Here is a 206,497-nt window from a genome sequence, read left to right on the forward strand (position 1 = left end):
TCCCCCGGCACCGCCGCCTATGGCGCGGCCAAGGCCGGTCTGCTGAACCTGACCACCTCGCTGGCGGTGGAATGGGCGCCGAAGGTGCGGGTCAATGCGGTGATCGCCGGGCTGATTCTCACCGAGCAGGCGGCCATGCATTATGGTGACGACGCGGGCATTGCCCGGGTGGCGGCGACCATTCCAATGCAACGCCTGGCGACCCCGGAGGACATTGGCGATACCTGCCTGTACCTGGCGTCGTCTTTGGCCCGTTATGTCAGCGGCGCGGACATCGCGGTGCACGGTGCCGGCGAGCGACCGGCGTTTCTCGACGCGGCACAATCCCATTCATAAGAGGACTTTCGACATGCCCGTAGCCAGCCACAGCGTTGTACTGAACCTCACCCAACAAGCCGCCTGGGCCAAACTGTGCGACCTGAGCCTCGCTCCGTATTACGTACCGGGCCTGACCGGTTGCCAGTTTCATCCAGGCGCAACGGAGGGTGTCGGCACCAGTCGCCGGGTGTTGCGCAAGGGCGTTCAGTATCTGGATGAAAGCGTGGTGCAGTGGCGCGACGGCACGGGGTTCGTGCTGCGGTTGCACAAGGGCGGCAATGACTCGCCCTTTCCGTTTCGCGAGGCGAGTTTCAGTTATGCCCTGCAAGCTGAAGGCAACGCGACCCGCATCACCCTGCAAATGCGTTACAGCCTGCGCGGTGGCAGGTTGGCAGAGTGGTTGCTGGCCAAGGCCTTCGACAAGGTCGTGAGGCAGATTGCGGAGAATCTCAAGGCGTACTACGAAACCGGCCGGACACAGAATGCGGATATGGCTGTCAGCACATCCAACATCAATGTTGCCTGACTTATCGCCATCGCGAGCAGGCTCGCTCCCACAGGGGGAATGGGGTTGTACGCTAATGCCAGGTTCACCACAAAAACTGTGGGAGCGAGCCTGCTCGCGATGAGGTCGGCACATCCAACATTGATGTCGCCTGACACGCCGCCTTCGCGGGCAAGCCCGCTCCCACAGGGGATTGGGGGGTTGCAAGTACCAGGTTCACCACAAAAACTGTGGGAGCGAGCTTGCTCGCGAAGGGGCCGGAACATCCAACATCAATGTCGCCTGGCACGCCGCCATCGCGAGCAGGCTCGCTCCCACAGGGGCCACCTCAGGAACGCGCCACTTCCGAGTGAGCAATAAAACGGGTGGCGACGATCTTCCATTGGCCGGCGATACGCTGGTAACGGTCCTGATAGAACCCACCCAACTGCCGCGTCGCCCCGCTCTCGCCATCCAGGTTGAAATACCACAGGGCCCAACGGCCCTGGGCCTGATCCTCGCCCAGCACCTCGATTTCCGGGTTGGCGCCATGATGCAGGTCGATCACCCGCGCATGGCAGGCCAGTTCGCGGTACAGCGCGACAAAACTGTCGCGCTCACGAAAGACCCCCAACGGACCGTAATCGATCAGCACTTCACCGTCGGCAAAGCAGTCGGCAATTACCTCGACCTGCTTGAGGTCGCAGGCATTGAGGTAGCGATGCTTGAGCTGGCGGATGTCCTCCAGCGCTTCCAGGCGGGCGATCCGTTGTTCCAGGTTCATGCTTCACCTCGCGCAGTTACGTTAACTTCACTCCAGTAGGCTTTCATCGAGCGGATCTTGCCGTCGGCATCGAACTCCATCACGTCGATCACATGCAGCGAACACGGTTGCCCGCCCCACTCCATGTCGACCCGGAACGGCATCGCCCCGCAACCGTTGAGCGTCGCGCGCACCGGGCCGGTCCGGGTTGCCGAGACGTTCATCGCCCCCAGCCCCTCACGATAAAAACGCGCGATGGCGTCGATGCCCTGCAACGGCGCGTGGCCGACCGGGTCTTCAACGGTGGCGTCTTTGGCGTAGAGCGCGAGGATGCCTTCGATGTCGCCGGCATCCACCAGCTCCACATAACGCGCCATGGTCGCCTGGATCTGCTCTGCGCTGATCATTCAGACCACCTCGAACAGGGCGGCGGCACCCATGCCGCCACCGATGCACATGCTCACCACCACATACCGCAAACCGCGACGCTGGCCTTCGATCAGCGCATGTCCAACCATCCGCGCCCCGGACATGCCGAACGGATGACCGATGGAAATCGCCCCGCCGTTGACGTTCAGGCGCTCGTCGGGAATGCCCAGGGTGTCGCGGCAGTACAGCACCTGACAGGCGAACGCTTCGTTCAACTCCCAGAGGCCGATGTGGTCCATGGTCAGGCCGTGGCGCTTGAGCAGCTTGGGAATGGCGTAGACCGGGCCGATGCCCATCTCGTCGGAATTGCAGCCGGCGACGGCCATGCCGCGATAGATCCCCAGCGGTTCCAGGCCACGCTTCTCGGCCATTTTCGCGCTCATCAACACCGAGGCCGACGCACCGTCGGACAACTGCGAAGCATTGCCAGCGGTGATGAAACGCCCCTTGTCGCTCCACTGACCGCCCGGCCATACCGGCTCCAGCGCTTTCAGGCTCTGGAGGGTGGTGTCGATGCGGTTGCACTCGTCGCGCAGCAAGGTGACGGATTCATAACCGGATTCGCCGGTAGCCTTGTCGAACAGTGCCTTGCGGCTGGCCAGCGGCGCGAGTTCGCGGTCGAAGCGCCCGGCGCTCTGGGCCTGTGCGGTACGCAGCTGACTCTGGTAGCTGTACTCGTCCTGCTCGTCGCGGGAGATGCCATAACGTGCGGAGACGATCTCGGCGGTTTCGATCATCGGGATGTAGGCGCGCGGGTCCAGCTCGATCACCGAAGCCGACTGGTTGCGATAGAGGTTCTTGTGCTTGTTCTGCACCAGGGAAATCGACTCCAGGCCACCGGCCACGGCGATGTCGATTTCGTCGCACATGATGCCTTTGGCGGCCATGGCGATGCTCATCAGGCCCGACGAGCACTGGCGCTCGACGGCCATCCCGGCAACCGATGCCGGCAAACCGCCGGCGATCGCGCACAGGCGCCCCAGGTTGTAGGACTGCGTACCCTGCTGCGCGGCGGCGCCAATGATCACGTCGTCCACTTCACCCGGCTCGATGCCGGCGCGACGCACGGCTTCGCGCACCACGTGGCCGCCCAGTTGCGGCGCCTCGGTGTCATTGAACGCACCGCGAAAGGCCTTGCCGATCGGAGTACGGGCGGTCGAAACGATGACGGCTTCTTTCATGCTGGATTCCTCGAAAATGCTGTTGAAGGTCAGGCCGGGTAATAGCGACTGATGGTGTCGACCACGACGCCTGGACGTTCCTGGCCGTCGATGTCGACGCTGACGCGGATGGTCGCCTGCACGCCGCCCTTCACTTCCTCGACCGCGATCAATTGCGCACTGCCGCGTACCCGCGAACCGACGCGCACCACCGAAGGGAAGCGCACCCGCTCGCAACCGTAGTTGACGCCCATGGCCAGGCCACGGACTTCGACGATCTGCGGCAGGAACAGGTTGACCAGTGACAGGCTCAGGTAGCCATGGGCGATGCAGGCGCCAAACGGGCCATCGGCGGCCTTGAGCGGATCGACGTGAATCCACTGGTGATCGCCGGTGGCGTCGGCGAACCGGTCGATGCGGTCCTGCTCCAGTAGCAGCCAGTCGCTGACGCCGAGCGATTGGCCAACGGCCTCGAACAGGGCCATCGGCGTCTCGAAAATACGTGGCATGGTCACGCCCTCTGGCTGGATACCGACAACACTTCGCCGGTCATGTAGGAGCTGTAGTCGCTGGCCAGGAACATCATCACGTTGGCCACTTCCCAGACTTCGGCGGCGCGGCCGAAGGCTTCGTTGGCGGCGAGTTGATCGAGCACCGCCTGGGGCGCGGATTTGCGCAGGAAATCGTGCAGGGCGATGCTCGGACTGACCGCGTTGATGCGGATGCCGTAGTCGGCGGCCTCGACCGCTGCACAGCGAGTCAGCGCCATGACGCCGGCCTTGGCCGCGGCGTAATGCGACTGTTCTTTCTGTGCGCGCCAGCCCAGCACCGAGGCGTTATTGACGATGACCCCGGCACGCCGCTCCATCATTTTCGGCAACATGGCGCGGGTCATGCGCATGGTGCCGGTGAGCGTCACATCCAGCACCCGGTTCCACTCTTCGTCGCCCATCTCCACCAGCAGGCGCGAGCCGCCGAGGCCGGCATTGTTGATCAGCACGTCGACGCCTTGCAGATCACGTTCGGCGCAGGCAATCAGCTGCTGCACCTGGGCTTCGTCGGCGACGTTGCAGACCTGGCCGAAGACCTGTTGCAGCCCGGTGGTTTCGCGAATTTTCAGCACCGCTTCGGCCAGCCGGCCTTCATGGATATCGCTGATCATCAGCGCCCGGCAACCTTCCTCGGCAGCACGCACGGCGGCGGAAAAACCGATCCCGGCACCCGCCGCCGCAGTGATCAGTACCGACTTGCCGCGCAGCAGGCCGCGACCTTCAACATATTGAGGTACAGACATGAACTCTCTCCTTTCAGGCGCGCGGACGCGGCTCTTTGGGCATGCCCAAGGCACGCTCGGCGATGATGTTGCGCTGGATTTCGTTGCTGCCGCCGTACAGGGTGTCGGCGCGGCTGAACAGGTACAGCGACTGCAAACGGGTCAGTTGGTAGGGCGCCGCTTCGAGCAACTCCGCTTCGGCGCCGAGCACATCCATCGCCAACTTGCCGAGGCTGGCGTGCCAGGTCGACCAGAACAGCTTGTAGATGGTCGCCTCCTTGCGCAGCGACCCGTCCTGGCTACCCGAAAGCATGCGCAGCGAGTTGTAGCGCATGATCCGCAACCCGCTCCAGGCTTCGGCCAGGCGCTGGCGCAGGATCGGATCGCGGTCGGCACCGTTGGCTTTAGCGATGGCGATGATTTCGTTGAGTTCGTTCTGAAACTGCATCTGCTGGCCGAGGGTCGACACACCCCGCTCGAAACCCAGCAGCGCCATGGCGATCTTCCAACCGTCGCCCGGCGCGCCGATGATATTGGCGGCGTCGGTGCGGGCATCGTCGAAGAACACTTCGTTGAACTCCGAGGTGCCGGTCAGTTGCTCGATAGGCCGCACGGTGATGTCTGCCTGGGCCATCGGCACCAGCAGGAACGACAGGCCGCGATGGCCGACGCTGCCAGGTTCGGTGCGGGCGATGACAAAGCACCAGTCCGATTCGTGGGCCAGGGAGGTCCAGACTTTCTGGCCATTGATCACCCATTGGCCGCTCGCCTCATCCAGCGTGGCGCGGGTCTTGACGTTGGCCAGGTCGGAACCGGCGCCCGGCTCCGAATAGCCCTGGCACCAGAACGACGTGCCGCTGACGATTCCCGGCAAAAAGCGCTGTTGCTGTTCGACCGTACCGAACGCGGCAATGGTCGGCCCGGCCAGCCCTTCGCCGATATGGCCCATGCGACCGGGACCGCCGGCGCGGGCATATTCTTCGTGGAAAATCACTTGCCGGGTGATCGACAAGCCACGCCCGCCATGCTCCGGCGCCCAGCCGACGCAGGTCCAGCCGCCTTCGGCGAGTTTGCGTTCCCAGGCTTTGCGCTCTTCGGGAAACATGTGCTCGTCGCCCGGACCGCCGCGAAAACGCAGGGCCTCGAACTCACCGCAAAGGTTGGCACTCATCCAGTCGGCCACTTCCTGGCGGAAGCATTCGTCCTGCTCGCTGAAACTGATTTTCATGGCTGCTCTCCAAGAATCACCGAAGCAATGCGCTCGCGATGCCAGGCCGGTAGCCCGAGGAAGCTCTCGCTGGCGCGGGCGCGCTTGAAGTAGAGGTGCGGGTCGTATTCCCAGGTGAAACCGACGCCGCCGTGCAACTGGATCGATTCGGACGCGCAGTGAAAATAGGTCTCGGAGCACTGCGCCTTGGCCAGCGCCGCCGCCAGCGGCAATTGGGCCGCGACCTGCGGATCACCCTGGGGGTCGAGTACCTCTTGGGCCACGCACGCGGCGTAGTAACTGGCCGAACGCGCGCACTCGACTTGCAGCATCATGTCCGCGGCGCGGTGTTTGAGGGCCTGGAAACTGGCAATCGGGCGCCCGAACTGCTGGCGCTCCTGCATGTAGGCCACGCTGAGATCGAGCACCTGCTGCGCGCCGCCGGTCTGCTCGGCAGCCAGGCCGATGCAGGCCAGTTGCAGGACGCGCTCAAGGTGCGGCCAGCCGCGACCGAACTCACCCAGCAGCGCGTCAGCTTCAAGGTACAGGCCCTTGAGCTGGATCCGCGCCTGGCGCCGGGTCTGGTCCATGGTCGGCAACATCTGCCGCGTGATGCCTGCGCTTGCGGCGTTCACGGCAAACAGGCTGATGCCCTTTTCGCCAGTGGTTCCGGGTTGTCGTGCGGCAATGATCAACAGATCAGCGCCATGGCCGTCGAGTACATGCTTGAGGGTGCCGTTGAGGATGAACCCGTCGCCTTCGGCCACCACGGTTGCCTGGACATCGTCGGCTGACCAGCCGTTGGCACTGCTGAACGCCAGGGTCGCGGTCACGCTGCCTTCGGCAATCGACGGCAACCAGCGCTGTTTCTGTTCATCATCGGCGGCCAGCAACAGCGCGGGCGTGGCCATGCCGGCGGTGGCGAAAAACGGCGAGCACAGCAAACGCCGGCCCATCTGTTCCAGCAGGATCGTCAGCTCGACAAAGCCGAGGCCAAGGCCACCGTAGGTTTCGGGGATATGAATGGCGGGCCAGTACATTTCCTGGCACAACCGCTGCCACAGGGCTTCGTCAAAACCCCGTTCACTGACCATTGCCGCGCGCACGGCGGCAGAATCCGAGACATCGGCGAGGAAGCCCTCGGCCGATGCGCGGATCATTTCCTGTTCGTCGCTGAATGCAAACTCCATCGCGGCGCCTTCTGCTCGTTTGGCGGGGCGCGCGTGGCGCAACACCCCTTTGAGCATGAAGTCTGGCGCCAGCGGGACGCGGCAGAATCGTTAGCCTTGCCTAGTCCGAACGGGCGATGTCAAAGTGCGCTCACGCAAGTGAAAAACATGAATCAGCTAAGGATGCAGAACCATGAGCACTGAGCAAGAGACGACTTTCGACGAACCGCGGCTCAACAGTACGGAAATTCGCATTCTGGGTTCGTTGATCGAGAAACAGGCCACCAGCCCGGAAACCTATCCCCTGACCCTCAATGCCCTGGTGATCGCCTGCAATCAGAAAACCAGCCGCGAGCCGGTGATGAACCTGACGCCGGGCCAGGTCGGCCAGAGCCTGCGCGCGCTCGAAGGGCGCGGCTTCGCCAGGCTGGTGATGGGCAGCCGTGCCGATCGTTGGGAACACAAGGTCGACAAGGCCCTGGAACTGGTGCCGGCGCAGGTGATCCTGACCGGGCTGATGTTTCTGCGCGGCCCGCAGACCGTCAATGAGCTGCTGACCCGCAGCGGCCGCATGCATGAATTCGAAGACGCCGAACAGGTCGTGCATCAACTCGAACGCCTGATTGCCCGGGGCCTGGCCGTGCTGATACCGCGTCAGGCCGGCCAGCGCGAAGACCGCTATACCCACGCCTTGGGCGACCCGGCGGATATCGAGGCGATCATGGCGGCACGGCAGAACCCGGTCGAACGTGGCAACAACGGGGTTTCGGTAGAACGGATCGAAGAACTGGAAGCGCGGATTGCGGCGCTGGAAGAGCGGTTGGCCCGGCTCGAATAGCCTGGATGTTTGCCTGGCACAAAACCTGTGGGCTGACTGACATGTGTGATTGATACAGAACCTGTGAGAGCGGGCTTGCTCGCGAAAGCGGATTGTTAGTCACATCAATGCTGGATGTGCCGACGCTTTCGCGGGCAAGCCCGCTCCCACAGTGAATCTGTGGACTGACTGACATGTGTGATTGACACAAAACCTCTGGGAGCGGGCTTGCTCGCGAATGCAGTTTGTCAGTCACATCAATGCTGGATGTGCCGACGTTTTCGCGAGCAGGCTCGCTCCCACAGTGGATCTGTGGACGAACTGACATGTGTGATTGATACAGAACCTGTGGGAGCGAGCTTGCTCGCGAAAGCGGATTATCAGTCACATCAATGCTGGATGTGCCGACGTTTTCGCGAGCAGGCTCGCTCCCACAGTGGATCTATGGGCTGGCTGACATGTGTGATTGACACTGAAGGGCTTTGAGTTACTCCCCGTCCCAGTAATCCACCCCATCGGCCTGCCGGGCCACCGCAACAAATCCCGATGCATTGCCCTCGGCATCGACCTTGAAGTCATCCATCACGGCATACTTGCCGGAATCCGGGTATTCGCAGATCTCCGGCGATTGCTGGGTGCTGACGGCCAGATACCGCAACTCGCCGTTGCTGGTATTGATGATCTGATGGGCCTTTTCAGGCCCCCCCGGTGGACAGGCAATCACATCACCGGTGCGGATTGGAAAACGCTCGTCTCCCAGGCGCACCTGCCCTTCCCCGGCCACGACGTAGAACATTTCCTCATTGACCCGATGGCTGTGAAACGGACTGCCGCGCATGCCCGGCTCCAGCACATACAGGCGATATCCCAGCTTTTGCGCCCCCAGTTGCTGACCGACTCGGGCCTGGCGCTGTTGATAGCGACCGGCGGTTTCACCGCTCGGCGCAAACGCTTCGGGCAGCGGTTCAAGCTCGACAGTGTTCAAATTGAGAATGGGGGGATGCATGGACACCTCCTAGCTGCGGGCAAACGCCACGGCCTTCTGGAATTGCTCATCCGTCGGCCGTACACCGGTATAGAGCACAAATTGCTCCAGCGCCTGGATCGCGATCACTTCCAGCCCGGTGATGACCCGCTTGCCTTCGGCACGGGCACGCACGATCAGCGGCGTTTCTGAGGGAATCGCCACCACATCGAAGACGGTTTCCGCTTTTTCGATCACATCACCCTCAAAGGCCAGTTGCTCGGCCTCCGGCCCTCCCGTCATGCCGATCGGGGTGACATTGACCAGCATTTGTGGGCGACGACTGCCCAGCTCTGCCTGCCACTCATAACCCAACGACTGCGCCAGCGCCTGCCCGGCGCGCTCGTTGCGGGCCACGATCAGGCCGTTCTCATAACCGCCATCGCGCAAGGCGCTCGCCACGGCCTTGGCCATGCCGCCGCTGCCGCGCAGGGCAAAGGTCGAGTCCTTGGGCACCTGGTGTTTTTCCAGCAACTGGGCCACGGCAATGTAATCGGTGTTGTAGGCCTTGAGATGACCGTCGGTGTTGACGATGGTGTTAATCGATTGAATGGCGGCGGCAGAGGTGTCGAGTTCATCCACCAGGGCAATGCAGGCTTCCTTGAACGGCATCGACACGCCACAGCCACGAATGCGCAGGGCGCGAATGCCGGCGACGGCGCCCGGCAGGTCCTGGCTGGCAAAGGCCTTGTAGTAGAAGTTCAGGCCCAGTTGTTCATACAGATGATTATGAAAACGCAGGCCAAAGTTCCCGGGGCGCCCTGAAAGGGACATGCACAGCTGGGTGTCTTTGTTGGGGTTCATCTGCATGGCAAAGCTCCTTCAAATGCACTTTTCGGATGGACGGGATTAGCCGTCCATCGGGATCTGATCGATCATGAAAGCCTGGACGCACAGGCTTAAACAGGTCGGTAAGAAAGTCGGTACAGACCTTACACAAAATTTACCTGGCGGCCGTGCTGTTTTTCGAAAAAAAGCTGTCTTAGAAGTATCCCCGCGACAATCCCTGGGTCTATTGCAGACACAGGCGCCGGGCTGAAGAACCGAGGAACTATCATGATCCGTAAAATCCCCACAGTAGCCTTGCTGATCGGCGCCCTCGCTATCACGGGACAGGCGCAAGCCCATGGTGGTGGTAATTACTGGCAGGGTCCGGCGGTGTTTGGCGCGATCGTCGGTACTGCCATCGTAGGTTCGGCTCTGATCAACGCCAACCGCCCGGTCTATGTCGCGCCGCAACCGGTCTACGCCCCGCCGCCTCCGGTTTACTACGCGCCACCGCCCCCGGTTTACTATCAGCCGGCCCCGGTGTACGTGCAGCAACCGATCTACTACCGCCCGGCCCCGGTTTACTATGGGCCACCCCGTGGTTACTACGGCCCGCCACGCGGCTACTACGGCCCGCGACACGGCCGCTGGTAACGACTTCATCAAGCCCCGCTGAAACAGCGGGGCTTTTTTTGATTCTATAAACGGCGAGTTGAACGATAGCCAAGGGCCGAGTATCCGGATTGTCTTTGTAATACGCCTGCGCGTGCTCGAATCGGCCAATTGGGTCAGATTTTTGCCGAGGCCGGCGCTGGAGCATAGTGGGGGGTTGTGCCAAAAAAAGGGATCGAAAGGGCCATTAGTGATCGCCAGAAAGGGAACCTGCGCGCCAGGGACGGCAGGCTCCCCATTTGCAGGATGGTTATGACGAGCAGGGCTGCAAGCGCCGCCACGGTTTGGCACTACCGGTGACGGTCGACATGGCGTCGGTACTGAACGGCACCTGGGCACCACTTTCTACCGTGTCGTCACTGATGATCCGCCCTACCGGTGGTTGCGGTGGTGGGTTGTCTCCGGGTGCCTTGACTACCACGGCGATGGCATGACTGTTGGCGTTGCCGGCGTTATCGGTGACGGTGACGCGGACAGTGATCACCTGATCGGTGGTGACAACCGGCGCGGTCCAGGTCTGCTCCGCGCTGTTGGGCGTGGCGCCAATGAGCGAGCCCTTGACCCAGGCGTAGCTCAACGGATTGCCCACCGGTGAGGAAAACACGGCGCGATAACTGACCGGCTGCCCGGAGGCCACTTCCAGGGGGCCTTCGACCTGGCCTTGGGGCGGGTTGGTGCCCTTGGGTTCGTAAACCACCACCCTTGGGGTATTGTACCGCGTGATCCGGCCTGTCCCGTCGCTCACCCTGGCTTCGATAACCAGACCAGCATTGTTACTGGAGCGGGTCGCTTTGATCTGTGCAGTAGGCTGTTTGGGATCGGATGACAGTAATTCAAAATAGTCGTCATTAACCCACCATGTGTAACTGATCTCTCGACCATCAGCATTGTCTAGCACCACTCTCGGTACGAACACATCGCCGACATTGACCATCGACGGCATGATCAGGCGTCCTATCAGCGGTGGCAACTCCAGGGCATTAATCTTGAGCGCCCTGTTAGGGATAGAAGCAAAGCTGACGCCATCCCTGACAAGTACTCGCACCTGACCGACATTGTATTTAGTGGGGTCCGTTATACGCGGTGCTTTGATGAGGATATCCCTTTGATCGCTCGGCCCGACGATCTCGAACTGGCCAGTGGCTGGGGAGGTCACCGTCCAGACATAGGTCAACGGACGATTCTGCGGGTTGTTGACATACGCCTGCAGGGTGACTGACTCCTCGCTATTGACTTCGGCGGGACCGTCAATTCGACCACCGGTCATCTGCGTATCCTTTTTCACCAGCACCGTGCCACGCAGCGTCAGGGAGCCACCTTCACTGTCGGTGACCGTGACTTCCACCACCACCGGAGTATCCGCCGCGACAGCGGGTGCGGTCAGGGTGACGGTGGGGGTGTTGCCCACCGTTCCGGTGAAGCCGATGGGCCGTTGCCAGACGTAGGTCAACGGCAGGCCACCGGGAGAATGCACATTGGCGGTGAAGGTCACGGTGTTTTTTTCCAGCACTTCTGCCGGCAGGCTCAACTCACCCTCAGGATCACTGTGACCCTGGCGGGCAACGGTCACCGTATGCTGCTCTTGTGCTTGCACCAAACCGTCGCTGACCGCCAGGTTGAACACGAAGGGCGTGGCGCTGGTGACGGTGGGCGCGGTAAAGCGCAATTGTGCACCATCGGTTTGCGCCGATATGCCCGGTGGCGCCTGCCAGATGTATTGCAGGTCGCTGGCCCCTGGGTTGATCGAACTCGACTGGCTGGCGTCCAGCAGTACAGGCTCCAAGGCCTCGGCAGTGGTCGGACCGCTGACAATGATCTGCGGTGGCATCGGCGGCGCCGTCCCCGGTACACCCTGACCGTCCAGCACGCGGCCGATCGCCGTCAAGGTCTGGGCCTTGGCATGGGCCAGCAGCAGGCTGCTGTCCTGAGGAATATTGCCGAAAGTGGCATAGCGTATGGAATTGCTTTGCGTGCGGGTCTTGACGATCAGGTTCTGATTACCGTCGTCCGCCAGGAAATCACCGTAGTTCGCGCTCGTCATGTTGAGCGTAAAGTTACTCAGCAGCGACTGCCCACTGACCATTTGGTAATCACTGACATTGTCCTTGAGACTGATCCATGGTGTGCTGGCGTCGGTGCAAGGCGTCAGGGTCACCCGCTGGTTATTGCCATTGTTGATCAGGCACAGGCCAGGATCGTCCATGCTGTGCAACCGGCCGCTGCCATCGAGCAGCCAACGGCCGGCGCGCTCTTCATTGCAGGCTTCCTGCAGGACCAGCCGGCCGGCGTTGGCTGGGTCGCGAACAACACAGTTTTTCGATTCAAACGCGATGGGCCGCATGCGCCCCGCCGCCTCTGCGGGCGGCCAGGTGAATTGTTGCTGCACCAGCAGGTTGCGCAATTGCTCCTGCAAGCCGCTGGTCACCGGCGTGGCGCCATTGGTCAAGGCCCAGGCATCCACTGTCGCCAGGCGTTGCTCCAGGGTGCGTGGCGCGTTGCAGGCTTTCACCAAGGCCCAATTCATCGGTGCGCTCAGCCCCGACCAGACCGCCGGCGGCCGCCGGGTAAAATTCCCCGAAGGCTGGGTGAGCAAACGGTACAGACTGCCTTGATAGCTGACTTGTTCACCGGCAATCGAGTAAGTCTGCTCCGGGTCCCAGGCCGCAACGTTGTCGCACGCCGCACCAATGTCACGGGGGTAAACGCGTACACCCACTTCGGTGGCATCCACGTGCCCGGTGGCATTGGCCACCGTCAGGCGGAACCGGTAATCGGTGGGCACCGACACCTCGGAGAAGTTTGCCGTGGCTTTCATCGACTGGCTGTTGTCGATCGTCACCGCCGGTACGCCCGCCGTCTGCGTCCACTCATAGCGCATGGCATCGCTGCCAGGGTTGCGCGAAGCGGCGCCGTTGAGGATTGCGCTCTCGGCGGAAAACGGCAGCTCTTTCTGGCCCAGTTCCACGAAGCCGCTGGCGATGGGTGGGGCACTGTTGTCCGGGGGAGGAAACAGACCGACGAGCGTGGGGTACCAGTTATTGATCGAGCGAGCGTTATCATGCCGATCGGCCACCCCCATTGGAACTCCTTCATAGGTTCGCTCGGGATTGGAAAACAGGTTGATTTTCCGCCCGCCGGAATCGCAGTAGGCCATGATGGTTTGCCAATTGGGGGTAACACTGTTCTGGCAAAACGCGCTGGAGTACGCAAAAGGGGTTGTCATTCCGCTGTGATGCGCCCCAATCACGTGGCCCAATTCATGGGCATAGGTACCGCTTTCCCCAGCACAGGCATAGCCAACACTGCTAGTGACACTGTCGGCGCCAATGGCCCCGGCAAGTCCGCAACCCCGGCTGGTGAGTTTTTTTGCTACCACCCCCATCACCACATGGGCCTTAAACTGTTGTTGCGCGCTCGCACTGTTGCGCCTGACCTCAGACAATTGATTGTTCATGCATTGAAGTTGATCACAACCAGGAAACGACGACTCATCATAAGGAAGGTGTTCAACACCGGCATTTTCATAAACAACCGTTACGCCACTGGCCCGGGCAATTTCCTTGAAATGTTCGAAACGCTGAATACCCAGCGCCACGGGGTCGGCATAAGCGTTTTTCACATCGTTGCTGTAGACGGTCAGAATTCGAATGGGTTGTTGAGAGCTACGCTGCGCAGTTTGGCCTGACTGGGTCGAGGTCTGCTTCGTGACCTCGGTGGGTGAATCGTCCTGATCTTTGCCATTGTCCGATGGCTTGATCCGAGTAATCGCAACCTGCCCCTTATCCACCGGCTCAATCTGATACTGCCGCCCCCCCACACTCACCGTCCCGGTAATCCGTTCGCCGTTGCGCACCAGCACCGCGAGGTTCTGCGGATCGACCGCCACCTCCCGCGACAGGTCCACCGTCGGCTGCCCCCGGCGCTGGCGCAGGTCGTCGGACTGGACTTCACCGACCCACACGCCCATTCCCGACTCGATGGTGTAGTGCAGCTTCCTCGCCCGCACGGTCACCCCCGTTTCCAGCGGGATATCCAGCCATTGCTGTTCATCCAGCACAAACTGTCCGTGCCCCCGGGCCAGGGTAATTACTTCACTTTGGCTGTCGTCGATGAGGCGCTTGAGGTAGGGATTGGCGTTGCGACTCACGGCCGCATTGGCGCTCATTTGCTCCAGTGTCAGCAATGAACTCACATTGGCTGGTTCCGACTGGGCAAAACCCGGCGGCGTAACACCAAGGGCAAGTAGAGTGATCAACCACAACTGGCGAATTGTCGCGAGGGTCGGGGGGCGCATCGTGTCTCTCCCTGAGTCATCAGGCTCGGTTGCAAGCAGCAGATTCACTCGCACTGATACGGCTTGGCGACACTGCGAAAAATGCCCGGACACCTGGCTCGGGCGACGTTTTTTTTTCACTCTAGAGCGCTTTGCAGAGGCAACCAACTAGCAGATCTGACAGTTCTGCCATCTCGCCAAGGGGAGTTTGAAGGGGGGATAAAGCGAATACGGGCGCGGGAGATGTTGCGCCGCCCGGAGATAGCCACGCACAAAGCACCGCGGCTAAAGACTTCGATGGCCGCGCTGGTTTCACCGGCGATGACGCGGATCTCTTGCAGGCTCAGCTCGCGAGCCAGCATCAGTTGCGAGAAACCGGCCTGGTCGAGGAACTTGACCCGGGCCAGTGCCTGCTTGTCGGTGCAGGTCTGGATAAATCTCGCCAAGGTCGTTATCGGGACAGTGCGCGCGACAAAAGTTGGCAAGATGGACTCGACCGATTTTCTGCCGTGCGGCATTGAACGGTCATATTTTTGTCATGACAGTTGCCCAAGCTCGGTGCTGTCCGTCGAAAACAAGTCGATAACAACAAGGACGACCACATGCCAACGCAAAACCCGCACCGCATCGTCGGTCTGTGCACCTCCAGCAAGGTGTACAACGCACTGACCGAACTCAAGCACCTGGAAGGTCATCGCAGCGCCAAGTTTCTCTCGCTGCTGACGCAAAACCTGGTGCGCAAGGGCCTGCTCAACGAGCAGGAAGTGGTGAACATGCTCGATCAGGTGGTCAGCTGACCGACCAACGGTCGTTTGCCCCCGCTGGCATCAATGACCACTATTGAAAGCGTTGATTACTCATCGAGGCACCCGGACCTTAAAGTAGCTCCACAGATTGATGGAGGTACTTGTCATGTCCCAGGTTCAGATCATGTCCGTTATCGGCAGCGCCGTCCCCGCACAGCTCAGAGAGCTGGGCATGCTCGCCTGCTGGTATCTGGTGCAGGACGGTGTGCAGATCAGCGGCCCGCTCACTTCGCTGCCCGCCGCCCGTGAACTGTCGCAACGCATCGGCTCCGGCCAGTCCGGCAGGCTCAGCGCCTAAGGCAGCTGCACCCGCGGTTTGGTTTCAATGAAAATGTCCCAGCTGGACATGAACAGGGCCGCGATCAACGGGCCGATGACAAAGCCGTTCAGCCCGAAAATCGCCAGGCCGCCGAGGGTCGAGATCAGGATCATGTAATCCGGCATCCGGGTGTCCTTGCCCACCAGAATCGGTCGAAGCACGTTATCCACCAGGCCGATCACGAAGATCCCGAACAATCCCAGTACCACGCCCTGCCAGATCGCCCCGGTGAGCAGGAAAAACGCCGCCACCGGTACCCAGACAATCCCCGCCCCCACCGCCGGCAACAGCGACAGAAACGCCATCAACACCGCCCAGAGCAATACGCTGGGAATGTCCAGGAACCAGAAAATCAAGCCACCCAGCGCGCCTTGTGTGATCGCCACCAGCAGGTTGCCCTTGACCGTAGCCCGTACCACGCGATTGAACTTGAGCTGCAAACGACGTTTCTGCTGTTCCTCCAACGGCACCGCCGTACGCACCTTGCGCGCCAGTTCCGCGCCGTCGCGCAGGAAGAAGAACAGCAGGTACAGCATGATGAAGAAACTGACGATGAACTCGAACGTACCCTGGCCAAAAATGAAGGCCTTGGCGGCCAGTTCCTGCCCGCCGGTCATCGCACTCTTGACGATTTTCTCTCGCAGCCCGTTCAACTCGCCCATGCCGAAGCGATCCAGCAGGTGCTGGAAATACGGCGGCAGGATGTGCTTGAACTGCGTCACGTACCCGGCGATGTCCAGTTCGCCGCTCTCGATGTTCTTGTAGAGCGCAACCCCCTCCTGGACCAGGAGGCTGCTGAGGACTATCACTGGCAGGATCGCGATCAACAGGCAGATGCTCAGCGTGAGCAGTGACGTGAGGTTGCGCTCCCAGCCGAACTTCAGCTGCAGCCGTCGTTGCAGCGGAGCAAAGAGGATGGCGAGGATTACCGCCCAGAACACGGCGCCGTAGAACGGCAGCAGGATCCAGATGAAGGCGACGCTCACCAGGGCCAGAAGGATGGTCAGCGATCTGTCTTTCAGGGTTTCTTCGTTCATATTCGATCCATGCCTGCCGGGACGAAAAACTTGCGCCCTGATGTTTAGTCCGCTACGGCTCGCGCGAGTGCCATCTCTTTGTTGATCAGACATAGATCCAGGTCAATAAACGCTTGGCACGGGGCGTTTACCCTGCGCGGCTTTTGCGACGAATCCACCATGAACCTCACCGCGCCAGAACTGCTCGCCCCCGCCGGCACCCTGAAAAACATGCGTTATGCCTTCGCCTATGGCGCCGATGCCGTGTACGCCGGCCAGCCGCGCTACAGCCTGCGGGTGCGCAACAACGAATTCGACCACGCCAACCTCGCCCTCGGCATTCGCGAGGCCCAGGCGCAGGGCAAGCGCTTCTACGTGGTGGTGAACATCGCACCGCACAACGCCAAGCTCAAGACCTTCCTCAAGGACCTTGAACCGGTGATCGCCATGGCCCCCGATGCGCTGATCATGTCCGACCCCGGCCTGATCATGCTGGTGCGCCGGCACTACCCGCAGATGCCGGTCCACCTTTCGGTGCAGGCCAATACCGTGAACTGGGCAAGTGTCGAGTTCTGGCAGCAGCAAGGCTTGAGCCGGATCATCCTGTCGCGGGAGCTGTCGCTGGAAGAGATCGCCGAGATCCGCGGGCAAGTGCCGGCCATGGAACTGGAAGTGTTCGTGCATGGCGCGTTGTGCATGGCCTATTCCGGGCGCTGCCTGCTGTCGGGGTACATGAACAGGCGCGACGCCAATCAGGGCAGTTGCACCAATGCCTGTCGCTGGAAATATTCGGCGCAGCCGGCCACGGAAACCCAGCTGGGCGAAATCGTGCAGACATTCGACCCCGAACCGACCCTGGGCATCGGCGCGCCCACCGATCAGGTGTTCCTGTTGCAGGAAGCCAATCGTCCCGGCGAACAGATGCCTGCCTTCGAAGACGAACACGGCACGTACATCATGAACGCCAAGGATCTGCGCGCCGTGCAGCACGTCGAACGCCTGACGCAGATGGGCGTGCACTCGCTGAAAATCGAAGGCCGGACCAAATCGCACTTTTATTGCGCGCGCACCACCCAGGTTTATCGCCGGGCCATCGACGACGCAGTGGCGGGCCGGGCCTTCGACCGCGGCCTGATGACCGACCTGGAATCCCTCGCCCAGCGCGGCTACACCGAAGGCTTTCTGCGCCGGCATGTGCATGACGAATACCAGAACTACCAGAACGGCAGCTCGGTGTCGGAACGGCAACAGTTTGTCGGTGAGCTGACCGGACAGCGCCGGGATCGCCTGGCCGAGGTCAAGGTGAAAAACCGCTTCGGCGTGGGCGACCACATGGAGCTGATGACGCCCAAGGGCAACTTCCACTTCGATCTGCATCAGTTGCAGAACGCCAAGGGTGGAGCGATCGACGTTGCACCGGGGGATGGGCATAGGGTGTATTTGCCGATACCGGATGCGGTGGATCTGCAGTTTGGGTTGTTGATGCGGGACGTAGGTGTGAACTGACCTTCAAATACACACACAACCCTGTGGGAGCGAGCTTGCTCGCGATAGCGGTGTATCAGTCAATATTGTTAGCGACTGACACTCCGTCATCGCGAGCAAGCTCGCTCCCACAGGCTCTCCCACAGGTACTGCGTTACGCAAATTCCTCGCGGAGCATCGCCACGAACGCCTCACGCGCCGGGTGCACCCCGGCGTTTTCGTGCCAGTAGAACAGGCTCTCGATGGCCGTCAGTTCGGGAAACTCAAACGCCACGCACCCGGCGCCCTTGGCGTATTGATCGAAAACCCCTTTAGTCACCAGCGCCACACCGGCCCCGGCGCTGACGCAACCGACAATCGCGCCATAGCTGGCCAGGCTGACAATCGGCAGCGCCAACCCATTTCGCAATAGCCAATGCTCCATCGCCGCCCGGTAAGGACAGCCCTGAGGCCAAAGGAACATCGTCTTGTCATGCAGGTCCGTCACGCTGCGCAACGGCCCCAGGGATGTCGAGGCGATCAGCAGCAACTCTTCGCGGTACATCGGCGTGCGCTTGAGGTGCGAACGTTCGACATCCACCGCCACAATGGCGCCGTCGAGCTTGTGATTGAGCGTGTCGTCGAGCAACTGGCTCCAGGTGCCGGTGGTCAGCTCCAGCGCCACCTGCGGGAAACGCTTGTGGAATTTCGCCAGCAGGCGCGGCAAACGCCCGGTGGCCGACGATTCGATGGCGCCGATGCGCAACGGCCCTGAGGGTTCGGCCGAAGGGTCGACCGCCCGCTTGGCCTCGACGGTCAGGGCGAGAATTTTCGAGGCGTAGGCCAGGAAGGTCTGCCCCGACGGGCTGATGCGCAGCCCTCGGCCTTCGCGCAGGAACAGCGCGACACCCAGCTCAGCCTCGAGGGCCTTGATCCGTGCCGTGATGTTGGACGGCACGCAATGCAGCAATTGCGCTGCGCGGGCAATGCTGCCGACCTCGGCCACGGTCTTGAACATGCGAATCTGTGCCAGCTCCATACATCACCAATAGTGAACGATTAGCGCAGTATAAGTCAGTTGTGGCGAACGATAGGCTTTCTGATACTCCGTGCATCAGCCCACAGGTGCACGACCATGACGCCGCTCACACCCTCCCCCGTTTCACCCTGGAAAATCATTCTGGCCATGGCATTTGTCGTGGCGTGCTGGGGATACTCCCCGACCGGCATTCATATCGGCTTGCAGGCCTACGACCCCGTACACCTGGCACTGCTGCGCTTCCTGCTGGCCTCCGTGTTCATGGCCGTGGTCGCGGTCATCAAAGGCATCCGCCTGCCCAGCCTGCGAGACTTGCCGCTGATGTTCGGCCTGGGTTTCTTTGCCGTGAGCCTGCATCACGTGGCGATCAACTTCGGGCAGCAGGGAGTCAGCGCTGGCGCTTCGAGCGTCCTGGCCCAGACCACGCCACTGTTCAGCACATTGATCGCACGCTTCGTATTCAAGGATCAGGTGAGCCTGTGGCGCTGGGGTTGTGTGCTGCTCGGGTTGTTTGGCGTGGTAATAGTGGTGGCGGGCGATCATGGCCTGGGCAGCATTGACGCCCATGGCTTGCTGATCCTGCTGGCGGCGGTGTCCTGGAGCCTCTACTTTGCCCTGCAAAAACATCACACCGGGCGTTACGACGGGCTGACGCTGGTGTGCTACACGGTGTGGTCCGGTACGGTGCTGTTGCTGATTTTTCTGCCCGGCCTTGTGGATCAAGTCGCCCTGGCGCCGATGCGCGTGCAGTGGGCGGTGATTGCCTTGGGGATATTCCCCAGTGCCCTGGCGTACCTGGCCTGGGCCTATGTGCTGGCGCATGTCGATTTGAGCCGGGCGACCATGACGCTGTATCTGACGCCGCCGACGGCGATGGTGATGGCGTCTTATGCGCTAGGCGAACGGCCGACGTTGATGATCGTGGTGGGTGGGCTGGTGGTGTTGGCGAGCGTGCTGGCGTTGAATCTGGAGCGGCGGGCTGTGGTTGTTCAGGTTGCTCGGGTCTGATCCATGTTTTGCGCCGCCTGGCCTGACGCCTTCGCGGGCAAGCCCGCTCCCACAGGGTTTTATGGTTGCCGCGGTTCCTGAGCACGACCCAGAACCTGTGGGAGCGTGGCTTGCCCGCGATGAACGATAACGCGGTGTCACTGACGATCAGCTGGCCGAAAACCGGTCACGACTGTTGGTCAGGTGCAACCACATCGCCGCCCGCGCCGCGTCCGGGTCCTGGCGCTTGATGGCATTGAGGATCGCCTCGTGCTCAAGATTGGCCAGCTCGCCGAGCTTGCTCAAGTCCACGGCCCCCCGCTCGGCCGCATTGACCCGGGTGCGCGGGATCATGGCGCTGCCCAGGTGCTGCATGATTTCGGTGAAGCAAACGTTGCCGGTGGCTTCGGCGATCAGCAGATGAAAACGCCGGTCCGCGTCGACACAGCTGTCGTTGTTGGCCAGCAGGCTTTGATAATCGTCCAGCGCTTCACGCATCTGCGCCAGTTGCAGATCGGTGCGGCGAGTTGCCGCCAGCGCCGCCGCCTGGGTTTCCAGGCCCATGCGCAACTCCAGAATGCTGCGCACCCCCAACGCCGTGTCGACATTCAGCCGCAGCCCCTGCTCCGGTGCGCGCTCGATCACGAACGTGCCAATGCCATGCCGGGTTTCCACCAGCCCCGAGGCCTGCAACTTCGAGATCGCCTCGCGCACCACCGTGCGACTGACCCCGTGTTCCTGAACGATGGTGTTTTCCGACGGCAGCTTGTCGCCGGGCAGTATCTGGCCCAGCAGGATGCGCTGGGTCAGTTTCTCCACCAGGTCATGGGCCAGGTTGTGGCTGCGCTTGCGGGCGGGTGCTTCGAGGTCTTCTTGCATGAAGGTGTCCGGAAATCAGGGCTATCGAATCGTAGCACCGCGCCGGGCGGGAATCCTGAAAAATCTCGCTCAACTTGTATGACAACACTCAACAACCAGCCCATATCGATTTGTTTTAAAGGCCACCCGCCACCATCACCAGAATAAAAAATCTCTAATTCAGCGCCATTTCATTGGACAAAGGCGGTTGCAAGATCAAAAAACCTAGTTGTATGATGTCTATCAACAACGCAGCACTCAGCTTCACCCCGCATAAAAATAACGAGTGGGAGAAAACGCAGTGAATACATCCGTCTCCGGGATGCACGACGACGCCAATTCAGCGCTGAAGTCCGCCATCGCCAAAGTCAAACGTCACGTCTTGCCGCTGTTCGTCATCATGTTCATCGTCAATTACATTGATCGAGTGAACATCGGTTTCGTCCGCGCCCACATGGAACACGACCTGGGCATTGGCGCGGCCGCCTACGGTCTGGGTGCCGGCCTGTTCTTCATCGGCTATGCACTGTTCGAAGTGCCCTCCAATATCCTTCTGCAAAAAGTCGGCGCCCGCATCTGGCTGACTCGCATCATGCTGACCTGGGGCCTGGTCGCCGCGGGCATGGCGTTCATCCAGAACGAAACCCACTTCTACATCCTGCGATTTCTGCTGGGCGTGGCCGAGGCCGGGTTCTTTCCCGGGGTGATCTACTACTTCACCCGCTGGTTGCCTGGCGTGGAGCGTGGCAAGGCGATTGCGATTTTCCTCAGTGGCTCGGCGATCGCCTCGCTGATCTCCGGCCCACTGTCCGGTCTGCTGCTGCAAATCAGTGGACTCGGGATGCATGGCTGGCAATGGATGTACTTCATCGAAGGCATGTTCTCGGTGGGTCTGTGTGTTTTTGTCTGGTTCTGGCTCGACTCCAAACCCCACGATGCCAAATGGCTGAGCCGCGACGAGCAGGACGCGCTGGTCAAGGCCATCGACGACGAACAACTGGCCCGCGAAGCCGCCACACCGATCAAGCCGTCACTGGGCAAGCTGCTCAAGGACCGCCAGATCATCCTGTTCTGCCTGATCTATTTCTTTATCCAGCTGACCATCTACGCCGCGACTTTCTGGCTGCCGAGCATCATCAAGAAGATGGGCGACCTCAGCGACTTCCAGGTCGGAATGTTCAACTCGATTCCGTGGCTGCTGTCGATTGTCGGCATGTATGCCTTCGCCTCGTTGTCGGCCAAGTGGAAGCATCAGCAAGCCTGGGTCGCCGCGGCCCTGTTGATCGCCGCTGCCGGGATGTTCATGTCCACCACCGGCGGGCCGGTCTTCGCCTTCGTCGCGATCTGCTTTGCGGCGCTGGGTTTCAAATCGGCCTCGTCGCTGTTCTGGCCGATTCCCCAGGCTTATCTGGACGCACGCATCGCCGCCGGTGTCATCGCGCTGATCAACTCGGTGGGCAACCTCGGCGGTTTCGTCGCGCCGACCACCTTCGGCCTGCTGGAGGAACGCACCGGCTCCATCCAGGGCGGACTCTACGGCTTGGCCGCGACCTCGATCATCGCCGCGATCATCGTCTTTGCCGCACGCAACAAACCCAAGGTCGCCCCCGTCACCGCACCGGGCAAACCAGCGCCCCACCACGCCTGAATCATTGGTTTAAAAGGATAACGACATGACCGCACACGACACCGCCAAAGCCCCGATCATCACCAGCCTGCAGGTTGTTCCGGTGGCCGGCCACGACGGCATGCTGCTCAACCTCAGCGGCGCCCACGGCCCGTTTTTCACCCGCAACATCGTGATCCTCAAGGACAACGCCGGCCACACCGGCGTCGGCGAAGTGCCGGGTGGCGAGCGCATTCGCCAGACCCTGGAAGACGCACGCAGCCTGGTGGTCGGCAGCCCGATCGGCACCTACCAGAAGATTCTCAACCAGGTACGCCAGACCTTCGCCGACCGCGATGCCGGCGGTCGCGGATTGCAGACCTTCGACTTGCGCATCACCATTCACGCCGTCACCGGCCTGGAAGCTGCGTTGCTCGATCTGCTCGGCCAGCACCTGGACGTGCCGGTGGCCGCCCTGCTCGGCGAAGGCCAGCAGCGCGATGAAGTGAAGATGCTTGGCTATCTGTTTTATGTCGGTGATCGCAACGAAACAGACCTCGCCTACCGCAGCGAGCCCGACGCCGACAACGACTGGTTCGGCGTACGTCACGAAAAAGCCATGACCGCCGAGGCGGTGGTCCGCCTGGCCGAGGCGGCTCACGCGCGTTATGGCTTCAAGGACTTCAAGCTCAAGGGCGGCGTGCTCAGCGGCGACGCCGAAATCGAAGCGGTCACGGCCCTCGCCGAACGCTTCCCCGATGCGCGCATCACCCTCGATCCGAATGGGGCCTGGTCACTGAAAGAAGCCATCCGCCTGTGCCGCGATCAGCACCACGTACTGGCCTACGCCGAAGACCCGTGCGGGGCGGAAAACGGTTACTCAGGACGCGAAGTCATGGCTGAATTCCGCCGGGCCACGGGGTTGAAAACCGCAACCAACATGATCGCCACCGACTGGCGGGAGATGGGCCACGCGATCCAGTTGCAGTCGGTCGACATTCCCCTGGCCGATCCGCACTTCTGGACCATGCAGGGTTCGGTGCGCGTGGCGCAGATGTGCCACGAATGGGGCCTCACCTGGGGTTCGCACTCCAACAACCACTTCGACATTTCCCTGGCGATGTTCACCCACGTCGCGGCAGCCGCGCCGGGCGAGATCACCGCCATCGACACCCACTGGATCTGGCAGGATGGCCAGCGCCTGACCAAGGCCCCGCTGCAAATCGTCGACGGTTGCGTGCAGGTGCCGCAGAAACCGGGGCTGGGGGTGGAACTGGACATGGATCAGGTCGCCAAAGCTCATGAACTGTACAAAGGCATGGGCCTGGGGGCGCGGGATGACAGCGTGGCCATGCAGTTTTTGATTCCGGGCTGGACGTTCGATAACAAGCGGCCGTGCCTGGTACGTTGAAACGCCAAGTGGGTTGAATCGCCAAGTGAGTTGATTCAAGGGTTGCGCGTGGCCGCCTGTTGGCGGCCGGGTTAAAAAGCGCTCGGAGCCTGGCGCTTAACCCCCTAAAATGGCGCGCAACTGAATCAACGACGGATGAAACCCACATGGACAGGCTGAAAACCATCGCCGCCGGCATGGCGATATTTGCCGCAGGCCAGTGCGTGGCACAGGATCAAATCGAGACGCTGGTGAACGCCGCCGTACAACCGGTGATGCAGGCCGAAGGTATCCACGGCATGGCCGTAGCGGTCACCGTCAACGGCCAAGCGCACTACTTCAACTATGGCGTCGCCTCGCAAGAAACCGGCAGCCCCGTCACAAAGGACACCCTGTTCGAAATCGGCTCCGTCAGCAAAACCTTCACCGCCACCCTCGCCGCCTACGCCCAGGCTACGGGCAAACTGTCACTGTCGGACAAGGCCAGCCAGGTCTTGCCGGCCTTGCGCGGCAGCGCTTTCGACAACATCAGCGTGCTGCAACTGGGCACCTACAGCGCCGGCGGCCTGCCGCTGCAATTTCCTGCTGAATATGATTCGGCCGACAAAATGCTCGGCTACTACAAACAATGGAAGCCGCTCTACGCCCCCGGCAGCCACCGACTGTATTCGAACCCCAGCCTTGGCCTGTTCGGCTACCTCGCCGCCCACAGCATGGGTCAGCCGTTTGATGACCTGATGGAGAAAACCCTGCTGCCGAAACTGGGCCTCAAGCACACCTATGTGCATGTGCCGCAGGACCAGATGGCGCTGTACGCCCAGGGGTACAACAAGGACGGCAAGCCGGTGCGGGTCACTCCGGGTGCACTGGATTCCGAGGCGTACGGGGTGAAAACCAGCGCCGCTGACTTGCTGGCCTACATCGGCGCAAACATGAAGCCGGCGCCTCTGGACAAGCCGTTGCAGCAAGCCATCGCCTTGACTCATAGCGCCTACTACAGCGTTGGCGACATGACTCAGGGCCTGGGCTGGGAGATGTATCGCTACCCGATCACTCTGGATCGCTTGCTCGACGGCAACTCCACGCCGATGGCCATGCAGGCCCATGAAGTCCAGTGGCTGAACCCGCCACAAGCGCAACCGCAGAACGTGCTGATCAACAAGACAGGCTCAACCGGTGGCTTTGGCGCTTACGTGGTGTACGTGCCATCTAAGGACATCGGCATTGTGATGCTGGCCAACAAAAACTTCCCGAATGCGCAGCGGGTCAGGATTGCGCATCAGATTTTGAGCGCCCTTGCCCGATAAGTCTGGTTTGCGCTCCCAGAGAAAAAAACTGGAGGTTAATACTGATCAGTTAACACACGAAACCTGTGGTAGCGAGCTTGCTCGCGATGGCGTCGCAACAGTCAATACAAATGTTAAATGTCAGGTCCCCATCGCGAGCAAGCTCGCTCCCACAGGTTAATTGCTTACCACCAGGATTCAGGGCCGGCTCAATCATCCGGCATTTCCGGTGGCTTGGCGGGCTTGGCCGGTTTGCTGTTTTTCCCAGGCTTGGCACCTTTGGCCGCCGGCTCGGCTTCAGCGACGGGAGCGGCCACTGTCGCGGTAAATTCTTTCTCGGTCGCCGGCAATTGATCGACCGCGCTGAAAATCTCTTCCAGCTTGATGGCGTCCGATTGTTCCAGTTTCTTTTCGCCGTCCTTGCCGACCAGAATCACCTTGGTCTTGGCGCCGGCACCCAGCTTGAGTGAGCGGATCAGCGCCGCGGTGTCCTGTGGCCCGAGGTCTTTGCCGTCGCGCTGGCCCATCAGGTTGAGCACGGTGTAGAGCACCATGTTGCGGTCGGTGAAACCCTTGCGATTGGCCGGCTCATCCAGCGACTTTTTCAGGCTGACCCAGGTCGGATCCACGGTGCTTGGAGCGATGACAATCAGTGGCCGGGCCCTGCCCTTGTCCATGTCCAGTGGTGAGTCGCCATCGGCGGCGAACGAGGTGCCGGCAATCGCCAGCAAGATAGCCATGGTCAGTGACCTGATGAGCATGCGCATCTCCTTTTTGATATCCACGCTCTAATGATTGCGCATCGCGGCGATCGTTCCGGGTGACGTGCCGCAAATTTTTCGCCTTGTCCCAAGCTTAGGTCAGGGCGGTCATTGCGCAACAGGCTGGGCTAATCTGAACACTCATGACAACCCGCCTGATCCGTCGTGAGGACCTGGGCATGAGCACTCAATTGAACCACACCATCGTCTGGTGCCGGGACAAGCAGGTTTCGGCGAATTTCCTCACCGGCCTCCTTGGCCTGCCCGCCCCGGAGCCCTTCGGGCCTATGCTGATCGTCAAATTGGATAACGGCGTGTCGCTGGATTTCTACGACAACGACCCGCCGATAGCGTCTCAGCACTACGCATTCCTGATGGGCGACGAGGACTTCGATGCGGCCTTCACCCGCCTGCTGGCCAACGGTCAGCCATGGTGGGCCGACCCGGGCAAGCAGCGTCTGAGGGAGATCAATGATTACGCGGGAGGACGGCGGGTGTATTTCGATGACCCGGACGGGCATCTGCTGGAAATATTCACCCGCGAGTGAAGCTGGCGTGGCAGCCTGGATCAGAACGCCAGCTTGTAGCCGATCAGCAACAGCATGGTCGCCAGGCAAGGACGCAACAGTTCGTCGGAGATACGCCCGGTCAGGTGGCTGCCCAGGTAAATCCCCGGCAACGAACCCACCAGCAAGTAACCCAAGACCTGCCAGTCCATGTTGCCCATGCTCGCATGGCCGAGGCCGGCGACCAGGGTCAGCGGCACGGCGTGGGCGATTTCAGTGCCGACCAGGCGGCGGGTCGGCAGCATCGGATAGAGAATGAACAGGGCCACGGTGCCCAGTGCACCGGCGCCAATGGACGTCAGCGCGACCATGGTGCCGAGGACCAGGCCTGTGATGACCGTCAGGACATTGAGGCGCTTCCCGCTGGGGTTGTAGTGGCCGCCAGCACGTTTGTGGGCGAAATCCAGCAGACGTTTCTTGAACAGAATCGCCAGCGCCGTGGCGAACAACACAAAGCCGAGGGCCTGCTTGATGATCGCGTTCATCGCATCGGGGCTGGAGTGCAGGCTGCTCAGGAACCACAACGTCAGTGCCACCGCCGGCACGCTGCCAAGGGTCAGCCAACCGGTAATCGCCCAGTCGATGTTGTTGTTCTTTCGGTGAACCAGTACACCGCTGGACTTGGTGATCGCCGCGTAGAGCAGATCGGTACCGACCGCCGTTGCCGGGTTGATACCGAACCACAGCAGGATCGGGGTCATGAGCGACCCACCACCGACGCCAGTCATGCCGACAATAAAGCCAACCACCAACCCGGCCACGACCAACCCGATGTTCACTAAATCCATTGATACGTCCACAAAGATCGCAGGGAAATCTGGCCCGCAGCATAGCGATATTTCTTATAACCAGTTATATCGATGCGATCTATCTTTATTCCGTAACCACCACCCCCCCCTGTGGGAGCGAGCTTGCTCGCGATAGCGGTGTATCAGTTGGCATCAATGGCGACTGACACTCAGTCATCGCGAGCAAGCTCGCTCCCACAGGGTTCCGTGTCGTGCTCACTGCACCGGTAGGAAATTCAGGAACAGCAGGCTCTGGGCATAGTTCAGGCCGATGCGCCGGTAGCGTTCGTCGAGCATCTGGGTCAGCAGGTCCAGGCGGGCGACGATCTTGCCGAACTCGACGGCAAAGCTCAGGTTGCTGCCCTCCTCCGAGATTTCGTTGGAAAACAGCAGGGGTTGGCCTTGCTTGTCTTGTCGCTGGCTGAGGATCCAGGTGGCAATCTCGATGTTGCGTGCGGCATTGCTGACGAATACCGGGTTGATCGTATCGGTCATGTAGAACTCGGTGCGATTGCCATGGGCGGTCACCAGCATGCTGCCGATGGCATAGATGAACGCTCCGACCCGATCGCCGAGAAATTCCGGGCTCATGGCAAAACGCAGGGCCGCCAGGTCCTTTTTGCCGCCCAGGGTCGGTAATGGCTGCTGCTGTTCTATGGCCATGCGCACTTGCTTGCCGGCCGTACGGGCATCGAGGAAACCGGACTTTTTCAGCTCATCGGGGTTGCGCAGGTAGAGCTTACCCATGAGCAGGTAAAGGCTGTCGAGGTTGTCGCGCATGGTCAGGGTGGCCATGCGGTCGACACTGGTCTGCAGGAACTCCTGAGGTTTGCCTTCGCGCATCTGGGTGATGATGTCGCCGCCCTGCTGCTGGCTGCAACCGGTGACGAAGAACATCGACAGACCTGCCAGCAGCAGGCAATGACGGCGGATTCTTGAGCTGTTCGCGGGTGAAACTCGAGCCATGGGTTCTTGAACTTGGGCATGGGCCGACGGTGGGGATCGCCGCAGGCTGCCATGGATAGAGCCGGACATTTCGAAAAAGTGCAGTATCGGGCGGCACCAATCGATCACCGGCAGGGGAATGTTCATAGAAAAAACGGATCAGAACATCATGAGAATGGTACACAGCGCCTACATCACCGAATACACACAGGAGGTTTGCATGCGCACGCTTCAATTGGCTGGCGCCCAGGTGCCCGTCATTGGCCAGGGCACCTGGCAGATGGGCGAGGACCGCTCACAACACAGGGAAGAAGTCGCGGCACTGCGCCTGGGCATCGAACTGGGCATGCCCCTGATCGACACCGCTGAAATGTACGCCGAAGGCGGCGCCGAGGAAGTGGTCCGCGATGCCATCGCCGGACAGCGCGACAGCGTCTTTGTGGTCAGCAAGGTGTACCCGCACAACGCCAGCCGCCAGGGCATTGCCCAGGCGTGCGAGCGCAGCCTGCGCAGGCTCGGCACCGATTACATCGATCTGTATCTGCTGCACAGGCGCGGCCAGTATCCGCTGCAGGAAACCGTCGACGCCTTCGAGCGCCTGCGCGAAGCCGGCAAGATCGGTCGTTGGGGCGTGTCCAATTTCGACCTCGACGACCTGCTGGAACTGGACGCCCCGGCCTGCGCCACCAATCAGGTGCTCTACAATCTGGAGCAGCGCGGCATAGAATTTGATTTGTTACCCTGGAGCCAACAGCAGCGGCTGCCGGTCATGGCTTACTGCCCGATCGGCCAGGGTGGAGAAATGCTCGCCAATGCCACGCTCAAGCAGGTGGCCGCCCGGCACGGCGTCACACCGGCACAGGTGGCGCTGGCTTGGATAATGCGCCAGGACGGCATGATCGCCATCCCCAAAGCGGTCCGGCCCGAGCATGTGCGGCTCAATGCCCAAGCCGCCACGCTGCAACTTGAATCCGGGGATCTGGAGGCGCTGGACCACGCGTTTCATGCGCCACAACGCAAACAGCGGCTGGCCATGGTCTGAGCCAACGCAGTCAGAGAGCTTCGCCATGAGAAGCACCGACCACCTGGACCCGTTCAATCTGCAACGCTTTCTCCAGGCTCAGGACCCGGTATTCGACCGGGTTCAAGACGAGCTGAACAACGGACACAAGCGCAGTCACTGGATGTGGTTCATTTTTCCGCAGTTTGCCGGGCTCGGCGGCAGCGAGATGTCGCGCCGCTTTGCCATTCGTTCGCGGGAGGAGGCCCTGGCCTACCTTGAGCATCCGTTGCTGGGCCCCCGCCTGCGCACCTGCACCCAGGAAGTGTTGAACATCCGGGAGCGCTCGGTGGCCGGGATTTTCGGTCATCCCGACGACCTTAAATTTCATTCCTCGATGACCCTGTTCGCCCAGGTCGATGCCGCCGACAGCCTTTTCCAGCAAGCCTTGAACCAATACTTCCACGGCATCCTGGATGACTGGACCTTGTCGCTGATGGACTCAAAACAGGCCCAGCTGCCCCCCAATCAGGGTTGAGAAGTCGTCGTCGACAAACGGCAGTATCGCGTCCGCCACCGGTTGCAGTTGCCGGGTGATGTAGTGGTCGTAATCGATGGGCGCACCGCGCACTTCCAGCGGTTCGGGGCCGGCAACGGTAATCACGTAGCTGATCCAGCCGCCGTTCTGGTATTGCCGCGGGCGACCCTGGCTGTCGTTGTACTCATCGGCCAGGCGCGCCGCGCGTACGTGGGGCGGGACGTTACGCTGATAGTCATCGAGGGTGCGGCGCAGGCGTTTGCGATAAACCAGCCGGTCATCGAACTCGCCGGCCAGGGTCTTGCGCACGTAGTCACGCACGTAATCCTGATAGGGCTTGCGCAGGAAGATCCGCGAATACAGCTCTTGCTGGAATTGCCGGGCCAGCGGCGACCAGTCGGTGCGCACGGTCTCCAGGCCTTTGTAGACCATTTCGTCGCTGCCATCGGCGCGGGTCACCAGTCCGGCGTAGCGCTTTTTGCTGCCTTCTTCGGCACCGCGAATGGTCGGCATCAGGAAGCGCTTGTAGTGGGTTTCGAACTGCAATTCGAGAACGCTTTGCAAGCCGTATTCCTGCTGCACATGCTCGCGCCACCACTGATTGACGTGCGCCACCAGCGCCTGGCCGATCTGCGCCGCCTCCTGCTGGCCGTGGGCGCGACGCAACCAGACGAACGTCGAGTCGGTGTCGCCGTAAATCACTGCATGCCCCTGGGCCTCGATCAACTGGCGGGTGCGCAGCATGATCTCGTGCCCGCGCAAAGTGATGGACGATGCCAGGCGCGTGTCGAAGAAGCGACAACCGCTGGAGCCGAGCACCCCATAGAACGCGTTCATGATGATTTTCAGCGCCTGGGACAGCGGTGCGTTGTGTTCGCGCTTGGCGGTTTCCCGGCCTTCGGCGACCCGGGCGACGATGGAGGGCAGGCAATGCCGGGTGCGAGAAAAGCGTGCGCCGCGAAAACCCGGCACCGACTCGCTATCGTCCGGGTGCCTGAGCCCTTCTATCAGCCCCACGGGGTCAATCAGGAAGGTGCGGATGATCGACGGATAGAGGCTCTTGTAGTCGAGCACCAGCACCGATTCGTACAGTCCCGGTTGCGAATCCATGACGAAACCGCCCGGGCTGGCTTGAGGTGGCTTGCCACCGAGGTTCGGCGCGACGAAACCCTGACGGTGCATCAGCGGCATGTACAGGTGGGTGAACGCCGCCACCGAACCGCCCATGCGATCGGCCGGCAGTCCCGTGACGCTGGCCCGCTCCAGCAGGAAGGTGAGCAACTCGGTCTTGGCGAAGATCCGTGTGACCAGCTCGCAATCCTTGAGGTTGTATTTGGCCAGCGCCGGTTTGTCCTCGGCGAACATGCGATTGATTTCGTCCATGCGCTGGTATGGGTTGTCGATGGACTTGCCTTCGCCGAGCAAGGTTTGCGCAACGTTTTCCAGGCTGAACGAGGGGAAACTCCAGGTCGCCGAACGCAGGGCCTCGATACCGTCGATGATCAGGCGGCCAGCGGCTGAAGCGAAGTAATGGTTACCGTTGCCATGTTCGCGCCACTGCATTTCCTCGCCGCCACGCCCCAGTTTCAACGGCACCGCCAGGCGCCGGGCGTGTTCGTGAAGCACGCGCAAGTCGAACTGCACGACGTTCCAGCCGATGATCGCGTCGGGGTCGAACCGGGCAAACCAGTCGTTGAGTTTTTTCAGCAGCAGGGTCCGCGAATCGCAGTACTCGAGCTGGAAATCCACCAGGCTATCGTCACCATTGGGCGCGCCGAGCATGTACACCTGACGCTCGCCGCAGCCTTCCAGGGCAATGGAATACAGCTCGCCCTGGGCCGTGGTCTCGATGTCCAGGGACACCAGTTTGAGGCTCGGCCGGTAACCGGGATCGGGCTTCATCTGTGCGTCGAGCAGCAGACCCTCGGCATTCGGCATGCCACTGAAGCGCACCGGCGCGGTGATGAAGCGTTCCATCATGTAGCGTTCCGGCGGGCGCACGTCGGCTTCGAACACTTCGACACCGGCCCGGCGCAACGCGGTTTCCAGGCGCATCAACTGGCCATGTTGCCGGCAGTAGAGTCCGAGGACCGGACGATGGTCGAAATCCTGTAGGGCCAGGGGCTTGAGCTCGACGTTCTTCTCGTCATGCAAAACGCTTTCGGCCTGCAGACGCTGCGCAGCAGGGATGAAGGCCACCGAGGGCTGGCAAGGCAGGCGGATGCGCCGGGGACCGCTGTCGGTCGCCAGCCAGAACTCGACTTCCGTACCGGCCGGGGTGTCGCGCCAATGCCGGGTCAGGACGAAGCCCTGCTGTAGATCCACCACTGCAAACCTCGAAACTGATTCAGAGGGTGATTCTACCCGGCATCGGCAGGGATAGCGCACTTCGCGCCGATATCAGCGGTCAACATCAATCCTGTGGGAGCGGGCTTGCCCGCGAAGGGGCCATAGCATTCAACATCTTTGTTGGCTGACAGTCCGCCATCGCGGGCAAGCCCGCTCCCACAGGATTGATGTTGACCGGAAACAAGGGGTTTACCGAAGAAAAACCGCCAAATGACGTTTTTTGCGTGTTATCTGCCGCTTTCGCCCTTGCCCTGAGCGCTTGCGTCTACGATTCTTCAAGGACAACGACAACACCCGAGTAACCACCATGAAAACCGTCGCCCAACTGCTCAAGCTCAAAGATCAGAAGAATCAGGAAGTGCACCAGATAAAACCCGATCACATGGTGCTCGAAGCGCTGATGAAGATGGCCGAGAAAAACGTCGGCGCCTTGCTGGTGGTGGAGAATGATGAAGTGCTGGGCATCATCAGCGAACGGGACTATGCGCGCAAACTGGTGCTGCACGGCCGCTCCTCGGTGGGCACGCCGGTGCGCGACATCATGGTGTCACCGGTGATTACCGTCGACACCCATCAAACCGTGGATACCTGCCTGGGCATCATGTCCGATAAACGCCTGCGTCACTTGCCAGTGGTCGAAGGCGGCAAATTGATCGGCCTGCTGTCGATCGGTGACCTGGTCAAGGAAGCGATTGCCGAACAGGCGGAGTTGATTCGCCAGCTGGAGCAGTACATTCGCGGGGAATAAATCCGGACACAACATTCACCCCAAAACCTGTGGGAGCGAGCTTGCTCGCGATAGCGGCCAGACATTCAACATAGATGTCGACCGACATGGCCCCATCGCGAGCAAGCTCGCTCCCACAGGGTAAGTGGTGTTTTCAGGCCGGCCAATGCCGGCCAATGCCGGGCGAACACCGGTGCCAGTGCCGGGTGGCGGTCGATGCGTTCCAGCCAGGCGAAAAACCCGGGCCGCGTCGTGCGCAAATGTTCCCGACTGCCCGCCCATCGCGAGATCACCGCCGTCAGCACATCCAGGGCCCCCGGCTTCTCGCTGCCCAGATACAGCTCGCCCGAAAACTGGTCGGCAAACACCTCCCAACTCCAGTGCAGGCGCCGGCGGGTTCCCTCCATGAGGTTCTGCCTGGACGACTCATCCGCCCCGGCCAGCCAGCGTTCGGGGTAATCGATGATGCCGATGGCCGCATAGCAATTGCTGACGATGTACGCCATGGCGCGAATGGCCTGGTCCCGCTCGGCCGGGTCCTGGGGCAACAACCTCGACGCGGGAAAGCTCAGCCCGAGGTGAATCAGGATCGCCACGCTCTCGGTCAGGACAGCGCCATCGGGGAGTTGCAGGGTTGGAATCTGTTTGAGCGGATTGAGTTTCTCCAGCGCGTGGGCCGCCTCCGCGGACGCCTCGACATCGATGAAGCGATAAGGAACATCACAGAGTTCAAGGGCGGCTTCGATGGCCGCGGCCCCGGAGTTCTGATGGCCGTAGAGCTGGTACATAATTGTCTCCTTGCACACCGCGATCTCTGCAGTGCCTCATCATCCGTCCCGGCAGAGGAACGCGCCAGCTTCCAGTGTAGAAGCCGCCACCTGCCACGCAGCGACCATCCGACGATCGCACCATCAAGCTCACAAGAGGTATGGCGCAGGTCCTATCACTGCCATCGATGTTCACCATCACCTCAATGAAGTTCTCTTAAAAAATCCACGGCGTAACATCTGCTCCATACCAACCCATAAGCACCCCGGAGCACACCATCATGAAACGCCAAACCCTCCTCAGCATCGCTTTCTCGGTTTTCGCAGTTAACGCTTTCGCCGCAACTTCTGCTCAACCTGTGGTCGCTGAAGGCGGCTCGGATCGTCTGATTGAAAGCCGTGTGGCTGAAGGTGGTTCCGATCGTCTGATCGAAAACCGCGTCGCCGAAGGTGGTTCGGATCGTCTGATCGAAAACCGCGTCGCCGAAGGTGGTTCCGATCGCCTGATCGAAAACCGCGTCGCCGAAGGTGGTTCCGATCGCCTGATCGAAAGCCGCGTCGCCGAAGGTGGTTCGGATCGCCTGATCGAAAACCGCGTTGCCGAAGGCGGTTCGGATCGCCTGATCGAAAACCGCGTTGCCGAAGGCGGTTCGGATCGCCTGATCGAAAGCCGCGTCGCCGAAGGTGGTTCGGATCGCCTGATCGAAAACCGCGTTGCCGAAGGTGGTTCGGATCGCCTGATCGAAAACCGCGTTGCCGAAGGTGGTTCGGATCGCCTGATCGAAAACCGCGTCGCTGAAGGTGGTTCGGATCGTCTGATCGAAAGCCGCGCTGTCTGAATGCAGGTCTTTACCGCAGGACTCGACGAAAACCCGGCCTCACCCGCCGGGTTTTTTTATGCTTGGAGCTTTCACTGTTTTGGAGGTCGCTTCATTTCCAGCATGGGCATGGCCCCTGGTAGGAGCTGGCTTGCCAGCGATGATCGTTAACGATTACGCGTGCGAACTGGATGAACGCGGCGCGCTTGAGTCCATCGCCAGCAGGCTGGCTCCTACAGTTTCCGCGTGGGCACGTTCCCTTGTGGGAGCTGGCCTGCCAGCGATGGTCGTTAACGATAACGCGTGTGAACCGGATAAACACGGCGCACTGGAGTCCATCGCCAGCAAGCTGGCTCCTACAGTTTTAACGTGGGCACGTTCCCTTGTGGGAGCTGGCTTGCCAGCGATGGTCGTTAACGATAACGCGTGTAACCTGGATAAACGCGGCGCACTTAAGTCCATCGCCAGCAGGCTGGCTCCTACAGTAGTTGCCCGAGATTGCGTGAAGAACCGATTACTTCCCTGCCCGCGCCATGCAGCGCTGGTAACGTTCATCGACCCGTTTGGCGAACCACGCGGTGGTCAGTTTGCGCGTGATTTTCGGGCTTTGCAGCACGATCCCCGGCAACACTTCACGGGGTAACGGCCGACCTTCGGCCCGTTCGGCCAGTTCGAAAACCCGTCGATAGAGTTTGCTGTCTTCGAACGCCAGGGTATTGCCCTCTTCCAGTTGCCCGCGGATCGTCGGATTGCGCATGTCCAGTTGCTTGCCGAGGGTACGCACGGCCAGTTCCGTGGTGCCGGGCATGATCGAACCGTAACGCACCAGGTCGCCATCCAGCGCCAACGGGATACCGGAAGCCCGGCTCACCGCATTCTGAAACGCGGCATTACGGCTGGCGTACCAACCCGCGTTGAAGTCTGCAAAGCGGTACAGCGGTTGTGGGTAGCTTGCCGGATACCCCAGCAGGTGCGCGATGCCGAAATACATGCCACCGCGCCGGGTGAACACTTCATGACGGATCGAGCCCTGCACCGGATACGGGTAGCCCTTGGCCTGCTGCTCGGCAAAATCGATGCTGACCTGCATCGGTCCGCCGGTATGCACCGGGTTGAAGCCACCGAACAGGGTTTTGCCCATCGGTACCATGCCGATGAAGTCGTCGAAAATGCCACTCAGCTCCTTTTCACTGCGCGCAGTATTCAGGCGGGCGCTGTAGCTTTTGCCGTTGGGCGAGTCGAGCTTCAACGCACCGCTCACCAGCAGGCCGGGAATGTGTGCCTTGGCGGCGCGACGGTTGATCTCGTCGCGGGCGATCTTGCCCAGGCCCGGTACGCTCGGATCAACCTGAAAGGTCGATTCCTGTTCGGTCACGGCCAAAACCGCGCACAGGTTTTGCGTGGTCGGCGAGATGTCTTGCGCGGTAAACGCCACCTGAATGTCTGTGGCCCAACCCTGGGGGTCGGCGGCTTTGGCCGGCAGCAATCGCACAATCTCAGCCTTCACCTGGGCCGGACTACGCGCCGCCGATTCCTGGGTCCGCTGGCTGCCGCAACCGGCCAGTATCAACAAAGCGGCGATGCTGAAGATCAATCGATTGGCTTGCATGTCGTTCCATCTAGTCCTTGGGTCCGGCTTAACCATACGAGCAATGTCAGGGCAGCGGCTATGACCGTTGTCCACCGCGTGCCTTTATTTGCCACTGAAACGGCCCTGAAGCCTCGTTATCCGAAATCTGCATGTGCAGAAAATGCCTGTGTACCTTGCAGAAAATGCATTGCACAGCGTTACTGAGAACAACTACCATTCGCGCCTGGAGTCGTATTTGCGCATGGAGTTCCCGCGCCGCCCCTTTTTCCAATCGGCCGCGCGCCGCCCAGGAACCCATCATGACCACTCCAGCACGACTCCGCGTGCCTTTTCGCCCGACGCTACTGGCCCTGTTTTGCTCCTTGTCCCTGACGGCTCATGCCGCAACGCCTGAAACAACCGAGGCCCAGGGAAAACCGCTGGTGCTGGGCGACGTCAATGTCAACGCCCAGGCTCCGGCACCGTCCGACCTGCCCCCGGTTTACGCCGGAGGTCAGGTCGCCCGCGGCGGTCAACTGGGTATCCTGGGCAACCAGGACATCATGGACGTTCCGTTCACCATGACGTCCTACACCGAAGAGTTGATCCGCGACCAGCAGGCCGAAACCGTCGGCGATGTGCTGCTCAACGATGCCTCGGTGCGTCAGGCTTCCGGTTTTTCCAACCAGGCCCAGACCTTCATGATTCGCGGCCTGCCGCTGAACGGCGATGATATTTCCTTCAACGGCCTGTATGGCATCCTGCCGCGGCAGATCATTTCCACCGATGCCCTGGAGCGCGTGGAAGTGTTCAAGGGGCCGAACGCCTTCATCAATGGGGTCACCCCGACCGGTTCCGGCATCGGTGGCGGCGTCAACCTGCAACCCAAGCGCGCCAGTGACGTGCCACTGCGACGGTTCACCACGGACATCAGCGACGACGGGCGCATCGGCGAACACCTGGACATCGGTCAGCGCTTTGGCGAGGACAACCGCTTCGGTGCCCGCCTGAACCTGTCCCAACGTGAAGGCGACACTGCCATCGACGACGAGAACCAGCGCTCCAAACTGTTCGCCCTGGGCCTCGACTACCGCGGCGATGCGCTACGCCTGTCCGGCGATTTCGTCTATTCGAAGGAACGCATCAACGGCGGCCGCAGCTCGGTCAACCTTGGCGACGCCACGCACATCCCGGATGCGCCCTCCGCCGATACCAACTACGCGCAGAAGTGGGGTTTCAGCGAGATCGAGGACACCTTCGGCATGCTGCGCGCCGAATACGACCTGAACGACAGCTGGACCGCCTACGCCGCCGGCGGCGCCAAGCATACCCGCGAAGTCGGCAACTACGACTCCACCACCCTGGTGGGCAACGATGGCAGCTCGGTGACCAGCGGCTCGTTCATTCCCCACAATGAAGACAACACCAGTGCCATGACCGGCCTCAATGGCCGTTTCGCCACGGGTCCGGTGACCCATCAACTGAACTTCGGCCTGGCGGGGATCTGGACCCAACAGCGCAACGCCTTCGATTTCGATCTGACCCAATACCCGAACAACATCTACCACCCGATAGATGTTCCGGCGCCAGCGGGCGGCTTCTCCGGCGGAGACCTGAGTGATCCGGGCATCACCGGCAAAACCTTCATGCGCAGCGCCGCCGTGTCCGACACCCTGGGCTTTATCGATGACCGTTTGCTGGTCACCCTGGGCGTACGCCGTCAACAGCTGGTCGTTCAAGGCTACGACTACAACACGCAAAACCGCACGTCCAACTACGACAAGTCGATCACCACGCCGGTGTACGGCATCGTGTTCAAGCCGTGGGACCACGTGTCGTTCTACGCCAACCGTATCGAGGGCCTGGCCCAGGGGCCGACGGCTCCGACGACCTCCGGCTCCAGGGTCGTGGTCAACGGCAATGAAGTGTTTGCGCCGTCGCGTTCCAAACAGGTTGAAGCCGGGGTCAAAGTCGACATGGGTACCTATGGTGCGACCCTCGGTGTGTACCGCATCGAACAACCGGCTGACGGCTACACCCAAGTCATCGACGACACCACCGCCGTGTTCGTTCATGACGGTGAACAGATCAACAAGGGCGTGGAACTCAATGTCTTCGGCGAACCCATCGACGGCCTGCGCCTGCTCAGCGGCGTGACCGTGATGGACACCGAACTGAAGAACACCCAGGACGGCCTCAACGATGGCAATCGGGCCATCGGCGTGCCGAGCTTCCAGTTCAATGCCAGTGTCGATTGGGATGTGCCGGGCCTGCCGGGCGCAGCCCTGAACGGACGCATGTTGCGCACCGGCGGCCAATACGCCGACGCGGCGAACAACCTCAGCCTGCCGGCCTGGAACCGCTTCGATGCCGGCGCCCGCTACGCGTTCAGGGTCCAGGAAAAAGACGTGACCGTACGCCTGGGCGTGGAAAACGTCGCCAACAAGAGCTACTGGGAATCGGCCCAGGGGGGTTACCTGACCCAGGGCGAACCGCGCACGGCGAAGTTGTCGGGCACCATCGACTTCTGATTGAGGGCTGCCCAACCCTGTACCTGTAGGAGCGAGCCTGCTCGCGATGGACGTTAACGATAACGCGGACTTTCTGGATTAACGCGGCGCTCTTTCGTTCATCGCGAGCGAGCTCGCTCCTACAGGGGGGTCGAGTGCCCGTGCCTGTGCATGTAGGAGCGAGCCTGCTCGCGATGGACGTTAACGATAATGCGTACTTTCAGGATTAACGCGGCGCTCTTTCGTTCATCGCGAGCGAGCTCGCTCCTACAGGGGGGTCGAGTGCCCGTGCCTGTGCATGTAGGAGCGAGCCTGCTCGCGATGGACGTTGACGATAACGCGTACTTTCTGGATTAACGCGGCGCTCTTTCGTTCATCGCGAGCGGGCTCGCTCCTACAGGGGCCGAGTCGTCCATACTTGTTCTACCCAGCGAGGAGGACGAGCTCATGCACAGAAGCGATGTGTTGATCATCGGCGCCGGCCCGACCGGGCTGGTCCTGGCGTTGTGGCTGAGCAAACTGGGCGTGCGCGTGCGGATTGTCGACAAGGCCTCGGCCCCTGGCACCACGTCCCGGGCGCTGGCTGTCCAGGCGCGGACGCTGGAACTGTATCGACAACTCGGGCTTGCCGACGCGGTTGTGCAATACGGCCATCGGGTGGCAGCCGCCAATTTCTGGGTCAAGGGCGAACCCGTGGCGCACCTGCCACTGACCCAGGTCGGCGAGGGACTGACACCCTACGCGTTCCTGGAAATTTTCCCGCAGGACGAGCACGAACGGCTGCTGATCGAGCGCCTGCAAGCCTTCGGCATCTCGGTGGAACGCAACACCGAACTGGCAAGCTTCGAGCAAACCGCCGACGGCATCACGGCCACGCTGCATCTGCCCGACGGCCAGCAGGAAATCTGTCAGGCCTGTTTCCTGGCCGGATGCGACGGCGCCCGGTCGATTGTGCGCAAGACCCTGGATACCGGTTTTCCCGGCGGTACTTACCAGCAGATTTTCTACGTCGCCGACGTACAGGGCAGCGGCCCGACATTCAACGGTGAACTGCACGTGGACCTCGACGAGGCGGACTTCCTTGCCGTGTTCCCGCTGGCGGGCAGTGGCCGCGCGCGCTTGATCGGTACCGTACGCGACGAGCGCGCCGACCACGCCGAGACCTTGTGCTTCGAAGACGTCAGCAGCCGGGCCATCGAGCACATGAAGGTGCAGATCGAGCAACTGAACTGGTTCTCGACCTACCGCGTCCATCACCGGGTGGCAGATCATTTTCGCAATGGCCGGGCGTTTCTGCTCGGCGATGCAGCCCACGTGCACAGCCCGGCGGGTGGCCAGGGCATGAACACCGGGATCGGCGACGCCATCAACCTGGCCTGGAAACTGGCGGCCGTGCTGAGCGGCGCTGCCGAGGCCAGGCTGCTCGACACCTATGAAACCGAGCGCATCGCCTTCGCGCGCAAACTGGTGGCGACCACTGACCGGGTCTTCACCTTCGTCACCGCCGACGGGCCGATGGCCGATTTGCTGCGTACGCGCCTGGCGCCGTTCCTGATCCCGAAAATCACCTCGTTCGAAACCTCCCGCCAATTCCTGTTTCGCACGGTGTCGCAGATCACCCTGAATTATCGGGGCATGCCGTTGAGCACAGGCGTTGCCGGGCATGTGCACGGCGGTGACCGCCTGCCCTGGGCCCATGACGGTGAGGGGGACAACTTTGAATCTCTGAAATGCATGACCTGGCAGGTGCATGTCTACGGCGACACCAGCGACGAGATGATCGCCTGGTGCAACGAGCACCATCTGCCGCTGCATGTGTTCGACTGGCGACCGGCGTTCGAAGCAGCGGGCCTGGGGCGCAACGGCTTTTATCTGTTGCGGCCCGATACCTATGTAGCGATTGCCGAGACGTGCGCGGACCCGAAAGTGATCGAACGGTATTTCCGCGACCACGGGATCCGCTCGTTTTTTGGCACGCCCTGAGAACACCACATCCCCCTGTGGGAGCGGGCTTGCCCGCGATGGCGACGGCACATCCAGCATCTATATGTCTGACATACCGCTATCGCGGGCAAGCCCGCTCCCACAGGGTTATGCGTTGTTTTTCAGATCCCCGCCAACGCCAGATCCATCGCAAAATACGTAAAGATCAGGTCTGCCCCGGCACGCTTGATCGCCCCCAGGCTCTCGCGCACCACACGGTCTTCATCGATGGCCCCGGCCTGGGCGGCAAACTTGATCATCGCGTATTCACCGCTCACCTGATACGCCGACAGCGGCAGGCGCGAGGCTTCGCGAATGTCGCGGATGATGTCCAGGTAGGCACCGGCCGGCTTGACCATCAGCGCATCGGCGCCTTCCTGTTCGTCGAGCAGCGACTCGCGCACCGCTTCGCGGCGGTTCATCGGGTTCATCTGGTAGCTTTTGCGGTCGCCCTTGAGCGCACTGCCGCCCGCCTCGCGGAACGGACCATAGAGCGCCGAAGCGAACTTGGTCGAATAGGCCATGATCGCCGTCTGGGTAAACCCGGCGTCATCGAGGGCCCGGCGGATCGCCTGGACCTGGCCGTCCATGGCCGCCGACGGGGCGATCACGTCGGCACCGGCTCGGGCCGCCGCGACGGCTTGCCTGCCGAGGTTGATCAGGGTCTGGTCGTTGTCGACTTCATGGTTGTGCAGCACGCCGCAATGGCCGTGGTCGGTGTACTCGCAAAAACAGGTGTCGGACATCACGATCATTTCCGGCACCGCGTCCTTGGCGATGCGCGACATGCGCGAAACCAGGCCGTCATCGCGCCAGGTGTCGCTGCCGCTGCTGTCCAGATGATGGGACACACCGAAGGTCATCACCGACTTGATCCCGGCACGGGCGTATCGCTCGATCTCGCCGGCCAGCTTCGACTCGGGAATGCGCATCACCCCGGGCATGCTTTTGATCCGCACGAAGTCGTCGATCTCTTCTTCGACGAAAATCGGTAGCACCAGGTCGTTCAGGCTGAACTCGGTCTCCTGGAACAGGCTGCGCAGGCTCGCATTGCGGCGCAGACGGCGTGGGCGTGCTTCGGGGAACTGGCTGGACATGGGGATTCCTGAATTTCAGAGGACAAGATGTAGGAGCGAGCCCGCTCGCGATGGTCGTTAACGATAACGCGCATTGTCTGAATAACCGCGTTGCCCTTACGTTTTTCGCGAGCAAGCTCGCTCCCACAGGTTATGCGGTGTATCAGCTGGCGACCGGGCTTGGAATCTGCAACCCGCGCACCACCGCCGGCCGTGCCAGGAAGCGCTCCAGCACCCGTGTGACGTTAGGGAAGTTCTGAATGCCCACCAGATCACCGGCTTCATAGAAACCGATCAGGTTGCGCACCCACGGGAAGGTGGCGATGTCGGCGATGGTGTAGCGCTCGCCCATGATCCAGTCGCGCCCTTGGAGCCTGCCGTCGAGCACCTTGAGCAGGCGTTTGCTCTCTTCGACATAGCGATCACGGGGACGCTTGTCTTCGTAGTCCTTGCCGGCGAATTTGTTGAAGAATCCGAGCTGGCCGAACATCGGGCCAATACCGCCCATCTGGAACATCAGCCATTGAATCGTTTCGTAGCGCGCGGCCGATTCCTGGGCCAGCAGTTGCCCGCTCTTGTCGGCCAGGTAGATCAGAATCGCTCCCGACTCGAACAGCGCCAGCGGCTTGTCGTCCGGACCGTGGGGGTCGAGGATCGCCGGGATTTTGTTGTTGGGGTTCAACGACAGGAATTCCGGGGACATCTGGTCATTGGTGTCGAAGCCTACCCGGTGAGGTTCATACGGCAGGCCGATCTCTTCGAGCATGATCGAGACCTTGACGCCGTTGGGGGTCGGCAAGGAGTACAGCTGAATCCACTCCGGGTATTGGGCAGGCCATTTGCGGGTGATGGGGAAGGCGGACAAATCGGTCATGGGCAGGATCCACGAAGACATTGAGAGTGGCGATCATAATGGAGATATCGGCTCAGCGACCCCTTGGAACCATCAATCTCGCTGATAGAGGAGATCAAAAGAGATCACGACGGTTTGAACACCATCAGGTGTAGGCTGTCCATAAATCCGCAACATCCTGTCGATAACCTTCACTGCAATCCGCTAAAGGTTACCGGTACATTGCTGCGCTCTTGGCCGGAATCGAACCAAATGGGATCAGGGGACTCTGAGCACCACCCCTTTGAAAACGGACCGGCTTCAACGACATGGAAAACACCCGACGCTGGAAAGTCGCGGTGTAAAGGTTTGTCAGCCTTAACCGAATTGCGCTGAAGAACCTTTTATTCATGAATCTGTTCAGTTTTACCAACCGTTTTAAACATCGCGCCTACCTGTTGTTACCCGCATTGCTGGTAGTCAGCGCGGTGTTCCTGTTGCTGGAATCCGGCCTGAGTCGCGCCCAACCGATGGATGGCACCCAGACGCTGGTCTTCCTGCGCCACGGGGAAAAACCCGACGGCGGCCTCGGCCAGCTCAATTGCCAGGGGCTGAACCGCGCCATCGACCTGTCCACGTTGCTGCCGGAAAAGTTCGGCAAGGCCGACTACGTGTTTGCGGCGAATCCGACCCGTAACGTCGAGGAAGGCGAGTTCGACAATTCCTACAGCTACATCCGTCCCCTGATGACCATCAGCCCCAGCGCCATCAAGCTGGGCCTGCCGGTGAACATCAATTTCTCCGCCAATGACACCAGCGACCTGGCCAATGAACTGCTTCACGACAAGTATCACAACTCGGTCATCTACACCGCCTGGTCGCACGGCTACCTGCCGGAGCTGATCAACAAGGTGGCCGGCGACGCCACCGGCAAGAAAACGACCATCACCGATGACTGGGAATCTAGCGACTACGACTCGCTGTATGTGCTCACCCTGACCTGGCACAACGGCAAGGCCAAGTTGCAGAGCCATGTGTACAAGCAAGGCCTGGATAACGGCGCCGAAACCTGCCCGACCTGAGGCATGCGTTGTCTGAGCTGGCCCCTTCGCGAGCAGGCTCGCTCCCACATTGGATTTGCAGTGTGATCACAAAGGCATGAGCACCACTGAACCCTGTGGGAGCGAGCTTGCTCGCGATGGGGCCAGTAAAACCGACATCACTTTCGTTGATTCACCCGCTCGCGCAAATACTCGAGAACCGCCCCCCGCTCCCCGGCAAACTCGATCCGCGCACCTTTCTTCTCCCGCTGGAACGCGTACATCGGATCGTAATACTCGCTCAGCAACCCTTCGATCCAGCCCCGGTGCAGATCCACCGCGCCACTGCGGGCCTGCTCTGCCAGCGCCTCTTCCATCAAAACCAGCATGCGTCGATGACGTTCGCCGCCCAGGCGTTTCTGCACATTGTTCAGGCTCGCCAGCAACCGTTCGGAAAACAGGGCGAAGCCGTCTTCGCCATGCACGTCGATGAATTCGGCGCACAGATCCACCACGTAATCGCGCAGGATCCGCTCGACCCGACCTTCCAGGCTGTCTTCCAGCCAGACCATCGGGAACTGCTGCATGCCCTGGTACAGCGGCAACGGCAACGCGCAACTGCCCACCGCACGACTTTCGTCTTCCAATACGAACTGCTCGATACCCCGGGCGCGTTTTTTCAGCACATCCACGGCCAGGCGGTTTTCGAAGTCGATGTTCGAAGGCTGGCCGGTGGCGCGCTTGCCGAAACTGGAGCCGCGGTGGTTGGCATGACCTTCAAGATCCACACTGTTGCCCAGTTGCGTGAGCACCTCGGTTTTGCCGGTACCGGTCATCCCGCCCAACAGGACGAAATCGCACTGGGCAACCGCTTGATCGAGGGTGTCCAGCAGGAAGGTACGCATGGCCTTGTAGCCGCCGCCCACCCGTGGGTAGTCGATACCGGCCTCGTCCCTGAGCCATTGCTGGACAATCTGCGAGCGCAGGCCGCCGCGAAAGCAATACAGCAGGCCATCCGGATGCGCCCGGGCAAAGTCGGCCCAGGCCTGGATGCGTTCAGCCTTGACCGCACCCGATACCAGTTGATGCCCGAGCACGATGGCCGCCTGCTGGCCGTGCTGCTTGTAGCACGTGCCGACCCGCTGGCGTTCATGGTCATTCATCAACGGCAGGTTGATCACACCGGGAAACGAACCCTTGTTGAATTCAACCGGCGCGCGCGCATCCATCATGGGCCGGTCGTTGAGGAAGATGTCGCGGTAATCGGTGCAGTCGACGAACATCAAAACACCTCGACCGCGTTGCCCTGTCGCTCGACCAGTTCACCGATCGGCTCCAGGCTCAGGCCCAGTTCGGCGGCCACGGCAAGAAACTGCTCGTTGCCTTGCGGCGTTACGGCAATCAGCAGGCCGCCGCTGGTCTGCGGGTCGCAGAGCACACGTTTGTGCAGCTCCTGAAGGCGTCCGAGCTTGCTGGCGTAGCTGTCGAAATTGCGCAGCGTACCGCCCGGTACGCAACCCTGTTCGAGGTAATACTCGACCCCCGGCAGACGCGGTACACGGTCATATTCGATGCGCGCCGTGAGCTGGCTGCCGTCGGCCATTTCCACCAGATGCCCGAGCAGGCCGAAACCGGTGACGTCGGTCATCGCGGTCACGCCATCGAGCTTGCCGAAACGGCTGCCGGGCTTGTTCAGGGTGCACATCCAGTCCCGGGCCAGGCCGATATCGGCATGGCGCAACTTGCCCTTTTTCTCGGCCGTCGTAAGGATGCCGATGCCCAGGGGCTTGGTGAGATAGAGCAGGCAACCGGCGGTGGCGGTGTCGTTGCGCTTCATGTGGCGTTTTTCCACCAGGCCGGTGACGGCCAGGCCAAAGATCGGCTCGGGTGCGTCGATGGAGTGTCCGCCTGCCAGCGGGATGCCCGCTGCATCGCACACCGAACGGCCACCGCGAATCACTTCCCGGGCGATTTCCGGCGCCAGCACGTTCACCGGCCAGCCCAGGATCGCAATCGCCATCAAGGGATCGCCGCCCATGGCATAGATGTCGCTGATGGCATTGGTGGCGGCAATTCGGCCGAAATCGAAGGGATCGTCGACGATCGGCATGAAAAAGTCGGTGGTCGAGACCACACCGCGTTCTTCATCGATGGCATACACCGCCGCGTCGTCACGCGAGGCGTTGCCGACCCAGAGTTTCGGGTCGAGATTCTGTGCCCCGCTGCCGGCCAGGATCACTTCCAGCACCTGGGGGGAAATTTTGCAACCGCATCCGGCGCCATGACTGTATTGGGTCAGGCGAATCGGCTCGCTCATAGGGTCACCTCTTGGAGTCTAGGTAACTAATCCTACAGCAAACGCGCCTTTTTCTTTGTAGGAGATACGCTGGTGGATACTGGCCACTGTGGGTTATGGCAACAGGATCAGCCGGCATCCGACAATCCGAGTGAATTTTCCTGATGGCACGCGATCCTTTTATGTACAACAGGGAGGAACCGGGGCTTTATGAACAGTGCAAAATTATTCGTCATCGAGTACACACTCCATGGCACTGCGAAATCATTCATTATCCGGCTGGAAAAAATGGATAACGCAGAAGCCTGGCATTGGGCGAGCTGTGACGCGGGGGTGGGGCGAATTCCCCGGTTTGGACGCGAGAAGGTGCAAAAGACCAGCAAGCCGATGGCTGAAAAATTCGGCGTGGAAAACGTCAAGTGGCGGCCGGCGAACTGATCACTGGCAACCGTCACGTTCGGGGGAAGCGATATGAGTGTGACATCCGTCTACAGCCCTGCGCAGCTGGACTATGGCCTGGACACGCAGGCCGGCCGCATCACCAAAAGCGCCAAGTGTCGGATCGGACTGGAAGCGGTCGAAAATGATCCGTTTTGCTTTGCCGTACGCGTCCCGGCGCCACTGCCGGAAGACCTGGAGCAAGCCAGGACCCTGGCGCTGTGGGTCGAAGGGCGGCGCTTGCAGGGCACCGTTCGCCACAGCGAACGCTTGGAGGACGACAGCCTCAGGCTGGAAGTGGAGCCGGACTAGGCTCCACTTTTTACAGCTTGTCGTGAATGCCGTCAGCCATGGGAGCACTTGCAGCCTTTATGAGCGCACTCCTCGCCGTGCTCATGGTGTTTGGCGCAGGCTTCACAGCAGTAGTGCTTGCCGTGACGGGCAATCGGATGTTCACCGAGTTTGCAGGAACATTTCGGACAATCGCAGATACTTTCACGGTCAATCATGGGTCTGACTCCTCTTGTGTGGTCGCCAGTGCTCAGATGCACACCGTAAGTGTAGGAGCTGCCGCAGGCTGCGATCTTCTGTGGCGAGGGGGCTTGCCCCCGCTTGAGTGCGTAGCGCTCACCGTTTTCAGGGGCTGCTGCGCAGCCCGGCGCGAGCAAGCTCGCTCACCACAAAAGCTTTAATCAGATACGGAACTGCCCGACCAGGCTGCCCAGGTGCTGACCGAGCTCGGCCAGGCTGCGCGAAGTCTGCGCGCCGAGCTGGGTTTCGTCGGCGACGTTGTCCACCGCCACGGCAATCTGATGCACGCTGCGGTTGATCTCTTCGGCCACGGCGGTCTGTTCTTCAGCGGCGCTGGCGATCTGCGCGTTCATCGAATTGATGGTCGCGATCAACTGGGCCATGGTGTCCAGCGAAGCCCCCGCCTCGTTGGCCTGGGCCGAGGTACCGTCGCCCGCCTCGCTGGAGCGACGCATCGCCTCCACCGCTGACTGGGTGCCGGCCTGCAGGCGATCGATCATGCCCTGGATTTCCTGGGTACTGATTTGCGTGCGGCTGGCCAGCGCCCGCACTTCATCGGCCACCACCGCAAAACCGCGCCCGGCCTCGCCGGCGCGGGCGGCTTCGATGGCCGCGTTGAGCGCCAGCAGGTTGGTCTGATCGGCAATCGAGCGGATCACCCCCAGCACGCTGACAATCGACGACACGTCTTTTTGCAGGCTGTCCAGGGACACGCCGCTGCTGCGGATGTCGTCCACCAGCGCATGGATCTTCTCGATGCTGCCGGCCACCACCCGCTTGGCCGCCTGGCCTTCTTCATCCGTCTGTTGGGCTGCCACCGCGGCGTTCTGCGCGCTCTTGGCCACTTCCTGGGCTGCCGCCGACATTTCGTTGATCGCCGTGGCCACCTGATCGGTCTCATGGCGCTGACGTTCCATGGCCTGGTCCGAGCGATTGGCCTGGTCGGACACCTGATTCACCAGTCCGGTCAGTTGCGAGGTCATTTCGCTGATCTGACGCACCAGGCCATGGATCTTGTCGACGAAACGGTTGAACGAGCCAGCCAGTTCGCCGAGTTCGTCCTGGCTGGTGATGGTCAGGCGGCGGGTCAGATCACCCTCGCCCGCCGCGATGTCGTCGAGGTTGGCTTTCATCAAGTGCAGCGGACGCAGAATGGTGTTGGCCAGCAACATCCCGGCAGCGGCGATCACCAGCAACACCACGACCGCCACCCCGACGATGCTCAGCACCATGCCTTGCATGCGCTCCTGGACCTTGTCCTGGACCACCGCCACTTGTGCTTCGATGCCGTCGAGGTTGACCGAGGTGCCCACCGCCATGTCCCACTTGGGCAGGTATTCGGTGTAGCCGAGCTTGGGCACCAGCACCTGGGTGTTGCCGGGCAATGGCGAGCTGTATTGCAGATAGTGCGTACCGTCTTTGGCGACTTTCACCAGGTCGCGGTTGACGTAGACACCGTTCGGGTCGCGATTGTCCTTGAAGCTCTGGCCTACGCCTTCGGGGCTGTTGGCCTTGAACAGGCGCACAGTGTTGGAGTCGTAGCCGAAGAAGTAGCCGTCCTTGCCATAGGTGATGCTCGACAGCAGCTTGATCACCTGGGCCCGCGCCGCCTCGTCGCCGGGGGCGGCAGCGTCATACAGCGGTTTGATCGTGGTCATGGCCACGGCCACGTAGCTTTGCAGGGTCGCCTTGGCATCGCTGAGCAGGCGTTCGCGGGTCTGTTCGACTTCCTTACGGGCCTGTTCCTGAAGAATGAACAGCGTGGTCAGGCTGATGACCAGCGCAAACAGCAGCACCGGGAGGACGGCAAGGGACAGGACTTTGGCCTTGAGGCTCATGCGCATGACGTTCACTCTTTTGTTTTTGTTGGCGTGGTTAAAAGCTTTAACGGCATGCCAGGTCAAAAGTTGAACGCGGTCATCAGCTCCGCAGAAAATCCCTGTGGGAGCGAGCTTGCTCGCGATAGCGGTCTGTCAGGCAACTTGATGCTGGATGTGCCGCCGTCATCGCGAGCAAGCTCGCTCCCACAGGGTAAGTGGTGTTTTACAGGACCATCGCCGCCACCCAGCCAAACGCCAGCAGCGGCAGGTTGTAGTGCAGGAAGGTCGGGACCACGGTGTCCCAGATGTGATGGTGCTGGCCGTCGATGTTCAGGCCGGAGGTCGGGCCGAGGGTCGAGTCCGAGGCCGGCGAACCGGCGTCGCCCAGGGCACCGGCCGTGCCGACGATGCACACGATCGCCAACGGGCTGAAGCCCAGTTGCACGCACAGCGGCACGAAGATCGCCGCCAGAATCGGCACGGTGGAGAACGACGAGCCGATGCCCATGGTCACCAGCAACCCCACCAGCAACATCAGCAAGGCGCCAATGCCTTTGCTGTGATCGATGTACGACGCCGACGACTCGACCAGCGTCTGCACTTGACCGGTGGCCTTCATCACTTCGGCAAAACCCGAGGCGGCGATCATGATGAAACCGATCATCGCCATCATTTTCATGCCTTCGGTGAACAGGTCATCGGTGTCGCGCCATTTGACGATGCCCGACACCGAGAAAATCAGGAAGCCGACCAGTGCACCGATAATCATCGAATCGAGCAGCAACTGAATGATGAAGGCCGCGGCGATGGCCACGCCGGCCACCATCAGGCTCAGCGGGTTGTATTGCACCGCCACTTGCTCGACTTGCTCGATCCTTGCCAGGTCATAGACCCGCTTCTTGCGGTAGCTGACAAACGCGATCAACAGGCCTGCCACCATGCCCAGCGCCGGAATGCCCATGGCGTGGGTCACGTTGACGCCGCTGATGTCCACACCGCTGCGGGCGACGTTGGCCAGCAGGATCTCATTGAGGAAGATATTGCCGAAGCCCACCGGCAGGAACATGTAGGGCGTGATCAGGCCGAAGGTCATGACACAGGCGATCAGTCGACGGTCCAGTTGCAGCTTGGTCAGCACATAAAGAAGCGGCGGCACCAGCAACGGGATGAACGCGATATGGATCGGCAGGATGTTCTGCGAGGCGATGGCCACGACCCAGAGCAGGCCTATCAGCAGCCATTTGACCTGGCCACCGCCGCTGGCGTGCTGGCGATCGACCATCGCCAGCGCCTTGTCGGCCAGCGCATGGGCCATGCCGGATTTGGCGATGGCCACGGCGAAAGCACCGAGCAAGGCGTAGGACAACGCCACCGTCGCCCCGCCACCCAGGCCGCTGTTGAAAGCCTTGAGCGTCGCCTCGATGCCCAGGCCACCGGTCAGGCCACCTACCAGCGCACCGACGATCAGGGCGATCACCACATGCACGCGGGACAGGCTGAGCACCAGCATGATGCCGACCGCGGCAATGACTGCATTCATTTCGTAACCTCGTGACAAACGGAAAGAGTCCGGCCGGCAGTCTGCGTGAGCCGCCAGCGGATACAGGAATGGGTTTTATTAGAGGGCGCGCACTTTGCCGCAGAGTCGGCGCGGTGTCAAAGTTCGTGGGGATTCTGAATGTGCAGTGAATTGCGATCCCCTGTGGCGAGGGGGCTCGCCCCCGTTCGACTGCGTAGCAGTCGCGATCCAGACAACTCGGTATGACCGGACAATATAGGGGCCGCTTCGCGACCCAACGGGGGCAAGCCCCCTCGCCAAAAAAAGCAGTTACAAACCTTATTCGAAGCGCGGCATAAAGAAAGCCGGATCGCGGCCGCTACAGTGCAAAGTCTCAGATATTTATCGAATAAGGACGCCTCCATGTCGCTCAGACAACTTTCCATTCAATGGAAAATCACCCTGCTGGCCGGGCTCTGCCTGGCGGGCATCGTGACCCTGCTGGTGGGTCTTTCGCTATACCGCATGGAGCACAGCTCCGAGCTGGTGAAAGCCTCGAGCATGGAGATGCTGACCGAATCAGCCCAGGCCCGGATCGAGTCCCAGGGCGAGAACCAGGCACTGGGGATTCGCCAGCAGTTCATGGACGCCTATCAGTACGGCCACGGTTTCTCCCGGCAGGTGCTGTTTTTGCGCGAGCAGGCCGAAAAGCGCTTCCTCGATGCCTTCGACCTGCGCGAAGACCTGACCCGCCAGGTCAAGTCGGCCCTGCAGGCCAATCCGGACCTGCTTGGCCTGTCCCTGGTGTTCGAACCCAACGGGCTGGACGGCAAGGACGAACTGTTCACCGGCCAGGCGGAACTGGGCAGCAACGACAAGGGCCGTTTCGCCCTCTACTGGTCGCAACCGACTCCGGGCAAGCTGACGTCCATGGCGCTGCCGGAAAAGGACATGGCCGACACCAGCACCGGCCCCAGCGGCGAAGCGGCCAACGCCTGGTTCACCTGCCCGCGCACCACGCTCAAGCCGTGCGTGATCGAACCCTACTTCTATGAGATCGACGGCCAGAACGTGCTGATGACCAGCATCGTTTTCCCGCTGATGGTCAACGGCAAGGTGATTGCCTCGCTGTCGGTGGACATCAACCTCAACAGCCTGCAAGCGGTCAGCCTGGGGGCCAGCAAGAAACTCTACGACGGCCAGACCAGTGTCAGCATCATCAGCCCGGCGGGCCTGCTCGCCGGCTACAGCCCGGACGCCAGCAAACTCAGCCAGCGCCTGGATGCCGTGGACAAGGCCAGCGGTACCGAACTGCTGCGCATGCTGGCCGCCAGCAGCAAAACCGCCAGCCTGCACAGCCATCAGCAATTGAAAGTGCTGGCCCCCTTCCAGCCGATTCCCGGCGGCAAGTCCTGGGGCGTACTGCTCGACGTGCCGGAGAACGTCCTGGTCGGCCCCGCCGAAGCCCTGAAAAAGCAACTGGACGACAGCAACACCGCCGGCACACTGGTCGAGCTCGGCCTGGGCGTGCTCGCTGCGCTGCTGGGCCTGGTACTGGTGTGGCTGATGGCCCGCAGCGTGACCAAACCGATTCTCGGCGTGGCGCACATGCTCGAGGACATCGCCAGTGGCGAAGGTGACCTGACCCGCCGCCTGGCCTACGACAAGAAAGATGAACTGGGCCAGTTGGCCGGCTGGTTCAACCGCTTCCTCGACAAGCTGCAGCCGATCATTGCCGAAGTGAAACGCTCGGTGCAGGACGCCCGCAGCACCGCCGACCAGTCGTCCGCCATCGCCACCCAGACCAGCGCCGGCATGGAGCAGCAATATCGGCAGGTGGATCAGGTTGCCACCGCCTCCCACGAGATGAGCGCCACCGCCCAGGACGTCGCCCGCAGCGCCGCGCAAGCGGCACACGCCGCCCGCGATGCCGATCAGGCGACCCGTCAGGGCCTGACCGTGATCGACCGCACCACTGCCAGCATCGACCACCTCGCCGCCGACATGAGCGCGGCCATGGTTCAGGTCGAAGGCCTGGCCGCCAACAGCGAGAAGATCGGCACGGTACTGGAAGTGATCCGCGCAATTGCCGAACAGACCAACCTGCTGGCCCTCAACGCGGCGATCGAAGCGGCCCGTGCCGGTGAAGCCGGGCGCGGTTTTGCCGTGGTCGCCGATGAGGTGCGCAACCTGGCGCGGCGTACCCAGGAGTCCGTGGAGGAAACCCGTCTGGTGATCGAACAACTGCAAAGCGGCACACAGGAAGTGGTGGGTTCGATGAATAACAGCCATCGCCAGGCCCAGGGCAGTGTCGAGCAGGTTGGCCAGGCCGTGACCGCGCTGCGCCAGATCGGCGACGCGGTGACCGTGATCAACGACATGAACATGCAGATCGCCAGCGCCGCCGAAGAGCAAAGCGCGGTGGCCGAGGAGATCAACAACAACGTGGCGACCATTCGCGACGTGACCGAGTCGCTGTCGGGCCAGGCCAATGAGTCGGCACGGGTCAGCCAGTCGCTCAACAGCCTGGCGAACCAGCAGCAGAGTCTGATGGACCAGTTCCGCGTTTAAGCCCTGCTGGTCGAACAAAATACCTGTGGGAGCGAGCTTGCTCGCGATGGCGGTGGGTCAGACAACATTTTTGTTGATTGACACTCCGCCATCGCGAGCAAGCTCGCTCCCACATTTTTTCTGCGCGCTGCTGAATGAAATGATGGCAAGTGGATATCTGCCGCAAGCCGATTATTCTTCATGGAACCTTGCAGCTTTTTCTGGCGTCAACTTGAATGCAAGCCACGTAATCCGATGACTTCAGCCCCAGGGCCTGGGTACGGCAAGTGTTGGTGGGAACTCCGGCCTACAACAAGAGCAAGACGGAGAAGACTCATGGCAGCAATCGACAATGCAACCACGGGCAGCGCGCCCAACCACGGGCTCACCAAGGAGGAACGCAAGGTCATCTTCGCCTCGTCCCTGGGCACCGTGTTCGAATGGTATGACTTCTACCTGTACGGCTCCCTCGCGGCGATTATCGCCAAGCACTTCTTCGCCGGCGTCAACGAAACGACGTCCTTCATCTTCGCCCTGCTCGCCTTCGCCGCCGGCTTCGCCGTCCGGCCGTTCGGCGCCATTGTGTTCGGCCGCCTGGGCGACATGATCGGACGCAAGCACACCTTCCTCATCACCATCGTGATCATGGGTGTCTCGACGGCCGTGGTGGGCTTGCTGCCCGGCTACGCGACCATAGGCGTGGCCGCGCCGATCATCCTGATCAGCCTGCGTTTGCTGCAGGGCCTGGCGCTGGGCGGTGAGTACGGCGGCGCAGCCACCTACGTGGCCGAACATGCCCCCAAGGGCAGGCGCGGCTATTTCACCTCGTGGATTCAGACGACAGCCACCCTTGGCCTGTTTCTTTCACTGCTGGTGATCCTGGCCTGCCGTACCGCGCTGGGCACGGAAGCCTTCGAAGCCTGGGGCTGGCGGATTCCGTTCCTGCTTTCGATCCTGTTGTTGATTATCTCGGTGTACATCCGCCTGCAACTGAGCGAATCACCGGTGTTCATGAAAATGAAGGCTGAAGGCAAGTCCTCCAAGGCACCGTTGACCGAATCCTTCGCCCGCTGGGACAACCTCAAGATCGTGATCATGGCCCTGCTCGGTGGCACCGCTGGCCAGGCCGTGGTCTGGTACACCGGGCAATTCTATGCGCTGTTCTTCCTGTTGCAGACGCTGAAGATCGACCCACAGACCGCCAACTTGCTGATTGCCGGCTCGCTGCTGATCGGCACACCGTTCTTCGTCATATTCGGCAGCCTGTCCGATCGTATCGGCCGCAAGGGCATCATCATGGCCGGCTGCATCATCGCCGCACTGACGTACTTCCCGATCTTCCAGGCGTTGACCCAATACGGTAACCCCGACGTGTTCGTTGCACAGGAGAAGAACCCGGTCACGGTCATCGCCAATCCTGACCAGTGCTCGTTCCAGTTCGACCCGGTGGGTAAGGCCAAATTCACCAGCTCCTGCGACCTGGCCAAGACCGTGCTGGCCAAAAAGGCCATCCCCTACACCAACGTCAACGCCGAGCCGGGCGCCGTTGCGCAGGTGCGCATCGGCGAGAAAGTGATCGAGAGCTTCGAGGGCACCGGCATGCCGGCCGCCGACTTCAAGGCCAGGAACGATGCCTTTACTGCCAGTCTCGCCACCGCCCTCAAGGACGCCGGCTACCCCGAGAAGGCCGACCCGGCCAAGACCAACTACCCGATGGTGCTATTGCTCCTGACGATCCTGGTGATCTACGTGACCATGGTCTACGGGCCGATCGCCGCCTGGCTGGTGGAACTGTTCCCGGCGCGCATCCGCTACACCTCGATGTCGCTGCCCTATCACATCGGCAATGGCTGGTTCGGTGGCTTCCTGCCGACGGTGGCGTTCGCCATGGTGGCGGCCACGGGGGATATCTATTACGGGCTGTGGTATCCGATCGTCATCGCGGTGATGACGGCCGTGCTGGGCATTTTCTTCATGCCGGAAACCAAGGATCGGGAGATTCATCACACCTGAGACTTGCCAGCCAATCAGTGAACCCCTGTGGGAGCGGGCTTGCCCGCGATAGCGGCGGTACAGTCAATGATGATTTTGAATGTGCCGGCCTCATCGCGGGCAAGCCCGCTCCCACAGGTTTCCCGGCGTGGCCTCAGGTGTGTTTGGGTAATTCGATGACAACCTTCAGCCCGCCCCACTCGCTTTCCAGCAACGACAGTTTCCCACCCCAGCTATCAACGATGTCGCGCACGATACCAAGTCCCAGACCATGCCCATGGGTCTGTTCATCCAGCCGCGTTCCCCGGCTGAACACTTGATCGCGACGCTCTTGGGGAATGCCCGGGCCGTCATCTTCCACACTGAGCTCAAACCCGGTCGCCAATTCCGCCACACTCACGCGAACTTCGGCATCCGCCCATTTGCAGGCGTTATCCAGCAGGTTGCCCAACAGTTCCAGCAGGTCTTCACGATCCCAGGGCAATTGCAGGCCGGCCGGAGCACGGTAGCTCAGCGCCAGGTGTTCGCCATGGATCATGTTCAGGGTTGCCAGCAACCCGGGGAGTTCGGCATCGCAATCAAACAGCGCACCCGGCAAAGCATCACCGGATAACCGCGCACGATTGAGTTCCCGATTGAGCCGTTGCTCGACCTGTTGCAGTTGTTCCTTGAGGGTCTTGCGCAGCTGCGGGTGCGCCTCAAGCTGCTCGCTCGAGGCCAGGCTCAACAGCACCGCCAGCGGTGTTTTCAACGCATGGCCGAGGTTGCCCAGGGCATTGCGTGAGCGCTTGAGGCTGTCCTCGGTGTGGGCCAGCAAGTGGTTGATCTGCGCCACCAGTGGCTCCAGCTCCAGCGGTACCTGATCATCGAGTTGCGAGCGCTGGCCCTGTTGCAACTGCGCGATCTGCTCGCGGGCCTGTTCCAGTGGACGCAAGGCGCGGCGCACGGTTATCCGTTGCAGCAACAGAATCAGCAGCAGCCCGGTCAAACCCAGGCCCAACCCGAGCTGTTGCACGCGCCGGAAGCTTTCGCGTATCGGCGTGTAATCCTCGGCGACGCTGATGGAGATCGGCAACCCCAGGCGTCGATAGTCCGTACGCAGCACCAGCAGCTGTTGCCCTTCGGGCCCCAGTTGCAGATCGTCGTGCAAGCCGGGGTGATCGAGCGCCGGCAGTTCCTGATCCCATAACGAACGGGAGCGCCAATGGCCATCGGTGAAATCGATGCGGAAATAATGCCCGGAAAACGGCCGCTGATAGGCCGGCGACAGACGTCGCTCATCCAGTTGCAAGCCTTGCGGTCCGCGCACCAGCGCCGCCAGCAGGCTCTCACTGTCATTGCGCAACCCGGCTTCGAGGTAGCGCTGCAACCCCATTTCGAACAGCCACAGGCTGGTTTGCGCCAGCACCAGGCCAACGACCACCATCACACTGATCAGGCCCAGGCTCAAGCGACGCTGGATCGATCTCACCGGGCTTGCCCGCCGAACAGGTAGCCCTGGCCACGCCGGGTTTCGATCACGCTTTTGCCGAGCTTGCGCCGCAAATGGTTGACATGGACCTCCAGCACATTGGAATCGCGCTCGGTTTCACCGTCGTAGAGGTGTTCGGCCAGGTGACTTTTGGAGAGGATCTGCTCGGGGTGCAGCATGAAATAACGCAACAGGCGAAACTCCGCGGCGGTCAGCTGAATGTCCGCACCGTCACGGACAACGCACTGGCGACCTTCGTCCAGGTGCAGCCCGGCGGCCTGGAGCGTCGGCTGGTTGACCTGGCCATGGGAGCGGCGCAGCAACGCCTGGATGCGCAAAAACAGCTCTTCGGGATGAAAGGGTTTGGTCAGGTAATCGTCGGCGCCGGCCTTGAGGCCTTCGATGCGTTCGGCCCAGGAATCCCGGGCCGTGAGGATCAGCACCGGCGTGGCCAGCCCCGCCGCGCGCCATTGCGCCAGCACCTCAAGCCCCGGCACGCCCGGCAAGCCGAGGTCGAGGATGATCAGGTCGTAAGGTTCAGTGCTGCCCTGATGCACCGCGTCGCGACCGTCGGCCAGCCAGTCCACCGCATAACCCTGGCGGTTGAGACCGGCCAGCAGTTCGTCGGCCAGGGGCACATGGTCTTCCACCAGAAGCAAACGCATGGATCAGTCTTCCTTGTCTTTGAGTAAACGGCCGGTGGTGGCATCGATGTCCAGTTCGCGGACCACGCCTTCAGGGGTCAGCAGCTCGACTTCATAAATGTAGACGTCGTGTTTTTCTTCGAGCTCGGCCTCCAGCAGTTTCGCGCCGGGGTAGCGACCCATTGCCTGCTGCAGCAGTTGCTCCAGCGGCAGGATCACGCCCTGTTGACGCAGGTGCAGGGCTTCGTCCTGGTCCAGGTCGCGCGCCATCACTGCCGAGCAAAATGCCAGAAGCACCAGCGCCATCCGACTGCCGGTGCATCGATTGGATAAAAACACCTTCATTACCAATCCTGATGATCCTTGAGAACCTGCCCGCTGACAGCGTCTAATTCCAGATCCCAGTCGATACCCTGGGGATCGCGCAGCTCTACCTTGTACAAGTACCTGCCGTAATGCTGCTCCAGCTCGGATTCATTGACGGTGGAGCCTGGATGCCTGGCCACTGCATTGGCATTGAGTGTCTCGAACGAGACAATGGTACCAGCGTCGCGCAATCTCAGCGCTTCATCCGGGCCAAGTTCCCGGGCATGGGCGATGCTCGCGATCATGCCGATGATGCACGCGGTGAACAGGGCTGTCGGGGTTTTCATGGGTGTCTCCGTATTGCTTCAGGTGCTGCCTGTGGACGACACCTTAACCGGATGAACTTAATTGAAACTGAATGGCCATCATTGGCCACACCACATCCCCTGTAGGAGCGAGCCTGCGAGCGATGGACCTTGGAACGCCGCGGGGTGTCAGGTTACCAGCGTAATCGTTGACGACCATCGCGAGCAGGCTCGCTCCTACAGGGGATGTCGTGTTTATATTTCCCCGCTTGCCAACATTCGAGACCGGTATGACCGCCATCCACATCAAGTTTCCTTCCCTGACCCTCAAGGCCGGTCCGCGAGCTTTTGCGCGCATCCGTGAGAGCGGCCTGAACGCCGCCGAGGTCGGCACCCTGCCCGGTGCAGCCGGCGGTCCGAAGGCGCTGGGGATTCAGGGGCTGGACCTGGCGCTGTTCGGCGAGTGGCTGCCGGCGGCACCACGGGAGCGCTCGCTGATTGGTGCATCGGTGGGTTCCTGGCGCTTCGCCAGCGCCTGCCTGCCGGACGCCGCCGAGGGCATCCGGCGTCTCGGGCAGCTTTACACCGAGCAAAACTTTGCCAAGGGCGTGACCATGGCGCAAATCAGCCAGAGCTCGCGGCGCATGCTCAATGACCTGCTCGACGGTCGTGATGCCTCGATCCTCGGCAACAGCGCCTACCGCCTGAACATCATGGTGGTCAAAAGCCACGGCCTGCTCGCCGACGACCATCGCGGTCGCCTGGGGCTGGGCCTGTCCTCGGTCATCGCCGACAACCTGCGCGGCCGGGCGCGGCTGGCCCGGCACTTCGAACGCCTGATCATCCACGACCCGCGCCTGGCGCCGCCGGTCGACGCCTTGAACGACTTCCCGTCGCGCTTCGTCGCGCTCAATGCCGGCAATTTGCGCCAGGCCCTGCTGGCTTCGGGCTCGATCCCGATGGTGATGGAAGGCGTGCGCGACCTGCCGGGCGCCGGCACCGGCACCTTCCGCGACGGCGGTCTGCTGGACTATCACCTGGACCTGCCCTACAGCGGCAATGACATCGTGCTCTACCCGCATTTCACCGACCGGGTGATTCCCGGCTGGTTCGACAAGACCCTGCCATGGCGCCGCGCCTGCCCGGCACGCTTGCAAAACGTACTGCTGCTGGCACCGTCGAAGGAATACCTGGCGCGCCTGCCCTACGGCAAACTGCCGGACCGTAACGACTTCAAGCGCTTCATGGGCGACGCCCCGAGCCGGCAGAAATACTGGCGCACCACCATGGAAGAAAGCCGCCGCCTGGGCGATGAATTCCTCGAACTGGCCGCCAACGGTCGCCTCGGCGAGCGCTTGCTGACCCTTTAGTCAGGACAAACTGGTAAACTCGCCGCCTGCCCGAATCGCTGCGGCGAACGCCACCTGAACAGAGCTGAAAACACTGTGGAAATTTTCAAGGAATTTACTTTCGAATCCGCCCACCGCCTGCCCCACGTACCGGACGGCCACAAGTGCGGGCGCCTGCACGGTCACTCGTTCAAAGTGGCGATCCATTTGAGCGGCGATCTTGATCCGCACACCGGCTGGATCCGCGACTTCTCCGAGATCAAGGCGATCTTCAAGCCGCTGTACGAGCGTCTGGACCATAACTACCTGAACGACATTCCTGGCCTGGAAAACCCGACCAGCGAAGTGTTGGCCAAGTTTATCTGGAATGAGATGAAGCCGTTGTTGCCGGAGCTCAGTGCGATTCGTATCCACGAAACCTGCACCAGCGGCTGCATCTATCGCGGCGAATAAAGACACCGCCCCCTTGTAGGAGCGAGCCTGCTCGCGATGGACGCCAGAGCACCGCGGGCTGCCAGATACCACGCGTAATCGTTGACGTTCTTCGCGAGCAAGCTCGCTCCTACAGGGGAACAGCGTTTTGTCAGAGAAATAAAGAACAGCCTTCATCGGCTGTTTTTTTATGCCTATGCTTTTTGCCTCTTCCCCCGCCAAGAGGACAAGCCCATGACTGACTGGCCACTGCCCCAGACCTATAGCTTCAAAGGGCACTCCGTGCGCTACGCCGTGCGTGGCGATGGCCCGCCGCTGGTGTTCGTGCATGGGACGCCCTTCTCCTCCTGTGTCTGGCACCGGATTGCCCCGCACTTCATCACCACGCACCGGGTGCACTATTTCGATCTGCTGGGCTACGGGCAATCCGAGAAAGTCGATGGCGACGTGTCCCTGGGTGTGCAGAACGAATTGCTGACGCAGTTGCTGGAGCATTGGGGCCTGGATCGCCCCGACATGGTGGCCCACGACTTCGGCGGCGCCACCGCCCTGCGCGCGCATCTGCTCAACGGCAAGGATTACCGCAGCCTGACGCTGATCGATCCGGTGGCGCTGACGCCCTGGGGTTCGTCATTCGTGCAGCATGTGCGCCAGCATGAAGCGGCGTTCAGCGGACTGCCCGATTACATCCAGCGGGCCATCGTGCCGACCTACATTCGCGGGGCCATCCAGCGCGAAATCCCCGACGCCGAACTCGCCCCCTACGTTCTGCCGTGGCTGGGGGAGCGGGGGCAAGCGGCGTTCTACCGGCAGATCGCGCAGATGGACGAGCGCTATACCCGTGAGGCCGAAGGTCTGTACCCGACGATTCGCTGCCCGGTGCAGATTCTCTGGGGTGAAGACGATCAGTGGATTCCCGTCGAACGCGGGCGGGCCTTGCAGCAGATGATTCCCGGCGCGCAGTTCCATCCGATACCCAACGCCGGTCATCTGGTTCAGGAAGATGCGCCTGAAGCCATAGTCGCGGCGTTGCTGCGATTCCTGCCCCTGTAACAATTCTCCTGAACAAACCCAATCCCCTGTGGGAGCGAGCCTGCTCGCGAAGACAATGTCACCTCCGACATCGAATGGGCTGACACACCGCCTTCGCGAGCAGGCTCGCTCCCACATTGGTTCTACAGTGATCAATGTCACTGGCGGGGACCGCCGTTGGCGAGCTAACGTAAAGGTATTGCCAATACGACTCGCTAAAAGGACTCGCCCGATGCACATCATCAACGCCCGTCTGCGCAACCAGGAAGGCCTGCATGAGTTGAACCTGGAAAACGGCCTGATCAGCAGCATCGCCCGCCAGATCGAGGCCCCGACCCTGGGCCCTGGCGACCTGGATGCCGGCGGCAATCTGGTAGTGCCGCCTTTTGTCGAGCCGCACATCCACCTCGACGCCACCCTGACCGCCGGCGAGCCGCGCTGGAACATGAGCGGCACGCTGTTCGAAGGCATCGAGTGCTGGGGCGAACGCAAGGCGACCATCACCCACGAAGACACCAAGACCCGCGCCAAAAAAACCATCCAGGCCCTCGCCGCCCATGGCATCCAGCATGTGCGCACCCACGTCGACGTCACCGACCCGCAACTGACCGCGCTCAAGGCAATGCTCGAAGTGCGTGAGGAAAGCCGGCACCTGGTCGACCTGCAAATCGTCGCGTTCCCTCAGGAAGGCATCGAGTCGTACCGCAATGGTCGCGAGTTGATGGAAGAGGCGATCCGCATGGGCGCGGACGTGGTCGGTGGCATTCCGCATTTCGAGTACACCCGCGACCAGGGTGTCAGTTCGGTGAAGTTCCTCATGGACCTGGCCGAACGCAGCGGTTGCCTGGTCGACGTGCATTGCGACGAAACCGACGACCCGCATTCACGCTTTCTCGAAGTGCTCGCCGAAGAGGCCCGCAGCCGCGACATGGGTTCGCGGGTCACGGCCAGCCACACCACGGCCATGGGCTCCTACGACAACGCCTACTGCGCCAAGCTGTTTCGCTTGCTCGGGCATTCGGGGATCAGCTTCGTCTCCTGTCCCACCGAAAGCATCCACCTGCAAGGTCGCTTCGACAGCTTCCCGAAACGCCGGGGCGTGACCCGGGTCAACGAGTTGCTGGAAGCGGGCATGAACGTGTGCTTTGGCCAGGACTCCATCGTCGATCCGTGGTACCCGCTGGGCAACGGCAACATTCTGCGGGTGCTCGAGGCCGGGCTGCACATCTGCCACATGCTCGGTTATCGCAACCTGCAAAGCGCGCTGGACCTGGTGACGGACAACAGCGCCAAGGCCATGAACCTCGGCGAGCGCTATGGCCTGGAGCGCGGGCGTCCAGCGAACCTGCTGATTCTGTCGGCGGAGAGTGATTACGAGGTGATCCGCAGCCAGGGGTTGCCGCTGTACTCGGTGCGCGAGGGCAAGGTGTTGATGAAGCGGACGATGCCGGTGGTGGAGTTCGCTGGTCTGAGCTGAGATTTGCATTGACCCGAACTGACCACTTCGCGAGCAGGCTCGCTCCCACACTGGATTGATGTTGTTCACAAAACCCTGTGGGAGCGGGCTTGCCCGCGAAGGCTATTTTGAAGTCAATCAATCATTCGAGCCGTACCAAACAGACTGACCCGACTCAACTCCCCCTGCTCCTCTTCCAGCAAGATCGGCGCCGTGCCACCCGGCATCGTCACCTTCACTTCCCCGGCGCTGACCCAACCCACGCGCCAGGCCGCACAGGCCACCGCACTGGCGCTGGTCCCCGAAGACGCTGTCGGCCCCTCGCCACGCTCGAATACCCGCGCGGCGATGTGTCCTTCGGACAAGCGCATCGCCCATTGCAGATTGATCCCCGCCGTACAGGGTTTGCCTGCACCGACCGGCATGGCGTAGGCAATTCGCATCAACCCGTCACCCAACGCCGGTTCTCGCATCTGCTCGTTGCTCGGCAAATCGTCGGCGTTTTCGACCAGCGTCACGCAATGCGGATTGCCGACCCGCGCGAACTGGCTGCGCGACCATGCGCCATTGAGGGCCGACAGCGGTTTGACATGGCTGAGTTCGCGGCCATCCAACAGCGCCGTTTCAACGCCCTCGGCACTGACCGCCGACGGCCCGAAACCAGGCTGGCCCAGGTCAAGCCAGAAACCCTGCACGTCCTCGACTTCAGCGGCTTTCACCGAAGTCTGCCCCGGTGAAGGCGTGTCGGACTTGTCGTGGTGAACCCTGAGCAGACAGGCTTCGTCGCGGGGTAAAAGCCCTTGGTCGCTCAAGGCCTGGGAAAAAATCGTCAGGCCGTTGCCACTGCGTTCGGCCAGGGTCCCGTCGGTGTTGACGATCAGCAGGTCAAAGGGTGGCGAGGACTGGAACGGTCCGACCAGCAATCCGTCGCTGCGATGATCCTTGCTGCCGGCCGGTTGGGTGCCGGGTGCCCAGTTGCAGCAGGCTTCGATGGCCGCCACAGCCCAAGCCTGACGAGTTTGTGCCGCGTGGCTGGCCTGATCGGGCAAGTCGATGCCCTGGTGGCGCAATTCTTCGGGCGCTACCACGATGTAAATATTGCCCCGTGCATCGTACCTCTGCGCCATGGCGCCCTCCGTGTGTCATTGGAATGGCTCAACATATCGCGAAAAACAGCGGCGCTGTGCAACGATGTCGCCCTGTTTGACCGTAAAACTTTCCGGGCACTGATCGAACCCTCCTCGATCGATCACTGTCCGTTGAGGACGTAACATTTTTGCCAGGGATTGATATGACCAGCCTCAACAGCCAAACCACCTTCGTTCCCGGCCGCCTGGAACAGATGTCCACGCGCATCGCCTTTTTCATTGCCGGGTTCGGTATCGCCGCGTGGGCGCCGCTGGTGCCCTATGCCAAGGCCCGGGCCGGGCTGGATGAAGGCACCCTGGGCCTGTTGCTGCTGTGTCTGGGGGTGGGTTCGATCCTGGCGATGCCGATGGCCGGGATCCTGGCCACGCGTTTCGGCTGCCGGCGGGTGACGACCGGTGGGACCTTGCTGATCTGTGCCGCCCTGCCGCTGCTGGCCACGGTGTCATCGATTCCGGCCTTGATCGCGGCGCTGTTCATGTTCGGCGCGGGCCTCGGCACAGTGGATTCGACGGTCAACCTGCAAGCGGTGATCGTCGAGCGCGCCAGCGGCAAAAACATGATGTCGGGTTTCCATGGCCTGTTCAGCCTCGGCGGGATTGTCGGCGCAGCGGGCGTCAGCGGCTTGCTGGGCCTGGGGATTTCACCGCTGGGGGCCACGCTGGTGGTGATCGTGATGCTGCTGATCGCATTGGCCAGGGCCGTGCCGCACCTGTTGCCCTACGGCAGTGAGAGCTCAGGGCCGGCGTTCGCGGTGCCCCATGGCATCGTCCTGTTTATCGGTGGCATGTGCTTTATCGTGTTCCTCGCCGAAGGCGCGGCGCTGGACTGGAGCGCGGTATTCCTGGCACAGGAACGTGGCATCGACACGGCGTATGCGGGCCTCGGCTATGCGGCGTTTGCCTTGACCATGACGGCCGGGCGTTTGACCGGTGACAAAATCGTACGGCGGTTGGGCGCGACACGGGTGATTGTGTTCGGCGGGCTGACGGCTGCCGCGGGCTTGTTTCTGGCGACGTTCGCCTCGAGCTGGGAGGCGGCGCTGGTGGGTTACGCGCTGCTGGGCGCCGGTTGCTCGAACATCGTGCCGGTGTTGTACACCGCCGTGGGCAAGCAGACGGTCATGCCCGAAAGCATCGCCGTGCCGGCCATCACCACCCTGGGTTATGCGGGAATACTCGCAGGGCCTGCGCTGATCGGCTTTGTCGCCCATGGCGCCAGCTTGAGTTTTGCCTTCGGGTTGATGGCGGTGCTGCTGGTGGCGGTGGCCATTGGCGGGAGGGTGTTGAAAGTCTAAATTGTGGCGAGGGGGCTTGCCCCCGTTCGGCTGCGCAGCAGTCGCAAATCGGCTAATGCGTTCTATCTGTAGAACTGAAGTTACCGGATTCGGGACCGCTTCGCGGCCCAACGGGGGCAAGCCCCCTCGCCACAGATGGGCTAGAACCCGACACTGGCCTGCACAAAGAACGTCCGCGGCGCGCCGACGTACATGCCCGAGTTGTTGTCGCTGGAGCGGGTGAAGTACTGCTTGTCGAAGATGTTTTTCACCCCGGCACCCAGCTTCAGGTTCGACACCTGCGGGCCAAAGTCATAGCCGCTACGCACGTTCCAGGTCACATAACCCGGAATGTCGCCGAACTGGCCGTCGGCGGAGCCTTCGGTGATGTAGTTGCCGTTGAAACTGCCATCGGCGTTCACCCCGGTGCCCGGCGAGCGCTGTTTCGACTGGGCGAACGCATCGAGGTTCCAGGTCCAGCGGTTGATGTCGTAACGCAGGCCGGCGGTGGCCACCTGACGGGAGTAGAACGGTAGATCACGGCCCTTGAAGCCCGGGATTTCACCTTCATAAGTGGCACGGGTGTAGGTGAAACCGGCGTTGGCGCTCAGGCCGTCGAGGCGTGGATCCAGCGCCGCCATATCGTAGTGCACCGAGGTTTCGATGCCCTGGTGCTTGGTCGCGCCGAGGTTGGTCCAGCCCACATCGTTGCTGATGTATTGCAGTTCGTCGTCGAAGTCGATGTAGAACAGCGTCACCTCACCGCCCCACACGTCATCGTTGTAGCGCGTACCGATTTCGTAGGTCTTGGCCTTTTCCGGCTGCAGGCCGTTGGCAGGCTCATCACCGATACCGCCCTGCCCCAGCTGGAAATACTGCAGCGCGCCGAATGAGGTTTCGTAGTTGGCGAACAGCTTCCAGGCCTCGGACATGTGGTACATCACGCTCAGGGCCGGCAGCGGCTCGTTGCTTTCGATGCTGCGTTTTTTCTCCGGCACCGGTTTACCGGCATTATCGAGTACCGGCCGGTCATGCCAATCGGTGCTGATGTGCTCGAAGCGAATACCCGGGGTGACGGTCCAGTTGCCCACGTCGATCTTGTTGTCGACGTAGACCGAATTGGCCTCGGTTCCACCGGTGCGGTCCTGATAGACATGGCCGTCCGCCCCCGGACGCACGACGGGCTCGTTGTTGACCAGCGCCACTCGGCTGGCCTCTTCGTGCATGGCTTCCTTCAGGTAGCGATAACCGACGCTGACTTCCTGGGTGGTCGGGCCCACATCAAACACATGGGAGACCCGTGGTTCGATACCGAAGGTGTAGTAGCTGCGCGGATAGGAATTGAGTGTCTTCAGGTCACGTGAGGCGATGGTGCTGCCACGAAAACTGTCGGTGTAGTAGGTCAGCACTTCGGCCTGGGTGCGATCGTCGATCTGCCGCGCCCACTTGAACGACACATCCTTGCGACGGCCGCTGAAGCTGTCGTAGTCGCGCACCGACTGGAACGGGTCGGCGTCGTACTGCGCCTGGGTCAGGCCGCCGGGCATGTCGGCCTTGGCGTCGTAGTAGTGGAAGTTGAGACTGAAATCGTCGACATCGGTCGGCGCCCAATGGGTCTTGAGGATCACGTCGTCGATGTCGTTACCGTTGTTGCTTTCACGGTAACCGTTGCCGTTCACGCCGGAGTACAACAGCGCCACGCCCATGCCGTTGTCGGCGGTGCCGCCCATGAACGCCGTGTCGATGTGTTTCCAGCCACCGTGCTGCGACGTTTCCAGGGTGGTGCCGATTTCCGCGGAGGCCTGTTCCGGGATCGCGCGGGTCACGAAGTTGATCACACCGCCGACGTTTTGCGGCCCGTAGCGCACGGAGCCGGCACCGCGTACCACGTCGATGCTGTCGAGGTTGCCGGAGGAAATCGGTGCCATGGACAGTTGTGGCTGCCCGTAGGGCGCGAACGCCGCCGGGATGCCGTCGATCAGCACGGTGGAGCGAGGCGACAGGCGCGAAGTCAGGCCGCGCACGCCGACGTTGAGGGAAATGTCGCTGCCACCGGTGCCGTTGGCGTCCTGCACTTGCACGCCGGGAACCCGTTTCAACACGTCGCCGACGTTCATCGCGCCCTGCTCGATCATGGCTTCGCGGCGCACCACCGTTCGTGCGCCAGGGTGGTTCTGCACCAAGACGGCATCGGCGTCATCGAGCCAGTCGCCCACCACCTTGATGTCGGTCACGCCAAGCTCCAGCGGGCCGTTGGCCGCCGAAGTCGGCGCCGGCATCAGGGTCACCGAACCTTCATCGATCTGGTATTGCAGGCCGCTGCCTTGCAGCAACTGGCGCAGTGCGTCTTCCGGGGACATATTGCCGTCCACCGCCGGAGCCTGTTTGCCGGCGACCAGCTCAGGGCTGAAGAACACCTGAAGCGAGGTTTGCTGGCCCAATTGGCTCAAGGCTTGTCCCAAGGGTTGCGCCGGGATGCGGATGCCGTCGGCGGCAAGGGCCTGGGGCAGCGCAACGTTGACCGCCAGGGCGAGCGCCAGCGGCAACCAGGGGAATTTGTTGTTTTTAGCGGTGGAGTTTTTCACGTCGAACGTAATCCTGTGGATCGCAAGAGTGTGCGCTTGTTAATGCAAACCAGTTGCAGTTGAACAGGAAGACGATGAACTCGAAAAAAACCTGAATTTTATTTTGAAATTATTTCCTGGCTGCCATCGCCAAGGGTGCGCACGGCCACCGGCAGAATGCTCGGCAAGGCCTTGAGCAGTGCGTCGGTGTTGTCGGACTTGAACACGCTGGTCAGGCGCAGATCGCCGACCGCTGCGCTGGCGACCTTGAGCGGTTTCTCCCGATAACGTGAGACCTGCTCGGCGACGTCGGCCAGGCGGGCGTTGTTGAACACCAGTTTGCCGCTGCGCCAGGCAGTCATTTCCGCCGGGTTGACGGCGTAGGCGGCCGCGACCTTGCCCTGGGCATCGACGTGGGTGCCCAGGCCCGCTGTCAGATTGATGAAATCGTTATCGGCAGCCTCGCGCCCCTGGACCTTGACCGTGCCCTGCTCCACCACCACCCGGGTTTCGCTGGCGCCACGGCGTACGTCGAACCGGGTGCCGGTGACCGTGACCTTGCCGCTGCCCGACTCGACCACAAAGGGTCGGCGGGTGTCGTGCGCGACCCTGAACATCGCTTCGCCTTCGCTCAGCTCAACGTGGCGTTGAGCCTTTTCAAAACGCACCTGAATCCGGCTGCGGCTGTCCAGATCCACCGCCGAACCATCCGGCAACGCCACATGGCGCCGCTCATTCAGGGCCGTTGAAAACTCGGCCGTGTAAGGCGCCGGATGGTTCAGGCTGCTGAACAGACCCAGGCCAAGCGCCACCGCGAGCACGCTGGCGGCTACCGCGTAACGCAGCACCGGACGAGTTTTTTTCAGGGCAGGCGGAGTTTCACACAAGGCACGCAAACGCGCCGCCGGAAGCAAATCGGCGGCGCGCCACACCCCCTGGAGCACTTCGAATTCGTTTCGGTGTTGGGGGTGTTCGTCCAGCCAGGCCTGAAACCGGCGACGCACTTCGACATCGACGACAGGCTCCTGCAAACGTACAAACCATAGCGCCGCGTCATCGCGAACCGTTGTTTTCCCGCACGCACAATCACGAGTATCCATCATGGAAGTTCCTGTTTGGCTGGGGAGGAGATGGCGCGACAGATCATGACTGCAACCCGTCCAGGCGATCACGCAGGTGCCGAAGCGTGCGGATCATATACTTTTCCACCATGTTCTTGGACAGTCCCAGGCGTTCGGCGATTTCGGCCTGGGTCAGGCCCTCGATTTTCTGCCAGACAAACACCTTGCGGCAGTTGACCGGCAGCTCGGTGAGCGCCCGTTCGATGGAATCAGCCAGCTGGATCGCGTGCATGAAATGCTCCGGGTCGCCGCTCGGCGACTCACTGAGATCGATCGCCTCTGACTCCATGGCGCCCCGCCGGTCCTCACGCCGATACCCATCCACGGCAATGTTGCGCGCGGTCTGGTGCAAATACGCCCGGGGCTGTTCAACCCGCGCCGAATCGGACTCAAGCACCCGCACAAAGGTATCGTGGGCCAGGTCCTCGGCCTGCTGACGATTCCTCAGGCGACGGGTCCAGGTACCAACCAACTCTTCGTAATGCTCGAAAAAGCCGTGTCTGCGGGGCAGCTTGAGGGTCATTGCGCTGTGCTGTGGAAACGGGGCGTGAATAGTAATGCTTCTTATTAAACCAAAGCAATCGCTTGCCGCCTCAAACGCGCTCCCTGTAGCCCGAAACGCAAAAGGCCGCTGATTGCTCAGCGGCCTTGTTCAATCCGACGGGTTAGTCCGCCTGGCAGATGCCCTCGAAGCCGTCATTCACAGGTCGGTAATTTCCTTGTGGCGAGGCACCAGCATCTTCATCACACTCCACGCCACCAGATAGGCCAGCGCGCAGACGGCGAACATGATCATGTAGCCGGTACGGATTTCACCCACCGATTTGTAGTAGTCGAACACCCAGCCACCGATCTTGGTCAGCAAGACGCCGCCCAACCCACCCGCCATACCGCCAATGCCGACCACGGATGCGACGGTCTTTTGCGGAAACATGTCGGACACCGTGGTGAAGATGTTGGCCGACCAGGCCTGATGCGCCGACGCGCCCACACCAATGAGCAACACCGGTACCCAGACGCTGATGTGACCCAATGGCTGTGCCAACAGCACGACCAACGGGAAAACGGCAATCACCAGCATGGCTTTCATGCGGCCGTCATACGGCTTGTCGCCACGTGCCATGAAATAGCTGGGGAACCAGCCGCCGCCAATACTGCCCACCATGGTCATGCTGTACAGCACGGCCAGTGGCACCACGATTGCTGCGCCTTTGAGGCCGTACTGCTCCGACAGGTAGGTCGGAAGCCAGAACAGAAAGAACCACCACACACCGTCGGTCATGAACTTGCCGAAGGCGAACGCCCAGGTCTGGCGGTATTTCAGCAATTGGAACCAGGAAACCTTTTTGCCGACGCCCGTCTGCACAGCGGCACTGACAGGGGAATCACTGCGAATGTGCGCCAGTTCCTGCGCCGACAGGCGCTTCTGCTGCTCCGGTTTGTCGTACAGCACCAGCCATACGCCCATCCAGATAAAGCCCAGCATGCCGATCACGATGAACGCTGCCTGCCAGCCCCACAGGGCAGCAATCAGCGGCACCGAAATGGGTGCCAGGATCGCGCCGACGTTGGCCCCGGAGTTGAAGATCCCGGTGGCGAAGGAGCGTTCTTTCTTCGGGAAATACTCAGCGGTGACCTTGATTGCGGCCGGAAAGTTGGCCGATTCACCGACCGCCAGCACGGCGCGCGACAGCATGAAGCCGGCGATCGAGACAGGGATGACCGCAATACCAAGCGCGGCACAGATGGCGGCGATACCCTCGCCCATGGGTTCTGCAAAGGCGTGCATGACGGCGCCGGTCGACCAGACACAAATCGCCAACACAAAAGCAGCCTTGGTGCCGATCTTGTCGACCACACGGCCCGCGAACAGCATGGAAATCGCGTAAGTGAACTGGAAGACCGCGGCAATGTTGGCGTAATCGGTGTTGCTCCAGCCAAATTGCCTCGACAGCTCCGGCGCCAGCAGGCTGAGCACCTGGCGGTCGAGGTAATTGACGGTGGTTGCAAAAAACAACAATGCACAAATGGTCCATCGGTATTTACCGACAGACTGGCTGACGCGTTGCGCAGTAATGGGCTCGTTGAGGTTCATGGCATCACTTTATTGTAGATTTTTGGTGATGATCTCTCGGTGCAAAACGAGATCGATTGGGCCGCCGGGCTTCACTTCAATGCATCGGTCCACGACGAAACGGGCCATTTTCCGCCGAGGGATTGGGCCAACTGATTTCGGACAACTCATCAGACAACTCACTGGGAAACAGCGACTGATTGCTCAGCCTGCGTTTCTCCCGCGAGTCAGTGACGGGTTGTCACGGGTAACGGGCGCAAGGGTGTGTGGACATAGAAGCCGGTGGCTGAACACGAGAACTTCGGGGGCGAGAGGGAGGCGATTGGATTCATGTTGGGGTCGACACTCTTTTTATTTTTAGTTTGGACGTGCATGTCATATGTCGTCGTATGACTTAAGCGATTTATAGCCAGTCCCATGGGCCACTGTCAACAAGAAAACTCCTTAGACCTGAACGGCCTGACCGCCCTGAAAATGCGACATATAATCGAATAAACCCGTGAAACAGGCTCCTGGACACAGGTACCGCGACGCGTGGCTTGCTCCCTTGTCAGTTTTGAAAGAGGGTCATCGATCCTTCATTGTTGTACGACGACCTATAGCAAAACAGTCAGAATCCGCCCGACTACGCTCAATCAGGCACAGATCCAAAGGTTTTTGGCAGGAATCCCAATGCAGCTATTCACTGGCTGTAGCAAAGTGCGGGCATGGCTGTTATCGGCTTTTCCGAAGGAACCCAGAATGTTCACCTCCCTTGCATTGCGAAACAGAAAACCGCTGGCCCGTCTCGCCCTGGCTATCACGCTGGGCCTGCCTTACTGGGCGGGCAATGCCCAGGCCCACGGCGGTCATGCCGACATGGTGCCGCTGCAAGAGGGTCTGGAGGCCTTTGGTGCCACGGTGAAATGGGACGACTACGCCAACCTGTTCACCATTGCCAAGGACGGGGTCTATCTCAAGGTCAAGCCCGACAGCAAAGTGGCCATGCTCAACGGCAAGCGCATCGAGCTGACGGTGCCGGTGGTGTTCAAGGACCATAAGGCGTTCATGTCCACCGACTTCATCAACCAGGTGTTCCAGTCCGGGCTGGACAAGACCTTCGTCGTCGAGCCCCGCCCCAACCCGCTCAATCCCCTGAGCGCCGCCGAAATCACCACGGCCGTGGACATCGTCAAGAAATCGGACAACTACAAGCCCGGTTTCCGCTTCACCGAAGTCTCGGTCAAGGCGCCGCCCAAGGATCAGGTGTGGAACTTCGCCCTCACCGGGCAGAACACCGCCCAGCCGCGCGAGGCCTCAATCGTGGTGCTCGACGGCAAACACGTGATCGAAGCGCTGGTGGATCTCGACACTAAGACACTCAAGTCCTGGAAGCCCATCGAAGGCGCCCACGGCATGGTCTTGCTGGACGACTTCGCAACGGTGCAATCGGCCGTCGAGACCAGCCCGGAATACGCCCAGGCCCTGGCCAAGCGCGGCATCAACGACGTGAAGAAGGTCGTGGCCACGCCCCTGACCGTCGGTTACTTCGACGGCAAGGACGGCCTGGCGCAGGACAAGCGCCTGCTGAAAATCGTCAGCTACCTCAACACCGGTGACGGCAACTACTGGGCGCACCCGATCGAGGGCCTGGTGGCGATTGTCGACCTGGAACAGAAGAAGCTGATCAAGATCGAAGACGACGCGCTGATTCCGGTGCCGATGAAACCGACGCCGTATGACGGGCGCGGACGCCAGGGTGTCGCAGTCAAGCCGCTGGAAATCATCGAGCCCGAGGGCAAGAACTACACCATCAGCGGCAACAGCATTCACTGGCAAAACTGGGACTTCCACGTTCGCCTCGATTCGCGGGTCGGGCCGATCCTGTCCACCGTCACCTACGACGACAAGGGCAAGAAACGCAAGATCATGTACGAAGGCTCGCTGGGCGGCATGATCGTGCCTTACGGCGACCCGGACATCGGCTGGTACTTCAAGGCCTACCTCGACTCCGGCGACTACGGCATGGGCACCCTGACCTCGCCGATCGCCCGTGGCAAGGACGCCCCGCAAAACGCCGTGCTGCTGGACGCCACCATCGCCGACTACACCGGCGCACCGACCGCTATCCCGCGCGCCATGGCGGTGTTCGAGCGCTACGCCGGGCCCGAGTACAAACACCAGGAAATGGGCCAGCCCAACCTCAGCACCGAGCGTCGTGAACTGGTGGTGCGCTGGATCAGCACAGTGGGCAACTACGACTACATCTTCGACTGGGTCTTCCAGCAGAACGGCACCATCGGCATCGACGCCGGCGCCACCGGCATCGAAGCGGTCAAGGGCGTGAAATCCAAAACCATGCACGAAGACACCGCCAGGGAAGACACGCGCTACGGCACCCTGCTCGATCACAACATCGTCGGCACCACGCACCAGCACATCTACAACTTCCGTCTCGACATGGACGTGGACGGCGAGCAGAACTCACTGGTGGAAGTGAACCCGGTGGTGCTGCCCAACGACCGTGGCGGCCCGCGCACCAGCACCATGCAGACCGAAACCAAAGTGGTCGGCACCGAGCAGCAAGCGGCGCAGAAATTCGACCCGTCGACCGTGCGCCTGCTGACCAACTTCAGCAAGGAGAACAAGGTCGGCAACCCGGTTTCCTATCAACTGATTCCGTACGCCGGCGGCACCCACCCGGTGGCCAAGGGCGCCAACTTCGGCAAGGACGAATGGCTCTACCACCGCCTGAGTTTCATGGACAAGCAACTGTGGGTGACCCAATACAATCCCGAGGAAAAGTACCCGGAAGGCAAGTACCCGAACCGCTCGGACAAGGACTCGGGCCTGGGGCAGTTCACCCAGGACAACCACTCCATCGAGAACACCGACGATGTGGTCTGGCTGACCACCGGCACCACCCACATCGCCCGCGCCGAGGAATGGCCGATCATGCCGACCGAGTGGGTGCATGTGCTGCTCAAGCCGTGGAACTTCTTCGATGAAACGCCGACCTTGAACCTCAGCGCACCAAAGTAAACAGGTCGTATGCAATACCTGTAGGAGCGAGCCTGCTCGCGAAGATCTCAAAGACACCGCGTTTCTCCAGAATTCGCGCGTTATCGTTGACGACCATCGCGAGCAAGCTCGCTCCTACAGGGTTGACCGGTGTTCAACCGATCAGGCATACCGCTTGCGATACTCCCCCGGCGCAATGCCGAAACGCGATTTGAACGCGGTGGAGAAGTAGCTCGAATCGGAAAACCCCCACGAATACCCCAGCACCGACAACTTCTGCTCCGTGCCCGATTGGCGCAGGGATTCGGCGCACAGGTCCAGGCGACGGTTCTTGATGTAGCGCGCCACCACCAATCCCTTCTTGGCAAACATCCGGTACAGGCCACGGGTGGACATGCCGACTTCCCGCGCCAGCCATTCCGGGCACAGGTCTTCGGAGCGAATGTTTTCGTCGATACAGGTGAGCGTCTTGCGGAAGATCCGCTCATGGGCATCGGTGCAATCGTCAACCTGGCTGATCGCCGGGCGCAGCAGGCTGACGATCGCCTCCAGGGTCGCTTCGCTTTCCTGGCGGGTCAGGTGCTGCTGGCGGGTGGCGTCGAGGATCAGCCGGTGCGAGAGCATGGCGATGGGCGAGGTCGCGGCAATCCGGTGGCCGCACTTGACCGGGTTGAAGCGCAGGGTTTGCTCGACCAGTTGATACGGCAGGATCAGCGACAACTGCCGGGAGTTTTCGCCGTAGGTGAAATCGCTGGGGCGGGAGGCATCGATCAGCGTGATGTCGCCGGGGGACAACAAGACCTTGTCGTCGCCCTGGGCCATGCCCGCCGTGCCGTCGAGCTGGAACACCGCGAAGTACTTGCCGCCCTCGCCCGCCGCGACTTCCTGGGGCGTACGGTACAACCGCGCCTGGCACACGTCGACGAAACTGAGTTTGAGCGCATCGCTCTGGTATTCGCGGATGCGCCCGGCAAACTCGCTGCCCAGGGGTTGTGCGTTGAAGGCGCCACAGATCTGGTTGATCTGATGGATCCACTGGTCGAACCCATCCTGGCGCTGTGCTGTTGTAGAAATCATGTCAGGCCTCACGCAGGCTTATTTTTATTGTCTACGTCAATCCACACGACACCGGATGCTTCGAGTCTCCTGAACCGCACCACTCCCTGAACAATGACGTGCTATTTCAGTCCGCCAAAACGCCGATAGAAGCTTTCACCGACATCCGGCAACGGGCCGTCGGCCGTTTCCAGTGCAGCGTTCAGCCATTCTTCGGCCTTGGCGTAGATCAAACGGTAAATGTTGCGGCACAACTGGCGGGCGGCGCGGCCTTCCCAGTCGCCGGGCAGCAACTCGTCCGGCAGTTGCGGGTCGCGCAGCAGCAGCTTGCGGTACTCGTGAATCAACAGCACCCGCGCCAGGAAGCAGTCGGCCGGTTGCAGGTTTTCCTGCTCGCGCAGGGCTTGCCACAGCGGCCGGAACAACTGGATGAACTCGCTGTAGTGCGCGGCCAGCTCCTCGATGTTCCAGCTCTCGCGTACCTGCAGGCGCAGGGCCTTGGAGGCCAGGACGTCCTGGGCGGTGGTTTCGAAGACGATGGTGTCCTCCTGGGCGCCGAGGTCGAGCAGGGTCGCGTTGACGTCGGACCGGTCGCTGCGCGGACAGGCCAGCACCACCGGCGAAATCGCGCCGAAGCCTTGCCATTCCAGTTCCTCGCGCACCTGTTTGCGTTTGTCCTGGGTCAGTTGCGAGAGCATCACCAGGCACCAGGAACCATCCCAGGCCGGCATCGTGGTGCTGTAGACCCGTTTGAAGGCCTTGTCGAAACGGCGACGGCCGGTGCCGGTCAGGCTGTAGTAACTGCGGCGACCGACTTTCTCGGCGGTCAGCCAGCCTTCCTTGGTCAGGCGAAAAATCGAAGTGCGGATCAGCCGTTCGTTGATGCCGATGGGTTCGAGCAACTGAATCAGGCTGCCCAGCCACACGGTGCCGCCATGGGGTTCGATGGCATCCCCGTACAACGTGATGATCAAGGAACTGGCGCGGATCGGCGTCTGCTCCTGGAAGCGGGTAATCAGGTGGTTCAAGGGAGTCAGGGACGACATGGGCGTTCCGTGCAAAAAAAGAAAAGGAATATACCGAAAGCTAAGGGGTTAATCCCAATCCCTTGTAGGAGCGAGCCTGCTCGCGATGGTGTGTCAGTCGACACCAAGGTAGCTGACCCACCATCGCGAGCAGGCTCGCTCCTACAGTAGGGGACGGTGTTCACAAAGTGCTGCCTTTTGGCCGCAACCCACTGTCACTGATACGCGGGCGATCCGGTTCCGGTTCGCTCAGCGGTTCGCACACCTGCATCTGCTCGAGGCAACGCTGGGCCAGTTGCTGATACTCCCGGGTGCCGGCCTGTTTCCACGCCACTTCCTGATCGCTGAGGCTGCGCTTGATGCTGGCCGGTGCGCCCATGACCAGCGACTGTTCCGGGCATTCGAAACCGGCCTTGACGAACGCCGCCGCCGACACGAATGAACGCGGGCCGATCCGGGCGTTGTCCATCACCACCGCATTCATGCCCACCAGCGCATCGGCGCCGATCCGGCACCCGTGCAGCACCGCGCCGTGGCCGATGTGGCCGTTGCGCTCCACCACCGTGTCGCTGTCGGGGAAACCGTGCATCACACAGGTGTCCTGCAGGTTGGCGCCCTCCTCCAGCACGATCCGCCCGAAGTCCCCGCGCAGACTGGCCAACGGCCCCACATAACAATGCGGGCCGATGATCACATCGCCGATCAATACGGCAGACGGGTGCACATAAGCGCTCGGGTCAACCACAGGAGTCAGGCCATCAAGGCTGTAGCAGGTCATGGCAGGTTCCTTCGCAAAGCGATGCAAATAATGGCCTATTTTGTATCACATCACTTTTACCAGCACAAAGACTAAAAACCGTATCACTTGAAACTCACCTTTCCGACGAAAACCAACGCGCCCCAAAAAACGCTACAAAGCCCAATTAAATCAGGGGAAAACCCATTATCAGCGCCCCTTCAACAGAAAGACATAAAATCGAAAACCACACATTTAGGACACATTAAATCAATTTTATTATTGCATTTGCGTATCACGTTGTAGCTATACTTGGGCAAAACCGGCCCCCGAGGCCGATCCAATAACGAGCCGGCACCACGCCGAGCGTGCACCCTGAGGGCATCCGCCATGCCTCTGACCCTTGCCGTCGAATTGATCGAGCCTGGCGTCCGCCTGATTACCCTGCAGCGCCCGCAAGCCCTGAACGCCTTGACCACCGAGTTGCTGGGCGAACTGGCCGCTGAACTGAACGCCGCGCAAGCCGACCCCGACACCCGCGTCGTGGTCCTCACCGGCAGCCGCAAAGCCTTCGCCGCCGGCGCCGACATCAAGGAAATGGCCGAACGCAACCTGGTCGGCATCCTCGACGATCCGCGCCAGGCCTCGTGGCAAACCATCACCCGCTTCAGCAAACCGCTGATCGCCGCGGTCAACGGCTTCGCCCTCGGCGGTGGCTGCGAACTGGCGATGCACGCCGACATCATCATTGCCGGGGAAGACGCGCGCTTCGGCCAGCCGGAAATCAACCTCGGGATCATGCCCGGCGCTGGCGGCACCCAGCGTCTGCTGCGCGCCGTCGGCAAATCCATGGCCATGCAGATGGTCCTCACCGGCGAGCCGATCGACGCCCGCCAGGCCCAACGCGCCGGCCTGGTCAGCGAAGTCACCCAACCGGAGTTCACCGTCGATCGCGCCCTGCACATCGCCCGCAGCATTGCGACCAAAGCGCCACTGGCCGTACGCCTGGCCAAGGAAGCGCTGCTCAAGGCCATGGACACCGACCTGGCCAGCGGCCTGCGCTTCGAGCGCCACGCCTTCACCGTGCTGGCCGGCACCAGTGACCGCGACGAAGGCATTGCGGCCTTCCAGGAAAAACGCGCGCCGACCTTCACCGGCCAGTAATCCAACGAATTCGAACGACTGCCAAGAGAACGCCCAGACCATGAACTTCGAACACATCCTGTTTTCCATCGACGCCGGCGTCGCCCTGCTCAGCCTCAACCGGCCAGACCAGCTCAACAGCTTCAACACCCAGATGCACGGCGAAGTGAAAGAAGCACTCAAGCAAGTGCGGCAGAACCCGGACGTGCGCGTTCTACTGCTGACCGGTGAAGGTCGCGGCTTCTGCGCCGGGCAGGACCTGAGCGACCGCAATGTCGCGCCGGGCAGCGCCGTGCCGGATCTTGGTGAGTCCATCGAGAAGTTCTACAACCCGCTGATCCGCCAGTTGCGCGACCTGCCGCTGCCGGTGATCTGCGCGGTCAACGGCGTCGCCGCCGGTGCCGGCGCCAACATTCCGCTGGCCTGCGACCTGGTGCTGGCGGCGCGTTCGGCCAGTTTCATCCAGGCGTTCTGCAAGATCGGCCTGATTCCCGATTCCGGTGGCACCTGGACCTTGCCACGGCTGGTCGGCATGGCCCGAGCCAAGGCCCTGGCCTTGCTTGGCAATCGCCTGAGCGCCGAACAGGCCGAACAATGGGGCTTGATCTACCAGTGCGTGGACGACGCCGACCTGCGCGACGAAGCACTGAAACTGGCCCGCCACCTCGCCACTCAACCCACCTACGGCCTGGCGCTGATCAAACGCAGCCTCAACGCCAGCCTGAGCAACAGCTTCGACGAACAGCTTGAACTGGAGCGCGATCTGCAACGCCTGGCCGGGCGTAGCGAGGATTATCGCGAAGGCGTCGGCGCCTTCATGGAAAAACGCACCCCAAGCTTCAAGGGGCGCTGAGTCATGACCGCATTGAACACCTCTGCACGCATCGCCGTGATCGGCGCCGGGGCCATGGGCGCCGGCATCGCCCAGGTCGCGGCGCAAGCTGGCCATCCGGTGTTGCTGCTGGACAACCGTCCCGGCGCGGCGGCGCAGGCCATCGAAGGCATCGATCGACAACTGGGCAAACGGGTCGAGAACGGCAAGCTGTCCGCCGAATCGCGCAGCGCAACCATTACCCGCCTGCAAGCGGTGGAGGCCATCGAAGCTCTGGCCGATTGCGAGCTGATCATCGAGGCCATCGTCGAGAACCTCGAGGTCAAGCGGGCACTGTTCCGTCAGCTCGAAGGCATCTGCGGCGAGCACTGCATCCTCGCCAGCAACACCTCGTCGCTGTCGATCACCAGCATCGCCGCGCAGCTTGAACATCCAGAACGCTTGCTCGGCCTGCACTTCTTCAATCCGGCGCCGGTCATGGCGTTGATGGAAATCGTTTCCGGCCTGGCCAGCAATCCCGTCCTGGCTGAGTGCCTGTACGACACCGCCAAGGCCTGGGGCAAAAAACCGGTGCACACCCGTTCGACGCCGGGTTTCATCGTCAACCGCGTGGCCCGGCCGTTCTATGCCGAAAGCCTGCGGATGCTGCAGGAAGGCGCGGCCGACTGCCCGACCCTGGATGCGCTGATGCGCGAAGCCGGCGGCTTTGCCATGGGCGCGTTCGAGCTGACCGACTTGATCGGCCACGACGTCAACTACGCCGTGACTTGTTCGGTGTTCGACGCCTATTACCAGGACACGCGTTTCCTGCCTTCGCTGATCCAGAAAGAACTGGTGGACGGCGGCCGCCTGGGACGCAAGAGCGGCCAGGGTTTTTACAGCTACGCCCAAGGTTCGGAACGTCCGCAAGCGGCTGAAATCAGCAGCGATGCGAAAGTCGAGGTCTGTGCCGTGGAAGGCGACCTCGGTATTGCTCAAGGCTTGCTCGCACGCTTGCATGAACAAGGCGTCGAGATCGTCCAGCGTGATGGTCAGGGCTTGCTGCGGGTCGGTGACGCCGTGCTGGCCTTGAGCGATGGGCGCATGGCCTGTCAGCGGGCTCGCGAAGACGGCCTGCGTAACCTGATCCTGCTGGATCTGGCGTTCGATTACGCCAATGCCAAACGCATCGCTATCAGCCATGCGGCAGGCATTGATCCACTCGCGCTCGAACAAGGCGTGGCCCTGCTGCAACGGGCCGGCCTCAAGGTCAGCCTGCTCAGCGACAGCCCGGCCCTCGCCGTCCTGCGCACCGTGGCGATGCTCGCCAACGAAGCCGCCGATGCCCTGCTGCAGGGCGTGGCGTCGGCCGCCGACATCGATCTGGCGATGCGCGCCGGGGTCAACTATCCACAGGGGCCGCTGGCCTGGGCCGATGCCATTGGCCTGTCGCACATTCTTCAAACGCTGGAAAACCTGCAAGCCAGTTATGGCGAAGAACGCTACCGACCGTCGCTGCTGCTGCGCCGTCGCGTCGCCGAAGGGAGAAACTTCCATGACTAACCACGAAGCCATGACCCTGGCCAGTGAATGCGCGCAGTCGCTGTTCCAGCGCGACGCCGCCAGCCAGGCCATGGGCATGCGCCTGCTCTCGGCCGGCCCCGGTTGCGCCCGGGTCGGCATGACCGTGCGCGCCGACATGGTCCAGGGCCACGGCACCTGCCACGGCGGCTACCTGTTCGCCCTCGCCGATTCGGCGTTCGCCTTTGCCTGCAACAGCTACAACGAAGCCACCGTGGCCATCGGTTGCAGCATCGACTACATCGCCCCGGCCCGTCTGGGTGACACGCTGAACGCCGACTGCATCGAGCAGAGCCGCTCCGGGCGCACCGGCAACTACGACGTACGCATCGAAAACCAGCAGGGCCAGTTGATCGCCCTGTTCCATGGCAAATCCTACAAAGTGCGCGGCCCGGTGCTGACGCAGGAGACCCCGAATGAATGACGCCCTGATCATCGATGCCGTCCGCACCCCGATAGGCCGCTACGCCGGAGTCCTGAGCAGCGTGCGCGCCGACGACCTCGGTGCGGTGCCGCTGCGCGAACTGCTGCGCCGCCACCCGCAAGTCGACTGGAGCACAGTCGACGACGTGATCTACGGCTGCGCCAACCAGGCCGGCGAAGACAACCGCAACGTCGCGCGCATGTCGGCCCTGCTGGCCGGATTGCCGGTCAGCGTACCCGGCACCACGCTCAATAGGCTGTGTGGCTCCGGGCTGGATGCCATCGGCACCGCCGCCCGGGCGATTCGCAGCGGCGAAACCGGGTTGATGCTGGTCGGCGGCGTCGAATCGATGTCCCGCGCGCCGCTGGTAATGGGCAAGGCCGAGCAGGCATTTTCCCGTTCGGCGGAAATCTTCGACACCACCATCGGCTGGCGCTTCGTCAATCCGCTGATGAAAAAGGCCTACGGCATCGACTCCATGCCGGAAACCGCGGAGAACGTCGCCGAACAGTTCAACATCTCCCGGGCCGACCAGGACGCCTTCGCCCTGCGCAGCCAGCAGCGTGCAGCGGCCGCCCAGGCCAATGGGCGCCTGGCGAAGGAAATCGTCGCCGTGGAAATCCCGCAGCGCAAAGGCCCGGCCAAAGTGGTCGAGCACGACGAACATCCACGCGGCGACACCACGCTCGAACAGCTGGCCAAACTCGGCACGCCGTTCCGCGAAGGCGGCAGCATCACCGCCGGCAACGCCTCCGGGGTCAACGACGGCGCCTGCGCGCTGCTGCTGGCCAGCCCGCAAGTCGCCAAGCGCCACGGCCTGACCGCCCGTGGCCGGGTCGTGGCCATGGCCACTGCCGGCGTAGAACCACGGATCATGGGCATCGGCCCGGTGCCGGCCACGCGCAAGGTGCTGGAAGTGGCCAACCTGAGCCTGGCCGACATGGACGTGATCGAGCTCAACGAAGCGTTTGCCGCACAGGGTCTGGCGGTGCTGCGCGAGCTTGGCCTGAGCGACACCGATCCGCGGGTCAACCCCAACGGCGGCGCCATCGCCCTCGGTCACCCGTTGGGCATGAGCGGCGCACGACTGGTGACCACCGCCCTGCATGAACTTGAGGAACGTAACGGCCGCTACGCCCTGTGCACCATGTGCATCGGCGTCGGCCAGGGGATCGCGCTGATCATCGAGCGTCTATCCCACTAAAGAATCGCGATTCCCGAGGAGCCGAGAGGTATCCTTGGGGCATGCACTCAAAGCCCTTGTGCAAAAGGGCTGGAACACAAAAACAATTCGAGTGAACACATGAACATGCCAATTGCCCAAGCCGTGCTGAACCCTGTGCTGGACCCGCTGGAAACCGCCAGCATCGACGAACTGCGCCAGCATCAGCTGGAGCGCCTGCGCTGGAGCCTGAACCACGCCTACAACAACGTGCCGCTGTACCGTCAGCGTTTCGATGCGCTGGGCGTGCACCCGGACGACATCAAGTCCCTCGACGACCTGGCGAAATTCCCTTTCACCACCAAGTCCGACCTGCGCGACAACTACCCCTACGGCATGTTTGCCGTGCCGATGAACGACATCGTGCGCCTGCACGCGTCCAGCGGCACCACCGGCAAACCGACCGTGGTCGGCTACACCCAGAACGACATCGACACCTGGGCCAACGTGGTGGCCCGCTCGATCCGCGCCGCCGGTGGCCGCCGTGGCGACAAGGTGCACATCTCCTATGGCTACGGCCTGTTCACCGGCGGCCTCGGCGCGCACTACGGCGCCGAACGCCTGGGCTGCACGGTGATCCCAATGTCCGGCGGCCAGACCGAAAAGCAAGTGCAACTGATCAAGGATTTCCAGCCGGACATCATCATGGTCACGCCGTCGTACATGCTCAACATCGCCGACGAAATCGAGCGCCAGGGCATCGACCCGCACAAACTGGCCCTGCGCCTGGGCATCTTCGGCGCCGAACCCTGGACCGCCGAACTGCGCAGCGCCATCGAAGCGCGCCTGGGCATCACCGCCCTGGACATCTACGGCCTGTCGGAAATCATGGGGCCGGGCGTCGCCATGGAATGCGCCGAAACCAAGGACGGCCCAACCATCTGGGAAGACCACTTCTACCCGGAAATCATCGATCCGGTCACCGGCGAAGTACTGCCGGACGGCCAGATGGGCGAATTGGTGTTCACCTCCCTGAGCAAAGAAGCCCTGCCGATGATCCGCTACCGCACCCGCGACCTGACGCGCCTGCTGCCGGGTACGGCGCGACCGATGCGACGTATCGACAAGATCACCGGACGCAGCGACGACATGCTGATCATCCGTGGGGTCAACGTGTTTCCGACGCAGATCGAGGAACAGGTACTCAAAGTCAAACAACTCGCCGAGTGCTATGAGATCCATCTGTATCGCAATGGAAACCTGGACAGCGTTGATGTGCATGTCGAGTTGAAGGCTGAGCACCAGCACCTGAGCGAAGAACAGCAGAAGGCTGTTTGTGGGGAATTGAGCAAACACATCAAGACGTATATCGGGATCAGTTCGCGGGTTGTCTTGCAGCCGTTTCATTCGATCAAGCGATCGGAGGGCAAGGCTTGCCACGTGTTGGATAAACGTCCTAAAGCATGACTGCTGCACCCTTTATGGCCCCGCTTATTGCGGGGCTTTTTTTTGCCGGGGCTTTGCTGACTCTGGAGCCGAGCACAATCCCTGTGGGAGCGAGCTTGCTCGCGATGGCGGCCTGACTGCCGGGCTGTCTTTTGTTGATTGCGTACATATCCGTTTCTTCGGTAACGGCCTCCTATGGTTCCGCTCTTACAGCGGGTCACTTTGAAAAGCCTGTAGGAGCGAGCTTGCTCGCGATGGAGGTCAACGATGATGCGGGGAGCCTGGCACCCCGCGGTGCCCTCAGGTTTTTCGCGAGCAAGCTCGCTCCTACAGAGCCCGCCGCCATCGGCCATCCATGGCCGGCGGCGGCTAACCCGGCATCCATGCCGGGTTGCCCACTGCGCAGAACCTGCGCTCGGCCTCACGAGGGGGCGTACACCGCAACAGCGTCCGAGGCGGCCTACCGGCCGGCCTGGTTGCTGGGTGCGTTCGTCTGTGATGTTCCTGGTCGACTGGCAGGTCGCTATCGCGAGCAAGCTCGCTCCCACAGGTACTCAGTACATCAGCAAGATTTCGGTCAGCTGGCAGACCGCCATCGCGAGCAGGCTCGCTCCCACAGTTGATCCGGGTATGCCTGCGAGAGATTGGTCGGCTGGCAGGCCGCCTTCGCGGGCAAGCCCGCTCCCACAATTTGAACGGTGGGCATCAGCAAGATCTTGGTCGGCTGTCAGGCCGCCATCGCGAGCAGGCTCGCTCCCACAGAAGAGCAAAAGCAGAGCAGCCCACACCGCGCCGCTTCTCACCACTCAACAGGTCGAGCGTTAGCTCGCCTGCAGCTTGTGATCTTGATCCACCCGCCCCCTCGGCAGGCTGAGCGGAGGTGTTCATCCGGGGATGGGCGCGCAGCGCCGTTCGACGCAGTCGAACTCATTGCATGTAGGTCGAAGCGAAGCCGACCGGAGGGCAATGCCCCCGGATGAATGCCGGAGCGAAGGAACGCCGAGCCTAAGCGAGGGGCCGTACGTTCGGGGCGAGCGTTTTTTTGGTTACTTTTTTTAGGCGCTTGTAAAAAAAGTGACTCGCCGTAAGGGCGAAACCGCCAGCCGCCATTACCGCAGGAATGGATATGTACGCGGTCAACAAAAGACAGGTCGGCTGTCAGGCCGCCTTCGCGAGCAGGCTCGCTCCCACAGGTGGCCCGCCCCAAAAAGCGACCATCCACCCAAAGCGATACAAAAAACAAATACGACACGTCATTTTGTGTTTGATATTAAATTCTGTATCGCTTATAAAGTCCCCATGCCCCAGAACAGATTCAAGGCGGGAACTCAAAAATGTACGCACAGCTCGTAGAAACAGGCGTAAAGCGCATCAAGAACCTCTCGGAAATGTCCGACCAGGAACGCGCCTTCCAGGAAAAAATCGATTCAGAAATCAAGATCGAAGCCAAGAACTGGATGCCAGATGCCTACCGCCAGACCCTGATCCGGCAGATTTCCCAGCACGCCCACTCCGAAATCGTCGGCATGCTGCCCGAAGGCAACTGGGTCACTCGCGCGCCGTCGCTCAAACGCAAACTGCAACTGATGGCCAAGATCCAGGACGAAGCCGGCCACGGCCTGTACCTGTACAGCGCCATGGAAACCCTCGGCGCCGACCGCGATGAGGAAATCGCCAGGCTGCACAGCGGCAAGGCCAAGTACTCGAGCATCTTCAATTACCCGACGCTGAACTGGGCCGACATGGGCGCGGTGGGCTGGCTGGTGGATGGCGCGGCGATCGTCAACCAGGTGGTGCTGCAACGCACCTCCTACGGCCCGTACTCCCGGGCGATGATCCGCATCTGCAAGGAAGAGAGCTTCCACCAGCGCCAGGGCTACGAAATCCTCCTGACCATGATGCGCCACGGTAACCAGGCGCAAAAAGACATGGTCCAGGACGCGATCAACCGCCTGTGGTGGCCGTCGCTGATGATGTTTGGCCCAAGCGACGAACACTCGCCGAACAGCGCCCAGTCCATGGCCTGGAAAATCAAGCGCCAGAGCAACGACGAACTGCGCCAGCGCTTCATCGACCAGACCATCCCGCAGCTGGAACTGCTGGGCTGCACCTGCCCTGACCCGGACCTGAAGTGGAACGCCGAGCGCGGCCACTACGACTTCGGCGAAATCCAGTGGAACGAATTCTACGAAGTGCTCAAGGGCAACGGCCCGTGCAACCAGGAACGCGTCGCCGCCCGCCGCAAGGCGATCGAAGACGGAGCCTGGGTTCGCGAAGCCGCCGTCGCCCACGCCCGCAAAAAACAAAACAAGAACGCCGCCTAAGACAACCGTACCCCCTGTAGGAGCGAGCTCGCTCGCGATGGTCGTCAACGTTAACGCTGGCTGCCTGACACCCCGCGGTGCTCGCGGGTACATCGCGAGCAAGCTCGCTCCTGCAGAGCCTCTATGTGGAGTAACTGAAATGTCCGAGTGGACCCTCTTCGAAGTCTTCGTGCGCAGCAAGCACGGCCTGAACCACAAGCACGTCGGCAGCGTGCATGCCGCCGATACCACCATGGCCATCGAAAACGCGCGCGAGCTCTACACCCGTCGCAGCGAAGGCGTGAGCCTGTGGGTGGTGCCTTCGGCATTGATCACCGCTTCGTCGCCGGATGAAAAAGACCCGCTGTTCGACCCGTCGGACGACAAGGTTTACCGCCACGCCAGCTTCTACGAGCTGCCGGCCGAAGTCGGGCACATGTGAGGTCGACCATGGACAACAAGACTGATCTGATCGAATACCTGCTGCGCCTCGGCGACAGCGCCCTGATCCAGGGTCAACGCCTGTGCCAGTGGTGCGGCAAGGCACCGGCACTGGAAGAAGAGCTGGCACTAATGAACGTCGGCCTCGACCTGGTAGGCCAGGCGCGCAACTGGCTGGAATACGCCGCCGAACTGCTGGACGACGGCCGTGACGCCGATCACCTGGCGTTCCGTCGTGACGAGCGCGCTTACCGCAATCTGCTGCTGGTGGAACAACCCAACGGCGACTTCGCGGTGACCATGCTCAAGCAGTTCCTCTACGACGCCTGGCACTTGCCGGTATTGCAGGGCCTGAGCCAGTCCAGCGACGAACGCATCGCCGGGATCGCCGCCAAGTCAGTAAAGGAAGTGACCTACCACCTGCGCCGCTCCGGCGAGTGGGTCGAGCGTCTGGGCGACGGCACCGAGGAAAGCCACAAGCGCATGCTCGCGGCCATCCCTGAAGTCTGGCGCTTCACCGTGGAACTGATCGCCGCCGACGACAGCGAACAGCGCCTGTACGAAGCCGGCATCACCCCGGCCATCGCCAGCGTGGCCGCCCAGTGGCAAGCCAAGGTCGAGCAGATCTTTACCAGCGCCACCCTGCCCGTGCCCGCCGCGCCGAGCTATTTCTACCTGAATGCGCGCAAGGGCCTGCACAGCGAACACCTGGGCATCCTGCTGGCCGAAATGCAGTGCCTGCCACGAGCGTACCCCGATGCAACCTGGTGAGCTGATCGCCAGCGACCTCGGCGCCCGGCCGGCGGGTCCGACCGACCTGGCTGCCGCCTGGGCGATCCTTTCAGAGGTCATGGACCCGGAAGTGCCGGTGGTCAGCGTGGTTGACCTGGGCATCGTCCGCGACCTGGACTGGCAGGCCGGCCACCTTCACGTGGTGGTCACGCCGACCTACTCCGGCTGCCCGGCCACCGAAGTGATCGAGAGCGATATCCGTGAAGCCCTGGAACTCGCCGGGTTCAAGGCGCCGCAGCTTGAGCGCAAGTTGACCCCGGCCTGGACCACCGACTGGATCAGCGCCAGCGGCCGTGAACGCCTGCGCGCCTACGGCATCGCACCGCCCGAGGGCAGCACCAGCAAGCGCAGCCTGCTCGGTGAAAGCCCGCAGGTTGTGTGCCCGCAATGCGGCAGCGCCCACACCGAAGTGCTCAGCGAGTTCGGCTCCACCGCCTGCAAGGCGCTGTACCGCTGCGTCGATTGCCGGGAACCGTTCGACTATTTCAAGTGCATCTGAGCGGCGAATCGGCCGTCCCAGCTGGAGAACAACAATGAGCAAATTTCACAGCCTGACCATCAAGGACGTGCGCGCCGAGACCCGTGACGCGGTGTCCATCGCCTTCGAGATTCCGCAGCACCTGCAAGACAGCTTTCATTTCACCCAGGGCCAGCACCTGGTGATGCGCACCCGACTGGACGGCGAAGAAGTACGCCGCTCCTATTCGATCTGCACCGGGGTCAACGACGGTGAATTGCGTATCGCGGTCAAGCGTGTGGCCGGTGGACGCTTTTCGGCGTTTGCCAACGAACAGCTCAAGGCCGGGCATACCCTGGAAGTGATGCCACCGGCCGGGCATTTCTGCGTCGAACTCGACCCGGCTCGCCACGGCAACTACCTGGCCGTGGCCGCGGGCAGCGGGATCACGCCGATCCTGTCGATCATCAAGACCACCCTGGAAACCGAACCCCACAGCCGCGTCACCCTGCTGTACGGCAACCGCTCCAGCTCCGGCGCGCTGTTTCGCGAGCAGCTGGAAGACCTGAAGAACCGCTACCTGCAACGCCTGAACCTGATCTTCGTGTTCAGCCGCGAGCAGCAGGACGTCGACCTGTACAACGGCCGGATCAACGCCGAGAAGTGCGAGCAGCTGTTCACCCGCTGGCTCGACGTCAAGGCGCTCGATGCGGCGTTCATCTGCGGCCCGCAGGAAATGACCGAGACCGTGCGCGACAGCCTCAAGGCCAAGGGCATGCCAGCCGAACGCATCCATTTCGAACTGTTCGCCGCCGCCGGCAGTGAGCAAAAACGTGCAGCCCGTGAAGCCGCCCGTCAAGTGGACGCGGCGGTCAGCCAGATCACCGTGATCAGCGACGGCCGCGCCTTGGCCTTCGACCTGCCACGCAACAGCCAGAGCATTCTCGACGCCGGTAACGAGCAAGGTGCGGAACTGCCCTACTCGTGCAAGGCCGGCGTGTGCTCGACCTGCAAGTGCAAGGTCATCGAAGGCGAAGTGGAAATGGACAGCAACCACGCCCTGGAAGACTACGAAGTGGCCGCCGGCTACGTGCTGTCGTGCCAGGCGTTCCCGATCAGCGACAAGGTGGTGCTGGATTTCGATCAGCTCTGATCGGCCCGCACCGCCCCCCTGTAGGAGCGAGCTTGCTCGCGATGGTCGTGAACGATGACGCGGGTTGCCTGATACCCCGCGGCGATCTCAGGTTCATCGCGAGCAGGCTCGCTCCTACAGAGTTCGCGCCGTACTTGCTTCCCCCCCCACAACAAAAACAACAAAGGAGAGTCACCATGAGCCCGCAAGAAATAGAACTCATCCGCCAGCACCCGGATTTCATCCAGCTGGTTCGTCGCAAACAGAAGCTGTACTGGTCACTGAGCCTGGCCATGCTGGTGATCTACTACGGCTTCGTGCTGCTGGTGGCTTTCTCCCCCTCTACCCTCGGCCAATCCCTGAGCGGCGGCGTGACCACCGTGGGCATGCTGGTGGGTGTCGTGATCGTCGGGCTGGCCTTCGCGCTGACCGGCTTCTATGTCTATCGCGCCAACAACGTGATCGATCCTTTGAATGAAAAACTCAAGCAGGAGTGCGCCCGATGAACCGCCTTCTCGCCTTGTTCCTGCTGCCGCTGGCGGTGGTCACTGATATCGCGGTGGCCGCCGACGGCGTCTCCCGGCCGCTGAACTGGAACGCCATCGGCATGTTCCTGGTGTTCGTCCTGTTCACCCTCGGCGTGACGCGCTGGGCGGCACTTCGCACCCGCTCCGCCGCCGATTTCTACACCGCCGGTGGCGGCATGACCGGTTTCCAGAACGGCCTGGCGATTGCCGGCGACATGATCTCGGCCGCCTCGTTCCTCGGCATTTCCGCGATGATGTTCCTCAATGGCTACGACGGCCTGCTCTACGCATTGGGCGTGCTGGCCGGCTGGCCGATCATCCTGTTCCTGATCGCCGAACGCCTGCGTAACCTGGGCAAGTACACCTTTGCCGACGTGGTGTCCTATCGCCTGGAGCAAACCCCGGTACGCCTGACCTCGGCCTTCGGCACCCTGACCGTGGCGCTGATGTACCTGGTGGCGCAGATGGTCGGCGCCGGCAAGCTGATCGAGTTGCTGTTCGGTATCGACTACCTCTATGCGGTGATGCTGGTCGGCGTGCTGATGGTGTTCTACGTCACCTTCGGCGGCATGCTCGCCACCACCTGGGTGCAGATCATCAAGGCGGTGATGCTGTTGTTCGGCACCAGCTTCATGGCGTTCATGGTGCTCAAGCACTTCTGCTTCAGCACCGAGGCGATGTTTGCCGGCGCCACCGCCGTGCATGCCAAGGGCAACGCGATCATGGCCCCCGGCGGTTTGCTGTCCAACCCGGTCGATGCGATTTCCTTAGGGCTTGGCATGATGTTCGGCACCGCCGGCCTGCCGCATATCCTGATGCGTTTCTTCACCGTCAGCGATGCCAAGGAAGCGCGTAAAAGCGTGTTCTACGCCACCGGTTTCATCGGCTACTTCTACTTGCTGCTGATCATCGTCGGCTTCGGCGCCATCGTCATGGTCGGCACCGATCCGGCATTCCGTGACGCCAGCGGTGCGATCATCGGCGGCGGCAACATGATCGCCGTGCACCTGGCCCAGGCGGTAGGCGGCAACCTGTTCCTCGGTTTCATCTCGGCGGTCGCCTTCGCCACCATTCTGGCGGTGGTTGCCGGGCTGGCACTGTCCGGCGCCTCGGCGGTGTCCCATGACCTGTATGCCTGCGTGATGCGCAAGGGCCAGGCCACTGAACAGCAGGAAATGCGCGTGTCGCGAATCGCCACCCTGTGCATCGGTGTGCTGGCGATCATCCTCGGCCTGCTGTTCGAGTCGCAGAACATTGCCTTCCTCTCGGGCCTGGTGCTGGCCATCGCCGCGTCGGTGAATTTCCCGGTGCTGTTCCTCTCGATGTACTGGAAAGGCCTGACCACCCGCGGCGCCGTCCTCGGCAGCCTGTCCGGCCTGGTCTCGGCGATTGTCCTGCTGGTGCTGAGCCCGGCGGTGTGGGTCAACGTGATGCATCACGACAAGGCGCTGTTCCCGTATTCCAACCCGGCGCTGTTTTCCATGAGCCTGGCGTTCTTCAGTGCATGGCTGTTTTCCGTCACCGACACCTCGCCCCGTGCAGTCCTTGAGCGCGGTCGTTATCTGGCGCAGTTCATCCGTTCGATGACCGGCATTGGTGCCACTGGCGCCAGCAAACACTGAATATTGGCAGGGAATAAAAATAATGAAACCCGCACGTCACGCACCTTGTGAATCACTGTTTTCGCTGGCCGCCGCATTAAGCCTGCCCATGTTCGCCCCCAGCGCCATGGCCGACTTCATCGGCGACAGCAAGGCCCGCATCGATATGCGCAACCACTACATCAACCGCGATTTCCGTCAGCACAACGCGCCGCAATCCAAGGCCGAGGAATGGGCCCAGGGTTTCACGGCGCGTATCGAATCCGGATTCACCGACGGCACCTTCGGTTTCGGTCTCGACGCATTGGGGGAGCTGGGGCTCAAGCTCGACTCCAGCCCGGATCGCCGTGGCACCGGGCTGCTGCCGTTCGGCCCGCAGAGCCATGAGCCCGACGACGAGTACAGCGAGCTGGGCCTGACCGGCAAATTGAAAGTATCCAAAAGCGTGTTGAAGCTCGGCACCCTGCAACCCTTGTTGCCCGTGGCGACTTACAACGACACGCGCCTGCTGAGTTCGACCTTTGAAGGTGGCTTGCTGACCAGCCAGGAAATCGACGGCCTGACGGTGAATGCCGGACGCCTGACCAAGGCCAACCTGCGGGACTCCTCCAGCAACGATGACATCGGCTTCGGCGCCGCCACCAGCGACCACTTCGACTTCGGCGGCGGCAGCTACGCGTTCAGTCCACAACTGAACCTGAGCTACTACTACGGCAAGCTCGACCAGATCTATCGCCAGCAATTCGCCGGATTGCTGCATACGCAAGCGCTGGGCAGCGGCTTCAACCTGCGCAGCGATGTGCGCTACTTCGACAGCCGGGGCGACGGCGCCGAACGCGCCGGGCGTATCGACAACCGCGACTTCAACAGCATGTTCACGGTGTCCCACGGTGCCCACAAGGTCAGTGCCGCCTACCAGCAATTGTCCGGCGATAGCGCCTTTCCGTTCCTCAACGGCGGTGACCCCTATGTGGTCAACCTGGTGACTTTCAACACCTTTACCCGCGCCGAGGAGGATTCCTGGCAGCTGCGTTACGACTATGACTTCGCGGCGCAAGGCATTCCCGGCCTGACCTTCATGACCCGCTACACCGACGGCCGCCACGTCAAGGCGGGCAGCGTCGACAACGGTCGCGAATGGGAGCGCGACACCGATATCAGCTACGTCATCCAGAGCGGTGTGTTGAAGAACGTCAGCCTGCGCTGGCGCAACGTGACCTTCCGTTCCGGCAATGGCTTGACGACCGACCTCGATGAGAACCGCTTGATCGTCGGTTACACCCTGGCGCTTTGGTAATTCCGAAAGGGCGCGGTCGCGGCCGCGCCACAACCCTTCATCACCTGGAGCAATCGTGATGTCCTCTTCACCTGCAACTCTGCAAAGCTTCATCGCCGGCCGCTGGATCGGCCAACACGGCGCACAAATCCTGCGCAGCGCCATCGACGGCCATGAAATCTTCCGTACCCATGAAGAACGCCCGGACTTCGCCGAAGCCATCGAGCACGGCCGTCGCCAGGGCGTCAGCGGCTTGATGGCGCTGGACTTCCAGCAGCGCGCCCAGCGTCTCAAGGCCCTGGCCCTGTACCTGAGCGAGCGCAAGGAACAGCTCTACGCGATCTCCCACCACAGCGGCGCGACCCGTGCCGACAGCTGGATCGACATCGAGGGCGGCAACAGCACGCTGTTCACCTACGCCAGCCTCGGTTCGCGGGAACTGCCGTCGGGCAACGTCGTCCACGAAGGCCCGGCGCTGCAACTGAGCAAAATGGGCACCTTCGCCGGTACCCACATCCTCGTGCCGCGTGGTGGCGTGGCCGTGCACATCAATGCGTTCAACTTCCCGATCTGGGGCATGCTGGAGAAGTTCGCACCGAGCTTCCTCGCCGGCATGCCGTGCATCGTCAAACCGGCCAGCGCCACCAGCTACCTGACCGAAGCCGTGGTGCGCCTGATGGATGAGTCCGGCCTGCTCCCGGCGGGCAGCCTGCAACTGATCATCGGCGGCACCGGCGACCTGCTCGACCGCCTGCAGGGCCAGGACGTGGTGACCTTCACCGGTTCCGCCGACACGGCGGCCAAGCTGCGGGTCAATCCGAACCTGATCCGCAACTCGGTGCCGTTCACCGCCGAAGCCGACTCGCTGAACTGCGCGATCCTCGCCCCGGACGTGACCCCGGACGACGAAGAGTTCGAGCTGTTCATCAAGGAAGTCGCCCGGGAAATGACCACCAAGGCCGGGCAGAAATGCACCGCCATCCGCCGCGCCATCGTGCCGGCCAAACACATCGACGCAGTCGCTACCCGTCTGCGTGATCGCCTGGCCAAAGTGGTGGTCGGCGACCCGTCGGTGGAAGGCGTGCGCATGGGCGCACTGGCTTCCCACGATCAGCAGAAAGACGTGGCCGAGCGCCTGGAAGCCCTGTTGCAGAGCAGCGACATGCTGTTCGGCGCCCGCGACGGTTTCGAGCCGCGCGGTGAACATGTCGACAAAGGCGCGTTCTTCGCCCCGACCCTGTTGCAGGCCCGTGACCCGCATGCCGAGGGCGGTGCCCATGACATCGAAGCATTCGGCCCGGTCAGCACCCTGATGGCCTACGACGATCTCGACGAAGCCCTGGCCCTGGCCGCGCGCGGCAAAGGCAGCCTGGTGGCCAGCCTGGTGACCAAGGATCCGCAGATCGCTGCCAAGGCGATTCCGGTGGCAGCAGCCTGGCACGGGCGCCTGCTGGTGCTGGATCGCCACTGCGCCGGCGAATCCACCGGTCACGGCTCGCCGCTGCCACAACTCAAGCACGGCGGCCCGGGCCGCGCCGGCGGCGGTGAAGAACTCGGCGGCCTGCGCGCGGTGAAACACTACCTGCAACGCGCGGCGGTGCAAGGTTCGCCAACCATGTTGGCGGCGGTCACCGGCGAATACGTGCGCGGCGCCAAGGTCATCGAAACCGACGTGCATCCGTTCCGTCGCCATTTCCAGGACCTGCAGATCGGCGAGTCGCTGCTGACCCACCGCCGCACCGTCACCGAAGCGGACCTGGTGAACTTCGGCTGCCTGTCGGGCGACCACTTCTACATGCACTTCGACGACATCGCGGCCAAGGAATCGCAATTCGGCAAGCGCATCGCCCACGGTTACTTCGTGCTGTCGGCGGCGGCCGGGTTGTTCGTATCCCCCGGCGTCGGCCCGGTGCTGGCCAACTACGGCCTGGACACCCTGCGCTTCATCAACCCGGTGGGCATCGGCGACACCATCCAGGCGCGCCTGACCTGCAAACGCAAGATCGACCAGGGCAAGAAGAGCCCGCAGGGGATTCCGCAGGGAGTTGTGGCGTGGGATGTGGAGGTCACCAACCAGTTGGGTGAGCTGGTGGCCAGTTATGACATTTTGACCTTGGTCGTAAAACGCGAAGACTGACGTGACAACCTGTAGGAGCGAGCTCGCTCGCGATGGACGTGAATGATGGCACGCGCTTTCCGGATGAACGCGTTGTTCTCAGGTTCTTCGCGAGCAAGCTCGCTCCTACAGGGGTATCGGTAGGTCAAAAAACTTGGTCAGTGCCTGCGCAACCACTCGATAAACAGCGCAAACAACTCCGACTGCGAACCCACCTCCAGCTTCAGGTACAGGTTCTTGCGGTGCATGCGCACGGTTTCCGGCGAGATGTTCATCTGGCTGGCCGTGGACTTCACCGAATGCCCACGCAGCACCATATGCGCCACTTCCCGCTCTCGCTCGGTGAGCAATTCACAACCGAAGTTCTCGAACGCCGCCTGCACCCGATGCTTGAGATCGTCGCGCAGGCCTTGCTCGTCATCTCGCTCGATCCCGGCACTGCGCAGCAGTCCACGCTGGCTGAACTCGCTGATGAATTCCCGCACCAGCGGTTCGACGGCTCGAAGCAGGTTCAACTGTTCGTCGCTCAGGCATTCACCGCCGAAACCCTGATAGAGGCTGACGGAAATCTTCGTGTCATTGCCGGTATCGACGATGTAGTAGCTGTCTTCCGAACAGCCCGCCTTCAGGTAATAGGATTTGTAGTAGTCACTGTCAAAGAAGTTGTCCGGGGCGATTTCCTCCAGGTGATAGAAGCCTTGCGCCAACCCCTGCTCCACCGCCAGGCAAAACGGGTCGAGCAAATAGCCCCCGGAAAAATAGCGCTCAAGAATCGAGACCTGATACTCCTGGGCAATCCCGCGCTGATGCAGCAGCTGTGGTGCGCGGTCCTTGCGCTCCAGGCTGATCATCATCGACTCCACGGACACCAGCTGCGCCAACGCTGACGCCAGGTACTGCAGGGCGTCAGGCTCATCGACATGGGCGAATGCCTCGCGCATTCCCCCATGCCATTTGTGCAACGCCCCGAAGGGCATCGCGATCAGCGTATCGTCGTCTGGTTTGCTCATGCCCCGCAGTCTAGCGGGTGCGCTGGCCCTTGGTAACAGCCTGTGTGGCGAATTCATTGGCCGCCATACTGACCGCTGGCCTGAAGCTCAGCGGCCACTTCGACAATGCAATCGCGCAAGGTCTCGACGATTTCATCGACCTGGGCAAACGTCAGGATCAGCGGTGGCGACATCACGTTGAGGTGCATGATCGGCCGCACCAGCAAGCCCCGGGCCTGTGCCCGCACGTGGATCTTCTCGCCGATGTTGATCTCGTCGGGGAACAGCGCCTTGGTGTGTTTATCGGCGACGAACTCCACGCAGGCCATGAGTTTCTGGCAGCGCACATCCCCCACCAGCGGCAAGTCGCGCAGGGTTGCCAGGCGTTCTTCCAGATAAGCGCCTACCGTGTCGACATGGGCCAGCAGGTTTTCCCGCTCGATGATTTCGATGTTCTTCAGTGCCGCCGTGCAGCACACCGGGTGGCCGCTGTAGGTGAAGCCGTGGGTGAAGCAGCGGCCCTTGCCCGGCTCGGCGATGACCTTCCAGATGCGCTCGGAAAAGATGCACGCGCCCAGCGGCAGGTAGGCCGAGGTCAGGCCCTTGGCGGTGGTGATGATGTCGGGCTGCACGTCAAACACATCGTAGGAAGCGAAGAACTTGCCGAGGCGCCCGAACGAGGTCACCACTTCGTCGGCGACGAACAGGATGTCGTAACGCTGGCAGACGTCCCACATGCGCTTGAGGTAGCCCCGGGGCGGAATGATCACCCCCCCCGAGCCCATGATCGGTTCGGCAAAGAAAGCGGCGACCTTGTCCGCGCCAATCGACAGGATCTTGTCTTCGAATTCCTTGACCAGGAACTCGAGGAACTGCGCCTCGTCCATGCCGTCCGGCGCGCGGTACGGGTTGGGGTTGGAGACGTGGTGGATCAGCGGGTTGGCGTAATCGAACTCCGGCACCCGGTCGGCGGCCTTGTTGCCGATCGACATGGTCAGGGTGGTGGAGCCGTGATAGGCATTGAACCGGGCGATGACGTGTTTCTTTTCCGGCTTGCCGCGGCAGTTCTGGTAGTACTGGATCAGCCGGTACGCGGTGTCCACGGCGGTGGAGCCGCCGGTGGTCAGGAACACGTGGTCGAGGTCGCCGGGGGCCAGGCTGGCGAGTTTTTCGCACAGTTTGATGGCGACGTTGTTCGACATGTCGGAAAACGGATTCGAATAGGCCAGCTGGCGCACCTGGTCGGCGATGGCCTCGGCCATTTCCTCGCGGCCCAGGCCGATGTTGGTGCACCACATGCCGCCCACCGCATCGAGAAAGCGGTTGCCCTGGGTGTCGTAGATGTAGGCGCCATCGCCGGCAACGATGTTCAACGAGCCTTGTTCGGCGTGTTCGTCGAACATGTGGTAGCCGTGCATGTGATGGGCCTTGTCGGCCTTGACCAGCCGGGACTCGTCCGCTGGGGAAAAAACGCTGCGTGTTGGCGTCGCCATAAATGAACCTCTAAGCGAAATGACTAACGTTCGAACCAATCAGATGCCGCTTTTCACGGTGCTCCAAACCCGGGTAATCGCCCGCATGTCCTTGGCGTCCTGGGTCTTCTGCGGAAACAGGCGCTTGCGGGTCTGCGCATCGGGGTAGATCGCCGGGTTGTCGCGGACATCGGCATTCAACAGGGGCGTGGCCGCCGCGTTACTGTTGGCGTAATTGATGTAGTCACTCACATCCGCCATCACCTGCGGCTGCATCAGGTATTCCAGGAATTTGTGCGCATTGGCGACATGCGTCGCATCGGCCGGGATGTACAGGTTGTCGAACCAGATCAGCGAGCCTTCCTTGGGGATGAAGTAGGCAAGGTCGATCTTTTTCCTGGCTTCTGCGGCGCGGGCCATGGCCGTGGCGTAATCGCCGGACCAGGTCATGGCCATGCAAACGTCGCCGTTGGGCAGGCTCGTCAGGTAATTGACCGAGTCGAATTTGCGGATGTACGGCCGCACGGACAACAGCAAGTCCTGGGCGGCCTTCAGATCTGCCGGGGCGGCACTGTTCGGGTCACGTCCCAGGTACGTCAAGGCCAAGGGTATGACTTCGGTCGGGGCATCGAGCAGGGTCACACCACAGTCGGCGAAGCGCGAGACGATCTTCGGATCGAAGATCATCGCCAGCGAACCGATCGGCGCGTCTGGCATGCGTTCCTTGATCTTGTCGACGTTGTAGGTCACGCCATTGCTGCCCCAGGTGTAGGGCGCAGAGTACTGGGTGCCGGGGTCATAGCCTTGCAGATCCTCGAGGATTTGCGGGTCGAGGTTGGTCCAGCCCGGCAGCTGTTTTTTGTCCAGCGGCTGGAACACCTTGGCCTTGATCAAGGGTGGCGCGAGCGAGGCGTTCAACACGATCAGGTCATAACCGGAATGGCCGGTGAGCAACTTGGCCTGCACCGTTTCATAAGAGTCGAAGGTGTCGTAGACCACCTTGATACCGGTGGCCTTTTCGAAGTCGGCGATGGTTTTTTCACCGATGTAATCCGCCCAGTTGTACAGCCGCAGCGTATTGCTGTCGTCCGCATAGGCATTCAATGTCAACGGTACAACAAACAGACTGGAAATCACCTTAAGCAGTGTCTTGCCCATAGCAAATGCACCTTATAGCGAGTTCGGCTCTGGATGAGCGGATGCCTCCACTATTGGTCGATTGGCCGGGCGGAACCATACCCCGAATGGGTGTGTGTCGTTTTTGGCACACCGGCATGGCAAAAAGCGGCAGCGCAGTTGACCCGTTTTGCCATAGATCGGGATTTGTCCGACGCTTAAAGTGGCAGCCTGAACCGACCCTGCGGAGCCTGCGATGACAGATTTGATCAAACACGAGCAACGCGACGGCGTGTTGACGCTGACCATCGACCGCCCGGACAAGCTCAACGCGCTGAACAACGCCATGTACACGCAACTGGCCGAGCTGTTGCTGGCCGCCGACGAAGACCCGCAGACCGGCGTGATCATCCTCACCGGCGGCCCGGCCTGCTTCACCAGTGGCAATGACCTGGTGGATTTCCTCCAGCATCCGCCCACTCATCTGGACGCCCCGGCGTTTCGCCTGATGAAAGTCGTCACGCACCTGCAAAAGCCGCTGATCGCGGCAGTCTGCGGGGCGGCCATCGGCATTGGCACCACCTTGCTGCTGCATTGCGATCAGGTGCTGGTCACCCGCAACGCCAAGCTGCGCATGCCGTTCGTCAACATCGGCCTGTGCCCCGAGTTCGGTGCCAGCCTGTTGCTGCCCCGTCGACTCGGCCATGCCCGCGCCGCGAGCCTGCTCCTGCTGGGCAACGGCCTGGACGGCAACGAAGCGGTGAACTGGGGCATCGCCAACGAAGCCTTCGATGACGGCGAGCAATGCCTGGCAGCGGCCAGAAAAATCGCCCAGCGCTTTTTGGCCCTGCCCCGGGAGGCCTTGCGCCAGTCCCGTCAGTTGATGAAACAGGCGACGTTGCCGGAACTGCAAGCCACCCTGCGCGAAGAAAACACGCTGTTCATCCAGCGCCTGAATACCGACGAGGCAAAAAACGCCTTGAACGCCCTGCTCAATCGCAGTACAGACAAGAATCCACCGAAAGGAAACCAGCCATGAACACTCCGGAAATCTACGTCGTCAGCGCCGCCCGTACCGCCATCGGTACGTTCGGCGGTTCGCTCAAGGACGTGCCCCTGGCCGACCTCGCGACCACGGCCGTGAAAGCCGCCCTGGAACGAGCCGCCGTGGACCCGGCGCTCGTTGGCCATCTGGTGATGGGCAACGTGATCCCGACCGAAACCCGCGACGCCTACATCTCCCGCGTCGCCGCGATGAACGCCGGCATCCCGAAGGAAACCCCGGCCTACAACGTCAACCGCCTGTGCGGTTCGGGCCTGCAAGCGATCATCAACGCCGCCCAGACCCTGATGCTCGGCGATGCCGACATCGTCGTCGGTGCCGGTGCCGAATCCATGAGCCGCGGCCCGTACCTGATGCCGTCCGCCCGTTGGGGTTCGCGCATGGGCAACGCCCAGGTCATCGACTACATGCTCGGCATCCTGCATGACCCCTTCCATGGCATCCACATGGGCATCACCGCCGAAAACGTCGCCGCACGCAACGGCATCACCCGCGAAATGCAGGACGCCCTGGCCCTGGAAGACCAGAAACGCGCGGCCCACGCGATTGCCAACGGCTACTTCAGCGAGCAGATCGCGACCGTGGAAATCCAGGATCGCAAAGGCGTCAAACTGTTCAACGTCGACGAACACCCGCGCGCCACGTCCCTGGAACAGCTGGCTGCGATGAAGCCTGCGTTCAAGAAGGACGGTTCGGTCACCGCCGGCAACGCCTCGGGCCTCAACGACGGTGCCGCCGCGCTGGTCATGGCCAGCGGCAACGCGGTCCAGGCCAACAACCTGAAGCCACTGGCCCGCCTGGTCAGCTACGCCCACGCCGGCGTCGAACCGGAATTCATGGGCCTGGGCCCGATCCCGGCCACCCGCCTGGCGCTCAAGCGCGCCGGCCTGACCGTCGCCGACCTGGACGTGATCGAAGCCAACATCGCCTTTGCCGCCCAGGCCTGCGCCGTCAGCCAGGAACTGGACCTCGACCCGGCCAAGGTCAACCCGAACGGCTCGGGCATCGCCCTGGGCCACCCGGTGGGCGCGACCGGCGCGATCATCGCCACCAAGGCCATCCACGAACTGCACCGCACCGGCGGCCGTTACGCGCTGGTGACCATGTGCATCGGCGGCGGCCAGGGGATTGCGGCGATTTTCGAACGCGCCTAAGCAATAGCCGCAAAAAAGGCCGGTGATCGCGCAGATCACCGGCCTTTTTCATTTCGGTAAACCAGTAGCGATCTCCTGTGGGAGCGAGCTTGCTCGCGATGGCGGCGTGTCAGGCACCATCATTGTTGACTGGACTACCGCTATCGCGAGCAAGCTCGCTCCCACAGTGGTTCTCTAGCGCATGCAGAATCTCCTTCTCTCTGAACAAAGCACCTGACGACCGGCAGCAAAAACCATTTGCCACAAAATATTACATACATCATATTACAGATATCATAATTAACGCCGCCTGACAGGTATCCCTCCATGACCAGCATGCCCACCGTAGAACCCGACCTGGACGCCCCGGTGAAACCGGCAAAACGTCCCCTGCTCAAGCGTCTGCTTCTGCCAACAATGGGCATCGCAGCGTTGGTGTTGGCCGGTGTGTATGGCGCGCATTGGTGGACGGCCGGGCGTTTCATCGAAGAAACCGACGATGCCTACATCGGCGGTGACGTAACGGTGATCGGGCCAAAGGTGGCGGGTTATATCGACGAAGTGCTGGTGACTGATAACCAGAAGGTCAAGGCCGGCGATGTGCTGATCCGTCTCGATTCGCGCGACTACCGCGCCAACCTGGCCAAGGCCGAAGGCGCAGTGGCCGCCCAGGAAGCCTTGCTGGCCAACCTCGACGCCACCGAACAACTGCAACAGGCGGTCATCGGCCAGGCCCGTGCCGGCATCGACGCCGCCGGTGCCGAAGCCACCCGTTCGCGAGATGACGATGCCCGCTACAGAAAACTGGTGTCCACCAACGCCGTCTCGGTGGAAAGCGCCCAGCGCGCCAATGCCACGTTCAAGCAGGCCCAGGCCCAAAGCAACCGCGCCCAGGCGGAATTGCTGGCCGCGCAGCGCCAGTTGAATGTGATCGACACCCAGAAACAACAGGCCCGGGCCGCCTTGATCCAGGCCAAGGCCGAGCGCGACCTGGCGCAATTGAATGTCGGCTACACCGAACTGAAGGCACCGGTTGACGGCGTGATCGGCAACCGTCGGGCACGGGTCGGCGCCTATGCCCAGGCCGGCTCGCAATTGCTCTCGGTGGTGCCGGCCAGCGGCCTGTGGGTCGACGCCAACTTCAAGGAAGACCAACTGGCGCACATGGTGCCGGGGCAACGGGTGGTGATCCGTGCCGACGTGCTGTCGGGGCAGGAATTCCACGGTCACCTGGACAGCCTCGCCCCCGCCAGCGGCTCGCAATTCAGTGTGTTGCCGCCGGAAAACGCCACCGGCAACTTCACCAAGATCGTGCAGCGGGTGCCGGTGCGGATTCACCTCGACCCGGCCGACAGTGTGCTCGGCCACCTGCGTCCGGGTTTGTCGGTCACCGCTGAAGTGGACACGCGCAAGGAGCCTGAAGCGCCCGCCGTGGCCAGCGCGCCATGAGCCGCGCCCTCGCCGCCCCGGCGCAACCGTTCAATGCCGCGGACATGGCGACGGCGACCAAGGTCTTCGCCTTTGCCAGCATGTGCATCGGCATGTTCATTGCGCTGCTGGATATCCAGATTGTCTCGGCCTCGTTGCGTGACATCGGCGGCGGGCTCTCCGCCGGCACCGACGAAACCGCGTGGGTGCAAACCAGTTATCTGATCGCCGAGATCATCGTGATCCCGCTGTCGGGCTGGTTGTCCCGGGTGTTTTCCACGCGCTGGCTGTTCTGCGCATCGGCGGTCGGCTTTACCCTGACCAGCCTGCTGTGCGGCGTGGCCTGGAACATCCAGAGCATGATCGCCTTCCGCGCCCTCCAAGGCTTTCTCGGCGGTTCGATGATCCCGCTGGTATTCACCACGGCCTTCGTGTTCTTCACCGGCAAACAACGGGTGATCGCCGCCGCGACCATTGGCGCGGTGGCGTCCCTGGCACCGACACTGGGGCCTGTCATCGGTGGCTGGATCACCGACATCTCGTCCTGGCACTGGCTGTTCTACATCAACCTGGTGCCGGGGATTTTCGTCGCGGTCGCCGTGCCAATGCTGGTCAAGATCGACCAACCCGAACTGTCGCTGCTCAAAGGCGCGGATTACTTGAGCATGGTGTTTCTGGCGCTGTTCCTCGGCTGCCTGGAATACACCCTCGAAGAAGGCCCGCGCTGGAACTGGTTCAGCGATCGCACGATCCTGACCACTGCGTGGATCAGCGGCCTGGCCGGGTTGGCATTCATCGGCCGGACCCTGCATGTGGCCAATCCGATTGTCGATCTGCGCGCCCTGAAAGATCGCAATTTTGCCCTTGGCTGCTTCTTCTCGTTCGTCACCGGCATCGGCCTGTTCGCCACCATTTACCTGACGCCACTGTTCCTCGGCCGGGTGCGTGGCTACGGTGCGTTGGACATTGGTCTGGCGGTTTTCTCCACCGGGGTGTTCCAGATCATGGCGATTCCGCTGTACGCCTTTCTGGCCAACCGCGTCGACCTGCGCTGGATCATGATGACCGGCCTCGGGCTGTTCGCGTTATCGATGTGGGATTTCAGCCCGATCACCCATGACTGGGGGGCCAGGGAATTGATGTTGCCGCAAGCCTTGCGCGGGATTGCCCAGCAACTGGCGGTGCCGCCCGCGGTGACGCTGACCCTCGGTGGCCTGGCACCGGCGCGGCTCAAACATGCATCGGGGCTGTTCAACCTGATGCGTAACCTGGGCGGGGCAATCGGTATCGCCGCCTGTGCGACCATTCTCAACGACCGTACCAACCTGCATTTCACCCGGCTGGCGGAAAACCTCAACAGCACCAACGAGGCCCTCAACCAATGGCTGTCCCAGGTCGGCAACAACTTCGCCGCCCTCGGCCAGAGCGGTGACGCTGGGGTCACCGCCAGCCTCCATCAGCTATGGTTACTGACCTACCGCGAAGCCCAGACACAAACCTATGGCGACGCGTTTCTGATGATCGGGCTGTGCTTCGTCATCGCCACGGCGATGGTGCCCCTGATGCGCAAGGTGCAACCACCCGCGGCGCCGAGTGCCGATGCCCATTGAGGCATCGGCGGTTTGCTGAACATCAGGCCTGAGGCGTTTTACGGAAGCCGACCGCCAGGCGGTTCCAGCTGTTGATGGTGCTGATGGCGACGGTCAGGTCGACCATTTCCTTGGGCGTGAACTGTGCGCTGACCACTTCGTAGTCTTCGTCCGGGGCGTGGGTCAGGCTGAGCTGGGTCATGGATTCGGTCCACAGCAGCGCAGCGCGTTCACGCTCGGTGAAAAATGGCGCCTCGCGCCAGGCCGTCACGGCGAACAGACGCCGCGGGGTTTCGCCACCCTTGATCGCGTCGGCGGTGTGCATGTCAATGCAGAAGGCACAGCCGTTGATTTGTGAAGCGCGCAGCTTGACCAGTTCAATCAGGCTTTTTTCCAGCGGCAGCTTCGACACTGCGGTTTCCAGGGCGATCATCGCCTTGAGGGCGTCGGGGCTGGCAGTGTAGAAATCGATACGGGGTTGCATGACGTGCTCCAGGGCAGGTAGGTGTGTCGCTACGTTAGTCCCTCGGCTGGTCTACACAAATAGCCAATATTCCAGAAGTCGAGGAGGCCATTGGCGCGGGTGTGATGGGTTTCACTCTTCACTTTTGGTGAATTCACTGCCGTCATCGCGAGCAAGCTCGCTCCCACAGGGAAATGCACTCAAATGTGGGAGCGAGCTTGCTCGCGATCCGCGCAGCGGCCATTCACCACCGAGCTCAAACCCGATTGCGCAACCACCGCAGAAAGCCCTTTTTCTCCACCGCCACCGGCAGCTCCTGAGTCAGGGTTTTCGCTTTTTGCAGCCGGTAATCGAGCAAGGCTTTCATTGCATCGTTGATGTCGTGACGGGCATCCAGGCACGGCTTGAGGTAGGACTTTTCGATGCGGTACAGGCCGCAGAATGTCTTGGCGGTAAACTGCGCAGGCAGCGCGCTGTCGGTGAGAATACCCGCCTCGCCGATCACCTCCCCCGGCCCCATGCGTCCGGATTCGTAGGGCGTTCCGTGGCGCATCAAGGTCACCGAGATCACGCCGGATTCGATAATGAACAAGTGATCGCTGACCTCCTCCGCTTCCAGGATCACCTCCCCGGCGCGGAAGGTTTGCAGGGTCATGTTCTGGCTGAACGTGTCTTTCTCTTCCTGACGCAGGGTGGAGAAAATCGGCGAGCTGTCCAGCAACGCCCGTTTGCGTGTCGAGTTGATCGGCGGGCTGGGCTCCACGCTCGACAACAAATTGACCCCGCAGGCCTGCAAGTGCCGGTAGGCCAGGTCGTACAGCTGGTTGCGCACTGAGCGTTTCTCGTCCATCGATGCGACAAAACCGTTGATTTCGTAGACCGCGCCGGTGTTGCTGGCACTTTTGAGACCGACGCTGGGCGACGGTTTTTCCAGCAGCGCACGGCACCCTTGCATGGCCCGCTCCAAGGCTTCGATCACCGTGTTCGGCCTCGCGTGGGGGCTCACTTCCAGGGATACGGAGATACCGAACATGTCGTTCGGCCTGCTGAAATTGATGATCTTGGCCTTGGCCGCCAACGAGTTGGGAATCACCGCCATGCAGCCCTGGGAGGTCTGCAGGCGTGTGGCGCGCCAGTCGATGTCGGTCACCTTGCCCTCCATGCCGTCGATGGAGATGTAGTCATCGAGTTGATAGGGCTTGGTGGTGTTGAGGACGATCCCGGAGAACACGTCGCTGAGGGTACTTTGCAACGCCAGGCCGACGATGATCGCCAACGCACCGGAGGTGGCCAGAACACCCTTGACCGGCAGTTCCAGCACATAGGCCAGGGCCGCAATCACCGCGATCAGGAAAATCACCGCGCCGAGCAAATCCTGGAGCAAGCGCCCGGTATGCCCCACCCGTTGCATCATCACCGCGCCGATCAGCACGGTCAGGGTCCGCGCGCCGAACAACCACCAGCCGATCTGCAAGCCGGTGGCGGCCAGGTGCAGCGGCACGTTATCGGCCCAGGGCGGCGGCTCCATCGGGTTCAGGCCTTCGTTGAACAACAGGAGGCTGAACAACGAAAAAATCACCACCCGCACCAGCAGCCGCCAGGCACTGCCAGCGGCGCTGAGCAAGTGCCACAACCCGAGATCGATCAGGATCAGCGTCATGGCGCAGATCAAAGGGTGTTCAGTGAGCAGTGACAGCATCAAGCAACTCCATCCAGGGCCAATGACGCGAAGATCGCATGGATTGGCACCAGTGTAGGAGCAATTGATTTGGCGGGATTCTGCAATCGCCACAAAAACAAATGTGGGAGCGGGCTTGCTCGCGAATTCAGTGTGTCAGGCAACGTTTATGTTGTTTGACACACCGCTTTCGCGAGCAAGCCCGCTCCCACAGGGGGGATGCGTGTGCCGAAGTTATTTGCTGTTGGTCAGTGTGCTGTAGCTGGTCATCAGGTTGCGGTAGTCCGGAATATGGTTGGAGAACAGCGTGCCCAACCCTTCGATATCGTTACGCCAGTCGCGGTGCAGTTCACAGGCCAGGCCGAACCAGGTCATCAATTGCGCGCCCTGGGCGGTCATGCGGCTCCATGCCGATTCGCGGGTCAGTTCGTTGAAGGTGCCGGACGCGTCGGTGACCACGAACACATCAAAGCCTTCGGCCAGCGCCGACAGTGCCGGAAACGCCACGCAGACTTCGGTCACTACGCCGGCGATGATCAGCTGTTTCTTGCCGGTGGCCTTGATCGCCTTGACGAAGTCTTCGTTGTCCCAGGCGTTGATCTGGCCCGGGCGAGCGATGTACGGCGCGTCGGGGAACTGCGCCTTGAGCTCCGGCACCAGCGGGCCGTTGGGGCCGGTTTCGAAACTGGTGGTGAGGATGGTCGGCAGCTTGAAGTACTTGGCCAGGTCGGCCAGGGCCAGCACATTGTTCTTGAAGCGATCAGGATCGATGTCGCGTACCAGCGACAGCAGGCCGGTCTGATGATCCACCAGCAGAACGGCGGCGTTGTCCTTGTCCAGACGCTTGTAGGAAGTGGTCATTGCAGTAATCCTCGCAGGTTATCGATGCCGATTGGAGATCGGCGTGGGGTAGCCGGTTAGCGCTGGGAATCCAGCGCCTCGTGTTCGTTCGCCACTTGCTGGGCCTTGAGGTAGCTCTCGATCAGCAATTGATAATGCGGCATGGCCTGGGCGTAGACAGCGGCCCACTGCTCGGCATCCGGACGGTTCCACGAGCCTTGCAGTTCGGAGAGCGTCGCCATGATGTCGATTGGCACCACCCCGGCCTGGGCCAGGCGGGCAACGGTCAGATCAGTGGCCAGTTTCGAGTGGTTGCCGGAGGCGTCGACCACCGCAAACACCTTGTAGCCTTCATGCACGGCGGCGATGGACGGGAACGCCAGGCACACGCTGGTCAAGGTGCCGGCGATCACCAGGGTTTTCTTGCCGGTGGCTTTGACCGCCGCATGAAACTCCGGGTTGTCCCAGGCATTGATTTCGCCTTTGCGCGCCACGTACTGCGCATGGGGTGCGGCCTCGTGGATTTCCGGGATCAACGGCCCGTTCGGCCCCTGGGGAACGGAAGCCGTGGTGATCACCGGCATCTTCAGCAAGGTTGCGGCCTTGGCCAGGGCAATGGCGTTAGCGCGCAGTTGGGGCACGTCCATGTCCTTGACGATCTGGAACAGTCCGCTCTGGTGATCGATCAACAGCATCGCGCTGTCATTGGGATCGATGGTCGGTTTCTGGCCGTTGAAGTTGGCCGCGTAGACAGTACTCATGTGCGTTTCCTCTTTCTTTTGGGCAACAGCCATCCCTGGCCTGAAAACCGGCCTACTCATCCTGTGTAGAGTCGGGTGTTGAAGCGCTGCGAATTAAGCGTGCATCCGGCCGAAGCGTCCGGACTGGAAGTCGGCGAAGGCCTGGTGGATTTCTTGCTCGGTGTTCATCACGAACGGCCCGTGACCGACGATCGGCTCGTCGATCGGCTCACCGCTGAGCAACAACACCACCGCGTCTTCGCTGGCTTGGAGGGTCATCTGATCGCCCTTGCGATCGAACAGGGCCAGTTGCCCCTGGCGCACCGGTTCCAGGCCATTGACCTGAACCGTGCCACGCAAGACCACCAGTGCGGTGTTGCGCCCTTCATACAGGTCCAGGGTCAGCGACTTGCCGGCATTCAAACGAATGTCCCACAGGTCGACCGGGGTAAAGGTGCGTGCCGGGCCCTTGTGGCCGTCGAACTCACCGGCGATCAGGCGCAGGCTGCCGGCGCTGTCCTTCAAGGCGATGCTCGGGATGTCAGCATCGAGAATCGTCTGGTAGCCGGGGTCGGCCATTTTGTCCCTGGCCGGCAGGTTGACCCACAGTTGCACCATCTCCAGGGTGCCGCCGCTTTTGGCGAAACCGTCGGAGTGAAACTCTTCATGCAGGATCCCCGAGGCAGCGGTCATCCATTGCACATCGCCAGGGCCGATCTTGCCGCCGCTGCCGGTGGAATCCCGGTGCTCCAGTTCGCCCTTGTAAACGATAGTCACGGTTTCAAAACCACGATGAGGATGCTGACCAACGCCACGTCGTTCGGTGGTCGGGGTGAATTCAGCGGGGCCGGCGTGATCAAGCAACAGGAACGGGCTGATGTGTTTGCCCAGGTTGTCGTAGGAAAACAGCGTGCGAACCGGAAAACCGTCGCCAACCCAATGGGTCCGTGGACTGGTGTAGATACCGATGATGTTTTTCATGGTGTCTCCTGATGAGGGGGGTGAAGCCATGGACAAAGCTTAAAACCGTGACCTTTGCTGCGCTAGACTGCAAAAATCAGCTTTAGCGTTCTATTTGGAGAACGATGGTGGAAGACCTCAACACCCTCTACTACTTCACCCAGGTGGTGGAGCATCACGGTTTCGCCGCAGCCGGTCGGGCACTGGACATGCCCAAGTCGAAGCTCAGCCGACGCATTGCCGAGCTTGAAGAACGCCTCGGCGTGCGCCTGCTGCACCGCACCAGCCGGCATTGCTCATTGACGGAAATCGGCCAGGCGTATTACCAGCGCTGCCTGGCCATGCGGGTGGAGGCGGAAAGCGCCGCCGAACTGATCGAGCGCAACCGCTCCGAGCCTCAGGGCATGGTGCGTATCAGTTGCCCGACGGCGCTGCTCAACACCTGGGTCGGGCCGATGCTGACCCGTTACATGCTCAAGTACCCGTTGGTGGAAGTGTTCATCGAGAGCACCAACCGCCGGGTCGACCTGATTCACGAAGGCTTCGACATTGCCCTGCGGGTACGCTTTCCACCGCTGGAAAACACCGACATGGTGATGAAGGTGCTGGGCAACAGCACCCAGAGCGTGGTCGGCAGCCCGGCCTTTTTATCGCGCCTGTCGACACCGGCCTCCCCGGCCGACCTCAGCGGCATGCCGAGCCTGCACTGGGGCGCGGCGCAGCGCGAATATCAGTGGGAACTGTTCGGCGCCGATGGCAGCACGGCGATGATCCGGCATGCCCCGCGCATGGTCACCGATGACCTGTTGGCCTTGCGCCATGCGGCAGTCGCCGGGATCGGCATCGTGCACCTGCCCAGCGTGGTGGTACGCGATGAAATCGCTGCCGGGCAACTGGTGGAACTGGTGCCGGGCTGGGCACCGAAGAGCGGTGTGATCCATGCGATCTTCCCCTCGCGTCGGGGGTTACTGCCGTCGGTGCGCACCTTGATCGATTTTCTCGGGGAAGAATTCAGTCGCAGTGATATTGCTTGAAGGCAGCGGCAAGCTTTGAGCTGAAAGCGGCAAGTTGATTGGGGGGTAGCGGAGATTTTATTTCGGGCATAATATTCAATTTGATTACACCCATAATATTTAGCCCACCGAGGACTCCGTCATGCAAAGCCCTAACCGCGACGCCACCCTCGCCCAATGGATCGCCCAGGAACAAGCCATGCGCGCCCGCCTCGCCGGGCCCGGCAGTCTGTCCATGGCCGAGGTCAGCGCGTTGTCCCCCGCCGAGTTTTTCGAAGGCATCGGCAACGGCGAATTACCCTCCCCGCCGATTGGCACACTGATGGATTTCATCCCCATCGAATGGTCGGCCGGGCTGTTCATCTTCCAGGGCACGCCGGATGCCCGGCACTACAACCCGCTGGGCACCGTCCACGGCGGTTATGCCGCAACCTTGCTTGATTCATGCATGGGTTGCGCGGTCCATACACAACTGAAAAAAGGCCAGGGTTACACCACGCTGGATCTGCGCATCAGCTACGTCCGCGCGTTGAACAACGCCAGTGGACCCGTGCGTGCCGAGGGCAAGATTGTGCACTTGGGGCGCTCGACGGCGCTGGCCGAGGGGCGGATTTATGATGTGGATGGGCGGTTGTATGCGACGGGGACCACCACTTGCATGATTCTTGAACCTCGGGGGTAAGGCTTCAGACCGAGTCGCTACCTTCGCGAGCAAGCCCGCTCCCACATGGGGAATGCATTCCAAATGTGGGAGCGGGCTTGCTCGCGAAGGCGTCGGATCAGACACCATCACCCCACCAGACTGCCGATGATTCTTGATTTCCAGTAAACATTGCTTTGCCAATCCAGCGGTTTTTCTCACGGATGCAGGCGCAGATACTGCCGCCCATTCCCACTGCAACCTCTGGAGTCATCAATGTCCATTCCCGCCTTCGGCCTGGGTACGTTTCGCTTGCAAGGCCAGGTGCTCATCGATTCGGTGAGCACCGCCCTGGCGCTCGGTTACCGGGTGATCGATACCGCACAAATCTACGAGAACGAAGCCGAGGTCGGCGAGGCTATCGCCGCCAGCGGCATCGCCCGAAAAGACCTGTTCATCACCAGCAAGATCTGGGTCGCCAACCTGGCCGGTGATCGACTGATCGACAGCCTGAAGGAAAGCCTGGGCAAACTGCAGACCGATTACCTGGACCTGACCCTGATCCACTGGCCTTCGCCGGACGATCAAGTGCCTGTCGCAGAGTTCATGGGCGCCCTGCTCGAAGCCAAACGCATGGGCCTGACCCGGCAGATCGGCGTGTCCAACTTCACCATCGACCTGATGAAACAGGCGGTTGCGGCCATCGGCGCCGAGCACATCACCACGAACCAGATCGAACTGCACCCGTACCTGCAAAACCGCAAGGTCGTCGCATTCGCGCAGAGCCAGGGCATTGGCATCACGTCCTACATGACTCTGGCTTACGGTGAAGTCCTCAAGGACCCGCTCATCCAGCAGATCGCCGAACGCCTGCGAGCGACGCCGGCTCAGGTCACCCTGGCGTGGGCCATGCAATCGGGTTACTCGGTGATCCCGTCGTCCACTCGCCGGGCCAACCTCGAAAGCAACTTGAAGGCTCGCGAACTGACCTTGAGCGAGGCCGACATGGCCTTGATCGCAACACTGGATCGCGGCCACCGGTTGACCAGTCCCAAAGGCATCGCACCGAGCTGGGATTGAGCCTCAGTCCTGCTCGAGACGCAGGTCCAGGCGGGTCATGGCTTTCTGCAACTGGTCGACGGCGGCGTCGATCAGTGCCGCGCGGCCGTCATTGCACGCCCGCTCCAGTTGTTCGCAACACTCGACCAGGCCAAGCGCTTGCACCATCAGCGCCCCGCCCTTGATCCGGTGTGCCAGTGTCTGCAAACCCGGGCGGTTGTCGCTGGCGTGCAAGGCCAGCAAATGCACGCGGTCCTCACGGTTGGTCAGCGCCAGATCGTGCAGCAGTTGATCGACCAGCTCAGGGTCCGTATCCACATAGCGCTCCAGCCCGCTCAAGTCGAACTCGGCCAAGCCTGGGTTGTCATTTGCCGCCGGGGGTGTGCTGGAAAAGCGCAGAGCCAGCCACGCCTGCAAATCCACCAGGCGAATGGGTTTGAACAGGCAATCGTCCATGCCCGCCGCCTGACAGCGGATTTTCTCCTCGGCCTGCGCATTGGCGGTAAAGCCCAGAATCAGCGTAGGCGACAACCCCTGCAGCCGCTCTTGCTCACGTATTGCGCCCGCCAATTCGTAACCGCTGAGCACCGGCATGTTGCAGTCGGTAATGACCAGTTCGAAACCCTGTTCGAAACTCTGTCCGCGCCACTGTTCAAGCCCCTGCGCCCCGTCCTCCGCCAGCACCACACTGTGGCCCAGATAGCTCAGCTGCCGCGAGAGCAGCAGGCGATTGGCCGGGTAATCGTCAACCACCAGGATCGACAACGCCCGGGTCGTGAGCTGCGCCGAGTCCTGGGGCATCCCCCCCGCGGGCAACGCTTGCAGGGAGGGCAGCATCAGGCTGATGTCCACCCGCGTACCGCGCCCAGGCTCACTATCGAGATGCAACTGCCCGCCCATCATTTCGCACAGGGTACGACTGATCACCAGGCCCAGGCCGGACCCTTGCCGGGCGGTCTGCTGATTGTTATCGGCCTGCACGAACGGGCTGAACAGGCGTTGCTGGTCGAAAGCGCTGATGCCGATGCCGCTGTCCTCGATCCGTACGCTGACGGCGAGATGCGCCGGAGCTTGCGGCCGCACTCGCAGAGTCAGGCTCACCTGGCCTGCACGGGTGAACTTGATGGCGTTGCTCAGCAGATTGGACAGCACTTGTTTGAAGCGCACGGGATCGAGCATCACATCGAGGTCACTGTGTTCGGCGAGCTCGACCCGCCATTGCAGATTCTTCTGAATCGCCAGCCCTTCGAAAACCCGGCAGACCGATGTCACCAGCGCATGCAGGTTGACCCGCTCCGGCGCCAACGACAAATGCCCCGATTCGATCCGGGCGACGTCCAGAATGTCGCCGATCAAATCCAGCAATTGCTGCCCGGCATTTGACGCGACCTCAATGGCGTCGCGGTCGGTCACCCCTTCATCGGCCCGTTTCAGCGCCAGTTCGAGCATGCCGATCAAGGCGTTCATCGGCGTGCGGATCTCATGGCTCATGGTGGCCAGGAACGTGGTCTTGGCCCGGTTGGCGTCGTCCGCCGCGTCCTTGGCTTCCTGCAATTGCCCGAGCAATTGCTGACGCTGGCGAATCTGCCGCCTCTGCCAGACGATCCCGGCCAACGCGAGCAACAGCAAGACACCCGCCAGCGCAAACGCCTGCAAGATCGCCTGTCGGTGTCGCAGCCAGTAACTCTGCTCGACCACCGAGTCATAGCGCCAGGGTTGAGTCAGCTCGTCTATTTCTTCGGGAGGAATGCTTAACAGCGCCTTATCCAGAATCGAATGCAGTTCGGTAGCCTCGCGACTGGTTGCCAGAGTGCTTCGGACAGGGTTGGCACCCACGGTGCTGGTCACCTGCAGGCGATCGCGATACTGCCGGGAAATCAGGTAACGGGCGCTGATCAAGGAGTTGATGCCGCCGTGGACCTTGCCCTGGGCGACCATTTTCATGGCGTCCGTCGACAGTGGTGCATCCACCAGCTGGATCTGCGGGTGATGCTGGCGAAGGTACTCGCCGGCAATGTTGCCCTGGGTCAGTGCCAGGGCTTTTCCCGCCATGTCTTCCAGCGTCCTGGGGCTGTCCCCGGTCGCTCGGGTCACCAGCACCGAAGGGCTGCTCAGAAACGCCCGGGTGAACAGCAGTTCATCCTCACGCTGGGAACTGAGGCCGATACCGGCCAGCACATCGATCTGCCCGCTGGTGATGCCGGACACCATATCAGTCACTGATTTCATGCTCTGGATGTCAAATTGCAGCCCGGTGCGCGAAGTGATTTTCGCCAGCACATCGACGCTGATACCGCGAAACTTGCCTTCGCTGTCGATAAATGAAATCGGCGGAATATTGTCGTTGATCGCCACCCTCACCCGCGGGTGGCGTTCGAGCCAGTGCTGTTCCGCCACACTCAATTGCAATGACCGGGTGCCGTGGATAGATACGCCATTGCCCCCCCAGCGACGCAGAATGTTCATCTGTTCATTGGGGGTGATGGCCGCCAAAGCCTTGTTGACGATGCGCAACAGCGAAACGTTGTCGCGGGTCATCGCGAAGGCAAAGCGCCCGGACTCCATGGGCGAGAAGTCGGTCAGTTGCACGTTGTTCAGGTAGTTCCTGCTGATCAGGTAGTGGGCATTGATCGCATCGCCCAGATAGACATCGGCCTGGCCGAAAGCCACGGCACCCATCGCCGCCAGTGTCGAGGGAAACAGCTGGACCTGCGCCTTGGAATAGAACTGTTGCACGCTGTATTCGGGCAAGTAGTGATACAGCATCACCAACCGCTGGCCGGCCAGGGTCGAGTCAAGCACCGGAGGGGAATCGGTGCGGGTGACCAGCACCGGTTGATCGACCGCGTAGGCACTGGACATCTGTAACTGTGGGTCCTCGGCTTCATATCGATTGGCGGTTCCCAGAAGGTCTGCCCGCCCCTCCTTGATGGCCTGCAGCGCGTCGGCTCGCGACGGATAACAGTGCACCTCTATGTCGATGTTCAACAATTGTTCGAGCAACCCGGCGTAATCGGCTGTCACGCCTTCGAACACCTTGCCCGCCGTATTGAACTCGAAGGGGGGATAGTCCGGCCCCGAGACAGCCAGCACCAATTTGCCCTTTTGCTGCAGCCAGCGTAACTCGGTGTCCGACAACCTGACGCTCAGGCCTTCGGCACTCGAGCGTCCCAACAGGGTCAACGACTGTTGCGCACAGACCGTCGGTACCCAAAGAAGAAGGCCCGTCAGCACCCAACCAGCCAGTCGTCGGAGAACGTTCATTCAGATCAAATGATTGCGCAGGGCGAAATCCCTCAAGTGCACCGACGAGCTCATGTTGAGCTTGAGGATAAGCCGGGTCTTGTAGGTACTGACGGTCTTGTAGCTCAGGTGCATGATCTCGGCGATCTCCAGGTTTTTCGAGCCCCGGGCCAGGTACTGCAGAATGGTCAGTTCACGATTGGAGAGTTTGTCGATCAACTGCTTTTCACTGCGTTGCAACTGCCCCATCGCCACGGAGCTCGAGGGGGTCTGGGCGAAATAGGTGTAGCCGGCCATCACCGAATTCACCGCCGCCTTCAAGTCATCCAGGTCCTTGCTCTTGGAAACATAGGCCACAGCCCCGGCGCGCATGCAGCGGTCCTGATAAAACTGCGCCTCCAGCGAGGTGAACACCACCACGCGACATCGGGTGTTTTCAGCCTTTATGCGATCCATCACCTCAAGCCCCGCCACCCCGGGAAGACCCAGATCAAGCAACACGACATCCGGTTGATGCTCCCGGATCAACGACAGGACCTCATCGCCACGGGAGGCCTCGTAAATCCGCGTGAACCCTTCACCCTTGAGTATGAGTTTGATCATGGAGCGAACCACCGGATGATCTTCCACAATCAGTGCTGACTTCATGACAACTCCCGTGCAAAACAACACGATCGGGCCAAAAAAAGCCCTCCAGACACTGCAGCGGTTGGGCACAACGCTGCGCAAAGACAATTGCATGGAAGGCTGGAAAGAACTACCTGACAGAAATGACAGTTCCGACGAACGGCAGGCGACGATCGACAGTGCTCATCAACTGCGTGATTGACGCAAGGTCAGGCAGAGCGGCCTGGCTGACCTGGACCTTGCCCGCAACGGACCGCACCGGCGCCTGCTGCTCATTGAAGATATACCCGTGATGAACCTGCGGGTTGTCAGCCAGGAAACTGAACAGGTCCAGCCCTCCGCTGGCCATCGTCCCATTGACGAGCACCAGGTCCAGCGGCTCGCCAGCGTACTCCACCAGTGGAAGGAGCTCGTCGAGGCTGTGCACCGGCGCCACCCGAAAGTAGCCCAGCTGGTTGAACAGCCGCTCGATCCGCAGGCGATTGAAGTGCTGCGCATCGGCGATCAGGATGCGCAAGGATTTATCCGGCAAGGTGACCTCCAAAAGGATGTCGGTTTCAAGAGGTCGCAAAGCCTACGGTAGCCCCCCCCAGGTTTATGTAGGAATATTCCTAAATGAATATCGGTTAGTCTGACGATTGCCAGGGAAACCTTGGCCTTCACTCCGTAGTACTCGGACTCCAGAACGCCTGCACCACCAGGTTCGAGGTCGAAATCCGGGCCACCAGCGCATCCAGTTCATCACCATCGACCGAGGTGGTCGCCAGGGTGGCTTCGATTTCAATTTCATCCGTGCCGAAGGCATGCACATCGACATCGCTGGCCGGATAGTTGCTGCGCTCCAGCTCGGCTTCGAGCAAGGCCAGCACGGTTTTTTGCTGCGTACGCCGGGCGATGACATAGACGATGTTGGTGACTTCCGCCGAAATCACGTCCAGCGGCTGACGGTTGATGTTGTTGACGATCGGCCGCAGCAAGGTGTTGGCCGCCAGCACGAACAGCGTGCCGAGCAAGGCCTCGGCCAGCAGGTCGGCACCGGCGCAGGCACCGACCGCCGCCGAGGTCCAGAGGGTGGCAGCCGTATTGAGGCCACGCACATTGCCCTCTTCACGCATGATCACCCCGGCACCGAGAAAACCGATGCCGGAAACCACATACGCCACGACCCGCACGGCGCCATCGGCACCGGCAAGCCGGTTGGCCATGTCGACGAAAATCGCCGCGCCCACCGCCACCAGCACGTTGGTGCGCAGGCCGGCGGTGCGCTGCCGGTACTGGCGCTCGAAACCGATCAGGCCACCGAGGATGAAGGCTGCGCTGAGGCTGACCAGGGTGTCGAGCAGAGAGGTCAGGTTGAGGTTGTTGATGGCTTGCATGAAAACTCCTTAAAAAACCCACGATCCCCTGTGGCGAGGGGGCTTGCCCCCGTTGGGTTGCGAAGCGACCCCAAGACCGAAAAACGCGGTGCTTCCAGTAAACCGTGCTCTCAGGTTTTGCGGTTGCTGCGCAACCGAACGGGGGCAAGCCCCCTCGCCACAAGGGTTATGCGGACACTCCTTATTGCCAGCCAAACCGCCGGATGTAGACCCCCTTCACCGCCTGGGTCAGCGCCATGTACGCCAGCAGGATCACCGGCAGGAACACGAAGTACAGCGACGGCAATGCCTGCAGCTTGAAGTAGTGCGCCAGCGGGCCCATCGGCAGGAAAATCCCCACGGCCATGATCAACCCGGTCATCACCAGCAACGGCATGGCCGCGCGGCTTTGCAGGAACGGGATCTTCGGCGTGCGGATCATGTGCACGATCAGTGTCTGGGTCAGCAGCCCGACCACGAACCAGCCGGACTGGAACAGGGTCTGGTGATCCGGGGTGTTGGCATCGAACACGTACCACATCAAGGCGAACGTGGTGATGTCGAAGATCGAACTGATCGGCCCGAAAAACAGCATGAAGCGCCCGACATCCGCCGGCTGCCAGCGCTGCGGTTGCTTGAGCATCTCGTCATCGACGTTATCGAATGGAATGGCGATCTGCGAAATGTCGTAGAGCAGGTTCTGCACCAGCAGGTGCATCGGCAGCATCGGCAGGAAGGGGATGAACGCACTGGCCACCAGCACCGAGAACACGTTGCCGAAGTTCGAACTGGCGGTCATCTTGATGTACTTGAGCATGTTGGCGAAGGTCCGGCGCCCTTCCAGCACGCCCTCCTCCAGCACCATCAGGCTCTTTTCCAGCAGGATGATGTCGGCCGCCTCCTTGGCGATGTCCACGGCACTGTCCACGGAAATGCCGATGTCGGCCGTGCGCAGGGCCGGGGCGTCGTTGATGCCGTCGCCCATGAAACCGACCACATGGCCGTTACCCTTGAGCAGACGGACGATGCGTTCCTTGTGCGACGGCGTCAGTTTGGCGAAGACGTTGGTGGTCTCCACGGCTTTCGCCAGCTCGGCATCCGTCATGCGCTCGATGTCGTTGCCCATCAGCAGGCCCTGCTGCTCCAGGCCGACTTCGCGGCAGATCTTCGCTGTAACCAGTTCGTTGTCACCGGTCAGCACTTTCACCGCCACGCCATGGGCCGCCAGCGCCTTGAGGGCCGGCGCGGTGCTTTCTTTCGGCGGATCGAGAAAGGCCACATAACCGATCAGCGTCAGGGCCTGTTCATCGGCCAGGCTGTAGGTGTCGCGGCCTTCAATCATCGGCCGTGCCGCTACCGCCACCACCCGCAGGCCCTCGGCGTTGAACGTGGCCGTGACCTGACGGATGCGCGCCAGCAGTTCTTCGTTCAAGGCTTCATCGACTTCGCCATGGCGCACCCGCGAGCAGACCGCCAACACTTCCTCCACCGCCCCCTTGCAGATCAACAGGTGCGGTTGATCGCGCTCAGCGACCACCACCGACATGCGCCGGCGAGTGAAGTCGAACGGAATCTCGTCGACCTTGCGAAACGCCGTGCCGACTTTCAGTTCACGATGGATTTCGACGTGTTCGAGCACCGCCACATCCAGCAGGTTTTTCAGGCCGGTCTGGTAGTAGCTGTTGAGGTAGGCCATTTCCAGCACGTCATCCGAGTCGTTGCCCCAGACGTCGACGTTGCGCGCCAGGAAGATCTTGTCCTGGGTCAGGGTGCCGGTCTTGTCGGTGCACAGCACGTCCATGGCGCCGAAGTTCTGGATCGCGTCGAGGCGTTTGACGATGACTTTCTTGCGCGACAGGAACACCGCGCCCTTGGCCAGGGTCGAGGTGACGATCATCGGCAGCATCTCCGGGGTCAGGCCCACGGCAATCGACAGTGCGAACAGCAGCGCTTCGGTCCAGTCGCCCTTGGTGAAACCGTTGATGAACAACACCAGCGGCGCCATCACGAACATGAAGCGAATCAGCAGCCAACTGACTTTGTTGACGCCGGTCTGGAACGAAGTCGGCGTGCGATCCGTCGCCCCGACCCGCTGGGCCAGGGCGCCGAAATAGGTGCTGTTGCCGGTGGTGAGGATCACCGCCATGGCCGTGCCGGACACCACGTTGGTGCCCATGAACAGGATGTTGTCCAGGTCCAGCGGGTTCTGCGTGTCGCGGTCCTGCTGCCGGGGAAATTTTTCCACCGGCATCGATTCGCCGGTCATGGCCGCCTGGCTGACGAACAGGTCCTTGGCGCTGAGCACCCGGCAATCGGCGGGAATCATGTCCCCGGCGGACAGCACGATCAGGTCGCCCGGCACCAATTGTTTGATCGGCAATTCGATGCGCTGCGCACTGTGGTTCTCAAGGTCCCGGCGCATCACTGTGGCCGTGTTGCTGACCATGGCCTTGAGGGCATCGGCGGCCTGATTGGATTTGGTTTCCTGCCAGAAACGCAGCAAGGTCGAGAGCACCACCATGGAGAAAATCACGATGGCGGCTTTCATGTCTTCAGTCAGCCAGGAGATGACCGCCAGCAGCGTCAGCAGCAGGTTGAACGGATTCTTGTAGCAGTGCCACAGGTGCGTCCACCAGGGCAGCGGTTGTTCGTGCTCGACTTCATTGAGGCCGAACTGCTCGCGCAGGGCATCGGCTTCAGGCTCGCTCAAGCCATCGGTGTGAGAGCCGAGTGTGTCAAGCAACTGGCCAGTGTCGCTGCCGGCAGCGCTGACCAGGGTTTGCGCCAGGGTGGGCGGGACTTCACGGCTGACCGTGGTGTCGGTGAAGGTTTCCAGCAACGCCAGGCGACGGAAGTGCCGGGCGATGTGGCGGTTACGCAGGAAGCCTGCGAAGAATTCCTTGAGGGTAAGTTTCATGGCTGGTGCCCCTTTGGTCAGCCGGGAAACCGTCGAGCAGGCAGGTCCACGCCTCTGCCGCCGGAACAACCGGCAAAGCAAGGCCTGGCGCGCCGGTCACGAATGACAGGCGTGTCGATAGAGCGGCGGCCACGACAAAAAGTCGAAACCACGCACTGTTCAGTGTCGATGAGAGGGACGTCGGGACACGGCCGGGATTGGCCATGATCAGAATGCCGCTGCTCGCTTGTCGGCGAGACAACGGCACAGGAGACTGCGCGTTATCTTGCCGAGAAAATGCCGGTTACCGAGACCGGCCGACAACTGTCACTCGAACAAGTACCCACTGTGGGTCTCCGTAATGGATGAAAACGCGCGAAGCTTACGCCCCGATGTTTGGGGAGTAAACCCGTTACATAGTCTTGCAGGGGCAATCTCGGAGTTCTTCAGGAAGGGTTCAGGAATCAATGTTTGCGGTGTTCTTTCTGGCCCCTTCGCGAGCAGGCTCGCTCCCACAATTGATCTGCGAACACAGGGCAAAATGTGGGAGCGGGCTTGCTCGCGAAGGCAGCCTGTCAGGCGCCGAAAAACTCAGCTCGCGGTCGCCAACAACAGATCCACTACCGACCGCCCATGCCCGCGATGCTTGCCATGCTCATACAGCGAACCGGCAATCTCATCGGCACGGATCGGCAGGATCGACAACAAGGTGTCGCTCAGCCCGTGGCTGGCCTGGCAGAAGCCCTGCATGTAGAGGCCGGCCTTGCAGCGTTCATCCGTGATCAGTTTGTAATTGCGATCGACCTCAAAATCGCCCAGGTACTCCTCCAGCGGCGCCAGCAGTTTGCGGTGCATCTGCCGCTCGTAACCGGTGGCGAGCACCACGGCATCGTAGTGACGCACCGAGACTTCACCGGTGGCGTTGTTGCGCAGCACCAGTTCGACACCACGTTCGTTGGCGGTGGCCTTTTCGATCGTGGTCAGGGTATGGAACGCATGACGGGCGATGCCCGAGACCTTCTGCCGGTAGAAGATGCCGTAGATGCGCTCGATCAGATCGATGTCCACCACCGAATAGTTGGTGTTGTGGTACTCGTTGACCAGGCGCTCGCGCTCGCTGTCGGGCTGCTGGAACACCAGGTCGGTGAACTCCGGCGAGAACACTTCGTTGACGAAGGGGCTGTCGTCGGCCGGCTTGAGTGCCGAGCCGCGCAGGATCAAGTCCACCTGCACCGACGGGAAGCTGTCGTTCAAATCGATGAAGGCCTCTGCGGCGCTCTGCCCGCCCCCGATGATCGCAATGCTCATCGGCTGGTTGTTCACGCACGGCTGTTTGGCCATCTGCGCCAGGTACTGGGAATGGTGGAACACCCGGCCGTCATCCTTGAGCGCCTTGAACACCTCGGGAATACGCGGCGTGCCACCGGCGCTGACCACCACCGAACGGGTGGTGCGCACCTGTTGATGGCCGCTCGCATCGCGGGAAATCACTCGCAATGCCTCGACCTGATGGTTGTGCAGCACCGGCTCGATGGTCAGCACTTCTTCGCCGTAACGGCTTTGCGCCGAGAACTGCCCGGCAACCCAACGCAGGTAGTCGTTGTACTCCATGCGGCACGGATAGAAGGTGCCCAGGTTGATGAAGTCCACCAGGCGCCCGTGGGCCTTGAGGTAATTGACGAACGAGTAAGGGCTGGTCGGGTTGCGCAGGGTCACCAGGTCCTTGAGGAAGGAAATCTGCAACTCGCTCTGGGTCACCAGGGTGTTGCCGTGCCAGCGATAGTCGACCTGCTTGTCGAGAAACAGCACATCCAGGTTGCCCTGGCTCGCCCCGCGCTCTTGCAGCGCGATGGCCAGTGCCAGGTTCGACGGGCCGAAACCGACGCCGATCAGGTCGTGAACGAGGGGCGATGCAATTGCCTGTGTCATTTCCAGTGTCCTCTGGATGTTCCCCGCAACAGCGGGGCATTGAACCTAAGTGACCTGACCGGCCTTGGGCAGGGCAACAGGTCGTCTGTTGAGTAGGAACGAGGACAATGGAACAAAATTTAACCGGGCTTGATGAATCCCGCAGGATCAGTGGCCTTCCCACTGGCGCATCCGCACACGGCAATGCTTCATGGCATTGACGATGTGCTTTTCCACCAGCGCACGGGAAATACCCAGTTGCCCGGCGATTTCCAGATGGGACAGGCCATCGATCTTGCGCAGCAGAAAACTCTCGCGGCACAGCCGTGGCAGTTCCGCCAGGGCACGCTGGAGCATGTCCAGGCGCTGGCCGTGATCGAGGACCTTGTGCGGTGAAGGTATGAAGCAGCTTTCTTCGCTGTCGAGTACGTCCAGCGGCTCGGTGCGACGCAAGGCGTTGCGCCGATGGTCATCGACGACCAGGTTGAGAGCGGTGCGATAAAGGAATGCCCGGGGCTGCTCGATCGGTGTATCGCTGGAACGCTCCAGGACCCGCAGGTAAGCGTCATGCACCACATCTTCGGCCACCTGACGGTTGCCCAGCCTGGCGTTCAGGAAACACACCAGCTCGCGATAGTAGTTTTCCAACATGACTCCCGTCCGCACGGGGGTGCGGTTGCTGTCCTTGAGCCGTTTCGGCGACTGCTGGAACACGCAGTGGCACGATAGTGGCAGTTTGAGAAGTGTAATTTATAGTAATTCTCATATAGATTTAAAGTACTGCTTCACCTTTCCCGGCATTTAGTCACGAACCCTGTAGGAGCGAGCTTGCTCGCGATGGCATCAAGGACAACGCGTTGATCCAGACAGCACGCGTTATCGTTAACGTCCATCGCGAGCAAGCTCGCTCCTACAAGGGGTTGTGTCACCACCTAAATTCCCCGGCGCTTTCTACGTTTACAGGACAGCTCCCCGTCTCTGCCCGGACGGGCCGATTTCCCAAGGCCGGAACCCTGCATGAAACGCCCCCGACAGACCCGACGCGCCCTGCTTGCAGCACTTTGTCTGATCCCCGTGGTGGCCGTCGCCGCCTGGCAGTTCATCCCGCCGGGCCGCGACCAGTTCACCACCGTCCAGGTCAGCCGCGCCGATATTGAAAGCAGCGTCACCGCCCTGGGCACCCTGCAACCGCGGCGCTATGTCGACGTCGGCGCCCAGGCCTCCGGGCAAATCCACAAGATCCACGTGGAAGTCGGCGACCGGGTCAAGGAAGGCCAGTTGCTGGTGGAAATCGACCCGTCCACACAACAGGCCAAGCTCGATGCCGGGCGCTTCTCTATCGAAAACCTCAAGGCGCAGCTGCAGGAACAGCGGGCGCAACACGAACTGGCCCGGCAGAAATACCAGCGCCAGCAGAACCTCGCCGCTGGCGGCGCCACCCGTGAAGAAGACGTGCAGACCGCCCAGGCCGAACTGCGCGTGACCCAGGCGCGCATCGACATGTTCCAGGCGCAGATCCGCCAGGCCGAAGCCAGCCTGCGCAGCGATCAGGCGGAGCTCGGCTACACGCGGATTTATGCACCCATGGCCGGCACAGTAGTGGCGCTGGATGCCCGCGAGGGCCAGACCCTCAATGCCCAACAGCAGACACCGCTGATCCTGCGCATCGCCAAGCTGTCGCCAATGACTGTGTGGGCCGAGGTCTCGGAGGCCGACATCGGCCACGTCAAACCCGGCATGCACGCCTGGTTCACCACCCTGAGCGGCGGCACCCGGCGCTGGACCAGCACCGTGCGGCAAATCCTCCCCGTGCCGCCCAAGCCACTGGACCAGACCAGCCAGGGCGGCGGCAGCCCCGCCAGCACCAGCAAAAGCGGGAGTGCCCGCGTGGTGCTGTACACCGTGCTGCTGGACGTCGACAACGCCGACAACGCGCTGATGGCGGAAATGACCACCCAGGTGTTCTTCGTCGCCAACCAGGCGCAGAACGTCCTCACCGCACCCATCGCCGCCCTGCAAACCGGCGCACAGCCAGACCTGCAGACCGCGCAAGTGGTCGCCAAAAACGGCAGCATCGAACAGCGCAACGTGCGCACCGGCATCAGTGACCGCCTGCGGGTGCAGATCCTCGACGGCCTGCAAGAAGGCGATCACCTGTTGATCGGCCCGGTCGACGGGAGTGGCGGCTGAATGCTGACGCCCCTGATCGAACTTTCGGACATCCGCAAAGCCTACGGCGGTGGCGAGGCGCCTGAGGTTCACGTATTGCGCGGTATCGATCTGTCGATCCATGCCGGAGAGTTCGTGGCGATTGTCGGCGCCTCCGGTTCCGGCAAGTCGACGCTGATGAACATCCTCGGCTGCCTCGACCGTCCGACCTCGGGCGAATACCGTTTCGCCGGGGAAAACGTCGCCGCCCTCGACAGCGACAAACTGGCCTGGCTGCGGCGCGAAGCCTTCGGTTTTGTGTTCCAGGGCTATCACCTGATTCCATCGGGTTCGGCCCAGGAGAACGTCGAGATGCCGGCCATCTATGCCGGCACTCCGGCCGCCGAACGTCACGCCCGCGCCGCCGCCCTGCTCGAGCGCCTCGGCCTGGCCTCGCGAACCGGCAACCGCCCCCATCAGCTCTCCGGCGGCCAGCAGCAACGGGTGTCGATCGCCCGCGCGCTGATGAACGGCGGCCACATCATCCTTGCCGACGAACCCACCGGCGCCCTCGACAGCCACAGCGGCGCCGAGGTCATGAGCCTGCTCGACGAGCTGGCGAGCCAGGGCCACGTGGTGATCCTCATCACCCACGACCGCGAAGTGGCGGCCCGGGCCAAACGCATCATCGAGATCCGCGACGGCCTGATCATCAGCGACAGCGCCAGTGAAAACCCGACCGCGCAACATTCGGCCAACCCGGGTGCGCTACAAGCCGTCGACCTGCGCAAGCGCTTGAGTGAAGGCGCCGAAGCCACCGGCGCCTGGAAGGGTGAATTGGTCGATGCCGTGCACACGGCGTGGCGGGTGATGTGGATCAACAAGTTCCGCACCGCGCTGACCCTGCTCGGGATCATAATCGGCGTCGCCTCGGTGGTGGTCATGCTGGCCGTGGGTGAAGGCAGCAAGCGCCAGGTGATGGCGCAGATGGGCGCGTTCGGTTCCAACATCATTTACCTCAGCGGCTCGGCGCCCAACCCGCGTACGCCGATGGGCATCATCACCCTCGATGAGGTCGCGGCGATCGCCAGCTTGCCCCAGGTCATGCGGATCATGCCGGTCAACGGCCAGGAGGCCGGGGTGCGCTTCGGCAACCTTGATCACATGAGCTATGTCGGTGGCAACGACACCAACTTCCCGGCGATCTTCAACTGGCCGGTGGTCGAAGGCAGCTACTTCACCCAAGCCGATGAACAGAACGCCGCGGCCGTCGCAGTGATCGGGCACAAGGTGCGGACCAGGTTGCTCAAGGACGTGGCCAACCCGATCGGCCAGTACATCCTGATCGAAAACGTACCCTTCCAGGTGGTCGGCGTGCTCGCCGAAAAAGGCGCCAGCTCCGGCGACTCCGACAGCGACGACCGCATTGCCATCCCCTACTCCGCCGCCAGTGTGCGCCTGTTCGGCACGCACAATCCCGAGTACATCGCCATCGCCGCCGCCGACGCGCGCAAGGTCAAGGAAACCGAAAAAGCCATCGAGCAATTGATGCTGCGCCTGCACGATGGCAAGCACGACTTCGAACTGACCAACAATGCCGCAATGATCCAGGCCGAGGCACGCACGCAAAACACCCTGTCGCTGATGCTCGGTTCGATTGCCGCCATTTCTCTGCTGGTCGGCGGGATCGGCGTGATGAACATCATGCTCATGACCGTGCGCGAGCGGACTCGCGAGATCGGCATCCGCATGGCCACCGGTGCGCGCCAGCGCGACATCCTGCGCCAGTTCCTCACCGAGGCGGTGATGCTCTCGGTGGTGGGCGGCCTCACCGGGATCGCCCTGGCGCTGATCGTCGGTGGCGTGCTGATTTTCAGCGAAGTGGCTGTCGCGTTCTCCCTGATAGCGGTGCTGGGCGCCTTCGGCTGCGCCCTGGTTACCGGTGTTGTTTTCGGCTTTATGCCGGCCCGCAAAGCTGCCCGACTCGACCCGGTCACGGCCCTTACCAGTGAATGATCGATTGATGAAGCCGCCACTCAGTGTATTAACCCTGTGCCTGTTGCTCAGTGCCTGCGGCACCCCGGCCCAGCGCCCCGACAGCGGCATCCAGCCGCCGGCCTCTTGGCAATCGCCACACACCGCAGGCGCTGTCCATGACAACCAGCAATGGTGGAATCGCTTCGGCAGCCCGCAACTGGGTCGCCTGATCGAACAGGCGCGCCTCGGCAGTTACGATTTGGCCGCCGCCATCGCCAGAGTGCGCCAGGCCCAGGCCAACACGGTCATCGCCGGTGGCTCGCAACTGCCGGAGGTCAAGGCCTCGGCCAATGCCAATCGCCAGAAGCTGATGCGGGGCAGCGGCTACAGTCAGCTCGATGCCGACAGCGATAACGACGCCGTCGACTACTTCAATGCGAACCTGGTGGCCAGCTACGAAATCGATTTCTGGGGCGGCCAGCAGGCCAGCCGCGACAGTGCGCAATTCAGTCTGAACGCCAGCGAGTTCGACCAGGCCACCGTGGAATTGACCTTGCTCAGCGGCGTGGCCAACAGTTACGCGCAAGCCTTGTCGTTGCAGGAGCAGAGCCGCATCGCCGAGTTGAACCTGGCCAATGCGCAAAGCGTGCTGAAACTGGTGCAGACCCGCTTCGATTCAGGCTCGGCCACGGCCCTTGAACTGGCGCAGCAAAAAAGCCTGGTGGCGGCGCAGCAACGCCAGCTGCCGCTGGTGCGGCAACAGGCCGAGGAGGCGCGAATCAGCCTCGCCGCCCTGCTCGGCCGCCCGGTACAGGCACTGTCGCTGGGTCAGGAACGCTTCGATCAACTGACCTGGCCCGCCATCGACGCCGGGGTGCCCAGCCAGTTGCTCAGCCGCCGTCCGGACATTGCCCGGGCCGAGGCGCAACTGGCCGCCGCCCAGGCCGACGTCACCGTCGCCCGGGCCGCCATGCTGCCCACCGTGACCCTCACCGCCGAAATCGGCTCCGGGGCCGACCGGGCCGACGATATTCTGCGCAGTCCCTTCTACAACCTCAGCGCCGGGCTGCTTGCGCCGGTGTTCAACAACGGCCGCCTCGGCGCCCAGCGCGACAAGGCCACGGCGCGCCAGCAAGAACTGCTGGAAACCTATCGCGGTACGATCATCAACGGCTTCGCCGACGTCGAAAAAGCCCTCAACAGCATTCGCGGGCTGGACGAACAGCGCGGGTGGCAGAGTGAAGAACTGAGCCAGGCGCAGACTGCGTTCAACATTGCGCAAAGCCGTTACCAGGCCGGGGCCGAGGATTTGCTGACGGTCCTGGAAACCCAACGCACACTGTATGCGGCGCAGGATTTGAATGTGCAACTGCGCTTGTCGCGGATGCAGGCGAGTATTGCGTTGTACAAGGCGTTGGGTGGGGGGTGGCAGGTTCTGTAATTTGTGTGATCCGTGAGGACGCCTTCGCTGGCAAGCCAGCTCCCACAGGTTATGCGTCGCGCCTGGATCATGCGGCAAACACAAAACCTTGTGGGAGCTGGCTTGCCAGCGATTGAACGATGACGCGGTATCAAGCCTGGCTCTGTTTAGCCTTCAGATTGCGCGCATACCACGGCCGCTGCGGCACCTTGCGGAACAAATCCTTCAGCTTCTTCTCGTCCTCGCCAAAGGTAATGCGCAGCGCCAGCTTCATGGTTTCCGGGTCCATTTCCACTGACTTGCCCGCCTGTAACCCCGGCGTGGTGCTGCAGCCATGGGTGACCGGGCCGAGCCACGGGTCATCGATTTCGACCCAACGCCCCGGTGCAAACCAGGGCACGCCATTGACCTGCAGCCGACTGACCTGCCCCGGGTGGAAGCGCTCATGGGCGCGGAACCAGTCCTCCAGACGATCATCAATCCAGCCGTGAAAATGCCAGAACACCGGGTTCACATGGGAGGAAAACGGGTCGCCGAGGAAGTCGTTTTCCGCGGCGAACCAGCGCGCGGAAAAGTCCGCCGGATCACGGGCAAAGGGCACCGGCTGACCGTTGGACGGATCACGCGGCACAGAAGCCCAGCGCATGTGCAGCCAGTCGTGCAGACCCAGCTCAACCTCCGAACCGAACTGGCCGAGGGTCAGCGTCGACAGGTAACGCGGATCACGGTAGCGCGATTCCCAGACCTGGAAATTGCTGTGATACGTCTCGCCGGTCTTGATGTCACTGACCCATTGCGTGTACTCGTCATCGTCCTCGGCCAGCCAGGTCGGCGGCAGCGCGGTGCCGTCGTGGTTGTCGAAGTATCGGGCAAAGCCGGGCCGGTCCCGCGCCAGATCCGGTTGCGGCAACGGGAAGTGCGTCCAGGACGGCAAGTCCTGCATCGAACGCGCCGTGCCAAGCATGTGCCGGTGCATGAAGAAAAAGTCCACGCCCGAACCGTTGCGATCCTTGCGCACACCTCGGCCATCGCGCTCCCTGTCACGCGGACCGGGTTGCCAGCCTAGCCCGCGCAAGGCGCCGCGCTGCTCTTCGGACAGCTTGTGCCACTTGTCCCGGGAGGCATGCCAGAGCTGGTGGAACAGACGGTGCTCCGGCGATACCAGCCAGGCCAGCAGAGCCGGATTGAGGCCGGTGCGTTCACGCGCTTCAGGGAATACCTGTTTGACGGCAATGAAGCGATTGTCCTGGGCCGTCAGCATCAGCGGGCGTTTGAGGTCCAGCACGCGCCCACTGAGACTGCCGCTGCCGGCGTTACCGAAACCGGCCCAGACCTCATCCAGGGTCATGTCGAATTCGTATTCGCAACAGCCGCTGGCGCCCAGCAGTCGCCAACCGAGCTGCTTCGGGCTGGCCCCGGACAGATCGCCGAGCACCCGGTAACGGGGCTCCTCGGTGGAGCGCAAACGTTCGGCGGTGTCGAGGTAACCGACCACGCCGCGACCTTTGTGAGCGATGTCGAGAAAGACCTCCAGCCCCTCCAGCGGCAAGCCTTCGATGCCGGCGTCACGGCCTTCGAACCGAATCTGCCAGACCCCGCGCAAGGCGTCCGCCAACCGCTGGCCGGCCACGTCCGCCACGTCGAACGAGGCTTCGTCCGGGGTGATCGCAGGGTCCGGTTTGGTCAGTTCGCGATGCCCGTAATAGACCGCAGGCACAGCGGCACCGGTTAGCGCCAGACCCGCGAGGAACCATCGTCGAGAAATCGTCATTGCCCTACCTGTGTCAGCCATGGAGCAGGCTTTATCCAAGCTAGAACGAGTGTTACGCCGACAAATTTAAAGGCATCGCTGGCAAGCCAGCTCCCACAGGAACTGCGATACCCCTGTGGGAGCTGGCTTGCCAGCGATGAGGCCGGCACAAACACTAAATTCCTGTCCCGGCCACTCGTTCCCCCCAGATAGCAAAGGCCCCCGCGCCTGATCCCCGACGGCGAACCTGACTGAGAAGGCAATGACAAAACCACGTTCGAAAAAGGCTCTTTTCATCGGCTTGCCGCTGGCCCTGGCGATCAGCGCGGGGGCAGGCTTCGGGGCTTGGGACTACTGGTTCAGGGACAATCCCGGCTACCCGGTGAAGGTGATGAAACAGGCCGATCAGCTGCAGGAGCGTATCCTCTCGTTCGACAGCCACATCACCATACCGATGGACTTCGGCACCGCCGGCAACGAAGTCGACAAGGACGGCGAAGGCCAGTTCGATCTGGTCAAGACCGGACGCGGGCGCCTGTCCGGGGCAGCGCTGACGATTTTCGGCTGGCCGGAAATCTGGAACGGCCCCAACGCGCCCCATCGCCCGACCGCCGGTTTCGTCGACGAGGCCCGACACGAGCAGGAAACCCGCTACAAGATCATCAGCACGATGGTGCGTGACTTCCCCCATCAAGTCGCCATCGCCTACACCCCCGACGACTTCCGTCGCCTGCACGGCGAAGGCAAGTTCGCGATCTTCATCAGCATGCTCAACGCCTACCCGCTGGGCAATGACCTCAACGCCCTGGACAAGTGGGCGGCGCGCGGCATGCGCATGTTCGGCTTCAGCTACGTGGGCAACAACGCCTGGGCCGACTCGTCGCGGCCGCTGCCGTTCTTCAATGACTCGCGGGACGCCCTCGGCGGGCTGTCGGACATCGGCAAGCAAGCGGTGCAGCGTCTCAACGACCTGGGCGTGATCATCGATGTGTCACAGATGTCGACCAAGGCCCTGGAGCAGGTCGCGCACCTGAGCCGCACGCCGATGGTCGCCTCGCACTCGGCGCCGCGGGCCCTGGTGGACATCCCGCGCAACCTCAGCGATGCGGAAATGCAGTTGATCAAGAACAGCGGCGGCGTGGTGCAGATTGTCGGTTTCCCGACCTACATCCGCCCGCTGAGCCAGGCCACCCAGGACAAGCTCAACGCCCTGCGCGCGCGCTTCGACCTGCAACCGCTGCAAGGCCTGGAAATGGCGCTGATGCCGGGTGACCCGGTGATCACCGTCTGGCCCGAGCAGCGTTTCGGCGAATACGCCAGCCAGCTCTATTCAATCCTCGACGAAGAACCCAAGGCCAGTCTCAAGGATTACGGCGACGCGATCGATTACGCCGTGAAAAAAATCGGCATCGACCACGTCGGCATCAGTTCCGACTTCAACGATGGCGGCGGTCTCGACGGCTGGAAAGACGTCAGCGAAGCCCGCAACGTGACCGCCGAAATGATCAGCCGCGGCTACAGCGAGGCCGACATCGCCAAACTCTGGGGCGGCAATTTCCTGCGGGTCTGGGACCAGGTGCAAAAGTCCTCCCGGCCCGTGGTCCAGAACTGATTTTCTCCTTTTGCCATAGCGAACCGAACCCATGACCAACCGTCGTTCATTCCTCAAGCAGGCCGGCATTCTGGCGGCCGGCATGCCCCTGGCCTCGGCCGTGAACCTGCCGGCACTGGCCGCGGCCCCGGCGCCCTTGCCCAAGGACAAATGGGAGCAGTTGCGCCAGTTGTTCACGCAGGACCCGAACTACCTGCACTTCGCCAACTTCCTGGTGACCTCGCACCCGCGTCCGGTGCGTGAAGCCATCGAGATGCACCGCGCCAACCTCGATCGCAACCCGGGCCTTGCCATGGACTGGCATCGCGGCGAAACCGAACGTCGCGAAGAAGAGGTGCGCGTCTGGGCCGGGCGCTATTTGAAAGCCAAACCGTCGCAGATCGCCCTGACCGGCAGCACCACCGAAGGCCTGGCGATGATCTACGCCGGTATCCACGTGCGCCCGGACCAGGAAATCCTTACCAGCGAACACGAGCACTACGCCGCCAACAGCGTGTTCGAATACCGCACCCAGAAAGACGGCACCCAGGTTCGCAAGATCAAATTGTTCGAAGACCCGTACAAGGTCTCGACCGCCGAAGTGCTGGCCGCGATTGAACGCAACATCCGCCCCGAGACCCGAGTACTGGGCATGACCTGGGTGCACTCCGGCAGTGGCGTGAAGCTGCCCATCGGCGAGATCGGCAAACTGGTGGAAGAGAAAAACCGTGGCCGCGAGGACAAGGACCGCATCCTCTACGTGATCGATGGCGTCCACGGCTTCGGCGTGGAGAACGTCGACTTCCCGGACATGCACTGCGATTTCTTCATCGCCGGCACCCACAAATGGATGTTCGGCCCACGGGGCACCGGGATCATCTGCGCCCGGTCCGACGAGCTCAAGGACGTGACCCCGACCATCCCGACCTTCTCCGAGGCCACGCAGTTTTCCACGGTGATGACCTACGGCGGCTATCACTCGTTCGAACACCGCTGGGCATTGACCGAAGCCTTCAAGTTGCACCTGGACCTGGGCAAGGCCGAGGTCGCGGCACGCATCCATGACATCAACAGCTACCTGAAAGAACGCTTGCAGCAGCACCCGTCGGTGGAGCTGGTCACGCCACTGTCACCGGAATATTCCGCCGGTTTCACCTTCTTCCGCATCAAGAACCGCGACTGCGAAGAAGTCGCCAACTACCTGATGGATCAGCGCGTGGTGTGCGATGCCGTGGACCGTGATGTCGGGCCGATCATTCGAGTGTCGCCGGGGTTGCTCAATACCCAAGCGCACATCGACAGGTTGATGGAACTGTTGGCCAGCCGGCTCTGACCCACCGATTTCAAGGAGCAAGAACCTGTATGAAAAGCACTCTAAAAAACCTGGGCGCCCTGATGCTGCTGGGATTGCTCGGCAGTACCGTGCCAGGCCTGGCCCAGGCCTATACGGCGCCATTACCGGGCAAAGTCTTCAAGGATTGTCGTGACTGCCCGGAAATGGTCGTGCTGCCCGCCGGCACCTTCACCATGGGTACTCCGGACGACGAAGTCGGCCGCGAGCCTGATGAAGGCCCGATGCATGAGGTGACGTTCGACAAACCGTTCGCCATGAGCCGTTACCAGATCACCGCCGGTGAATGGAACCAATACATGAAGGAAACCGGCATCACCCTGCCCGACGGCGACACCCGCCCCGGCCGCGCGTGCACCAACGGCAAGCCGAGTTACCCCCAAGGCCCGCGCCAGCCGGCGGTGTGCATGAACTTCGCCGAGGTCAGCGCCTACGTCGCCTGGCTGTCGATGAAAACCGGCCAGCACTACCACATCGTCAGCGAAGCCCAGCGCGAGTACGCGGCCCGTGGCGGATCGACGGGAGCGTTCCCCTTCCCGTTCGATCCCGGCACCGAGTACAGCATCGCCACCCACGCCAACACCTACGGCCCGACCGACGGCTACAGCTACAGCTCGCCGGTCGGCAGCTACCCGGCGAATGCCTTTGGCCTGTACGACATGCACGGCAACGTCTACGAGTGGATCGCCGACTGCTACCACCCGGACTATGTCGGCGCACCCACCGACGGCAGCGCCTGGACCGAGCCCGACTGCGACACCCTGCGCATCCGTGGCAACGACTGGGGCGAGGCACCGGTGTTTTCCCGTTCGGGCAACCGCAACGACATCGACCCGCAGACCCGTGGCGACTGGATTGGATTCCGAGTCGTGCGCGACCTGCCCCCCAACCTCTGAGCCCTTCCACACCCCCTGTGGGAGCGAGCTTGCTCGCGAAGGCGTCGTGTCAGCCAACATAAATTTTTCTGACCCGCCGCTTTCGCGAGCAAGCTCGCTCCCACAGGGGTTTATGTAACTCCCCAGCCACCAGTCGCCCCGCCTTTAAATTCAGCCCCCCACCAGACGTTCTACTGGGTATCTGCCTCAAGACCCAAGGAACCCTCTGCTCATGACCCAGCCAACGCGCGGTGCAATTCATGAATTGTTCAGCCTCCTGAAACCGTTCCGGCTCGTCGTCAGTCTGTCGATCCTCCTGGGCATGGTCGGCGGCCTGAGCGTGACGGTGCTGCTGGCCACCATCAACACCGCGCTGCATTCGCCGGACGGCCTGACCCAGGGCGTGGTCGCACTGTTCGGCGGTCTGTGCCTGCTGGCCCTGGGCAGTTCGATCTGCTCGGACATCGGCACCAACTACGTCGGCCAGCACATCATTGCCAAACTGCGCAAAGAGCTGGGGGAAAAAGTACTCTCGGCGCCCATCGAGCAGATCGAGCGCTACCGCAGCCACCGGTTGATCCCGGTGCTGACCCACGACGTCGACACCATCAGCGACTTCGCCTTCGCCTTCGCGCCGCTCGCCATTTCCCTGACCGTAACCCTCGGCTGCATGGGTTACCTGGCGATGCTGTCGTGGCCGATGTTCCTGATGATGGTGCTGGCGATTGCCATCGGCACCGGCATCCAGTTCTACGCGCAGGGCAAGGGTATCCAGGGTTTCATGGCCGCCCGCGACGCCGAAGACGAATTGCAGAAGCACTACAACGCCATTGCCGGCGGCGCCAAGGAATTGCGCATCCACCGTCCGCGCCGCCAGCGCATGTTCGTCAAGGGCATCCAGGGCACCGCCGATTTCATCTGCGACACCCAGGTACGTTCGATCAACACCTTCGTGATCGCCAAGACCCTCGGCTCGATGTTGTTCTTCGTGGTCATCGGCCTGGCGCTGGCCCTGCAATCGTTCTGGCCCAGCGCCGACAAAGCGGTGATGAGCGGATTCGTGCTGGTGCTGCTGTACATGAAAGGCCCGATCGAGCACCTGGTCAGCACCTTGCCGATCGTGAGCCGGGCGCGCATCGCCTTCCGGCGCATCGCCGAGCTGTCGAGCCGGTTTTCCTCGCCGGAACCGCACCTGCTGCTCAACGACCAAGGCACCCCGCCGGCTGTGGTCAACAGCCTGCAACTGAACAACGTCAGCTACGCCTTCCCCGCCGCACCGGGCAGCGACGCGTTTCGCCTGGGCCCGGTGAACCTGACCATCGCGCAAGGCGACATCATTTTCATCGTCGGCGAAAACGGCTGCGGCAAGACCACGCTGATCAAGTTGCTGCTGGGCCTCTACGCCCCGCAACACGGCGAAATCCTGCTCAACGGCCAAGGCATCGATGCGCACAATAGAGACGACTACCGCCAGTTGTTCACCACGATCTTTGCCGACTACTACCTGTTCGATGACGTGGTGCAGGGTGACCAGCACATCCCCGAAGATGCCAATGCCTACCTGCAACGCCTGGAAATTGCGCACAAGGTCAGCGTCAGGGACGGCAGTTTCACCACCACCGACCTGTCCACCGGCCAGCGCAAGCGCCTGGCGCTGGTCAATGCCTGGCTGGAAGAACGCCCGGTGCTGGTGTTCGACGAATGGGCCGCCGACCAGGACCCGACCTTCCGCCGCATCTTCTACACCGAGCTGCTGCCGGACCTCAAGCGCCTGGGCAAAACCATCATCGTCATCTCCCACGACGACCGCTACTTCGACATGGCCGATCAACTGGTGCGCATGGAATCGGGCCGGGTCATCACCGAGCGCACGACCGCCTGACAGCGGTGATTGCAAGCAGGTTGTTGTTTTTTTGAAGTTTGTTTTCCGGTTTAGGCAAAGTAGCCCGTCTAATAATAATTATCATTAACTAAAAAACTGCACACACACTTCTGGAGCGATTCGAGCAATGCAAAGCCTTACTCTGTCCCGCGCACCCTTGGCATTAGCCATCGATCGGCAAAAGAAATTCCGAACGGTCGTGCCGGGTGCGCTGTTGACCCTGTTGCTGCTGGGCACTTCCCAGGTCGAGGCGGCCCCGGTGAACGTCAACGTGCCGGCCCAGTCGCTGGCCAGTGCATTGCGCGAACTGGGCCAGCAGACCAACCTGCAGATTCTCTACAGCCAGGACATGGTCAACGGCATCAAGTCCACGGCGGTGTCCGGCAGCATGGAACCGGAACAGGCACTGAAAACCTTGCTGCTGGGGAGCGGCATCAATTTTCAGTTGAATGGCAACACCGTGTCGCTGGTGCCAGCGGTCGGTGACTCCAGTGCATTGCAGCTGGGTGCGACCTCCATCACCGGCGTGGCGTTGGGCCCGACCACCGAAGGCACGCATTCCTACACCAGCGATGAAGTGACCATCGGCAAAGGCAACATCAAGCTCAAGGACATGCCGCAGTCGGTGTCCGTCGTCACGCGCCAGCGCATGGACGACCAGAACATGAACAGCCTGCAGGACGCCATGCGTCAGGTCACCGGCGTGACCATCAAGACCTACAACTCCGGCTCCAGCCTCAACGACGTCTACATGCGCGGCTTCCTCGTCGACCAGGTGCAGGTCGACGGCGTCTCGCAACCCACCGGTCAGGGCGACATGGCCACCAGTTTCGACCTGGCGATGTACGACCGCATCGAAGTGCTGCGCGGTCCGTCGGGCCTGTACCAGGGCGCAGGTGAGCCCGGCGGTACGATCAATGTGGTGCGCAAGCGCGCCCTGGGCAAATTCGCCCTCGGTGGCGAGTTGGCCGCCGGCTCCTACGATCACTACCGTTCCATGGTCGATGTCACCGGCCCGCTGAACGACCAGGGCACCGTGCGCGGCCGCTTCATCACCGCCTACGAGAACAACCAGTCCTACGTCGACTACGCGCAGAACGAACGCCCGATGGTCTACGGTCGCCTGGAATTCGACCTCGACCCGGCCACCACATTGTCGGTCGGTGGCGCTTACCAGAAGAACAACTCCACCCCGGCCTTCGGCTTGCCGGCCTATGCCGACGGCACATTGCTCGACGTTCCGCGCTCGACCTTCGTCGACGCCAAGTGGAACACCCTGAACGAGAAGGTCTGGGAATCCTTTGCCGAAGTTGATCACGAACTGGACAACGGCGGGCAGTTCAAGACCACCCTGACCTACCGCGATGCCGAAACCCCGGAGCGTAACTTCACCTGGGCCGACGGCGCGGTCGACCCGGCCACCGGTGACAGCTGGGCCGTGGCCTACGACTACTACACCCACATCAAGACCATCGGCGTCGACAGCTTCGTCACCACGCCCTTCGAGTTCGCCGATCGCCGCCACGAGTTCACCCTGGGTGCCGAGTACCAGCACCTGGACAAGGACTTCACCTACGGCGGCGGCGAGTACTTCCCGATCAACGTGTGGGATCCGGGCAGCATCGACATTCCCCGCAACGACTATGCGCATGTCAACGGCAACTGGTCCAAGTCCGACCAGTACGGTGTCTATACCCGTGCCAAGTTCAACGTCACCGACTGGCTCGATGTCATCGGTGGCAGCCGTGTGACCTGGTACGAAGCCGACGCGAAGAACGCCAACGCCTTCTTCAACAACTTCGGCGAAGCCCACACCAGCATCAACCGCAAGGTCGTGCCGTACGGCGCCCTCATCGGCAAAATCACCCCGGAACTGTCGACCTACTTCAGCTACACCGGCGTGTTCAAACCGCAGAGCGAAATCGGCACGGACGGCGAGCCGGTCGGCCCGCGCGAAGGCAAGCAATACGAGATTGGCCTCAAGCGCGAGTTCTACGACGGTCGCCTGAACGCCAGCATCGCGGCGTTCCGCATCTACGATGAAAACCGCGCCGAATACGACAACAACTCCGGTGCCTACATGACCGAAGGCCGGGCACGCAGTGAAGGTTGGGAAACCGAGCTGAGCGGCAACCTGACCGAGAACTGGAGCATCGTTACCGGTTACGCCTACACCTCCACCAAGTTCCTGGACGGCGACGCGGCCAACAAAGGCAAGACCTTCAACACCATCACGCCCAAGCACAACTTCAATCTGTGGACCAAGTACGAGTTCACCGACGGTCCGCTCAAGGACTTCAGCGTCGGCGGTGGCGTACGTGCGGTCAGCGACACCTACTACCAGCGTGACGTGAAGTTCGAACAAGGCGGCTATGCCGTCACCTCGGCGCAGGTCGGCTACAAGTTCAACGAAAACCTGTCGTCGACACTGACCGCCAACAACCTGTTCGACCGCAAGTACTACGACCGCGTCGATGCCTCCTGGGGCACCAACTTCTACGGCGACCCGCGCACCGTGACCCTGAGCCTGCGCGCACAGTACTGATTGCCGACAGCTAATGCCTGTCAGCCGAGGCGCAGAACCTGTGGGAGCGAGCTTGCTCGCGATGACGATTGCACAGTCAACATCATCGTTGACTGACATTGCGCTATCGCGAGCAAGCTCGCTCCCACAGAAGTTGCAGCGGCCAAAGCCTTGCCCGATTCTGTTTTCTGTGGCGTGCATGTGACAACTCGGCGCTCTCTGCCTATCCTGCAAGGCAGTCTTTGCCCCCCTCACAACACACCATTCATGGATCGAAAATGGCGACGCCTGCGGATGCCCCCAACAGTGCCATCAACGAGCAAGGTAGCCGCGCGAAGCTGTCCAGGCCCCTGCCCATCAACCTGCGCGGACTGATTTTTTTCTTCGTCCTGCTGTCGGTCCTGGCGACGCTGTGCAACAGCCTCTACGTCGCTTACCGGGTGCAGCGTCAATCCCTGATCCATACGACGCTTGAGGCCAACGCAGCCTACGCCGCAAAAGTCGCTTCCAGCATCGGTGAGTTCCTGAACTCGGCGCACAGTCGCTTGAACTACAGCGCCAACACACTTGGCCGGCACTGGAACGACCCCGACGTGCTGCGCAAAGAAGCCATCCGCCTGCAAGCCCAGGATTCCGACTTCAACTCCATTGCCATTGTGGATGCGGCAGGCAAAGTCCTGCAGGCCTATCCGGATACCTCGCAAATTGTCGGCGCCACGTTGACGTCGGAGGGCATCCAGCAGGCGCTCAAGGAGCATCGTCCATCGGTCAGCGCCGCTTACGTTTCCGCGGCGGGCAACCTGGTGGTGTTCATTTCACAACCGGTTTTCAACCCTTCAGGGGCGTTCATCGGCGTCGTCGGCGGCTCGGTCTACCTGCTCAAGCAAAGCACCTTTCATACGATCATCAGTCGTCACTTCCATCACGAAGGGACCTTTGCGTTCATCACCGACGGTAATCGGCGGCTGCTGTATCACCCGGACCAGAAGCGCATCGGTGAGGTCCTGGGCTGGAGCCTGACGGTCGATGCGGCCTTGCGCGGCGAACGTGGTTCCCTGGAAGGCCCGAACTACAAAGGTGTGCCCATGCTCGCCGGTTTTGCCCAGGTGCCGGACGCCAACTGGGCGGTTGTCGCGCAACAACCCCGGGACCTCAGCCTCGCGCCGCTGGGGCAACTCATGCGCGACATGGTCCTGGGCATGATCCCTGCCGGGCTGTTGGGGCTCGGATTGATTTTGCTCGGGACCACACTGATCGCCCGCCCGTTGCGCCAGTTGTCGGTAGCCGCCGACCAGTTGGCCGCCCCGCAAACGACCGAGCAACTGCGGCAAGTCCATGCCTGGTACCGCGACGCATCGGCCATTCGCCAGGCCATGCTGACCGGTGTGCAACTGCTCCAGCAAAAGCTTGGCCAGCTCAGCCACGAAGCGCAAAGCGATCCCCTGACCGGCCTGGCCAATCGAAGGGCCATGGGCGGCGTACTGGATCTGTTGGCAAAAACCGGGCAAGCCTATTCGGTGCTGGCTTTGGATATCGATCACTTCAAAAAGGTCAACGACACCTTCGGGCATGACGCTGGTGACGTGGCCCTGAAAGAGGTCGCCGGCATACTCAAGCAGAACTCCCGGACCGGCGACCTCGCCTGCCGCTCCGGGGGTGAAGAGTTCGCGCTGATCCTTCCGGACACGCCGCTGGATACCGCCAGGGTCATTGCCGAGCGGATACGCGAGCACATCGCGCAGACCGAGGTGCCGCAGGTTGGAAAGCTGACGATGTCCATCGGCGTGGCTTGCCGGAATGCGGACACCCCGATGCCCGAAAGCGTTCTGAAACTGGCCGATGAGCGTCTTTATCTGGCCAAGCAGAGCGGGCGCAACCGGGTGATGGCATAGACGTCGCGTGATGGCCGGGAAAACCCGGTCGATTCAGGCTGTCACTGCGTGGGTTCTTTTTCTTCGTCCTTCGAACCACTTGAGGTCGCGGCATCCTTTTCCATCGCTTGCGAATCGGCGCCGGAGTTTGAGCCCGCGGCCTCCTCGCCCTTCTTGTCGGCCTTCTCGTCTTTGGCTTCAGCGCCTTGAGGCTGGTTGATGCCAGGAACGGCAGCAGGCGGGACAGCGGAACCCGCCGTCGCGTTCTCGGCGACCAGCGCAAAAAAAGAGCCCGTCGACAACAGACCCGCAGCCATGAGTGCGAGCATTTTCCTGTTCATTATTGGGGTCTCCCCGGTGAGGTATAAAACCTTGGAAGACCCGGCATCGTAAAAGGTGCTGTCTCGCTGACGAACGGCGAAGACGCCGGGATCAGGAATCGACCTTGTTGTCGTGCGCGGCGGCCCTGAGTTGCTCGGTATCGACGCGGACAAACGTGGAGTCCCCGACAGCGGTCAGGACATCCCCGGCGAAAACCTCACAGATGACGCGACTTTTGCGTCCGACATCACCCTCGACTTTTGCCCGCAATGTCAGGCGTACGCCCATCGGGGTGGGCTTGAGGTACTTGATGCCCAGGTTACCGGTGACGCAGGTGACGTGGGGCAAACTGCCCACTTCGCGCTGTTCGGCGCGGTAGTGATAGGCCATAGCGGCCCAATTGGAGTGGCAATCGACCAGCATCGCGATCAAACCGCCGTAAACCAGACCCGGCCAACCGCAATACTTGTCATCGGGCATATGCTCGGCCATGACATGCACCCCGTCTTCATGCCAGAAGCTCTTGATGTGCAGCCCGTGCGGGTTCTGACTGCCGCAGCCATAACAAACGCCTTCAGGCGCGGCGATGTCTTGAAGCGAAGTGTCCTGCGTGGTCATGGCGTGTTCATCCTAAGTAGCTGCTGGTTCAAAGCGGACCGGGTCGCCCCAGCCCGCACCGCGTGATCAATATTGGCAGAAGCGAATCCGATTGCCGAACGGGTCGTAGACCTGCAACTCCTTGCCCCAGCCCTGCTGAACAATATCCGGGCGTCCGTAGCCGTAGCGCTTGCCCTGCAATTCGTCCCTGAGCAGTTCGATGTTTTGCATCGGCACAAACACCGTCGAGCCCGGGCTGGCATCGCCGTGATGTTCGGAAAGGTGCAGTTGCAGCCCGTCGCGGCTGATGCCCAGGTACAGCGGCAGATCAGCCTCGAAGCGATGTTCGAACTCGACGCTGAAACCCAGAAAATCCAGATAGAACTCCCGGGCCTTGGCTTCGTCGAAACTGCGCAAAATGGGGATGGGTTTATCGAAGGTAATGCTCGGCGCTGGCGGGGTATCGGCCTGGGCCAGCAGCGCCGACGCGGTGTTCCAGTCCTTGTAGCCCAGCTGCTGCGCGACCAGTTCCAGCGCGGTGGAATGGGTCAGCGCCTGATTGCGTTCCTCCAGCGAGGCGCGCAACTGTTTGGCCATTTGCTTGGCTTGCTCGATTGAAAACATGTCTGCTCCTGTAGCCGAGATGCTTTGGTGCTCGCATTGCCAAACCTCGACCGTCAAGAGAGGCGACAGGGTTTGTATGAGGTGGAGATGCTTTCACCTTTCCCAGCGGGAGCGAGCGGCGGGCAGCATCGGGCCGATGTCGATAATACATAGCGGCTGCCGAGTTATGAAGTGGGCTTCATATGTGTCGCATAGTCATCCCGTATCGGCTGGAACCCGCAGCGCAGGTAAAAGGCAGCGCCCTCGGGTGTGTCCGTGGACAGTCGCACAAAGCGCAAATGCCCGGCTCATGGGCTTGAAACTGAAAGCAAGCTGCAGCTTCCGTTACTCAGATGCTGACAGTTCAGCTGGAAGAGTTGTTCAGCTGCTGAAGCTCAAGTTGCTTGGCAGCACTGGCTTCGAGGCTTGCACGCTCTTGGTCCAGATACCGATAAATGCTTTGGAAGTTGGCGATTTTCTGTTTGATTTCCGCCATCTTCTTTTCAATGAGCTTAGCGCCGTCAGCACAATCGATCAGTTTGTTGCGCTGCGCATCCAGAATCTCGCCTATTTCCCCCAGGGAAAACCCCATGCTTTGCGCGCGCTGGATAAAGTCCAGATCCTGCAGAGTTTGCTCTGTGTAAACGCGATAGTTGTTAGTTTGCCGCAGCGGTGAGATCAGGCCGATTTGCTCGTAGTAACGCAACGTATGGCGGCTGGCGCCGCTACGGGTCTCGAGTTCGCCGATTTTCATGAAAACACCGCTTGACTATAGAGTTGGGTCGATAGTTTACGCTTGATTTTTCATCTTGAACAAGGAGCAGGGAAATGAGCGTGGAGTGCTTTGTCACGGGGGGTACCGGCTTTATCGGTCAACATTTGGTGGCGTACCTGAGTGCAAAAGGTCACACCATTCGGGTGTTGATGCGGCGCCCAGAGCGACTGGCTGCATTGCGCGAGCAAGTCGACAATTTGGGAGGCTGCGCGACCCGGGTATTTGCCGTGGCTGGCGATCTGGAACGGGACAACCTCGGGCTGAGTCTTGCTGACCGAGAAGTATTAAGGCGCGCCAGAGTCATATTCCACTTGGGCGCCCACTTCGCATGGGGGCTTTCCGTGGAGCATTCTCGTGCGGTGAATGTGGAAGGGGCAAAGCGCGTTGCGCTGTTGGCGGCTGAGCAAAAAAGCCGGTTAGTGATGATCGGCGGCTACATGCTGAAAAATCATGAACATCTGCAACGCATCGGAATTGACCCTCGTTACCCGGAGCTGACGAACTGGCCTGCTGTCTACCGACGTGTCGGTGGTTACGAGGGGAGCAAGCTGGAGGCGCATTTTGCGACCCTGGAGGTCATGTCCGCCAAGGGCGGGGAGATTACCGTTGTCCACCCTGCGACGGTTTGTGGTCACAGCCGCACGGGGCATATCCTTGACGGTCAGCCGCTGGTGGAGCTGATACGCAACCTTGTGCAGGGAAAGCTGACTGCAGTGCCCGGTACCGCCGAGCACTGGCTGCCACTGGTCACCGTGGATTACCTGGTTGAGCTGGTGGCGGTTTGTGCTTTTGATCCTGCCATGGCGGGCCAGGAACTGCTGGCGCTTGATGACCAGACTCCCAACTTGCGAGAACTGCTGGTACAGGTGGCACAACCTTTGGGCTTAAAGTCTCCCAAGCATTACATTCCACTGCGCTTGCTGAAGTTGCTACTGAGTATTCCTCCCGTTGCGCGGTTTTTAAACTCAAAACCCGAAGCCCTGGACTTTATCCAGACCACTCGTTTTGATACAACGGCGGTCGGGCAATTTGCCAACAGGCATGGAATAGCCAAACCGGATATACGTCAGTCTTTGCAGCACACTGCAACGTTCGTCAACTCATATTGCATAGCCAAGGGCCAGGCCCTCTGACTGCTCCCTTGGGGCTATCCGCAAACTTTGCGCCGTCGATGCAGGGCGGCATTCTATCGAACGACAATTCAGCGACAGGGATCGTCAACAATGCAATCTACTTTCAGCAAAGGCGTCATATTTGCACTCTGCGCTGCGGCACTGAACGCAACGATCGGTGTACTCAGCAAAGTACTCATGAGTAATGGTTTCACCGCCAGCAGTGTCGCTGTCATCAAGACCGTACTGGGTTGCGTGCTTCTCTCGATCCTACTGTTTTTCCTCAAGCGCCCGGCGCCGTCGATCAAATGGACTCAGGCGGCTTTCTGCGCATTCCTTGGCATCTTTGTGCTGTTCCATTTCGAAACGTCCGCCTATCGACACTACGCTGCGGCAGGTGTGGTGGTGGTGCTGATGGCCAGTGCCTCAATTTCCTCGATCATTCTGGGGCGCATTTTCCTCAAGGATGCCATCACCGCGAACGCTACCGTTGGCGCCGCACTGGCAATCGCCGGGATCGCGGTGATCTTCGGCGGCGACCTGCAGCAGGGCTTTACCCTGCAAGGTGCTGCGCTCGCCTCCATGGCCGGCTGCGGCTATGGGGCCTTTTCGGTTGCCATGAAGCGTATGGGGGTGTCGGGGGGACTGCACTTCACCCGACAATTGTTGTTCTTTGGCAGCCTGTACCTGCTGATGCCGGCTGCGGCCGATGGTTTCGCGATGGGCGAGCTGTCGCCGCTGGCGATCGCCGCGCTGCTGGCACTGGCCACGCTGCCGACAATCCTGGGCTTCTTCTGCACCACCAAGGCCATCGAGTATCTCAAGCCTTCCCAAGTGCAAGCGCTGGAGCTGACCGAGCCACTGTTCGCCGCGCTGCTGGCGTTTGTGGCGCTCAATGAAGTACCGCGCGAAAGCCTGTACGCGGGAGCGGCACTGATCATCGTCGGCCTGTGTTTCTCCAATGAACTGATTCGCCTGGGCAGCAAAACATCCGTCCCTTCGACCGAGTGAGCTATTTCGGATCCTGGTTACTTTAGCAATCAGTGGTTTTTAAGTGTTTTGAGCGACTGACAGCCTCTGGCCGATTTCTGTCTTCCGTGACCGGCTAAAATCGACCCAATGCTGACATAGCGAGAAAGAGGAAACCCTGCTGGTGCACGCCTGCGAATCCCTGGCGTCGGCCAATGTCATGGCCAACGATCTGGTGGATCATTTGCAGGGGACGAGTCGCCATGCGCTGCTGGGGATTGCGCAGGTGATCATGCTGGGGGAACTGGCGGTGAATCGGGCGCTGGATCGGCTTGATCCGCCATAGTAGCCACTAGCTGACAGCTGATGAAAATCTTGAGAGTACAAAGCCCCCCTGTGGGAGCGAGCTTGCTCGCGATGGCGGTGGGTCAGACACATAGATGTTGAATGTACGACCGCCATCGCGAGCAAGCTCGCTCCCACAGGGATTGCATTTAACTGATCGGCATCCGTTAATCCCCTCACAACAAATCAGGCCAGGCTCTCGCTGATCTGCGCCGCCAGTTGCACCAGCATCCCCGGCACTTCCTGGACCATTTCGCCCATGCGCGCAAAGTCGTGGGTCATGCCGGCCTTCACCTCCAGCACCAGGGGTTGCCCCGCAGCCCGCAGTTTTTCGGCCCAGGCCAGGCCTTCATCGAGCAACGGATCGTACTCGGCCAGCCACAGCACAGTCGGCATCAGGCGTTGCAGGCCCTCGGCGTACAGGGGTGAAAAACGCCAGTCGGCACGGTCCGCTTCGCTGCGTTGGTATTGCTGGTAGAACCATTCCAGCGTGGTGGCTTCGAGCAGATAGCCTTCGGCGAATCGCTCCAGGGACGGGCGTTTTTTTACCGCGTCGATCACCGGGTACAGCAACACTTGCAGGCGCGGCACCAGCGGCCATCCCAGCGGGTCCTGGGCCATGGCGATGCACAGCGATGCCACCAGGCTGCCGCCGACGCTGTCCCCTGCCAGCGCTATGCGCCTCACGTCCAGCCCCAAGGCTTGAGCACCGGTAATAGCCAGCCAGCGCGTCACGTCTTCGGCATCGTTGTAAGCGGTGGGGAAACGGTGCTCCGGCGCCAGCCGATAATCCGCCGACAACACGGCAAATTCCCCTGCCAGCGCCAGACGCCGGCACAGGGTGTCGTGGGAATCGAGGCTGCCCACCACGTAGCCGCCGCCATGGAAGTACAACAACACCGGGCGTGGTTCGTTGTGCGGTTGCGCTTTGGCATACAGCCGCGCGTTGAGCACATGCCCGTCCCGCGCAGGCAGGCTGACCGCCGTCACCGTCAATGCACCCGTCGGGGTGGCATCGAGCAACTGCGATGTCTGTTCGAATTGCTGCCGCGCTTCGCCAGGCGTCAGCTCATGCATGGGTTGGCTTTTGCCGCTGAGGCGGCCGAACTCGGCCAGCTCCAGAAAACCTTCGATGTCCGGGTGCAATGCCATGGGCGGTAGTCTCCAAAAAATAAACAGGCTTGCCCTGGTAAACGAACCGGGAGGGTCGTTCATTAGGGGGAGCTCAAGAACTGCTCAAGCAGGATGAAAATCTGTGGTCTGGACCATTTCCCTGTGGCGAGGGGGCTTGCCCCCGTTGGGCTGCGAAGCGGCCCCAAAACCAGCCACTGCGGTTATTCAGGCATACCGCATTGTTCGGGTTTACGGCTGCTGCGCAGCCGAACGGGGGCAAGCCCCCTCGCCACAGGCAAGCCCCAAATCACAGGCAAACCCCAAATCACAGGCAAGCCCTCCACAAGTGATCAGCTTAGATCTGCGGCACCACCTCCCGGCCAAGCAGCGCCACCACGGCGTCCAGGCACTCTTCCTGCTGCAGGATATCGAAGTGCCCGGCCGTCACCGTTTGCACCTGGCGCAGCCGCGGTTGCTGGCGTTCGAGCGTGGCGCGTTCGGCCGTCGGGTTGCCATCGGCCCACCAGCAATGCAGCCCGGCTTGCGGAATCGGCAGGGTTTCAACCTGCCGCGACAGCGCCTTCAATCGCGTGCTGACCATGAACGTCTGGGCCAGCTCATCGGCACCGAGCAGTGCATAACCGCTAGCCTGATCGCTTTGGCTGTCGATCACCGCGCGAATGATCCGCGCCACGGCATCGTGGTCCCCCGCCGACTCGGTACTCAACGTCCGGGCGATCACCTCGCCATCCATGCCCAGGGTTGCACCGAGGAACCCGGTCAGATCCACTCGCCACTCATCTGCACTGGCAACGGCATTGGCCTGGGTCGGTACAAAGCTGTCCACCAGACCGACGAACGCCACGCGCTGGCCCTGCTGTTCGAACAGCTCACTCACCAGCAATGCCAACGCCCCGCCCAGCGACCAGCCCAGCACGTGGTACGGCCCCTGGGGTTGTCTGGCGCGGATCGCCTCGACGTAGTCGGCGGCCATCTGCGCTAGCGAGGTGTCGTGCCACTGCCGGTCGAGCAGCATCCGGCATTGCACGCCGTACACCGTGCGCTCACCGTTCAGGCGCCGGGCCAACGGCTCGTAGTCGAACACCGTGCCGAAACCGGCGTGCAGGCAGAACAGTGCCGGCTGATCCGCCACCTGCTGATTGAGCAGCAACAGCGGTTGCGGGCTCTGGCGCACGGGTTGCTCATCGACACCGGACAACCCGGCAATCGTCGGCTTGGCCATCATGTCGCGCAGCTTGATCTGGAAATCCGGCTCGTTCAGCGCACGCACTTTCGAGATCACCTTGAGGGTGCGCAGCGAATCACCGCCCAGTTCGAAGAAATTGTCGGTGATGCCGACCTTCTCGATGCCCAGCACCTGTTGCCAGATGTCCGCCAGCGCCCATTCCAGCGGCGTGCGCGGGGCCACGTAGTCGCGGCCGCTGAAGGCCGGATCCGGCAGGGCCTTGCGGTCGAGCTTGCCGTTGGGCGTCAGCGGGAAGCGCGGCAGCACCACGACCTGCGTCGGCACCATGTAGTCGGGCAGACTTTCGCGCAATGCTGCCTGGCAACGCGGGCCGAGGCCATCGTCTTGTGCCGCCACCACATAGCCCACCAGTTGCGGCCCCTGGCCGTTGTCCCGCACGACCACCAGCGCATCGTTGACCCCGGCCTGCTCGCGCAAGCGGGCTTCGATTTCGCCCAGTTCGATGCGGAAGCCACGCACCTTGACCTGATGGTCGATGCGCCCGACGTAGTCGAACACGCCATCCTCGCGACGGCGCACCAGGTCACCGGTGCGGTACAGGCGCCCGCCTTCAGGGCTGAACGGATCGGCGACGAAGCGCTCGGCGCTCTGCCACGGATGACGATGGTAGCCGCGCGCGACACCCCGTCCGCCGATGTACAGCTCACCGACCATGCCCACCGGCAGCGGGTTGAGGTCCATGTCCAGCACGTGCAGGCTGCGGCTGCCGACGCGTTGGCCAATCGGTGCGTACATCGCCTGGCAATGGCCGTCGGCAGCGATCTTCCACAGCAGCGGCGTGACCACGGTTTCGGTAGGGCCGTAGCCGTTGACCAGATATTGCGGCTTGAGTGTGTGCTTGACCCGCTCGAACGTGGCGTCCGGCACCGCATCGCCACCGAAGCAGTAGATGCGTACCGGCGGCGGATCACCGCCCTGCAGTTCGGCGTGCTCGGCCAGTTGCAGCAGGTACGCCGGAGGGAAGCAGGCGACGCTGATGCACTGGCGGTGCAACACGGCCAGGGTCTGTTCGGCGGTCCACAGATTGTTGTCACGTATGACCAAGGTCGAGCCGCTGATCAGCGCGGTGATCCAGCGTTCATGGGCGCCATCGAAGGCGAACGACATGAAGTGCAGTTCGCGGTTGCCCGGGTCCATTTCGTACAGCTCGGCGATGGCCTGTACGTGCATGCTCAGGGGGCCGTGGGCGACCGCGACGCTCTTCGGTTTGCCAGTCGAACCGGAAGTGTAGATCAGGTAGGCCAGTTGCTCGGCGTGCACAGCACGTTGCGGTGCCGACACCTCGACGTCGAGGTTCAATCGGTCCACCGCGACCATCGCCGTGCCCGGATTCAACTGCGCTGTGTCGCACAGCCGTTCCTGGGTCAGCAGCAGGCGCATGTCGCTGTCGGCCATCATGTAGCGCAGGCGTTCCTGGGGGTATTGCGGGTCCAGCGGCACGTAGGCGGCGCCGCATTTCATCACCGCCAGCAGCGACACCACCAGCTCCAGCGAACGCTCCATGAACACGCCGATCACGTCTTCGGCCTGCACGCCTTGTTCCAGCAGATGCACCGCCAACGCATCGGAGCGCCGGTCCAGCTCGGCGTAGCTCAGGTGCTCGGCGTCGCGCTCGGCATAACTGAGCACCAGCGCCGTGTGATCCGGTTGCAGTCGCGCACGCTGACGGATCAGCTCGTGCACCGGTGTCTCGTCACCGTCCGCCACCACCGGCCGTTCGCCGTCCAGCGCCCGGCCTTCGTCCAGGGTCAGCAGGCCCAGCTCGCCGACGGCACGCCCGGCGTCGTCGCACAGGCGCTGCATCAGGCTTTCCATGTGGCTGCGCAGGCTTTCGACGGTCGCCAGATCGAACTGGTCGCGCTGGTGCATGTACTCGATGCGCAGCCCCTCGTCGAGGCTGACCATCAGGTCCATGGCGAAGCTGGTCAGGCCGTAGTCGGACACGTCTTCGAAGCGCAGCGAGTCGCCGTTCCATTCGCGCAGGGTACGGTCCACCGGCTGGTTTTCGAAGACGATGATGCTGTCGAACAACGACTGCCCGCCCTGCCCGGCCCAGCGCTGGATATCGCTCAGCGGGGTTTGCTGGAAGTCGCGGATGTCGAGGTTGTAGGCCTGGATTTCACGCAGCCAGTCACCGACGCGGGCCTCGGTCGGCACGCTGTTGACCACCGGCAAGGTGTTGATGAACAGCCCGAGCATGTTCTCCGAGCCGTTGAGGGTTTCCGGGCGCCCGGACACGGTGGCGCCGAACGTCACCGTGCGCTGGCCGGTGTAGCGCTGCAACAGCAGCAACCACGCGGCTTGCACCAGGGTGTTGAGCGTCACCTGCTGTTGCTGGGCAAACGCCTGCAAACGCGCAGTCTGCCCGGCACTCAGGTGCGTGTAGATCGCGTGGTAACCCGCTTGCGGCGCCTTGACCGGCACGGCGCGGGCCAAGTGCGTGGAGCCTTCGAGGTTGGCGAGTTTGCCTTTCCAGAACGCCTCGCTGGCCTCGGCGACTTGCTGGCCGAGCCAGTCGATGTAGTCGCGATAGGCGGCCACCGGCTCGTGCTCATCGCCGCTGTAATGGCGCAGCACTTCACCGATCAGGCGCGACACGCTCCAGCCGTCCATGAGGATGTGGTGGTAGGTCCAGATCAGGCGATAGCGGTCGTCTTCCAGACGCACCAGCAACAGGCGCAACAAGGGGGCGCGATTGAGCGAGAATCCGCGTTCGCGCTCCTCCAGGGCCAGTTGGCGGACGCGTTCAGGCTGATCATCCAGCCCGCGCCAGTCCAGCTCGGTCAGCAGCGCAGGCGCATCGCGCCGCACCACTTGCAGCGGCTCCTTATCGCCTTCCCAGAGAAATGCAGTGCGCAGAATCCCGTGACGCCGGGCAGCATCGGCCCAGGCTTCGCGGAAACGCGCGCCATCCACGCCGCGCACGCCCACTTCGATCTGGTTGACGTACAGCCCCGAATCGCCGTCCTGCACCGAGTGGAAGAGCATGCCTTGCTGCATCGGCGACAGCGGATAAACGTCCTCGACTTCGTCCGCTGTCAGTTCCAGCGCCTGATATTGCGCTTCACTCAGTTCGATTCTTGCTGCCGGTGCAACCACAGTCGGCACGGCTTGATCCGCCGCGACGGGTTGGGCGACCGTCGCCAGTTCGGCGAGGGTCGGATGGCTGAACACATGCTTGGGCGAAATGCTCAAGCCGGCCTTGCGTGCGCGGCTGACGGCCTGGATCGAGACGATGGAATCGCCGCCCAGTTCGAAGAAGTTGTCGTGCATGCCCACTTGCGGCACTTCGAACAACGCCTGCCACACCCCTTGCAACCTCGACTCCACGTCGTTGCGCGGCGCCACGTACTCGCGAACCTGCTGGTCCGGCTGCGGCAATGCGCGGCGGTCGAGCTTGCCGTTGGGTGTCACCGGCAACTGATCGAGCAACAGTATGTGGCTTGGCTGCATGTGCTCTGGCAGCGCGTTGCGCAGGTGTTGCTTGAGTGGCTCAAGGTCGGCATGACCGACGACGTAAGCCACCAATTGCCTGGACTTGCCGACATCCAGGGCAATCACCACGGCTTCGCGCACCTGTGGATGCTCCAGCAGGCAGGCTTCGATTTCCCCCAGTTCGATGCGCAAGCCGCGGATCTTCACTTGATGGTCGATGCGGCCGACGTATTCGATCACGCCGCCTTCGCGGTAGCGCGCCAGATCGCCGGTGCGATACAGGCGTTCGCCCTGCTCACCGAACGGGCTGGCGACGAAGCGCTCGGCGGTCAGGTCCGCACGGTTGTGGTAACCACGGGCAAGGCCGATGCCGCCCAGGTACAGCTCGCCCACACACCCCTGCACCTGCGGTTGCAGGCTGTCGTCGAGGATGTAGGTCACCAGGTTGGCAATCGGATAACCGATCGGCACGCTGAACCCACCGTCATCGACACAGGTCCAGTGGGTTACGTCGATCGCCGCTTCGGTCGGGCCGTACAGGTTGTACAGGCCGACGTCCGGCAGGACGCGGAACAGGCTGTGCTGCAAGTCTGCCGACAAGGCTTCGCCGCTGCACATGATCTGCCGCAGGCTGGCGCAACGCTCGAAACCTTCGCCCTGGACAAACGCCTGCAACATCGACGGCACGAAATGCAGGGTGCTGACCTGGTATTGCTCGATCAGGCTGACCAGTTGCGCCGGATCGCGATGGGCACCCGGTTCGGCCACGGCCAGCCGTGCGCCGGTCATCAGCGGCCAGAAGAACTCCCAGACCGACACGTCGAAACTGAACGGGGTTTTCTGCAAGACGGTGTCGCGCCCGTCCAGCGGATAGGCGTCCTGCATCCACGCCAGGCGGTTGTACAAGGCATCGTGACGGTTGGCCGCGCCCTTGGGTTTGCCGGTGGAGCCGGAGGTGTAGATCATGTAGGCCAGCGATTGCAGCTCGACTACGCAGGGCAGGTTTTCCTCGCTCAGCCCTTCGAGCAGCGGCGCCATGTCGTCCAGGCAGATCGCCGTGGTGGCGGCCGGAATCGGCAACTGCTCAAGCAGATGCCGCTGGGTCAGCAGCAGGTGCACGCCACTGTCGTCGAACATGTGTTCCAGGCGTTCGCGCGGGTAGTCCGGGTCCAGCGGCACGTAGGCGCCACCGGCCTTCATGATCGCCAGCAAGCCGATCACCAGTTCCAGCGAGCGCTCGGCAGCGATGCCCACCAACACTTCGGCGCCAACACCCTGGCGGCGCAACAGGTGCGCCAGTCGGTTGGCCTGTTGGTTGAGCTGGCGATAACTCAGGGTCCGGCCGGCAAACACCAGGGCCCGGGCCTCCGGGGTCTGCAGCACCTGGGCTTCGAAGCACTGGTAGACCGGGCGCACATCCGCCCAGTCCTGCTCCGTGCGGTTGAAGCCTTCGACTTGCTGCGCCGTTTGCACGGCATCGAGCAGGCTCAAGCGCCCCAATGGCTGCTGCGGCGCGCAGACCATGGCATCAAGCAAGGCAACCAGCCGCGAACTCAAACCTTCGATAGCCTCGGCGCTGAACAGCGCCGTGTCGTAGTTGAAACGCAGGTCCAGGCATTCGCCCAGCTCGGCAGCAATGGCCAGCGGGAAACTGGTCTGGTCGTGGTGACCGATGCCGGAGAATTTCAGCACGCTGCTGTTACCCTCCTCCAACGCTTGCGACACCGGGTAGTTTTCGAACACCAGCAGGGTGTCGAACAGCGCCTCGCCGGAGTGACCGGCCCAGCGCTGCACGTCCGCCAGCGGCGTGTACTCGACTTCGCGCAACCGGAGATTGAGCGCCTGGACTTCATCGATCCATTGGCTGACCGTGCGCTCGGGGTGCGGTGTGGCGATCACCGGCAAGGTGTTGATGAACAACCCGATCTGCTGCTCGATGCCTTGCAGTTCACTCGGACGCCCCGACACCGTGGCGCCGAACGCCACCGTCGACTGGCCGGTATAGCGCTGCAATATCAACAGCCAGGCGGCTTGCAGCAGGGTGTTGGGCGTGACGCGGGCCTGACGGGCGAACCCGCTCAGGCGCTCGGTGGCCGCGCGGTCCAGGTTGAGGTTCAGCGTGCGATGACCGCTGCCCTGCCCTGCAACCGGCCCCGGCAAGGCGCCGGCCAAACGGGTCGGCTCGGTGAAGGCGTGCAATTGCTCCAGCCAGAACGCCTCGCACGCAGCGCGGTCACGGGTGCCCAGCCAGCCCATGTAATCCCGATAACGACCGACGTTCGGCGCGGGCATGATTCCGGAATACCGTTGCAGCACTTCGCCGAACAACTGCGAGGTGCTCCAGCCGTCCAGCAGGATGTGGTGGTTGGTGAAGATCAGGTGATGGCTGTCATTGGCAGTCTGCACCAGGGTCAGGCGCAGCAGCGGTGCCGCCGTCAGGTCGAAACCGCGCAGGCGATCGTCCTCGGCCAGTCGCTCCAGCGCGTGCGACAGATCAGGCCGGTCGCTCCAGTCGAGCAGGGTCATCGGCAGCCTGGCTTCGGCCAGGATCACTTGCAGCGGCCGAGAGCCATTGCTTTCGCTGAAGAACGCCGCGCGCAGTACTTCATGGCGCGCCAGCGTCTGCTGCCAGGCATTGCGGAACGACTCGACGTCCAGCCCCTGTACATCCACGCGCATCTGCGGCACGTAGGCACCGGCATCCGGGGCGAACAGGCTGTGGAACAACATGCCTTGCTGCATCGGCGACAGCGGCAGGATGTCTTCGATGCGGCTGGCCGCCAGCGGCAAGGCGTCGAGTTGCGCCTGATCGACGCGCACCAGAGGTACGTCGCTCGGGGTCAAGCCACCGGCACCGCTCAGACAATGTTCGATCAGCCGTTGCAACTCCATGGCATAGGCATCGGCCAGGTGCTGTACGGTTTGCGCTTTGAACAGGTCGCTACTGAAGGTCCAGCTCAAGCGCAGTTGGCCAGCGTAGACCTGGCCGTTGATGCTCAGGCCCCGGTCCAGCCCGGCCGAGGCGCCCTGTTCGGCACCGCCGCTTTCCTTCGCCGGACGCCACGGCGCCTGCTCGTCGAAGCTGGCGTCGAACTGGCCCATGTAGTTGAAGGTGACCTGGGGTGATGGCAGAGCCTCAAGGCCAACGTCGGCCAGATAGCGCAGGATGCCGAAGCCGATGCCTTTGTCGGGCACGGCGCGCAGCTGTTCCTTGACCGCCTTAATGCTCGCGGCCAGGTCGTCGGCCGGGGTGAGCTTGACCGGGAAAATCGAGGTGAACCAGCCCAGGGTGCGAGTCAGGTCGATGTCGTCGAACAGGTCTTCACGGCCGTGGCCTTCCAGTTTGACCAGGGTCGAGGATTGACCGGTCCATTGGCCCAGTACCCGCGCCAGTGCCGTCAGCAACAGGTCGTTGACCTGGGTGCGGTAAGCCGCCGGGGCCTCTTGCAGCAGTTGGCGGGTCAAGGTGCTGTCGAGCACGGTTTCCACGCTGATGGCGTGCTGGCTGGCCAGGCTGCCTTGCGGGTTGTCCGCCGGCAGTTGCACCGCAACGTCCTGGTATTGGGCTTGCCAGTAGGCGGCTTGCTGCGCCAGCGCCGGGCTTTGCGCATGCCGTTGCAAACGTGCGGCCCAGGCCTGATAGGCGCTGGTCTTGGCCGGCAGGCGCAGCGGCTCGGCCCGACGTGCCTGAGCGTAAGCGGCTTGCAGGTCTTCGAGCAGCAGACGCCAGGAAACGCCATCCACCGCCAAGTGATGCACCACCAGCAACAGGCGCTGGCCTGCCGTGCCCATGTCCACCAGCAAAGCACGCAGCAGCGGGCCGTCCTGCAAATTCAGGCTCGCCTGTGCGGCGTTGCACAAGTCGAGCAACTCATCGGCGTTCGCCGCCTCGCGCTGCCACAGCACATCAGCGCTGCTCCACTGCTCGGCTTGTGCCTGTTGCCAGACACCATCGACCTGAAGCAAACGCAGGCGCAATGCGTCGTGATGTTCCAGCAACGCCGCCAGCCCCTGTTGCAGGCAGCCGCTGTCCAGCGGCTCGCGCAGTTCCAGCAATACCGACTGGTTCCAGTGATGACGGGCCTCGATGTGTTGTTCAAAGAACCAGTGCTGGATAGGCGTCAGCAACACGTCACCGCGCACCGGCCCCTGATCGATGACCAGCCCGGCGCTGCGCACAGCGACCTTCGCCAGGCTCTGCACGGTCTGGTGCTGGAACAGGTCGCGCGGGGTGATGCGAATCCCGGCCTGACGCGCGCGGCTGACCACCTGGATGGAGATGATCGAGTCGCCGCCCAGCTCGAAGAAGTTGTCATCGATGCCTACGCGCTCGAGCTTGAGCACGTCTTGCCAGATCGCCGCCAACTCGGTCTGCATGTCATCCATTGGCGCGGTGTACGCCTGTTGCGCCAAGGCCGCATCAGGCTTGGGCAATGCGTTGCGATCCAGCTTGCCGTTGCTGGTCAGCGGCCAGTGATCAAGTCTGATCAGGTGCGCCGGCACCATGTAGTCCGGCAAACCGCCCTGCAAATGTTCGCGTAGGGACTGGCGCAAATCCTTGTCGTCGTTGGTCGCGGTGAACCACGCCACCAGTTGCTGGCTGCCGTTGACCTGCGGTGCCAGGACCAGCGCCTGCTCGATGGCCGGGTGGCTTTGCAGTCGGTCCTGGATTTCCCCCAGTTCGATGCGAAAGCCACGGATCTTCACTTGATGGTCGATACGCCCGGCGTACTCGATGCTGCCATCGGCGCAATAACGCGCCAGATCGCCGGTGCGATACAGGCGTGCGCCCGGCTCAGCGGCGAACAGGTCCGGCACAAAGCGCGTGGCGGTCAGGTCGGCACGCTGGTGATAACCACGGGCCAGGCCGGCACCGCCGACGTACAGCTCACCGACGCAGCCCTTGGCCACCGGGTTCAGGCGCGGGTCGAGCACGTACCAGCGCAGGTCGGCGATCGGCTCGCCCAGCGGCGAGCTGTTGGCGCCATCGAGGTCGGCGCGGGACAGCGGGCGGTAGGTCACGTGCACCGTGGTTTCGGTGATGCCGTACATGTTGATCAGCAACGGCTGCCGGTCATCGAAAGCGTCGTACCACGGCCGCAGGCTGGCCACGTCCAGCGCCTCGCCACCGAACACCACGTAACGCAGGGCCATGCCTGGCGCGTTGGCGCAGGCGAACGGCATCAACTGGCGGAAGGCCGAGGGGGTCTGGTTGAGTACCGTGACACCTTCATCACTGAGCAAGCGGGCGAAGTCTTCCGGGGAGCGGCTGACCGCGTGCGGCACCACCACCAGCTTGCCGCCGTAGAACAGCGCGCCAAAGATTTCCCATACGGAAAAGTCGAAGGCATAGGAGTGGAACAGGCTCCAGACGTCGTCCGCATTGAAACCGAACCAGTGCCCGGTGGCGCTGAACAGGCGGGTCAGGTTGCTGTGGGGCAGCAGCGTGCCCTTGGGTTTGCCGGTGGAACCGGAGGTGTAGATGACGTAGGCCAGGTTCGCGGCAACGGTCAGGTTCGGCAGGTTGTCGGCGCTAGCCTCATCGAGCCAGTCGCTGGCGTGATCGAGGCAGATCACTTCAATGCCTTCGTTCAACGGCAGGCGCGGCATCAGCGCCGAATCGGTCAGCAACAGGCGTGTGCCGCTGTCGGCGAGCATGTAGGCCAGGCGATCCTGCGGGTAATCCGGGTCCAGCGGCACATAGGCGCCACCGGCCTTGAGGATCGCCAGCAGGCTGACGATCATCTCCAGCGAGCGCTCCAGGGCGATGCCCACCAACACGTCCGGGCCGACCCCGCGTTCGCGCAGACGATGGGCAATGCGGTTGGCGCGGCTGTTCAGTTCGGCGTAAGTGAGGGTGATGCCCTCGCAGGTCACGGCAATGTTGTGCGGGTGCGCGGCGGCCCTGGCTTCAATCAGTTGATGGGCACACAGGGCATTCGCGGCTTCAGCCGCGTTGATTTCGGCGCTGCGATTCCAGTCCAGCAAGGTGGCCTGCTGTTCGGCAGCGTCGAGCATGCTCAGGTCGGCCAAGGCCACACCGGCATCGGTGCAGATGGCCTGCAACAGGTTCAGCCAGTGCCGGCCGAGACGCTCGATGGTCGCGGCGTCGAACAGTTCGGTGGCGTAGACGAACGACGCGTGGATGCCCTCGTTGCTTTCGACGGTGTCGAGCATCAGGTCGAACTTGGTGGTCTTTTCCTCCCAGATCAGCGGTTCGACGCTCAGGCCCGGCAAGTCCCAGCGTTGCGGGTCGCCACTGTCGCGCTGGTGGTTGAACATCACCTGGAACAGCGGCGTGTGGCTCAGGCTGCGCTCCACGCCCAGGCCATCGACCAGTTGCTCGAACGGCAGGTCCTGATGGGCCTGCGCGCCGAGTGCCGCGGCCTTGACCTCGGCCAGCAATTGCACAAACGGCTGGTCGGCCCGGGGCTGGCTGCGCAGCACCTGGGTGTTGACGAAAAAGCCCAGCAGGTTTTCCACGTCCTGGCGGGTGCGGTTGGCAATCGGCACGCCGACGCGAATGTCCTGTTCGCCACTGTAGCGATGCAACAGCGTCTGCAACGCTGCCATCAGTAGCATGAACAATGTGCAGCCTTCGCGGCGGGCCAGTTCGCGCAGTTGAGCGGTCAACGCAGCGGGGATTTTCAGCTCGACGCTGGCGCCCTGCTGGCTCGGAATCGCCGGGCGACGGCGGTCGGTCGGCAGGTTCAGCGGTGGATGCTCGTTGCCCAGCTGTTCGCGCCAGTAATCGAGCTGACGCTCGGCCTCGCCGGCCTCCAGCCACAGGCGCTGCCAGCGGGCGAAGTCGGCGTATTGAATGCCCGGTTCCGCTAGCTGCACGGCCTGCCCGGAACTCAATTGCCCGTAGACCCGGGTGAATTCCTGCAACAGGATCGGCAGCGAGCCACCATCGGTGACGATGTGATGGAAGGTCAGCACCAGCACATGTTGCCGGGCATCGAGGCGGATCAAGCGGCAGCGCATCAACGGGCCGTGCTGCAGGTCGAACGGCTGCCCGGCGTTGAGGGCGATCTGGCGTTGCAGTTCGATGTCGTCGACGGCACTGACCTCGACCAGCGGGGTGTCCATCTGCGGATGGATGTGCTGCAGCACTTGCTGTTCGTCGAAGACGAACGTGGTGCGCAACACCTCATGACGTTGCACCAGTGTCGCCAGGGTCTGCGCCAATGCATCGCGGTTCAGCTCGCCATTGAGGCGGAAGGCACCGGTCAGGTTGTAGGCCGTCGCCTGGGGCTGCATCTGCCAGAGGAACCACAAGCGCTGCTGCGCGTAAGACGCCGGCAGCGTGTCGACGGCGCGGTCCCGTGGCGGGATCGGCAGCAATTCCAGGGTCAGCCCCTGAGCGTGCATCTTTTGTTGCAACGCACGCCGGGCGTCCGCGCTCAAGCCGCAGAAACGCTGGGCCAGGGTCATCATTCTGTCCGGTGCAGCACTCATCGCGCGTGTTCCTCATCCACTTCGTCGAACAACGCTTCGAGGGCGTCTACATCGTTGTCTTTGTGTTCACTTTGCTGGCGGAACTGCTCGATCTGTGCCGCCAGGCGTTCCAGGGTGTCACCGTCGAAAAACAGCTTGAGCGGGATCGCCAGGTTCAGTTCGTCCTGAATCCGCGCGCGAATGCGCGTGGCCAGCAGCGAGTGCCCGCCGAGTTCGAAGAAGCTGTCGTGCACGCCGACGCGCTCGACGTGCAGCGCTTCGGCCCAGATCGCCGCCAGGTTTTTTTCCAGGTCGTTGCGCGGCGCGACGAAGGCGCTGCGGCGCACATCGAGATCGAGCAAGGCCTGGCGATTGAGCTTGCCGTTGGGCATCAGCGGGAAACGCTCCAGTACCTGCAAGCGCGCCGGCTGCATGTGCTCGGGCAGCGCCTGCCCCAGATGGCTGCGCAATTCGTTGAGGCGGATGTCGGCGGTGTCCGCCGGGGATACCACGAAGCCCAGCAGTTGCGAGCCGGTCGGGGTTTCCCGAGCGATGACGACGGCGTCCTCGATGCCCGGTGCGCTGCGCATGGCCGCTTCGATTTCGCCCAGCTCGATACGGAAGCCGCGGATTTTCACCTGGTGATCGACCCGGCCCAGATACTCCAGCACGCCATCGGCGCGATAGCGCGCCAGGTCACCGGTGCGGTACATGCGTTGGCCCGACGCGTTCGCGAACAGGTCGGGGACAAAACGTTCGGCCGTCAGCGTGGCACGCTGCAAGTAACCCCGGGCAATGCCGGCACCGCCGACGTAGAGTTCACCTTCGACACCCACGGCCACCGGTTGCAGGTCCGGGCCGAGCACGTGAATGCGCATGCCGGCAATCGGCTGGCCGATCGGAATGCTGTCGGCGTCCTGACCGACCGGAAGCTCCCAGGCCGAGCACCACACGGTGCCTTCGGTCGGGCCGTACTCGTTGACCAGTGCCACCCCCGGCAATGCCTCGCGATGTCGCTGCACCAGGGCGTTGCTGCAGGCTTCGCCGGCAACGATGACGCAGGCCAGGGTCTGTTGATCGAGGTGTTCGAGAATCTGTGCGTGATAGGACGGCAGAGTCAGGTAGTGGGAAATCTCTTCGCGCTGGATCAGCGCCGCCAGTTGCGCCGGATCCTTGTAGCTGTCCTCGTCCGGCAGGCACAGGGTCGCGCCCTGCCCCAGCACCCAGAACACCCCGGCCACCGAGCTGTCGAATGAGAACGATGAGAGCATCAGGAACGCGCGTAGCGGCTGGCGATAAAACCCCGTGCGCGCCAGGGTCGAGGCCACGGCGTTGGCATGGCTGATCATCACGCCCTTGGGTTTGCCGGTGGAGCCGGAGGTGTAGATGACGTAGGCCAGGTTGGCGCTGTCGCCCTGAGGCGCAGGTTCGGTTTGTGCGGCGGCCCAGACCTCGGCCCCGGGCATCAGGGACATTATCCGCTCATGACGCAATGCGTCCGGCAGCGGCTGGCAGGCCAGCACCTGGCGCGCGCCGGTATCGGCGAGCATGAACGCCAGGCGCTCGATCGGGTAGTTCGGGTCCAGCGGCAAGTACGCAGCGCCGGCCTTGAGCGTACCCAACAAGGCAATGACGATTTCCAGCGAGCGCTGGCCGTAGACCGCCACGATTTCATCCGCCGCCACGCCTTGGGCACGCAAGGTATTGGCCACCTGGTTGGCGCGCGCATCCAGCTCGGCATAGGTCAGGCGCTGACCGTTGATACTCAGGGCGATGCGTTGCGGATGCAGGCGCGCCTGTTCGCTGAACAGCTCTTGCAGGAAACGGCACGGCAAGGCCTGGCCGGTGGCGTTCGGGTTGAAGCCCTCGATCAGGCGGGTTCGCTGTGCAGCATTGACCAGACTCGCCTGAGCCAGGGTCAGCTCGGGCGATGCCAACAATTGACGGCTGAACTCGACAAATTGCTCCAGCCATTCGGCCAGCATCGACTCCGGCAGCGCACCGTCGAGACACGACAGCTGCAACTGCTCGCCCCGGACACGCAGGCGCAGGACTTCGGGGTTGGCGTCGTCTACCTCGATACCGGCTTCGATGGCGGCTTGATAGACGAAGCCGTAACGCAGCGGCGCGGCGCCTTCGGCGCTCAGTTCGAACTCGTTGAGGCAGTCGAGCCAGGACAGCGACTGCTCAACGCTGGCCGCAAAGGTGGCCAAGGCTTGCGCCAGCGTCTGCTGGCTACGGTGCTCGAAGGCCACCGGCAGACGCCGGGCGAAACGGCCGAGGGTGGCGGCGGTCTGCTCGTTGCGACCGTCCACCTGCCAGCCCATCAACAGTTTTTCCTGCTGGCCGATGCGTGCAACGAACGCGGTCCACAGCAACAGCGCCAATTGCTCCGGCTCAACGCCCGCTTCGACAGCAGCCCGTTGCACGCCAGCCAACCACGGGGCGTCAATCAAGGTGGCCTGACGACGAACCAAGGTGACATCGAGCGCTTTTTCGAAGGGCAAGCGGTGGGCCACGGCGAACTGCTGTTGCAGGTTGCGCCAGAACGCGGCGCCCTGGTGGCCGATGTCTTCTTCGCGCAGCGCTTGCTGCCAGGCGCTGTAGTCCAGGTATTGCAGCGCGTCCTCGTCTTCGACCAGGGGTTCGCCGCGCAACAGACTGGCGAGTTCAGCCGACAGCACCCGCAGCGAGGCCTGGTCGAAGCTGCACGCCGGGGTCAGCAGAGTGACGATGGATTGCCCTGCTTCACCCTCGACCTGTGCCACCACCAGCACTTGATTCGAATCTTCAACCAGGACTTCACGGCTGCGGCTCAAGGCCTCGGCCACCGAAGGCTGGTCGCCCAGCACTATCAGTGGCAGCGCTTCGCACAGGCTCTGCACCGGCCACTTCATGCCCGGCAAGCGGCGGTACACCGTGCGCAGGGTTTCGTGACGCTGGCCCAGTGTCTCCAGCGCCGCCCGTAACGCCCGGGCATCCACCGGCCTGGCGACCGGCAATGTCAGGGCGGCGAACAGCGGCTGAGCACCCAGTTCCTGGACGCGCAAATAAAAGGCCTGCTGGGCCGAAGTCTGGAAGACGTCTACCGAAGGTTCGAGGGCGGTGGTGTTCATGTCGGGTGTCCTTATTCCTGATCCAGGTCGGCGCTTTTCTGCGCGATGGCCATGGCCGTGAGGATTTTTCTGTAGCCGGTGAATTCGTTGCGCGCATGCACGCTGAGGATGTTGTCGAGCAGGACCACGTCGCCCTTCTCCCAGGCGAACTCGACCATCACCTCACGGTAGATGCCTTGCAGGTGGCGGATCACGTCGTCGGGAATCGGCGAGCCGTCGCCGAAGAAGGTGTTCTGCGGCAGGTCTTGCGGGCCGAACTCACGCAGCAGGTTGTCGCGGATGCTGTCCGGCAGGGTCAGCGCGTTGAAGAAGGTGCCGTGGTTGAACCAGATGCGCTCGCCGGTCAGCGGGTGGCGCACGATGGCCGGACCGTTCTGCCGGGTGCGCAGGCGGTTGCCGGACTTCCACTCGGCCTGGATGCCGATTTTGGCGCAGTAGGCTTCGACCTCGGCGCGGTCCTCGCTCTGGAACACGGTCTGCCACGGCAGCCCCATGCCGTCGCCGTAGTTGCGCACGTACATGATGCGTTTACGGGCAAATTCTTCGCGCACCGCCGGGTCGATCCGCGCGAGGATCCGGCGGGTATCGCCGAAGGGTGTTTCGCCGCCGGTGGCCGACGGGGTGTCGCAGTAGAAATACAGGTGACGCGGGAACACCGGCGAATACGAGTGTTCGTTGTGCGGGAAGATTTTCTCCGGCGCCGGGTAATCGGTGGAGCTGTAGATCTTGAACTGACCGGTGATCTGGGTGCGTGGCGAGGCGCGGAACAGGTACTCCAGCGCGCCGCCGGAAATCGCATCGACGCAGCGGTTGAACTCGCCGATATCGGCCACCTGGAAGCCACGGAACAGGATCACCGCATGTTCCAGCAGCTTGCTTTCGATCAGCGCGCGATTCTGGCTCGCCCATTCCACCAGGTTCACGCCTGACACGGCCGGACGACACACCAGCGGCATGCTGTGGCCTTCGAACATCGGCGCAAAACTCACCAGCCGCGTCGGATCGGTGGACAGGCTTTTGCGGGCACCACGACCCATCTTGGGAATGGACTTGGTCGTTGAAACGGTCATAAACCCCTCCAGAAAATGTTGACGGCGGCGCTAAAGGACGCCGTCGCCTGAATCAGTCCGCTGCGGTTGGCGCTGTCGACGCGCCCCGGTTCGCCGAGCGGCGCTTGATCGCCATGGCACCGCCGAGCAGGGCCTTGCGTTGCTCGTTCAAGCGCGCATCGGCACGGCGCTGGACATCGCTGGCCAGGTTCAGCAACTCACCGACCTGCAATGGCTCAGCGCCTACCAAGGCCTCGAGCACCGCCCGGATCTGTTCGAACAGACATTCCAGCGTGCTCGGCAGGTACTGGCCGGCCGGTGTCTCGAAGCTCAGGTGGATGTGCTGCGCGTCGTTGTAGAACGCAGCGACCATGCCGATCTCGGCGGCCTGACGCCCGGAGGGGAAATCCTCCACGTGCAACCCATCCATCGAGGGCAAGCGAGCGACGCCTTCCTGGTAAATCAGCTTGATGTCGAACAGCGGCGAACGGCCAGCCCGGCGCGGCAAGCGCAAGGCTTCCACCAGGCGCTCGAACGGCAGGTCCTGATGGTCCGAAGCCTCCAGCACCGCCCGGCGACAGGCCTCCAGCAACTGCGCTGCCGGCTGCCCGGCATCGACTTCCACTTGCAGTACTAGTTGGTTAACGAAGAAGCCGACCATTTCTTCAAGCTCGGCTTGATTTCGGTTGGCGATATCGGTGCCGATGCGCACCCGACCGACCTCGGTACGCTGGCGCAACACCAGGGTGAAACCGGCCAGCAGCAGCATGAACAACGACAGATCACGCTGCTGGGCAAAGTCGCGCAACTGCTGGCTGAGTTCGGCACTGAAGGTGAAGTGCGCGCTGGCACCTTCTTGCGCCGTGCGCCGGTCGCCATCGGCGGGCAACTCCAGCACCGCTTGCGGCTCGGCGAGGCGCTGTTGCCAGTAGTCGAGCTGGCGTTGCAACTCGCCGCCCTGCTCCAGCCACTGGCGCTGCCATTTGGCGAAGTCGGCGTACTGCACGCTGTGCGCCGGCAGTTGCGGGGTCTGGCCACGGTTGAGGGTTGGATAGAGCGTGACGAATTCATTGATCAGCACGCGGAACGACCAGTCATCGGCAACGATGTGATGCACCGTCAGCAACAGCACATGCTGGTCATCCGCGACCCGCAGCACCCGCACCCGCAGCAACGGGCCGTGGCGCAGGTCGAATGGCCTTGCGACTTCCTCGCGGGCCAGGTGTTGCGCCTCGACGTCCGGCGCCGGCAGATGCCGCAGGTCGCCGGCCTCGAAGCTCAACGGCATTTGCCCGTGTACCCGCTGCCAGGTCTGGCCGTCTTCTTCGTAGAAGGTGGTGCGCAACACCGCGTGGCGCTGCACCAGGGTTTCGAAGGTCTGGCGCAGGGCGTCGAGGTTCACCTCGCCGCGCAGGCGCAAGGCACCCGGCATGTTGTACATCGAGCTGTCCGGCTCCAGGTTCCACAGGAACCACAAGCGCTGCTGGGCAAAGGACAGCGGCTGGCGTTCGCCAGAGGTGTCCGCCACCAGCGCCGGGCGTTCACAGCGGTGTTGCAGTGTCTGTACCTGTGCGGCGAAATCCTCAAGGCGCGGGTGTTCGAACAGGCTGCGCAGGCTCACCGACAGGCCCATGCGCTGGCGGATCTGCGAGACGATTTGCGTCGCCAGCAAGGAGTGCCCGCCCAATTCGAAGAAGCTGTTCTCGCGGTCGACGCGACTGACCTGCAGCACCTGCTGCCAGATCTGCGCCAGCTGGATTTCCAGAGCCCCCTGTGGTGCGCTACCGGTTGCGGCCTCCCAGACTGGCGGGGCCGGCAACGCGGCGCGGTCGAGTTTGCCGTTGCGGTTGAGCGGCAACGCGGCCAGCAGCACCAGTTGCGTCGGCAGCATGTAGTCCGGCAGGCGCTCGCCCAAGGAGCGGCGCACGGTGTCGGTGAGTTGCCGCGCATCGGCGTCCAGCTGTTCACCCGAGGCTGGCACCACATAACCGATCAACTGCTTGCCGCCGACGCCTTCGTGCACCAGCACTGCGGCTTCGCTGATCATCGGCAGGCCTTGCAGGTGCGCCTCCAGCTCACCCAGTTCGACGCGGAATCCGCGAATTTTCACCTGATGGTCGATACGCCCCAGGTATTCCAGTGCGCCGTCCTCGCGATAGCGCGCCAGGTCGCCGCTGCGGTACAGCCGTGCCCCCGGCGTGGCGGAAAACGGATCGGCAATGAAACGCTCGGCGCTCAAACCCGGACGCTGGTGATAACGCTGGGCGAGTCCCGCATCACCGCCGATGCACAACTCGCCGACGCAACCGGTCGGCAGCAGGTGGCCTTCGCTGTCCAGCACGTACAACGAACGCCCCGGCAGCGCGCGGCCAATCGGCACGCCAAGGGGGTTGCGGGTATCGGCCAGGGTGCATTCGTGGGTACTGGAAACGACCGTGGCTTCGGTCGGCCCATAGGTATTGAGCAGGCGCACATCGCCCAGACCGGCGGCATGCCACAACTTCAGGCCTTCCAGCGACATGGCCTCGCCCCCGACGTGGACCTGACGCAAGCGCCCTTTCTCACGCTGCGGTTGCGCAGCCCACTCTTGGGCCAGCAAGAACCAGTAGGCGGCCGGCAGGTCGGCCAGGGTCACGCCGTGCGCGATGATCTGCCGATAAAGGGTGTCGGTGTCCCATAACTCATCGCCGCGCATCACCAGCGCCGCGCCCACGCACAGTGGCGGGTAGCACTGCTCGACAAAACCGTCGAAGCTGAAGGTGGCGAATTGCAGCACACGGTCTTGCGCCGTGAGTTGTGAATAGTCCGCCGCGATCACGCAAAACTCGCGCAGCGCGGCGTGGGCCAGGCACACGCCTTTCGGGCGTCCGGTGGAACCGGAGGTGTAGATCAGGTAGGCGAGGTCTTCGGCGCTGGCGAGGTTTTCCGGGTTTTCGGTGGAGTAACCGTCAACGCCCGACTCCAGCGCCAGTCGCGGCAAACCTTGCGGCAGCGCTACATCGGTGAGCAAGCCCGGTTGCGCCAGCAGCAGATCCATGCCGCTGTCTTCGATCATGTAGGCCAGACGCTCGGCCGGGTAGTCCGGATCGAGCGGTACATAACCGGCGCCGGACTTGAGGATGGCCATCAGGCTGACGATCATCTGCGCATTGCGCCGCACCGACAGGCCGACCCGCTGCCCCGGTGCCACACCCAGGGCGCGCAGGCGATGGGCGAGCTGGTTGGCTTGCGCATTGAGCTGGGCGTAGGTCAGGCACTCGTCGCCGACCATCACCGCCAGTGCATCGGGCGTGCGTGCCGCCTGTTGCTCGAAACGCTGATGGGCCAGCAACGGGCTGTCGATTTGCGGCGCAGGCGGACGGGAATACGCCAACACTTTTGCTTGGGCCTTGGGGTCCAGCAAGCTGACCGCGCCCAATGCCTGCTGTGGCTGTGCGACGAACTGCTCCAGCACCTGCAACAGGCTGGCGCCCAACTGGCTGATCTGTGCAGCGCTGAACCGGCTGCGGTCGAAGCTGAAATCCAGACGCAGGGTGGCGCCGACTTCGATGCCGAGGGTCAGCGGGTAGCTGGTGATTTCGTGATTGCGCAGCGCACCGAAGGTCAGACCCGCCGGCGCCCCTTGCTTGAGGGCTTCGGCCACCGGGAAGTTCTCGAACACCAGCAAGCTGTCGAACAGCGCCCCCTGTTGCCCGGCCCAGCCCTGAATGTCGTACAGCGGCACATGTTCGAACTCGCGCAGGCTCAGGTTCAGCGCTTGCAGGTGGTTGAGCCAGTGGGCCACCGACTGCCCTGCCGGCGGCGCGGCAATGATCGGCATGGTGTTGATGAACAGCCCCAATTGCTGCTCGATGCCCGGCAGCGGCGCGGAGCGTCCGGCCATGGTGGCGCCGAACGCCACGCAGGATTGGCCGGTGTAGCGCTGCAACAGCAGACCCCAGGCGCCTTGCAGCAAGGTGTTGAGGGTGATTTTCTGTTGGCGGGCGAAATCGCCCAGGCGCTGTAGTGCGGCACTCTCAAGGGTCAATTGATGCTCGCCCATGCCGCGCCCTTCGACCGGTGTCGGCAAGGCTTGCGCCAGCAGCGTCGGCGTTTCCAGTGGCGCCAGCGCTTGCTTCCAGAACTGCTCGGCGGCCAGCAGCGGCTGCTGTTGAATCCAGCCCAGATAATCGCGGTATTGCCCCAACGGCCTGGCCAGCGTCTGCCCGGCATACTGCTGGATCACTTCGCCGAGCAACTGCGCGTTGCTCCAGCCATCCATGAGGATGTGATGGCTGGTGTAGATCAGGTGCCAGTCTTCAGTGTCGCGGCGCACCAGCATCAGGCGGAACAACGGCGCGGCGCTGAGTTCGAAGCCGCGACTGCGCTCCTCGGCGGCCAGTGCATCCAAGTCGAGGTCGGTCGCTTCGATCACTTGCAGTTGCAGGTCGATCTGGCGATGAATCACCTGATGCGCGCACTCAAGCCCCAGCCAGTGGAAGCTGCTGCGCAGGATGTCGTGTCGGTTGATCGCCGCCTGCCAGGCCCGGCCGAATGCCGCCAGTTCCAGTCCCTGGATGTCCAGGCGCAATTGATTGATGTAGGCCTCGGCCTGGGGCTCGTACAGGGTGTGGAACAGCATGCCCTGCTGCATCGGCGTCAGCGGGTAAACGTCCTCAATGGCCGGTGCCGGGACAGGCAAGGCATCGAGTTGCGCCTGGGTGATGCGCGCCAGCGGGAAGTCCGACGGCGTGACCTGGCCTGGCCTTGTCGCGCAGCAATGCTCGATCAGTGCCTTGAGTTCTTCGGTGTAGGCATCGGCCAGTTGCTGCACCGTGGATTCGGCGAACATGTCGCGACTGAAACCCCATTGCAGCGAGAGCTGCCCGCCATACACCTGGCCTTCCACGGTCAGCCAGTTGGCCAGCGGTGCATCGTCGCCCTGGGCCTGACCAGCGCTTTCCGTGGCCGGGACGAACAGCGCAGCCTCATCGAACTGACGGTCGAACTGCCCCAGGTAGTTGAAGGTGATGCGTGGCGCCGGCAGGTCTTGCAGAAGCTGGCGCTGCGCCGGTTCGCCGAGATAGCGCAGCAGCCCATAACCCAGGCCTTTGCCGGGAATCGCGCGCAGCTGTTCCTTGATCGATTTGATCGAATTCGCCGCCCCGGCCTCGGGTTGCAGGCGCACGGGAAACAGGCTGGTGAACCAGCCGACGGTGCGGCTCAGGTCGAGGTCGTCGCCCAGGTCTTCGCGGCCGTGGCCTTCTAGCTGGATCAGCGTCGAGCCCTGCCCGCTCCAGCGGCAGATGACCCGCGCCAACGCCGTGAGCAACAGGTCATTGACCTGGGTGCGATAGGCCGCCGGTGCCTGTTGCAACAATTGGCGGGTCAGTTCGGCATCCAGTGTCGATTCGATCTTGTGCCCGTGGCGCTGCTGCAAGCTGCCCTGCGGATGCTCACACGGCAGGTCCCGGGCATCCGCCAGTTGCGCCTGCCAGTACGGCATTTGCCCAGACAAGGTGCCGGCATGCTGTTGCAGGTGCGCGGCCCAGGCTTGATAAGCGCTGGTTTTCTCGGGCAGCGCCACTTGCCGGTAAGCCTGCTGCAAGTCTTCGAGCAACACCCGCCACGACACGCCGTCCACCGCCAGGTGATGAACCACCAGCAGCAGGCGCTGGCTGCCATCGTCGAGGTTGACCAGCAAGGCGCGCAGTAGCGGCCCGTTGGCCAGATCGAGGCTGCGTTGCGCTTCATCGCACAACGCGGTCAGGGCTTCGGCCGAAGACGCCTGACGCAGCCACAATCCAGCGGATTCGACCTGCGGCCCATGGTGTTGCAGCCAGCCTTGGGCACCGTCGATGAAACGCAGGCGCAAGGCGTCATGATGATGGATGACGGCCACCAAGGCCCGCTCCAACGCTTGCGGATCCAGCGCTTCCCGGGGCGTCAGCAGCAGCGACTGGTTCCAGTGCTGACGCAGGGCAATGGCCTGTTCGAAGAAGTAATGCTGCGCCGGGGTCAGGATCACCTCGCCACTGACCGGTCCTTGATCGATGCGGCTGCGGCTGTCGAACGTCGCGACCAATGCCAGGCTGCGCACGGTCTGGTACTGGAACAGATCCCGCGGACTGAGACGGATGCCGGCCTGACGGGCGCGGCTGACCACCTGGATGGAAATGATCGAGTCGCCGCCGAGCTCGAAGAAATTGTCTTCAAGGCCCACAGGTTGCGTGCCCAATACGTCCTGCCAGATCTGCGCCAGCGTGGTCTGCATGGCATCCTGCGGTGCGACGAACGCCTGCTGCGGCGCGGCGTCCGGTGGCGGCAAGGCCTTGCGGTCGAGCTTGCCGTTGGCAGTCACCGGCAAGGCATCCAGCGGCATCAGGTAGGTGGGCACCATGTATTCCGGCAGGCTGCCGAGCAGCCAGGCCTTGAGGGTTTGCGGCCATTGCACATCGGCGTCGGCGTTTTCCAGCACCAGATACGCCACCAGATGCTTGCCGCCCTGCACCAGCACCACGGCCTCGCGCACCAGGTCATGCTGCATCAGGCGGGTTTCGATCTCCCCCAGTTCGATGCGCAGGCCGCGCAATTTGACTTGATGGTCGAGGCGCCCGAGGTATTCGATCACGCCATCGGCGCGCTGCCGCACGCGGTCACCGGTGCGGTACAAGCGCGCACCGTCGTGGAACGGACACGGCACGAAGCGCTCGGCGGTGAGCGCCGGCCGCCGGTGATAACTGCGCGCCAGCCCGGCGCCGCCGAGGTACAGCTCCCCCGCCACGCCGGCCGGAACCGGAAGCAATTGCGCATCCAGCACATGGGTGCGCAGGTTGGCGATGGGCCGGCCGATGGGCACGCTGTCGGCACCTTCGTCGACGCAGGTCCAGTGGGTCACGTCGATGGCCGCCTCGGTCGGGCCGTAAAGGTTGTACAACCCGGCGCCCGGCAGCTTTTTGAACACCTGCAATTGCGCATCCAGCGGCAAGGCTTCGCCACTGCAAGCAATGCGTTTGAGGCCGGTGCAAGCCTCGACGCCCGGCTCGTGGATGAACGCCTGGAGCATCGACGGCACAAAGTGCAGCGTACTGATGCCGTGGTCAGCGATGAGGCGGATCAACTGCGCCGGTTCCCGATGTGCGCCCGGCGGCGCCACCACCAGACGCGCGCCGGTCATCAGCGGCCAGAAAAACTCCCAGACCGACACGTCAAAACTGAACGGGGTTTTCTGCAGTACCGAATCGCTGCCATCGAGCCCGTAGGCCTGCTGCATCCAGCACAAGCGGTTGACCAGCGCCGCGTGACTGTTGCCGGCGCCTTTGGGCTTACCGGTGGAGCCGGAGGTGTAGATCACATAGGCCAGGTTCAACGGATGCACCTCGACCTGCGGGCAGGCGTCGCTGTAGCCGTCGAGCCAATCTTGCGGCTGGTCCAGGGCGATGACCTTGACGCCGTCGGTGGGCAGCCCGCCGAGCAGGTTGCCTTGCGTGAGCAGCAGGCCAATCGCGCTGTCGTCGATCATGTAGGCCAGACGTTCGGCCGGGTACTCCGGGTCCAGCGGTACGTAGGCACCCCCGGCCTTGTGAATGGCCAACAGGCCTATGACCATGTCCAGCGAACGCTCGACGCAGATCCCCACCAGTACATCCAGGCCAACGCCCAGCTCGCGCAGGTAATTGGCCAGTCGGTTGGTGCGGGCATCGAGTTGCGCGTAGCTCAACTGGCGCTCGCCAAACACCAGCGCCGTTGCCTCGGGCGTGCGTCGGGCCTGGGCCTGGATCAGCTGATGCATGCACTGCTCGACGGGATAGACCTCGGCGGTGCGGTTCCAGTCCTGCACCAGCACCTGTTGCTCATCGGCGCTCAGCATCGGCAACTCACCGATTTTTTGCGTCGAGTCGTCGACTAATGCCTGTAACAGACGCGTCCAGTGCCGGGCCATGCGTGCGATGGTGTCGCCGTCGAACAGATCGTTGGCATAGGTCAGCGCGGCGTGCAGCTTGCCGCCCTTCTCCCAGGTGTCGAGGGTGAGGTCGAACTGGGTGGTGCGGCTTTGCCAGTCGATGCTACCCAGCACCAGGCCGGAGGCGGTGCTGACCGACGCCATGTCGGCCACGTGCGGCTGGTGGTTGTACATCACCTGGAACAACGGCGTGTGACTGAGGCTGCGCTCCAGTTTCAACGCTTCGACCAGACGCTCGAACGGCAGGTCCTGATGGGCCTGGGCGCCGAGGGCGGTTTCCTTGACGGCACGCAGCAGGTCGTCGACCCGCGTCTGGCCGTCCAGCTGGGTACGCAGCACCTGGGTGTTGACGAAGAAACCGATCAGGCCTTCGATTTCCCCACGGTTGCGGTTGGCGATGGGCACGCCGACGCGGATGTCGGTTTGCCCGGTGTAGCGATGCAGCAACGCGTTGAAGGCGCCGAGCAACAGCATGAACAGGGTGATGCTGTGCTTCTGCGCGGTACTGCGCAGTTGTTCGGCCAGTTGTGCTTCGACCGCGAATTCGTAGCGGGTGCCGCGATAGCTCGGCATGGCCGGGCGCGAATGATCCAGGGGCAATTCCAGCACCGGATGTTCATCGCCCAGTTGTGCCTGCCAGTACGCCAGTTGCCGCGCCTGCTCGCCCGCCTCCAGCCAGCGGCGCTGCCACAGGGCATAGTCGCTGTACTGGATCGGCAACGCTGCCAGCTGCGGTTGGGTGCCCGCATCGAAGGCGTCGTAGCAGCGGATGAATTCGTCGATCAGCACGTTCATCGACCAGCCGTCGGAGACGATGTGGTGCAGGGTCAGCAACAGCACGTGCTCAAGTTCTGCGAGCTTGAGCAAGGTGACCCGCAGCAGCGGGCCGGTCGACAAATCGAACGGCAGCATCGATTGCTGCTCGGCGGTGTGCGCCACGGCCCGTTCGCGTTCCTCGGCGGGCAGTGCGCTGAAATCCACTTGTTCGATCAGCAACGGCGCCGTGGCCGGCACTTGCTGCAAGCTGTCGTCGGCCTGACGTTGGAACACCGTACGCAGGGTTTCATGCCGCGCCACCAGGCTGGCGAACGCCTGCTCCAGCGCCGACAGGTTCAAGTGCCCGGTCAACCGCACTGCGCCCGGCAGGTTGTAGGCGCCGCTGTGCGGGTCCAACTGCCAGAGGAACCACATGCGTTGCTGGGCGTACGACAACGCCTGGCGATCCTCGGCCTCGATGCCGGCCGGGATCGGGAAACGGGCGAAGTCCACGCCCTCCTTGTGCAAGGCTGCAAGGAACATCTGGCGCTTTTCCAGGGGCAACCCGATAAACCGGCGAGCAAGTTTCAAGGAGTCTTCAGCATTCATCTATCGGCATCCGCATCAGTAGGCGCAAGGGCGCGTCGTGCCTATAAAACGAATGCAGGCGGGAAAAATTAGCGGATCAGGTAAAAGGCAAAACGCGGAAAAACAGGTTGATAAATACCCCTGTGGGAGCGGCGGTGCGACGATTCGACTTGCCCGCGAAGAGGGAGTGTCAGCAACATACTTATCGCTTGACACACCGCCTTCGCGGGCAAGCCCGCTCCCACAGGTTTTGTGGTGAATTCAGAATAGGATCAGCCCACAGCCATCAATCCATGCCGCCGATGATGCCCCTCAAGCTGGTCCTTGATCACCCGCAGCACCTTGGCCTCCTGCTCATGGATGAAGAAGTGCCCGCCGGCCAGCATGTCCACCGAGAAACTGCCGCGGGTTTCCTGGCTCCAGCCGATCAATTGCTCGGTGGTGGCGCGGTCGGCCTTGCCGCCGAGCACGTGCACCGGGCATTTGAGCGGCGGGCGCTGGATCGGTGCGAAACGCCCGCACAACAGGAAGTCCGCGCGCAGCACCGGCAGGGTCAGGCTCATCAACTCTTGATTGGCCAGGATCTCTTCGCTGGTGCCATTGAGGGTGCGCAATTGCTCGATCAGCTCGGCATCGGTTTTCGGCTGGGAAAAGCCGCGGTCGTAGTCGGCACGCAGGGTCGGCGCGGCAGTGCCCGAGGCGAACAGCGCGACCGGTTCCGGGCAACCCAGCGAGCGAAAGGCGTGGGCCATCTCGCAGGCCAGCAACGCCCCCATGCTATGGCCGAACAACGCATACGGCGCCTTGAGCGTGGCCTTCTGTTCGTGGGCCAGCTGCAGCGCCAGGCGGCGCATGTCGGTGTGCAGGGGCTCGCCATAGCGCGCGCCCCGCCCTGGCAATTCCACCGGTTGCAGCTTGAGCCACTCCGGCAGTTTGCGCCGCCAGCGGCTATAGACCATGGCACTCGCGCCCGAATAGGGCAGGCACAGCAATGTCAGCGGGGTCACCGGGATTTCCTCGAAGGTTGTCTGCTTGGAGAACGGATGAGGTGCCCAAAGAATTAGCCATATGAATAACCCTGTGGGAGCGAGCTTGCTCGCGATAGGGGCATGTCAGACACCAATGATGCCGACTGATACTGCGCCATCGCGAGCAAGCTCGCTCCCACAAGGAAATGCCCCGCTGTCAGATCTTCATTTCAGATGGCGATAGCTCGGGATCGCCGAGCCGAGCACCAGCGCCCCCGCCGCAATCGCCAGCCAGAACCCGCTGCGCGAGCCGAAGGCGTCCACCAGCCAGCCGGAGCCGGCGGCACCGATCGCGACGCCGATGCTTAGCCCGGTGACCAGCCAGGTCAGGCCTTCGGTGAGTTTGGCCGGTGGCACGATCTGCTCCACCAGGGCCATGGCGACGATCAGCGTCGGGGCAAAAAACAGCCCCGCGACAAACACCGCCAGCGACAAGCCGAGAATGTTCGCCGCCAGCAACAACGGCAAGGTGGTCACCGCCGTTGCCACGCCGCCGTACAGGAACAGGCGCGCCAGCGGTACTTTCGAACGCAGTGCGCCGAAGGCCAGCCCGGCCAGGCACGAGCCGATGGCGTACACCGACAGCACGATGCTCGCCGCCGCCGGTTGACCCTGCTGTTGGGCGAAGGCGACGCTGACCACGTCCACCACGCCGACGATGGTGCCCATGGCGACCATCAACAGCATCAGCAATTGAATGTCGCGCGAGCGAATGATCGAGCCTTGATGGTGATCTTCGTGGGGATGTACCGGCGGCTCCGTGCTGCGCTGCAACACGAACGCGGTGACGCCGACGGCCAGCGCCAGCAAGGCCGCCAATGGCCCGGCCTCGGGAAACGCCACCACACACAGGCCAACGGAAAGCGGCGGCCCGACGATGAAGCAGACTTCATCCAGTACCGATTCCAGGGCGTAGGCAGTCTGCAACTCGGGGTGACCGCGATACACCTCGGTCCAGCGAGCCCGCACCATCGCCGACATGCTCGGCATGCAACCGGCCAGCGCGGCGAAGACAAACAGCGTCCAGTGCGGTGCCTGCAACCGCGTGCACAGCAACAACAGCAACAGCGCCCCGCCGCCGAGCAGCGCCGCCACCGGCAGAATCCGCCCCTGGCCATACCGATCCACCAGCCGCGAGACCTGCGGCGCACAAAAGGCCGTGGCCAGGGCGAACGTCGCCGCCACCGCGCCCGCCATTCCGTAGCCCCCCTGCAACTGCGAAAGCATGGTGATCAGGCCGATGCCGGTCATGGAAATCGGCATGCGCGCGAGCATGCCGGCCAGCACGAATGCGCCGCTGCCAGGGGCTTTGAACAGCTCGCGATAGGGGTTTGCCATGGGTCAGGTCTCATCAGGGGACTGCACGTTGCCATAACGGCTGATTGCGGGGGAAGCGTGGAATTGTTGGTTGAATGTGAAGGCCCCTTCGCGAGCAAGCCCGCTCCCACAGTTGATTTGTGTACGCCGTCCAATGTGGGAGCGGGCTTGCCCGCGAAGGGGCCAGTACAGACAACCCACGCCCCCCGCCAAGTGAACTCTCGGCCACCCAGACCAGTCAGCTAAATAGGCCCCAGGTTCCCGGAGTTGCGCGACAATGGCTGATCACCCCGAACGCCAAAGCCCCATCGACGCCCACGGCATCATCGGCGACATGCGCAGCGCAGCGCTGGTCAACGACAAGGGCAGCGTGGATTTCTTCTGCTGGCCGGAGTTCGACAGTCCGTCGATCTTCTGCTCGCTGCTGGACACCCCCGAGGCGGGGATTTTCCAGTTGTCACCGGACCTGCCCGACGCCCGCCGCGAACAGATTTACCTGCCCGACACCAACGTGTTGCAAACCCGCTGGCTCAGCGACCGGGCGGTGGTCGAGATCACCGACCTGCTGCCCGTCGGTGACACCGAAGACGACCTGCCACTGCTGATGCGGCGGATCCGCGTGGTCAGCGGCCGCGCCACCTTCCACATGCGTTGCGCGGTGCGCCATGACTACGCCCGCGCCAGCACCCGCGCGAGCATGGACAAGGATGACGTGATCTTCAAGGCTGCCGACCAGCCGTCCCTGCGGCTATGCGCCGATCAAGCCATGCACATTGATGCCAATGGGGCGGTCGCGCAGTTCACCCTTGAGCAAGACCAGACCGCCCAGTTCCTGCTCGGTGCGCCTGGCGACCCACGCTTCAGGGAGGGTGCCGCCGATCTGTGCCTGACACGCACCCTGAAGTTCTGGCGCGACTGGATCGGCCAGTCCAACTACCGCGGGCGCTGGCGCGAGAGGGTCAACCGCTCGGCCCTGGCAATGAAGCTGCTGACCTCGCGCAAGCACGGCGCCATTCTCGCCGCGGCTACTTTCGGCCTGCCGGAGAGCCCCGGTGGCGAGCGCAACTGGGACTATCGCTTCACCTGGATCCGCGACGCTTCGTTCACGGTCTATGCGTTCATGCGCCTGGGCTTCGTCGAAGAAGCCAACGCCTACATGCGCTGGTTGCGCGGCCGGGTCAGCGACTGCCGGGGCAAGCCGATGAAACTCAACATCCTGTATGCCATCGACGGTCGTCAGGAGTTGCCGGAGATCGAGCTGACGCACCTGTCCGGTCATGGTGGCGCACAACCGGTGCGCATCGGCAACCAGGCGTACCAGCAGGTCCAGCTCGACATCTTTGGCGAGCTGATGGACGCGATTTACCTGGTCAACAAGTACGGCGAAGCCATCTCCCATGAGGGCTGGAAACACACGGTGGAAGTCATCGATCAGGTTTGCCAGACCTGGGAGCAAAAGGACGTCGGCATCTGGGAAATGCGCGGCGAGCAATATCATTTCCTGCATTCACGGCTGATGTGCTGGGTCGCCCTGGACCGCGCCATCCGCCTCGCGTCCAAACGCTCGCTGCCCGCCCCGTTCGCCCGTTGGGACCAGACCCGCCAAGCGATCCATGCCGACATCTGGGAGAACTTCTGGAATGACGAGCACGGTCATTTCGTCCAGCACATCGGCGGCACCGGCCTGGACGGTTCGATGCTGCTGATGCCGCTGGTGCGCTTCGTCAGTGCCCGCGACCCGCGCTGGCTGGCGACCCTGCAGGCCATCGAAAAGAGCCTGGTGCGCGACGGCATGATCTACCGCTACCGCAACGACGACAGCCAGATCGACGGCCTGCCCGGCAGCGAAGGCGCCTTCGCCGCCTGCTCGTTCTGGTACGTCGAATGCCTGGCCCGCGCCGGCCAGCTCGACAAGGCCCACCTGGAGTTCGAACAGTTGCTCAGGTACGCCAACCCGCTGGGGCTGTATGCCGAAGAATTCGACAGCCATGGGCGGCACATGGGCAACACGCCGCAGGCGCTGACGCATCTGGCGTTGATCAGTGCGGCGTGTTTTCTGGATAGAAGGTTGAGTGGGGAGAAAACCGTCTGGCAGCCGTGAACACAAGTTTCTGACACCACCGACATCTGTGGCGAGGGGGCTTGCCCCCGTTGGGCCGCAACGCGGCCCCAAAAAGTAGCTACCAAATCCCCGGGAAAACCGCGTTCGCCGGATTTACGGCCGCTGCGCAGCCGAACGGGGGCAAGCCCCCTCGCCACAGGTGCTACGCAAAGCAAAGCCCTGCATTTTTAAACAACTACCGTCGGAAGCTCCCTCGGAATACCTTATTGCCAGCCGTTACATCCCCACCTAACATCTTCGATCACGGGTACAGCGGAGCTGTCCAGAACCACCCGAATTCAAGGAACCAGAATGACCCAACGCATCCATCGCAGCATCGACACCCCGCTCCGAACCGGTTTGAACCGCGAAGAACTCTGGGAGGCCGACGACAAGGGTCTGATCAAATGCAGGGAAGTCGGCCGCCAGCGCGCAACCCGTTTCCCCGAACTCGCCCGACAGTGCCTCGCTGGCGAGTTGCCGGTACTGGGCTGGAAAGGTGGCGTCAGCCGCAGCCTGAAGAAACTCGAAAAATACGGCTCCCTCAAATACCTCGCCCAGTGGCAAGGCTTGCGCGGGGAAGACCTGGACGTGGACCTGGCGAAAGAGCGAGCGCTGACGTGTGCTCGGACAGCCATGGTGGTGACGTTTACACCGGATCGGACGAAGTATTTCAATCAGGTGGCGGAAGCGGAAGCCTGACGTGAACCGGACACCGGTTCTACTGCAACACTGACCGAAAACCGCTCCCGATAAGCCTGCGGTGTCACCCCCATGGCCCGCAGGAAGCTGCGGCGCAGGGTTTCTTCGCTGCCGAAGCCGCATTGCACCGCCACCCTTTTGATCGGCACTCCGGTATCGCTGAGCAGACGCCGCGCGGTTTCGACGCGGATCAGTTCGATGGCCCGGGCCGGGGTCTGGCCGGTGTCGGCGCGGTAGTGGCGTACGAAGCTGCGTTCGCTCATGCCGGCCTGCAAGGCCAGGGTCGGGATGCCAAGGTCCTTGGTCAGGTTTTCGCTGATCCAGGCGTGAAGTTCGTCGAATCGCTGGCCTTCCTGTTGCAGGGACAGGGTCACGCTGAATTGCGACTGGCCACCCGGACGCTTGAGAAACACCACCAGTTGCCGGGCGACGTCCAGGGCCATGTTGCGCCCCAGGTCCTGTTCGACCATGGCCAGTGCCAGGTCGATGCCAGCCGTCACGCCGGCCGAGGTCCAGACCGGGCCGTCGTTGATGAAGATCGGGTTGGGTTCGACCTGCAAGCGCGGGTGCTGTTGCGCCAGTTGCTCGCAGCGGGTCCAGTGGGTGACCACCCGCCGGCCATCGAGCCAGCCGCTGGCCGCCAGCAGAAACGCACCGGTACACACCGAGGAAACCCGCCGGCAGCCACGGGCATGCTCGCGCACCCAGGCGACCAACGACGCATCTTGCGCCGCCGCGTAGACACCCCAGCCACCGGCGATGATCAGGGTGTCAGTGCCGTCATCCGGTAAGGGTTCGGCCAACAGCGCCAGGCCCGCCGACGACATCACCGCCCCGCCGCCGCTGGCAATCACCTTCGGCGCGTAGGGTGGCGGCAGGTTTTGCTGGCGGGCAATGTCGTTGGCCGAGGCGAATACCTGCAACGGCCCGGTGACGTCGAGCAATTGCACGTTGGCGAACGCGAGTACATGGATGCTTTTCGACATTTGGCGTAATTCGTGGGGATATTGGCGTATACGCCAAATCCTACGAGCCTACAGTCAAGCCGTCCACCCACTTCACGAGAAAAACACCATGACGTTGCAGATCGGCTTTCTGTTGTTTCCACAGGTTCAGCAACTGGACCTGACCGGCCCTTATGACGTACTGGCCTCGCTGCCGGATGTGAAAGTGCATCTGATCTGGAAGGACCTGATGCCGATCACCGCCAGCACCGGCCTGCTGTTGAAACCGACGACCACCTTCGAGGATTGCCCGGCGCTGGACGTGATCTGCGTACCCGGTGGCAGTGGCGTCGGGCCGTTGATGGAAGATGACCAGACCCTGGACTTCCTCAGGGCCCAGGCCGCCAACGCCCGGTACATCACGTCGGTGTGCACCGGCGCACTGGTGCTTGGCGCGGCGGGATTGCTCAAGGGCAAGCGCGCCACCACTCACTGGGCCTATCACGAATTGCTCAAGCCGCTGGGCGCAATCGCGGTGAACGATCGGGTGGTTCGCGACGGCAATCTGTTGACCGGTGGCGGGATCACCGCCGGTATCGACTTCGCCCTGACCCTGGCCGCCGAACTGTTCGACCCGGCCACCGCCGAGTTGGTGCAGTTGCAACTGGAATACGCTCCGGCCCCGCCGTTTACGGCGGGCAGCCCCGAGACGGCGCCGGCCAGTGTGCTGGAAGAAGCTCGCCGGCGGGCTGCCGCCTCGTTGAAGCTGCGGGCGCAAATCACCGAGCGCGCGGCGGCGAAACTCGATCGTCAGTAAGAAAACGGCGGCAGGAATCCGCTTCTGCCGCCCCTACCTTTCCTGCGGTCACAAAAAAACCCGCCGAAGCGGGTTTTTCCAAGACCATGACGACTCCTTGTCGCAGCGTTCCTTGCATATGGTCGATCATCCGTGATCCTGAGCACATCCTGTGCTTCAGTGGGTGAGGCCAGAATACGCATCGGATCCAAATTGTAACAGGCGATATCGCTTCCATCGCGTGTAAGACATTCGCTATAAGCCACCTTCCGAAAACCCTTAGATGCCTCAGGCGTCGAGCCGACTTCAGCCTCCCTGTTGCTCGTGGGACTTTGCATTGTCGATCAAAAACTGCTCGATATTGTTCATTTGCTCTTCCCATCCACGACTATCCATTCGGAAAGCCTTTTCCCGGCGCACATCGGGGATGTGATCGAAACCGGACTCGGAGACTCTGAGCAAGGTGCCTGCGTCATGATCTTCCAGTTCGAACTTGACCAGGGTGGTTGGCTCCTGGGAATAGTCGATCTCGGGACGCACCGCGTACGGATGCCAGCGAAACGAAAACAACCGCTCCGGCTCGACCCGCTCGACCAACACGTTCCACAATACGTGTTCATAACCGGGGTACGTAACCCGGCCCTGGGTCCACTCGCCTGCCACAAAACGCTTGCCTTCCAGCGCCACGCCAAACCACTGTCCGAACACTTCGGCATTGGCCAGCACGCGCCAGACCTGCGAACGCTTGGCCTTGAGCAGGACTTTCCTTTCGATGCGATCAGATGCTGGGTTCATAAGTCACCTCCTGTACTTGAACAGTAGGTCAGTAAGACCACAAGACCAACCCTAAAGTTGTACCAATCGGGATGCGCAATCAACCATGCCTGAGATATTCGGTTGCATTTGCACGGATAAGTTCTGGGGCAATCACCAAGTCGGAGGTCGAAACTGCACACGTTTTCCTTCGAAACAGCATCGGATGGCAATCGCTGGTGAAACATTCGCAGTGGCAAGCGTAGCGGGCTGAATCCGTCACAGCGCTACACTGCACCTCAACTTTCGGTCACAGCGAGTCATCCGGCATGAACCCACGCTTACTATTGGCATTGACGCCCCTGCTGTTCACCTCCATGGCTGTCGCCGTTGACTGCGACAACGCCAGCAACCAGGCGACGATGAACCAGTGCGCGGCGCAACAGAATGCGGCCGCCGACAAGGAATTGAATGCGCTGTACCAGCAGATCACTTCGCGGTTCAAGGGCAACCCGGACAACAAGAAACTGCTGGTGGGTGCACAGCGGGCGTGGGTTGCGTTCCGCGATGCCGAGTGCAAGTTCTCGGCGTCCGGGGTGGAAGGCGGGAGTGTGTATCCGCTGATCTACAGCAACTGCACCACGGAACTGACCAAGGCGCGGGTGCAGACGTTCAAGAACTACCTGAAGTGTCAGGAAGGGGATATGAGTTGTCCGGTGCCGGGGGTTTAAGATTTTCAGAGTTTTTGAGGGCCTCTTCGCGGGCAAGCCCGCTCCCACAGGGTTCAGCGGTGTTCACACAATAGTGACCACACCACAAATCCACTGTGGGAGCGGGCTTGCCCGCGAAGGCGTCGGTTCAGTCGCCGCAATTACCGGACAAATATCTGCGCCGTGGTAATCGCCATGTCCCCGCCCGGCAATTTGATGCTACCGGTCTGTTTGAGGCTGTCGGCATCGAAGATCGCCACGTCGTTGAACGTCCCGGCCAGGTAGATCTTGCTGCCGTCCTTGTTGAAGGAAATGCAGTAGTAGGAGTGATCAAGCGTCGCCGCCTGGAGCATTTTCTTCTCCTTGATGTCGTACTTGGCCAGGCGATTAAGCACACCGAACATCAGGTTCGGGTCCTTGGGCGAGCGCATGCCGCTGAAATAGATTTCCGTCAGTGGCCCGAAGTCGGTGGTTTCGGTCTTGCCGGTTTTCAGGTCGACGCTGAACAGGCCATACAGGTATTCGGCGGTGGCCGGGTCCTGCTTCTTGTCCTTGAATTTCGCGGCGGTGTAGAGCAGCGAGAAGTCATGCCGATACGTCTGCTGGTTCCACACGTAGAGCACGTCCGGCGCGCTGTAGTTCGGGCGTTTCCAGTGACGGCTGGGGATCAGCACGTCGAACTTTCCGGTCTGCACATTGACCTTGTAGACGTCCGCCCCCGCCACATACAGGGTGCCGTCGTCGCCACTCTGCATGATGGTCAGCTGCCTTGGCGCCGGGAAGCTGCGCACCGGCTTGGCATCCATCCCGGCGTCAGTCGAGTACACGTCCAGCCGAGGCTGCTGCACTTCGTAGCGGTCGTTCATCATCAGCGTCGGGTTGGCGACGGTGTACAGCTCCTTGCCGTCGTGGCTGACCGTGAAGGCGAACATGGACTTGGCCTTCTCACCCGGCTTCTGGGTGATGCTGGCGTGGAACACCTGTTTGCAGTTGTCCAGTTCGACGCCGTAGACATCCGCGTAGTGGTTGTTCAGCACGTAGGCGGTCTTGCGGTCCGGCGACAACTGCACGGAGCCGGGACCGAAGGCGTCGGGCATCTTGCAGGTCTTGAACAGGGTGTCGGTGGCCAGGTCGATCACGTGCAGGTTGTTCGGGTAGTTGGTGGTCACCATGTATTCGTGACCGACTTGCAGCGCGGTGTTTTCATCGGCCAGAACACTGACGGAACAGCTGCTCAGGACGGCGAACGCGGCCAGGCCGCAGGCTTTGATGTTACGCATGCTGGAATCCTTCTTCTGTGATCACTTGTCTTTGGGGAAGACAGTGCCGAGGTTGCGCCAGTTTTCGTTGGACGCCTGGGCATCCTTGTTCCAGTCCGGGTAGGTGCTCATCATGTCGGGCACCTGGGCCGGCCACCAGCACGGGTCGGAGCAACCGTAGAGATCGGCCTCCATCGGCTGGCACAGCGACGACACACCGCCAAACGCATCGATTTCCCAGCCCGGGTCGGTGGTCGAGGCACAGCCCGCCACGGAGCTCATGGCCACCACTTCTTCTATGCGGTTCTCGTCCGCGGCCTGATCCAGCTTCAACGCTTTGTTATTGATTGCCTTGAGATGTTTCATATCAGTGAGCCTTGCGCGGAGTGATGTAGCTGCTGATGAACGCAGGGTTATGGGCCATGATCCGGGTGTAGACCTCGATGCCGAAGTCGACCCAGTCACGCATCAGTTCGCAGTAGTGATAGGTCGGGTGCGTCGGGTCTCCGTAGCGGGCGTAGCTCTCGTGGTAGCAACCGCCGGAGCACAGGTTGCGGATCTGACAGTCTTCGCAACCGGTGTTGGTGCGGTCCAGGCGCTGGGACAGGAAGTCGTTCAACTCCACCTGCTTGACGCCGCTGTGCACGTTGCCGAAGGTCGGCAGGCTCGAACCGGTAAAGCGGTGGCACAGGTTCAGCTCGCCCTTGTGATCGACCGCCAGCATCTTCAGGCCCGCGCCGCACGGCAGGGCCTTTTTGTGGCCTTCGTGGATGTCGGTGATCAACTGGTGCAGGTTGGAGAAACCGATGTTGCGGTGCTCCAGCGCCGCTTCCAGATAGCGCCGACCGAGTTTTTTCATGTTGGCGAAGACTTCGATCAACTCGTCGCTGGTCAGGTTGAAACTGCTGATGTCGCCGGAAGTCACCGGGGCAAAGCCGACTTCGGCAAAACCCAGCTCGTTGAACAAATGATCCCAGATGGTCTCGACATCGGTGACGCCGGTGGTCAAGGTCACCCGCGCGCCCACCGGACGGCTGTTGTAGCGTGACAGCAGCATCTCGGCCTTGCGCCGCACCACGTCATAGGTGCCCTGCCCGCCCACGGTGATGCGGTTGCGGTCGTGCACGGTTTTCGGACCATCGATGCTCACCGACAGCCCGAAACGGTGGGCATTGAGGTAGTCCACGGTGTCTTCGGTGAGCAGCGTGGCGTTGGTGGTCATGACGAATTCGACGAACTTGCCGGCCTCGCGAAAACGCTTCTCACAGTAATCGACCATGTACTCGATCAGCTTGCGATTGCTCAGCGGTTCGCCGCCAAAAAACACCACGGTAAAGCGCTCCTCATCCGGGGATTCGCGCAGCAGCATTTCCACCGAGGCGATCGCCGTTTCGACGTCCATTTTTTTGCCCGCCGACGGCTTGTCGAGGTCTTCCTTGTAGCAGTAGGTGCAGCTCAGGTTGCAGCCGGTGTTGACGTTGAGCACCACGGTGTTGATCGCCGTGCGCTCGACCCGTTTGGTGGCGATGTCCGGGGTCAGCGGCGAGCCGTCGCTGACCAGTTCCAGGGCCATCAGCTCGCGCAGTGTCTCGGTGATTTCCTCGCCGTTGAAGCGCGCCGCCAGGCGCTGGATCAGGTCGTCCGAGGAGCAGCCGGGACCGCGCAGGGTATCGATGATGGTGCCCGTCAGTTCATCGCTGGCGAACAGCGAACTGCTGGGGATGTGAAACAGCATGCGGTCGGCATCGACCTGCACTTCATGCAGGTTGCGTTCGACCAGATTCAAGATAGCGCCCATTGCAAACCTCCTGTGCAAACCCCGCTTGGCGGGGCCTGCGGTCATTCCAAAAAGATGTCTGAAACCGTGAGAGATCAGTCAACTCATGGAATGGGTGGATTGTTCCAGCGTTGCACGGTCACGATCAGGTGGCCTTCGCCGGTCAGGGATTTCCCGGCGTCGTCGACGGCGGCGATCACCTTGAGGTTGCCGGCGTTGTTGGTGGACATCTTGCGTGCCGGGTTCGGCCCGGCATCGCCCGGGGTGAACACACCTGCGTCGGCCTGCATGGTGCCGGCGAACTTGACGTCTTCGTCCTCTTTGGCGCGTTCGTCGAAGGCCTCGACCTTCCACTGCGCCGGGAACACGCCGATGCGGTACGGCTTGCCATCGGCGCCTTTGCCCCAGGCCTCGGCATCGAAACGGCCCTGGACTTTCGGCGTCGATCCACCACCATCGCCGATCCGCGCCACCGAGAACTCCGGCACGACTTTGACTTCGGTGATCTTGCTGTACACCGACAAGCTCGGGCCTTTCAGCGTGCCGACGGTGACTGCACGCGCGCCCGGCTGGGCATTGGCGGCGGCCTTGAGCTTGACCTTGATCTGCTCCGGACTCTGCGAGACGACTTCAACCACTTCCACGCCTTTGCCGAAGTTCGGCTTGCCGGAAAGACCGCTGCCGATCAGGGTCACTTCGGTTTCGCTGCCGGCCTTCACGTAGCCCGGTTGCACTGCGAGCAAACGCTGGGAACCCTGTTTGGCGGCGACGAAGTCCAGGCCGCGCTCGTCGTGCTCGGCCTCGAACATGCGGCCCTGCATGGCATTGCCCTGCGCGGCGAACACCTGGCGCATGGTCACGCCATCGATGGTCACGTTACCGCGCCATTCATAGCCGGTGTAGAGAATCGCGCTGCCGTCGCCATTGAACGGGCTGCCGTCCGCGTACTGGCCTTTGACGCGGACCTTGAAGGTGTCGCTGCCGTCGGCGGTTACGCTCATGACACCGGCCAGCTCGCCTTTGCCCGGCAAGTGGCCGCTGAAGCTCCAGTCACCCGCCAGGGCCTCGCTTTTCGGCGCGGCGCTCTGCCATTTTTTCCAGGCCGGGTTGTCCAGCGGATAACGCTTGGCCAGCAGCGGCACCATCTCTTTGCGGGCCAGATCGAACCAGTCGCGGTCGCGGGACAGGGCCTGGTATTCCAGCGACGGCCATTGGCCGAGGTGGAAGTTCACCAGGCGCTCCCATTCCTGGGCCGGACGCCGTTGCAGGGCCACCCGCGCACCGGAGTGGCAGCGGCCGCACATCTGGCTGGTCTGGTCATCGAATTGCTCGACGGTATTGAGCCGGCGTTCCAGCGCATAACGCACGCCGTCGGTTTCGCTCGGTGCCAGGCCCTGGGTGTCGGCCAGGTATTTGACCAGCGTGCGGCGGTCGTCGTCGCTGATCTGCAAACCGTGCATGGTCTGCATCCGGGCAATGCTCATCAGCCAGCCTTCCGGCGTCTTGCGCTGGTGGCTGATGCGGCTCAGGGCGTTATCGGCTTCGGGGGTATGACAGCCCTGACAGGTTTCCTTGAGGATGGTCTGGGCGTCACGGGCTGCCAGGCTGTGAGGCGAATGCAGCGCTACACAAGCGGCTACGGCCAGCAGGCTGGCGCTCATGCCTGATCGGAGTTTTCTCTTCATCAACGTCGAACCTCGCACGGTGCGTTCTTATTGTTGTGGCTTATCGTTTTTATGGTTTCTGCCGTCGGCGGTGAACCGCTGACGGAGGCAGGAGAAACGTCTGCGATGAGCAATACACGGAGCGTGCCAGCTTATGAATACCTCAATGAATCAATGATTTGCCGATAATGGCCGGTGTTTTGCCAATCGTGTCGTCGGTGTTGCGCGTTTAATTTCGCGACAACTGTTTCAGCCTGAGACAAGCATAGCTTTCTGTAGGAGCGAGCTTGCTCGCGATGGTCGTTAACGATATCGCGTGCTTACAGGCTAAACGTGGCGCTCTTTCGTCCATCGTCGGAACGCCGCCCGGAGCAAGCTCGCTCCTGCAGGGTGTTGTGTTCGGGACGTCTCACTTCGTCGCAATTTGCGACGTTTATCGTTCGCAGGGTGATCCGCAGAGAATCTGTCACGTCCCGGCAGATGGGGCCTTCGGGCCGAAAAAACACAACTGGCACAGCCATTGCGAAAGACCTCGCCACACGAACAAGACGAGGTTTCATCATGTCGCTCCCAAACCTGCTTCCCGCCACTTCGGCATTCATCCAGCGCGCCCCGCGCATGCTCATCGGCGGTGACTGGGTCGAGGCCGCCGACGGCCAGACCATGCCCCTGCACAACCCGGCCACCGGTGAAGTGCTGTGCGTGGTGCCACGGGCAACGCCGGAGGATGTCGACCGCGCGGTCCTCGCCGCCCGCCAGGCATTCGACGATTCATCCTGGACCCGCACCCGCCCCCGGGAACGGCAGAACCTGTTATGGAAACTCGCCGACCTGATGCAGCGCGACGCCGAGCTGCTGGCGCAACTGGAATGCCTGAACAATGGCAAGAGTGCCGCCGTGGCCCAAGTGATGGACGTGCAACTGGCCATCGACTTCCTGCGCTACATGGCCGGCTGGGCAACCAAGATCGAAGGCTCGACGGTTGACGTGTCGGCACCGCTGATGCCCAACGATCAGTTCCACAGCTTCATCCGTCGTGAAGCGGTGGGCGTGGTCGGTGCGATCGTTGCCTGGAACTTCCCGCTGCTGCTGGCCTGCTGGAAACTCGGCCCGGCCCTGGCCACCGGTTGTACCGTGGTGCTCAAACCCGCCGATGAATCCCCGCTGACCGCACTGAAACTCGCGGAGCTGGTGCTGGAGGCCGGTTATCCCGAAGGCGTGTTCAATGTGGTCACCGGCACCGGCATCACCGCAGGCTCCGCCCTGACCCACAACCCGCTGGTGGACAAGCTGACCTTCACCGGCTCCACCGCGGTGGGCAAGCAGATCGGCAAGATCGCCATGGACTCCATGACCCGGGTCACCCTGGAACTGGGCGGCAAATCACCCACCATCGTCATGGCCGACGCAGACCTGAAAACCGCCGCGGCCGGGGCCGCCAGCGCGATTTTCTTCAATCAGGGCCAGGTCTGCTGCGCAGGTTCGCGGCTGTATGTGCAGCGCAAGCATTTCGACAATGTGGTGGCGGACATCAGCGACATCGCCAACGCGATGAAACTCGGCAACGGCCTGGACCCGAGCGTCGACATGGGCCCGTTGATCTCGGCGCGCCAGCAGGAGCGCGTCTACGGGTACATCGAAAAGGGCCGGGAAAGCGGTGCGACCATCGCCTGCGGCGGCGAGCAGTTTGGGCCGGGCTTTTTCGTCAAGCCGACGGTGATTGTCGATGTCGATCAGAAGCACTCACTGGTGCAGGAAGAAATCTTCGGCCCGGTGCTGGTGGCGATTCCGTTCGACAACGAAGCCGATGCCCTGCGCATGGCCAATGACAGCCCCTACGGCCTGGGGGCGAGCATCTGGTCGAATGATCTGGCGGCGGTGCACCGGATGATTCCACGCATCAAGTCGGGGTCGGTGTGGGTCAACTGCCACAGCGCCCTGGACCCGGCGTTGCCGTTCGGCGGCTACAAGATGTCCGGGGTCGGGCGTGAAATGGGGTATGCGGCGATCGAGCATTACACCGAGCTGAAGTCGGTGTTGATCAAATTGTGATTTGTAGCGTCCTTTAGGCCGCCTTCGCGGGCAAGCCCGCTCCCACAGTGGCTTTGTGTACGACGCAAAACCCTGTGGGAGCGGGCTTGCCCGCGAAGGGGCCGGTCCAGACAGCCCAAATATCAGGGTTTGAATCCCTGAGCCAACAACCAGCCGCGAACTCTCCTTCCCTGCTCCACCGTCAACCCGGCCAACACCTGCCCGGCCGGCTCGGTGCGCAATCGCCGCACCAGTGGCGCCACCTCCACCCCCTGCACATGCCAGATCCCCAGCGGCTGATCCTCCGTGATCACCACCTCGGCCTCATCGACAAATCCGTCACGCAACACCGGTGCGAGTTCGATTCTCAGGGCATTGAAATCGGCCTCGGCATGGGCGATTTCAGCATCCGGCCATTGCCGTCGTGCCTGCCAGAATGGGTGATCCGGCCAACGCTGCTCATCGGCATAAAAATCCCGGCCGATCCGCGCGAACCGCAGGAACAGCTGTTCCACCCGCTGCTGGTGGAAACGCCGGGCCAGAGCCGTTCGTTCGGGTTTGCACAACAGCGTGTTGATCACCGTCGGTGCCTGCAACGCCGAGGAGAGGGATTGAAAGATGCCATTGCCCGACAACGGGTCCACGGCCATCGCCGCATCACCGACCCGAATCCAGTTATCGCCGCACACCTGCGGGTTGAGAATCGCCGTGCTGCTGCGGGCATGCAGTTGCAAATCCAGCTCCGGTTCGCCGCCGAAAAAACCACGGGCCACTGCCGACTCCCCACGTCTTTGCCGGCAGTAATCGAGCAACATGGCCTTGCCCGGCAACCCGGCACTGGCCACATCCACCGTCCATTGCCAGTAACACTGGCCGTCGGCCCGCCGCGCCATCCATGCCCAGCCGTCTGCAAGGCTTTCCACGGCGCTGGCGGTGCTGCCCGGCGTACCTTGCCAGCGATTGAGCAGGCTGACGGTCTCGGGGCCACGCAAGCCCTTGCCGATAGCGGGTGCCTGACGTCCTCGGGCTTCCACGAGAAAACGCGCGAGCAGCGGTTCGTGTCCGTCGATTTCGATTCGGTGGCCATTGGCCGATGACTGAACCCTGAGCACCCGGCCTTCGATCAGCTCGACCCCCGCCAGGCGCAAATCCTCACGCAGACCTCGGTCAAACAGCGGACGGTCGAGCAAGTACTCGATGTTCTGCGCATGGTGCTGGCCGTTCCAGCTCACCTGGCGTTGAGAAGGCAGCGCCGCCTCCGTCAACGCCTGACGCAGGCCCGCGCTGCGCAAGGCATCCAGAACCCGCACGGACACGCCTTCAAGCGCCGCAAACCGGCGCCATTCGCTGATCAGCGTGACGCGATGGCCAAGCCGCCGTAGCCCCAGTGCGACAGCGGCTCCAGCCGGTCCGGCGCCAAGAATGACGATGTCCGTCATGGCCCGAAGCGCCGTTCAGGGCCACGGTAACGGGCATGGTCGCGCAACCACTCGATGATTTGCTCATTGCTGGCATCAGGCTGCTCGACAAGGAACCCGGCGATGTGCCCGCTCAACGCGGCACAACCGAGGCTCGCCCCGGATTGCCCCGGATAGGTGCCATGCACGCACGCGGCGAAATCCGCCTGGGCACTGTTGAGCCACGACCATTCCCGCTCGGCGCAGCGCGCATCGCCGGTCACCCGCAACACCTGCGGATAGTTGGCCGGAAACACCCCTTCGCCCTGGGCCGGACTCGATGCACACAACAGCACGCCCCGTGCCACCGCCGCCGCGCAGGCCTCGCGCAACAGGCTGCGATCCTGGCGCAGGCCGAGGCTCAGATTGATCAGCCGCACGTTCTGCGCCACCAGCCAGTCAATCGCCGTGGCGATCTGCAAGGCACTGGTGACACCGCGCTGGTCGAACACCTGGGCCACGCAAAACAGCGCCGAGGGTGCACGCCGGCCAATCGCCTCGATCACCGCACTGCCATGCCCCAGCGGATCCTCGCGCAAGTCGCCCTCGGCCAGGCCATCTTCGAGCAATGAAAAGCGCCGACCGGCGATCACTTGCACCCGTTGCGCCGCCGAATGGCCGCTGTCCACCACACCGATGCGCAACTCAGGTTTCATGCAGCACCGTTTTCGAGGTCAGCACGCCGTCGAGCAATTCGAAACGCAGATCGGCATCTGCCAGGGTTGAAGGGCGATGGCTGATCAGAATGCGCGTGCGTGCGGCAAACAAGCGGTCGATGGCGTCGATGACTTCGCGCTCGGTGGCTTCGTCCACCGCGGAAGTCGCTTCATCGAGCACCAGAATCAAAGGGTCCTGCAACAGCGCCCGGGCAATCGCGATGCGCTGCTTCTGCCCACCGGACAACTGCTGGCCGCGCTCGCCCAGCGGACTGTCGAGGCCCTCGGGCAAGGACTCGATCAGGCTGTCGAGTTGCGCCAGGCGCGCCACTTCGGCAATCGCTTCGCGACTGGCGTCCGGTACCGCGTAAGCCAGGTTGTCGGCGAGGCTGCCGCGAAACAGCACGATGTCCTGGCTGACGATGGCAATGCGTCGACGCAACTGGAACAGGTCCAGCTCGCGCACATCGACGTCCCCCAGCAGTACCCGTCCCGATTGCGGATCGTGATGCCGTTGCAGCAGGTCGATCAGGGTGGATTTACCCACGCCCGAGCCGCCGCTGAGGGCCACTTTCATACCGTAGGGAATCCGCGCTTCGATACCGCGCAGGGTCGATTGGCGACCGGGATGGGCGAAGTGCACGTTGTCGAACCAGAGATCGCCGCCATCGGGCATCGGCCGTGGTCTGGCAGGCGTCGACACGGTCGGCTGTTCGCCGCGCAACTCCATGACCCGGCCGAGGCTGACGGTCATCCGCTGAATCGCCACGTAGAGCCCGAGCAGGCTCTGTACCGGCCCCACGGCCATCCCCAGGTAGGTGGAAAACGCAATCAGCGCACCGAGCTGCCAGGTGCCCTGCACCACCCAGTATCCGCCGATCAGGAAGGCGCAGGCCCGGGACAGCGAAGTCAGCGTGCCCGGCACGGCCTGGGTGAAAAACTCGGTGACTTGCAGGCGCAGCAACTGGCTCATGTAGCCCTGCCCCAGCGTTTCGAGGCGCCGCGCTTCACGCTGTTGCTGGCCGGCGGACTGGATGAACTTCATTACCGGCAAGGTCTCGACCATGAACGACGACATGTCCGCCGAACGCTCGCGCAACTGCCGCACATCGCGCTCGACCTTGCGCCGCATCCAGCGCAGCCAGAGGACATCGAGGGGGATCAGTACCAGGGCCAGCAGCGACAGTTTCCACGACAGCGTCACCAGCATCGCGATGGCAACCACCAGGCCAATCACGCTCGACACCGCCGAGAACAACGAGTCCACGGCGAATCGCTGGATCTCCGCGACGTCGCCATCAAGGCGCGACATCAGGTCACCGATGCGCCGCTGACCGTAAAAGCTCGGCGACAGGGATTGCAGATGCCGGTACAGGTCATCGCGCAAGGCAAACAGCATGCGCCCGGACAGGCGCGTGTGCAGGTAGCGGTTGATGCCCGAAAGCGCCGTGCCCAACAGCCCGGCAACGATCATCAGCCCGGCGATCAGCACCAGCATCGGGAAGTTGCGCGCCAGCAGGCCGTCGTCGATCAACAGCTTGGTCAGCCACGGCTGCACCAGCACCAACGCCGAAGCGCAGACCGACAAGCCCAGCAGCCCGGCAATCGCCAGGCGATGGGGGCGCACGAAGCTGTACAGCCAGCGCAGCGACGCTTGCAGGGCCTCGGGGTTCTGGCTGTCGATCAGCCGAACGATCAGGCGTTGCATCAGGAGCGCAACTGCTTGAGCTTGCGATACAGGGTCGCGCGGCTGATACCCAGGGCGTCGGCGGCAGCCGAGACATTGCCCTGATGCGTGTCCAGGGACTGACGGATCAGCTCCAGTTCGTTTTCCCGGATGCTGCCGGCCTGAGGCCGTTCGCTGGCGGTCAATTCGTCGAGCATGCTGTCGGGCAGGTGGTCGAGGGTCAGCACGGTTTCACCCGGTTCGCGCATGGCCAGCGCGGTGCGCAGGACCATTTCCAGCTGGCGGATGTTACCCGGCCAGTGATAGCCGCTGAGCAAACGATCGAGATCATCGTGCAGGACCACGGCGGGTGCGCCCAGTGTCGCCAGCAGGCGGCTGACCAGTGCGGCGAAATCCTCGCGTTCGCGCAGGGCCGGGAGCATCACGCTGATGCCGTTGACCCGGTAGAACAGGTCCTCGCGAAAGTGTTTATCTTCCACCAGACGCTTGAGGTCACGGTGGGTGGCGCAGATCAGCGCGACGTCGATGTCCTGCTCTTCGCCGGCGCCCAGTGGCGCGACCTTGCGATCCTGCAACACCCGCAACAGTCGGGCCTGCAAGGCCAGGGGCATGTCGCCGATTTCATCGAGGAACAAGGTGCCGCCATGGGCCTGTTGCAGGCGCCCGACCATGCCGCCCCGGCGTGAACCGGTGAACGCGCCTTCGCGGTAGCCGAACAGTTCGGACTCGATCAGGCCTTCGGGAATGGCCGCGCAGTTCACCGCCACGAAGGGTTTGTCGCAGCGCGCGCCGGCCATGTGCAGGGCGCGGGCGACCACCTCTTTGCCGGTGCCGGTTTCGCCCAATAACAACACCGGCAGTTCGTTGGCCAACCCTTGACGGGCCATGCGCAGGGCTCGGGCGTACCGGCTGTTGCTGCCGGCGAGCGCTTCCAGATCCGGTTGCGCCTTGGCCGGTTTCGCGACAGTGCGCGGCGGGCTGCTGACGTTGATCGAGCGTTGCGGCGCGCGCAGGGTTTTATAGAAGAACTCACCCTTGGCGGTCTGCAGGCTGCCGGCTCCCCCCTGATGCAGACGCGCCAACAATTGCAGGCCGTCGACCCCGAGAAATTCCTCACAGCGCCGACCGATCAGGGCCGAGCGCTCGGCGTGGAGCAACTGACAAGCCTGGGCGCTGACCGCGAGGATCTGCCCACCAAGGCTCACCGCCAGCAGGCCTTGCCACGGGGATTCGAGGTATTGGCGACGGCTGTGGAAGGCGAGGACGATTTCGTCCGGGTAACTGGCGTTGAACACCCGGCTTTCGATCTGGCTGACGGCCATGGCCAGCAGCGCCGTGCTGTCATGGGCGCGGCCGAGCGGGCCTTCGCGGGTCAGGTCGAGAACGCCGAGGATGTCGCCCTGTGGGCAATGGATCGGCACCGAAGTGCAGGAAAAATCACTGAGGCGATCCAGGTAATGCTCGCCGCAATCGATCAGGGTCGGCCGTGCTTCCACCAGTGCCGTGCCGAGGGCGTTGGTGCCGCGGACCGCTTCGCTCCAGCAGGCGCCGAGGGTGATGTCCTGCAGGCCGCTGCCCTTGAGACGATCGGCGCGGCCTTCGACGGCGAGGATGGTGGCGTCGGAGTTGGCGAGGATGATCAGCCCTTCCTTGCCCTGACGCTCGGCCAGGTAATCGATGGCCGGTAACGCGGCGTCGATCAGCAGGCGATTGCTGGACAACAACAGGTCCAGGCTAGCGCTCGATTCCAGCGCCAGTTCGTGCTTGGCATTGAAATGCACGCCATGACTCAGGCTGCGCCGCCACGAAGCATCGATTTCCGCACGCAGGACGCCGTCCGGCACTTCGCCTTCCAGGTGCAGCTTTTCCCGGGCCAGCCGGGCTTCGCGATGCAGTTTGGGGGAGTTGGTTTTTATTAGCGTCATCAAGCGCTCCGGGTCGTCCGCCCTTGCGCCTTCATACGTCGGCGCCCTGCCGCAATCTTTACGTTAACGTCATGGCTATGGCAAGTCCTGTGGTGAGGGGGCTTGTCGGATCGCCGTACCGCCCCGTTCGGCTGCGCAGCAGTCGTAAGCCGACGAACGTAGTGCTTCTGCAAAAATGCGGTCGCTGTTTTGGCCCAGGAAAGTTGCGCCGGCCTTTCGGCGCATGCTCGCCGGCCATCGCATGGCGGTGACGGACGGCCTGTTGCAGGCCGTCGTTTGCGGCGCTGGTGGATCAGGGTTTACGCGCAATGATCACCTGGCTCTTGGCTACCACGGCATCCAGCGCCTGCTTGATCTGTGTACCCCGCGGCGACGCCAGGATCGCCTGCCAGGTGTCCGCCCAGTGGTTGAGCAATGGATGGTCCGGGTTGCTGAAGTCGACCTTGGCTTCCCAGAACAGCAGCATCCACATCGACCAGTAGAATCCGTACTGGCTGTGGCTGATCACTTCCAGGCCGGCATCGCTGACCATGGCCTTGAACTGCGCTTCACTGATGATGCGAATGTGGTTGGGCTTCTGGAAATACTCGGCCGCCGCCATGTCTTTCTGCAGGTCTTCAGAGCTGGGGTGCGGGACGCTCAGCAGATACAGCGCGCCCGGTTTACCGACGCGCACCAGCTCCGCGAGGAACTGGGCCGGATCGTCCACATGCTCGATGACCTCGGTCGACACCACCCGCGTGGCGGTCGCATCGGCAATCGGCAGCGGGTTGCAGTCGGTGACGTGACATTCGACGTCACGGGCCGGTGTATCGCTCAGGCGCTGGCGGGTCGCTTCGACCTTGGCCGCGTCGATATCGGCGATGATGATCTTCGCCCCGCGCATCCCGCAGAAATGCACGTTGCCGCCGTCGCCACAGCCCACATCCAGCAGTGTGTCCTCGGGGGTCACCGGGAAACCGCTGAACAGTTCGCCAGTCTGCTGATTGAACCAGCCGCTGAGCATCGCGTCGTGCAGGCCGAGCATATAGGGGTCGACCTTCTCCGCCACGGGTGGCGCAGGCGCAATCTCTGGCTGCACCGGCGCGGGTGTGCCCGCCGTGAGTTTCTTCAAAAGGCTCAGCATGAGGTGGCTCCAGAGGATGAGACGGCTGTTCGGGAGGTGCCCAGGCGCTTGACCAGCGAGGCGCCGCGATTGCGCATGGGCATTTCAATGAAGCGATAGTTGAGTTCGCTCAGCAGCACGATCAGGCCGCCAGCCATCAGCAACATCAGTATCGGATGGCCAGCCGGGCTGGGTAGCCCGGCAGCCTGTAAACGGAAAATGAATTCACGTACCAGCAAGTAGGCCGGGATATGGATCAGGTAAATCCCGTAGGAACGGCTGCCGATCCACGTCATCAGGTGCTTGAACACGCCGCGCGGCAACAGGTAATCGCGGTTGTAGGAAGCGATCCAGACCAGCACTGCGCACAGCACCGCGATCACACCGATACGGTAATGGGTGAAGGTAAAGCGATCCGTTGCCATGAAGCCGAGCAGCAGCGACACCGCGATCAGTGCGGCGACACCCGCCCATGGACGACGCAGGAATGTTGGCTCCCAGCGCAGGTACGACGGTTGCGTACTCCACATCGCCAACAGCACGCCAAGGGCCAGCGCGTCGGTGCGCACCACCATCAGGATCGGCGTGCGCAGGGTGAACAACTGCACCGCAACCAGCGCCAGCAAAGCCCATACAAGGTGTTTGCGAAACAGCACGATCATCAGCGGGAACAGCAGGTAGAACTGCTCTTCCAGCGACAGGCTCCAGTACACGAAACTGGTGCCGTACTCGTAGCGATAGAAACTGTCGGCAAAGCGGAAATTGGCGTACTGCGCGACGCCGGCCAGGGTCGCCTGAAGGTTCGCGTGCAGGGTGCCAAAGGCGCCGGAGCGGTTGAGAAAAAGACACGCCAGCAACATCAGCGCCAGCCACAACCAGGCCGACGGCAGCAATCGAAAGGCCCGGCGCAACCAGAAATTGCGCGTCTGTTGCCAATACTCCTGACGCGTTGTGCAGCGGCGCATGGCCGGGATCAGGCTGCGGGCAATGACGAAGCCGGAGATCGCGAAAAACAGGTCCACGCCCCACCACGGCTGGCCGTACAGCGTGATGGCCTGCAGCAAGGGCACAGCCGCCGCGAACAGGCTGTCCTGCAGGTGGTGAAACAGCACGCCAAGCACCGCAATGCCACGCAACAACTCGATGTCCATGATCCGTTTTTCGTTGCTCATGCGCCCTCCTGGACATGAGGTTTTCGAGCAATGATCACCTGGCTCTTGGGCATGAACCGGTCCAGCATCTGCTTGATCGCCAACCCGTCTGGCTGGGCCAGCAAGTCCTGCCAGGTTTTCGCCCAGCTCTCCATCAGCGGCGGGTAAGGCGCCTGGATCCGGTCGCGAACCGCCCCCCCCAGGTCGCGCCCGGCGGCCCGTTCACTGGCCCAGAAAAAAATCATGCCCATGACCCAGAAAAACCCGGTGGCCTGACGATGCTCGATGACCAGGCCCGCGTCCTCCACCAGCGCGGCGAACCGCTCGGGGGTGAAAATCTGCACATGATTGGGCGATTGAAAGTAGCTGGCCGGGGCGATGCCTTTCTGCAAATGCTCGCCCACCGGCGACGGTACGCTCAGCAGGTACTGCGCGCCGGGGCGGCCCATGCGCACCAGTTCGGCCATGAAGGGTTCCGGCTGGTCGATATGCTCGAGCACTTCCATGCATACGACTTTGCTCGCGCAACCATCGGCCAACGGCAGCGGCAGGCTGTTGCTGACCAGCCCCAGGTTCGCTCGGTCCGATTGTGCCGTCACTTGCCGGGCAAGCTCGCGGACCTTGTCATGTTCACTGTCGGTGAAGATCACCGAAGCGCCCTGGCGGATCGCAAACAAGGTCGCCACGCCTTCGCCGCAACCGACATCCAGCAAGGTGTCGTCGGCGGTGATGGCAAACCCTTTGAGCAGTTCGCCGCTGTCGCCCAGAAACCAGCCGTCGAGCAGGGCATCGTACAAACCGATGTCCCTGGGCGAGACTCGTGTTTCGGGTGCTGCGACCACTACCGGCGCAGGCCGCAACTTCTCAAGCAGGCGCCGGATCATGTGTCAGACGCTTGTGCGCTGTTTGCTTCACGCCGTTGCAGCAACTGCTCGAACACGGCTTTCAGACGCTGCTCGGCAACGGCCTGGCTGCAGAATCCCTGCAGGCTGCGCACGGCGTGGGCCGACATCCGTTGATAGCGCTCGACGTCCTGTCTGGCAACGTCATGGCTGGCAGAAAAAGCCGTGCACAGCGAGTCCCAGTCCGTGACGTAGCGCAGGGTACGATAGGCTGCGCGAGGATCGTGGGGCCAGGATGTCAGTTCATCGGTGCTGTCGACGATAAACGCGTTGTCACGGTCGATGTAGTCGGCCATGGCGGTGTTCAGCGGCGCAATCGCCGGCTTGCCGCAGGACATGAACTCCATCAACGGCAGGCATTGCCCTTCGCCGTAGGAGCAGTTGACGACGTAGCTGGTGGCCTCGACCAGGCGCTCGTAGTCGATATCGGCCAGATAGCCGTGGATCAACACGATGCGGCACTGGTAGGACTGGTTCTTGTAGACGTGGTGCATCATGTCGGACAGTGCGTTGGCGATGTCATGGTGCGTGAGCTTGAGCACCAGGGTCGCGTCGGGCGTATCGCGAAAGGCGGTGCAGAACGCACTGATCATGTCCTTCCAGTTCTTGCGACCGTCGTACGGATTGAACACCGAGGTGTAGACCACGCCCTCGAGCAACAGCTCGCAGTCGCGCGGAGGTTGATCGAAGGCGATCGGCGTGCCCTCGCGCAAACGCTCGGGGCCATAGGGGCGCAAGTCCGCCGTGCGACTGTCGATCAACAGCCCGCGCAGGTTCAGGCGCGTGGGGCCCACGACCGGACGCTTGTCCAGAAGCTCGCCACGGGTGGCAAAACGGTCCCAGACGGGCGCAGCGATGGCGCTGACCGGATAATCGCGGCCCATCACATCATGCACGGCATTCACGGTGAAGCTGGAGTGGGTGATCGCCGTCCCGCAGGCGCCCAACACCATCCGCCAGTCATGCCGCGGTTCGCCCTGCCAACTCTCGGTGGGAATGGTGCTGAACTCCCAGGCGAACACCGGAATCGTCGGGCACGCGTAGTGGACCGGCGTGCGATGCGGCGGGGAGAAGGACAGGAACACGCAGTCTTCGCCCCGGCTCAGGCAATCGAAATACAGCCGGTCGACCAGCTCGTCCGGGTTGCTGACCTCGATCACCTGCCCCAGCCGTTCGAGCACCGGGCGAAATTCCTTGAGGACGAAGTAATAGCTGTACTCGGGCCGTCCCAGGTTCTGCTGGATGTTGCTCTTGTTGGTTTCCGAATGAATGATGATCAGCACGATGCAGCCCCCGTTTCGGCAACCACCGGCACGACGTCACGGACCGATTCCTGTTTGAAGAACAGCGCCAGCCGCTGTTGTACCGGTGCGAAGCTGCAGTATTCGTGCATGCGTTCGCTGGCCGCGTCCGCCATGGCCTGCCAGGCGTCCGGCTGGTTTTTTGCCATGGCGTAGCTGTTCTCGTAAGCCGTTTTCAACGAGCCCCAATTCGGACGGTGGCGCAGGGTGCGATACAGGATGCGCGCGTCTTCCGGCCAGATCGTCGGTTCCTGGCTGGACTTGACGACGAAGGCCACGCGGTCGTCGATGTAGTCGCGCATTGCCGTGTGGTTCGGGGCGATCACCGGCCGCGCGCATGACATGAATTCCATCAGCGGCAGGCACAGGCCTTCGCAGCGTGAAGCGTTGACGTAGTAACTCGCCGCGCCATAGAGACGGGCGAACTGCTCGTCCTGCAGATAACCGTGCATGACCACCACGCGACAGGCGAAGGGCGAGAGTTGGGACAGCAAGGTGATGAGCTCGACGTAATAGGTCGACAGGTCGTTCTGGGTCATCTTCAACACGAGCGTGGCGTCCTCTGCATCACGCAGCGCCCAGCAGAACGCCGTGATCAGGTGGTGCCAGTTCTTGCGACCGTCATCAGGGTTGAACACGCTCACGTAGATGACGCCGTCGACCACGATTTCGACCGTTTGGCTGGTGTCGGGGAAAGCCGCTTGTGGATGCTCGTCCTGCGCGCCAGCTGCGCTGATGACGGGTTCATCCGGCACGGCGGGTGCACTGACGACGGGTTCGATCGGCAACGGCTGAGGTCTGCGAAACCTGGTCAGCCATGGGCGAACGGCATCCGGCACGAGATCGCGAATGGCTTCGCGATACCACAGCAACACGTAATGCCTGGTGATGAAGAGGCGTCGCCGCAGGGTCAACGGCGGCGCGGGTTGCGGTTCTGGTTGTGGTTCCGGTATTGACTCCGGCTCAACGATTTCCACGGGTGGTTGCTCGATGATCGGCGCGATCAGGCCATCGGCGGACAACCCCATCGAGCGGCTGTCCAGGATGCAACCCTTGATCTGCAGCGTGGCACCGGCGTTCACCGGCGTGCCGGGGTATTGCTGGCGAATGTCGGCAAAGCGCTCCCACAATGGTGTCGGCAGCACCAGCACCGGGAAGTCGTCACCCAGGGTCCGGTGGATGGCTTCGGCGGTATGGGTGGACAAGGTAATCACCCGCCCCAGGCGTGCCAGTGTGCGGCTCCAGTCCTGCCGTGGATCGTTGTCCCAGTGCTCGGCGGGAATGCTGTCGAACTCCCAGGCGACCACGCACACCATCGGACATTGCAAGTCGGTGGGGGTCTTGTGCGGTGGCGCGAACGAAATGAACAGGCAGTCCTGACCGGCCTGCTGCAACTGCCGGTACAGCGGATCGACTTCGGCGGCCGATGACACGACATGCACCGGTCCCAGGCTTTCGAACAGCGGTCGATACGCCTTGAGCACGAAGTAGTAACTGTACTCGGGACGGCCGAGACTCTGGCTGATGGAGCTGTCGTTGACGTCGGAGTAAAGAATGAAATTCATGGCATCCCACGGTGACGCCGCCATCCCGGCAGCCTCACGCTATGACGGGGAGGACAGGGTTCGAGCCCGTGTTTACCGGCGCTCGCCCATCGTCTTCCTGCCCGTCTACGTTCTTGTTTTAGTGGTCAGTTTCTCGCAGTTTCGAAGCGACGCTGCCGAACCCCGGGTAATAGTGACGAGGGGCATTCTAAACACATCCATCGAGGGTTCGTGAACCGCCCGACGAGAATAAATCGGGCTACGCTGACGAGAACTGACCAGTCACGGTTGGACCTGTTGAAATTGCCGAGCAAATGGCACAGATTGGCTACCAAACAACTACAACAAACATTTCACCCGCCATTCGAGCGATCATGCCGCTCGCAAGTTTTTCCATGGAGCCTGTGGGAAATGGATGAAATGCATGACCAAGGGGTCGCTGTTTGAAAAAACGTCTGTTTGTCACGGGTCTGAGCGGATTCGTAGGACAACACATCCAATCGCGTTTGCAGGCTGATACCTCGGAATGGGAACTGCTGCCGGTTCCCGACCGCTACGATCTTGCTGCACCTTCGAGCCTCGAAGGCTTGTGGCCGCAAATGCCCGATGCGGTGATTCACCTGGCCGGCCAGACGTTCGTCCCGCAGGCCTTTCGTGATCCGGCCGGCACCCTGAATATCAATCTGCTGGGCACCCTGAACCTGCTGCAAGCTCTCAAGGCGCGCGGCTTCACCGGCACGTTTCTGTACGTCAGCTCCGGTGATGTCTATGGCCAGGTCGCCGAAGAGCATCTGCCCATCACTGAACTGCAGCCCCCCTGCCCGCGCAATCCCTATGCCGTGAGCAAACTGTCGGCAGAGTTCCTGAGTCTGCAATGGGGCCTGAGCGAAGGCTGGCCCGTACTGGTTGCCCGCCCGTTCAACCATATCGGCAGCGGGCAGAAAGACAGCTTCGTCATTGCCGGCGCCGCGCACCAGATCTGCCGAATCAAGCAAGGCCTGCAGGCACCACGACTGGAGGTCGGGGACGTCGACGTCACGCGCGACTTCCTTGATGTCGCGGACGTGGTCTCGGCCTACCTGGCCTTGCTGGAAAAAGGCACACCGGGGCAGGTCTACAACATTTGCTCGGGACGCGAGCAGAGCATTCGCAGTTTGATCGAACAATTGGCAGATCTTGCCCAGGTCGACCTGCAACTGGTCCAGGACCCTGCGCGACTTCGCCGCGCGGATCAGCGTCGGGTGTGTGGCAGCCCTGACAGACTGGCCCAGACCACCGGATGGAAGTCTGAAATCACAACACAACAATCCCTGCGGGCGATCCTGTCCGACTGGGAGAAGCGAGTACGACAAGTATGACTAAAAGTGCATTGATTACAGGTATCACCGGCCAGGATGGCGCCTATCTGGCCAAAATGCTGCTCGACAAGGGTTACAAGGTCCACGGCCTGGTTGCGCGCCGCAGCAGCGACTCGCGCTGGCGCCTGCGCGAGATGGGGGTCGAGGCGGACATCGTCTACCTGGATGGCGACATGGCCGATGCCTGTTCAGTGCAGCGCGCGGTGATCAAGTCGGCGCCGGACGAGGTCTACAACCTCGCCGCGCAAAGCTTTGTCGCGGCCTCCTGGGATCAACCGGTGACCACCGGCATCGTCGACGGCCTGGGCGTTACGCACTTGCTCGAAGCGATCCGCCAGTTCAGTCCGCACACGCGTTTCTATCAGGCGTCCACCAGCGAAATGTTCGGCCTGATCCAGGCCGAGCAGCAGGACGAGAACACGCCGTTCTATCCGCGCAGCCCTTATGGCGTGGCCAAGCTGTATGGCCACTGGATTACCGTGAACTACCGCGAAAGCTTCAACCTGCACGCCAGCAGCGGGATTCTGTTCAACCATGAATCACCGCTGCGCGGCATCGAGTTCGTGACACGCAAAGTCACCGACGCCGCCGCCCGGATCAAACAGGGCAAACAGCAGGAACTGCGCCTGGGCAACATCGACGCCAAGCGCGACTGGGGGTTTGCCGGCGACTACGTCGAAGCCATGTGGCTGATGCTGCAACAGGACAAACCCGACGACTTCGTGGTGGCCACCGGCGTGACTACCACCGTGCGCGAGATGTGCCGGATCGCCTTCGATCATGTGGGCCTGAACTACCGCGACTACGTGAAGATCGACCCGGCGTTCTTCCGCCCGGCCGAAGTCGAAGTGCTGCTCGGCAATCCGACCAAGGCCCAGCGCGTGCTGGGCTGGAAACCAAAAACCGATCTGGATGCCTTGATCCGCATGATGATGGATGCGGACATGAAACGCGTTGCCAAGGAGTAGGCCATGCTGATTCCCGTGATTCTCTCCGGCGGTGCCGGGACAAGGTTGTGGCCGGTGTCGCGTGAAGGCCATCCCAAACCGTTCATGACCTTGCCTGACGGCCAGTCGCTGCTGGGCAAGACCTATCGGCGTGCCGCAGAGCTGCTCGACGGCTGGGGCGATATCGTCACGGTGACCAACCGCGAGTACTACTTCCAGAGCAAGGATCACTTTCAGGACGCGCACCTGGGCCGTCATCGCGGGCACTTCCTGCTGGAACCGACGGGGCGCAATACGGCGCCGGCGATTGCCGCCGCCGCCCTCTCGCTCCAGGCCCTGCATGGCGACGACGCGATCATGCTGGTCATGCCGGCCGACCATCTGATTGTCAATGTCGAGGCGTTGAAGGACGCAGTCGAGCATGCCGTGACGCTGGCCAGGCGCGGTCACCTGGTGACCTTCGGTGTGGTGCCCAGCGCTCCGGAAACCGGTTTTGGCTACATCGAAGCCGGCACACCGCTGGACGACAAAGGCGCTGCCAGCGTGCGGCGTTTCGTCGAAAAGCCCGACCTGCAAACCGCGACGCATTACGTGGAAAGCGGCAACTTCCTGTGGAACTCCGGGATGTTCTGTTTCTCGGTCGCCACCCTGCTGGCCGAACTGCAAACCCACGCTCCCGATTTGCTGGAGCAGACGCAAACCTGTATGGCCGCCAGCGCTGCGGTGGAAAACGCCGGGAGCGTGCAACAGGAACTGTCACCGGCGCTGTTTGGCGAAATCATGGACATTTCCATCGACTACGCGTTGATGGAGCGCTCCGACAAAGTGGTCGTCGTGCCCGCCCGTTTCGATTGGAGCGACATCGGCTCCTGGGGTGCGGTGGCCGCGCTGGTGCCGGCGGATGCACAGAACAACCGTGCCGTCGGCGAGGCGATTTTCATCGACAGCCACAACAACTTTGTCCAGAGCGACAACCGTCTGGTAGCGACCGTGGGCGTGGATGACCTGATCATCGTCGACACTGCCGACGCGGTGCTGGTGGCCCACGCCGACCGCGCCCAGGATGTGCGCCGGGTGGCCAGGCAACTCAAGGACAAAGAGCACGAGGCCTACCGCCTGCACCGTACGGTCAGCCGGCCATGGGGCACCTACACCGTGCTCGAGGAAGGCCCGCGATTCAAGATCAAACGTATCGTGGTCAAGCCCGGCGCCAAGTTGTCATTGCAGATGCACCACCATCGCAATGAGCACTGGGTGGTGGTCGAAGGCATGGCCAAGGTCACCAACAACGGCACCGGCACGCACCTGGTGGCCAAGAACGAATCGACCTTCATTGCCGCCGGTCACAAGCATCGCCTGGAGAATCCCGGTGTGATCGACCTTGTGATCATCGAAGTGCAAAGCGGCGAATACCTGGGAGAGGACGATATCGTCCGCTTCGAAGACCAATATGGGCGGACGGTTTGAATGCTGCGTAATCTTTACCAATCCCTGTGGAGTTACCGGGGTTTCATCCTCGGCAGCGTCAAGCGGGAGTTTCAGGCGCGTTATCGCAACTCGCTGTTCGGTGCCTTGTGGACCGTGCTCAATCCGCTGTCGATGATCCTGGTCTACACGGTGATCTTTTCCACCATCATGCGCGCCCGCTTGCCGGGCGTGGATGACGGGTTGGCCTATAGTGTCTACCTGTGCGCCGGACTGCTGACCTGGGGCCTGTTCGCCGAGATCACCACGCGCAGCCAGAGCATGTTCCTGGAAAACGCCAACCTGCTGAAGAAAATCAGCTTCCCGCGCATCTGCCTGCCGGTCATCGTGCTGCTCAATGCCGGAATCAATTTCGCGATCATCCTGGGCTTGTTCCTCGGCTTCCTGCTGATCAGCGGGCGGCTGCCCGGTATGGCGTTACTGGCGCTGGTGCCGTTGCTGATCCTGCAAGTGATGTTCGCCGCGGGGCTGGGGATGATCCTGGGCGTGCTCAACGTGTTCTTTCGCGACGTCGGGCAGTTTTTTGGCATCTGCCTGCAATTCTGGTTCTGGCTGACGCCGATCGTTTATCCGCTGTCGATCCTGCCGTCGGGTATCCAGAGCTTCATCGAACTGAACCCGATGACGGCACTGATGAACAGCTACCAGAACCTGTTTCTCTACAACCAATGGCCGAACTGGAACTCGCTGGTCCCCTTGCTGGTGATCGGCCTGTTGTTCTGCGCGATGGCGCTGCGGCTGTTCCGCCAGCGTGTCGGTGAAATGGTGGACGAGCTCTGATGGGACATATACGTGTCAGTGGCCTGGGCAAGGCCTATAAGCAGTACCCCAATCGCTGGAGCCGGCTGTTCGAATGGCTGGTGCCGTTTTCCCGCAACCGGCATCACCTGCACTGGGTGCTGCAAGGGGTCGATTTCGAGATTCAGCCGGGCGAAGCCGTGGGCATCGTCGGGGTCAACGGTGCTGGCAAAAGCACGCTGTTGAAGATGATCACCGGCACCACCCAGCCCTCCTGCGGCGACATCCAGTTGCAAGGTCGCGTGGCCGCGCTGCTTGAACTGGGCATGGGTTTCCACCCGGACTTCACCGGTCGGCAGAACACCTTCATGGCCGGCCAGTTGCTAGGCATGCAGGTGGAAGAAATCGAAGCGCTGATGCCAGAGATCGAGAGCTTCGCCGAAATCGGCGAGGCCATCGACCATCCGGTTCGCACCTATTCCAGCGGCATGCAGATGCGCCTGGCGTTCAGCGTGGCCACCGCACGGCGGCCTGATATCCTGATCGTCGACGAAGCGCTGTCCGTGGGTGACGCCTACTTCCAGCACAAGAGCTTCGATCGCATCCGCAACTTCCGCAAGGCCGGCACCACGTTGCTGATCGTGTCCCATGACCGCTCCGCGATCCAGTCGATCTGCGACACCGCCATCCTCCTGGAAAACGGGCGCATGGCCATGCGCGGCAAGCCCGAAGAAGTAATGGACTACTACAACGCCATGCTCGCCCAGCGCGAGGGCCAGACGGTGCGCCAGGAGATGCTCGCCAACGGGCAGGTGCAAACCATTTCCGGGACAGGCGAAGCGGGCATTCTCAGCGTCCGCCTGCTTGACCCCAAGGGCCGTTCGGTGGAAGTGGCAGAAGTCGGTCAGGCGATGGTCCTGGAAGTGCAGGTCGAGGTGCGCCAGGACATCGAGCGGCTGATTCTCGGCTTCATGATCAAGGATCGCCTCGGCCAGCCCATGTATGGCATCAACACCCACCGGGTCGACAAAGCCCTCACCGACCTGAGTGCCGGTGAACGCATCACCTACCGTTTTGCCTTCGACATGCGCCTGGGCAAGGGCAACTATTCGGTGGCCCTGAGCCTGTCGCGACTGGACTCGCACCTGGATCGCAATTTCGAATGGCGAGACTACGGGCTGGTCTTCCACGTGATCAACAATCGCCAGGAAGACTTTGTCGGCTGCTCCTGGCTCGAAGCTCAGACCAGTGTTACCCGCTCCAGTGAAAACCAGGTGGAAACCGTTGGAGTGACGCAATGACCAGACTGTTGGTGGAATGCACCTACGTTTTCGAACACCCCGATGCCAACTCGGGCATTCAGCGGGTCGTTCGCAATGTGATTCAGCAATTGCCGGCCGCGGACGCCCAGCGTGAATGCATTCCGGTGGTGATGATCAATGGCGCGTTGTTCGAGGTGAAAAGCCTGGCGCCCTTGCCGACCGTCAAAGTGGATCTGGTGAGCCTGCGGGTGAAGCTCGAACAGTTCGCCAATCAGTTCTGGCTGCGCCACCGTGCGCTGGAACGACGCCGTCCTTTCAGCCAATCGAAGTTCGCCCGCCGGGTGCTTTACGTCGGTTGCCGCCTCACCGCGTTCGCCTGCCTGAGCCTGCCGATGCGCCTGCTGGACCGGGCACTCAAGGGCAAGCCGGTTCCCGAGCGCTGCGTGCCATTGCAACATCGCGCTGGCGACCAGTTGGTGCTGCTGGACTCGTCCTGGCACGCCAACTTTTTTCCCCTGGCCGAGCAACTCAAGCGTGACGGGGTCGGCATCGTGTCGGTGATCTACGACCTGATTCCACTGACCCATCCGCAGTTCTGCGACGCCGGGCTGGTGAAGGTGTTCAACGAATGGTTCGACTGGATCGCCCGCACCGCCGATGGCTATGTGGCGATCTCGACCACCATCCGCGACCAGGTGCGCCAGGAGATGACCCGCAGGATCGGCACCGCGCAGGTCCAGCAACGCTGGTTCGACTACTTTCACCTCGGCTCCGAACTCGACCTGAGCGACGCCCGCTCCGCCGTCGACCCGGGGTTGCTGCAGATGTTCAAGTCGGCGGACCCTGTATTCCTGATGGTCAGCACCATCGAGCCGCGCAAGAACCATGCGTATCTGCTCGACGCGTTCGAGCGCGCCTGGGCGGCCGGGTCCAGGGCCCGGTTGTGCATCGTCGGCAAGATCGGCTGGAAGTGCGAGGCGCTGATCGAGCGTATCCGCCAGCATCCAGCGTTGAACCAGCGCCTGTTCATGTTCAATACGCTCTCGGACAAGAGCCTGGAACACGCCTATTGCCACGCGACATCGCTGGTGTTCCCGTCCTACGTCGAAGGGTTCGGGTTGCCGCTGGTGGAAGCCATGCAGCGTGGCCTGCCGGCAATGGCCAGCGACATCCCGGTGTTCCGCGAAATCGGTGGCGAGTACATGGCGTACTTCGACCTCGACGATCCGCAGAACCTGGCCGACATGATCATCGACATGGAAACGAGCGGCGCATTTCCCGCGCCCCTCAACCTGGAAAACTGGCGCTGGCTGAGCTGGCGCGAGGCGAGTGCGCAACTGGTCGAACGTATCCAGCGCAACCTGCACAGCGATGCGAAGGTGCCTGAGAATCAGCATGCGAATTGCCCTTAACGCCCGCATCCTCCAGGCCCCGCGCACGGGCATCGGCCACTACGTCGCCGAACTGGCGACGGCCCTGGCCCGCGAACCGGACGTCGAGTTGACGTTGTTCCATGGCTGGGGCTGGAGTTCGGTCCTGCCCGAGGCGGCGATGCCCGGTTACTCGCGCTTGACGCCATTGCTGCGACAGATCCCGGGGGCCTATCAGGCGCGGCGCTGGCTGGAACAGAAGCGCTTCGACCAGCGCCCCGCCCAGTCCATCGATCTGTATCACGAGCCGAGCCTGTGGCCGCTGTCGTTCAACGGCCCGACCATCATCACGCTGCATGACCTCACCCACCTGCACTATCCCGACACCCAACCTCCGGCCCGTCTGCGCGAAATCGAGCGGCGACTGGCCGACGGCTTACAACGCGCGCGGCTGATTCTGACGGACTCGCAGCACATCGCCGATGAAGCGCAGGCCTGGTTCGCACTGCCGGCCGAGCGCTTCGTGGTGGCACCGCTGGGTGTGGCCGCGCGATTCCACCCGCGTGAACCCGAGGCCATGGATCGCGTCCTCAAAACCCACGGCGTCGAGGTGCGGGAGTATTTTCTCTGCGTCGGCACCCTGGAGCCGCGCAAGAACCTGACCCAGGCCCTGCGCGCCCATGCGCTACTGCCGGAAACCGTGCGCCAGCGTTTTCCCTTGCTGATCGCCGGTATGGCCGGCTGGCAGCGTCAGCAGTTCAATGACGAGTTGCGTACGGCCCTCGCCTCAGGTCATGTGTGCCTGCTGGGGTACCTGCCCGACGAGGATCTGGCGCAGTTGCTGGCCGGTGCCCGGGCGCTGGTCTTCCCTTCGTTGTACGAGGGGTTCGGCCTGCCGGTGCTGGAAGCCATGGCCAGTGGCACCCCGGTGATTCTGACGGGTATCTCGGCGATGCCGGAGGTGGCTGGCGATGCCGGCAACTACATCGAGGCGCACGACCCGGACACCTTGCGCGATGCCATGCAGCGGCTGATCGACGACCCGGCACACTGGCAGGTCTGTCGCGAGGCGGGCTTGCAGCGAGCGAAGCTTTTTTCCTGGGAGCGTTGCGCGACGGTGACCGCCCGCGCCTACCGCCAGGCTATGGAGAACTGATATGCGCGTTCTGCACTTTTACAAAACCTACTTGCCCGACTCCATGGGTGGCATCGAACAAGTCATTTTCCAGATGAGCGAAAGTGGCGCGCGCCATGGTGTCGACAGCACGGTGCTGACCCTAAGCAATAACCCGGCGTCAGGCGTGTTGCAGATCCGCGAGCACCAGGTGCATCAGGCCAGGATGGATTTTCAGCTCGCCTCCACCGGTTTTTCCTACAGCGTATTCAAGCAGTTTCGTGAGCTCGCCGCCGAAGCCGACGTGGTCAACTACCACTTCCCCTGGCCCTTCATGGACCTGGTGCATTTTGTCAGCGCCACCAAAAAGCCCAGCGTGGTGAGTTACCATTCCGACATCATTCGCCAGCGTCATCTGCTCAAACTGTACCGTCCGTTGATGCGCCGGTTCCTGGACAGTGCGGATCGAATCGCCGTGGCGTCCCCCAACTACTTTCACACCAGCGACGTGCTCAAGGGCTATCGGGACAAGACCCGGGTCATCACCTATGGCCTGGACAAATCGGGTTATCCGAAGCACGACGCGGCACGTACCGAGCGCTGGCGCCAGAAACTGGGGGACAAGTTCTTCCTGTTCGTCGGTGTCATGCGCTACTACAAGGGGCTGCACATCCTCCTCGAAGCGATGCAGGGGCTGAACTACCCCGTGGTGATCGTCGGCGCCGGCCCGCTGGAAGAGGAGTTGCATGCCCAGGCCAGGGCACTGAACCTGCAGAACCTGCACTTTCTCGGTTTCCTCGGAGATGAAGACAAGGTTGCCTTGCTCGAATTGAGTTATGCGGTGGTGTTCCCGTCGCACCTGCGCTCCGAAGCATTCGGCATTTCACTGCTTGAAGGCGCGATGTATGGCAAACCGATGATCTCCAGTGAGATTGGTACGGGCACCAGTTACATCAACATCCATAACGAAACCGGGCTGGTGGTGCCGCCCAGTGATCCACTGGCGTTTCGTGAGGCGATGCGCACGCTTTGGGAAAACCCGGTGCTGGCGGCACAAATGGGCGAGAAGGCGCTGGCCCGCTATCAGAATCTGTTTACGGCGGACGAAATGGGTCGCAAATGGGCGGCGTTGTATGAGGAACTGCTGGAAGAAAAAAACCTCGCCTACGCATGAGGCTTTTTTGCAGGATCCGACTTGCCTTGGCTGCGGCCGGGGAAATCTACGGGCAAATGTCCCAGGTCAGCAACGTGCTGGAACAACCGGCCGATGAAGTGATCGGCAAAGTGCGGTTGCTGATCATCAGCCGGATTTTCTCCGAGCGCTTTGATGACTTCCTCGCCGATTGGTCATCGCCGGCTTCGGTATCGGCTGTTTGCCCGAGCACGTGGTGGCGGCGGACGTCGACGCCGGATTGCTCTGGCGCCTGCCTCCCCACGAAGGGACTGCCGATGTCGCTGTGGAACCGCGAACAGAAGATGAGCCCTGACGGTTCAGACGTGAGGATCGCCCGGCGCCTTGCCCGGTGCCGCGTACTGCGGCTTCAGGTGCCCGTCCTGATCGAGTAGCCAGGCGTCCATGATCTGCCGTACGACCGGTCCGGCGACGCGGCCACCCGCCTCACCGTTTTCGATCATCACCGAAATCACGATCTTCGGGTGCTCGGCCGGGGCGAAACCGACGAACAAGGCATTGTCGCGGTTACGCTCACGGGTTTTCTCCCGGTTGTAGCGTTCACCCTGCTTGATCGCCACCACTTGCGCGGTACCACTCTTGCCAGCAATACGGTACTGCGCGCCCGCGGCTGCGGCCCGGGCAATCCCGCGGGCATCGTGCATCACCATCTGCATGCCATGGTTGACCTGCTCCCAGTCGCGTGGATCCTTGAGCAGGATGTCCGGCATCGGATGCTCATCCACCGGCGCGACACCGTCCACGGTTTTGGCCAAGTGCGGGCGATTCCACACGCCTTTGTTGGCAATCAGCGCCGTGGCCTGGGCCAATTGCAGCGGCGTGACCTGCATATAGCCCTGGCCGATTCCGAGAATCACCGTCTCGCCAGGAAACCAGGCCTGTCGACGCGTGGCGCGCTTCCATGCCTGGGATGGCATCAGGCCGGGGGATTCTTCGTTCATGTCCAGGGAGACTTTCTCACCCAGTCCGAACATTGCCATGTAGTCGTGCAGGCGATCGATCCCCAGCTTGTGTGCGAGGTCATAGAAATAGGTGTCGTTGGAACGCATGATCGCTGCATCCATATCCACCCAGCCGTCGCCGCTGTGGTTCCAGTTGCGGTACTTGTGATCGAAATCCGGCAGTTGGTAATAACCGGGGTCGAACACACGGGTCTGTGGCGTGACGACCCCCGTGTCGAGGCCGGCGATTGCCACTTCCGGCTTGATGGTCGAACCCGGCGCGTACAGGCCGCGCAGCACACGGTTGAACAGCGGTCGGTCGACGGAGTCGCGTAGCGCAGAGTACTCCCTGGAACTGATGCCGGTGACGAACAGATTAGGATCGAAACTCGGGTTGCTGACCATGGCCAGCACTTCACCGGTCGACGGATCGAGCGCAACCACCGAGCCGCGACGATCACCCAGAGCTTGTTCGGCGGCTTCCTGCAGCTTGACGTCGAGGCTCAGGACAATATTTTCACCCGGCACCGGATCCGTGTGCTTGAGCACTCGCAGCACGCGGCCCTGGGCATTGGTTTCGACTTCCTCATAACCCACATGGCCGTGCAGTTGCGACTCGTAGAATTTTTCGATCCCGGTCTTGCCAATGGATTGGGTGCCTCGGTACTCGACCGTATCCAGGGCCTTTGACTCTTTCTCGTTGATGCGTCCGACGTAGCCGACCGAATGCGCGAAGTGCGCGCCCAACGGATAGTGCCGAACGAACTGCGGCTCGACATCGATGCCCGGCAAACGGAACTCGTTGACGGCGAGTACGGCGATCTGTTCTTCGCTCAGTTCATAGAACAGCGTCACCGGTACGAAGGGGTGACGTGCCTGCCTCATCACCTTGTCGAATTGCGACCGGTCTTCAGTGGACAAGTGCAGGAGATTGACGACTTCATCCAGCTCTTCGTTGACATTGGAAGCACGTTCGCGGGTGATGGTCAGGTTGAAGCTGGGGCGGTTGTCCGCAAGGAGTACGCCGTTGCGGTCATAGATCAATCCGCGGGTAGGCGTAATCGGCAGGACATGTACGCGATTGTTTTCGGAGATGGTCGAGTGATAGTCGAACTCGACGACCTGCAGGACATACAGGCGTACCACCAGAGCACAGGTTATGGCGGCAACAAACAATGCGCAGGCCATGAGTCTCTTGTTGACCAGGCGTGTTTCTTTTTCGTGGTCCTTGATCGGTATCGGTTCAGGCACTTGTGCAGCAACTCTTTGAAAAGAATGCCGATCCGTGGGCGCAGACTCAGTCCATTAAAAATGAGCTGCACCTTAGCAAAACCGGGGGGTCCGGTTTGTGTGATTTTTTTTACAATTGACCTTGGTTGGGGGTTTTGTTTTTTCCGCGCAAAAACAAAACCCCAACTGCTTTCGCAATTGGGGTTTCGGAATTTAATCTTGACGATGACCTACTCTCACATGGGGAAACCCCACACTACCATCGGCGATGCATCGTTTCACTTCTGAGTTCG

154 protein-coding genes, 1 rRNA gene and 8 pseudogenes are annotated in these 206,497 nt (G+C 62.1%); 78 read left to right on the forward strand and 85 right to left on the reverse strand.

What is annotated here, in order from left to right:
- A partial coding sequence (locus Q8X48_RS18795; RefSeq protein WP_407801297.1) for an SDR family oxidoreductase occupies window positions 1-336 on the forward strand: 336 nt, incomplete at its 5' end.
- A 13-nt stretch (window positions 337-349) separates the two neighbouring features.
- Window positions 350-844, forward strand: coding sequence for an SRPBCC family protein (locus Q8X48_RS18800; RefSeq protein ID WP_407801296.1), 495 nt, complete (start codon window positions 350-352; stop codon window positions 842-844).
- A gap of 307 nt (window positions 845-1,151) precedes the next feature.
- Here Q8X48_RS18800 and Q8X48_RS18805 read toward each other — a convergent pair whose 3' ends face one another.
- From Q8X48_RS18805 to Q8X48_RS18835, 7 genes are read right to left on the reverse strand one after another with little or no spacing between them, the layout of a single operon-like run.
- A complete protein-coding gene (locus Q8X48_RS18805; protein ID WP_095967433.1) occupies window positions 1,152-1,586 on the reverse strand; it encodes a nuclear transport factor 2 family protein in 435 nt (144 codons plus the stop codon).
- Entirely contained in the window at window positions 1,583-1,972 is a 390-nt protein-coding gene (locus tag Q8X48_RS18810) for a steroid Delta-isomerase (RefSeq protein ID WP_407801295.1), read from the reverse strand. The genes Q8X48_RS18805 and Q8X48_RS18810 overlap by 4 nt, the downstream gene beginning before the upstream one ends.
- A complete protein-coding gene (locus tag Q8X48_RS18815) occupies window positions 1,973-3,175 on the reverse strand; it encodes an acetyl-CoA C-acyltransferase (RefSeq protein WP_407801294.1) in 1,203 nt (400 codons plus the stop codon).
- Window positions 3,176-3,204: 29 nt separating this feature from the next.
- Window positions 3,205-3,663: a MaoC family dehydratase gene (locus tag Q8X48_RS18820; protein ID WP_217835804.1), complete on the reverse strand. Its 459-nt coding sequence runs from the start codon at window positions 3,661-3,663 to the stop codon at window positions 3,205-3,207.
- A gap of 2 nt (window positions 3,664-3,665) precedes the next feature.
- The gene (locus tag Q8X48_RS18825) at window positions 3,666-4,448 is read right to left on the reverse strand and encodes an SDR family oxidoreductase (RefSeq protein ID WP_015094245.1); all 783 of its coding nucleotides are present in this window, start codon (window positions 4,446-4,448) and stop codon (window positions 3,666-3,668) included.
- A gap of 13 nt (window positions 4,449-4,461) precedes the next feature.
- Complete coding sequence (locus Q8X48_RS18830) at window positions 4,462-5,655, reverse strand: acyl-CoA dehydrogenase family protein (RefSeq protein ID WP_407801293.1); 1,194 nt, start codon at window positions 5,653-5,655, stop codon at window positions 4,462-4,464.
- On the reverse strand, window positions 5,652-6,824 hold the full coding sequence (locus Q8X48_RS18835) for an acyl-CoA dehydrogenase family protein (protein WP_407801292.1): 1,173 nt from the start codon (window positions 6,822-6,824) through the stop codon (window positions 5,652-5,654). The genes Q8X48_RS18830 and Q8X48_RS18835 overlap by 4 nt, the downstream gene beginning before the upstream one ends.
- Before the next feature lie 172 nt (window positions 6,825-6,996).
- On the opposite strand from Q8X48_RS18835, the gene Q8X48_RS18840 reads away from it, so the two are divergent.
- A complete protein-coding gene (locus tag Q8X48_RS18840; protein WP_407801291.1) occupies window positions 6,997-7,641 on the forward strand; it encodes a YceH family protein in 645 nt (214 codons plus the stop codon).
- A gap of 466 nt (window positions 7,642-8,107) precedes the next feature.
- Here Q8X48_RS18840 and Q8X48_RS18845 read toward each other — a convergent pair whose 3' ends face one another.
- A complete protein-coding gene (locus Q8X48_RS18845; protein ID WP_407801290.1) occupies window positions 8,108-8,626 on the reverse strand; it encodes a cupin domain-containing protein in 519 nt (172 codons plus the stop codon).
- Window positions 8,627-8,635: 9 nt separating this feature from the next.
- The gene (locus Q8X48_RS18850; protein ID WP_102674557.1) at window positions 8,636-9,454 is read right to left on the reverse strand and encodes a shikimate 5-dehydrogenase; all 819 of its coding nucleotides are present in this window, start codon (window positions 9,452-9,454) and stop codon (window positions 8,636-8,638) included.
- Between the two features lie 246 nt (window positions 9,455-9,700).
- On the opposite strand from Q8X48_RS18850, the gene Q8X48_RS18855 reads away from it, so the two are divergent.
- Window positions 9,701-10,066, forward strand: coding sequence for a hypothetical protein (locus Q8X48_RS18855; protein WP_015094239.1), 366 nt, complete (start codon window positions 9,701-9,703; stop codon window positions 10,064-10,066).
- A 268-nt stretch (window positions 10,067-10,334) separates the two neighbouring features.
- On the opposite strand, the gene Q8X48_RS18860 is transcribed toward Q8X48_RS18855, so the two are convergent.
- On the reverse strand, window positions 10,335-14,378 hold the full coding sequence (locus Q8X48_RS18860) for a PKD domain-containing protein (protein ID WP_407801289.1): 4,044 nt from the start codon (window positions 14,376-14,378) through the stop codon (window positions 10,335-10,337).
- Between the two features lie 209 nt (window positions 14,379-14,587).
- A pseudogene (locus Q8X48_RS18865) lies at window positions 14,588-14,785 on the reverse strand (U32 family peptidase); the annotation flags it as partial.
- A 174-nt stretch (window positions 14,786-14,959) separates the two neighbouring features.
- Here Q8X48_RS18865 and Q8X48_RS18870 point away from each other — a divergent pair.
- Together Q8X48_RS18870 and Q8X48_RS18875 are read left to right on the forward strand one after the other, a co-directional pair.
- A complete protein-coding gene (locus Q8X48_RS18870) occupies window positions 14,960-15,154 on the forward strand; it encodes a hypothetical protein (protein WP_095967441.1) in 195 nt (64 codons plus the stop codon).
- A gap of 115 nt (window positions 15,155-15,269) precedes the next feature.
- Entirely contained in the window at window positions 15,270-15,461 is a 192-nt protein-coding gene (locus Q8X48_RS18875) for a hypothetical protein (RefSeq protein ID WP_102674556.1), read from the forward strand.
- Here the strand turns inward: Q8X48_RS18875 and Q8X48_RS18880 are convergent.
- The gene (locus tag Q8X48_RS18880; RefSeq protein WP_095967443.1) at window positions 15,458-16,519 is read right to left on the reverse strand and encodes an AI-2E family transporter; all 1,062 of its coding nucleotides are present in this window, start codon (window positions 16,517-16,519) and stop codon (window positions 15,458-15,460) included. The genes Q8X48_RS18875 and Q8X48_RS18880 overlap by 4 nt on opposite strands.
- Window positions 16,520-16,678: 159 nt before the next feature.
- On the opposite strand from Q8X48_RS18880, the gene trhP reads away from it, so the two are divergent.
- Window positions 16,679-18,004, forward strand: a complete 1,326-nt coding sequence (trhP, locus tag Q8X48_RS18885; protein ID WP_407801288.1) for a prephenate-dependent tRNA uridine(34) hydroxylase TrhP — start codon at window positions 16,679-16,681, stop codon at window positions 18,002-18,004.
- A gap of 133 nt (window positions 18,005-18,137) precedes the next feature.
- Here the strand turns inward: trhP and Q8X48_RS18890 are convergent, their stop codons facing one another.
- A complete protein-coding gene (locus Q8X48_RS18890) occupies window positions 18,138-19,001 on the reverse strand; it encodes a LysR family transcriptional regulator (RefSeq protein ID WP_015094235.1) in 864 nt (287 codons plus the stop codon).
- Between the two features lie 96 nt (window positions 19,002-19,097).
- Here Q8X48_RS18890 and Q8X48_RS18895 point away from each other — a divergent pair, with 96 nt between their 5' ends.
- Window positions 19,098-20,009, forward strand: coding sequence for a DMT family transporter (locus Q8X48_RS18895; RefSeq protein WP_407801287.1), 912 nt, complete (start codon window positions 19,098-19,100; stop codon window positions 20,007-20,009).
- 147 nt (window positions 20,010-20,156) lie between these two features.
- Here the strand turns inward: Q8X48_RS18895 and Q8X48_RS18900 are convergent, their stop codons facing one another.
- On the reverse strand, window positions 20,157-20,867 hold the full coding sequence (locus Q8X48_RS18900) for a FadR/GntR family transcriptional regulator (RefSeq protein ID WP_407801286.1): 711 nt from the start codon (window positions 20,865-20,867) through the stop codon (window positions 20,157-20,159).
- A 280-nt stretch (window positions 20,868-21,147) separates the two neighbouring features.
- On the opposite strand from Q8X48_RS18900, the gene Q8X48_RS18905 reads away from it, so the two are divergent.
- The 3 genes from Q8X48_RS18905 to ampC all read left to right on the forward strand — a co-directional run bounded on the left by Q8X48_RS18905 (window position 21,148) and on the right by ampC (window position 25,149).
- Window positions 21,148-22,494, forward strand: a complete 1,347-nt coding sequence (locus tag Q8X48_RS18905; RefSeq protein WP_095967448.1) for an MFS transporter — start codon at window positions 21,148-21,150, stop codon at window positions 22,492-22,494.
- 25 nt (window positions 22,495-22,519) lie between these two features.
- Window positions 22,520-23,863 (forward strand): glucarate dehydratase, encoded by a 1,344-nt coding sequence (gene gudD, locus Q8X48_RS18910; protein ID WP_407801285.1) that lies wholly within the window; start codon window positions 22,520-22,522, stop codon window positions 23,861-23,863.
- A gap of 176 nt (window positions 23,864-24,039) precedes the next feature.
- On the forward strand, window positions 24,040-25,149 hold the full coding sequence (gene ampC / locus Q8X48_RS18915; RefSeq protein ID WP_407801300.1) for a class C beta-lactamase: 1,110 nt from the start codon (window positions 24,040-24,042) through the stop codon (window positions 25,147-25,149).
- A 188-nt stretch (window positions 25,150-25,337) separates the two neighbouring features.
- Here ampC and Q8X48_RS18920 read toward each other — a convergent pair whose 3' ends face one another.
- On the reverse strand, window positions 25,338-25,889 hold the full coding sequence (locus Q8X48_RS18920; protein WP_015094229.1) for a DUF4174 domain-containing protein: 552 nt from the start codon (window positions 25,887-25,889) through the stop codon (window positions 25,338-25,340).
- Window positions 25,890-26,068: 179 nt separating this feature from the next.
- Between Q8X48_RS18920 and Q8X48_RS18925 the strand changes: the two genes are divergently transcribed.
- Window positions 26,069-26,437: a VOC family protein gene (locus Q8X48_RS18925; RefSeq protein WP_407801284.1), complete on the forward strand. Its 369-nt coding sequence runs from the start codon at window positions 26,069-26,071 to the stop codon at window positions 26,435-26,437.
- Between the two features lie 20 nt (window positions 26,438-26,457).
- Here Q8X48_RS18925 and Q8X48_RS18930 read toward each other — a convergent pair whose 3' ends face one another.
- Both Q8X48_RS18930 and Q8X48_RS18935 read right to left on the reverse strand, forming a co-directional pair.
- Window positions 26,458-27,243 (reverse strand): sulfite exporter TauE/SafE family protein, encoded by a 786-nt coding sequence (locus Q8X48_RS18930; RefSeq protein ID WP_015094228.1) that lies wholly within the window; start codon window positions 27,241-27,243, stop codon window positions 26,458-26,460.
- A 216-nt stretch (window positions 27,244-27,459) separates the two neighbouring features.
- Entirely contained in the window at window positions 27,460-28,209 is a 750-nt protein-coding gene (locus Q8X48_RS18935; protein ID WP_407801283.1) for a hypothetical protein, read from the reverse strand.
- A 199-nt stretch (window positions 28,210-28,408) separates the two neighbouring features.
- Here Q8X48_RS18935 and Q8X48_RS18940 point away from each other — a divergent pair, with 199 nt between their 5' ends.
- Both Q8X48_RS18940 and Q8X48_RS18945 read left to right on the forward strand, forming a co-directional pair.
- On the forward strand, window positions 28,409-29,230 hold the full coding sequence (locus tag Q8X48_RS18940; protein WP_407801282.1) for an aldo/keto reductase: 822 nt from the start codon (window positions 28,409-28,411) through the stop codon (window positions 29,228-29,230).
- Window positions 29,231-29,255: 25 nt separating this feature from the next.
- Window positions 29,256-29,726 carry a DUF1810 domain-containing protein gene (locus Q8X48_RS18945; RefSeq protein ID WP_095967458.1) on the forward strand — a complete coding sequence of 157 codons (471 nt, stop codon included), beginning with the start codon at window positions 29,256-29,258 and terminating at the stop codon, window positions 29,724-29,726.
- Here Q8X48_RS18945 and Q8X48_RS18950 read toward each other — a convergent pair.
- Window positions 29,691-32,051 carry a DNA polymerase II gene (locus Q8X48_RS18950; RefSeq protein WP_407801281.1) on the reverse strand — a complete coding sequence of 787 codons (2,361 nt, stop codon included), beginning with the start codon at window positions 32,049-32,051 and terminating at the stop codon, window positions 29,691-29,693. The genes Q8X48_RS18945 and Q8X48_RS18950 overlap by 36 nt on opposite strands.
- A 331-nt stretch (window positions 32,052-32,382) precedes the next feature.
- Here Q8X48_RS18950 and Q8X48_RS18955 point away from each other — a divergent pair, with 331 nt between their 5' ends.
- Complete coding sequence (locus Q8X48_RS18955) at window positions 32,383-32,823, forward strand: CBS domain-containing protein (RefSeq protein ID WP_015094223.1); 441 nt, start codon at window positions 32,383-32,385, stop codon at window positions 32,821-32,823.
- Between the two features lie 146 nt (window positions 32,824-32,969).
- Here the strand turns inward: Q8X48_RS18955 and Q8X48_RS18960 are convergent.
- Window positions 32,970-33,590, reverse strand: a pseudogene (locus Q8X48_RS18960) (glutathione S-transferase family protein); the annotation flags it as partial.
- 260 nt (window positions 33,591-33,850) lie between these two features.
- Between Q8X48_RS18960 and Q8X48_RS18965 the strand changes: the two are divergent.
- Window positions 33,851-34,408 (forward strand): phage infection protein, encoded by a 558-nt coding sequence (locus Q8X48_RS18965; protein WP_407801280.1) that lies wholly within the window; start codon window positions 33,851-33,853, stop codon window positions 34,406-34,408.
- 493 nt (window positions 34,409-34,901) lie between these two features.
- On the opposite strand, the gene Q8X48_RS18970 is transcribed toward Q8X48_RS18965, so the two are convergent.
- A complete protein-coding gene (locus Q8X48_RS18970; protein WP_407801279.1) occupies window positions 34,902-35,996 on the reverse strand; it encodes a DUF1615 domain-containing protein in 1,095 nt (364 codons plus the stop codon).
- A 281-nt stretch (window positions 35,997-36,277) separates the two neighbouring features.
- On the opposite strand from Q8X48_RS18970, the gene Q8X48_RS18975 reads away from it, so the two are divergent.
- Both Q8X48_RS18975 and Q8X48_RS18980 read left to right on the forward strand, forming a co-directional pair.
- The gene (locus Q8X48_RS18975) at window positions 36,278-38,488 is read left to right on the forward strand and encodes a TonB-dependent receptor (RefSeq protein WP_407801278.1); all 2,211 of its coding nucleotides are present in this window, start codon (window positions 36,278-36,280) and stop codon (window positions 38,486-38,488) included.
- 426 nt (window positions 38,489-38,914) lie between these two features.
- A complete protein-coding gene (locus Q8X48_RS18980; RefSeq protein ID WP_102675647.1) occupies window positions 38,915-40,450 on the forward strand; it encodes an FAD-dependent oxidoreductase in 1,536 nt (511 codons plus the stop codon).
- Between the two features lie 122 nt (window positions 40,451-40,572).
- On the opposite strand, the gene hemB is transcribed toward Q8X48_RS18980, so the two are convergent.
- Complete coding sequence (gene hemB / locus Q8X48_RS18985; RefSeq protein WP_407801277.1) at window positions 40,573-41,547, reverse strand: porphobilinogen synthase; 975 nt, start codon at window positions 41,545-41,547, stop codon at window positions 40,573-40,575.
- 142 nt (window positions 41,548-41,689) lie between these two features.
- The gene (locus Q8X48_RS18990) at window positions 41,690-42,400 is read right to left on the reverse strand and encodes a glutathione S-transferase family protein (RefSeq protein WP_218485327.1); all 711 of its coding nucleotides are present in this window, start codon (window positions 42,398-42,400) and stop codon (window positions 41,690-41,692) included.
- A 368-nt stretch (window positions 42,401-42,768) separates the two neighbouring features.
- Here Q8X48_RS18990 and Q8X48_RS18995 point away from each other — a divergent pair, with 368 nt between their 5' ends.
- The gene (locus Q8X48_RS18995; protein WP_407801276.1) at window positions 42,769-43,440 is read left to right on the forward strand and encodes a histidine phosphatase family protein; all 672 of its coding nucleotides are present in this window, start codon (window positions 42,769-42,771) and stop codon (window positions 43,438-43,440) included.
- 137 nt (window positions 43,441-43,577) lie between these two features.
- On the opposite strand, the gene mnmH is transcribed toward Q8X48_RS18995, so the two are convergent.
- Together mnmH and selD are read right to left on the reverse strand one after the other, a co-directional pair.
- Window positions 43,578-44,681, reverse strand: coding sequence for a tRNA 2-selenouridine(34) synthase MnmH (mnmH, locus tag Q8X48_RS19000; protein ID WP_407801275.1), 1,104 nt, complete (start codon window positions 44,679-44,681; stop codon window positions 43,578-43,580).
- A complete protein-coding gene (gene selD / locus Q8X48_RS19005) occupies window positions 44,681-45,715 on the reverse strand; it encodes a selenide, water dikinase SelD (protein WP_015094213.1) in 1,035 nt (344 codons plus the stop codon). Before selD ends, mnmH begins: the two co-directional genes overlap by 1 nt.
- A 189-nt stretch (window positions 45,716-45,904) precedes the next feature.
- Between selD and Q8X48_RS19010 the strand changes: the two genes are divergently transcribed.
- Complete coding sequence (locus tag Q8X48_RS19010) at window positions 45,905-46,132, forward strand: DUF6555 family protein (protein WP_095968256.1); 228 nt, start codon at window positions 45,905-45,907, stop codon at window positions 46,130-46,132.
- Between the two features lie 33 nt (window positions 46,133-46,165).
- Window positions 46,166-46,444, forward strand: coding sequence for a hypothetical protein (locus Q8X48_RS19015; RefSeq protein ID WP_407801274.1), 279 nt, complete (start codon window positions 46,166-46,168; stop codon window positions 46,442-46,444).
- A 32-nt stretch (window positions 46,445-46,476) separates the two neighbouring features.
- Here the strand turns inward: Q8X48_RS19015 and Q8X48_RS19020 are convergent, their stop codons facing one another.
- From Q8X48_RS19020 to Q8X48_RS19035, 4 genes and pseudogenes are all read right to left on the reverse strand, one after another.
- On the reverse strand, window positions 46,477-46,641 hold the full coding sequence (locus tag Q8X48_RS19020; protein WP_015094211.1) for a metallothionein: 165 nt from the start codon (window positions 46,639-46,641) through the stop codon (window positions 46,477-46,479).
- Between the two features lie 183 nt (window positions 46,642-46,824).
- The gene (locus tag Q8X48_RS19025) at window positions 46,825-47,646 is read right to left on the reverse strand and encodes a methyl-accepting chemotaxis protein (RefSeq protein WP_407802776.1); all 822 of its coding nucleotides are present in this window, start codon (window positions 47,644-47,646) and stop codon (window positions 46,825-46,827) included.
- A gap of 36 nt (window positions 47,647-47,682) precedes the next feature.
- A pseudogene (locus tag Q8X48_RS19030) lies at window positions 47,683-48,507 on the reverse strand (cache domain-containing protein); the annotation flags it as partial.
- A gap of 199 nt (window positions 48,508-48,706) precedes the next feature.
- Window positions 48,707-50,023, reverse strand: coding sequence for a Na+/H+ antiporter family protein (locus tag Q8X48_RS19035; RefSeq protein ID WP_407801273.1), 1,317 nt, complete (start codon window positions 50,021-50,023; stop codon window positions 48,707-48,709).
- 600 nt (window positions 50,024-50,623) lie between these two features.
- Between Q8X48_RS19035 and Q8X48_RS19040 the strand changes: the two are divergent.
- The 3 genes and pseudogenes from Q8X48_RS19040 to Q8X48_RS19050 all read left to right on the forward strand — a co-directional run.
- Window positions 50,624-51,694: pseudogene (locus Q8X48_RS19040) on the forward strand (HAMP domain-containing protein); the annotation flags it as partial.
- 267 nt (window positions 51,695-51,961) lie between these two features.
- Window positions 51,962-52,552, forward strand: a pseudogene (locus Q8X48_RS19045) (methyl-accepting chemotaxis protein); the annotation flags it as partial.
- Window positions 52,553-52,867: 315 nt separating this feature from the next.
- Complete coding sequence (locus tag Q8X48_RS19050; RefSeq protein WP_407801272.1) at window positions 52,868-54,544, forward strand: MFS transporter; 1,677 nt, start codon at window positions 52,868-52,870, stop codon at window positions 54,542-54,544.
- 133 nt (window positions 54,545-54,677) lie between these two features.
- Here the strand turns inward: Q8X48_RS19050 and Q8X48_RS19055 are convergent, their stop codons facing one another.
- Genes Q8X48_RS19055 through Q8X48_RS19070 form a run of 4 tightly spaced genes read right to left on the reverse strand, consistent with a single transcriptional unit; the run spans window position 54,678 to window position 57,291 of the window.
- Window positions 54,678-55,994 carry a sensor histidine kinase gene (locus Q8X48_RS19055; protein ID WP_407801271.1) on the reverse strand — a complete coding sequence of 439 codons (1,317 nt, stop codon included), beginning with the start codon at window positions 55,992-55,994 and terminating at the stop codon, window positions 54,678-54,680.
- Complete coding sequence (locus Q8X48_RS19060) at window positions 55,991-56,659, reverse strand: response regulator transcription factor (RefSeq protein ID WP_218479281.1); 669 nt, start codon at window positions 56,657-56,659, stop codon at window positions 55,991-55,993. The genes Q8X48_RS19055 and Q8X48_RS19060 overlap by 4 nt, the downstream gene beginning before the upstream one ends.
- Before the next feature lie 3 nt (window positions 56,660-56,662).
- Complete coding sequence (locus Q8X48_RS19065; protein WP_095968065.1) at window positions 56,663-56,983, reverse strand: PepSY domain-containing protein; 321 nt, start codon at window positions 56,981-56,983, stop codon at window positions 56,663-56,665.
- The gene (locus Q8X48_RS19070; protein ID WP_015094203.1) at window positions 56,983-57,291 is read right to left on the reverse strand and encodes a PepSY domain-containing protein; all 309 of its coding nucleotides are present in this window, start codon (window positions 57,289-57,291) and stop codon (window positions 56,983-56,985) included. The genes Q8X48_RS19065 and Q8X48_RS19070 overlap by 1 nt, the downstream gene beginning before the upstream one ends.
- A 248-nt stretch (window positions 57,292-57,539) precedes the next feature.
- On the opposite strand from Q8X48_RS19070, the gene Q8X48_RS19075 reads away from it, so the two are divergent.
- From Q8X48_RS19075 to codA, 4 genes are all read left to right on the forward strand, one after another.
- Window positions 57,540-58,619, forward strand: coding sequence for a patatin-like phospholipase family protein (locus Q8X48_RS19075; RefSeq protein ID WP_407801270.1), 1,080 nt, complete (start codon window positions 57,540-57,542; stop codon window positions 58,617-58,619).
- 75 nt (window positions 58,620-58,694) lie between these two features.
- Window positions 58,695-59,051, forward strand: a complete 357-nt coding sequence (gene queD, locus Q8X48_RS19080) for a 6-carboxytetrahydropterin synthase QueD (RefSeq protein ID WP_003223505.1) — start codon at window positions 58,695-58,697, stop codon at window positions 59,049-59,051.
- Window positions 59,052-59,264: 213 nt separating this feature from the next.
- Window positions 59,265-60,083 carry an alpha/beta fold hydrolase gene (locus Q8X48_RS19085; protein ID WP_407801269.1) on the forward strand — a complete coding sequence of 273 codons (819 nt, stop codon included), beginning with the start codon at window positions 59,265-59,267 and terminating at the stop codon, window positions 60,081-60,083.
- A gap of 211 nt (window positions 60,084-60,294) precedes the next feature.
- Entirely contained in the window at window positions 60,295-61,539 is a 1,245-nt protein-coding gene (gene codA, locus Q8X48_RS19090; RefSeq protein ID WP_407801268.1) for a cytosine deaminase, read from the forward strand.
- A gap of 113 nt (window positions 61,540-61,652) precedes the next feature.
- Here codA and Q8X48_RS19095 read toward each other — a convergent pair whose 3' ends face one another.
- Window positions 61,653-62,645, reverse strand: coding sequence for a diaminopimelate epimerase (locus Q8X48_RS19095; RefSeq protein ID WP_407801267.1), 993 nt, complete (start codon window positions 62,643-62,645; stop codon window positions 61,653-61,655).
- Between the two features lie 164 nt (window positions 62,646-62,809).
- Between Q8X48_RS19095 and Q8X48_RS19100 the strand changes: the two genes are divergently transcribed.
- The gene (locus Q8X48_RS19100; RefSeq protein WP_407801266.1) at window positions 62,810-63,961 is read left to right on the forward strand and encodes an MFS transporter; all 1,152 of its coding nucleotides are present in this window, start codon (window positions 62,810-62,812) and stop codon (window positions 63,959-63,961) included.
- A 140-nt stretch (window positions 63,962-64,101) separates the two neighbouring features.
- On the opposite strand, the gene Q8X48_RS19105 is transcribed toward Q8X48_RS19100, so the two are convergent.
- From Q8X48_RS19105 to Q8X48_RS19120, 4 genes are all read right to left on the reverse strand, one after another.
- Window positions 64,102-66,525 (reverse strand): TonB-dependent siderophore receptor, encoded by a 2,424-nt coding sequence (locus tag Q8X48_RS19105; protein WP_407801265.1) that lies wholly within the window; start codon window positions 66,523-66,525, stop codon window positions 64,102-64,104.
- 98 nt (window positions 66,526-66,623) lie between these two features.
- The gene (locus Q8X48_RS19110) at window positions 66,624-67,607 is read right to left on the reverse strand and encodes a FecR family protein (RefSeq protein WP_407801264.1); all 984 of its coding nucleotides are present in this window, start codon (window positions 67,605-67,607) and stop codon (window positions 66,624-66,626) included.
- Between the two features lie 40 nt (window positions 67,608-67,647).
- Complete coding sequence (locus tag Q8X48_RS19115) at window positions 67,648-68,148, reverse strand: sigma-70 family RNA polymerase sigma factor (protein ID WP_015094195.1); 501 nt, start codon at window positions 68,146-68,148, stop codon at window positions 67,648-67,650.
- A 177-nt stretch (window positions 68,149-68,325) separates the two neighbouring features.
- Window positions 68,326-69,720: an MFS transporter gene (locus Q8X48_RS19120; RefSeq protein ID WP_407801263.1), complete on the reverse strand. Its 1,395-nt coding sequence runs from the start codon at window positions 69,718-69,720 to the stop codon at window positions 68,326-68,328.
- Window positions 69,721-70,440: 720 nt separating this feature from the next.
- Here Q8X48_RS19120 and tynA point away from each other — a divergent pair.
- Window positions 70,441-72,720 (forward strand): primary-amine oxidase, encoded by a 2,280-nt coding sequence (gene tynA, locus Q8X48_RS19125; protein WP_407801262.1) that lies wholly within the window; start codon window positions 70,441-70,443, stop codon window positions 72,718-72,720.
- A 141-nt stretch (window positions 72,721-72,861) separates the two neighbouring features.
- On the opposite strand, the gene feaR is transcribed toward tynA, so the two are convergent.
- The 3 genes from feaR to paaY all read right to left on the reverse strand — a co-directional run bounded on the left by feaR (window position 72,862) and on the right by paaY (window position 75,558).
- Window positions 72,862-73,776 carry a transcriptional regulator FeaR gene (gene feaR / locus Q8X48_RS19130; RefSeq protein WP_407801261.1) on the reverse strand — a complete coding sequence of 305 codons (915 nt, stop codon included), beginning with the start codon at window positions 73,774-73,776 and terminating at the stop codon, window positions 72,862-72,864.
- A 101-nt stretch (window positions 73,777-73,877) separates the two neighbouring features.
- Entirely contained in the window at window positions 73,878-74,801 is a 924-nt protein-coding gene (paaX, locus tag Q8X48_RS19135) for a phenylacetic acid degradation operon negative regulatory protein PaaX (protein ID WP_007972019.1), read from the reverse strand.
- Between the two features lie 160 nt (window positions 74,802-74,961).
- Window positions 74,962-75,558, reverse strand: a complete 597-nt coding sequence (paaY, locus tag Q8X48_RS19140; RefSeq protein ID WP_007972020.1) for a phenylacetic acid degradation protein PaaY — start codon at window positions 75,556-75,558, stop codon at window positions 74,962-74,964.
- 348 nt (window positions 75,559-75,906) lie between these two features.
- Between paaY and paaF the strand changes: the two genes are divergently transcribed.
- From paaF to paaZ, 15 genes are all read left to right on the forward strand, one after another.
- A complete protein-coding gene (paaF, locus tag Q8X48_RS19145) occupies window positions 75,907-76,680 on the forward strand; it encodes a 2,3-dehydroadipyl-CoA hydratase PaaF (protein WP_407801260.1) in 774 nt (257 codons plus the stop codon).
- A 40-nt stretch (window positions 76,681-76,720) separates the two neighbouring features.
- Window positions 76,721-77,512 carry a 2-(1,2-epoxy-1,2-dihydrophenyl)acetyl-CoA isomerase PaaG gene (gene paaG / locus Q8X48_RS19150; RefSeq protein WP_007972022.1) on the forward strand — a complete coding sequence of 264 codons (792 nt, stop codon included), beginning with the start codon at window positions 76,721-76,723 and terminating at the stop codon, window positions 77,510-77,512.
- A gap of 3 nt (window positions 77,513-77,515) precedes the next feature.
- Entirely contained in the window at window positions 77,516-79,033 is a 1,518-nt protein-coding gene (paaH, locus tag Q8X48_RS19155; RefSeq protein ID WP_407801259.1) for a 3-hydroxyacyl-CoA dehydrogenase PaaH, read from the forward strand.
- Window positions 79,026-79,475 carry a hydroxyphenylacetyl-CoA thioesterase PaaI gene (gene paaI / locus Q8X48_RS19160; RefSeq protein ID WP_007972024.1) on the forward strand — a complete coding sequence of 150 codons (450 nt, stop codon included), beginning with the start codon at window positions 79,026-79,028 and terminating at the stop codon, window positions 79,473-79,475. Before paaH ends, paaI begins: the two co-directional genes overlap by 8 nt.
- Window positions 79,468-80,679 carry a 3-oxoadipyl-CoA thiolase gene (gene pcaF / locus Q8X48_RS19165; protein WP_126050237.1) on the forward strand — a complete coding sequence of 404 codons (1,212 nt, stop codon included), beginning with the start codon at window positions 79,468-79,470 and terminating at the stop codon, window positions 80,677-80,679. Before paaI ends, pcaF begins: the two co-directional genes overlap by 8 nt.
- A 99-nt stretch (window positions 80,680-80,778) precedes the next feature.
- On the forward strand, window positions 80,779-82,104 hold the full coding sequence (gene paaK / locus Q8X48_RS19170; RefSeq protein WP_407801258.1) for a phenylacetate--CoA ligase PaaK: 1,326 nt from the start codon (window positions 80,779-80,781) through the stop codon (window positions 82,102-82,104).
- Window positions 82,105-83,417: 1,313 nt separating this feature from the next.
- Window positions 83,418-84,407, forward strand: coding sequence for a 1,2-phenylacetyl-CoA epoxidase subunit PaaA (paaA, locus tag Q8X48_RS19175; RefSeq protein ID WP_095968047.1), 990 nt, complete (start codon window positions 83,418-83,420; stop codon window positions 84,405-84,407).
- A 139-nt stretch (window positions 84,408-84,546) separates the two neighbouring features.
- The gene (gene paaB, locus Q8X48_RS19180; RefSeq protein WP_007943393.1) at window positions 84,547-84,828 is read left to right on the forward strand and encodes a 1,2-phenylacetyl-CoA epoxidase subunit PaaB; all 282 of its coding nucleotides are present in this window, start codon (window positions 84,547-84,549) and stop codon (window positions 84,826-84,828) included.
- A gap of 8 nt (window positions 84,829-84,836) precedes the next feature.
- A complete protein-coding gene (gene paaC, locus Q8X48_RS19185; RefSeq protein WP_407801257.1) occupies window positions 84,837-85,598 on the forward strand; it encodes a 1,2-phenylacetyl-CoA epoxidase subunit PaaC in 762 nt (253 codons plus the stop codon).
- Window positions 85,585-86,118 (forward strand): 1,2-phenylacetyl-CoA epoxidase subunit PaaD, encoded by a 534-nt coding sequence (gene paaD, locus Q8X48_RS19190; protein ID WP_126050232.1) that lies wholly within the window; start codon window positions 85,585-85,587, stop codon window positions 86,116-86,118. Before paaC ends, paaD begins: the two co-directional genes overlap by 14 nt.
- 34 nt (window positions 86,119-86,152) lie before the next feature.
- On the forward strand, window positions 86,153-87,229 hold the full coding sequence (gene paaE / locus Q8X48_RS19195; protein WP_407801256.1) for a 1,2-phenylacetyl-CoA epoxidase subunit PaaE: 1,077 nt from the start codon (window positions 86,153-86,155) through the stop codon (window positions 87,227-87,229).
- 176 nt (window positions 87,230-87,405) lie between these two features.
- On the forward strand, window positions 87,406-87,714 hold the full coding sequence (locus Q8X48_RS19200; RefSeq protein ID WP_218485395.1) for a DUF485 domain-containing protein: 309 nt from the start codon (window positions 87,406-87,408) through the stop codon (window positions 87,712-87,714).
- Window positions 87,711-89,357: a cation acetate symporter gene (locus Q8X48_RS19205; RefSeq protein WP_407801255.1), complete on the forward strand. Its 1,647-nt coding sequence runs from the start codon at window positions 87,711-87,713 to the stop codon at window positions 89,355-89,357. The genes Q8X48_RS19200 and Q8X48_RS19205 overlap by 4 nt, the downstream gene beginning before the upstream one ends.
- Before the next feature lie 22 nt (window positions 89,358-89,379).
- Window positions 89,380-90,633 carry an OprD family porin gene (locus Q8X48_RS19210; RefSeq protein WP_407801254.1) on the forward strand — a complete coding sequence of 418 codons (1,254 nt, stop codon included), beginning with the start codon at window positions 89,380-89,382 and terminating at the stop codon, window positions 90,631-90,633.
- Between the two features lie 58 nt (window positions 90,634-90,691).
- Entirely contained in the window at window positions 90,692-92,749 is a 2,058-nt protein-coding gene (gene paaZ / locus Q8X48_RS19215; RefSeq protein WP_407801253.1) for a phenylacetic acid degradation bifunctional protein PaaZ, read from the forward strand.
- Window positions 92,750-92,886: 137 nt separating this feature from the next.
- Here paaZ and Q8X48_RS19220 read toward each other — a convergent pair whose 3' ends face one another.
- From Q8X48_RS19220 to Q8X48_RS19230, 3 genes are read right to left on the reverse strand one after another with little or no spacing between them, the layout of a single operon-like run.
- On the reverse strand, window positions 92,887-93,795 hold the full coding sequence (locus Q8X48_RS19220; protein ID WP_407801252.1) for a helix-turn-helix transcriptional regulator: 909 nt from the start codon (window positions 93,793-93,795) through the stop codon (window positions 92,887-92,889).
- Entirely contained in the window at window positions 93,792-95,210 is a 1,419-nt protein-coding gene (locus Q8X48_RS19225) for an aminotransferase (RefSeq protein WP_407801251.1), read from the reverse strand. Before Q8X48_RS19225 ends, Q8X48_RS19220 begins: the two co-directional genes overlap by 4 nt.
- Before the next feature lie 39 nt (window positions 95,211-95,249).
- Window positions 95,250-96,347, reverse strand: a complete 1,098-nt coding sequence (locus tag Q8X48_RS19230; RefSeq protein WP_407801250.1) for a polyamine ABC transporter substrate-binding protein — start codon at window positions 96,345-96,347, stop codon at window positions 95,250-95,252.
- Between the two features lie 214 nt (window positions 96,348-96,561).
- On the opposite strand from Q8X48_RS19230, the gene Q8X48_RS19235 reads away from it, so the two are divergent.
- The 4 genes from Q8X48_RS19235 (at window position 96,562) to Q8X48_RS19250 (ending at window position 101,539) form a co-directional block, all read left to right on the forward strand.
- A complete protein-coding gene (locus tag Q8X48_RS19235; RefSeq protein WP_217835853.1) occupies window positions 96,562-97,344 on the forward strand; it encodes an enoyl-CoA hydratase in 783 nt (260 codons plus the stop codon).
- Complete coding sequence (locus tag Q8X48_RS19240; RefSeq protein WP_407801249.1) at window positions 97,341-98,522, forward strand: acetyl-CoA C-acyltransferase family protein; 1,182 nt, start codon at window positions 97,341-97,343, stop codon at window positions 98,520-98,522. Before Q8X48_RS19235 ends, Q8X48_RS19240 begins: the two co-directional genes overlap by 4 nt.
- 306 nt (window positions 98,523-98,828) lie before the next feature.
- Window positions 98,829-99,950 carry an HlyD family secretion protein gene (locus Q8X48_RS19245; protein ID WP_407801248.1) on the forward strand — a complete coding sequence of 374 codons (1,122 nt, stop codon included), beginning with the start codon at window positions 98,829-98,831 and terminating at the stop codon, window positions 99,948-99,950.
- Entirely contained in the window at window positions 99,947-101,539 is a 1,593-nt protein-coding gene (locus tag Q8X48_RS19250; RefSeq protein ID WP_407801247.1) for a DHA2 family efflux MFS transporter permease subunit, read from the forward strand. Before Q8X48_RS19245 ends, Q8X48_RS19250 begins: the two co-directional genes overlap by 4 nt.
- A gap of 22 nt (window positions 101,540-101,561) precedes the next feature.
- Here Q8X48_RS19250 and Q8X48_RS19255 read toward each other — a convergent pair whose 3' ends face one another.
- From Q8X48_RS19255 to Q8X48_RS19275, 5 genes are all read right to left on the reverse strand, one after another.
- Window positions 101,562-102,002, reverse strand: coding sequence for a carboxymuconolactone decarboxylase family protein (locus tag Q8X48_RS19255; protein WP_407801246.1), 441 nt, complete (start codon window positions 102,000-102,002; stop codon window positions 101,562-101,564).
- Window positions 102,003-102,237: 235 nt separating this feature from the next.
- Entirely contained in the window at window positions 102,238-103,680 is a 1,443-nt protein-coding gene (locus tag Q8X48_RS19260; protein WP_407801245.1) for a mechanosensitive ion channel domain-containing protein, read from the reverse strand.
- A 213-nt stretch (window positions 103,681-103,893) separates the two neighbouring features.
- On the reverse strand, window positions 103,894-104,520 hold the full coding sequence (gene ycaC / locus Q8X48_RS19265; protein WP_007977984.1) for an isochorismate family cysteine hydrolase YcaC: 627 nt from the start codon (window positions 104,518-104,520) through the stop codon (window positions 103,894-103,896).
- A 56-nt stretch (window positions 104,521-104,576) separates the two neighbouring features.
- Entirely contained in the window at window positions 104,577-105,260 is a 684-nt protein-coding gene (locus Q8X48_RS19270; protein ID WP_007977982.1) for an isochorismatase family protein, read from the reverse strand.
- A 93-nt stretch (window positions 105,261-105,353) separates the two neighbouring features.
- Window positions 105,354-106,220: a pirin family protein gene (locus Q8X48_RS19275; protein ID WP_407801244.1), complete on the reverse strand. Its 867-nt coding sequence runs from the start codon at window positions 106,218-106,220 to the stop codon at window positions 105,354-105,356.
- Between the two features lie 104 nt (window positions 106,221-106,324).
- Between Q8X48_RS19275 and Q8X48_RS19280 the strand changes: the two genes are divergently transcribed.
- From Q8X48_RS19280 to dkgB, 3 genes are all read left to right on the forward strand, one after another.
- Window positions 106,325-107,233 carry a LysR family transcriptional regulator gene (locus Q8X48_RS19280; protein ID WP_407801243.1) on the forward strand — a complete coding sequence of 303 codons (909 nt, stop codon included), beginning with the start codon at window positions 106,325-106,327 and terminating at the stop codon, window positions 107,231-107,233.
- Between the two features lie 121 nt (window positions 107,234-107,354).
- Window positions 107,355-107,894 carry a PaaI family thioesterase gene (locus tag Q8X48_RS19285; protein WP_102699257.1) on the forward strand — a complete coding sequence of 180 codons (540 nt, stop codon included), beginning with the start codon at window positions 107,355-107,357 and terminating at the stop codon, window positions 107,892-107,894.
- Window positions 107,895-108,128: 234 nt separating this feature from the next.
- A complete protein-coding gene (dkgB, locus tag Q8X48_RS19290; protein ID WP_126050201.1) occupies window positions 108,129-108,932 on the forward strand; it encodes a 2,5-didehydrogluconate reductase DkgB in 804 nt (267 codons plus the stop codon).
- A gap of 3 nt (window positions 108,933-108,935) precedes the next feature.
- Here the strand turns inward: dkgB and Q8X48_RS19295 are convergent, their stop codons facing one another.
- The 7 genes from Q8X48_RS19295 to Q8X48_RS19325 all read right to left on the reverse strand — a co-directional run bounded on the left by Q8X48_RS19295 (window position 108,936) and on the right by Q8X48_RS19325 (window position 119,591).
- Complete coding sequence (locus tag Q8X48_RS19295; RefSeq protein ID WP_407801242.1) at window positions 108,936-112,175, reverse strand: transporter substrate-binding domain-containing protein; 3,240 nt, start codon at window positions 112,173-112,175, stop codon at window positions 108,936-108,938.
- Window positions 112,176-112,802, reverse strand: a complete 627-nt coding sequence (locus tag Q8X48_RS19300) for a response regulator transcription factor (protein WP_015094177.1) — start codon at window positions 112,800-112,802, stop codon at window positions 112,176-112,178. It lies immediately after the preceding gene.
- A gap of 109 nt (window positions 112,803-112,911) precedes the next feature.
- Window positions 112,912-113,313 carry a chemotaxis protein CheY gene (locus Q8X48_RS19305; protein ID WP_126050197.1) on the reverse strand — a complete coding sequence of 134 codons (402 nt, stop codon included), beginning with the start codon at window positions 113,311-113,313 and terminating at the stop codon, window positions 112,912-112,914.
- A gap of 127 nt (window positions 113,314-113,440) precedes the next feature.
- On the reverse strand, window positions 113,441-114,157 hold the full coding sequence (locus Q8X48_RS19310; RefSeq protein ID WP_015094175.1) for an MgtC/SapB family protein: 717 nt from the start codon (window positions 114,155-114,157) through the stop codon (window positions 113,441-113,443).
- 181 nt (window positions 114,158-114,338) lie between these two features.
- Window positions 114,339-117,053 (reverse strand): magnesium-translocating P-type ATPase, encoded by a 2,715-nt coding sequence (mgtA, locus tag Q8X48_RS19315; protein ID WP_407801241.1) that lies wholly within the window; start codon window positions 117,051-117,053, stop codon window positions 114,339-114,341.
- A gap of 570 nt (window positions 117,054-117,623) precedes the next feature.
- A complete protein-coding gene (locus Q8X48_RS19320; RefSeq protein WP_407801240.1) occupies window positions 117,624-118,961 on the reverse strand; it encodes a lysine N(6)-hydroxylase/L-ornithine N(5)-oxygenase family protein in 1,338 nt (445 codons plus the stop codon).
- Between the two features lie 147 nt (window positions 118,962-119,108).
- The gene (locus Q8X48_RS19325) at window positions 119,109-119,591 is read right to left on the reverse strand and encodes a sigma-70 family RNA polymerase sigma factor (RefSeq protein WP_407801239.1); all 483 of its coding nucleotides are present in this window, start codon (window positions 119,589-119,591) and stop codon (window positions 119,109-119,111) included.
- 366 nt (window positions 119,592-119,957) lie between these two features.
- Between Q8X48_RS19325 and Q8X48_RS19330 the strand changes: the two genes are divergently transcribed.
- The 3 genes from Q8X48_RS19330 to Q8X48_RS19340 are packed head-to-tail and all read left to right on the forward strand — an operon-like array spanning window position 119,958 to window position 124,506.
- On the forward strand, window positions 119,958-121,130 hold the full coding sequence (locus tag Q8X48_RS19330) for an efflux RND transporter periplasmic adaptor subunit (protein WP_095968023.1): 1,173 nt from the start codon (window positions 119,958-119,960) through the stop codon (window positions 121,128-121,130).
- Window positions 121,131-123,104, forward strand: coding sequence for a MacB family efflux pump subunit (locus tag Q8X48_RS19335; protein ID WP_407801238.1), 1,974 nt, complete (start codon window positions 121,131-121,133; stop codon window positions 123,102-123,104).
- Between the two features lie 7 nt (window positions 123,105-123,111).
- Complete coding sequence (locus Q8X48_RS19340) at window positions 123,112-124,506, forward strand: efflux transporter outer membrane subunit (protein WP_407801237.1); 1,395 nt, start codon at window positions 123,112-123,114, stop codon at window positions 124,504-124,506.
- 130 nt (window positions 124,507-124,636) lie between these two features.
- On the opposite strand, the gene pvdP is transcribed toward Q8X48_RS19340, so the two are convergent.
- A complete protein-coding gene (gene pvdP / locus Q8X48_RS19345) occupies window positions 124,637-126,256 on the reverse strand; it encodes a pyoverdine maturation tyrosinase PvdP (RefSeq protein ID WP_407801236.1) in 1,620 nt (539 codons plus the stop codon).
- A gap of 241 nt (window positions 126,257-126,497) precedes the next feature.
- Between pvdP and pvdM the strand changes: the two genes are divergently transcribed.
- The 6 genes from pvdM (at window position 126,498) to Q8X48_RS19375 (ending at window position 136,350) form a co-directional block, all read left to right on the forward strand.
- Window positions 126,498-127,847, forward strand: a complete 1,350-nt coding sequence (pvdM, locus tag Q8X48_RS19350) for a pyoverdine-tailoring dipeptidase-like protein PvdM (protein WP_407801235.1) — start codon at window positions 126,498-126,500, stop codon at window positions 127,845-127,847.
- Window positions 127,848-127,878: 31 nt separating this feature from the next.
- Window positions 127,879-129,159 carry a pyoverdine-tailoring periplasmic protein PvdN gene (gene pvdN, locus Q8X48_RS19355; RefSeq protein WP_407801234.1) on the forward strand — a complete coding sequence of 427 codons (1,281 nt, stop codon included), beginning with the start codon at window positions 127,879-127,881 and terminating at the stop codon, window positions 129,157-129,159.
- Between the two features lie 29 nt (window positions 129,160-129,188).
- A complete protein-coding gene (pvdO, locus tag Q8X48_RS19360) occupies window positions 129,189-130,073 on the forward strand; it encodes a dihydropyoverdine dehydrogenase (protein WP_407801233.1) in 885 nt (294 codons plus the stop codon).
- A 211-nt stretch (window positions 130,074-130,284) separates the two neighbouring features.
- The gene (locus tag Q8X48_RS19365) at window positions 130,285-131,934 is read left to right on the forward strand and encodes a cyclic peptide export ABC transporter (RefSeq protein WP_407801232.1); all 1,650 of its coding nucleotides are present in this window, start codon (window positions 130,285-130,287) and stop codon (window positions 131,932-131,934) included.
- A gap of 127 nt (window positions 131,935-132,061) precedes the next feature.
- Window positions 132,062-134,479, forward strand: a complete 2,418-nt coding sequence (locus Q8X48_RS19370) for a TonB-dependent siderophore receptor (RefSeq protein ID WP_407801231.1) — start codon at window positions 132,062-132,064, stop codon at window positions 134,477-134,479.
- Window positions 134,480-134,736: 257 nt separating this feature from the next.
- On the forward strand, window positions 134,737-136,350 hold the full coding sequence (locus tag Q8X48_RS19375) for a diguanylate cyclase (protein ID WP_407801230.1): 1,614 nt from the start codon (window positions 134,737-134,739) through the stop codon (window positions 136,348-136,350).
- Between the two features lie 41 nt (window positions 136,351-136,391).
- Here the strand turns inward: Q8X48_RS19375 and Q8X48_RS19380 are convergent, their stop codons facing one another.
- The 5 genes and pseudogenes from Q8X48_RS19380 to Q8X48_RS19400 form a co-directional block, all read right to left on the reverse strand.
- Window positions 136,392-136,670, reverse strand: a complete 279-nt coding sequence (locus Q8X48_RS19380) for a hypothetical protein (RefSeq protein ID WP_102674342.1) — start codon at window positions 136,668-136,670, stop codon at window positions 136,392-136,394.
- 91 nt (window positions 136,671-136,761) lie between these two features.
- The gene (locus Q8X48_RS19385) at window positions 136,762-137,268 is read right to left on the reverse strand and encodes a PaaI family thioesterase (protein ID WP_407801229.1); all 507 of its coding nucleotides are present in this window, start codon (window positions 137,266-137,268) and stop codon (window positions 136,762-136,764) included.
- Window positions 137,269-137,334: 66 nt separating this feature from the next.
- Window positions 137,335-137,871: a glyoxalase superfamily protein gene (locus Q8X48_RS19390; protein WP_407801228.1), complete on the reverse strand. Its 537-nt coding sequence runs from the start codon at window positions 137,869-137,871 to the stop codon at window positions 137,335-137,337.
- 164 nt (window positions 137,872-138,035) lie between these two features.
- Window positions 138,036-138,143: pseudogene (locus Q8X48_RS19395) on the reverse strand (GNAT family N-acetyltransferase); the annotation flags it as partial.
- Window positions 138,144-138,214: 71 nt separating this feature from the next.
- Complete coding sequence (locus Q8X48_RS19400) at window positions 138,215-138,604, reverse strand: MerR family transcriptional regulator (protein ID WP_407801227.1); 390 nt, start codon at window positions 138,602-138,604, stop codon at window positions 138,215-138,217.
- A 74-nt stretch (window positions 138,605-138,678) separates the two neighbouring features.
- On the opposite strand from Q8X48_RS19400, the gene Q8X48_RS19405 reads away from it, so the two are divergent.
- The 3 genes and pseudogenes from Q8X48_RS19405 to Q8X48_RS19415 all read left to right on the forward strand — a co-directional run.
- Window positions 138,679-139,758, forward strand: coding sequence for an SDR family oxidoreductase (locus tag Q8X48_RS19405; protein WP_407801226.1), 1,080 nt, complete (start codon window positions 138,679-138,681; stop codon window positions 139,756-139,758).
- A 90-nt stretch (window positions 139,759-139,848) separates the two neighbouring features.
- On the forward strand, window positions 139,849-140,748 hold the full coding sequence (locus Q8X48_RS19410; protein WP_407801225.1) for a DMT family transporter: 900 nt from the start codon (window positions 139,849-139,851) through the stop codon (window positions 140,746-140,748).
- Between the two features lie 130 nt (window positions 140,749-140,878).
- Window positions 140,879-141,052 (forward strand): annotated as a pseudogene (locus Q8X48_RS19415) (DUF6124 family protein); the annotation flags it as partial.
- 185 nt (window positions 141,053-141,237) lie between these two features.
- Here the strand turns inward: Q8X48_RS19415 and Q8X48_RS19420 are convergent.
- The 7 genes from Q8X48_RS19420 to Q8X48_RS19450 form a co-directional block, all read right to left on the reverse strand.
- Window positions 141,238-142,203 (reverse strand): alpha/beta hydrolase, encoded by a 966-nt coding sequence (locus Q8X48_RS19420; RefSeq protein WP_407801224.1) that lies wholly within the window; start codon window positions 142,201-142,203, stop codon window positions 141,238-141,240.
- Between the two features lie 316 nt (window positions 142,204-142,519).
- Complete coding sequence (locus tag Q8X48_RS19425; RefSeq protein WP_407801223.1) at window positions 142,520-154,327, reverse strand: amino acid adenylation domain-containing protein; 11,808 nt, start codon at window positions 154,325-154,327, stop codon at window positions 142,520-142,522.
- Window positions 154,324-157,422 (reverse strand): non-ribosomal peptide synthetase, encoded by a 3,099-nt coding sequence (locus Q8X48_RS19430; RefSeq protein WP_407801222.1) that lies wholly within the window; start codon window positions 157,420-157,422, stop codon window positions 154,324-154,326. The genes Q8X48_RS19425 and Q8X48_RS19430 overlap by 4 nt, the downstream gene beginning before the upstream one ends.
- Before the next feature lie 11 nt (window positions 157,423-157,433).
- A complete protein-coding gene (locus tag Q8X48_RS19435) occupies window positions 157,434-158,492 on the reverse strand; it encodes a TauD/TfdA family dioxygenase (protein ID WP_218503933.1) in 1,059 nt (352 codons plus the stop codon).
- A gap of 52 nt (window positions 158,493-158,544) precedes the next feature.
- The gene (locus tag Q8X48_RS19440; protein WP_407801221.1) at window positions 158,545-167,778 is read right to left on the reverse strand and encodes an amino acid adenylation domain-containing protein; all 9,234 of its coding nucleotides are present in this window, start codon (window positions 167,776-167,778) and stop codon (window positions 158,545-158,547) included.
- Between the two features lie 251 nt (window positions 167,779-168,029).
- Window positions 168,030-168,764, reverse strand: coding sequence for a thioesterase II family protein (locus Q8X48_RS19445; RefSeq protein WP_407801220.1), 735 nt, complete (start codon window positions 168,762-168,764; stop codon window positions 168,030-168,032).
- A gap of 186 nt (window positions 168,765-168,950) precedes the next feature.
- Window positions 168,951-170,123: an MFS transporter gene (locus Q8X48_RS19450; RefSeq protein WP_407801219.1), complete on the reverse strand. Its 1,173-nt coding sequence runs from the start codon at window positions 170,121-170,123 to the stop codon at window positions 168,951-168,953.
- 256 nt (window positions 170,124-170,379) lie between these two features.
- Here Q8X48_RS19450 and Q8X48_RS19455 point away from each other — a divergent pair, with 256 nt between their 5' ends.
- Window positions 170,380-172,203 carry a glycoside hydrolase family 15 protein gene (locus Q8X48_RS19455; protein ID WP_407801218.1) on the forward strand — a complete coding sequence of 608 codons (1,824 nt, stop codon included), beginning with the start codon at window positions 170,380-170,382 and terminating at the stop codon, window positions 172,201-172,203.
- Window positions 172,204-172,515: 312 nt separating this feature from the next.
- Window positions 172,516-172,905: a hypothetical protein gene (locus Q8X48_RS19460; protein ID WP_407801217.1), complete on the forward strand. Its 390-nt coding sequence runs from the start codon at window positions 172,516-172,518 to the stop codon at window positions 172,903-172,905.
- Here Q8X48_RS19460 and Q8X48_RS19465 read toward each other — a convergent pair.
- Entirely contained in the window at window positions 172,881-173,891 is a 1,011-nt protein-coding gene (locus Q8X48_RS19465) for a GlxA family transcriptional regulator (RefSeq protein WP_407801216.1), read from the reverse strand. The genes Q8X48_RS19460 and Q8X48_RS19465 overlap by 25 nt on opposite strands.
- Before the next feature lie 88 nt (window positions 173,892-173,979).
- On the opposite strand from Q8X48_RS19465, the gene inhA reads away from it, so the two are divergent.
- On the forward strand, window positions 173,980-174,666 hold the full coding sequence (inhA, locus tag Q8X48_RS19470) for an isonitrile hydratase (RefSeq protein WP_407801215.1): 687 nt from the start codon (window positions 173,980-173,982) through the stop codon (window positions 174,664-174,666).
- A gap of 285 nt (window positions 174,667-174,951) precedes the next feature.
- Here inhA and Q8X48_RS19475 read toward each other — a convergent pair whose 3' ends face one another.
- A complete protein-coding gene (locus Q8X48_RS19475; RefSeq protein ID WP_407801214.1) occupies window positions 174,952-175,440 on the reverse strand; it encodes an SRPBCC family protein in 489 nt (162 codons plus the stop codon).
- A 287-nt stretch (window positions 175,441-175,727) separates the two neighbouring features.
- Between Q8X48_RS19475 and Q8X48_RS19480 the strand changes: the two genes are divergently transcribed.
- On the forward strand, window positions 175,728-176,129 hold the full coding sequence (locus tag Q8X48_RS19480) for a lysozyme inhibitor LprI family protein (protein WP_095968148.1): 402 nt from the start codon (window positions 175,728-175,730) through the stop codon (window positions 176,127-176,129).
- 140 nt (window positions 176,130-176,269) lie between these two features.
- Here Q8X48_RS19480 and peaD read toward each other — a convergent pair whose 3' ends face one another.
- The 4 genes from peaD to peaA form a co-directional block, all read right to left on the reverse strand.
- On the reverse strand, window positions 176,270-177,388 hold the full coding sequence (gene peaD, locus Q8X48_RS19485) for a quinohemoprotein amine dehydrogenase subunit beta (RefSeq protein WP_407801213.1): 1,119 nt from the start codon (window positions 177,386-177,388) through the stop codon (window positions 176,270-176,272).
- 21 nt (window positions 177,389-177,409) lie between these two features.
- Window positions 177,410-177,733, reverse strand: a complete 324-nt coding sequence (qhpC, locus tag Q8X48_RS19490) for a quinohemoprotein amine dehydrogenase subunit gamma (protein ID WP_007971075.1) — start codon at window positions 177,731-177,733, stop codon at window positions 177,410-177,412.
- 1 nt (window position 177,734) lies between these two features.
- Complete coding sequence (gene peaB / locus Q8X48_RS19495) at window positions 177,735-179,165, reverse strand: quinohemoprotein amine dehydrogenase maturation protein (RefSeq protein WP_407801212.1); 1,431 nt, start codon at window positions 179,163-179,165, stop codon at window positions 177,735-177,737.
- 83 nt (window positions 179,166-179,248) lie between these two features.
- Window positions 179,249-180,829: a quinohemoprotein amine dehydrogenase subunit alpha gene (peaA, locus tag Q8X48_RS19500; protein WP_407801211.1), complete on the reverse strand. Its 1,581-nt coding sequence runs from the start codon at window positions 180,827-180,829 to the stop codon at window positions 179,249-179,251.
- A 540-nt stretch (window positions 180,830-181,369) separates the two neighbouring features.
- On the opposite strand from peaA, the gene Q8X48_RS19505 reads away from it, so the two are divergent.
- A complete protein-coding gene (locus Q8X48_RS19505; RefSeq protein ID WP_407801210.1) occupies window positions 181,370-182,860 on the forward strand; it encodes an aldehyde dehydrogenase family protein in 1,491 nt (496 codons plus the stop codon).
- Between the two features lie 122 nt (window positions 182,861-182,982).
- On the opposite strand, the gene qhpG is transcribed toward Q8X48_RS19505, so the two are convergent.
- From qhpG to Q8X48_RS19550, 9 genes are all read right to left on the reverse strand, one after another.
- Entirely contained in the window at window positions 182,983-184,278 is a 1,296-nt protein-coding gene (gene qhpG, locus Q8X48_RS19510) for a flavin-dependent monooxygenase QhpG (protein WP_407801209.1), read from the reverse strand.
- Complete coding sequence (gene qhpE, locus Q8X48_RS19515) at window positions 184,275-184,952, reverse strand: subtilisin-like serine protease QhpE (protein ID WP_407801208.1); 678 nt, start codon at window positions 184,950-184,952, stop codon at window positions 184,275-184,277. Before qhpE ends, qhpG begins: the two co-directional genes overlap by 4 nt.
- Window positions 184,942-186,660, reverse strand: a complete 1,719-nt coding sequence (locus Q8X48_RS19520) for an ABC transporter ATP-binding protein (RefSeq protein ID WP_407801207.1) — start codon at window positions 186,658-186,660, stop codon at window positions 184,942-184,944. The genes qhpE and Q8X48_RS19520 overlap by 11 nt, the downstream gene beginning before the upstream one ends.
- Window positions 186,660-188,564: a sigma-54-dependent Fis family transcriptional regulator gene (locus Q8X48_RS19525; protein ID WP_407801206.1), complete on the reverse strand. Its 1,905-nt coding sequence runs from the start codon at window positions 188,562-188,564 to the stop codon at window positions 186,660-186,662. The genes Q8X48_RS19520 and Q8X48_RS19525 overlap by 1 nt, the downstream gene beginning before the upstream one ends.
- 292 nt (window positions 188,565-188,856) lie before the next feature.
- Window positions 188,857-189,690, reverse strand: coding sequence for a class I SAM-dependent methyltransferase (locus tag Q8X48_RS19530; protein ID WP_407801205.1), 834 nt, complete (start codon window positions 189,688-189,690; stop codon window positions 188,857-188,859).
- Window positions 189,684-190,841, reverse strand: a complete 1,158-nt coding sequence (locus Q8X48_RS19535; protein WP_407801204.1) for an acyltransferase family protein — start codon at window positions 190,839-190,841, stop codon at window positions 189,684-189,686. The genes Q8X48_RS19530 and Q8X48_RS19535 overlap by 7 nt, the downstream gene beginning before the upstream one ends.
- Window positions 190,838-191,704, reverse strand: coding sequence for a class I SAM-dependent methyltransferase (locus tag Q8X48_RS19540; RefSeq protein ID WP_407801203.1), 867 nt, complete (start codon window positions 191,702-191,704; stop codon window positions 190,838-190,840). Before Q8X48_RS19540 ends, Q8X48_RS19535 begins: the two co-directional genes overlap by 4 nt.
- Window positions 191,701-193,005 carry a glycosyltransferase gene (locus Q8X48_RS19545; RefSeq protein ID WP_407801202.1) on the reverse strand — a complete coding sequence of 435 codons (1,305 nt, stop codon included), beginning with the start codon at window positions 193,003-193,005 and terminating at the stop codon, window positions 191,701-191,703. Before Q8X48_RS19545 ends, Q8X48_RS19540 begins: the two co-directional genes overlap by 4 nt.
- Entirely contained in the window at window positions 192,999-194,588 is a 1,590-nt protein-coding gene (locus Q8X48_RS19550) for a glycosyltransferase (protein WP_407801201.1), read from the reverse strand. The genes Q8X48_RS19545 and Q8X48_RS19550 overlap by 7 nt, the downstream gene beginning before the upstream one ends.
- 422 nt (window positions 194,589-195,010) lie before the next feature.
- Between Q8X48_RS19550 and Q8X48_RS19555 the strand changes: the two genes are divergently transcribed.
- The 9 genes and pseudogenes from Q8X48_RS19555 to Q8X48_RS19595 form a co-directional block, all read left to right on the forward strand.
- Complete coding sequence (locus tag Q8X48_RS19555) at window positions 195,011-195,925, forward strand: GDP-mannose 4,6-dehydratase (protein ID WP_407801200.1); 915 nt, start codon at window positions 195,011-195,013, stop codon at window positions 195,923-195,925.
- A complete protein-coding gene (gene gmd, locus Q8X48_RS19560; RefSeq protein ID WP_407801199.1) occupies window positions 195,922-196,893 on the forward strand; it encodes a GDP-mannose 4,6-dehydratase in 972 nt (323 codons plus the stop codon). Before Q8X48_RS19555 ends, gmd begins: the two co-directional genes overlap by 4 nt.
- Before the next feature lie 3 nt (window positions 196,894-196,896).
- On the forward strand, window positions 196,897-198,339 hold the full coding sequence (locus tag Q8X48_RS19565) for a mannose-1-phosphate guanylyltransferase/mannose-6-phosphate isomerase (RefSeq protein ID WP_407801198.1): 1,443 nt from the start codon (window positions 196,897-196,899) through the stop codon (window positions 198,337-198,339).
- On the forward strand, window positions 198,340-199,137 hold the full coding sequence (locus Q8X48_RS19570; RefSeq protein WP_015094124.1) for an ABC transporter permease: 798 nt from the start codon (window positions 198,340-198,342) through the stop codon (window positions 199,135-199,137).
- Entirely contained in the window at window positions 199,137-200,396 is a 1,260-nt protein-coding gene (locus Q8X48_RS19575; protein WP_126050109.1) for an ABC transporter ATP-binding protein, read from the forward strand. The genes Q8X48_RS19570 and Q8X48_RS19575 overlap by 1 nt, the downstream gene beginning before the upstream one ends.
- Complete coding sequence (locus Q8X48_RS19580) at window positions 200,393-201,769, forward strand: glycosyltransferase family 4 protein (protein WP_407801197.1); 1,377 nt, start codon at window positions 200,393-200,395, stop codon at window positions 201,767-201,769. The genes Q8X48_RS19575 and Q8X48_RS19580 overlap by 4 nt, the downstream gene beginning before the upstream one ends.
- Entirely contained in the window at window positions 201,753-202,883 is a 1,131-nt protein-coding gene (locus tag Q8X48_RS19585) for a glycosyltransferase family 4 protein (RefSeq protein ID WP_407801196.1), read from the forward strand. Before Q8X48_RS19580 ends, Q8X48_RS19585 begins: the two co-directional genes overlap by 17 nt.
- 1 nt (window position 202,884) lies before the next feature.
- Window positions 202,885-204,015: a glycosyltransferase family 4 protein gene (locus tag Q8X48_RS19590; protein WP_407801195.1), complete on the forward strand. Its 1,131-nt coding sequence runs from the start codon at window positions 202,885-202,887 to the stop codon at window positions 204,013-204,015.
- Between the two features lie 35 nt (window positions 204,016-204,050).
- Window positions 204,051-204,407 (forward strand): annotated as a pseudogene (locus tag Q8X48_RS19595) (hypothetical protein); the annotation flags it as partial.
- Here Q8X48_RS19595 and mrdA read toward each other — a convergent pair.
- Complete coding sequence (mrdA, locus tag Q8X48_RS19600; protein ID WP_407801194.1) at window positions 204,333-206,225, reverse strand: penicillin-binding protein 2; 1,893 nt, start codon at window positions 206,223-206,225, stop codon at window positions 204,333-204,335. The pseudogene Q8X48_RS19595 and the gene mrdA sit on opposite strands and share 75 nt — an antisense overlap.
- Before the next feature lie 196 nt (window positions 206,226-206,421).
- Window positions 206,422-206,497, reverse strand: a 5S ribosomal RNA gene (rrf, locus tag Q8X48_RS19605); the annotation flags it as partial.

It is taken from the genome of Pseudomonas sp. QLc11A, from assembly GCF_052112305.1.
Taxonomy (GTDB): domain Bacteria; phylum Pseudomonadota; class Gammaproteobacteria; order Pseudomonadales; family Pseudomonadaceae; genus Aquipseudomonas; species Aquipseudomonas laurylsulfatiphila.

What these genes read in the sequence shown, in the direction of transcription:
- Q8X48_RS18800 (WP_407801296.1), top strand. Translation starts at nt 350, where the DNA reads ATGCCCGTAGCCAGCCACAGCGTTGTACTGAACCTCACCCAACAAGCC.
- Q8X48_RS18805 (WP_095967433.1), bottom strand. Translation starts at nt 1,586, where the DNA reads ATGAACCTGGAACAACGGATCGCCCGCCTGGAAGCGCTGGAGGACATC.
- Q8X48_RS18810 (WP_407801295.1), bottom strand. Translation starts at nt 1,972, where the DNA reads ATGATCAGCGCAGAGCAGATCCAGGCGACCATGGCGCGTTATGTGGAG.
- Q8X48_RS18815 (WP_407801294.1), bottom strand. Translation starts at nt 3,175, where the DNA reads ATGAAAGAAGCCGTCATCGTTTCGACCGCCCGTACTCCGATCGGCAAG.
- Q8X48_RS18820 (WP_217835804.1), bottom strand. Translation starts at nt 3,663, where the DNA reads ATGCCACGTATTTTCGAGACGCCGATGGCCCTGTTCGAGGCCGTTGGC.
- Q8X48_RS18825 (WP_015094245.1), bottom strand. Translation starts at nt 4,448, where the DNA reads ATGTCTGTACCTCAATATGTTGAAGGTCGCGGCCTGCTGCGCGGCAAG.
- Q8X48_RS18830 (WP_407801293.1), bottom strand. Translation starts at nt 5,655, where the DNA reads ATGAAAATCAGTTTCAGCGAGCAGGACGAATGCTTCCGCCAGGAAGTG.
- Q8X48_RS18835 (WP_407801292.1), bottom strand. Translation starts at nt 6,824, where the DNA reads ATGGAGTTTGCATTCAGCGACGAACAGGAAATGATCCGCGCATCGGCC.
- Q8X48_RS18840 (WP_407801291.1), top strand. Translation starts at nt 6,997, where the DNA reads ATGAGCACTGAGCAAGAGACGACTTTCGACGAACCGCGGCTCAACAGT.
- Q8X48_RS18845 (WP_407801290.1), bottom strand. Translation starts at nt 8,626, where the DNA reads ATGCATCCCCCCATTCTCAATTTGAACACTGTCGAGCTTGAACCGCTG.
- Q8X48_RS18850 (WP_102674557.1), bottom strand. Translation starts at nt 9,454, where the DNA reads ATGCAGATGAACCCCAACAAAGACACCCAGCTGTGCATGTCCCTTTCA.
- Q8X48_RS18855 (WP_015094239.1), top strand. Translation starts at nt 9,701, where the DNA reads ATGATCCGTAAAATCCCCACAGTAGCCTTGCTGATCGGCGCCCTCGCT.
- Q8X48_RS18860 (WP_407801289.1), bottom strand. Translation starts at nt 14,378, where the DNA reads ATGCGCCCCCCGACCCTCGCGACAATTCGCCAGTTGTGGTTGATCACT.
- Q8X48_RS18870 (WP_095967441.1), top strand. Translation starts at nt 14,960, where the DNA reads ATGCCAACGCAAAACCCGCACCGCATCGTCGGTCTGTGCACCTCCAGC.
- Q8X48_RS18875 (WP_102674556.1), top strand. Translation starts at nt 15,270, where the DNA reads ATGTCCCAGGTTCAGATCATGTCCGTTATCGGCAGCGCCGTCCCCGCA.
- Q8X48_RS18880 (WP_095967443.1), bottom strand. Translation starts at nt 16,519, where the DNA reads ATGAACGAAGAAACCCTGAAAGACAGATCGCTGACCATCCTTCTGGCC.
- trhP (WP_407801288.1), top strand. Translation starts at nt 16,679, where the DNA reads ATGAACCTCACCGCGCCAGAACTGCTCGCCCCCGCCGGCACCCTGAAA.
- Q8X48_RS18890 (WP_015094235.1), bottom strand. Translation starts at nt 19,001, where the DNA reads ATGGAGCTGGCACAGATTCGCATGTTCAAGACCGTGGCCGAGGTCGGC.
- Q8X48_RS18895 (WP_407801287.1), top strand. Translation starts at nt 19,098, where the DNA reads ATGACGCCGCTCACACCCTCCCCCGTTTCACCCTGGAAAATCATTCTG.
- Q8X48_RS18900 (WP_407801286.1), bottom strand. Translation starts at nt 20,867, where the DNA reads ATGCAAGAAGACCTCGAAGCACCCGCCCGCAAGCGCAGCCACAACCTG.
- gudD (WP_407801285.1), top strand. Translation starts at nt 22,520, where the DNA reads ATGACCGCACACGACACCGCCAAAGCCCCGATCATCACCAGCCTGCAG.
- ampC (WP_407801300.1), top strand. Translation starts at nt 24,040, where the DNA reads ATGGCGATATTTGCCGCAGGCCAGTGCGTGGCACAGGATCAAATCGAG.
- Q8X48_RS18920 (WP_015094229.1), bottom strand. Translation starts at nt 25,889, where the DNA reads ATGCTCATCAGGTCACTGACCATGGCTATCTTGCTGGCGATTGCCGGC.
- Q8X48_RS18925 (WP_407801284.1), top strand. Translation starts at nt 26,069, where the DNA reads ATGAGCACTCAATTGAACCACACCATCGTCTGGTGCCGGGACAAGCAG.
- Q8X48_RS18930 (WP_015094228.1), bottom strand. Translation starts at nt 27,243, where the DNA reads ATGGATTTAGTGAACATCGGGTTGGTCGTGGCCGGGTTGGTGGTTGGC.
- Q8X48_RS18935 (WP_407801283.1), bottom strand. Translation starts at nt 28,209, where the DNA reads ATGGCTCGAGTTTCACCCGCGAACAGCTCAAGAATCCGCCGTCATTGC.
- Q8X48_RS18940 (WP_407801282.1), top strand. Translation starts at nt 28,409, where the DNA reads ATGCGCACGCTTCAATTGGCTGGCGCCCAGGTGCCCGTCATTGGCCAG.
- Q8X48_RS18945 (WP_095967458.1), top strand. Translation starts at nt 29,256, where the DNA reads ATGAGAAGCACCGACCACCTGGACCCGTTCAATCTGCAACGCTTTCTC.
- Q8X48_RS18955 (WP_015094223.1), top strand. Translation starts at nt 32,383, where the DNA reads ATGAAAACCGTCGCCCAACTGCTCAAGCTCAAAGATCAGAAGAATCAG.
- Q8X48_RS18965 (WP_407801280.1), top strand. Translation starts at nt 33,851, where the DNA reads ATGAAACGCCAAACCCTCCTCAGCATCGCTTTCTCGGTTTTCGCAGTT.
- Q8X48_RS18970 (WP_407801279.1), bottom strand. Translation starts at nt 35,996, where the DNA reads ATGCAAGCCAATCGATTGATCTTCAGCATCGCCGCTTTGTTGATACTG.
- Q8X48_RS18975 (WP_407801278.1), top strand. Translation starts at nt 36,278, where the DNA reads ATGACCACTCCAGCACGACTCCGCGTGCCTTTTCGCCCGACGCTACTG.
- Q8X48_RS18980 (WP_102675647.1), top strand. Translation starts at nt 38,915, where the DNA reads ATGCACAGAAGCGATGTGTTGATCATCGGCGCCGGCCCGACCGGGCTG.
- hemB (WP_407801277.1), bottom strand. Translation starts at nt 41,547, where the DNA reads ATGTCCAGCCAGTTCCCCGAAGCACGCCCACGCCGTCTGCGCCGCAAT.
- Q8X48_RS18990 (WP_218485327.1), bottom strand. Translation starts at nt 42,400, where the DNA reads ATGACCGATTTGTCCGCCTTCCCCATCACCCGCAAATGGCCTGCCCAA.
- Q8X48_RS18995 (WP_407801276.1), top strand. Translation starts at nt 42,769, where the DNA reads ATGAATCTGTTCAGTTTTACCAACCGTTTTAAACATCGCGCCTACCTG.
- mnmH (WP_407801275.1), bottom strand. Translation starts at nt 44,681, where the DNA reads ATGTTCGTCGACTGCACCGATTACCGCGACATCTTCCTCAACGACCGG.
- selD (WP_015094213.1), bottom strand. Translation starts at nt 45,715, where the DNA reads ATGAGCGAGCCGATTCGCCTGACCCAATACAGTCATGGCGCCGGATGC.
- Q8X48_RS19010 (WP_095968256.1), top strand. Translation starts at nt 45,905, where the DNA reads ATGAACAGTGCAAAATTATTCGTCATCGAGTACACACTCCATGGCACT.
- Q8X48_RS19015 (WP_407801274.1), top strand. Translation starts at nt 46,166, where the DNA reads ATGAGTGTGACATCCGTCTACAGCCCTGCGCAGCTGGACTATGGCCTG.
- Q8X48_RS19020 (WP_015094211.1), bottom strand. Translation starts at nt 46,641, where the DNA reads ATGATTGACCGTGAAAGTATCTGCGATTGTCCGAAATGTTCCTGCAAA.
- Q8X48_RS19025 (WP_407802776.1), bottom strand. Translation starts at nt 47,646, where the DNA reads ATGACCTCGCAACTGACCGGACTGGTGAATCAGGTGTCCGACCAGGCC.
- Q8X48_RS19035 (WP_407801273.1), bottom strand. Translation starts at nt 50,023, where the DNA reads ATGAATGCAGTCATTGCCGCGGTCGGCATCATGCTGGTGCTCAGCCTG.
- Q8X48_RS19050 (WP_407801272.1), top strand. Translation starts at nt 52,868, where the DNA reads ATGGCAGCAATCGACAATGCAACCACGGGCAGCGCGCCCAACCACGGG.
- Q8X48_RS19060 (WP_218479281.1), bottom strand. Translation starts at nt 56,659, where the DNA reads ATGCGTTTGCTTCTGGTGGAAGACCATGTGCCCCTGGCCGACGAACTG.
- Q8X48_RS19065 (WP_095968065.1), bottom strand. Translation starts at nt 56,983, where the DNA reads ATGAAGGTGTTTTTATCCAATCGATGCACCGGCAGTCGGATGGCGCTG.
- Q8X48_RS19070 (WP_015094203.1), bottom strand. Translation starts at nt 57,291, where the DNA reads ATGAAAACCCCGACAGCCCTGTTCACCGCGTGCATCATCGGCATGATC.
- Q8X48_RS19075 (WP_407801270.1), top strand. Translation starts at nt 57,540, where the DNA reads ATGACCGCCATCCACATCAAGTTTCCTTCCCTGACCCTCAAGGCCGGT.
- Q8X48_RS19085 (WP_407801269.1), top strand. Translation starts at nt 59,265, where the DNA reads ATGACTGACTGGCCACTGCCCCAGACCTATAGCTTCAAAGGGCACTCC.
- codA (WP_407801268.1), top strand. Translation starts at nt 60,295, where the DNA reads ATGCACATCATCAACGCCCGTCTGCGCAACCAGGAAGGCCTGCATGAG.
- Q8X48_RS19095 (WP_407801267.1), bottom strand. Translation starts at nt 62,645, where the DNA reads ATGGCGCAGAGGTACGATGCACGGGGCAATATTTACATCGTGGTAGCG.
- Q8X48_RS19100 (WP_407801266.1), top strand. Translation starts at nt 62,810, where the DNA reads ATGACCAGCCTCAACAGCCAAACCACCTTCGTTCCCGGCCGCCTGGAA.
- Q8X48_RS19110 (WP_407801264.1), bottom strand. Translation starts at nt 67,607, where the DNA reads ATGATGGATACTCGTGATTGTGCGTGCGGGAAAACAACGGTTCGCGAT.
- Q8X48_RS19115 (WP_015094195.1), bottom strand. Translation starts at nt 68,148, where the DNA reads ATGACCCTCAAGCTGCCCCGCAGACACGGCTTTTTCGAGCATTACGAA.
- Q8X48_RS19120 (WP_407801263.1), bottom strand. Translation starts at nt 69,720, where the DNA reads ATGAACCTCAACGAGCCCATTACTGCGCAACGCGTCAGCCAGTCTGTC.
- tynA (WP_407801262.1), top strand. Translation starts at nt 70,441, where the DNA reads ATGTTCACCTCCCTTGCATTGCGAAACAGAAAACCGCTGGCCCGTCTC.
- feaR (WP_407801261.1), bottom strand. Translation starts at nt 73,776, where the DNA reads ATGATTTCTACAACAGCACAGCGCCAGGATGGGTTCGACCAGTGGATC.
- paaX (WP_007972019.1), bottom strand. Translation starts at nt 74,801, where the DNA reads ATGTCGTCCCTGACTCCCTTGAACCACCTGATTACCCGCTTCCAGGAG.
- paaY (WP_007972020.1), bottom strand. Translation starts at nt 75,558, where the DNA reads ATGACCTGCTACAGCCTTGATGGCCTGACTCCTGTGGTTGACCCGAGC.
- paaF (WP_407801260.1), top strand. Translation starts at nt 75,907, where the DNA reads ATGCCTCTGACCCTTGCCGTCGAATTGATCGAGCCTGGCGTCCGCCTG.
- paaG (WP_007972022.1), top strand. Translation starts at nt 76,721, where the DNA reads ATGAACTTCGAACACATCCTGTTTTCCATCGACGCCGGCGTCGCCCTG.
- paaH (WP_407801259.1), top strand. Translation starts at nt 77,516, where the DNA reads ATGACCGCATTGAACACCTCTGCACGCATCGCCGTGATCGGCGCCGGG.
- paaI (WP_007972024.1), top strand. Translation starts at nt 79,026, where the DNA reads ATGACTAACCACGAAGCCATGACCCTGGCCAGTGAATGCGCGCAGTCG.
- pcaF (WP_126050237.1), top strand. Translation starts at nt 79,468, where the DNA reads ATGAATGACGCCCTGATCATCGATGCCGTCCGCACCCCGATAGGCCGC.
- paaK (WP_407801258.1), top strand. Translation starts at nt 80,779, where the DNA reads ATGAACATGCCAATTGCCCAAGCCGTGCTGAACCCTGTGCTGGACCCG.
- paaA (WP_095968047.1), top strand. Translation starts at nt 83,418, where the DNA reads ATGTACGCACAGCTCGTAGAAACAGGCGTAAAGCGCATCAAGAACCTC.
- paaB (WP_007943393.1), top strand. Translation starts at nt 84,547, where the DNA reads ATGTCCGAGTGGACCCTCTTCGAAGTCTTCGTGCGCAGCAAGCACGGC.
- paaC (WP_407801257.1), top strand. Translation starts at nt 84,837, where the DNA reads ATGGACAACAAGACTGATCTGATCGAATACCTGCTGCGCCTCGGCGAC.
- paaD (WP_126050232.1), top strand. Translation starts at nt 85,585, where the DNA reads ATGCAACCTGGTGAGCTGATCGCCAGCGACCTCGGCGCCCGGCCGGCG.
- paaE (WP_407801256.1), top strand. Translation starts at nt 86,153, where the DNA reads ATGAGCAAATTTCACAGCCTGACCATCAAGGACGTGCGCGCCGAGACC.
- Q8X48_RS19200 (WP_218485395.1), top strand. Translation starts at nt 87,406, where the DNA reads ATGAGCCCGCAAGAAATAGAACTCATCCGCCAGCACCCGGATTTCATC.
- Q8X48_RS19205 (WP_407801255.1), top strand. Translation starts at nt 87,711, where the DNA reads ATGAACCGCCTTCTCGCCTTGTTCCTGCTGCCGCTGGCGGTGGTCACT.
- Q8X48_RS19210 (WP_407801254.1), top strand. Translation starts at nt 89,380, where the DNA reads ATGAAACCCGCACGTCACGCACCTTGTGAATCACTGTTTTCGCTGGCC.
- paaZ (WP_407801253.1), top strand. Translation starts at nt 90,692, where the DNA reads ATGTCCTCTTCACCTGCAACTCTGCAAAGCTTCATCGCCGGCCGCTGG.
- Q8X48_RS19220 (WP_407801252.1), bottom strand. Translation starts at nt 93,795, where the DNA reads ATGAATTCGCCACACAGGCTGTTACCAAGGGCCAGCGCACCCGCTAGA.
- Q8X48_RS19225 (WP_407801251.1), bottom strand. Translation starts at nt 95,210, where the DNA reads ATGGCGACGCCAACACGCAGCGTTTTTTCCCCAGCGGACGAGTCCCGG.
- Q8X48_RS19230 (WP_407801250.1), bottom strand. Translation starts at nt 96,347, where the DNA reads ATGGGCAAGACACTGCTTAAGGTGATTTCCAGTCTGTTTGTTGTACCG.
- Q8X48_RS19235 (WP_217835853.1), top strand. Translation starts at nt 96,562, where the DNA reads ATGACAGATTTGATCAAACACGAGCAACGCGACGGCGTGTTGACGCTG.
- Q8X48_RS19240 (WP_407801249.1), top strand. Translation starts at nt 97,341, where the DNA reads ATGAACACTCCGGAAATCTACGTCGTCAGCGCCGCCCGTACCGCCATC.
- Q8X48_RS19245 (WP_407801248.1), top strand. Translation starts at nt 98,829, where the DNA reads ATGACCAGCATGCCCACCGTAGAACCCGACCTGGACGCCCCGGTGAAA.
- Q8X48_RS19250 (WP_407801247.1), top strand. Translation starts at nt 99,947, where the DNA reads ATGAGCCGCGCCCTCGCCGCCCCGGCGCAACCGTTCAATGCCGCGGAC.
- Q8X48_RS19255 (WP_407801246.1), bottom strand. Translation starts at nt 102,002, where the DNA reads ATGCAACCCCGTATCGATTTCTACACTGCCAGCCCCGACGCCCTCAAG.
- Q8X48_RS19260 (WP_407801245.1), bottom strand. Translation starts at nt 103,680, where the DNA reads ATGCTGTCACTGCTCACTGAACACCCTTTGATCTGCGCCATGACGCTG.
- ycaC (WP_007977984.1), bottom strand. Translation starts at nt 104,520, where the DNA reads ATGACCACTTCCTACAAGCGTCTGGACAAGGACAACGCCGCCGTTCTG.
- Q8X48_RS19270 (WP_007977982.1), bottom strand. Translation starts at nt 105,260, where the DNA reads ATGAGTACTGTCTACGCGGCCAACTTCAACGGCCAGAAACCGACCATC.
- Q8X48_RS19275 (WP_407801244.1), bottom strand. Translation starts at nt 106,220, where the DNA reads ATGAAAAACATCATCGGTATCTACACCAGTCCACGGACCCATTGGGTT.
- Q8X48_RS19280 (WP_407801243.1), top strand. Translation starts at nt 106,325, where the DNA reads ATGGTGGAAGACCTCAACACCCTCTACTACTTCACCCAGGTGGTGGAG.
- Q8X48_RS19285 (WP_102699257.1), top strand. Translation starts at nt 107,355, where the DNA reads ATGCAAAGCCCTAACCGCGACGCCACCCTCGCCCAATGGATCGCCCAG.
- dkgB (WP_126050201.1), top strand. Translation starts at nt 108,129, where the DNA reads ATGTCCATTCCCGCCTTCGGCCTGGGTACGTTTCGCTTGCAAGGCCAG.
- Q8X48_RS19295 (WP_407801242.1), bottom strand. Translation starts at nt 112,175, where the DNA reads ATGAACGTTCTCCGACGACTGGCTGGTTGGGTGCTGACGGGCCTTCTT.
- Q8X48_RS19300 (WP_015094177.1), bottom strand. Translation starts at nt 112,802, where the DNA reads ATGAAGTCAGCACTGATTGTGGAAGATCATCCGGTGGTTCGCTCCATG.
- Q8X48_RS19310 (WP_015094175.1), bottom strand. Translation starts at nt 114,157, where the DNA reads ATGCAAGCCATCAACAACCTCAACCTGACCTCTCTGCTCGACACCCTG.
- mgtA (WP_407801241.1), bottom strand. Translation starts at nt 117,053, where the DNA reads ATGAAACTTACCCTCAAGGAATTCTTCGCAGGCTTCCTGCGTAACCGC.
- Q8X48_RS19320 (WP_407801240.1), bottom strand. Translation starts at nt 118,961, where the DNA reads ATGACACAGGCAATTGCATCGCCCCTCGTTCACGACCTGATCGGCGTC.
- Q8X48_RS19325 (WP_407801239.1), bottom strand. Translation starts at nt 119,591, where the DNA reads ATGTTGGAAAACTACTATCGCGAGCTGGTGTGTTTCCTGAACGCCAGG.
- Q8X48_RS19330 (WP_095968023.1), top strand. Translation starts at nt 119,958, where the DNA reads ATGAAACGCCCCCGACAGACCCGACGCGCCCTGCTTGCAGCACTTTGT.
- Q8X48_RS19335 (WP_407801238.1), top strand. Translation starts at nt 121,131, where the DNA reads ATGCTGACGCCCCTGATCGAACTTTCGGACATCCGCAAAGCCTACGGC.
- Q8X48_RS19340 (WP_407801237.1), top strand. Translation starts at nt 123,112, where the DNA reads ATGAAGCCGCCACTCAGTGTATTAACCCTGTGCCTGTTGCTCAGTGCC.
- pvdP (WP_407801236.1), bottom strand. Translation starts at nt 126,256, where the DNA reads ATGACGATTTCTCGACGATGGTTCCTCGCGGGTCTGGCGCTAACCGGT.
- pvdM (WP_407801235.1), top strand. Translation starts at nt 126,498, where the DNA reads ATGACAAAACCACGTTCGAAAAAGGCTCTTTTCATCGGCTTGCCGCTG.
- pvdN (WP_407801234.1), top strand. Translation starts at nt 127,879, where the DNA reads ATGACCAACCGTCGTTCATTCCTCAAGCAGGCCGGCATTCTGGCGGCC.
- pvdO (WP_407801233.1), top strand. Translation starts at nt 129,189, where the DNA reads ATGAAAAGCACTCTAAAAAACCTGGGCGCCCTGATGCTGCTGGGATTG.
- Q8X48_RS19365 (WP_407801232.1), top strand. Translation starts at nt 130,285, where the DNA reads ATGACCCAGCCAACGCGCGGTGCAATTCATGAATTGTTCAGCCTCCTG.
- Q8X48_RS19370 (WP_407801231.1), top strand. Translation starts at nt 132,062, where the DNA reads ATGCAAAGCCTTACTCTGTCCCGCGCACCCTTGGCATTAGCCATCGAT.
- Q8X48_RS19375 (WP_407801230.1), top strand. Translation starts at nt 134,737, where the DNA reads ATGGCGACGCCTGCGGATGCCCCCAACAGTGCCATCAACGAGCAAGGT.
- Q8X48_RS19380 (WP_102674342.1), bottom strand. Translation starts at nt 136,670, where the DNA reads ATGAACAGGAAAATGCTCGCACTCATGGCTGCGGGTCTGTTGTCGACG.
- Q8X48_RS19385 (WP_407801229.1), bottom strand. Translation starts at nt 137,268, where the DNA reads ATGACCACGCAGGACACTTCGCTTCAAGACATCGCCGCGCCTGAAGGC.
- Q8X48_RS19390 (WP_407801228.1), bottom strand. Translation starts at nt 137,871, where the DNA reads ATGTTTTCAATCGAGCAAGCCAAGCAAATGGCCAAACAGTTGCGCGCC.
- Q8X48_RS19400 (WP_407801227.1), bottom strand. Translation starts at nt 138,604, where the DNA reads ATGAAAATCGGCGAACTCGAGACCCGTAGCGGCGCCAGCCGCCATACG.
- Q8X48_RS19405 (WP_407801226.1), top strand. Translation starts at nt 138,679, where the DNA reads ATGAGCGTGGAGTGCTTTGTCACGGGGGGTACCGGCTTTATCGGTCAA.
- Q8X48_RS19410 (WP_407801225.1), top strand. Translation starts at nt 139,849, where the DNA reads ATGCAATCTACTTTCAGCAAAGGCGTCATATTTGCACTCTGCGCTGCG.
- Q8X48_RS19420 (WP_407801224.1), bottom strand. Translation starts at nt 142,203, where the DNA reads ATGGCATTGCACCCGGACATCGAAGGTTTTCTGGAGCTGGCCGAGTTC.
- Q8X48_RS19425 (WP_407801223.1), bottom strand. Translation starts at nt 154,327, where the DNA reads ATGAGTGCTGCACCGGACAGAATGATGACCCTGGCCCAGCGTTTCTGC.
- Q8X48_RS19430 (WP_407801222.1), bottom strand. Translation starts at nt 157,422, where the DNA reads ATGAACACCACCGCCCTCGAACCTTCGGTAGACGTCTTCCAGACTTCG.
- Q8X48_RS19435 (WP_218503933.1), bottom strand. Translation starts at nt 158,492, where the DNA reads ATGACCGTTTCAACGACCAAGTCCATTCCCAAGATGGGTCGTGGTGCC.
- Q8X48_RS19440 (WP_407801221.1), bottom strand. Translation starts at nt 167,778, where the DNA reads ATGAATGCTGAAGACTCCTTGAAACTTGCTCGCCGGTTTATCGGGTTG.
- Q8X48_RS19450 (WP_407801219.1), bottom strand. Translation starts at nt 170,123, where the DNA reads ATGGCAAACCCCTATCGCGAGCTGTTCAAAGCCCCTGGCAGCGGCGCA.
- Q8X48_RS19455 (WP_407801218.1), top strand. Translation starts at nt 170,380, where the DNA reads ATGGCTGATCACCCCGAACGCCAAAGCCCCATCGACGCCCACGGCATC.
- Q8X48_RS19460 (WP_407801217.1), top strand. Translation starts at nt 172,516, where the DNA reads ATGACCCAACGCATCCATCGCAGCATCGACACCCCGCTCCGAACCGGT.
- Q8X48_RS19465 (WP_407801216.1), bottom strand. Translation starts at nt 173,891, where the DNA reads ATGTCGAAAAGCATCCATGTACTCGCGTTCGCCAACGTGCAATTGCTC.
- inhA (WP_407801215.1), top strand. Translation starts at nt 173,980, where the DNA reads ATGACGTTGCAGATCGGCTTTCTGTTGTTTCCACAGGTTCAGCAACTG.
- Q8X48_RS19475 (WP_407801214.1), bottom strand. Translation starts at nt 175,440, where the DNA reads ATGAACCCAGCATCTGATCGCATCGAAAGGAAAGTCCTGCTCAAGGCC.
- Q8X48_RS19480 (WP_095968148.1), top strand. Translation starts at nt 175,728, where the DNA reads ATGAACCCACGCTTACTATTGGCATTGACGCCCCTGCTGTTCACCTCC.
- peaD (WP_407801213.1), bottom strand. Translation starts at nt 177,388, where the DNA reads ATGCGTAACATCAAAGCCTGCGGCCTGGCCGCGTTCGCCGTCCTGAGC.
- qhpC (WP_007971075.1), bottom strand. Translation starts at nt 177,733, where the DNA reads ATGAAACATCTCAAGGCAATCAATAACAAAGCGTTGAAGCTGGATCAG.
- peaB (WP_407801212.1), bottom strand. Translation starts at nt 179,165, where the DNA reads ATGGGCGCTATCTTGAATCTGGTCGAACGCAACCTGCATGAAGTGCAG.
- peaA (WP_407801211.1), bottom strand. Translation starts at nt 180,829, where the DNA reads ATGAAGAGAAAACTCCGATCAGGCATGAGCGCCAGCCTGCTGGCCGTA.
- Q8X48_RS19505 (WP_407801210.1), top strand. Translation starts at nt 181,370, where the DNA reads ATGTCGCTCCCAAACCTGCTTCCCGCCACTTCGGCATTCATCCAGCGC.
- qhpG (WP_407801209.1), bottom strand. Translation starts at nt 184,278, where the DNA reads ATGACGGACATCGTCATTCTTGGCGCCGGACCGGCTGGAGCCGCTGTC.
- qhpE (WP_407801208.1), bottom strand. Translation starts at nt 184,952, where the DNA reads ATGAAACCTGAGTTGCGCATCGGTGTGGTGGACAGCGGCCATTCGGCG.
- Q8X48_RS19520 (WP_407801207.1), bottom strand. Translation starts at nt 186,660, where the DNA reads ATGCAACGCCTGATCGTTCGGCTGATCGACAGCCAGAACCCCGAGGCC.
- Q8X48_RS19525 (WP_407801206.1), bottom strand. Translation starts at nt 188,564, where the DNA reads ATGACGCTAATAAAAACCAACTCCCCCAAACTGCATCGCGAAGCCCGG.
- Q8X48_RS19530 (WP_407801205.1), bottom strand. Translation starts at nt 189,690, where the DNA reads ATGCTGAGCCTTTTGAAGAAACTCACGGCGGGCACACCCGCGCCGGTG.
- Q8X48_RS19535 (WP_407801204.1), bottom strand. Translation starts at nt 190,841, where the DNA reads ATGAGCAACGAAAAACGGATCATGGACATCGAGTTGTTGCGTGGCATT.
- Q8X48_RS19540 (WP_407801203.1), bottom strand. Translation starts at nt 191,704, where the DNA reads ATGATCCGGCGCCTGCTTGAGAAGTTGCGGCCTGCGCCGGTAGTGGTC.
- Q8X48_RS19550 (WP_407801201.1), bottom strand. Translation starts at nt 194,588, where the DNA reads ATGAATTTCATTCTTTACTCCGACGTCAACGACAGCTCCATCAGCCAG.
- gmd (WP_407801199.1), top strand. Translation starts at nt 195,922, where the DNA reads ATGACTAAAAGTGCATTGATTACAGGTATCACCGGCCAGGATGGCGCC.
- Q8X48_RS19565 (WP_407801198.1), top strand. Translation starts at nt 196,897, where the DNA reads ATGCTGATTCCCGTGATTCTCTCCGGCGGTGCCGGGACAAGGTTGTGG.
- Q8X48_RS19570 (WP_015094124.1), top strand. Translation starts at nt 198,340, where the DNA reads ATGCTGCGTAATCTTTACCAATCCCTGTGGAGTTACCGGGGTTTCATC.
- Q8X48_RS19575 (WP_126050109.1), top strand. Translation starts at nt 199,137, where the DNA reads ATGGGACATATACGTGTCAGTGGCCTGGGCAAGGCCTATAAGCAGTAC.
- Q8X48_RS19580 (WP_407801197.1), top strand. Translation starts at nt 200,393, where the DNA reads ATGACCAGACTGTTGGTGGAATGCACCTACGTTTTCGAACACCCCGAT.
- Q8X48_RS19585 (WP_407801196.1), top strand. Translation starts at nt 201,753, where the DNA reads ATGCGAATTGCCCTTAACGCCCGCATCCTCCAGGCCCCGCGCACGGGC.
- Q8X48_RS19590 (WP_407801195.1), top strand. Translation starts at nt 202,885, where the DNA reads ATGCGCGTTCTGCACTTTTACAAAACCTACTTGCCCGACTCCATGGGT.